Below are 169,248 nucleotides of genomic sequence, written 5' to 3'. Positions count from 1 at the left end.
CAGGACCCAAAGGATGAGTTGTTCGCAGTGCGCAGTATCACGCTGACACCTCCGAATGGTGCACCTTTAACGGCTCAGTATAAGCTGACAAGCCGCAAAGGAGCAACAGGAACCTTCGATATCCAGAACGGCGGCAAGCTGGTTACAGGCACCACGTATACAGTAGCTCCTCAGGGGAATTGGGCGACAGCCGCTGCTGTTACAGTAACAGCGAAATAAGACGTATCGAATAAGAATTAGAGTAGGGACAGAGAGGAAAGTGACCCATGGAAACTAGGGATGCTTTCCTCTTGTCATTTGCATATCATACTTATAACAGTGAGGTGAATACTTTCCATGTGGCACAAGCAAATCATAGGTACGATAGCCGCAATTGGGTTCATTATAGCGTTGGCAGGCTGCCAGTTGAAATCTGATGTAGAGGTTCCTCTAGAATCTCGGTCGACGGCAACCATGCCGTCAAAACCATCGACAGCTGACCCGGCGCAACCGCCAGAAGCGACTTTAAGCGTAGACAATAAAGCTACAGTGAAATCCCAATCCTTTAATCTGCTGCTAACGAACTCTTCAAGCGGATATATCTCTTTCTTGGACCCGGAGAAAGGTACGCTGGATAAGCTGGATGTGGGTAAATCACCCTTCGGTATTTCATTAGCAAGCAGCGGCACAGCCTATATCTCCACAGCAGAAGGAATTGCTGTCGTTGATACGAAGCAGCGCAAGCGGTTGGCCTTGGTTCCTTATCAATCCCAGATTGGGGCTGTTCAATACGGCGAGTACCGTCCGGGCGGTATGGGCATCGCGGTTTCACCGGATGGGCGTTATGTGTACGTTGGCGTCTATCTGAAGGGGAAGCCGAACCAGCTTGAAATTCTGGACACGGAGAAGCTCGTCATTGTCGGCTCTGTACCTATTGGAATCAGGCCTTTTGATGTAGTTGTCAGTAAGGACGGCAATGAGGTTTATACTATAGATCATGATTCTTATTCCGTGACAGCTGTGAACCCGGCGACCCGTAGCACGCGGACGCTGGATGTTGCCCCATTCGGCAGGGGAGGATTCGAGAAGCCCCACTATGCGGTTGTTCGTGAGGACGGACGATTATTGCTTCCGTATCAGGGTCGGGGTCTTGTAATACTTGATCCAAAGAGTGGAGAATATGAGACGCAGCCTTTGACTGGAAACACCCATCAAGAAGGCTTAGCTCTAACCCAAGATGGCAAGAAGCTTCTTATTGTAGGAAATGGCGCTGCTGGCAGTGCAACGGGGAAGCCCAATCTGACCGTATTGGATGTTACAACGATGGCCGAACAGATTATTCCTTTAAATCGTGTACATCAGATGGTAGCAAGCAGCCCTGATGGGCGGTGGGCATATCTCACCGGAGGCGTGACCTTTGCCGAAACGGGCTGGGATGGGTTAACTATTGTTGACCTTAAGACCGGCTCTACGAAGGAGATAACGGTCTCTGATTACCCGTTAGATATTGAGATTATTCCGAATTGATGTGGACTTCATACAAAGATATTCATACAAAGAAACCATCCTTCACAGCTAGTGAGAGATGGTTTCTTCTTCTTTCATTTGGGCCATATAACCAACGCCGGGGTAAGTGATGATAACATCCAGCTTGTTTTCGATGTGTTTAATTTTTTGCCGGATCCGCGCGATGGCTACACGTAAATACTCCACATCATCGCGATATTCGCTTCCCCACACCTCGCTTAGCAGCTGTTCGTGCGTCATGACTTTACCGGCGTTCTGAATAAGCAATACAAACAAGTTATATTCGGTTTCAGTAAATTTAATTTCCGATTCCTTCAGCCACGTACGCCTTTGGGCGAGATTGACGGTAAGGGCTCCCGTTCGAATCTCGCTTGCCGCCGAGGTGTGGAGTATGGTTCGGCCATCCAATCTGCGCAGTACAGCGTTCACTCTCGCAAATAATTCATCTAAGGAGAAAGGCTTGGTTAAATAATCATCCGCACCTAAATTTAATCCCTGTACTTTATCGCTGGAATCACTTCGGGCTGTTAATATGATAACCGGCACATTAGAGAAGCTGCGAAGCCTCTGTAGAGCTTGAAATCCATCCATGCCGGGCATCATAATATCAAGCAGCAGCAGATCGGGATCGAAGACGTCAATCGCTTCTAGCGCCTCGGGACCGTTAGAGCAGGTCAGCGTTTCATGGCCTACCGACTTCAAATTAGCTGCAATAAAACGTGAAATTTTCGGTTCATCATCGACAATCATTATTTTATGCTTCTTCATCGTCTTCCCCCTCTTTTGCGTTGAATACCGGTATGGAGATGATGAAGGTGCTCCCCGTTCCTGGCGTACTCCGCACTTGAACCCTGCCCCCATGTGCTTCCATTATTCCTTTACATATGGCCAGACCTAATCCTGTTCCCCCTGTTTGACGGCTCGATGAGACATCCACACGGTAAAATCGATCGAATATGTGATCCAAATGCTCTTCCGCCATGCCAATTCCATTGTCTTGGATGTGGATATGGACGGCAGCTTCATCCGCCTCTGCCATAATTCGAAGGAAGGGCTTTTTGTTATCATTATATTGAATAGCGTTAGTAAACAGATTGACCAATACTTGCTCCATGCGAAGCTTATCGGCGTAAATAAGAGGTATGTCACTACTAAGCCGGATATCGAATTCAGTGTTGGCAAAATCCGCTTGCTGCGGTAGACGGTGTATTGCATTGTCGATTACGGCACCCACGCGCAGAGGCTGACGATTAAGCCGCATAGCTCCTGCATCTATCTTGGATATGTCGAGCCATTCATCGATCAGATTCTGAATGCGCCCAATATCTTCATGAATTCCTTCCAGCAGCTCTCTCTTGAAGCTCTCCTCCCATTCGGCGTCCGTTCGCAGGAGCGTTTCCACACCGCCTCTAATACTGGTTATCGGCGTCTTGAATTCGTGCGAAGCCAAAGAGATGAGGTCGTTCTTCAGCGCATCGATCTCATGTTCCTTGGTAATATCACGCCAGACATAACCTCTGCCAAAAATCCTTTCATCACCCGCTGCTTGAAAAGCGGAAACGAGAATAAACCGTTCCTTGCCATTGTCATCGCGTATTTTCAGTGTAGCTTGAGTTCGTTGTTTAGTGGTCAAATGAGTCCATTCTTCATGACAATCCGACAGCTTAACGGAAATTTCACCGAATAAGCCTTCTTCGGTCATATCCAGTAATTCTTGTGTCGGGATGGCGAACATTTCGGTCATTCTGCGGTTGGCATACACGACATTTTGCTGAATACCAATAAGGACGATAGCGTCGGACATGCTCTCCAATACGGCATTTAGTGAGGCGTACTCGTGACGGAGGCGGCTAACCAGGATGTCATTCTGTATAATAACCGCAATCGTATTGGAAAAGGTGAGAAGGAATTTTCGGTCATGCTCTGGTATAGGCGCCCCCCCACCGCTGAAGACGACTAGTTCCCCAAGAGGGGAATTACCGGAAGTTACGGGAATAACCGCAGCCGCGGGTTCTTCGTGATTCTGGCTGGTTTGCGAGTAAGGATAGAGCCGCAGCCGGATTTCGACTCCAATCAGATCATGCAGCTGCCTCATGCTTTCATCGATCATCCCATTAGTCTCCTGATTGGGCATGGTGGGGGTGAGCAGGACATTAACAATTTCCAGCTCCTGATTTTTTCGAAGCAAGCTCTGGGTTCGCTCTGTCACTCGGTTCTCCAGCTGTGCATTAAGCTCTATCAGCGCCCGTTGGTTTTCTTTAATTTGCTCTGCCATCCGAAAGAAATGATTAGCCAGCATATCGAGCTCATAGGGGACTCCCCAGGCTGGCGTCATGTCTCTCTGGGGCTCTCCAAATACTCCATCAGCCAGCTTTCGAGTATAGCCTACCAATAGATGAATGGTGTTATTGAAACGCTTGGCCAGCAGATTGCCTACGATAACGGTTATTACAAGTGTAAATGCGAGCAGAATAAGCGTAGTTTGCATAGAATCGGAAAGGGCGGCATTCACTGAGGTGTAGGATCGGCCTACCCACACTGTCCACCCCAAGTCTTTAATCGTTGTATAAGTAATAAGCTCACTCTGCTTGCTAATATTCGAATGGTATTTACCCGATCCTTGTTCAGTTGCTTGCGCATCCTTCACAACCGGCTCCGTAGATAAGTCAGCTAGTGAACTTGTGATTTCTCTGTCAGGGTGATAGATGGCTCGGCCTGTAGGATCCAGTACGACAGGATATGCGTCATAGCCATAGTCGTATTTCGTTACTAGTAGCTTGATTTGTTGTAAATCAAGTACGCCAACCGCAATTCCAGCTAATTGCTTTTGATCGGTGTATAGGGGAGCAGCGATGACGATAGTGGGTTCGTTACCGCTCTCTGGACCTCGGAACAAAGAAGAGATGGTGGTAGCTTCGGTCGCCTTCACCTTAATGAAATAATCGCTGCTGCTCATATTCATGCCGAATAATGGCTGCAGGTGTGAGGCTCCCTGCTCAGGGTAATGGGCAGTGACAACCCCATTCGCATTGGTCACAAAGAGGCTGCTGAAGCCAGGCAGGTTGTCCTTAACCGACTGAAGCTTCGAGGTCATACTTTCTCTCGTCCGGAAGGCGGGACCTGAAGCGCTTATCGTCGTAGCTAAAGTCTCCACTGCATTACGGTGGTAATAGGTATAGGTCTGAACGGCATCGGCGAGCCGATAAGTCGTTTGGCTTTGCGTTTTGTTGTAGTCATTCGTTATATTCCGAATTTGCAGTACTTGAATAGTGCCAAGAACAAGGATAGGTATCATGGCCATAATGGCAAAAGTAATGGTTAAATGTAACCGCAGAGATTGTTTGTTCACAAGATCCTCCATTTACTAGGCAGGTTTACTTTGGTGCTGCTAAGCCTATGATTATCTTAACATAAAAAGGAGTAAACCTATCATGGAATCAGCGTGAAAAGACTACATCTTTCGATTGTTTCTTTTAACAGATAGTATGGGTTACTTTGTCATGTTTATCATGAAAAATGTAAATAATTACTGTATGTGCAAAAGCGAGCCTATGATTTAAAATAAATGTTTTGGGGCCGTTCTACATAATTCATTACTACTAACAGAGAGACAGGAGATCATCATGAAAAAGAAACAAGCATCCGGGTCAACTCCTAACCAGAAGGCAGGGACGGTCGAGCGGTTTAGCTCCACTGGGTTTATATTAGCGGCAATTGGCAGTTCAGTAGGGTTAGGAAACATGTGGAAATTTCCTTACGTTACTGGGAAGCATGGAGGGGCCGCTTTTTTTCTTTTATTTATTGTTTGCTTAATTGTGGTAGGATTACCCGTCTTGCTCGCTGAGATGACAATAGGACGGGGCGGTAGGGGCAATGCTGCCGTATCCTTTTATAAATTGACAGGCAAGAAATATTGGAGCTGGTTAGGGCTTGTATCGGTTATTACCGCTTTTCTGATTATGTCCTATTATTCGGTTGTCGCGGGATGGACGCTGCATTATACGGTTGAATCCTTCACGGGTCTGTTGTTTCGGTCAGGGACGGATTTTAAAAGCAAGTTTGAGTTATTCGCATCTGGCTACATGCCTTTATTTTGGCAGGCTGTTGTGATGCTGGTTAGCGGCTGGATTCTAGCAAGAGGAGTTTCAGGGGGAATCGAGAAATTTAATAAAATATTGATTCCAGGCTTCTTGATTATATTGCTCGTTCTTATGTTCCGCTCCCTTACTCTGCCGGGTGCGGCAGCGGGGGTGGAGTTTTTCCTGAAGCCTGATTTCAGCAAGCTTGACGCAGAGTCGGCTTTGATTGCGATGGGACATGCTTTCTTTTCCTTGTCGTTAGGGATGGGCTGCATGCTGACCTATGGGTCGTATGTAGAAAAGTCGCAATCGCTTGGTAAAGCAACGCTGGCTATCGGATTCGGAGATTTGGTGTACGCGTTAATTGCGGGCTTAATCATTTTTCCAACCGTATTCTCTTTTGGTCTAGAACCGGGGGAGGGAGTAGGGCTAGCATTTATGGCACTGCCGGTAGCTTTCTCGCAAATGCCTTTCGGGGCCTTCTTCGGAGGCTTATTTTTCTTGCTGCTTGCTATAGCCGCCCTTACGTCTGCAATCTCGATTCTTGAGGTTCCTATAGCGTACGCAATACATAAATGGAAATGGAGTCGTCCTAGAGCAGCATTGTATGTGACCGTTGTTTGTTTCTTGGTGGGCATTCCATCTGCATTATCGGTAGGGGGCGTGCTCAGTTCCTTTGTAATCGGGGGTAAATCGATCTTTGATTTAGTTGACTTTGTGACTGCGTATATATTGATGCCTCTGGGAGGCTTAATTGTAGCTTTGTTCACAGGATATGCATGGAAGCGTGCGGGTGAAGAGGCGGGACTCTCCGGCTTCTGGTATAAAGCGTGGATGTTCCTGCTGCGCGTGACATCCCCGATAATTATCGTGCTAATATTTCTCTACTCCGTAGGGATTATAAAGCTATAAAAGGGCCGAGGGCCCTTGTGAGAGTCATGCAACAATAGGGAACAAGGATTTACAAGCTGGGGACAAATCAGACCGGAAGCATCAGAAACGAATGCGCCGGTCGTATGCTTATAATGAAATGCGCCGTATCTCAATAGCGTCATGTTCTAGCTCTATGATACAGGCGGAGGCTGGACGCTCAGGCCGGCGTAAATCAGTAATAGCCATGCCGAGCATATGCATCCGGACTGTATCACTGACCTGTAGATCACCTGGAAAATGAAGGTGTCCTGTGAAAATGTGGTTCATTTCTTCCTGAAGGCCATCTTGGAACAACCATGGGGAATGACTTTGCACATATTTATTCAAGTTGCGTTTCGAATCAACCGATAAGATGTATTCTCTCGTCTCCGGTACATCGAGAGGTACGTGGGTGAACAAAAGCTGGCGAGAGTGGCGGTTCTTTAATTCCCCCAGCCATTCCTTGGTTCCTTCGGGTACACCACTACGGGCACTATCGAGCAGCACCAGTCCGGTGTGCCCAAGGTCCAAGTAGCGGTTGTGTAGTTCGATGCCGCGTTCTTTCCAGCCCTTCACTGCAGCCTCATAACCCTCCACCGCTGAGATAGAGCGGACTCGATCGGTCTCGTATGCATAGGATTCATAATCATGATTGCCTGGAACAGCAAGCCAGGGGCATGGCAATTGGTTTAACAATTCGAGAGCGAAATCCCGGTTTTCATCACTGTACCAGTCGACCATATCACCGAGGCAGATGGCTAGGTCGGGAGCTTCTTGCTGCAGCAAGCCATTCAAATTCCGGAAGGAAGGCCAAGAGTCGGCAAAAAAGCTCCTTTTTTCACGCTGACCGGTTAAGCGTTCTTGGGGTGAGATCGAATGTAAGTCAGTGAAGACGGCAATTTTCATAAGGCACCTCGCAAGGGAAGATATAACGGATATAACCTTCACTATAAAGGGTAAATATACCATCTGGCAAAGACCTTGTTGGGCGCCCCTGCGGGCTCTCTCGACTAGCCTGTGGTAGAAATTATAGGGACTAAGTAGTACGGAACAAATTATTGCCTCGAAGACCTTTATGATAACGGGCTTGTAGAGTTGGAGTTGGAATATGAAGATGCTGTGACCACTGGCGGATATTTCGGGTTTCGCCATTCCACTCAATTAGAATTGTTGTTTTTAATTCATGACAATGCGGACACCAACGCTTTTGTTTCACTCGAGCTGGGGATTTCTGAAATACATGCCCATCTCCACATTTCCAAATTAGATCCGTTTCAGAATGAATGTATTCTTCCGACAGACATTCCCCGCCGAGCTCCCGCGCTATCTGCTTAACTTCTTCGAGTAATTGGAGCTTCAAACAGTAAGGGCACCATCTGCCTTCTTTTACATGCCCGGCTGTACGTTCAAAGATATGTCCGAGCTTGCACTTCCAGGATAGTTTTGAATTGGCGTTTTTATATTCCGCAGACAGGCATTCTCCTTCATAGGTAAGAGCGACTTGCTTAATTTCCTCAAGAAGTAAACGTTGAGTGTTTCCCGCTCGGTATTGAATGAAGCAGGCTCTGCACCACTTTCCTGATTTTACGGCTTCAGGTGTCGTTGACCAAGTATGTCCTTCATGGCATACAAAATTCAATTTAGTTTCGCTATTCACATAGACGGCAGATATACATTGCCCTCCCTTGGATTCGGCAATCTTCTTAATTTCATTGAGCGGGTTCACACTCTGAAAGAATTGATCAAAAGTAAAGTTAAGGGGGTCGTTTTTAAAAGTTACTCCTCTTTCTTGCAATTGCTGCACAATAAAAGAGACATGATCCTCGGTTAAGACAGTATACGGAATGACTAATAACTCAATGCCCAGCTCCCGACAGCGATCCTCTTTTGCCTGATCCATACTGATTCTTTTCTCTACCTCTTCGTGGTTCTTATGAAAATGTTCAATGAATTCAAAATGCTGCTTTCCGTGATATTCAAAGGCCAATTTCATGGTTTCATTATACCCATCGAGCTCCATTCCGTTCCCCAGGATCCTTCGCGTTTTAACGAACTTTTGATCAAACAAGTATTCTAAAATAAATCGACACCGTTCCTCGTTGACATAAATCGAGCAATTCGGACACCAATGTCTGGACTTAATGTGTTTGGGGATGGCCTCCCATATATGGCCGTTATTACATTGGAACTTTAAATGGGTAAATGCATTTATATAAACGGTAGAAAGACACTTGCCGCCACGTTCCTCAGCAATCTGATGCATGAGCTCAATGGAATAATTATGCCTCCCTGAACAGTATGGACACCAGCTGCCTGCTTTAATATAGGCGGGCGGGGATTCGAAAATATGCCCTACCTGACATTCCCATCTCAATCTCTCATCTGAAGCAGTGTATGCTGTGGAGAGGCATCTTCCCTTGTTCGCGAGAGCTAACTCGTGCATTTCTTCAATCGTTAGCCTTTGACTTTGGCCTTTCTTTTTATTTCCGCAAGTTGGACACCATGTGCCCCTCTGTACTCCGCTTTGTGCAGCTTCCCACATATGCCCGTCTTTGCATTCCCATAAAAGCTTGCTCTTAGCGTTCTTATATTCCAGGGACAAACACTTGCCACCGCGCCCTTCTGCTAGCTGCTTCATATCTTCAATGGTTATTTTGTAAGAATGGCCCTTCTTATTGGCAGCGCAGTTGGGACACCATTTACCGGATTTTATATTTTGGGGAGTTGATTCCCAGATGTGCGAATACTTGCATTTCCATTCCAGTTTTGTTGAATTGTTGATGTATTTTGTAGAAAGACACCAGCCCTCTTGCTCAGATGCTAGCTGGTGCATGTCTTTAATCGTTAGTTTTCGCAGTTTTATCACCGTTTCTATATATCTAGTTTGGCTTAAGTATGTGGTTACTATTTTAAGAGAGAAGGACGATTAAATATCTATGATAGTATCTCAAAAAAGTGAAACGTTTGCTGCAGGGGCAATTTGATCCGATTTATCAGTCCTTCAATCTGTCGGGGGATCCGCTAACGAAACCAATCCTCTTATGACACGTAAAGAAACGGAGTGTAAAATATCTTTTAGGACAACTCTCAGGAGGTATGGCCATGTTACGCAGATTATTAAGCAAGCTTCTTGGTTTGGATAAGCGCAGTGGATCCCAGTATCGCCCCTACCGCAGCAGTGATGACTATCGCAGACCATCGAATGGAAATAAATACAATCAACATAACCAATACGGGCACTCCCATTACAAGAAGAAGCGGTCTTCCAGCTCATACAGCAGTTAATCCTTCAGGGCTAGAAGTATCCGGTTTACATCGATTATGATATCTCGAACATCAACATAAGGCTGTTCCGTCAATAGCAAGCGGCGGAGCAGCTTTTTTGTGTCCGGGTGAAGGGTTAGCTCCAGCTCCCAGCCTGGATCGGTACCTGAAGGGGCTCGCTCCTTTGGGTTATATGTACTGTATAACAGAAAAAGCAGAAGATGGCCAATCGCATAATAGTCACTGGTTACATGTATGTTTCTTCGTAGTATTTTTTCGGATGGATCATCCGCCTCGATATCTAAAGCATCTTCCACAGCCGATTCGGCGCCTGCAAGCTCACGGGCTAATCCCAGGTCAATCAGTTTGACATGCTCTCCCTCGACGACCACATTGGCAATACTAATATCACGGTGGAGGATACCGATGGAGTGCATATAAGCCACAATGGGCAATAGCTTGCGGATCAAAAGCAGGGATGCACGTTCGGTAAAGGGGTATTGCTCCTGGAACAAAAGGGTATCCAAACTCTTCCCATCCATATATTCCATGGTGAAGCACAGATGGTTACGATAACGAAATTTGCTGTAGAGTGCTGGAATTGAGGGATGGTGCAGAAGCTCTAGCATACCGGTTTCTTTGGCGTAAATAAATTGTGCTCGCTCTGTGCCGCCTCGGATGGGTGTTACCCGTTTCATGACACAGCGCTTTCCGGAACGAACATCCAAGCATAGATAAGCGACTCCATAGCTGCCCATACCGAGCTTGCGCTCGATTCGATAGCGCCCTGTGATGATAGAGCCCTCGCGAAACCATAGGTCATCCCAGAGGCGGATGGCTTCGTTCATTTTCTTATTCATGCTGCGCCATAGGTGCTTCCATATATATTGAATGGCCATGAGCTGGGTACCGCTCCTTTGTTCTCCCGAGTGCACTCCATATACATTAAGTATAGCAGAGCAGTAAGGTTTAGAGCGAAAATGTGCTATCAGCGGTTTATTGCTTGTTGGGGTGAAAGGGTTATACGTTAGTTTTAAGTAAAAAGGGGATGAAACGCATGCGGCAGATTTTCTTCCAATAAAAACACCAATTCATTAATTTATCTAAGATTTACTTCTACAAGCTGACGGATACGTTCCGTGAAGTAGTCTAGACAGAGCAGGGGGGTGACCGAGCAAGCTTATGAGTCTGCCGAACAACTGAAGGTTAGCGTTGTAGAGAGTGCGGAGAACAACCAGGTTATCTCTGGGGTCATGCTGGAGGTTGCAGCAGGCTCAGCCTTGCAAGTAGAGAGTGCCCAGGAAACCTCCGTTGCAATGAATGAGGTAAACATGGGCGTTCAGAGAATCGCAGAAACTTCGCTCGTTGATGCGATTTCGAATTGAGTAGTAGAAAGACAAGATGGAAAGAGTGCTTAAGTCGAAAAGTGTTAGTTCCTAGCGGAACGAAACACTTTTTTTCTATTTTATAGGCTAATAAGAGGCTAATTCATGAAGAAGTTAAATAAAGCATATGCTGGAACCTTGAAGAAATGGCCAATTAAAGTAATAATAGTTTTGCAAAGACTGATGGAGCGCTAAAGGAGGAGTAAGGGCATGAGTAAAGTTTGGTCTACGGCTATGGCAGATTCCTTTATGAAGAGGTATCCGCTGGTTTCCGATATGCCGTTTCAAAAGAGAAGATGCTGGAATTATGAGAATGGTTGTATTATAACGGCTTTGGAACGGGTTTACCTTCAAACGGGTGACGAACGCTATTATGATTACATTAAAATGAATATGGATTTGTTCATCCGGGAGGATGGCAGCATCGATACGTACAATCTAAATGAGTACAATGTTGATATGATAAACCAAGGTAAAGGCTTGTTCTTATTGTATGAAAAAACCGGTGAAGAAAAATATAAAAAAGCAATTGAGCTGCTTGTTACACAAATAAAAGGACACCCTCGCACCAGTGAAGGTGGGCTATGGCATAAGAAAATTTATCCTTTCCAAATGTGGCTGGATGGCGTATACATGACCTCACCTCTGCTTGCTGCTTATGGCAAGAAGTTTAACGACCACGAGTGGTTCGATGATGTGGCTAATGAGATTCTGTTGATGGAGAAAGTGTCGCGCGATCCGAAAACCGGACTGCTCTATCATGGCTGGGATGAATCGAAAGAGGAACGTTGGGCGAATAAAGAAACCGGCTGCTCACCGCATTTCTGGGGCCGGGCATTAGGGTGGTATGTGATGGCGGTTGTGGACACGCTTGATTTCCTGCCTTTGGATCATCCGAAGCGCGGGCAAATTATCGGTATTTTCTACCGGTTGGTACAAGCTATTCTGAAAGTACAGGATGAGAAGTCGGGTCTCTGGTACCAAGTATTGAATCAAGGCACTCGTGAGGGCAATTACTTGGAGGCATCTGGGTCGGCGATGTTTACTTGTGCGCTGGCTAAGGGATATCGGATGGGTTATTTGGGCAAGGATGCTTTGTTGGCAGCGAGACGCGGGCACAAAGGGTTGCTTGAGCAATGTGTGGGTCAAGAATCGGATGGTACTTATCATTTGGATAAAATCTGCAGTGTGGCTGGTTTGGGGAATAGGCCTTACCGTGACGGCTCTTTTGCTTACTACATCAGCGAACCTACCCGTAAAGATGATCCGAAGGGCTTCGCGCCATTCGTTATGGCTTGTTTGGAGCTCGAAGCGACGGCAGCTGTACAATAAGCATAATAAGCATGAAGCGGGAGGCGAATTCAACGATGTGGAATCCAGACGAATATTTGCGGCAGTTGTATGAGACTCGGACTGGACAGTTGTCCTTTCAAGCAAAGAATCGCTCGGAATGGTTGGAATGGCAATCGGCACTCACAGAGAAGTTCATCGATTCGTTAGGCGGCTTTGAGACCTCGAAGCCGGATTTGCAGCCACGTGAGCTTGAACGCGTTGAATTCGATGATTATATTCGCGAGCGGATCGAAATCACGACGGCTGAATCGCTGCGCATGCCGGTCTATGTGCTGCTCCCGAAGGGGAAGCAGGGCAAGCTGCCGGTCGTTATCGGCTGTCATGGTCATGGATACGGCAGTAAAGCCGCTGTCGGACTGCTGGCTGACGGTACAGAAGCCGGAGATGTTGATCCTGATGTTCATCATACGTTCGCGCTCTCCTTGGTCAAGCGGGGTTTCGCTGTAGTTGTGCCTGAGCTGATCGGCTTCGGTGACCGTAAGCTGGAGAACGAGGTTGTGGTCAACAGCAGCACGAACTCCTGCTTTCCGATTGGTGTCTTCCTGCTCATGCTAGGTAAGACGATAGCGGGCGTGCGCATTCAGGAAACGATGGCGGCGATTGATTACGTATCCAGCCGCAGCGAGATGGATGCCTCCCGCATCGGCATCTTCGGTCTGTCCGGGGGCGGACTGGTCTCGGCCTTCACAGCGGCGCTGGATCAACGTATTCGTGCAGCGGTAGTAAGCTGCTATACAAATACGTTCCTCGATAGCATCCTAAGCATGCGTCATTGTGTGGACAATTACATCCCGAACGTGCTGCGGTATGCCGAGATGCCGGATCTGATCGGCCTTATCGCACCGCGGCCGCTGTTTATAGAAGCAGGCCGGGAGGATAAGATCTTTCCGCTTCATGGGACGGAGAAGGCGTTAGCTCAGCTGCAAGCCGTGTACCAGACGGCAGGAGTTCCTGACTCGTTGGACTCCGATCTATTTCCGGGGGGCCACGAGGTGTATGGAAAGCATTCCTTCCCATGGCTGGAGAAGCAGCTTATGAAGTAATTGAAGCGGAATGCTATGAATAATAGACAACAATATTGAAATGACAAACAAACAAGCCTCTAAACCCACTTTGATAGTGGGCTTAGAGGCTTGTTTGTTTGAGTTTTGGGGCTGGCTCATTCCGCACGCCCTTAGGGGACAGCCTCATTTTGCTTGAATCACTATAATGATTGTAGTAAAGGAGTGAACCTACTAGCTATAAAAAATAGAGATCCACATAAAATAACCCATTACAGTAAATATTAAGGGGATATTGGTGAGGTTATATGCAATTAATCAGCGAGGTGCCCTATAATGACCATCTTGGAGTGGTTTAAACGGCGTTTTAAAAATAAGCAGAAGCAGCAGCGTGCCCAAGCGCCAAAAGTGCCTGATCAATATTTGGATAAGAATACTAATGAGCGGGTCCCGGAGAATTTGGAGGATGCGGTCGCTATTATTTCTGGGTTATTGGGAGAAAATGATGATTTTATGCTGCGGCGGTTTCATATATTCGGACAATTCGAGGCAGCAATGATTTACTTTTCCAATATGACAGATACAGCTGTTGCGAACCAGGATGTATTAAAGCCGCTTATGTATAAGCCTGAGCAGCTGGCCGGCACAGTAATTCCCCAGCAGCAGTTAATAAATGTCCTTCTGAAAGACGCGCTCTACCACAGCAAGGGGTCATCGGAATGCAGGTTGTCCATGATCATGGAATCGCTGCTGCGTGGCGGTACGATCATTCTGATTGATGGTTTAAACGAAGCCATTATCATCGAAACGACAAAGGTGGACAAACGGTCCATTGATCAGCCGCAAACCGAGCAGGTGATTCGTGGACCGCGTGAGGGTTTTATTGAGCAGTTGGGAACGAATATATCCCTACTGCGCTACAGGCTGCCTACAACCGATTTTCGGATAAAAATGATGAAGATCGGCCGTGTTACGAAGTCGAAGACGGCCATTTGTTATTTGAAGGGAATTGCCAACGATGCCTTAGTGGAGGAAGTAGAGAGACGGCTATCCGTCATTGATATCGACGGGGTGCTCGATGTTGGCTACTTGGAGCAGTTTATTGAGGATAACCATCTGTCACCGTTCCCCCAAGTCCAGAACACCGAACGAACAGATAAGGCAGTAGCCAGTATGCTGGAAGGAAGAGTCATTATTATGGTGGATGGCTCGCCCTTCGCATTGATTGTGCCTACGGTATTTAACCAATTTTATCAGACGACTGAGGATTATTCCGAACGGTTTCTGATGGTCAGCTTCATCCGCTTGTCACGGCTGCTGGCATTAGGCTTCTCACTCATTACACCTTCTCTGTATGTGGCAATCATCTCGTTCAACCCAGAGCTCATACCAACAGAGTTCGCTGTGGCTGTTTCGGGAGGACGTGCTGGGGTGCCGTTCCCTTCCATTCTTGAAGTGCTTGTAATGGAAGCTTCCATGGAGGTTCTGAGGGAAGCAACCTTGCGTCTGCCACAGCAGATTGGCGGAGCCCTCTCGATTGTCGGTGTACTTGTCATAGGACAAGCTGCAGTATCAGCCGGTTTTGTCAGTCCAATTACCGTTGTGGTCATAGCTTTAACTACAATCGGCTCCTTTGCCACGCCGGCATATAATGCGGCATTGGCCTTGAGGCTTCTGCGTTTCCCGCTTGTTTTCCTCGCGGGGATGTTCGGGCTTTACGGCGTGATGGTAGGTCTCATTCTGATTGCCAATCACTTGCTGTCTTTAAAATCGTTCGGCGTCCCTTACTTAAGCCCGGTAGTCCCCGGGAATTTTGATGGGATGAAGGACACGGTTGCAAGATCGCCCTTGTGGTCTATGAAAAAAAGACCGGCTATGCTGCATACGCCCAATCATGATCGTCTTGGCGGTGATGTGGCTGCTCAACTGAAAGAACAGCCTGTAAACACATTGGACCCGCTGAAGGTAGGAAGTCAGAAGGAGGAGAGTGCGAATGGAATATCCCCGTCAGATCACGGTGATTCAAGCAGCGGCGATTCTCGTTAGTACGATCATCGGGGTGGGTGTGCTTCCCCTCCCTCTTTTCGCCGCTCGTGCTGCAGATACCGGCGCTCCAATGGCGACGCTGTTGTCCGTTATCATAGCCTTCATTGGTTTATGGCTACTTACGAAGCTGGGCATGAGGTTTCCGAATCAATCGATTATCCAGTATAGCGAGACGATATTGGGCAAATGGCCCGCCAGAGTGGGAAGCTTGCTGATCATCGCTTTTTTCGCCCTGCTGACTTCATTAGCAGCGAGGGAATTCGGGGAAGTTGTTATCACTTCGGTTCTAAAGAAGACTCCACTAGAAATAACCGTTATTGTGATGCTCATATTGGCTACGCTTTCGTCCCGTACGGATGTGACCACGTTTGCCTATATTCATCATTTCTATTTACCGATCATTGTCTTTCCTGTGATATTAATTATAGCGCTGTCTCTAAAAAACTCTGAGCTATTCTATTTGCTCCCGGTTTGGGGAAACGAACCCTCAGGCATGCTGAAGGGAGTTTTGACTATAGCTGCATTGTTTCAAGGCTCCTTTGTTTATACAATGGTCATTCCGGCCATGCGGCGTCCGGACAGAGCTATGAGGGCAAGCTGTTGGGGAATGGGTATTGCGGGTGGGCTGTACTTCTCTATCGTTATCGGGGCTGTTGGGGTGTTTGGATCGGAGGAGACCAAAAAGCTGCTGTGGCCTACTCTCGAGCTCGCCAAAACGACAGCGCTGCCTGGAAATATTCTGGAAAGACTCGATGCGGCCTTCCTTGCTGTGTGGGTTATAGCCGTATTCACCACCTTATTTTCCAGCTATTACTTTACTATCCATGCACTATGCAAGCTTCTACGGTTACGTGATCATAAGATGTTTTCCATGTTCGTGTTACCTGTTTTGTTTGCTGCTGCCATGTTTCCGGAAAATGTACTGCATATGTATGAGATCATAGCCATTGTAGGACGCTGGGGCTTACTGCTTACAATCGGTTATCCGTTTCTGTTGCTGCTGCTAGCAGTGATCCGTAAGAAAAGGGGGGATACGGGTGGGGGCCAACGATTGGAACAGACGAGTTAAGCTGCTTCTTGTCCTTTGTCTCACCTTTCCGCTGCTCTCTGGGTGCTGGGATCGGATGGAAATTGAGGAACGCGCCGTCGTATTAGGAATCGGTATTGATGAAGCGGCGCCGGGTGCAGAGGCTGAGGAGGGGGAAATTTCCCATTTACAAGGTACGATTCCACCGCCGAAGACAGGAATGCTTCACATATCCGTACAAATTGCTGTCCCCGGACGGATCCCGCTAGGGCCGGGCGGAGGTGGTGGAGGAGGCGGAGGTGGTGGTGGTGGCGGACAGGATACAGTCTGGGTCGTGGACGGTGTGGGACATACGATTGACGATGCGATTAACAATCTGCAGCAGAGGGTCTCTCCCCCGCTATTTTTCGGTCATTTGCGGGTTATTGTGGTTTCCGAAGCGTTCGCGCAAAAAGGGATCGAAAATCTGAATGATTTTTTTCGCCGTAATGCGGAAATCCGCAGATTGAATTGGATGTTTATTTGTCGCGGAAAGGCATTTGATGTGATGAAAGCATCACAGCAACTCGAACGAGTACCAACACTATATATGGTGAATACGATGGACCAGTCCGTCAAAATGGGCCGGTTTCCGAATGATTTTCTGGGCGTGTTCTGGAGCTCTTCTTCAGCCAAGGGAAGGGAGGGTTATCTTCCTTATCTGGTGCTCAAAGGTCAAGGGACTATGGAAGTCGGCGGACTGGCCTTTTTCAAAAATGATAAAATGGTCGGTTTGACTAAACCGCTTGAAATTACTTTGTTTATGGGGCTTATCGGTTTAAATATTGCGGGGGGGCAAGGCTTTGTCAATGTGCCTGGTACATCGGAGTACATTTTGTTCGGGGCCCGACACCGAAAAACATCCTACAAAACCGAAATAAGAAACGGAAAGCCGCACATCACAGTATTTGTTCATATGGAGGGAAATATATTGGAGAAGTCAAACGAGTCAGTGAAACTTCATCATGAGGTCATTAAGCAAATTGAGAATCAGCTTGAAAAGAACGTTATTAAGTCTTACCAAGCGTTGGTTAAAAAGACACAAGAAAAGGGTTCGGATATATTCGGCTACGGCGAACGATTCAGAGCGATGCATCCGCAATATTGGAACCGCGAAATAAAAACGAAGGCCAAATGGCAGGCCATGTATACGGAGCTTTCCGTGGAGATTAAAGCAGATATTAATATAAGACGTATCGGGATGAAAGCGACCTGATTAACAAGAAAATCACTGGGATGAACCAAGCTTGGATGGAGGGTTGATATCGGTTGAATCCAACTTTTTCAATAGGGTATATAAATTTCACTGTTTTATTGATGCTTCTTACAGGGGGGGCTATCCTGTGGATTGATGTAAAGGAATATAACAAAACGGGTATGAAGAGGGAGAAGAGAGCGGCTCGTTTCTTGGGGTGGTTTAATATCGTGGCGGGTTCAGGTGCCTTCATAGTCAATTGGGTTTATCAAAAAATGCTGCTTTGAAAAAGGGGGCTCCCATTTTTCAACTATAAATTGACGTTGATAATCATTATCATTATCATTATAGTGAAGATATTATAGTTGTTAAGGTGGGGGATGCATACGTATGTTTATTCAAATGAGAACCATCGTAGTGGAGAAAGGAAATTCGGATAAGGTTGTGGAAAAGTTCGGGCAACCAACGCGGGTTGATGAAATGGAAGGACTTCTCGATGTGCATGTCATGGTCAACAGAAAAAGTAAAGAAACCGAAGAAATTATCGCTATGATTAGGTGGGAGTCTGAAGAGGCTTGGAAAAACTGGGAGAAGGACCCCGTTCATATTGAAGGCCATCGTAACAGCAGAGGCCAAGAAAAGCCGGCTTATGTGATTAGTTCGAATGTTAGTATGTATGATGTGAAAAAGATAAAATCAGGCACATTCGGTAAGTAATTTGAATACGTAAGATGTGAGTGTGGGTGCGGGGGATTTTCGTGCAAATGCGCTCAAAAAAACAGTCCAGCATCGGCCTTTAAGGCTTTGCTGGACTGTTTTGTTAAGCGGGGTTCTTATCGGGTGAGGTACGCTTAGCGCTGTTGGAATCGGCTTGTTGGCGGCCAAATTGGAAGTAAAACAGCACCGTGTTTACAATGATGAGCAAGCTTAGCACCAGAAAGATATTGCTAAACACAGTAGCTGATGGCGTCAGAAGCAGCGGGTTCAGAGCCGGTGCGGTTGCTCCAGAATCGAGCATTTTGCCGATGAGCGAGGTTGCGATGGCTCCCGATATGAAGTTGGCCATCATGAAGAGGCCCATGCCGACCCCTGTTTGCTCCCTTGGCAACGTCCGTGACACAGTATTCGACAACCCTATTCCTAAGAAAGTGGCTCCAATATTGCCGAAGATCAGAAATATCCATAGTATAGTCGGCTGGATCCCTGCGGTAATGGACAGCAACACGAAGGATACAAACTGCAGAGCAACAGCTATGAGCACAAGTACTACATTCCCCCTTTGATCAGCGAGCTTTCCGCCTGTTCGACCAAGAATGGAAGCTATAATAGCTCCAGGGAACATGACGAAGCCGACAACTGCGGGAGATAATTGATTCAATTGAGTTAACATCTGCGGGATGATAAAAGGAATGCCAAAGCCTAACCCGCTGCCGATGAATGAAACAACAATGGCGATGGTATAGTTCTTGTTCTTGAAAATAGAGGGCTGGATGAACGGATGCGCCGAACGGTGGATATGCACTATAAAGAGTACAAGCAGCACAGCCCCGACGATAAACAGTGTCCAAGCCCCGCTAGTGATGCCAAGTAAAAAGACGGTGATGGTTATGGCCAGTATGGAGCCGCCGAGAAGGTCTGTCTTACCTGCTGTACCTTTATTGTCATCTAAATATTTACGGTAATATGGTAGTGTAATCAGCACTATTACAGATAATAGAAACAAATAGCGCCAACTGGCCAGACTCGTCACAAAGCCTGCAATAATGGGGCCGATAGCTGTGCCTAGCGCTAAGCCTGAAGATGTAATGCCCAAGGCTCGGCCGCGGGTTTCGGGCGGGAAGTAGCGAACCGGAATAATCATTGCTGTAGCCGGGATAACGGAAGCCCCTATGGATTGAAGAATACGCCCCGCAATAATCATCCAGTAATGCGTCGCGGCAAACCCAAGCAAGGAACCCACCGCAAAAAAAGTAAGCCCAATAGTTAATAAATCCTTGAGACGGTATTTATCCGCCAGTTTTCCGTAGGTGACTGAACCGATGGCGTACACAATAATATAAGCCGTTACGACCCAGCTTACTTGCGAGGCGGTAAGTTGAAATTCCTTTCCGATGGTAGGCAGAGCGACGTTGAACATGGTCGCATTCATCACAGAAAGAATTAATGTAAAAGCTAGAACTCGAATTAGCTTCTCTCCTGATTGGGATGTAGTCATGAAGTCTCCTTCTTGGATCGGGAATGTTACCATAATGTTCTAGTATAGCGTATTTAGGCTATTCGCGGGAAAACTTTGAAAAAACTTACATTGCGTTGAGAATCATTTTCAATTAGTATGAGTTTAAGGATTACAGTGGAATTTCACAACTACCTCTACCTTTAAGGATGTGTTTTTATGTCTTTTAAGCCAGATCCCAATCGCTATTTTTCATTGGAATACTTAGGGACCGAAGAGATCCATGTAACCGAGCGAAGTGACTTGCGGGTCAACAGAAGGGATGAACACCGCTTCGGTTTTGTGCTTCAAGAAAACGTAACGGTGACATTATACAGTAAAAATAAATGCAAAACGAGCAAGGTTCTGAGCGGAGAATTCTTTCTAATTCCTCCTGAGTGTGACTATGCGATACATAATGAAGCTGAGCGCGCAGCTCCGCTCCTTATTATACGGTTCCATTGTTTGCCTTTCCAGCACTCCTCTAGCCAGAATAGGCCTCACATTCGCACTCAACCGCTGCTGCTGATAGAGGAATTCCAGCTTTATAGCTTCCGGATGCCTCAGGTTCGCAGCTGGATACAAGATTTTATGAGTGATTGCGGGAAGGGAGAACCGGCGCTTGTATATCAACTTCAATCCCACCTCTATGCAATGGCCGCCGCATTCATGACTTTGGTACAGAAGCCGAAGGAGCTGGAGGAAGGCTTGAAGGGCTATGTAGAGCAGACCCGGCAGTACATGCTTGAGCAGTATCACCGCGACATGGATATTGAGGAGCTTGCGCGTCTGTCAGGTTCTAGCTCGAGTCGCTTTTATCAAGCATTTCGCAGACATACAGGGCTCAGCCCCAATAAATTCATTACCAAAGTCAGGCTGGACGCATCCTTAAGGTTGCTGGCCAATACACGGGAACCTATCATAGATGTGGCACATTCCATAGGGTATGCAGATGAATACTACTTTAGCCGGTTGTTTAAAAAGCATATGGGTATGGCACCGACGGAGTTCGCAGCCTGTGCACAGAAGAAGGTCGCCAGCCTCTCCCCTGTATTCCATGGCGATCTGTCCGTACTTGGGATTACCTCGCAGGTAGCTTTAAAGAGGGGGTGGTCTGAATCGCCTGATAAAGCAATTATGCAGCTTAAAAGATGTCAACCAGAGCTTATTCTGACCTCCCCGATATCCGAGGAGTTGCATCAGACATTATCTGAAATTGCACCTGTCGTCATGTTGTATTGGAAGCGAATGTCTTGGAAGGAGAGGCTGCTCGAAATCAGTATGCATCTCGGAGTAACCAGTGTCGCAGAGCGGTGGTTATCCTATTTTGACATGAAGGTGGAAAATGCACGCTTCCATATACGCAATCATTTGGGAGATGAGCCGGTTTTGCTGGTTCGAGCCTATGAGGAACAGTTTCGTGTATTTGGTATGAAAAGGCGCAAGATGAAGGACTTGTTTTATGATGATCTGCAGGTGACACCGCCCGATCTTACGAGGCATATCGATACGATGGACGCCACCTCTTTAACCGAAATTGCTGCGTTGGATTGTGACAATGTCCTGTTCCTAGTGGATAAGCTGGAGTCAGAGGCGTATTGTACACAGCTGGAATACCGCTGGGGGCAGCTAAGGAAAGGGCGGAACAAGAAGCACTGCCTGTTTATCCGACATGGTGATCCACTATTGTATAATGCGGCAGTACACGAGAGTCTTGTTGATCAAACGGTTCATCATTTCATGCAATACAGAAGCTAGGTGCCATCAGGGAAGCATAGCTGTGGAAAAATCCAAGCCGTAAATAGGAATATCTATTCACCCTTTGTCGAATTGCTGTACGATTAAGATTGTTGAGAATGATTATCAAACTAATTCGGCAAATGAGGGGATTTCATATGGGATTGGCCCAATTGATTAAGGAAAGACGTTCTGTGCATCGTTTTGAGCAGCGTCCTGTACCTGTTGAATTGGTTATGGAGCTATTGGATACAGCTGTTTGGGTACCTAACCACAAAATGACGGAGCCTTGGCGATTTATCCTACTGCATGGGGATGGACGCAAGAAGATTGCTGAGGTGAGTCGTGCTCTCAACGAGAAGCGTGAGCGCGACCCGGAGAAACGTAAGGAAGCAGGGCAGAAATTTTACGATAAGCTGATGTCGGTACCGATGTTTCTGGTTGTCGTAATGAAAGAAAACCCTCACGTTGTGGTGCGTGAGGAGGATTATGCTTCAACGAGCTGCTTGATCCACAACTTCAGCCTGCTCGCTTGGGAGCGCGGAGTCGGAATGGTGTGGGAGAGCTACCCGCTTATGCATGATCCTGCCTTCCGTGAAGCTCTAGGCATCGGGCCTGGAGAGAAAGTAGTAGGCAGCCTGCACATTGGCTATCCAGCTAGTATCCCTTCAGCGCAGGAGAGAACTCCTGCCGACCGGCTGCTGACCATTATTGAGTAGATTAGAAGAACAAACGAGTTATTCGGCGCGTTGGTTGTGATTGATTGCTTCAAAAGAGGATCCTTTAAATAAGAGGCAGGACTGCCCTTGTTGTAAAGGGTCTTTTTAGTTTTTTTTCAGTTATATGCTTGCCTCCTTTTTTTTGAAATAAGCCAATAAAAACACAATTGTTAATAGAAAAACAACAATTCTTACTAAAAATAATGTTCTATAGTTAGCTTTAGGTCTGGCTATTTGTAAAAGGGGGCTCGATACCTGAAATCGCTTACATAGTATCTAGTTGGTACAATTTTTGAATTTATGAAAATGATGAGGGAGGGTAAAAATCTAGTGAACAAAATTAAGAAAACAGTAAGTTTATTTTTGAGTGCGCTGCTTGTTCTGCAAATGGTATTGATTTTTGCACCATTGCAGGTGCATGCAGAAACAACCACCGAGTTAGCTAAATACGGTGTGAGTGCAAATGCTGTGATTGAGCAAGCAAATCAGACTCTTAACCTGCCGAGTAACTCTAAAGGCAGCGGGAATGGGATTTATAATATCAAAACGGCAACTGACACGTCGCGACTCGCGTACTTTAAGTTTGATTTGCCTGACCTAAGTAAAGTAACCGAAGCAAACAAAATATTATTGAGTATTAAAGGAAAGCCAAATACCGCTTCAGATAATCTTGAGTTCTCTGTCATAGGAGTGACGTATAATAACTGGTTCTCCGAAAAAACAGCAACGACGAATGGATATGATGTAACTCAAGCTACATATTCCAATTTGATTGCCTGGAGAAATGCACCGGTAACTTTGAACTCTTCGGGTGATACATTTCAAATAAACTACCCTGGTACTCAATCCGTAAAAGTCGGTTCTTTTAATGCAACCGGAGCCGATAACGAATATCGGGTAGATGTAACCAATTTCGTGAAAACCTCTGGAGCTGCTGGAGCCGTGACTTTTATGATTAAAAGTGAGTCTAGCGCGAATTCACAGATTTTTAGTGATGCCAATACTTCTAATATTAATACGGGTGGTACGTATGGAGTTACCAATAAAAAGCCAGCCTTGATTCTTCAAAAAGTAGAAGGCCCAGGGCCCAATCTTCCCTATACGGTTCCACCGACAAATGTAACAGCTAGTGCTGATGACGGTAATGTTCCGCAGAACGTAGTAGGCAATAATCGCTATTATCGTTGGTCTGCACAAAATACGGCAGATCAGCGGCAGTGGATACAGTTGGATCTAGGATCCGTAAAACCAATAGGCTATCTTGGAATCGGTTTCAATGCTGGGAAGGTTAGAAAATCATTTTTTGATATTCTTGTTTCCAACGATGGGATAGCTTGGACGCCTGTACTTGAGGGACAAGAAAGCAGTGGAACAACAGAAGAAGTAGAGCTTGTTAATTTGAGTGGGAAAAATATTTCAGCACGCTATGTGCGATATCTTGGAAATGGAAACAGCGCACCGAATTCAAAGGATTGGAACAGCTTAACAGCATTTCAAATTTATCCGCCAGCTTCGGATGGCAGTACTATCCTTATTCCGGTTCCTTATACGGAGCCGCCGAAGCATCCGGCTGAACGTAACACCATTCCAGGTTTAGTCAATGCAGATGGAACACCATACACACCGTATGAGCCTAATCGCAATCCTACAAAAACATGGAACATCGTTACGGACTTTGGCGCTAAACCGGATGATCCTAATTTTGACAATTCAGTGATTATTAATAATGCAATAAGTAGCTCTAACGTTTTGTCGGGTCATGAAATCTATTTCCCTAATGGCGTTTACCACCTTAAATCAACGATGAGCAGTGATGCTTTGTCCAACTTCCAAGTCAAGAGTGGCGTCAATCTTCGTGGTGAAAGCGAACAAGGTACGGTTCTGCTCTCCTATTTCAATGAGCTCAATGGTAGCTCACGGGTAATTAAAGCTTTTGCCAAGAAAGAATTGCTTATCTCCAATTTTACTATCAAATCGATCTTTGGAGACAAGTTGAATGAAATAGGACCTGACGGTCAACCGAAATATGCCTATTCTACGAACACAAATACAGCAAATCCGAAGATTGGGGGATATGGAAACGGAATCTATATCGACCAGAGTGGTGGTATTGGATCTAACAAAATAGTTGTTGAAAATGTCACTATAGAGAATTTTCAACGTATGGGCATTAGGGTCAGCCGAAGCCAAGAAATCACAATCCGAAACAGCACCTTCAAAAACGCTACGGATGTCGGCGCAGGGGGAGCGGGGTACGGGATAGCGGTCCAGGGGGACACTACCAAGGTTGATCATTTCGGCGAACCTATCGATGTGTATTTCAACCTAGTGGAAAATAATAAATTTCTTGGACCCTATCTCCGACATGGAGTGATTGTCCAGCATTTTGCACATAACAACCTGATAACAAAAAACTATGCCAACGGGACTTTGTTGGACTCTCTCGATCTTCATGGTGAAAATGAATATTTAAATGAAATCAGCTATAACTTAATTGAGAACGTTCCGAAAGAAGCGATTGGGGTTGGTAACACGGGGGGGACACCACCAAATACGAATCATTCAGCTTCTGGTCCGAAGAATTATATCCACCACAATACGCTTAAACACAATCGAGACGGCGTGATGGTTTACATGGGTTCTCCAGACACGATAATTGAAGCTAATGAGATTATCGGAACGTCAGATTATAATATGTATGGCGGAACGAGCGGAGCTGGTGGCACTACTAATGTAGTTCAGGATGGAGTTGGTATAAAACTCCATAATGCTCCAGGAACCATTGTTAAGGACAACATTATCAAAGGCAACACTGCAGCTAATTACTCGGGAATCCTGCTAGCACATCATAATGGAGATAGTAACGAAAATATGCTTGGTGCAGGTGCAGGTGATCCTGAAAATGTCACAATAATTGGAAACACAGTGACTGGAAATACCTATGGACTAAAGATTGAAACTGGGAAAAATATTGTTGTAAAGGGTAACACCATCAAGGATAATCTTATTAGAAATTTGAAGATTGATGTTGCTTTGGCTGATTCAGATTTGAAGGAAGGGGATGCAACCCTAAGCGGCTTGAAAGTAATGGACGGCACAACGTCCCTGGATCTGACTCCTGCCTTTGCAGCCGATAAAACGGATTACGCGCTAACTGTAGCCTATCGGGTTCAAACGCTTGTCATCAATGCTACTCAGCAAGTCAATACTTCGACCGTTAAAGTTAATGAGACGGTTCAATCCGGCGCCAACGGTGTCACAGTAGGTTTACTAACTGGACAAAATAGTATTGCGATTGAAGTGACTTCGGAGAATGGCACTAAGAAAAAATACCAACTCATGGTGAATCGTCTGGGTTCGAGTTCCGGCTCCTCTAGCAATCGTGGAGGCGGAGGATCTCCATCGGGAGTAACGACTCCTGATCCGGGTACTAAAACCAACGCATCTACACAATTGGTTTCTGAAATTAAGACAGTTGATAATAAGGCAGTAGCTCAAGCTAAGGTCGATGACAAAGTAATTGATACAGCCTTGAAGAACACCGACAATGGCAAGCTTAAACTAGCTGTAGACTCTAGTGTCAAAGCGGATCAAATGGTTGTATCTTTGAATAATAGCGCATTGCAAAAGATCGCGACGGAAGCCAAGGTGAAATCGGTAACCATTGAGACGAAATTAGGAAACTATGAGTTGCCAGTGAAACAGATTAATCTTCAGGATCTCGCAGCTAAGCTTGGTGTTTCCAAAGAAAATGTCAATATTGAAGTAACGATTACTAAAAATGATAGTGCCGCGGACAAAGCGAAGTCTTCTGGTCAAAGGGTGCTTGGGGCGATTGAATTTACGGTTAAGGCTGTTTCAACGGACGGAAAAAGCATAGAGATTTCTACATTTACTCAATTCGTGCCTCGTACCATCAAAGTGGAAGGAACCTTAAATGGTCGTAACTTAGCAGCAGTTCGCGTAGAGACGGACGGCCAAGGAAACACGGTTTACCAACCGGTTCCGTTCACTGTATCCGGTACTGAAGTTACGCTTTATAGCAGAACGAACAGCACTTACATGCTGTTGGAAAATAATATTACGTTTGCAGATGTCAAAACGCATTGGGCCAAAGACGAAATCGAGCGTATGGCCAATAAATTTATTGTGCAGGGCGTATCGAAGGAAGAATTCCAACCGGATCAAGCGGTTACCCGTGCTGAGTTTGCGGCGCTAATTGCCCGGTCTATGGGATTGAAGCCAGTGTCCCCGTCCAAAAATATATTTAATGATATTCGTTCCGGCGATTGGTTTGAAGGTCAAGTGTATGCAGCGGCGGAGGTAGGTATTGTCTCAGGATACGACGATCAAACCTTCCGTCCGAACCAACAAATTTCCCGTCAGGAAATGGCTGTAATGATATATCGCGCAATGAAATTTGCCGGTTTTGATGACAGCAGCAAAGCAGGGCAGAACGTAGTGTTTGCAGATGAGAATCTGTTTGAGAATTGGGCGAAGGAAGCTATTTCCGTAATGGCTAACAAGAAAATCGTGGAAGGCGTTGCTTCCGGTAAATACGATCCGACAGCAACAGCTACCCGTGCTCAAAGCTCCGTAATCTTAAGCAGAATGCTATCTGTTGTTCAGTTTACTCAATAACACAGATCTTCATGTAATCATCTCTCAAGGTCCGCCGCTTCTTAAATGGAGTTGGCGGGTCTTTTTTTAGTTGAAAGAAATAACAAAATTACATGGATTTATCATAAAATTCCATTTTTATTTGGACGTGCCAAGGATATAATCTAGAAAATGGGAAGAGCGAGGTGTTGGTATGGATCAGAAGGACAAGGTTGAAGAGCAGTATAAGGATTCTGAGCCCCTTAGGGTAAGAGCAAATACGCATCGATTGTACTCCGAGAGAATGATCAACTTAGACGCGGAGGCTCAGAAGCTAATGGATTTGGATGGTTCAGAAGCGGTTCTGGACGTGGGCTGCGGCCCTGGTGTGTTTCTGCGTTATTTAAAGGGCCATGGTCACACGGGTCGCCTTGTGGGCTTGGATCAATCTCTAGGAATGATTGCGGAAGCACAGGATGACAGCATTGAGGGATTCGTTGGGGATGCACAGCAGCTCCCTTTCGAGGAGGGGGCCTTTCAGAGGGTATCTGCCAGACATATGCTGTATCATGTGCCGAATATTCCAATGGCGTTGGAAGAAATGAAAAGAGTTCTGTCCTCCAAGGGGACTGTGCTAGTTACAACGAATTCGCAAGGATCGCTGTCTGGAATGAGGGAGCTTCGCAATCAAATGCTATCCAGCTTTGGTTATCAGGAAGCAAGCACGGCGGATACCCTTCCTATTAATACTTTTTGTATTGAGAATGCAGATGAGATTTTGGAAGCTGCTTTTTCTTCCGTTCAGAAGGTAGTCTACCAGAATGCTTTAATCTTTCGTAATTCGGATCCGATTGCGGCCTATGTGGGGACCATGCTTAGTATGCTGAATATCCCCAATGATGAAAAACTGTATGCCGAAATGCGAATGTGGCTAAAGGTTGAAGCTGAGCGAATGCTGCGGCATCATGGAGGCGTATGGCGCGACCCTAAATATACGGGTTTCTATGTTTGCAGTTAATAGGAACGCTATACATACACAAAACCAGAGAAGTAACGGAACTAGTTCTGCTCTCTCTGGTTTTTGTGTTTTCCAGACGAAAGATAACAAGCCATGATTGACAAGAAAGATGATGCTTATCAATATTTTACTAAAAATGTGAACATGCTTCGTGATCGAATGAACGACTTACTTCTTCAAACATCAGAAAGGGATAAATCTGGCATGAGATAGCAAGAGCGCTGTGGTAAAATATTAAGCAGTAGCAGTAAGAAAACGTTGTCAAAGCAGAAATATATCAAAATTTATTATGTGTGAGGGGAATGGCTAATGGTAGAGCATCTGGTTTTATTCAAATTGCACGAGGGCACAACGGAAGCCGATAAACAGAAGGTTGTAGACACATTGCAGGGGTTGAAGGATATTCCGGGTATCACTGAGTTTTCAGTCGGCTTAAATCATTCCCAAGAGGGCAAAAGCAAAGGCTTCGAAGTTGGCATGCGAATCGGCTTTGCGAATCAGGCATCACTTGACGCGTATTTACCGAGTGAACGCCATCAGTCGACAGTGGGACTAGTGAGAGAGCATTTTGCCGATGTTATCGTATTGGACTATACATGGTAAGCAAGGAGAAGCTGGAGATGAATAGGGTAAGCTATAATGAGATGAAGGGTGAGCTGCTTCGTGTTCTCTTGAAGAACGGATTTTCCCCCGAGCGGGCTGAGCTGTGCGCGAGGCTGTTCACTGATGCGAGCCGGGATGGTGTGTACTCCCATGGATTGAATCGTTTTCCCTCCTTTATTGATCAGATCAAGAAGGGGAATGTGATTGTCGATGCAGAGCCTGAGAGAATCACAGCGTGGGGAGCCTTGGAGCGTTGGGACGGTCAATATGGCCCCGGTAATTTGAACGCTCATGCTGCTATGGCTAGAGTCATTGAACTATCCCGCGAGCATGGGCTAGGAGCTGTCGCGTTGAAGAACACGAATCATTGGATGAGACCCGGTAATTACGGCTGGCAGGCCGCAGAAGCGGGCTGTATCGGCATATGCTGGACGAATACAATGCCGAACATGCCGCCGTGGGGTTCTGTGGAAAGCAAGATTGGCAATAATCCGATCGTTCTGGCTGTGCCCCGCGAGGGAGGGCACATCGTACTGGATATGGCGATGGCTCAATTCTCCTACGGGCAGCTGCAGTCTTACATATTTCGCGGCGAGCCGCTGCCGATCGAAGGTGGATATGACAGCGCTGGCAATCTGACGCGGGATCCAGCTGCGATTATGGAAACGAAACGAACGCTGCCGATCGGCTATTGGAAAGGCTCGGGGCTGTCGATCATGCTCGATCTGATCGCTGTGATGCTCTCTGGCGGCAAGTCCACCTACGATCTTGGACAAGAGGGCGGAGAACGGGGGATTTCTCAGGTGTTCCTTGCGTTTGATATGACCCGCGATCCAGCTGCACATCAGGAACTGGCAGAGCGCATCGAACAGATCGTGCAGGATCTGCAAGCAGCCGAGCCAGTACCTGGCTCCGGGAGCGTTCGCTATCCCGGCGAGGAGACGTTGCGCAGAAGACAGATCAATCTGGAGCAGGGTATTCCCGTTGAGCCGTCGGTCTGGCAGCAGGTACTGGAGCTGTAACTATGAAGGCATTTCACATCTGATGGAAATCAAAAAATCATTCGGAAGGATCACCGAATGATTTTTTTCCTGTCTTTGATAGAGAACTGATTTACACCGCCCGGTTAAATTGGCTGGTGTACAAGTTGTAGTAGAAGCCTTTGGCAGCCAACAGCTCTTGGTGATTGCCTCGCTCTATGATTTCCCCGCCGTTCAGCACGAGAATCTGATCCGCCTCGCGGATCGTGCTCAGCCGGTGGGCAATCACGAAGCTGGTGCGCCCCTTCATCAGCGAGTTCATCGCTTCTTGAATATGCATCTCGGTGCGCGTATCGACGGAGCTCGTCGCCTCGTCGAGGATCAGGATCGCCGGATCGGCCAAGATGGCCCGGGCGATCGTGAGCAATTGCCGCTGCCCTTGGCTCAAGTTGCCGCCCTCTGCGGTCAACTGAGCATCGTAGCCCTGCGGCAGCTTGTGAATAAAGCTGTCGGCGTTAGCGAGCTTCGCCGCTACCTCGACCTCTTCGTCCGTCGCGTCGAGACGGCCGTAACGGATGTTCTCCCGTATCGTGTCGGAGAACAGGTAGGCATCCTGCAGCACGATACCGAGCTGCTGGCGCAGGCTATTCTTCTCCAGCGACCGGATGTCTTCGCCGTCAATCGTAATGCTGCCGCTATCGATATCATAGAAGCGGGTAAGCAGATTGACGATGGTTGTTTTTCCAGCTCCTGTTGGGCCGACTAACGCGATGGTTTCTCCTGGCTTGGCAGTTAGGGAAACATTCTTCAGGGTTGGCGTATCCTTTTTGTAGCTGAAGCTTACATCGTCGAACACGACTTCGCCCCGCACTTGTCCCAATTCTTTTCCCCCATTAGCTGCATCAAATTCGGGTTTGACATCCATTACCTCAAAGACTCTTTCAGCCCCGGCAATGCCGGATTGGATCATATTGAACTGATTTGCAAGCTCATTGATAGGCCGTCCGAATTGCTTGGAATAGTTCAGGAAAGCCACAATAATCCCAATGCTGGTCATGCCTTGGATAGCCATCCAAGCTCCAACGGCCGCAATCATCGCATAACTCGTATTATTAATAACGTTCATGACAGGTCCGATGAAGCCGGACAAAATTTGCGCTTTATTTCCGGACTCTCGCAGCTTCGTATTGATCTTGTGGAAGTCCTCGATCGCTTTTTCCTCATGATTGAATGTTTTAACCACCCGTTGTCCAGAGACTGTTTCCTCAATAAATCCATTGAGCTCACCGAGACTTTGCTGTTGTCCGCTAAAAAATCTGCGGGTCCGCTTAGCGATCTGACCTGTCATACCCATGGCCAAAGGAATAATAAGCAGGCTGAGCAGTGTAAGCCATAGATTCAAGCTAAGCATCATAATAATGGCGCCGACAAGGGTCAGAACACTGGTCAACAGCTGGGTCACGCTTTGATTCAATGTGTTGGTCACATTCTCGATATCGTTGGTCGTCCGGCTCATTAGCTCGCCGTGTGTCTTGCTGTCAAAGTAGGGGAGCGGCAGCTTCTGTAGATGCTCGAACAAATCGCGCCGCAGCTCAAAAACCGTACGCTGTGAAAGTCCGGTAATGACATAGGACTGGATCCAGGAGAGAGCTGCGCCAAATACATAGATAGCAAACAAGGTTAGACATAGCCAAAGCAAACCATCATAGTTTCTAGGGATGATATACCTGTCAATGGAAATCCCGATAAGATAGGGTCCGAGCAAAGCGGATACCGTGCTGAGTGAGGTTAAGATTATAACAAGGATCAGACTTTTGCGCTGTTTGCGCAAGTATTGCCACAATCTACTCAGGGTGGCTTTGGTATTCTTGGCGCGGACAACTTTGCCCATCATTCCGCGGCCCGGACCCATACCCCCACCTGGACCGCCGCCACCAGGGCCCATCATCATAGGAGGGGAGGCTGCAGTCCCTTTATGGCCTTGGGGAGATGAATGCTTCATCGAATCTGAATCTCTATCGTTAGCCATGAGCAACAGCCTCCTCGCCTAATTGTGATTTATAAATGTCTTGATACACCGCGCTGGACCGGTATAGCTCCTCATGGTTGCCTTCTGCAACGACTTGCCCGTCCTCCAGCACAATGATGGTATCCGCTTCGAGCACGGATGATATCAGCTGAGCTATTACGATACGTGTGGTTTGCGCGGATTGCTCCTTGAGCGCCTTCTGGATCCGTGCTTCCGTTCCTAAGTCGACAGCGCTTGTGCTGTCATCCAGAATGAGCACCGGAGGCTTCACGAGAATGGCCCGAGCTATGGAAATTCTCTGCTTTTGTCCGCCGGAGAGGTTAACGCCTCTCTGTCCTACGACCGTCTGGTAGCCATCCGGCATTCCCATGATGAAGTCGTGGGCCTGTGCAGCCATAGCGGCAGCTTCCACTTCTTCTTGCGTCGCATCGGGCTTGCCGAAGCTAATATTTTCCTTTATCGTACCGGTGAATAGGATCGCTTCCTGCAGAACGACTCCAATGCGGGTTCGCAAATGCTGCAGGTCAATATCCTTCACATCGGTTCCGTCAATGAGTATACGTCCCGCGGTAGTGTCGTACAGCCTTGGAATAAGGTTAACCAGGCTGGTTTTGCCTGAGCCTGTCGCGCCGAGAATAGCTATCGTTTTGCCAGGCTGAGCCGTGAAGCTGACTCCTTTTAGAACAAGTGACTTCGTATCATTGGAGTTCCTGTGCTCAGCATCGGCACCAACATTGGCACTAATACTAGCATCAGCAGCAGAGTCGGTGTGATAGGCAAAGGAAACATTATCAAATACAACTTCTCCACTGTGGATAACGTTGGTTTTGGCAGTTGAACTGTTGCTGATTTCCGTTTCCATCTCCAACACTTCGTTCATCCGCTCAGCGGAGGCTCTGGCACGGGATACGTTCATCAATACCATACTGACCATCAGCAGAGAGAACAGCATCTGAGTCACATAGTTGAGAAATGCAATTAAATCCCCCACTTGAATCGAGCTGTTCCATACATGCATCCCACCGAACCAAAGCACGAGCGCAATGCTGGCATTCATAATTAGCATCATAAGCGGCATGATCAATACGACTATACGAGTGGCTTTAGTAGCAATTTCCATTAATTCTTCGTTGGATTTGCCGAATCTTTTATTTTCGAAATCAGCACGGACAAAAGCCTTGACGACCCGAATACCAGTCAAATTTTCCTGCAAAACGTTGTTTACACTGTCCAGCTTCTTCTGCACCTTAGAAAATAGCGGGAAGCCTTTGCGGATAACTGTGATCAGCACGACTAATAGAATCGGGGTGACACCGGCTAATACCAAGGCTAGTGATGGACTAATTGTAATAGCCATAATCAAGCTGCCGATTACCAGGAGAGGGGCTCTGACTAATATACGCAGCGTCATCAAGACCACATTCTGCACCTGTACAACATCATTCGTTAGCCGAGTGACGAGAGAACCGGCCTTGAAGGTATCCAGCGTGCGGAATGAGAACGATTGCACTTTAATGAATAGCTCCTTTCGCAGGTCAGCTCCAAAGCTTTGGGAGGCGGTACTGGAAAAGTAAGTGCAGCCGATACCACCGATCAGGCCAATCAAAGCCGTACCTACCATAAGCAGCCCTGTTTGCTGAATGTGAGCCAAGTCGCCATTTTGAATGCCAACATCAACAATACTGGCCATGAATTTCGGCTGAAGCAGGTCCATATAGACCTCGATAAGCATAAAAAGCGGGGCAAGCAAGACAGCTAGCCAGTAGGGCTTAAGATATTTGGTTAATTTCCACATGATGAGCACCTCATTTCGTTTATCGGCATTTCTTTCCCCGGCAGGGCGGCTTTCCATCTTCGCTGCGGCGCCGTCCATGTCTTTGTTCTTGCTCTTGATCTTGTTCTAGATCGAGATTTCTCTTGAGATTGTCATACATTTGCATCAGCAGCCTGCGAAGCAGTTCCTGATCTTCATCTGTAAAGTTTTCAAAGCACTGCGCTTCCATAATTTTAAAAGCATTCCGAACTTCTTCGTGAGCTTCTCTGCCTTTATCCGTCAAATAAACACGGGAAATTCGTTGGTCCTTTTCATCTGGCCTACGCTCTACGAGTCCGTTTTTTTCAGTGCGATTCAGCATGACGGTTATGGTTGCAGGCTTTATGTGCAGCCTCTCGGCAAGCTCCTTCTGGCTTTGACCATCTTGCTTGGAAAGGGCGAAGAGGAGCGGAGGCTGTCCAGGATACACTTCTTGATCTTGAAGCAGACTGTGCATGGTATGGCGGTGCGTCCTTAGGACTCGCATAAACACGGCATGTAGTGAATCTGGAGTATGAGTATCCATGGGTCTTCCCTTCTTATTCATTTAATTAGTCGACTAACTATATTATTACCATTTGTTTCTGAAGCCGTCAACTGTTGTGAATGGAAATGATTGAAATACGGCTATCAGAAGCAAATATAAGGGGGAATGTTGGAGTTACTCTACCTTTAATGCAGCCCACAGGAAAGCAAAGCACGCCAGGCAGACTGCCAACGATCCAGTCAGCACGGACACCCAGAACCACGGGGTTCTAACAAAATCCATTGCTGCATCCCAAACGGACTGTATATGATTATCATTCCGGCATTGTTGTATGGATTGCTCGAGGAAGGCTTGTGCATGCCATTCATCCTGTTCCTCTAGCCGCTCCCAAAGCTCAGCATGCAGCAACTGGATCGACTTTTTGTGCTCGCTATTTTTTAACAAAGCCATAGCAGTTCCTCCTAACCCCATATTTTATATATGCTTCCTAATGGCTTAGACACGATGAAGTGTGGAATAGTTTCATGTGGGTTCAGAAAATGTGCACAAAAAAAATCGAAAACCAATTGACTAAATATAGGGTAGTGGGGTATTCTATATTTAAGCAAAAATGAACCATTGGTCCTTAAACAAATATGTAATGAATTAGCCGAGTGTTTAGGGGCGCATATAACAAACTAACCAAGTGAAGGGGAAATGAAAGATGACGAACGTGACGTTGCAAGTAGAAGGTATGAGCTGTGGACATTGTGTCAATTCCATAGAGGGAGCGCTTCAGAAAATCGGTGTAGAGGGGAAGGTCGATCTGGGAAGTAAAGCAGTTACAGTTTCTTTTGATGAACAAAAGGTATCCCTTAATAAAGTAAAAGAGACAATTGAGGATCAAGGATATGATGTTCTTTAATCGATACCGGACGGCAATTCTAAAAATAGAGTGGAGAGTAGCCCTATGAAGAAAATTATGGTTACACTGCTTGCGATAATTGCACTAAGCACCTTGGCGGCGTGCGGCAGCTCGAAAGGAGCAATGACTGCAGGTGACAACCACGGATCCGGGCATGGGGCCAGTCATGGGCAGGCTAGTGCCGGTAATACTAACAGCGGGGCATCCGCTATGGATAAGCTTAAGGCTTCATTTACTTTTGGTGATGGTGGAGTAAATGCCAATCAGGATACAGAAATAACGATACAAGTAACGGCTGAAGACGGTACCCCGGTTAAACAATTTAAAGAAAATCATGAAAAGCTGATGCATCTCATTGTTGTCAGTCAGGATTTATCTTTCTTTAACCATATTCATCCCGATTATCAGGGCAACGGCAAGTTCACGGTAAAAACCCGGTTTCCCTCAGGAAGCAAGTATAAAGTAATTGCCGACTTCATCCCGGATGGAGGCTCCAATCAGACCAAAAGCGAATGGCTGCAGGTCAAAGGACAGGAAGCAGCGATAGCCGAAGTGCTGCCCGACCTCAATCGTATCAAGCAAATCGGAGATAAGGAAGTTGAGCTCAAGCTTAGTGGAACCAAAGCGAAGGAGGAAGTTACTTTAACGTTCAACATTCGGGACGCGGCAACGAAGAAGGGGATCAATAACCTGCAGCCCTATCTAGGTGCGGTAGGACATGTGGTCATTTTATCCAAGGATGCTGAGCAGTACCTCCATGTTCACCCTGTGGATGAAAAAGCGTCAGGACCGGATGCGAAATTCGCTACAACGTTTCCGCAAAGCGGCATCTACAAAATATGGGGCCAGTTCCAGCATGAAGGTAAAGTATTCACTGTACCGTTTGTAGTAGATGTGAAATAAATGATGTGAAACCGACCATCCCAAGCTTGATGAGGGGATGGTTTTTTGTTTTTGTTATCCGCTTAAGCTTGAACGCCCAAAAAAGACGGGCGCTATGAAATAGGCCCGCGGATATCTTCATATAAGGCTTGCAGCTCTTCCTTGCTGTCAAAAATGTTCAGCCAATCGAAGACGGCGAAGGAGAAGTCTACGAAAGCGCGGCCGGTAGCAGTAATCACATGTCCGTCACGGACAACCCGCTGCTGAAGAAATTGGTCGCGTGGAAAAGGGTCGCTTACGCCGAGGCTTGCGATAGAAGCCGGTGAGCAGGAAGTAGTGAAGCTGTGACGGTCCAATATGCCCGCACGGCCAAGAAACTGAGGGCCGTTGCAGATCGCAGCAAGCAGCTTACGCTCCCGGTCGAGCTGTTGAATAAGCTGCGTGAGCTGAGGCGGTTGCTCTGTAATCGGTCCTCCCGGTATCAGCAGCGCCTCTACATCCGGGTAGTCGAAGGCATCTTCAATCGTAGCAGCTGCCGTATAAATAAATCCGGATTGGCTGACGAGAGGATTCCGGTCACTGCCAATGGTAATGATCTCTTTATTACCGACAGTCAGCAGGCGGTGGAAAGCGAACATGACCTCGAACTCGGCCATATTTGGATAAATAAAACATAACACTTTTCCCATTCGTTATCATTCTCTCCTTTTAAAAGAAACCTTCTTTTATGCGCTAATGGGGCGGTCCATCCCCAGCTCTTCATAACTGCACATACCTTGCTCAAGCGCATTCTGGCGCAGTGCCAGGTACAACTCCGCTTTTGTTGCATTGTCATAAGGCAATACAAATAAGGTGCCGACGAACAGCGCTAGAGTCCCCAACAGATACCATCCTATAAAAGAAAGATCCAATACAAACATATCGATCTTTTGGCCTGCTGTCATGTTCTTACTTAATTCAACGGCCCGCTTATACCCGATATTCGGATTATCTCCCAAAATATAAGGAACAAGGCTGTACGCATACGTTTTAACAATACCTGGAATGATGAGCAGCAGGAACCATAAGAAGGTGAGAAAGGCGCGCCACAGCATAGCTTTTATAATATCAAGATATCTCGCTTTGGTAAAAGCGAATCCGAGGTTGTTCATGTTGACATCATTCTGCGCGGCCTGGGAGAAATAACGTCTCGCCCCAACTTCAAGCGGAAAACCGAGAAGAATACGAAAACCTAGAGCAAATAAGATGACAACAGCAGCAACAATGATGATGATTATAAGAGCCACCAAAGGGAAGTCTTCGTTACCTGGAGAATGGAAGCTGGAAGGCCGATTAAAATTGAAATTAAAGGACCCGCTGCTGGAACCTCCGACAAACGCAACAATAAGACTAACTAAAAATGCTTTCCAGTAGGACAATCTGAGCACATCTTTGGCTCTTGCTTTGAGAACCTTGCGATCCCACATGTGTATCCCCCCTAAGACTAATTTTGTTTGTTAAAGTAGGCAGTCCTAATAACCGCTCCTTGTAATAGTACTTACTTCCAGCCAAATTATACCATAAAATGCAGTCCGTAGAGCATCAACTTGTGGTGGGAGGTTATATTGCAGGATAATTGTTGTTATACTGGAAGAACATCATGAATGGTTTGTTTTCCGCTTAAGCCCTTTTTATAAAATAAGATTGGACTTCGATGAAAGGTGGTAATGATTGTGGGATTAAACAAAGAGCAAACGGTGATAGGTTTAGTAGGTACAGGTGTAATGGGGAAAAGTATGGCCGGTCATTTCATTAAAGCAGGCTTTGAGGTTCATGTTTACAATCGTACGAAAGCCAAAGCAGAGGAGTTGCTTGAGCAGGGAGCCAAGTGGCAGGATTCCCCTGGACAATTAGCGCAGCACTGTAATGTTATCATTACGATGGTAGGCTTTCCGAGCGATGTGGAGGAAGTGTATTTGGGTGAGCAGGGGATTCTGCGTAATGCGAAGCCGAACAGCTACCTTATTGATATGACGACATCCAGCCCAGCGCTGGCAGTGAAAATATATGAAGCAGCTCTTGAGCAAAAGATGATATCCTTGGATGCTCCAGTTTCCGGCGGTGACGTAGGAGCTAAGGAAGCAAGGCTGTCTATTATGGTGGGCGGAGCTAAGGAAGCGTTCGATGCTGTGCTGCCGTTGTTCGAAATCATTGGAAAAAACATTGTGTACCAAGGACAAGCCGGAGCTGGTCAGCATACAAAAATGTGCAATCAGATTGCTATCGCAAGCAACATGATCGGCGTATGCGAAGCCCTCGTGTATGCGAAAAAAGCAGGATTAGACCCATCCACCGTGTTGAAAAGCATTGAGTCTGGAGCAGCGGGCAGCTGGTCGCTCAGTAACCTGGCACCGCGTATTATTGCTGAGAACTTTGATCCAGGCTTCTATGTGAAGCATTTTATCAAAGACATGGGAATCGCCTTACAGGCGGCAGAAGAAATGAAGCTGGACATGCCGGGCCTGTCATTAGCCAAATCATTGTACGAGCAGCTTGCGGCAATTGGCGAAGAGAACAGCGGCACTCAAGCATTGTACAAAATTATTGATAAGTAAGGAAAAAGACTGCTGTCCGTCTTAGGATTGGTGGGAGTAAGAGCAGGCAAGAGTAAGTGAGAGCAAGCAAGAGCAAGAGCAAGAGCAAGAGCAAAGGCAAGTAAGAGCAACTAGGGACAAGCAAGGCAAATGTTTGACTCATAAAAAGGACACGTGAATGGCGCTGTATGTAGCGCAACTCACGTGTCCTCTTTTATATATAAGTAGTTCGGCCTACTGGGGGTAACGCTACAAATGACTGTATTCATAGCCATACACTCCTTATATATAAGCTATGATATAACAAAGTGGCGGAACTGAGAGTTCCGTTATTTAATCGCTCTCATCCAATTAATGATCATAGCGGAAGCTATAATTCCGTTATATTTGGATAACATGGGGATTTTACCATAAAACGAAGAGATAGCGGAAGGAGCGGTTCCTCTATTTCTTCATTTCTATGCTTTTCTTGGAAATAAGGGAAAAATCATTTCCGCTGTTTATATAGAATCACTAATGAGGTAGCTGGAATTCAAGTAAGGTTTTAATCTAAGTGTCTACAGACTCCGAACTGGGATGCAAATGATTCAATTACTCCTCTACATAAGGAATAGTAAGTGGTCCCTGCGGGAGTACAGCCACACTCATCCCCTCGCCATATATTTTCTTGAGCTCGCTTAGCGTATCTGCAATGCTGCTCATAGGCTTCAGCATGGACTTCCTGATTTCCTCATCCGGCAGGGTTGATTGAACATAAACATCAGCCCACACTTGAATGACTGCCTGCTTCTGGACCTGCCACTGGTCGAACATTTGGAAATTCGGATCCTCGATCATATCCAACAGCTGCTGGGGGGTGTCGGCCATCTGTAGAATTTTCGAATAGTTGCCATGATTAGGGATGCCGTCTGAGCATTCAGCGGCACAGAGAATCGCTCCTCCTTGCTTGACGATTTTATGCGCGGCACTCATGCCCTTGACGGCTTGATATAGGTTCTGATCAAGCGGATAACCAGAGTTCGAGGTGATAACCACGTCGAACCGTTCCTCGCATCGAGCCATAGCATGCTGCTTCGTAAAGGCACAGCCTTCGGCATGCGCAGCGAACAGCTCGCCGGCAAAGACGCCGGTGATTTGCTTTTGTCCGTTGAGCGTGACGTTCAGCATGAATTCGGGCTTGCACATCAGGTTGATTTCGCGAGCCATCTCTTGCAGCGGATTATTGATCAGGTTGCCCCAGGTAGATAAGGGATTGCCGATCATCCGCGCATTGTGGAAGGTCATAATCGTCTCTAGACCAGCGATTCCAGGCATAATCCCCTTGCATCCACCAGAGAAGCCGGCGAAGAAATGCGGCTCAATGAAACCAGTGACGATGCGGAAGTCAGCTTCCACATAGGCTTTGTTTAAGTAGGCGTCACAGCCGAACGAGCTCCGTCCCACCTTGACCAATTCATCAGGCTCCTGACAATGATGATTAATCACCCGTACCTTGTCAACAACTGACTCACCGAGCATTTGTATGAATTCCTCGCGGGTTTGATCCCGGTGAGTGCCAGTTCCGTTAAGTATCGTTATCTGTCCAAGAGGAACATGAGGGAGCTCACTAATAATCCATGGAACCAGCTTATCATTGGGGGTAGGCCGTGTAATATCGCTTATGACTATGACGATCTGATCGGTTGCCTTAACCATCTCGTGTAAGGGTGGCGTACCAATAGGTTGGCGCAGCGCCTCAAGAACGGCTTGCTTCTCTTCGGCCACTCCAGGTATGTCATGCGGCTCCACAAGCACTGCATGATCGGGTACCTCAACAGATAGGCCATGCTTTCCATATAACAGCGTTGTTTTCAATGAAATCACCCCTTATATTGTTACTCTTTGGAGCCGTGCTGCTGATTGATGGCAGGAGCGTATGTACGAATGATCTGCTCGGCTGTCAGCTCCAGCAGCTCGGCTGCCCGATCCATTGCTTCTTGCAGTGTCATGGGTCCGTTCACGATGCTGTGAACGCTCGTAATACCGAGGTCATGCAGCGAATCGATGCCTGTGCCAACGGATCCAGCGAGCGCAACTGTGGGGATGTTCAGCTTCTTGGCTTCGAGGGCGATGCCCATTGGCGTCTTGCCGAAGGCGGTTTGGAAATCGATCTGGCCTTCGCCGGTGATTACCAGATCGGTTCCCAGCAAGTGCTCACGAAGCCCGGAATAGTGGATCACCACTTCGATACCGGGTTGGATCGAGGTGGGGAAGAAGGCGAGAAACGCACCGCCGATTCCTCCTGCCGCACCAGCTCCTGGGAGGTCATGCACGCGGGTACCGGTTTTCGCTTCAATGGTATCGGCCCAAGCAGCCATGTTCCGCTCCAGCTCTTGCACGATGTCGGGGGTGGCCCCTTTCTGCGGGCCATATACATGGGACGCACCCTTCGGGCCAATGAACGGGTTTTGCACGTCCGAAGCGATGAGGAAGCGGGACTCGGCGATGCGCGGATCCCACGCGCTATCATCAATGGCTGCGATCTCGCTTAGCGCGCCGCCGCCCCAGCGGACCGGGCTGCCCGATGCATCCAGCAGCCGCATCCCAAGCGCCTGCAGCATGCCGGCGCCCCCATCATTGGTGGCGCTCCCGCCAAGCGCCAATATAAATTCACGGCATCCGGCGTCGAGCGCCTGCCGTATCAATTCGCCTGTGCCGTAGGTGGTCGCGATGAGCGGGTTGCGCTGCTCGGCGGTGATGAGGCACAGGCCGGATGCACTGGCCATCTCGATTACGGCCACTCGCTGCTCCTGCCCTATTAGGCCATAGGCCGCTTCCACGGGCAAGCCGATCGGGCCGGTTACGACAGCGTCTACTTTCCTGCCGCCTGCGGCATGGATGAGACTGTCCATCGTGCCCTCACCTCCATCGGCAACCGGCACCTTTACAGTATCCGCTTCCGGAAGATACCGCTTAATACCTCGCTCAATAGCTGCTGCGGCATCGGCCGCGCTAATGCTGCCTTTAAATGAATCGGGAGCAATTACAATTTTCAATAGGAACGCCGCCTTCCTTTAATTTTTTCCTGGTATAGATAACGGGTTGATGCTGTTCAGCTTCTGGCTTCCGTCCCCTTACGGTTGATAAGTGAATGGTTGTTCGCAGACAGCTTTAATTCGCTGTGGCTCGGTGGGTTGCTTATACCGCTATTATATAGGAGGACAAATCAGAAAGAATTAGTTATAATATACAAAAAAATCATTGATATAAAACTATATATTTATTTATTTTACATAAAAATATTGGATGAAATTGGGTGGGTGTTAGGGATGCTTACTAAGGATATAGCCGAAAACATTGTGCGGGAGACGATGCATCGCTTGCACCGCAATATCAATATGATGGACATCGAGGGGGAAATTATTGCATCCGGTGATAGTAAGCGACTAGGGGAGCGGCATGAAGGAGCGCTGGAGGCGATTCGCACGGGCAAACCTCTGATTATTGATGAAGCGAACCGGATGCATTGGAAAGGAAGTCTGTGCGGGATTAATGTCCCCATCGTGTTTCGAGAGCAGATAGTTGGAGCTATAGGCATTACCGGTCAACCCGAGGATGTCTCCGAATTCGGAGAAATCGTGAAGATGACGACGGAGCTGATGCTCAACCAGAGGATTTTGACGTCTCAGCAGGAATGGCGAAACCGGGCAAAAGAAGCCATATTGGAAGAATTGATTAAGATGGATTCAGATTTTGAAAAAGTCGATGATCGATTGCAAATGCTTAACCTCCGACTAAAGCCTGCTTATTATGCTTACATTCTAGAAACGAATCAGGATGTGGCCTACAACGAACAGCTGGTTCGAAAAATAGAGGAAATGACCGGAGTGGGGCAGGCTTTGGTATGCGTAGTCGGCCCTGGCAAAATTGTCATCCTCCTGTACGGTATTACCGAGGGGAAAGCGGCGGATAAAAGAGAGCGGCTGTGTGAAATGCTGCTGCACTTGGGAGTCTCTTTCCGTGTAGGATATTCTCTCCCGACAAAGAACCGTGCGGATATTCCGGCTGCCTTTCGGGAGGCTGAGTTTGCGCTGCAGTTTGGGGGGAACGGGAACGGGATGACCTCTTACGCAGGCTTCGAGCCTCGGGCAATTGTTGCGCAGTCGGATGCAGGGAGCAAAAATAGATTTGCGGAGCGACTTCTTGGGGAGCTGCCCGAGACGCTCATCGAAACACTGCAAGCATTTTTGGATTGCAGCATGAGCATCCAAGAAGCCGCGCAATCGCTCTATGTTCATAGGAATACGATGATCTACCGACTTAAGCGGATTAAAGAGCTCACAGGCTGCGATCCGCAAGTGTTCACGGAAGCAGCGGCGCTGCAGATGGCTCTATGGATTGACTGGGAACGCAAGCATAAGCATAAGCAGAAGGCCGATCTAGTTGAATAACATGACAGAAGGAGTGGGCAGTGGCCCCAGTTTTTTGTACATTATATCTTCAGAAACTAATTTTTGAACCCCGTTGCATAGCTAGATAAAGAAAAAAGATATTGAAAAAAATGGAAAATAACTATACAATCATCCTAGCAATTAAAACGGTGGGTTACTGGCGTAAACGTGGATAACCACGAGGGAGCACACTGATAATCGGCCGTACGCCTGGGCAAAGTATTTGATCAATGATCAAGTACTTTTTTTGTTATAGAGGTTGTTCTAAAAAAACGAGAGGTCAGGTGTTCGTAATGAAAATGGCATTTGTATTATTTGATCAGATGACAACCTTGGATTTTAGTGGTTTTTTCGAAGCTGTGACGTGGTTGAAAATCTTAAATGCAATGGATAACGTATCATGGGATCTCTGCTCTACAAAAGAAGAGATCAAGGACGATCGGGGCATGACAATAAAAATAAATCATGTTCGACCCGACTTATCAGCGTATAATTTATTGTTTATCCCAGGAGGAATGGCCACAAGACAATTACAATATGATAAGGATTTCGTATCTTGGCTGCAAACAGCTCAGGATGTAAAATATAAAGTTTCAGTTTGTACGGGTGCCTTACTTTTGGGGGCAGCTGGATTTCTAAGTGAAAAAAGGGCAACGACGAATCCATCCGCTTACGAGTTATTGGTACCTTATTGTTCAGAGGTGGTTAAAGAGAGAGTGGTGAGGGATGGAAATGTTTTTACTGGCGGGGGAGTATCCACATCGATTGATTTAGGACTTTATGTAGTCGAATCTTTAACGAATGCTGAAATAGCCAATAAGGTTAAACAAGTTATGGATTATCCTTATTATCAAACAGGAAGTTTTATGTGAAAAGATGATGAAACCAAACTATCAAAAATCCCCTTACGCTAAACTAATAGCGGCAGGGGATTTTTTTATATAAACCATGTGTCATTAGAACTTCAATATCATGTTGCTAAGCGATCTGTATTGGTAGCTTTGGTGTATCAGCTCAGGCTTCCGGTGCTTGTCGCCAGCTCCCATAGCTAGGAATAGAGGCAGGAAATGCTCTTGATCCGGGGTGGCGTCTTTGGCATGGGGAGCAAGTCTTTCGTAATCGAACAGAGAGGTGGTATCCCAGCTCTGTATGTGTTGAATCATCCAGTCATCGAATTCCTTGGCCCAGCTGTCAACGCGATCCGGCTCACGCAGATCTAGTTTACGGAAGTTGTGAACCGTGGCTCCACTGCCAATAATGACGATGTTGCGCTTTTCTGCAAGCACGGCCAGCGCTTGACCGATGCTGTACTGCTGTGCCGGCGGCAGCAATGGGTTTACGGACAATGCAATAACCGGAATATCTGCTTCAGGGAATAAATGCCGCAGTATAACCCAAGCCCCATGATCCAAGCCCCGAGTAGAATCATATTGTGCGGAAATTCCAGCTGATTCAAGCAGTGCATGAACTTCCTCGGCAATCGCCTTGGAGCCAACTGCCGGATATTTCACACGAAATAAGGCATCAGGAAAGCCACCGAAATCGTATATCGTTTCATAAGTTGTGTCCGTATAGGTTAGGGATTGCTCCCTTTTCTCCCAGTGGGCACTGAACAAAATAACCGCCTCAGGCTTGCCCAGCTGTTCTCCCAACCGACGTATGTCTTGTGTGTAAGGTATGTCTTGAAGAGCAAGCATAGGCGATCCGTGTCCGATAAAATAAGATGCTCCCATTATTGTTACCTCCTTAATGATATTGATTCAATCGATTTATATAAATAGTTCATGTTCCGAAAGAAGCAGCTGTCGATCAAGCTGCCAATGATGCTGCCGTCGTCTTACGCTTTACGTGCAAACAGAAGTCGGTCGATTCCCCAGCCCTTCATAGGGTCAACAGTAAGACTTAGAGCAGCCAGCATGTAAGCAAGCTCCAATTCAAAGCCTGCAGCTTGAGCGTTGCCCAAGAGCCCCATAGGCAGCTTCACTACAATGATAGCCCCAATCATCAACAGAACATATGCGATGGATATATAACGAGTCGCGAAGCCTAAAAGTAATGCCGCACCGCCAATTAACTCTAAATAAGCGACAACATATGCAAAGAATCCAGGTAAGCCGATGCTGCTAAACCACTCCGCGGTATTACCTAATCCCATTTGGAATTTGGCAACCCCATGTCCGATAAACATTACACCTAATAGAATACGTACAATTGTATAAATAATACTGCTTGCTTGATTCAATATTTTCTCCCCCTATAACTTTAAAATAGTAAGTTGATTACTTTAAATAAAATTTATCACGAAAATAGGGTCAGTGTCAATATAAATATATGTAAAATATAATTATTATTTGTATTACTAATATTCAAATCGTTTTTTTAACAGTAATGCCCAAATGGCGACACGGACTTTTTCGATTAATAAAAAAACTGCCCCATACCTGTTAAGGTCGAGCAGCTCTCTAGACTTCAGTCTTTTCGATTTTCATTATAGCTGGCGATCAATATCACAGCCGTTTCTTCGCCAATATTGGTTACTTGGTGAGGAACGAATGATTGCCAGGAGAAGGTATCGCCTTCCTCAAGGATGTATTCGTCTTCCCCCTGTTTGGCGAGCAGCTTTCCTTTTAGCACAAGATGGCATTCCACCCCCTCGTGGACGCTTAACTCCAAGTTAGAAGGGGGACCTGGGGGCACCTCGATCAGCAGCATGCGGAGCCCGCCCTCCTGACCAAGATGCTCTACTTTTAATTGATCCTTGTACATGCTGAAGGTGCGCTCTTTGTTGCGTACCACCTTCATTCGCTCCTCCTGCTTCAACAGAAGGAAGGCAAGCGGAACCTGCAAAACACCGGCAATTGAATCCAAGGTAGCTAAGGAAGGCGAGGTTTTATTGTTTTCGACCAGACTCATGAAACCTTGTGACAGGCCGGTTGCTTCACATAATTGCCCAATGGTAATTCCTTTTTTTTTGCGGATAGTTCTTATTGCTGCACCGATTTCCATCTTTCCAGCTCCATTTGTTTGAAAATGTATCGTATTTGTTTCCATCTTAGCGAAACCGCGGCAGGAAATCCAGAACTTCGACTAGGAGTTTGTCTAACGAAAGCAAAACCATGAATATTATTTCACAAGGCACGAATGCCTGCTCTTCGAATGAAAATCGGTTCAGCAGCTTTTTTTATATCTATCCGTCACCTAAATGTGTTTTAATAATACTAATATAACAAACGGAAAAGACCTAGATGCCCGTACAGGGTAGGCCAAACAGGGTATTGTCGGAGGGACGGCTTATGAGCATGATTGCAGTTTTGGCAGGTTCAGGCATACTGATGCTGCTTGGTTTGATTCACTTGTATTGGGCGGCAGGAGGCAAATGGGGCACGAAGGGAGTGCTTCCAGTGAGAGAAGGGGAGACAGAGCCGTTATTCGAGCCACGGCCAGCAGGAACGGCTGTCATTGCCGTCATTCTCTTTGCGATCTCAATTATGGTTCTGGCTCATGGCGGTTTGCTGCCAGGGTTTGGACCCAATGTGGTGACAGGCTGGGGCTGCACGATTTTCGCAGCGGCATTTCTGCTGAGGGCTATTGGGGATTTTCGTTATCTTGGTTTTTTCAAACGTGTAAAAAGCACGCGGTTCGCCGCTATGGACACACAGCTTTACAGTCCGTTGTGTTTACTGATGGCCGTGTTGTTGTACTTGGCTTCACTGTAGGACATACAACGATAAAGAAGGCCGCTCCTCAATATGAGGAGGGCCTTCTTTTCACGCTATAGGCTGCAAAAGGTATACAAGTTACTGCTGTTCCACTCGGTGATACGGTTGCTAGCCGTGCCTTTATGTAGCCAGTACTATACTCGAATGCCGCACTCTTTTACCAAAGTTGGCCAATGTAGGACGAACTTATCTTTCCACTTGTCTTCCGGCAATTCATTGATCCAATTCGAGATTTGATCGAGCCCCATGTCCTGCAACTTATGCATGACCAGCTCTTTTTCACAAAGTTCATCTGTTGCTAGCACGAACAATCCCTCCAAATGAAAGTATTCTCAACAAAACATTATATGCAGCAATATGGGAAGATGTGACATCTTGCCAAATATTTTTTCGATATCTCAGTAGCGGTAATCGTTTCACCAATAGGGATATGGAAAAAAGACAGCGGCTCCCCAAGAAGGAAGCTGCTGTCTTTCTTTATAAGCTAAAGCTAATGAGTTCGAATTAAATCTCGAACGAGCTTTTCAAGGATACAATGCGGTTGTAAACATGCTTGCTCGCAGAGGTGTGCTTCGGATCGACATTAAAGTAACCGTGGCGGAAAAATTGAAGCTTGTCATGGGGCGTGGCATCCTTCATATTCGGCTCCACATAGCCACTGATAATTTGCAAGGAGTTAGGGTTAATGCGGTCGAGGAATGAGTCCCCCTCTTCCTTGGCGTCATCCATAATGAGCGGTTCGTATAGACGGAACTCGGCAGGGATCGCCTGAGTAGCTTCCACCCAGTGGATTGTCCCTTTGACCTTGCGCCCGGTAAAACCGCTGCCGCTCTTCGTTTCCGGATCATAGGTGCAATGGATTTCTGTTACATTGCCCTCTGCATCCTTGATGAACTCATTGCACTTGATGAAATAGGCATTCTTCAAGCGGACTTCGTTGCCAGGGAACAAGCGGAAATATTTATTCGGCGGGTTCTCCATAAAGTCGTCCTGCTCAATATAAATTTCACGTGAGAACGAAATTTGGCGGTTGCCCATTTCTGGATTCTCGGGGTTAATCTCAGCATCCAATTGCTCGACCTGACCTTCCGGATAATTCGTGATGACAACCTTCAGAGGGCGCAGCACAGCCATAGTCCGCGGAGCTTTCAGCTTCAGATCCTCACGGATAAAATGCTCCAGCATCCGCTCATCCACAATGCTGTTGCTGCGAGTAACTCCAGCCTCACGAACGAAAGTACGGATCGATTCAGGAGTAAAGCCTTTGCGGCGCAAACCGGAAATGGTCGGCATCCGAGGATCGTCCCATCCGTCTACGATATTCTCATCCACAAGCTGCTTCAGAAATCGTTTGCTCATGACGGTATTGGTTATGTTAAGCCGTGCAAACTCGTATTGCTTCGGCTGGTTGGACATTTCACATTCTTCGATGACCCAATCGTAAAAAGGACGTTGGTCTTCAAATTCCAAGGAACAGAGGGAGTGGGTAACTCCTTCAATTGCATCTTCAAGCGGGTGGGCAAATGTGTACATCGGGTAGATGCACCATTTATCACCTGTATTATGATGGGTGGTATGGGAAATACGATAGAGGGCCGGGTCGCGTAAATTGATGTTTGGTGACGCCATATCAATTTTCGCACGCAGAATTCGTTCGCCGTCCTTAAACTCACCGTTGCGCATCCGTTCGAATAAATCCAGATTTTCTTCAACGCTGCGGTCACGGTGAGGACTATCCTGACCTGGCTGCGTTAAGGTTCCACGGGTAATGCGGATCTCTTCAGCAGACTGATCGTCGATGTAGGCTTTGCCTTTCTTGATCAGAAGCACTGCGCGATTGTACATTTCTTCGAAATAATCTGAAGCATAGAACAAAGCATCCCACTCGAAGCCGAGCCAGCGGATGTCTTCTTTAATAGATTCAACATATTCGATATCTTCTTTTACTGGGTTCGTATCGTCGAAACGAAGATGAGCTCGGCCCTTAAATTCGTCAGCCAACTCGAAATTAATGCAGATTGCTTTGGCATGCCCAATATGCAAATAGCCGTTGGGTTCAGGAGGGAAGCGGGTAACGATATGATCGACTTTGCCGGAATTTAAATCTTCAATAACAATGTTTTTGATAAAATTAGATGATGCAGACGGGTTTTCCAACACAATCAACCTTTCTCAGTAGATTAAGAAAGTATAAGCTTAGCTTTATACTTTATCCTCGCGTAGTAGTTTATTATCATATAATACACAAAAACGCTGTGAAATATAATGGTTGCTTCTCTGAATCTATGATTTTTTTGGCGAATGCTTAGATGCTTGTACCAAAAAAGAGCTGCCAGGGCAGCTCTCAAACTGTAATTGCTATTCCAGCTCCCCATCATTTTGCGCAGCTTGGCCACCTAGGATGGTGAGTCTTTTTCCATAAAACAGGAAGGGCTTTTGTAGAAAGAAAGAAGAGCTATGCATTTTCACGTGGAAAGCACATATACTTTGACATTTCTTTTGACGCCAAAATTGAGTGCTTGTCCAACATCATCCATAAAGACATCGATTCGCGAACCCCTGACTGCTGATCCAGTATCCTCCGCCGTACGAATGCCGACCCCGTCAATGTAAACCGTCGTTCCAATAGGGATAATTGAGGGATCAACCGCGATAGTTCTTCCTTCCTCAGCTTTACTGCCACTATAGGTGATTCCATACTGAGGATGGGAAGCTGTTTTGCCAGTTGATTCAATGCCTGCTGTATAGGCGGTAAGTGTGGAGCTTAATACTCTCTTGATAGTTTTGCTCTGTCCATCCGGCAGGGGAATAGCTGTGTCTGAATTGGGAATTTGCAGCTGCTGTCCTACTGTTAGCCGTTTGGGGTCTATAGTATCGTTTAATGCCATCAGGGAGGGGAGCGACACGTTGAATTCTTTTGCAATTTTATATAGCGTATCCCCGGCATTCACCTGGTAGTTCAATGGCTGCGGTATAACAACTTCTGCCTCCGGAACAGGGTCCGATTCAGGAATAGAGCAAGGGCAGTAAATCGGGCCATAAGCAAGCTCATTCATGTCGTACGCATCCTCATCATAATAGTAAGCGAAGGCTTGCAAGGCAGTACCTGACATACAAACAAGTAAAACACCAAGTATAAGAATGAATCTTAGCTGATGCATATAGTCTCAAATCCTCCCTTTTCAAATCGTAATAATAGAGTCATTAATAGAGTTCTAATACTAGATTTGCCGGATTTACTGGAATGTAAACCTATCAAGCTACTATTTACCCAACATATTTGGAATGAATCGTAAAGGATATATATGAAGTCGGTACATAATTTCCCATAAAGTTGCGATATTGCTCCCGCATTGTTTTGTTAGGATGAAGTTGTGAGAGGCAAGTCCTTACACCATTTCAACTGCAAAGGAGCAATGTAAAATGAAAAAAGCATGGCATTATGTAACCGCAGGTACATTGATGTTTTCACTAACTTTAGGTCTTGTTGGAGGTGCCTCGGCTGAAACCGCAGGCCAAATTTCAAAGGTACAGGCGGTTGAGTCTGTCAGTATTTCAATGAATGCATTGAATGGGGAAGCGAAGCCGGTGTTCATGTATCGGATAGCTCATCCAGGACTGTTGCAGAATGAAGCGCATGAACGTAAATATTTGCAAATGCTGGTCAAGGCCTACACCCCGGCGGATGAAGCTGCTTGGTTAGCTGCATTCGAAGGACGTAAACAGGTTGAAGAGCAATTCCCTAAGATGTCTTCGACCCGTGCAATCAAGGTTACTGAGGCTGCTAAGCTTCAAAAGCTGGACAAGAATATCGTACCTTCCTTAACAGAGGTTGGGGAGCATGGTATGGAAGTTGTGGCTCCGAATGAAGGACAGGAAGGGAAAAATTTATTTAGCGTTCGTTTGAATAAATCCACTAATTCCGAAGTCGGGACTGAGTCTACAGGGGCTATTTTTCCATTGGATGCAGTGGTTTCGGATGGTATAATTAGCACACAAGAATCAGAGGCTTCACCGCAACTTAAACTGCAAGTGGATTTCACTAAAGCGGTGGAAGCGGATGATAGCTCGGCAATCAAGGAGCTGCTCCCCAAGCTGTTGAACGACTATAAAGAGAAGACTGCACAGATGAGTAAAGCGCTAGAGATATCTAAAGAGAATCAAGAGCAAGAGAGCCGGAAGTAGGCAATCCGAAGAAGGACGTAACGTAACGGTTGCGTCTTTTTTTCCATGGTTGATCCAAGCAAAGGATAAGCTGTTTGTTATTCTTTGCTTGGATCAGCCATGACAAACGTGTTCATCCCTAAGGACGGCATAACCGTTTATTGGAGGGATAGGTAAAGGGGAGAGCGAAGGTGTATCGTATTTATTTGGTAGAGGACGAACCGAATTTGAATCAGGTGCTGGCTTCTTATTTACGTAATGAGGGTTGGGAAGTAGAGACCTTTGTTGACGGAGGAGAAGCTCGCAAGGCGATAAGAAATCGCCCTCATTTGTGGATTCTGGACATCATGCTTCCGGGGGTGGACGGCTACCAGCTGATCAGGGAGATCAAGGCTGATCAGGAGAGGCTGCCGGTTATTTTCATATCTGCCCGCGATGCTGACATAGACCGAGTTGTGGGGCTGGAGCTCGGAAGCGATGATTATTTACCTAAGCCGTTTCTGCCGCGTGAGCTGGTGATTAGGACTCGCAAGCTGTTGGAGCGTATTTACACGGATCGTCATGAACTATCCGTAGATTCTTCTAGCGTGCATACAATTCATATGTTGCCCCCGTACCGAATCGATGAGCAGGAGAGAAGAGTGATGGATGAACAAGAAAACCGTGAGCTGGAGCTGACTTCCAAGGAGTTCGATCTGCTTGTTTACTTTGCTGTTCATGCAGGACAGCTGATGGAGCGAGGGCAAGTGCTGGATTCCGTCTGGGGAGATGATTATTACGGCTCGGACCGCGTAGTTGACGATCTGGTTAGGCGACTTCGCAAGAAAATGCCCCATCTCCGTCTGGAGACGGTGTATGGCTATGGCTACAGGATGGTGTTGAAGCTATGAAAAATGTGCCTCTTGCCCTCAAAATATGGCTCGTCATCACGGCGATCACTTTGTGCTTGTTTACATTGCTTGCTTTTTTATTACCGTGGACTCTGAAGGGCTTCTTTACTGAGCAAATTTACGATATATTGCTGGATTCCCAACGGACTGTACCTAGTGAGAATGCTATGAAGGCTGTATCGATTACGGCTGCCCGACCTGTAGAGGCTGTAGGGCGTGTCAATGTTATTCCTAAGGAGAGCTTGCAGAATGATCAGCAGGTTCAACAGAAAACGACAATGAGGTCTGCAATCCGTGTTGACCCGATAGCTGGACTAACAACAGAAGCAAGCAGTGTTATACAAAATGCAGAGCCAACAGAGGAACGACAAGATGGACTTCAAGCTGAATCGACTGCTGTTCCGAGCAGAATGATGAGGGTAATCCAAACAGCCGGGCAGCCGTTCTCCATAACCCTTAGGCCACCTGCCGGACCTGGCATTCAACATATGGTTATGCTGAATGGAGGTTTGGTAAGCAACACGGAAACAACGGTCCCTGTACCGTTTGTTGAAGCTATTGAGCAGGATGCGGAGATGCAAATGGATACGGTTCAGACCTACAACCGCAGCATTGATGACCGCACGATGTTTTACGTTATCCGCAAAGAGCAATTGGAGGGGCAGTCTGGCTTTATGGTTTCATATGCTTGGAGCAATTATCGTAACGATTTGGTCATGACCATGTTCCAACGCCTGATACTGCTTATGATGGTTCTTATCGTCGTTAGTTGGATTCCTTGCTTATGGCTTTCCCGTTACTTGTCTCGGCCCCTTGTGCTGATGGAACAGCAGGTGGGACGAATTGCAAAGCGGGATTGGCATGAGCCGTTTGTACTCAATCGCAAGGATGAGATGGGACGGCTAGCGTTAGCCTTTGAAGCGATGCGTGAACGATTGGTCCGACAGGATAAGTCACAGCAATTTTTCCTGCAAAATATTTCCCATGAGCTGAAAACGCCGGTCATGGTTATTCACAGCTATGCGCAGTCCATTCTCGATGGTATTTACCCAAAAGGAACTATTGCGGACAGTGTGGAGACCATCAAGAGCGAAGCGACACGGTTGGAAAAAAGAATCCACGATCTGCTGTACTTGAACAAGCTGAATTATTTATCGGCGCGGGAAAGAAAGCTTTTCACCTTTGACCTGTCTGTTGTCATTGGTGATTGTGTTGAACGATTGCGTTATCGTCGGCCAGAGCTTGATTGGGAGGTTGAGTTGCCTGTAATGGAGGTCGAAGGAGATTCGGAGCAATGGGGAGTTGCTATCGAGAATGTACTTGATAACCAGCTCAGGTATGCCAAATCGAAGATATCTATTACACTAACCCCTTCTAAGGATGGAACTGCCGCATCACAGGATACGGAGCAAGCAGGTGGGTCGGCAAATAAAGGGATTCGCTTATGGAATGATGGGCCGCCGATTGGAGACGCGCTGAAGGCCAGCCTATTCGACCAATTCCAGACTGGACCGGATGGTCAATTTGGGCTTGGTTTAGCTATCGCTAAGCAGATTCTGGAGGCGCACCAAGCACAGATTAGAGTTAGTAATGAGAGCGAGGGCGCCGGATTTATTGTTGTACCTCATTTCGGTAAGCTTGAGAACCTCGGGAAGCCATGATTATAATGTCTTAGCTGTAGAAAGACCACTACTCGAAATGGAGCAGTGGTCTTTCTGTTAGTTACTGACTAGGAAATGCCTTATAAATTTGTTATAAGAATGTCCCTCGATTTTTCTTTATTGATCCTTTTGGTGTATGGTAACAATAGGAATAGTTTAGACGAAAGAAAAAAGTTGCCGTGAGGTGAAGGATCTATGGAGAATTGGATCGTCGGGGTATGGAAGACGATAAATATTTGGATTCCAGTCATTAATCTACTGTTTGCAGCAGCTATCATTTTTCTCGAAAGACGCAATGTTGGAGTCACCTGGGCATGGCTGATGCTGCTTCTGCTGCTGCCGTTTTTTGGATTCATCATTTATATTTTTCTGGGCCAAAATCTGGCCAGGCAGAAGGTATATCGGATCAGGGCAAGAATGGAGAGACAGGTTCGCCAGCAGATGGCTGTACAGGAGCACACTATCCAGGAGGGCACCTTTCATTACACCGATTCTATCGTGAAGCAGTACGAGCATCTCATTTATATGAATCTAATGAACAGCGCCTCTCCACTGACGCAAAATAATGAAGTGACTTTGTTTATCGATGGAGTAAAGAAATTCGAGGCACTGCTGAATCATATTGCTCTAGCCGAGGAGCATGTTCATCTGCTTTATTACAAGGTGGGTAACGATGAGACGGGAAAACGGCTGCTCAAGGTGCTCACCGAAAAGGCAAAGCAGGGTGTACGGATACGGCTGCTTTATGATGGTATTGGATCCTTGGGTGTTAACAAGAAGCTGTTTCGGGAGCTAGTGGAGGCCGGAGGAGAGGTATGTCCCTTCTTTCCATCGAAAATTCCCTATTTGAATTTCAGACTGAATTATCGGAATCACCGGAAAATTGCTATCATTGATGGGAAATATGGATTTATAGGCGGATTTAACATTGGCGATGAATACTTGGGGTTAGACCGCAAAATCGGATATTGGCGCGACACGCATCTTATGCTCTATGGGGATGCGGTTCATCGCCTGCAGGTGCAATTTATGCTGGACTGGGGCGTCGCTTCGAATGAGACGTTGACGATAGATCCTGTATATTTCCCTGAGCTGGCAGCTACAGAAAAGGCCGCTGTGCAGATTGTATCCAGCGGGCCTAATTCCGAAAAACAGCAAATTAAGAACGGTTATATCAAGCTTATTTTTGAGGCAAAAAAGCGGATTTATGTTCAAACTCCCTATTTCGTACCGGATGATGGCATTCTTAATGCTCTGAGAATCGCCATCCTGTCGGGAATCGATGTACGCATTATGATCCCGAAAAAGAGCGATCATATGCTGGTCCACTGGGCTTCGCATGCGTATATGGGTGATTTATTGCGCGAAGGGGCTACTTGCTATTTGTATGATAACGGATTTCTCCATGCCAAAACGATCATGGTGGATGGCCAGGCGGCTGCAGTAGGAACCGCGAATATGGACCACCGGAGCTTTGAGCTCAATTTTGAAATTACGGCTTTCTTGTATGGTCAAGAAATCACGTCGCGCCTGGAGTCCACATTCGAGCAGGATATGGCGAAAAGCGAGCTGCTGACCTTGGAGACCTTTGAAAGAAGATGGCTGTTGACACGCGCCGCGGAGTCAATGGCAAGGCTGCTGTCTCCCATTTTGTAGCAGTTAGGATGCGATTTGATTACGGCCATTCATTTTGGCCTTGTACAAAGCTTGATCCGCCTGCTCTATCAGCTCGTTACGGTCGATCGACGACTTAGGGACCCATGCGGCGATACCAATGCTCATGGTTACATGCCCACTGACCGTGGATGCAGCATGAGGAATGGCTAAATCCTCTATGACTCGTCTCACCTTGGCAGCGAATTCATGAGCTGGAGCTTCCCCCGTATGGGGGAGAATGCAGACGAACTCTTCTCCGCCATAGCGTGCCGCAAAGTATCCGTGAGCTATCGCCAGCTGATCCAAAGCGGAAGCTACTTGCTTCAAACAAATATCACCGCCCTGATGTCCGTATGTATCGTTGTAAATTTTGAAGAAGTCGATATCCAGCAACAGGACAGAAACGTCCTTTGCTTGCTGAAGTGCTTGTTCCCATATCAATTGATAGCTTTCTTCGAAATAGCGGCGGTTGGCAATACCGGTTAGTCCGTCGATCATAGAAAGCTTTTTGAACATCTCGTTGGCTTCGTAGAGTTGGAGCTCTGCTCTTTTTCTTTCGGTTATATCACGGAACACCGTCATAATCGCAGGCTTGCCTTTGTAGTAAACCCATGCTCCTGAAGCCTCGACATTCATGTGTTGGCCGTCAAGCCGAATGTATACACGCTCGGAGGGAGGGGCTGAGGATTGATTTATCAGAATCTCCCGGTTTCGGATCATTACGTCTTCCGCCGAATCTGGGTGAAGCAGCTCTGTGATATTTTTGCCGATAAGCTCAGATACATGGGATGCAGCAAGCAGCTCCAGCGTCATCTGGTTCACATGTACGACGGTTCCATCACAGTGAATGATAATGCCGTCAGGCATAAACTTAATAAGCTTACGGTACCTTTCCTCACTCTCGATAAGCTCGCTTTCCATCTGCTTACGTTGGGTAATATCACTGCTCGTGGAAATGATTTCAATGACCTGTCCCTGATCTAAGATGGGGTTCAATGAGGTAAGGTAGGTATGGTTAGAATTCGTGTACTCGAATTGCTGGCGCTCTCCATTCCATGCACGATCGTATATATCCAAGATAAAGGAGGCACCACTAGGCCCGGCTAACTTATCAATGGATGTTCCTACAACCTGTTCAGGGGTGAATCCCAGATCATAAAGCATTTGCCCGTCGACAAGGGTACAAACATACTTCCCATCGATCTTTTTAAATTTCATGATCATGCCGTGCTGGTACCTTAACGTATCTGCTAATTCCTGTTTTAGAGATGAAATCTCATGTTCGGTCTGCTTGCGTGCGGTTATGTCTCGAATCATGCTGCTGAAGTAAAAGACGCCGCCGGCTTGCCAGCAATTGAGAGACATTTCAACCGGCAGCTCTGAGCCGTCTTTCCGCAACGCGGTTAGCTCAATGGTTTTGCCTGCGTGTGTATTCATCCCGAGCAAACGAAGCTGATAGCACGTATTCATATAAAATGAATGCAAACGCTCGGGAATGAGAATGGTGACATGACGACCCATCACTTCATTCCGAGTATAGCCATAAATTAGCTCTGCGCCTTCGTTCCATAGTTCAATATTCGAGTCATCGTCCAAAACGATGATAGCATCTTGAGAAGTATTAAACACGGAAGAGAACATGCCCTCGGCATTTTTTAAAGCCATCGTCATACTTATAAGAGGTATTAACTGTCGGGCGATAATCATTTCCTTAAGACCGAAGTGCTCTGGAATTTTGGAGGCAATAGTGATGATCGCTATAAGCTTATCGTTGTACGATATGGGCAGATGCAAGGAGGAACGGATTCCCTGCTTATGCAATGGTAAGTGGGCGGCCCCAAGCGGGAGCCCCTTGCTCCAATCGTCAAATAGGATGGGATCACCGTTGTATGCCTCTAGCACACCCTCCAACTCATTCGAGTCTAAAACATGGTTCATACTTTCATAGGATCCTTCCATATAGCGAAAAACAGTTCTATATCGGTTCTTCTCTGTCAGAACTACTTCACCGGCGTCGCAAGAAAATAGTGCGGCCATTTCTTTCATAGTAAGGGTAAACAGCTCAAGGGAGGTGTTCGTTTGCTTCATCTTGGGGATCAGGTCGGCAATTAGCTCGTTGAGGGTAGTTCTTTCGTTGTTTTTGATTAAAAAATGCAGCAGCCAAGCTGCTGTAATTCCACTTATCAGGACCACAGCGCAGTAAGGTGCAAGGATAGACCAAGCGCTGAAACCAAGAAGACTAAGAAGCCCAGTTGATATTACGATTAGGGTGAGGAGAAGGCTGTAAGCCCATTTTTTCCAATAGGATTTAACGTAAGTGCTAATAATTCCGCTGCCGAAGCCGATAATTGGTATAGTGAGTGCTGACATAAGATTAGCTAAATCCATTTGTCCAAAAATCAAAGTACGGCCCATAAACATACATACAGCAGCGACGAGGGCAGAGACCATACCTCCTGATAGCGCCGCTATAATAAGCAAAATATGTCTCATGTCGAGCAGGGCTGACGATTGGATGTGTACGCTGAAAAACATAATAATTACGCCCATCAAGCCATGGATAGAACCAAAGCCACATTTCATGAAGACGGATGAAGAGGGGGTCAGGTGCTTGGTATACAGCCGGTTTGAAAAGAACATAAATACAAATATCAAAGTAATTCCTGTAACAAACTCCTGCACCATTCGACACCCCTCCTTGTAAAAAATAGTTAAATGATACTAGTTCTTCTTTAGTACGACAAAATCCTACTTACTTTTTATAGGAAAAAGTCAAAAAATAATTAAAAAACGACAATTAAAGGGAAAAATATTCATTTCAATGAATTATTACCAAATGGGTTTAGCTGTTACGCGCACTATATACAAAAAAATGGAAAAAGGGAGCGGAGTAGAGAAATGAACAAAAAACTGGTACACGAAGATGAACAAACCTGGTATATCGTTTGCTTGGTAACGAGTATCTTGATTTATCTGAGCTTAATTTTTTCGATTATAGGGATTATCTACATAGCGATTGGATTGGTTGCAGCACTTGTTATGCACGGCTTAATGGTGGCTGGAGTCAGAAGCTCTGGCGTAAAGCTGTCGGAACGGCAGTTCCCGCAAATCTATGAGCGAGTGCAAGCATTGTGCCAAGAGATGGGGATTGCACAGGTGCCAGACGTGTACATTATTCAATCCGGCGGTGTTCTTAATGCGTTTGCTACCCGGTTTTCCGGGCGGAATTTCGTTGTGCTGTATTCAGACATTGTAGAGCTAATTGAGCAAGGAAATGAAGAGGAGCTAACCTTTGTGATCGCGCATGAGCTGGCTCATATCCAGAGGAGGCATGTGAGCAAGTTTGTGCTTGTTTTTCCTGCCATGTGGATTCCGTTTATTGGTAAAGCTTATTCCAGAGCTTGTGAATTCACGTGTGATCGGATAGCCACAGCTTACACGGGCAATGCAGAGGCAGCGGTAAATGCACTCACGATATTGGCGGCAGGCAAGCAATTATACCGCAGAGTGAACATCAATGAATTTCTAGATCAAAGCTACCAGGAGCGTGGCCTTTTCATAGCCTGGTACGAGCTTATTTCGACACATCCTCCGCTGCCAAAGCGGATTTCAGAGGTACTGCGGTTCCATTCGCAGCCTCAGTTATTTGGATATGATTCTCCGGGATTTGAAGAGGGCAGGTCATCGGGGATGTCTTCCCAGCTATAGGGAATAGAAAGCTTGCTTTTCACCCATATTAATTGAGGTATGGAAAGGAAAGGAGGCGAAACAGCGATGAGCAATAGTGATTCCAGCTTACAATCGCAAAACCCGATATCTCAAGCGCAAAATTCCGTCGAAACAGCGCATAACGCGGTGACTCAGGCGCAAAGCCATCCGAGCGAGCAGTTAATTGAGCAAGCGGAGACTGCTGTGCAGAGAGCGGAGAACGCTATCGAACAAGCGGGGCTGAGCCTTAATCAGCAAGCGGTTGATCAAGCTCGCTCCGATCTGGAGGAAGATCAAGCAGCTCTGCAAAGCTTAGAGAGCTAGCCGTATACATTCGTTTCGTGTTATGCATTATTGGAGTTGATGTTAAAGAAGGAAGACCTGCCAAACGGTTCATAACCGTAGGCAGGTCTTTCTTTGATTGAATATATGCTACAATAAAAGGAAAGTAATGTAACAGGTAGATAACCGGGAGGGGATACCGGTAGTTATGATTAGTGAATTTATCAATATCATAGAGCAGCAGCTGCTGAAGGAGCTAGAAATAGAAAGCGTCAACCCTCATGATCCTATAGAGGTTGAGGTTTTACCTAAGCCGTGGAAGCTGGTGGGAGCGGGGAATTATGCGGCTGTCTTAAGTCATCCCGATTATAGCGGCATGGTAGTAAAGGTGTATGCTCCAGGACGGCCGGGGATAGAGGAAGAGGTAGAGGTGTATCGGCGCTTAGGCAGGCATCCGGCCTACTCGGAATGCTTTCATGCGGGGAGCTCTTATTTAATTCTGCGCAGATTGAGCGGCATCACCTTGTATAATTGTGTACTGCGAGGCGTACCCATACCAAGACAGGTTATTGAGGATATCGACGGTGCGCTTGATTATGCGAGAAGCAAAGGCTTGAATCCACACGATGTGCACGGCAAAAATGTCATGCTCAAGGACGGCCGCGGTGTGGTTCTTGATGTATCTGATTTTTTGAAGGTAGAGCCTTGTTTGATGTGGGATGACTTGAAAAAGGCGTATGACCGTTTCTACTCTCCCGTTTTTTTAGGGCGCATGAAGGTACCGGGCTGGATGCTTACAGCTGTAAGGAAAGGGTACCGATATTTCAAACGTAAATGAGACGAGCATTTTGCTTGTAAAAGATCTTTTCCTATGTTTACTCATAACGGAGGGGCTCCTTCTCTGAATGGGTGGCGACTATTGTTTGATTTGTGCTCAGTTTGGGTAAAACAATAGTAGGACAGGCACATGCTTGGAAAAAGATCAGGCGAAAGAACGGCTTCTATTAATGAGACAGTAGAGGTGTGCTTCTAACAATACAATCAAACAAGGGAGTGTACGAAATGGCTAAAGTATTAGAGCAATCGAAAGCACTAGAAGAAGCGTTAAACCAGCAGGTGGCTAACTTCGGAGTCATGTACATCAAACTACATAACTTTCATTGGTTTGTGAAGGGCTCTCAATTTTTTACGCTGCATCTTAAATTTGAGGAATTGTATAATGAGGCAACCTTACATTTTGATGCGTTGGCTGAGCGTCTGCTCACGTTGGGCGGAAAGCCAGTAGCCACTATGCAGCAAATGCTGAAGGACTCTGCTATAAAGGAAGCGGCAGGCAACGAAAAAGCAGAGGATATGGTTCGTGCGCTTGTTGCAGATTTCAATAAAGTTAATCAGCAACTTAAGGAAGGAATGGATGTAGCCGAGAAAGCTGGCGATGAAATCACTGGTGATTTGTTTTTGGCTATTCACGCTAGCTTAGAGAAGCACGTATGGATGCTGAACTCCTTCCTAGGTTAAATAAAAAGCTTTTATGAAACATCCGATTGGGGATATACCTCTTTAGTTGGATGTTTCTTTTTGTTTGTGGGGATATGCATACGCTGTTCTGTAGGATCCGTAGAAGTCACTTTTGCTTTCAGTAATCTTTAAGCAAACTCTCAGATGTGCTTCATGTTGATGCTATACGCTTGAGGGGCGTGGACTAGAGGCCCTATGTTGATAGTTCGCAGCTTGTGTCCCTCTAATTTCGGGATGAACATGTGGAGGTTTGATAAGGATGAAGATGAAGGTAAATCGTAACCAGCTTATAGCAGGTCTTATTATGGTCCCGTTGCTGCTCAGCGGCTGCGGTAGCAAGCCGGCAGCTAATGAAACGGCTTCGGCAGATGCGAAGAATGGAGCCGCACCGGCGCAAAGTCAAGGACAGAATGGCCAACAGCCAGCAGGTGAGCAGAAGGCTCAAGCCGGTTCTCGCTCGGAGCGGACGCCGATGAATGAGAACGAAATGCGTCTGCGTACGATCTCACAGTCGCTGATTACCATCGACAAGACGGAGGGGTTAGCTTTTACGAAACAGCAGGCTGAGCAATTGCTTCCACTGGCCGAGGCAGCAGTTACGAAGAAAGAACTGACAGTCGAACAGCAGGAGACGATGCTGAAGGTGCTCACAGCGGAGCAAACGAAGCTGTATCAAAGCCGTGCAGACCAGATGAAGCAGCGAATGGGTGGATCAGGCGGTTCAGCCGGAGCAGACGGCTCGTCAGGTAAGGGAGCTATGACACAGGAGCAGAGGGATGCGCTGAAGGAGCAGCGGCAAGCTCAAGGCGGAGGCCAGAATGCGACAGATGGCAAGGATGGAGGCCGGATGCAGAAACAAGGCAACGAAGGAGCGGCGGCAGGCGCTGGCGGGCAAGGAGCTGGAGGTGCAACCGGACAAGGTGGAGCAGGAATGGGCGGCCCAGGAGGCGGCGGTGGAGCCAATGCCGGCCAGCAGCTTGTTGATCTGCTTAAGGCCAAAGTAAAGTAAGCAGAAATCTGCAAAGAATCGCGCACAAGCTTAGAGTACATAGCGCTGTTTCGGCTTGATGTCCCGAGACAGCTAGCTGTTGAGAGCAATCGGTTAAATAGGGATCGTATCAGTGGAAGCCGTTTAGGGCTGCCGCATGAGACGGTTTCTTTTTTTATGAAGGTGTAGTGGCTCGGATTGGCATTCATGATGCACCATTAGGTATAATAAGGAAAAAACAGATGTGAATGTTCAATAGAGGAGGATCTGCTATGGGTGGTTTATCTATGTGGATGGTTCTTGGAGTAACGTCCGTATTGCTTGCTTCGACGGGATGCATTGGGGTGCAGAATGGACAAATAGGTAAACCTCCGTCTTCAACGGCCCCGGCAACAGCTCCTGCGCAATCGGTTGGCAACAACAGCGGGGGCAAAGTACCAGAATCATCTGCGGGCGCGGAAGCTTCCGCCTCGATTCCTTATACCCGAGAGATTATCGCTTCTAAGCTGAATGTTCCATGGGACATGGATTTCGCACCGGATGGGCGCATTTTTCTAACGGAGCGTGGAGGGCTGATTCGGGTTATTGAGAAGGGTGTACTGAAGCCGGAGCCTGTCTTCCGTTTTGAGAAGCCACCGCTTTATAATGAATCGGAAGCGGGCTTGCTGGGGATTGCTCTCGACAAGAATTTTAGCAGCAATCATTACATGTATGTGTATCATACCTATCAAGAGGGCGGCCAAGCTTACAACCGACTGCTGCGCATGGTGGAGAGCGGCGGTAAAGCCAAGGTAGACAAGGTGCTGCTGGACATGCTGCCAGGAGACCGTATTCATGACGGAGGCCGAGTGAAAATAGGGCCGGATGGTTTGTTATACATCACGAACGGCGATGCTGCGCAATCATCGATTGCTCAAGATGCTGCCCAGCTTGGCGGCAAAATCCTTCGCATCCGCACGGACGGCACGATTCCTGCTGACAACCCGTTTCCAGGGTCCCCCGTGTACAGCTTAGGGCACCGCAATCCGCAGGGCTTGGCCTGGCATCCTGCCTCAGGTAAGCTGTTTAGCACTGAGCATGGTCAATCGGCTCATGATGAATTTAATCTTATTGAACCTGGCGCCAATTACGGGTGGCCACTCCTTCAAGGTGACGAGGCGCAGGTGCCTGCTAAGGACGCTTCCAAGAAGGGCCCTGGCCCATTAAAGATACCACTGCTGCACAGCGGGGATACGACTTGGGCTCCTTCAGGTATCACCTTCGTCACCAAAGGGCCGTGGAAGGGGAACCTCTTGGCAGCCAACCTGCGGGGGATGCAGCTGCAGAGGGTGGTGCTAGGCAATGACCAGGTTTCTGTGCAAAGGGTTGAGCCGTTGTTCAAGGATGACTTAGGCCGCATCCGGAACGTGGCGGAAGGCCCGGACGGCTCCATCTACATCATGACGAATAACCGCGATGGACGCGGCAGGCCAGGGGCAGAGGATGACCAGCTAATCCGGTTGAAGCCCACTTTTTAGCATTTACAACAAGAACGGAGAATGGTAACGGATGCAATCGTTAGAGTTAGGTACATTAATTAGCAATTTGATCGCTCAAGGTTCATTGATTCAAGGCACGTTCAGCCAAGTGAGGCGAACTGATCCGTCAGGATGCAGTAAGGTAACGGTCAAGCCGCTGGAGCTGAAAGGGACACTGCATTATCAGTTCAGCTCTTACTGTGGCACTAAAGTGCTGCATGATAATGTGCTGCCTGAAGAGGCAGCATCTCAAATAAACGCTCTGCTGGCGGATACTTTCCGTCAAGGGCTGCTGCAAGCGGAAGATGCTGATTACCAGGTGTTGATCAGTAAGAAAGGAAAGGCCGGTATTCTTAAGAAACCTCCGACTAAGAAGCAAGCCGCTGAGCTTACGCATAACCGCAAAAAGAACTACTTGCTCGAGGAAGGCACCCCTGTTCCTTTCCTTGTGGAGTTGGGCATCATGAACGCCGAGGGAAAAGTAAAAGCTCAAAAATACGACAAATTTAGGCAGATCAATCGGTTCATTGAGCTGATTGCAGACGTCGTGCCGCATTTGGCGAAAGACCGGACGCTCAATATCGTTGATTTTGGCTGTGGCAAATCGTACCTTACTTTTGCGTTGTATTACTATTTAAAGGAGCTACAGGGACTCGATATCCGAGTAATCGGTTTGGATCTTAAGGAGGATGTGATCCGTCATTGCAGCGGCTTGGCTGACAAATTCGGCTATGACCAGCTTCAGTTCCTTGTTGGCGATATTGCGCAATACAATGATTTGGAACGCGTGGATATGGTGGTTACTCTGCATGCTTGTGATACAGCTACTGACGCGGCGCTGGAGAAGGCGGTACGCTGGCAGGCGGATGTGATTCTGTCGGTGCCTTGTTGCCAGCATGAGCTGTTCAAGCAGGTCCGCAATGATGTGCTTGCACCGCTTCTTCAGCATGGCATCCTGAAGGAGCGATTCTCGGCATTGGCAACAGATGCAATCCGGGCTAAGCTGCTTGATATTGTTGGCTACCGTACGCAGCTGCTGGAGTTCATCGACATGGAGCATACCCCCAAGAATTTACTTATCCGCGCTGTAAAAGGGAAGCAGCCTACTGCGGCTGAGCTTGATGAGATGGTAAACAGCTATGTGGGATTCCGCAGCTTTTTGAAGGCTGAGCCGTATTTGGAGCGTGCGCTGCGCGATGAGCTGAGGCCGCTATTGGAAGCGGCTGCCGAACGGAGCTGACAGAAGGAGGGGATCTGAATGGAACGACTGCTGGTTAAAGCCGGAATTTACGGTTTTATCGTGGGATTGTTTTTGGCCATTTTGTTTTGTGCGGATACCGTGACTACTCAGCCGGGAAGAGGTCTTTTTTCAAGTGAAGCTTTGCCAATGCGGGAATACATACTTTCGCTTTTGCGATTTGCAATTAAGCTATCCTTAGGGACGGTTGTTGCGGTATGGGTGTATGAACGTTTTCTCCGTACGCCTGACGATGAACCGGAGCCTTCTTTCTGGCTCGGTTTTTTCAAGGCTTTTTTTATCGTATTTGCTTTGATTATTGTGGCTGCACTCCTCTTTTCCGCGATCGGACAACATAGGTAGGCGAGGCGAGAAAAGTTGCCATAACTTGACTACAGGTATTAAAAACAAATGAACCTGCTCTCATTCATTAGGGGCGTTGTCAGCTCCTCTTTGCGAATAATCCACGTATTTTTATATAGATCGCTAATTTAATGAAAAAATCCAATTAATCCACTCTAAAGCTAGGGTAAATTAATTGGTTTTTTTATCCTTTTTAGTAATTAATTTAAAGAAGTATGTAGAAGTATGTAGGTTTTGTGAAGATGTTGAAAAAAATGTCATTAATTGTTTGTCAAAACGGATATATTTTCCTGCTGCTCATTGTATAATGGGTGAAATTCGATTTGTTGTGAGGTGCTTCCTGTGTTTAATTGGCTACATTCTATCACGGTAAGGTTTATGTTATTTACAGGGGTGTTCCTGCTGGTATTAATAGGTGGCATATATGTTTACCAGTGGCAAGAAATCCGTAAGGATGCCGAAGATCAGCTGTATCAAAAAGGCAGCAGCCTAGCCGTTTCTCTCTCCAAAACACTTCAAAGCATAGCAGAAGATGATATTCGCGATGGCACCCTTATTAAGGGCGGTATCAAGTGGACGGGTGAGGAGCTGCGCACGAACCTGTTTAATGATAAGCTGCAGCCTGTACCAGGCAGCGATAAGGAATTGCAAAAGCGTTCGCAAGATAAAACCTATGCTGAGGGAACTCAGACGCTTTTTGACGGAAGAAAGGTTCCGCTCGCACAATACGAGCAGAAATATACGAGTGCCTATGATATTTATACAGACGATCATTGGCAGAAGGTTCTTGATAGTTTCATGACCGATAATAGTATTGTATTTGCTGTGGCAGGTGCTTACTCGGATAATCCTGATTTTGCCGGGTTTGTTGCAACGCATAATACACAGTACAGCTCGATCGGCGACGATTCCAAGGATGCTTGGGGCACTACAGGGCTGTTGAGTCAAAAATACCGCAGCAACCGTGTGTATAATGACGCTGTAGGTTATGCCGATGTGGCCAACAAGGATACTTCCAAAGCGAAGCTGCAAAAGTATCCGCAAATTGTCGAGGGTAAAGTGGTCGAGCGATGGGTAGTCTCCTACCCAATTACCATTGATGGTAAACACTGGGGGGCAGCACGGATCGCTATGTCCAAGGAGAGCGCAGAAGCAATGATAATGAAGCAGCACTGGAAAATCGGGTTGGAGCTCGCTCTTCTATATGTTGGGGTGCTGGTTATGTTATTCATTCTTTCCCGGGTTATCGTAGCGAGGAAGCTTAATTTCGTGCTTCAAGCTGCTGTGAATTTAAACTCTCAAGAGGCCGACTTAACCTACCGAATCCCAGTGCGAGGAAAGGATGAGCTGGCTCGTCTGTCCGAAGAGATTAACCGGTTCATTGGGCATCTGCAGGAAATGATCGGTTCGATACGCTTTATGTCAGTGAGTGTAGGTGATACTTCCAATAGTTTGTCAGAGAAGGCCTCGCGGTCGACGTTGACGTCAACGGAAATTTCTCACACCGTTCAAGAATTGGCTACTGGAGCGCAGAATCAAGCGACAGGTGCTAAGGATAGCGTGAAGGCGATGGAGGAAATGGCTCTCGGTATTCAGCGTATTGCCGAAGCGGCGGCTCAGGTGACGGAAGTGACGCAGCATTTGGTACGCGAAGTGGAGCATGGAAATGTCGCTTCGGAGAGAGCGATGAGCCAGATGACAACCATGAGTCAATCTGCGAACGAGGTTGGAGCAGCGATTCAGAAGCTGGAGGAGGGTATGCAGTCCGTAGGGGCGATGGCGCAGGTCATCTCAGGGATTGCGTCACAGACGGGACTGCTTGCACTTAATGCAGCTATAGAGGCGGCTAGAGCTGGAGAGCAAGGAAAAGGCTTTGCGGTAGTAGCGAGCGAAGTTCGCAAGCTGGCCGACCAATCGGAGGCCTCCGCCCAACAGATCAATGAGATGGTGACCGATATCCAGATCGCGATGAGGGCAGCTGTTACAGCAATGGAAACCGGCGGGCGGGATGTGCGGGATGGTGTGCAGGAGGTTACTACGGTTCGCAGCTCGCTGGAGCGGATGCTTCATTCCGTACATAGAGCATCTGGACAGATGGAGGAAGTATCAGCCGCAGCGGAGCAGATGTCAGCTGGTACGGAGGAAGTAGCGGCCAGTATCGAGGAAATGGCCAGAATCGCCAGCACGACTTCAGAGTATGCAGGCCGAATGGCAGAAGCCTCGCAGTCACAGCTCCATGATTCAGAGGAAACCAGCTCGCTTTCAGGTACTCTGAGTGAAGCTGCACAGCAATTGAAAGCAACAGCTAACCGATTTAAGGTGTAAATATTGTAAGCAAACAACCACTGGTGGGGTCAATAAGACCTATTTCCGGTGGTTGTTTGTATATATTCGATATTTTAGTCTGTGCTAGCAAGTGACCTCGTTAAAATATGAAAATATTGGTAATTATGCGGTGTCTGCGTTTCGGCAGCTGTGCTATAATTATAGGAATGGGTATAATTGGACTACATATATAGAGGAGCTATAGGATGCTAAAAAACAGGAAATGGAACATCGGTTCCAAAATCGGATTAGGCTATTTTCTAGTTATTTTATGTATGGGTATGTCTATTTTTTTTCTTATGGATCGTATATACGCGTTGCAAAAAGAAATTAGCTTTATTACTGATCATGATCTAGCCGTGCACACCTTATCGAATCAAATTGAAAAGCATATTTTAGATATGGAAACCGGACAGCGAGGCTATATCATAACTGGCGAAGTTCAGTATTTAGAGCCTTATAATGAAGGGAAAAGCAAATGGCTGTCAGGTTACAATGAGCTTTACCCGCTTATAGCTGACAATCCGGCGCAGCTTAAGAACCTGGAAGCTATTAAAGCCAACATTGAGACTTGGATAGCTGTATCCGGGGAAAAGGTTATTCCCTTGCGTAATGAGAACAAAATGGTAGAAATCCTGCAGTATTATAAAGCAGACCCGGGTAAGAGATACATGGATCTTATGCGAAACCAATGGGACTCATTCCGAAGTGTGGAGAAGGAGCTGACGGCAGCTCGTGTCGCTGATTTGGAGGCCAGAAATATCGAGCTTCAAACAACCATGTATTTGCTCGCTTTGCTAGCTGTTGTTTTATCTGTTTTGGGAACAACGATGGTTTCCCGATCCATTGTTCTTACGATTAAGCAGGTGGTCTCTGCGCTTCAGAAAATTGCCTCCTCAGAAGGCAATTTGAACACCTCTATTGAGGTGAGGACGAACGATGAAGTCCGAGAGCTTGCTGATGCTGCCAATACGCTTCTAGAAAGCGTGCGGAAGCAAGATTGGTTAAAGACGGGTATTGCTGAGGTTGCGTCAATGAACCAAGGCGTGAACAATATTACGGAACTAGGCTCCTTATTTATTGGAAAGATGGCTTCCATACTGGACGCGTCCTACGGAGCCTTTTACATTCGAACAGGACGGGGCGAGTATCAACGCCTAACGAAGATCGCCTCGTATGCGGGTGATGGAGGCAATGCTATTGGCAAACAAGAACTGCGGATGGGGGAAGGACTTGTAGGACAGGCGGCATTGGAGAACAGAATGTTTCTACTTCAGGATATTCCGGACTCGTACATTCATATTTCTTCTGGGTTGGGACATGCTGCTCCAAAGAGCATTCTAATTACGCCAATTCAATATGAGGGCAAGGTAGAGGCTGTAGTTGAATTGGCTTCCTTGCAGCCTTTCAGTGAGCTTCATCAAGAGCTGCTGCAGCAAATTCGCTGTTCATTTGGTATTGCGGTTAACAGTGTGCTGGGACGTATGGAAATCGATCGTCTGTTAGCTGAGTCTCAAGCGTTTACCGAGGAGCTTCAGACACAATCAGAGGAGCTTCAGGCTCAATCTGAAGAATTATTAAGTCAGCAAGAAGAGATGAAAGTATCGAATGACTTTTTGAAAAAATCAGAAGAGCGGATGCAGCGGCATCAGGAAGACCTGGAGAAAGTGAACCTAGAGCTATCCAAGCGTTCTTATCAATTGGAAGCTCAGGTGCGCTTTACCGAGGAAGTAAATTCGGAAATCGAACGGCAGAGAGAGGCGCTGCAGAAACAGACCGAGGAACTGTCGGCCATGTCCCAATATAAGTCCGAATTTTTGGCCAATATGTCTCACGAGCTGAGGACTCCCCTCAACAGTATGCTAATCCTGTCGCAGTTTTTGGGAGAGAATAAAGATGGCAATCTTAGCGGAGAGCAAGTTGAATTCGCTAATACAATCCATGCTTCCGGTAGTGACCTGCTGCGCTTGATTGACGAAATTCTGGATTTGTCCAAAGTCGAAGCCGGAAAATTGGATTTGAATGTGGACATCACCATAATCGAGGAGATAGGCGAGCAGATGCGCCGCAGCTTTCAGCCAGTCGCTGCCAAGAGAGCCCTACAGTTCCGAATTGAAGCTGAATCGGATGTCCCGCCCTATTTTTATACAGATAGTCACAGGCTTATGCAGATTCTTAAGAACTTCTTGTCTAATGCTTTTAAATTTACGGAAAAGGGCCAAATTGTGCTGCGTATTTATGTGACTGACTATGCTTTCTCCCTTAATGCGGATGGAGGCAAGCAAAAAGCCATTGCTTTCGCTGTTACCGACACAGGCATAGGAATTCCTGAAGACAAACGAGCCTTGATTTTTGAAGCCTTCCAGCAGGTTGACGGCACAACCAGCCGCAAATATGGGGGTACCGGATTAGGTCTTACAATTAGCCGTGAATTGGCTCAGATTCTAGGCGCGGAGATTGGCTTGGAAAGTCAGGATGGACAAGGCAGTACCTTTACGCTTTATATGCCTGTAGTGACCGATCTTGATGAGCTTTCCTCGGAACCAATAGGCGAAATTGCTGCAGCGGTTGAGCCGCTAGCAGCGAGTATGGGTTCAGGGGTTCCACATATAAGTGAAATTGTTATACCGGAAGTGGTGTTGTCCGATCCTCGGCTGCTTGCTCCCGGAGAGGTGAAGGATGATCGGGATAGTATTGATAGTGATGACAGACTGATGCTAATTGTGGAGGATGATGTTCCATTTGCACAGTTTATTCTAGATATGGCCCGCTCCCGTGGGTTCAAGGGGATAGTCGCTACTCAGGGCGATAAAGGGCTGGCGTTAGCCTACACCTATAAGCCGGACATGATCATGCTCGATATTCATTTGCCCGTAATGGACGGCTGGACGGTTTTGGATCTGCTCAAGCAGAATCCAGAAACTCGTCACATTCCAGTCCATGTGCTCTCCGTCGCAGACGAACCCCAGCAAAGCTTAGTATCTGGAGCGATGGCTTATCTGAAAAAACCTATCAGCACGGAAATGCTGGTGAAGGCGTTCGAGAAGGTTGAAGATATCCTGAACCGAACTCCCAAACGACTGCTGATTGTCGAGGATAACATCCCGTTGCGTAAAAGCTTGGTTGAGCTGATAGGTCATGATGATGTAGCTATTAGGGATGTCGGCTATGGTCAAGAGGCGCTGCAAGAGTTGAATACAGGACATTTTGACTGTATGGTATTGGACTTGGAATTGGCCGATATGTCTGGATTTGAGCTGTTGGATCGGATACGTAATATCGAGAAGCTGCATACGCTGCCTATCATTATTTTTACCGGAAAAGATCTAGACTTGAAGCAAGAGCGAGAGCTGCGTAAATATGCAGAGAGCATTATTGTGAAGAATGTAAAATCACAAGAGCGATTATACGCCGAAGTTGCTTTATATCTTCATCGTGTGGAAGCGCAATTGCCTGAAGAACGACGAATGCTGCTGAAAAGCCTGCAAAACGGTGAAGATGTGTTCGAAGGAAAGCATATTCTGCTGGTTGAGGATGATATTCGCAATGTATTTGCACTCACCAATGTACTTGAGCGGCACAACTTAAAAGTGACCTATGTAGAGAATGGGAGTGAAGCGCTGAAAATATTGCAGATGAATCCGGGAATTGATTTAGTGCTGATGGACATCATGATGCCGGAAATGGATGGCTATGAAGCCATGAAACATATTCGCAGCAACCCTGAGCACAATCAGCTTCCTATCATTGCCCTTACGGCCAAAGCTATGAAAGAGGACCGACAAAAGTGTATGGACGCAGGAGCATCCGATTACATCAGCAAACCTATCAATACCGACAAGCTGCTTTCTTTGTTGAAGGTTTGGTTATATAAGTAACGGGGGTGAAGTTCGTGTCTGATTTCTTAAGTAATCTGCATCCTTCTACAGAGCGGATAGATGAAGAGAGACAAAGAATTGAGATCGAGCTGCTGCTGGAAGGTATATACCGTATGTATGGTAATGATTTTCGTGATTATGCGTATGATTCCATTTGCAGGAGAATCACGCATGCCACGAAACAGCAGGGGCTGCCATCTGTAACTGCGCTGCTCGAACGAGTGCTTCATGATCCGGACTCGATGGAGCTGCTGCTGCGCAGCTTGACGATTAACGTTACCGAAATGTTTAGAACGCCATCCTTGTTCCAAACATTTCGAACAAAGGTCGTACCCTTTCTTCATACGTATCCATCCATCCGGATTTGGCATGCCGGTTGCTCTACCGGTGAGGAAGTGCTTTCTATGTCCATCCTGCTTCAGGAGGAAGGCTTGTATGAAAAAGCACGGATTTATGCGACGGATATCGATCAGGAAGCGTTGGAGCAGGCACAGTCAGGTAGAGTATTAATCGGAAGCATGCAGCAATACACGAACAACTATATGATGTCCGGTGGGACAGGCTCATTTTCCGATTATTATTCAGTGAATTCAGAGGACGGGAATAAAGTAACCTTCAACCGTTCCCTTTTGGACCATGTTATTTTTGCCGGTCACAATTTGGTGACAGACCAATCGTTTAATGAGTTCCACGTTATCTTTTGCAGAAATGTTATGATTTACTTCAATCGTAAATTACAGCAGCGGGTTCATTCTTTATTCCATGATAGTCTCGCCCAATTCGGAGTTCTTGCAATAGGAGAGCGTGAAACGATTCGCTTCAGTGGCTTTGAGCAGTATTACGAGCAAATAAGCGAATCGGAAAGGTTATACACCAAGATCAAGTGAAATAGATGAGACAAGGCCTTCAAGCCCCTTATATTCAAAGGGATTGAAGGTCTTTGTTGTTTTTTTCCTATGTTTGGATATAAACCGTGTTGGTTAATGGGTTGGTAAGACGATGGTAAGACGATAGGGAGGTGGATCTATGCTGTTGGAGTCCTTTTACCATGTGGCTCAAAGTAACTGGGCTTATGCGTATGATAAAGAAACCATTCATTTGAGGCTTAGAACAAAACGGGATGATGTGGATGAGGTGGTGGCTGAAACAGGTGACAAATATGACTGGGATCGCACGTATTCGGAGTACCCTATGGTCAGAACTGCCGCGGACGGGATGTTCGATTATTGGGAAGTTGCATTCAAGCCGCAATACGGGCGTGTATCCTACTGTTTTCGGCTGAGTGCAGGCTCGGAGACTGTGTGGATGACGGAGAATGATATAGGTCATGATCGGCCTATGCCGACAGGAGATTATTATGACTTTCCTTATATTCATGAAATAGATTTGAATATGGTACCGGAATGGGCTAAATCAGCCATTTTTTATCAAATTTTCACTGATAGGTTCTTCAACGGAGATTCGTCTAATGACCCTGAAGGAGCTGCACTATGGGGGGAACAGCCGACTTGGGAAAACTCGTTTGGCGGAGATTTGCAAGGAATAATCGATAAGTTGGATTACTTGAGCGATCTGGGTGTCAATGCACTTTATCTAACCCCTATATTTGATGCGCCCTCCAATCATAAATACGATACAGTCGATTATACCAAGGTCGATCCTAGCTTCGGCGACAATGAGCTGCTGCGTAAGCTGGTCGATACTTGTCACAGTAAAGATATTCGAGTCATGCTGGATGCGGTGTTCAATCATTGCAGCGAGCAGTTTCTGCCATTTCAAGATGTGCTGAAGCACGGAGAAAAGTCTAAATATGTGGACTGGTTTCATATTGGCAGTTATCCTCTTGAGGTTAAGGAAGGCCTTCCAAACTACGATACGTTTGGTTTTTTCGGCAATATGCCAAAGCTGAATACAGCTAACCCAAAGGTTAAGGAGTATTTGCTGAATGTAGCTGAATATTGGATTAAGGAAATCGGTATCGATGGATGGAGATTGGATGTGGCCAATGAGGTGGATCACCATTTCTGGCGGAATTTCCGTAAGGTTGTCAAAGCGGCTAATCCAGAAGCCTATATTGTAGGAGAAGTATGGAACGATTCTTTGAAGTGGGTGCTGGGTGACCAGTTTGATTCAGTAATGAATTATCCGTTCTCTAATAAATTATTGGAGTTTTTCTCGCAATCTAGTATGGATGGCTTTACGTTTGCGAACAGAATGGGAGGACTACTGATGCGGTATCCTCAGCAAACCAATGAGGTCATATTTAATTTATTATGCAGCCACGATACACCGAGGGTGATGTCCCGAGTAGCTGGAAATAAACGTAGATTAAAGCTGTGCGTTGTCTTTTTACTTACCTATATGGGTACGCCTTGTATATTTTATGGAGATGAAATTGGACTTGCTGGAGAGAACGATCCCGATTGCCGCAAATGCATGGAATGGGATCCGGAGAAACAGGACCGCGAGCTGTATGATTTCTATAAGCTGCTGATTGGGCTGCGCCGCGGGCACGAGGCACTGGTAAAAGGGGCTTTCCGATTCCTTAAGGCGAATCGCGGCGACCAAAGGATTATTTATGAACGAATTGGTAACGGTGAGCATTTCACAATTTGGATGAACAATACAGAGGAACCGACACTGTTGTCTCATCCCATGGACACGGAGGATTGGAGTGATGCTCTAACGGGTGAGGAAGTCCGTCCCATTGAAGGTGTGATGGACATTGAATTAGAGGGGTTCGGTTACCGTATTCTACGGCGAAGTTTGGGTTAAAGACCCAAATCGGAAAGATTTCTATAAAAGAGGCAGGATAACCTTTTGGATAAGGAGGTATCTTAATGTCAGAGCAACTATTGCGCGAGGAGAAGGACAAGCATGGCTTTCAGGAAAAACTCGTTGATGAGTTGGAGAGGGAGCATGTACAACCACTTAATACCGAGCAGCTTAAACGAGTAACTGAAATGGTTAATGATTATAAAAGGCGTATCAAGACACATTTAATTGAGCAGCAGGAAAAGCGAAGCAAATGGCCTGACCGCCTAGCCGATAACATAGCTTGTTTCGGAGGAAGCTGGTCATTTATCGTTTATTTTTCTCTGTTATTGGCCCTCTGGATGAGTTGGAATTTGATTGTTATCCCACTGCGATTTGATGATCCGCCATTTATTTTACTTAATTTATTTTTGTCGACTTTATCTGCATTTCAAGCTCCTGTTATTCTGATGAGCCAGAACAGGCAGGCGGCGCGTGACAAACAGGAATCCGTATTGAGCTTCGCAATCAACTATCAGGCTGAGAAAGAAAACATCGATATCCAAAAACGATTAGATCGTATGGAACAGCTTTTAGACAAATTGGTAGGCAAGCTTGAACACGGGCATCAGAAGGATTGCACACAGAACGGTAGTCCTGATGAGTTGGGCGATACTTAACAAGTTCTATATATCTCGTGAGCACATAACTTCACCGTTAGGAGCTGCCGTCCGGAAAAGGAAAATGTTTCAAAATGGGGCTTGTACGTTTAATAAGACCATACAAACGGACAATGGGAGGCAGATTCGAAATGACAAATAAGGAATGTATTGCCATGCTGCTGGCTGGTGGAGAAGGCCGTAGATTATCCCCGTTTACTAAGAAACTGGCTAAGCCTGCTATACCCTTTGGCGGCCAATACCGTATTATAGATTTTCCTTTAAGCAATTGTGCTAATTCAGGCATTCAAACCGTTGGTGTATTGACCCAATATGAGTCAGAATCGCTGCACCGACATATTGGCAGTGGAGAGCCTTGGGGGCTTGATGGAGACAAGCAAGAAGGCGTATCCTTGTTATCCCCTCTGACTGTAGGTACGAATTGCTATACAGGCACAGCTGACGCCATATATAAAAATATTAACTATATCGATGAGCATAATCCGGAGCATGTATTAATTTTATCCGGTGATCATATTTATTCTATGGACTATCGTTCTATATTGGAGGCTCATAAGCAGCATGGAGCGGATGCGACATTATCCGTTATGGAGGTTCCTTGGGCAGACACTCACCGCTTCGGTATTATGAACACGGATGAAACTATGCGGATTACCGAATTTACGGAAAAGCCGACCCAAACCAAGAGTAATCTTGCTTCAATGGGTATTTATATTTTTCGTTGGTCCTATTTACGGGAACAGCTTATAGAGGACTCCCAAAACCCTCGCTCCAGCCATGACTTTGGTAAAGATCTAATCCCTCGGATGCTGCACCTTAATGGCAAGCTCTTTGCCTATCCATTCAAAGGATACTGGCGTGATGTAGGTACAGTCAAAAGCTTGTGGGAAGCCCATATGGATTTACTTGGAGGGCAAGCTAAGGAATTAAATCTGCAGCCGAAGGTATGGCCCATGTATAGTCGTTCTCAGTATGCTGAGGGACTGTATTCCGAATTTCCACAAAAGAATATTGTACAATCCTTGGCACACCGTAGCTGCGAAATACAGGGGACCTTATCCCGCACGGTACTGTTTGCCGGAGTGAGGGTAGGTGCAGAAAGCCAGATTCATGACAGTGTGTTGATGCCGAATGTATCAGTCGGTCGTGATGTACGAATTTCTCATGCCATAATTGGAGAAGGAGCGATCCTTGAGGATGGCGTGGTCATCGAAGGTCACGAGGATGAAATAGCTGTTGTTGCTCCGAATGCTTTAGTGGTACGCCGTCCTTATATGAATTCCGCTGAGGCTGAGGACGCGAATTCACTGTATGCCCCCTATTATTCCCGAGAGCAATGGGCTATGCTGCACGGTTATAGCAACTAGTTACGCTAGGTTGTAAAAGGGGAGGTTCCGGATATGAGCGAATCGAAATTTGCCCAGGGGCTATCAAGACTCGTATTGGATGTTGCGGAATCTTTACTGCGTGGATAGGATACTATTGGCTTCATGTCATGTAAAAAGCCCTTATCGTGTGCAATCTCATGGATTGCGTACAATAAGGGCTTTCTTTTTGGTTGAGGATAAAAGTATTACTTAGCTGTGATACAATAAGCATATCGTTTTATAGCGGGTTGTGTAATATGTAGTTAAGGAGTAACTAACAGCATGGGATACTTTCTACTTTTTCTCGCCATTTTATCATGGAGCTTTGTAGGAATATTAGTTAAAACAGCGGGAGTTATGGTGGATAGCGCAACGATTACTTTTGCCCGGTTTTCGTTGGGCATTGTTTTTTTGGGCATTTTGCTTTTTTGGAGAGACAAGAAGCTGCGGATTCGTCTGAACCACAAGTGGATTTGGATAGGAGCGCTAGGTAAATCGTGTAATTATTACTTTGAGAACCTCGCTTTGTCGAGCGGTTATTCGTATGGGAATATTTTAATTGGTCCGATTCAAACGGTTATTTTGCTGCTGCTTTCCGCCTTTTATTTTAAGGAGCATGTCTCCAAAAGGGGATGGGCCGCCGCCGCTGTTTGTATAATGGGAGTGCTGTTTATTAGCTGGAATGGTCAACCGATTGGCCAAATAGTGTCAGGCAGCGGTTTGACTACTTTCCTATTTGTACTTGCTGCTGTGGGGACATCCTTCCACGTCCTAAGCCAAAAGGTATTGATCCAATCGATGGATTCTGAAAATATGAATTTCTCGGTCTTTTTTTGGTGCTCCCTGCTCATGGCCTTACCACTGCCTTTCCAAGCTCATGCAACCGGATCGTTCAACCTGTGGAGTGCTGGAGCGTTAGTTTTATTGGGGTTGATTACCGGTCTCAGTTTCAACTGGTATGCTAAGGCCATGAGAAAAGTGAGTTTTTCCGTACTCATTCTGTTCGGGAACAGCAGTGTGTTGTTTTCGATTCTTTGGTCGTATCTGTTCTTCCATGAACCCATCACGTTATATATCATCGGCGGCGCAGCATTGTTCATCGCTGGATTAATGCTCTTAAACTGGCCGTTAAAGCATGCGAAGCTGCGAAAATCGACTCAGGCTTAATCTGGATTAGGAGAGATTGTGATGGCTGACCAAGAAGTTCGTTTGCAGGGACTGCCTCCTGTTGTGAACAAAGCTTGTACAACACTTGTGCTAGGATCAATGCCGGGGGCATTATCTTTGAGCAAGCAGGAATACTATGGGCATCCGCGTAATCATTTCTGGCCGCTGCTATACAAGCTTTATGGAGACGGAGCCTCGCCAAGCGAGGATTATGGGGATCGATTAGCATTTGTATTGAAGCACAAGATCGCACTGTGGGATGTGTTGGGGACATGCTTGAGGGAAGGCAGTCTGGATGCAGACATTCGCGATCCTGAGGAAAATGATTTTGCTGCATTTTTTCACGCTTATCCGGCCGTGGAGAGGGTGTTTTTCAACGGTCAGGCAGCAGAACAGCTGTATCGCAAGCGTGTTTTACTCCGTCTTCAGGAAAAAGGACTGGGTAAGGAACTGAGCTATCGTACATTTCCCTCTTCGAGTCCAGCGAGAACGATGACGTTGGATGCCAAGCTGGCTTTTTGGCGTGAGCTTGACGATAATTAGAATTGATTTGAACAATCACTATGTGAACCATCCCGAACTACTTGATCAGGAGTAGGAAGGGGTTGTTCATTTGGTTGTTTTCATGCAGTAAAGGAAGCTTCAAATATGCCAAAAAAGAAGCCTTCTCAAAAGTCCCTTAAGGACTTTATTGTTGAAATCAGTAAGATACAGGCAGCTGTAGCTATGATAATTATGGCAAGGCGTGTATACAATCGCTTATTTATTCAACACCACCTGCAAAACGATAGCCGTAGCCATAACCGTTTACGATATTTCTGGTTTTTTTAGCAGTTGCGGCTATCATTTCTGCATTGAAATCAAGGGCAAAATGCTCTGCAAATAAAAAAAGGCCCGGCACTATCTAGGCCAGACCGCTTGTGGATATTTTATTTACCTGTAGCTATTCTTCTTTGGTAATGGCACCGTTCAAGTTTTTAGTGTTTTTTGTGCCTTCTACGGTATCGTTGACGAACTCCATATCCTGATTTTCGGCTTCCATGGATGCAGTTCCTTCATAATTGCCTTGGTGTTTTTTGTTCTCGGACATACGTTCCAGCTCCTTTGTTCCCATGGGGGATTATTTTTTAAATGGTGAATGTGTGATTGGAAATGCTTGCTTTGTATAAAACAGCAGCATGGATCCTTTGATTAAGCTTGCCAAACGGAAGCGGAAATATTCCTTTATTTTGGAATTATTGGGAGACGGGATGGTATACTAATTGAAAAATGTCGGGCAAAAGCCTGAAGCAGGGAGATGTAAAGACATGGCGAGACAAGTTATCAGCGTACCTTTTGGGTATGTGCCAGACGATGAACGAGAGGGCCCGCGCGGCACTCTGTGGGTGTACGATAGCTTTCAAGCTTATAATATGCAGCAGTTGCTGCGGGTTGTAGGATTGGCGGAGCAAAAGTCGTTGGTGAAGGTGGTGTTTTACCCTTTGCACGAGGAGACATTGAGACGAATGGGGGAGAAGGGCGCTGAACCCTATTACCGGAGAGCAGACAAGCTGGAGGAGCTGCTGGATGAGATGTTGGAGCAGGCGGAGCCTTTAATAGAAACGCATATTGACCGCTGGGAAGGACGGCGCAAAAAATATACACCCATGGATACGGCATTCCGTTTCTTATCGGAGAAAGATAAAGGGCCATATTTTGTTTACGTGACTTTGGAAATGGCCAATACGATGGCAGCTTTTGATTCTTTTGAAGAGTGGATCAAAAAGCTTCGGCTATTCATAGACATGAGGTTGTCTCCATCCGCGGTATTACATCCTAAACTGGAGGCATATGCCCACAGATGGGATGCCGTTGAGTAATGCGCCCACAAACTAATTGACAGCTGCGAATTATATAGGACCCGGCAAGATTTAGAGGAGGGACTATATGAAAAAAACCACATGGATTATAATTAGCTGCCTATGTGTAGGATTGGTTGCGTATGGTGTCATGGGCTTTAGTGACAGCTCGGCTTCGGCCGAAATATCGAAGGAAACCAAGGGCAACTTTGTTCGGATAGAGGATGGAGCAAAGAAGCTTGTCATAACAGCTGATGGAAAAGAAACTGTGTATACACTATCGGCAACCGCATGGGTATACCGAAATATGCATAAATCAACACTATCTGAGCTGCAGGCGGGGGATACGGTGGACCTTATTCTTAACAGTAAGGAGCAAGCGGCGTATATAAAAGCCTCAAGTCCGCAGACTGCAGCAGCTCAGTCGGAAGGCTCGGTGCCGCCAAATTCCCAAGCCGTAGCGTCAGCACTGCCAACCGCTGCAGCGACAGGAGTGGGCGGAGATTCAGCTTCAGTCAACCAGGCTGGAGAAGGAGTCGATGGGAAAATTGCAGGTCCGCAGCTGCCAACTCCATCTATTGAGTCCGGAGCAAATGGGACGGCTGTTACAGGATTAACGCAGCCTAAAGGACAGGAGGGTGCAGCGGCCCAATCCAAACAAACACCCCCAACCCAGCTTGGAGCAGGGCTTATCGAGAAACTCTCGATGGAATGGAAAAGCAAGGATCTTATGCTGCGCATAAAGCTGGACTCGTCCACACCAGGGAAAAGCACGGAGCTGTATGTGCAAACAAAGGAGAACGCAGTTATCCACTTGACGGGTGCTTCCGCAGATGCGTTTCTTCAAATGCTGTTAAAGGGACTCCCCATGGAGCGGCAAGCATTCGAGCAAGCTTTGAAACAAAGGATTTCGAGTGAATTCCATGTGAAGGAAGCGAAGCCGGAATGGAAGCTGGATGTTGTAGAGTGGCGACGAGCCGGTAATGTTACTTCTTCCTCAGACAAAGAGAATGGGTATGAGAAAGACGAGTATGAGGGCAGCAGTAAGGATAAGGATAAGGGGAAAGATACGGATAAAGAAAAGAACAAAGCTGTAGATAAAGATAAGCACAAAGAAAAAGATAAGGGTAAAGATAAAGATAAGGACAAGGATAAGGACTGAGGTAAAGAACAAAGGTAAAGAACAGAGGTAACAGAGATAAATAACAGAGATAACAGAGATAAATAACAGAGGAAAAGAACCGAGATAAAACGGTGCACAACCCAAACTAGCTTTTGTCAGGGAGAACGGTAGCGAATGGTTTACTGGAATTTCTGGAGCTAATTCGTCCCGCACCTCAACAGTAAGGAGATTAACTGGAAATGCTCCTTCAAATGTAGTCATTGATTGGGGAAATACCGTGAGAGGGAGAAATTTGCTAGAGGTTTTCCCGTTAGATGGAGGATTTAATAGAAAAAGGTTAGTAACAGAGTCGGGATGGGTACTTGATTAAATAAAGGGTACGATAAGCATTAATGGCCGTGGTGTGGAAGAATGAAAGAACAACCCGTTGAGGAGTAGGCAAGAGCTGGCTCCTCAACGGGTTGTTTGTGTTAGTCATCGTTCTTTTTTTTGTTTTTTCCTTTCGGGGATCTTTGATCAGAGTCCTGATTGAATTTAGGATCATCTTTCTTGATCTGAGATGATTCCGAATTGCCGCGGCCTTTGCCCTGCTGTTGTTGTGATTCAGGAGGAGGCAATTGCAGCTTCGGCTGATAATCAGGCGGAATAGGGAATGGAACAGCGGGCGTATCGCGAAGAGCCCGGCTCATAATCTCCCGGAAGAGCGATGCCGGAACCGCCCCACCGGAGGTGGTAAGGTAGTGATTACGGTCGGTCTGGTCATAGCCGAGCCAGATGGCAGCGGTCAGCTCCGGTGTGAAGCCGACGAACCAGGCGTCCTTGGAGCCGTTGCCGCCAATGTCGGCGAATTCCTTCGTGACGGGCAGCTGCGTCGTGCCCGTCTTGCCTGCCGCGGGCCGCCCCAGCGAGGCGGCCTGACCCGTACCTGACTTTACTGCCTCCTGCAGCAGTAAAGTCAGGTCGTAGGCGACGGCCGGCCGCGTCACGGCCGCCGGCTTCGCCTGGGCCTCGACCAAGGGAAGCCCGTCCTTGGTCGTGACCTTGACGATGGCGTGTGCCTGCTGCATCACGCCAAGGTTGGCGATGGCGCCATAGGCTTGCGCCATCTGCAGGGGCGACACGCCCTCGGACAAGCCGCCGAGGGCGATGCTCAAGCTGCGGTCGGCCGGCGTGAGCGGAATCCCCGCTCTGCGCACGAAATCGAGGCCTGTATCGAGGCCGATTTCGTTAAGCAGCCAGACGGCGGGGATGTTCCACGAGCGGAGGATGGCCTCCTGCAGCGTAACCTCTCCGCGGGTCCTACCATCCCAGTCTCTGGGCTGGTAGCCCGCGATATTAAGCTCCCCGTCATACAGCGGGGAGCTTGAGGTATAGCCGCGCTCGAGCGCGGGGCCATACACCGCGAGCGGCTTGAATGAGGACCCAGGCTGGCGTCGCAGCTGAGTCGCATGGTTGAAGCCGCGGTATACCTGCGGTCCGCGCGTGCCGACCATAGCGCGGATGCCCCCGGTACGGTGGTCCATTATCACCGCACCGCTCTGCATCAGCTGGTCGGGCTTGCTCTCCGGGAACAGACTGTCGTTCCCGTACACCTCCTGCATGGTTTGCTGTACCGTTGGGTCCAAGTCCGTGTAGATGCGCAAGCCCGAGGTGAGTACTTGTTCTTCAGTAAAACCGTACAGGGCCGCTGCCTCTTCGATAACGTAATCCACGTAGGAAGGATATTTGCCCTTGAGCGATTCTTGATTGTTCTGTTTAAGTGTGATTGGCATAGAAGAAGCCTGTTTATAAGCGGAATCGCTGATGAACTGCTGGTCCTTCATTAGCGATAGCACCAAATTGCGCCTCTCCAAAGCTTTCTCCTTGTTTTTTGCCGGCGAATAGGCTGTAGGCGCTTTGGGCAGCGCTGCAAGCAGTGCCGACTCTTCAAGCTTCAGCTGCTGCACTGGCTTAGCGAAATATTCCTGAGCGGCGCCCTCTACGCCCCATCTGCCCTCACCGAAATAAATGCTGTTTAAGTACAGCTCCAGAATTTCATCCTTACTGTACGTCAGATTGATTTTGAGAGCATAGCCTGCTTCCTTCAGCTTACGGCTGAGCGTTTTGTCTGACTGCAGAAACATATTTTTGGCCAGCTGCTGGGTCAGTGTACTGCCGCCTTGCTGCAGTGATCCTGATCGCAGATCTCGTATTAGCGCCCGACCTATTGACCAAAGGTCAATTCCTGCATGCTCATAAAAGCGTTGATCCTCCACAGCGATTATGGCATTGCGCAGCTCAAGCGGAATTTGCTCGAGTGGCACGGGAATAATTCGCGATGAGGACAATTGCGAAGCCGGCTTACCGCTGCGGTCCATGATAAGCGTCGGTTCAGGTAATGGATGCTCGAGCTTGCTAATATCCAGCCCGCGTACCCAAATTGCGCCTCCTCCAGCTAAAATCGCGCTGGCAAGGACCAGCGTACCACCAAGCCATAGCCATGTTCGCTTGCGATTTATTCTCCTGAACCAACTGGGCCGTTTGGAAGGCGTGCTCCCGCTATTGCCAGCTATGTTTTTCGTTATATTGTTCATCTGTTCTTTGTCATCTTTATTCTGACCTTCTCTATTTATGGTATCTCTATTGCGCATCTGTGGCACCCCCTGCACGATCCCCTTTTTCTCTAACTTAAATTTCGGGTATTCTAATTTATTCGTAGGCCAGAGCGTTTTTCAAGCTGCACATCTCAGAAAAAATAAATCTTTCCAGTCTAGAACAAGGAAATCATTGAACCCAAAACGAATAATACCGTAACGGAAAAAAGGAAACGGAGGAGGTGAAGCCGTTGAAGCTGGATCGATTGTTGGCTATTACTATGCTGCTGCTCAATCGCAAAAGAGTCAGTGCGGGAGAACTCGCAGAACGGTTTGAGATCTCTCTGCGAACGGTTTACCGCGACTTGGAGAGTTTGAATCAAGCAGGCATTCCGATCGTCTCCTTTGCTGGAGCTTCCGGAGGCTATGAGATTATGAATCAATACCGGCTCGAACGGCAATTCCTGTCGATGGAGGAGCTGCAGTCGATTATTGTAGCGCTGAGAGGCGTTCGCTCTACATTAGAGGAGCAGGATATAGGAAGCCTGATGGATAAGGTAGGAACACTGGTAGCCCGTTCTGAACATAGTGCGATGAATGATATGAGCCAACAGCTGCTAATCGACCTGAACCCTTGGCAAGGGGGGGAAGCCGATAAGGAGAAGCTGGCAGTACTACGAAGTGCAATAGGTCAGACGCGAATCATCCGATTCTCATATACGAGCTCACAGGGTGATCCTTCGGAAAGGTTTTGTGAACCGATGGGCGTCGTGCTGAAAGGCTACGTCTGGTATTTATATGGTTTTTGTAAGCTAAGGGAGGATTACCGGATCTTCCGGTTGTCGCGGATTGAGCAGTTAACGGTTACTCCGGATGTTTTTCAGAGGAAGCCGCAAACGCTGGAGCAATTGGATTACCGCTGGAACCGAAAGGGGGATCGGGCTAATGTCCGGTTAGTACTGTTAATCCAACCGAGGATGAAAGCGCGGGTTCAAGATTATTTCAATCCTGAACAGATCGTTACGCAACCGGATGGAATGCTGCGGGTTACTAGCGTTCAGCCGGAGGAGCCCTGGCTGTACGGCATGCTGCTCAGTTATGGGGCTGATCTGAGAATATTGGAGCCCGATTCGGTAAGGCAGGCTGTTCTGGTAGAGGCCCAAAAAATTGTACAGATGTACGAGCTAACCTTGACATAATGCTGTCAGGGTTACTAGTTTATGATGTAAATATGTAAGTGATCCAGAATTATTGAGGAGGCTATTCATGTTTACAACTGTACAATCCTTTGTGGCAAGCTGGTCCAACGAGTCCGCAGCTACACAACGTGTTATGGATGCTCTGACCGATGCAGCTTTAGGTCAAGAAATTGCGCCGAACCACCGAAGCTTAGGCCAACTAGCGTGGCATCTGGTGACAACAGTTCACGAAATGCTGTCACGCACCGGGCTTACCTTCGATCCCATAGCTGAAGGTGAGCTTGCCCCGGCTTCGGCGGCTGCTATTGCGGAGGCTTACCGTCGTGTTGGTCAGGCAATGCTTGACGCTATCCAATCGCAATGGACCGATGAGGACTTAAGCAAGATGAACAATTTATACGGTGAGGCATGGCCAAACGGTTTAAGCCTGCGGATTTTAATCCAGCATGAAATCCACCACCGCGGACAGATGACGGTACTACTGCGTCAAGCAGGCTTACGTGTGCCTGATATCTATGGACCAACCCGTGAGGATTGGATCGAGCGCGGTATGCAGCCTTTGGTGTAATAAGCGGGAACCTTACTGCCTGAGGGGCAATATGCATAAAGAAATAGAACAGATCAAGCACCCATAGTGGGACTTAATCTGTTCTATTTCTGGTTCAACCTCAAAATCAGTGCTTGACCCTCCTCCGATCATCAGCCTGCACAATCCTGCAAACATGCAGTTATTATCTACCGAAAACTGTTTGTGAGAGGAAAGACTGCAAAAGTACAGCAATTTAATCCAAAGAGGTCCGGTTTCAGCTAAGAATGAAAAAAGAGCTGCACATTTGCATGAATTCACCAAGACTGCCGATAATACCGCCAAAAGGCTGTATTATCGGCAGGATTTTGAGGGTAGGCAATAGCTTCGAATAATGTCTTGTACGCTGTTATTGCCGTTCGTAAGGTCTTATCAAGCACTGAGCTAGGCAAGAAGCCGAAATCGTATGATTTCGGCAAGCGCTGATTTCGGTTCTGAGCCCTAATTTTTTATAAAGAATCTAATTATTTATTGAAATTGAAGTATTGGTTCGCATTGTTAAACGAGATGTTCTGGATCATGCGGCCAAGCGTCTCCATGTCGTCTGGAGCTTCGCCATTTTCAACCCATTGTCCAATCATATCGCACAACAATCTTCTGAAGTATTCATGTCTTGTGTAAGACAGAAAGCTTCTGGAGTCTGTCAGCATGCCTACAAACCGGCTCAATAAGCCAAGGTTAGCAAGTGCCTTCATTTGCTCAAGCATACCATCGATGGTATCCAAGAACCACCAAGCTGCGCCTAATTGGATTTTTCCAGGAATACCGCCGCCTTGGAAGCTGCCGATGATGGAACCTAGTACATAGTGATCCTTTGGATTCAAGGAGTACAGGATCGTTTTTGGAAGCTTATCTTCTGAATCCAATGCATCCAACAATTTAACAATCGGATAAGCTACTGAATTATCATTGATGGAATCAAATCCGGTATCAGGGCCGATTAGGTTAAACATACGAGTATTGTTATTCCGGTGAGCGTTGATATGGAACTGCATACCCCATCCAAGCTCAGCATACAGCTTGCCCATGAATACCAATGTGTAGGTTTTGTATTTCATTTCTTCTTCGAGGCTTACTCCACTGCCTTGAAGTGCTTTGGCGAAAATTGCCGCAGCTTCTTCCTTAGTTGTATCCGCATAAGCTACATAGTCCAAAGCGTGGTCAGAAACTTTACCGCCAACGGAGTGGAAGAAACGGATACGGGATTCAAGAGCCGCTAGAAGCTTATCGTAATCGCTGATAGCCGATCCGTATACTTCGCCCAGCTTTTCAATCCACGGCAGGTAAGTAGCGCGATTGATTTCAAGCCCTTTGTCAGGACGGAAGGATGGCAACACAGCAACATCGAAATCAGGCAATTCTTTGATTTTGATGTGGTATTCCAACGAATCCGTAGGATCATCGGTAGTGCAGATAACGCGTACGTCGGATTTTTTGATCAGGTCTCTTGCGCCAAAGCCTTCGCCGCTCAATTGTGCATTAACTTTTTCCCAGATTGCAGGAGCGTTTTTCTCATTAATGATATCGTATACGTTGAAAAACCGTTGAAGCTCAAGGTGTGACCAGTGATATAGCGCGTTACCGATTGTTTCCGGAACAGTTCTTGACCATTCCAAGAAACGATCATAGTCGCTTGCGCCGTCTCCGCCAGTAACGTACTTTTCTTCCGCACCGTTAGCGCGCATAGCTCTCCATTTGTAATGGTCGCCGTACAGCCAAGCTTCGGTAATATTTTTGAAGGTTTTATTCTCATAAATTTCTTGCGGGCTTAAATGACAATGGTAATCGATAATCGGCATTTGTTTAGCAAAATCATGATATAAACGGATAGCCGTTTCATTAGATAGCAGGAAGTTTTCATCCAAAAACTTTTTCATTATATGTGTACACCACCCATTAGAATTGTTGTTCCGTAGTTGGTATTATTTGCCCAGCAATTGGATGTGTTTGCCGATATGGGAAATTAATGATTGCTCATAAGCTTCCTCTTCTTCACTTAAAGTGCGGAAGAATTCATCTGCAAACAACGAGTTGCCTTGTGCATCCTTAGCTTGCAGCAAAATACCGTAAGTAATATGAATCAATTGACGAGCGTTATCTTCATCCATAAAAGCGCTCGACAGGTCAGCATCCTTCACTTGATCCAACAGAGCGATTTTGCTCAAGTCAGTCGTAACGTGGTAGTAAGCGGCTGCTTCATTAAAATGCTCCAAAGCGTATTGGTGCATTCTACGGTAAAGGTCAGGCTTCACTTTAGCAACGGTTCTTACAGCTTCCAGCCAGTTGGTTCCAGCAGTTTTAACGTGGAAACGGCCTTTAGTGTATTTACCAATGATAGGGAATACGCTGAACTTGTCGCTACCGGAGTGGATGCTGAGCTTGTATCCGAAGTCGTCGGCAAGACCGGCATGAATAACCATTTCTTTCTCGAACTGCGCGATGTCGCCGATATAGTCGATTCCTTTTTGGAATTCGCCGATAAATCTTGGTGCCATGCTGTATACCGTTACTCCACGGCTGTACAATTCTTTAGCAATCAAGAAATGAGCTTCAGGAGCAGTTGGTGATGGAGTTTCGTCGATCGATATTTCGAAGTCCACGTCGCGGCCCAGGTTTTTGATATAAGTAACAAAGATGTGCTCCATAAAGTCGACAGCTGCGCCATAGACCAGTACGATTTCGATCAAGTTCTCTTTGTTGAAAGTAATAGAGTTTCCAGCAACCTCGAACGTTTGGTTCAAATAACGGGACTCGTAGTGGTTGCGGGTTGCTTCAGGAAGCTGGTTGTACTTAGCTTCACGCTCAGCTGCTGTGATGTTTTCTACGCTGTTATCGATATTCTCGGAGCAGTCCAATGTGATCATAGTGAAGCCCAGGTCAAGTGACATTTTGATATCAGCTTCAACCTTCAAATGGTCGCCATCGGCGCCAAAGCCGTCTTTGTAGCCTTCTTGGAACACGGCAAAGACCGCACCGTTTAGAACATCGTTGTAATCGCGTTTGGTTAGTGTAATTTCACGGATACTTTGCTGCGCCAATATCGGGTGGATATTTTTCCCCGCTACGGTTTTGATGTGTCCTGAAGAAGCGATGCCTAGACGGTCACCAAGACCGATAGTTGCTACTTGCGTACCGAATGCGCGAGGTACTGTGTAATCGAAATATTTGTTCAATACTAAACGGTTAGCAGTAACAAGCGGACATACTTTAACACCGCTGTTGTTTTCACCTTGAAGTTCATCAAACAAAGAGCCTTCGCCAGTAGCGAGAATATATTTGGTGTTGTCGCTTTTAACCATTAGAAGTTTAACATTGCCAGACTGCTCGAATGAATGCGGATACACTTTTACATTGTCTACTGCAATGCCGGATACATCGCCCTTCTGCATGGCCTCGGCAATAGCTTGAAATTTACTCATTGAATAAAAGCCTCCCTCAACGTTGCAACAGTCATACTATCGAAGTTATGCCCATTGTCAACTACAATTTGAATACTTAAATCATAACGCAAAATCATATTAGTTTCTTCGCTTATTTTGTCCATTTTGCACATGTACATGCATATCTTGCTATGAAATCGCCTCCTTCTCTGCTACAATACATAATAAGAAAGAATGAGTATTCAATTGTATATTGAGAGTGCTTGTAGCACCATCATAGCATGGAGTGTTCACGTGTGCAATTGAGTTTTGAAGCCAATCAGGAAGGAAAGCTGGTGGATCATCATGAGCGAAACAGTCTCTTTAACCTATGGGTCGGAAGAAGGCGACTTTTATATGCAGCACATTAAACGGACGGAGCCGTTCGAGAGGACGAATCATTTTCACGGTACCTACGAAATCTATTATTTGTTGTCCGGGCAGAGGGCGTATTTTATTAAAGATCGATCTTACTTAATATCTCCGGGCGATCTTGTGTTTATAAACCGTCATGATGTGCACAAAACCTCAGATGTAGGACAGCCGGGTCATGAGCGGGTTGTTATTAATTTTAGCGATACTTTTATTAGTAAGGACCATCCGTTATACCATAACTCATTGTTCAGCGTTTTCCAGCAGCCGGCGCATGTACTCAGCCTAAAGCTTCAGGACCAGATTTTCGTCCAAACCATTATCGGTAAGCTGAACAAGGAACTGAAGGATGAAGCAACCGGATTTGAAACCTATATCAAGCTTCTATTAGTAGAGCTGCTGCTGTTCTCGAGCCGCTACGCTGAACGACATGATGCTGTTCCTTTCGAGCATGCGAGCCCTTTGCATAAAAAAATATCTGAGATCGTTCAGTATATCAACAGTGAATACCATCAACCTATGACGCTTTCAGGTATGTCCGAGAGGTTCTTTATGAGCCCTTATTATATGAGCCGCACCTTCAAGGAAATTACAGGCTTTACGTTTATCGAATATGTTAATATGACGCGGATTCGAGAGGCTCAGAAGCTTCTGCGGGAGACAGAACGCAAAATTATCGATATTGCCGATTCCGTAGGATTTGAAAATATAGCTCATTTTGGTCGCATGTTCAAAAAACTCAGCAAGCAGACCCCGCATGAATATAGAAAGCAGCAGCGATAGTGGATGGCAGCACGAAGGAATGCAAAACACTATTTTCAAGTATCGTCCTATCCACATAAAGAAACCCCGGGCAGTAAGCTTTATTGCTTACATCGGGGTTATTAGTTGTAGTCTGTCGATCTATTGAATCGGGTCGGGTACCATCCCGTTTTCCATAACTTGCGAATTGGTGGGCATGCTGGACATCTCTTTGCCCAGACGTTTCAGCTCCGCTGTATTGTTGGATGCCATTCGGCCATTTTGAGCGACCTCAATCGGGATACTGACCTGTTTAGGTTCATGACTGGATAAATACTGCCCGATTTCAGTTACTATCTTCGAAGCAATATCCGTTGCGGTGGAGGGGATATCCCCTTTATCTTTAAACGATGCCTCGTGCAGATGTACGGCAGTCATGCCGTTGTCAGCTGTCAGGGTAGGAATACTGTAGGTGTATTGCCCAGTGGTCATAGGATCGCGAAAGGTTAGCTCGTAATTGGAGCCGTTCTTAATGGTGGTCTGAGTAAATCCTAAAGCTGTCAATGTAGTATGAACATGAGAAAAGGGGCGAGTTATTGTTTGGGATTGCTGCTTCTTGCGTGTCATTGCCTTCACACTCCTTATAATTGTTGTGTGTGCATGCCAGAGGCATAGTCCTATGATTCTGGTATGTAATATTACCCTGAAGGGATTGGCTTGAAACTATTAACGTGGACGTGCCGAGAGTTTGATACTGCTTTACCTCAATTTTTGATCTGTTGGTCTGCGATTAATTTAGACAGTTTTTGTTGGAATCAGGTGCCGTGTTATACTAGAGGCAGTATATGGATAACTGGAGTGACGAAACTATGAGAATCAATAAATATATAAGTGAAACGGGTTTTTGTTCCCGCCGTGAGGTGGACAAGTTAGTAGAAGCGGGTCGTGTAACTATCAATGGTCGGCTAGCGGAGTTAGGGAGTCAAGTGGAAGAAGGGGATAAAGTACTTGTAGACGGGCGCCCGGTTAGCGCGAAGAAACCTTCTGTGTATATTGTCTTAAATAAACCTGTAGGAATCACGAGTACGACGGAGAGTCATGTGAAAGGGAATATCGTTGATTTTGTGGGACATTCGGAACGGATTTTTCCAATTGGCCGTTTGGATAAAGACTCCGAGGGGCTTATTTTATTGACTAATGACGGAGATATCGTTAATAAAATATTAAGGGCTGAGAATGATCACGAGAAGGAATATGTAGTCATGGTGGATCGGCCGATTACTCCTATGTTTCTTCAGGGAATGGCAGGAGGGGTTCGTATATTGGGGACAATGACGAACCCTTGCCAAATTGTTCAGCAGGGGGATAGGGTGTTTCGAATTATTCTCACGCAGGGATTGAATCGCCAAATTCGCAGGATGTGTGCTGCATTTGGCTATGAGGTACGGCAGTTGAAGCGGGTGCGTATTATGAACATACGACTTGGAGGGCTTGCGACTGGCAAATGGCGTGATCTAACGAAGCAGGAGATGGATGAATTATCGCAACGAATCCAACACAACCGGAGATGAGGGGCTGCTTTTGCAGCCTCAGTCACCCCAGTATTTAATTAAGAAGGCACAGCTTTTGAAATGAAGGAGCCTAAGCTTTAGGCAGCTTTATTGTATCAAAGGCTGCTGTTGAACTTATAGCCTACTCCGCGCACCGTCTGGATATAGAGAGGGTCTGCGGGGTCCTTCTCGATTTTTTTGCGAAGATTGCTAATATGAACAAGCAGCGTACGGGTATCGCCATTGCTGTCTACACCCCACGCTTCCTTATAGAGATGCTGAATCGGCACTACGCGGCTCGGTTTTTTGGCAAGCAACGCAAGCAGATCGAATTCCTTGGAGGAGAGGGGAATTAGTGATCCCTTTACCCAAACATTTCGCGTTAATAAATCAATTTCGAGACCTGGAAAGGTCAATTGCCCTAATTCTTCCTTCTGCTGATCCAGCTGGTGCTTGCGGCGCAGGTGGGCTTTAACCCTTGCAACAAGCTGGCTCGGGCTGAAGGGCTTGGTTACATAATCATCGCCGCCTATACTTAGACCGAGAATGATGTCGGTATCCTCGCTTTTACAGCTAATGAACAGGATAGGGATGCTGTAGTTTTCACGCAACTGGCGGCAAATTTCAATACCGTCCATTCCAGGAAGTAGAATATCGAGAATTACAAGATCCGGAGCAAATTGTTCCATATATTCAAAAGCGCTGGGACCATTGTCCGTGCTCAGCACTTCATAGCCTTCTTTAGTTAAATACAACCGGATCAATTCTACAATTTCCGGTTCATCATCGACAATAAGAATTTTTTCTCGTGGCACTTAGATATGATCCTCCTTTACCCTAATCTCAGATGTTTTACTGAGCTCTCCTTTCATAACAGCGTGCTTGCTACGATTTATGAAAGAATAATACTAAGAGCTTATGTAATAATATAAGTAATATTATGAAGAAAGAAAGTGGTATCCATTTCCAGATTATACACTCATTATATATGGATTACTGCTATTTTTGCTATTCTTTTATTAACCGGTTGCAATGATCTGTCCGGTTTTGTAGAAAGACAACCTATTGCGGGTAAAGAGGCAGTTCAAGGCGAGCTCGATCTTCGCGGATGGGATTTTAATATAGATGGGAATGCAGTATTGGGTGGAAGGTGGGGGTTCTATTGGTCTCAACTACTCCCACCGGAACAACCGCTTTTTACTGAACCCATTGGAGGAGAAGAACGGCAATGGTTGCGGATACCTAGCTACTGGAATGCTTACCGGCTGGGTGATCATATGCTTCCGGGCAGTGGATACGCTACCTTCGAGTTGAGGGTATTAGTCGATCCATCCTATCGCGTGCTTGCGTTGGAGCTGCCCATGATTCTAACAGCTTATAAAGTTTGGGTAAACGGAGAGCTGTTAGGCGAAGCTGGAACGGTTGGGGTGAATTCAGAAACTTCCAGGCCAGGGAATTTACCTCAATTAGTTTATTTTCCTCAGGCTGGGAATGCTGAACTTAACCTTGTGCTGCAGGTTTCGAATTTTGACCATCGGTTAGGAGGGGTATGGAGCGATCTGAAGCTGGGGGAGGCGAAGAAGTTATCCACCCATCACAATAATGATATGGGGTTCGAGCTGTTGCTTGTGGGCGGCTTGTTCGTTATGAGCTTTTATCAACTGGGATTATTTCTGATCCGTTTCAAGGAACGAATGTCGCTTTATTTTGGTTTATTGTGCATGCTGCTTGGAGTGCGCGCTTTGTTTGTTGGGGAGGGCGCCATCTATCAATTATTTCCGCATTTTCAATGGGAGATAGGAATACGCATCATGTACTTGTGCTATTATTTGGCTATTCCGGTTGGTGTCCGTTTCTTTCATTCTTTGTACCCGGATGAAATGGGAAAGCGAGTCCTATTCATTACTGGGTGGTTAGGGAGTATATTTGGGCTTGGGGTAGTTGTACTTCCTACTCGAATCTTTACATGGACGCTGCAGACTTATCATCTAATCACGGTATCGATATGCATTTATATCATGGTCTGTCTTGTTAGGGCATGTATGAATAAGCGAGATGGAGTCAGCTTCGCAGTAATCGGTCTATTTGTTTATATATGCACCATATTTGTGGATATAGCCTATTACAATCAATGGATTGATAAAGGTGATGTCTCGACCTTTGGGCTGTTGTTTTTAATTCTCATGACTTCTTTTATTATCAGCATGAAATCGTTTAAAGCGTTTGCTGCTGTAGAGTCGTTGTCGATTCAGCTTCAGGAGTTGAATATGGGTCTGGAGCAGAGGATCAAGGAGCGAACTTCCGAGCTGGAGAGTTCTAATAGTACTCTGGAAAAAATGAACGCTGACCTCGGGCGACTTGAAACATCTCGGCGCCACCTGCTGAGCAACATCTCACATGACTTGAGAACGCCGATGACGTTGATTCAGGGTTATGTCGAAGCGCTCATTGATCGAGTAGTTACTGAGCCGGAGCAGCAGCATAAGTATTTGCGTCTTATCCTGAACCGTATTAATGGGCTGAACAGGTTGATTGCGGATTTGTTTCAGCTTTCCAAGCTTGAAGCGCGGCAGCTTGATTTTAGCATGCAGGAGATGTCAATCGAAGAATTTGTGGTTTATTTTGGCGATAGATATGAGCTAGAGGTGAAGAATGCTGGGATTCGGTTCAATCACAATGCTTATATACCCATGCCCTTAGAGCGAAACATTAGCGTGGTATTGATTGATATTGACAGGATTGATCAAGTGTTGACGAATATTATTTATAATGCCATCAAGCATACTCCAAAAGGAGGTTCGATAAACCTGCAGTTTTTAGTAGACGGACCAACGCTTGTGGTGAGGGTTAGAGATAACGGAAGCGGGATTGAAGGACATGATGTTCCGTTCATATTTGACCGTTTTTATAAAAAAAGTAAATCTCGTAACACCTCTGAAGGAGGCAGCGGCTTAGGACTCTCTATCGCTAAGGAAATCGTTGATTATCACGGCGGCAATATTTGGGCGGAGAGCCAGGTTGGACAAGGAGCTTGCATAAGCTTCATGCTACCGCTGCGCCCTCCGATGTAAAGAAGATTTGCGACAGGTTCACAAATGTTTCATTGCAGTTCGATAGTCAGTTGGTGAGATACCGTAAAGTCGCTTAAATTGTTTAGAAAAATAAAGCGGGTCTTGAAATCCGACAGACGAAGCGATCTGCTCTATGGTTAATTCGAGACGTTCCCTGAGCAGCAGTCGTGCTTTATCAACACGCAGCTTTAGCAGAAAGGAGACTGGCGTAAGGCCGGTCCGCTTTTTGAACAAGGTTGACAGGTAAGCACGGTTGTAACCAAGCGCTTCAGCCATGAGCTCAATGGTGATGGGCTCCGCATACTGTGTGGATAAGTAGTGGATGGCTTGCTGTACAATTTGCTCAGTGACACTAGTCAGCTGTGGATTGCTTTGCTGCTGCGGCTGCAGCGCGTCCGAGTATTCCGCCAGCAGCAGGTGAAGGTAGCCAACTGCTTTGAGATTAGCGTTCGGCATTCGTGTTTGAAACGCTGCCTGGACTTGATGGTATATCACGCTGATGCTGCGACTGCGGCTGCGTCCTGTGTGAACAATCGGCTGCTGGGATGAAAGACCGATCTGACCCAGCAGCAGCGAAGCGCGCTTCCCTTCAAAAGCCATCCATCTGTAATGCCAGGGTTCTTCATCATCGGCTGCATAACTGATCAGCTTGCTGGGCTCGATTAGAAAGCTATCGCCTGGGCCGAGGTTGTACGTAATGCCTTGGCATGTATAAGTGCCCTTCCCGGATAGAATATGGTGGAGCAAATAATAATCGACTACCTTGGGTCCGGGCTTATGCCCGGGCTTTGTTTGGCTGCTGCCTGTAAATAGCACAACGAAATCATCGTCTATCGGCTGGGGGTTTGACACGACATAATAACTGTCTTTTCGATGAGGGCTTTCGGACATAGCCATTTCTCCTTCCGATTTTGCAGTCTAATAGGATAAAGTATATCATAAAAGGCAATACAACTACCTTGATAAACTAACATTTTTCCATGTGGTGATAACATCCTTCCATAGCGAAATGTACAGCCTCGCATTATACTGAAAGCACGATGTAACAGTCAAAAGCTTGAACAGCAAAAACCAATTCGAATAGGCGGTGTTACTTTTGGCAGATTTGCAAGCATTGCAACAAACTTTTGAAGAACGGTACGGACGTGAAGGTGCAGGCCCAGTTCATGTGTTTCATGCACCAGGCAGGGTTAACTTGATCGGAGAGCATACCGATTATAACGGTGGGTATGTATTCCCAGCTGCATTGACCTTCGGCACGACGATGCTGATTCGCAAACGCGGAGATGATCAGATTGGGTTTGCCTCAACCAACTTTTCTTTACACAAACAAATTTCCATTCACAATATTGCTTTTGATTCTTCCGACAACTGGATTAACTACCCAAAGGGAATCATCGCTAAAATTCAAGAGCGTGGTTTATCCGTAGGTGGCTACGATATTTTGTACAGCGGCGCAATTCCTAATGGCTCAGGATTGTCCTCCTCAGCTTCGATTGAAGTCGTGACCGCTTTTGCATTGCTGACGCTGGAAGGGCATGAAGTGGACAAGGTTCAGATCGCTTTGTTGTCTCAAAAGGCTGAGAACGAATTTATGGGCGTTAATTGCGGGATTATGGATCAGTTCGCAGTAGCTATGGGTAAGCAGGATCATGCGATTCTGCTAATGTGCGATACGCTGGAGTACAAGCATGTACCGTTCCAGAGTGGTGATTATAAGCTGGTGATTGGCAACACGAACAAGAAACGTGGCTTGGTCGACTCCGCTTACAATGAAAGAAGATCACAATGCGAGCAGGCGGTGAAATATCTTCAAGCGCAATTCCCGCAATTGACGCTGCTGGGTCAGCTAAGCTTAGAGCAATTCAACGAGGCACAGCATTTGATTCCGGATGAAATTGTGCGCAAGCGCGCCAAGCATGTTGTGGAGGAAATTGACCGTGTGTTGCAATCGATGAAGGTCCTGGAGCAAAATGATTTGAAAATGTTCGGTCAATTAATGATTGACTCTCATAACTCCCTGCGCGATTTGTATGAGGTTACTTGTTTGGAGCTTGATGTAATGGTCGAGGAAGCTCTAAAGGTGCCAGGTGTGTTAGGTTCTCGGATGACGGGAGCAGGCTTTGGAGGCTGCACGGTATCGTTAGTGCATCAGGATAGTGTAGCTGCTTTTATAGAGCAGGTAGGGGCTGCATACACCGAGAAGGTTGGGTTAACCGCTGACTTCTATGTGTGCGATATCGGCGATGGAGTTAAGGAGCTTGTAGTTTGAATTAATTGGGGAGGTTTTAACGATGGCCGTATTAGTGACAGGTGGGGCGGGATACATTGGCTCGCACACAGTGGCGGAGCTGTTAGCTCGTAATGAGGAAGTAGTGGTAGTTGATAATTTGCAGCAGGGACACAAGGAAGCGATATTAGGCGGCAAGCTATATGAAGGCGATATTCGCGATGCGGCATTTATGGATCAAGTATTTCAAGAAAATGAGATCGACGCTGTGATTCATTTTGCAGCCAATTCATTGGTTGGAGAAAGCATGCAGAATCCAGGTAAATACTACCACAACAACGTATACGGCACCTTATGCTTGCTGGAGAAAATGAATGAGTATGGCGTGAAGAAGATCGTCTTCTCATCCACCGCGGCTACCTATGGCGAGCCGGAGAACCTGCCTATTCTCGAAAGTGACCGCACGCTGCCGACTAACGCTTACGGTGAAACGAAGCTGGCGATGGAGAAAATGATGCGTTGGTTTGATACCGCACACGGCATCAAATATGTTTCACTGCGCTACTTTAATGCCGCTGGAGCTCACAAGATTGGACGCATTGGAGAGGATCACGCGCCTGAGACCCATTTGATCCCCATTATCTTGCAGGTGGCCTTGGGCCAACGCCCGCATATCTCGATCTATGGCGACGATTACGCTACGCCGGATGGTACCTGCGTCCGTGACTACATTCACGTCACTGATTTATCGGATGCGCACATTCTAGCTGTTGCCAAGCTGCGCAATGGCGGGGAAAGCAGTGTCTATAACCTTGGAAATGGCAAAGGATTTTCCGTTAAGGAAGTTATCGAAATTGCACGTAAGGTGACGGGGCATCCGATTCCAGCAGTTATGGAGGCCCGCCGCGCAGGCGATCCGGCAACTCTCGTGGCCTCATCTGAACGTACGAGAGCAGAGCTGGGCTGGAAGCCGCAGCACGATAGTCTGGAGCAAATCATTCAGACGGCATGGGCATGGCATCAAGGCCATCCTAACGGCTACGCTAACTAAGCGCTGGCCTATGGAATGGATAGGAGGAGTAACACCATGAATGAAGCAATAGAGAAGCAGGCTGCTGCTGCACAAGATATTGAAAGACTGATTAAGTTCGGCATCCGGCGCAAGCTTCTAAGCCCGATAGACAGCTACGCAGCGCGAAATGCGCTGCTTGAGCTGTTATTAATCGATGAGCCTTATACCGAAGAGGTTGAAGAGCCTGCTTCTGAAAGTGTGGTGGAGCTGCTCGAGCCCTTGCTCGATTATGCCGCTGCTGCAGGTATTCTTGAAGATAATAATACGACGCTGCGCGACTTGCTGGACGCGAAAATAATGGGCTGCTTAATGCCTCGTCAGTCGGAGGTAGCCAACCGTTTCTGGAGCACCTCTAGCCAACAAGGTGTGGAGCGGGCAACCGACGATTTCTACCAGCTCTGTATCGACTCCAACTACATCCGGATGGACCGGATTGCTAAGAATCAGTACTGGCTGGCACCAACGGAATACGGCGATTTAGAAATCACGGTCAATTTGTCCAAGCCGGAGAAGGACCCTAAAGAAATTGCGCTGCTGAAGACAGCGCCTCAGAGTAATTATCCCAAATGTCTGCTCTGTATCGACAATGTCGGCTATGCAGGCCGGATTAACCATCCGGCAAGGCAGAACCTGAGGGTCATTCCTCTGCAGCTCGATGGGGACGCGTGGTATCTTCAGTATTCGCCTTATGTTTATTACAATGAGCACAGTATTATTTTCGATCAGCAGCATAGGCCGATGAAAACGTCGCACCACACCTTTTACCGTTTGCTCGATTTTATCGACCAGTTTCCGCATTATTTCATCGGCTCCAATGCAGATTTACCGATTGTCGGTGGGTCGATTCTTAATCACGATCATTTTCAGGGTGGCAAGCATAAGTTTGCAATGGAAAAAGCACCGGTAGATCTCAGCTTCACCCATCCGGAATATCCGAATGTAAGATTGGGAATCGTCAAATGGCCAATGTCGGTCATCCGCATGTCGAGTCATAATAAAATGCTTCTGCTTAAGCTGGCGGATACGATTCTGAGCACTTGGAAGGGTTATAGCGATCAAACTAATGAAATTATTGCTTACACGGAACAAGAGGGAATCCGTATTTCTCATAATACGGTAACCCCTATTGCTAGAAATAATGCGAGCGGTGAATATGAGTTGGATCTTGTTCTGCGTAACAACCGTACGAACGAAGAGCATCCAGATGGTATTTTCCACCCTCATAAAGAGCTGCATCATGTTAAGAAGGAGAACATCGGCTTAATCGAGGTTATGGGCTTGGCTGTACTGCCTGGTCGCCTTAAGGATGAGCTGGAGCTGCTTTCTCAAATACTTACAGGGAATCTTCCGTTTGATGCAAAGATAACCGATCAACCCGATCACCCTCTGTACAAGCACAAGGTTTGGATTGATGAACTGATTTCTGTTCATGGCAGCAATTTAACTGCGGAAGTGGCTGAAAGAGTGCTGCAAACCGCGGTAGGCCATAAATTTGCCGATGTGCTAAGGGATGCGGGGGTTTATAAACGTAATGAGCAGGGAATGTCAGGCTTCATTGCTTTCCTTAACTCATTAGGCTTCAGACAGTAGGATGCCGATGTATTAGGCTGCTGTTCGTCTGAGCGGCTTCCGTGCGCGGCGTTTTCCTTTTCATATGGAATGTGTTTTAGCAAACCCCTCATCTAAGGATGTGGGGTTTGCAGTTTTTGCGTGGGCAAAAAAACGATAATTGTTATGTGAAATAAAGAACAAGGGTTAGTTTTATTCTATGTTTTTCATTAAAAAACGAATGAACGATGTAAGGTTATCGTCGAATGAACGCCTTTTCTGCATTATTTAGTAAATTTTATACGAAAATTTGTTAAAATTAGCTGATATTATCTCACATAGGCACTAAGTATGTGTTATAATTGTTCACATTATCATAACGCAGGACTTAGGTCTGGGGGAGATCGCATGTTTGATTGGTTGGGGTTTAAGAAAGGTTTGCCGCTTTGGTGGTCCTGCCGTTTAAATCGCGGGATGAAGGAGGACGTAGAGGATATTTTTGAAAGTATAGCCAATACCCGCATGGAGTTATTAAAAAGCTGGACGAACGAATATTGGTCTCATTTGGACAGGCTGTTGGAACAGATGGGTTCGCTAGAAGTGGAACGGAGCGAATCTCCTGAACTTTGGAGTGCGGCCGTTGATAAATTGTTTGCAGCAGCCGGGAACCGGGCTTCCGATTTTTCTGAAATTTTCTTGCTGGATGAAGAAGCTGCTGTATTATTCTCGACTTATGCCTCTCATATCGGAGTGCGGTATGGAGGGAGAGCACCCTTCTCCAAGGGGTTGGAGTATTCGAATAGCGGCAGTAAATGCTTATTCGGGCCTTTTGCGGACCCTTTGACTGAACAAATCGGACCGAGCACTTCTGCATTTCACGATAAAATGACGTTGTTGTACATTATTCCTTTAATGAAGGAAGGTAAACGCGCGGGGGCATTATGCGGTAGAGTGCCTAATGATGTAATAGGTGATTTGATCCAGCGTGAATCCGGCCATGTGTATCCTGACTCCGGGGATAATTATATTTTTATGGCGCGACCGGGCTTGAACTCTCAGATTGCTCCTGGTACGGCTTTGTCACGAAGCCGGTTTGAAGACCGCACCTTCACCTTTGGGGAGAACTTGAAGGATGGGGTCACAACGGACTGGGGTACTGTGAGTGTGAAAGAGCACACGGAACTGGAGCTGATGTTCACAGATCCTGCGACTGGCATGCTGCATCCAGGGGTAGCTAACACGATAGCAAACGGCAGTAATCTGTTTGTGACCTTTCCTGGCTATTCCGATTACCGCCATATTTCTGTAATAGGGAAAGGCGTTACCTTCCAGCTTCCGCATTGTCCAGATGTTTGGGGGATGATGTGTGAAGGAGATTTGGAAGAGGTGTACCGGATTCGCAGCATTCGCTGGAAGTTGACACGGTTGCAGCTTCCGTTGTTGGGTGGATTTGCGGTGTTGTCAGCAGTCTTGGTCTATTTGATCATGGGTCAAATGTCACCACTGGTTGTTGCTTGTGTAATCGGGGCATTCAATTTACTGTATGGACTACTAATTGCTTGGACTCTTCATAAAAAGGGCTCGCAGCCTGTAGTAGATAATTTGCATAAAATTAATCAATTCATCCGCATTAATGCCGAGGGTAAGGGTGACTTGACGCAGCGATTGGAACATGGACAATTCATGCATGACGAAACCAAAGAGCTTGCCATGTGGATCAACAATATGATCGATTCCTTGGAAGGAATTATGCTGCAGGTTAAGCAAGCTGCTTCCGATGTGCTGTCCAGCCAGCATGTTCTTACGGTTTCAACTGTCAGTACCGAAGGCTCCACGGAGCGGATGAGCGGGAAGATTCATGATATGATCCGAAGTATCCGCAGGCAGCTTAAAGATATCGACGTTGCTAAGGATGTTGTGGGCGATATGCAGGGTACGCTGCGTGTGCTAGAGGATAAGGCATCTGAACAAATAGCTGTGGCGCAAAGTGAAGTGGAGCGCATTGGCGATAAAATGAAGCAAATCTCCACCAAAGTAGCGGATACGAATAAGACAATCTTAACTTTTATGGAGACGACTCAAAAAATTAAAAATGTGCTGCAGGTCATTGAAGAAATATCCAGCCAAACCAACTTATTGTCGCTGAATGCTTCGATCGAGGCAGCGCGTGTCGGAGAGCATGGTAAAGGCTTTGCGGTAGTTGCTGGGGAAATACGGAAGCTGGCTGACCTTACACGTAAGTCTACTGAGGAAATTAATGATACCGTACAGCTGATTTATAAAAATGCTAAAGAAGCGTTCCAATCTATGGAAGAGGGGACTCAGGTTGTAACTGAGGGAACGCAGCTTGTTGCAGCGGCATCAGAAATTTTGAGTGGCGCAAGTGCCGAGGAATCGTTAAAGACGCAAGTGGTTGACGAGGTTGTGGGCTTGATGGAGAAAATTGCCGAGGTTAGTATGGAAAATCGCAAAATTTCTACAGAGGTTGAGGGAAAGGTCCAGGAGCTGCTAACGGATATTGTGAATGTGCGCCATACCTCCAGTCATGTGGAGGCTATTACGGATTTCCTTCAGCAGCTGGTGAATCAATTCCGCCTGACAGAAACTCGTAGGAGATGACCGATAGACGCGAAGCTCTATTTAAAAATGTACCGCCCCATCCATAATGGATTCGGGGCGGTATTTGTGTTTTCGAGAATGGAATGGCGGCGTTGGGCTATACTGAAACATGCGCTGTAGTAATACAAATTATGTAAAAAATAATTGTTAATTATTTGTCATGTATATTGACATAAAAAGATGTGAGGCATATGATAGTAGGTATAAAGGTTCTGAATATTCGGATTTTGGGATATTTCACTTGGTTTTATGTCATGTAACATAACATTAAACGGCAAAAGAGGGGAGGGAGTGGTTAGGATGTACTATTTTGCGCATCCAAGACCGAACATCATATGGCGATGATCAACCGTTCCCACAATACTCCATATCCGCTGGAGTCATTCTATGATGAGATGTTTATGAAGGACTTGCTAGTGCGTCCTCACTATCAGCAGGCGCACAGCTGCTTTTCCAAAATGAAGGGTGACGAGCTTGCTGCCAAGCAGAAAGCTATGAACCGACGCATGCTGGAGGAGGGGATTACATTTACGCTCTATCAGCCGGAACAATCGCAGCCGCTGGAGAGAACGATTCCTTTCGATATGATACCGAGGGTTATACCTAGTGATGAATGGGCTGTGCTTGAACGAGGGCTGCTGCAAAGGGTGAAGGCATTAAATCAATTTCTATACGATATGTATCATAAACAGGAAATTGTCGCTGAGGGTATTATTCCTCGTAGAATGATAGTGGGGAATCGTTATTTCAGGCCGGAGATGATGCATATTGATGTTCCTGGCGGTGTATATATGACTACCTCGGGCATTGATTTGATACGTGACGCAGATGGACGTTATTATGTGCTGGAGGATAACCTGCGCTCTCCATCGGGCTTCTCCTATTTGTTCAAAGGCAGATCCATTATGAATCAACTATTTCCTGAACTAACCTTCTCCAGTTCTATCCGTGACGTTGAGCACAGCTTGAACCATTTTCTTTCATCGCTCCGCAGTCTGTCTCCATCCCGTAAATCCGAGCCCGTCATTGCCTTGCTTACACCTGGTGAATTCAATTCTGCTTATTATGAGCATGCCTTCTTAGCTCAACAGATGGGGATTCATCTGGTTGAAGGACGTGATTTGGTAGCTATAGACCATAAGATTTATATTCGCAACATGAAAGGACTGCAGCAGGTAGATGTGCTGTACAGTCGCATTGATGATGATTTTCTCGACCCGTTGGCGTTCAGGCCTGATTCAATGTTAGGTGTAGCCGGTATTATGAATGCTTACCGCGCAGGCAATATTGCCATAGCTAATGCTCCTGGCACAGGAATAGCAGATGATAAAGCCATATATGCTTATGTTCCGGACATGATTCGTTACTATTTGAATGAGGAGCCTATCCTAAACAATGTGCCAACCTATTTGCTGTCTCGTCCTGATGAGAGGGAGTACGTGTTGGGGAGATTGCATGAGATGGTTGTTAAAGAAACGTCCTTATCTGGTGGGTATGGGATGCTTATCGGTCCTGCGGCTACAGAGCAAGAAATCACTGCCTTCGCTGAACAAATAAGACTGGATCCGGACCGCTATATTGCTCAACCGACCATGCAGCTGTCGCGTGCACCTGTGATGCTGGATGGGCGAATGGCACCTCGGCATATCGATCTGAGGGCATTTGTTCTAATGGGTAATGGTATCACTCATGTTATTCCAGGCGGATTAACTCGGGTGGCGCTTAAGGAAGGCTCGCTTGTTGTAAACTCTTCGCAGGGCGGGGGATGCAAGGATACTTGGGTGCTTGCATAGAAGTTGCTTGGATAGGAGGCACTTGTTTAGAAGGGGTTTGTTTGGGAAATGCTTGTTTTGCGGCGGCAACTGTAGGGTAGGAACACCGCTGGTTCAATAAATGAAGAGGTGATGAGCATGCTCAATCGTAATGCAGAAGCTTTGTTCTGGGTAGGGCGGTATGTGGAGCGGGCGGAAAACCACGCTAGGTTGATTGATGTACACTATCACATTCAGCAGGAAGCTGACTTTCTTCACAAGGATCATAAGTGGACGCGGTTGATCGATGCGCTTGGTGCCCGTACTTTGTACGTACAACAGTTCGAGGCTTTTACGGAAAAAGATGTACTCTCATTCATTACGCTGGATCGGGGCAATGCGAATTCATTGTTTTCCTGCGTCAGTCAAGCGAGGAATAACCTGCGGACGCTTCGGGAGAAGCTGCCGAGTGAGCTTTGGGATGTGCTAAATGCTTTCTATCTGTGGCTCGGGGAAATGCAGGTGGATGATATCATTAAAGATTCGCCTAATGCTTTCTACAGACATATTAAGGAACGGATGGCTATGTTTCAGGGTGTAGAGAATTCGGTAATGTTAAGGCAAAATGAATGGCATTTCATCGAAAGCGGCAGGTTTCTCGAAAGAGCTGAGAATACAGTCCGAATCCTGCAATCTGTGGCGGGAACGCTGTTGGAGGGGCGAGATATACCGACTCCTTACCCGAATATGCTAGCTGTTCTTAAATCGGTAAGCGGCTATCAATCTTTCCGGCGATTTTATGGGGATGGCATGCAGGTTGAACATATAATGGAATTTATGATTAGAAGTGAAAGCTTTCCTCGATCGATCCAGTTCTCCTTTACCGAATTGGAAAAGCATTTGAAGGGAATCGAGCTGCAGACTCAGGATTATCACATTCCTCATGAGAAAGCAGTCCGTCTAGCTGGGAAAGTAAAAGCGGAGATGGCTTGTCTAGAGCCCGATGAATTCCGAGCCCAGCAAGTATCAACGCTTCTGGAGCACTTAACGGTTTCATGTCATAGGCTTGGAAAGACTATGGCTACTGCCTTTTTCCAGTTTGAGGAGGCCACTGCATGAAGATCGAGATCAACCATGTGACCCGCTATACGTATGCGGAATCGGTTGCAGACAGTGTCAATGAGCTTCGATTGACACCGCGGACCAATTACCGGCAATCCTGCTTTCACCATGAGGTGTGGATTGAACCGGTCGCTTCTTTATTTACTTATGAGGATTATTTCGGCAATAGAGTACATTCCTTCTCAGTCAGTAAGCCCCATCGTGAGTTGGTTATTAAGACTAAGGCGACGGTAGTAACGCAGGATCAGAACTGGGATTTACTGAAAAGGGTGCCCCTCGAGGAGCAGCGGGAGCTTCTGCAAAGCGAACGGCTGCAGAATCGTTATATTGAATATTTGTTACCTACGGCATATACCGAAGTGACCAAAGAGCTGTCAGCTTATGCGGCGGGGTTTGAGATCGGACCGGATGGATACTATGATTGGGCGAAGCAGATCACCGAAGGCATTTACCGTGACTTCACTTATGACCCCTATGCAACGCATGTCCATTCGAAGGTGAGCGATACGCTGCAGCTGAAGCGGGGGGTGTGCCAGGATTATGCGCATCTTATGATAGCTGCGTGCCGCAGTATTGGGCTGCCAGCTAGGTATGTCAGTGGGTACCACTTTGTGGGTGATTTACAAGGGGGCAGCGCCGACTTCGAGCAGGCTTCGCATGCTTGGGTTGAAGTGCACGTGCCTGGCACAGGCTGGCTCGGCTTTGACCCTACGAACAACTCGGAGGTAGGCTGGCGCTATGTGAAGCTAGGCCATGGACGTGACTATAAGGACATTGTCCCTGTTAAAGGTGTTTACCGCGGCACGGCGCGTCAGATACTGGATGTCACGGTGGATGTAAGAAGGTTGGAAGGATGAACAAAAAAGTTTGGTAAGAGCGGGCTGTTCGCGGTAGACGAACAAGCCCGTTCTTTGTGTGCGTATTTTATAGACTCTATTGAATATTTCCATATTATGGGTTATATTTGGTATAAGATACTAGTATCTAGTGCTAAATAAGGAGTTGCTCATTATATGAAGTATTTTATTGTTACAGGCACATCTAGGGGGCTTGGTCGAGCAATTGCTGATAAATTAATAGCTCAAGACCATCGCTTATTTTGCATTTCAAGGAAGAAGAATGATGATTTAATATCTAAAAGCAGTGATGCCAATATCAATTATTTCGAATTTGATTTAAATAATATCAACCAAATTGAAGAACTAATGCAGTCCATCTTTAGTAAGGTAGATAGTTCAAAAGCCGAAGGGATATATCTAATTAATAATGCAGCGGTTATTTCTCCGCTATCCAGTATTGAACAAGCAAGTGGTGAGGAATTGGCCAGAAACCTGAATGTCAATCTGCTTGCTCCGATGCTTCTCACGTCACTTTTTATTCGCTTTACCAAGCAGCTTGCTGTTGAAAAAAGGGTCTTGAATGTGTCCTCTATGTCTGTTAAAAATCATCTTTCTGGGATGAGCGCTTATTCTACATCTAAAGCGGGGTTAGATGTTTTTTCTCAATGTGTGGGGCTGGAGCAAGGAGAAGGTATATCTTCTGTCAAAGTAGTTTCAGTCTGGCCTGGAATGATTGACACTCTTTTGCAGGAGGAGGCAAGGAATGCTAACCAAAGCACCTTCGCATCCGCACGAATCTTTGCAAAAGTAAAGGAACGAGGAATGCTTGAATCGCCTGAAGCAACAGCTGAAAAGCTTGTTGAATTTCTTTTAGGAGAATCGTTTGTTCAAGGCTCTGTTGTTGAGAATCTTTAGATTGACATGTATAACAAAAGCCCGCAGGTCCTGATATAGGACACTTCGGGCTTTTGTGCTGAATGAATCAGCTTTGGCTGATATCAAGTATCTTTATTTTGTTTGTGTGATAGTTCGACTTGAATGGTATCTTGATCGCGGGTGATCTCGTTGATGTGGATGCCATTCTTTTCCAAGGAGTTTTTAATGTGCTCTTCATTTTGTGCTGGGAAAATGTAAGCCGTATTCTCTTTGTTGTTGAGCAGATGCTCTGCAACATCCAGCAGCTTCTCCATAGAAAAAGGCTTACGCAGAAACTTTTCAAGGTCTTTCTCGTGATAGTCCAAAGGTGGTTCCAATGCTGTCGACACAATGACAGGGGTTCGGAAATAGTCGGGATGCTTGTAGAGTTCGGATATAAAGTCCCATCCGGTTTTCGTTCCTTCCAGATGGATATCTACAATACAAAGCAGCGGCGCTTGGTTACGAATTTGATTCAGAGCAATAATTCCTTCCTCGGCCGAACGCAAGTGAACGGTAGGGACGTTCAATCGGGTAAGTCCAATCTGGATTAGCTTGGCCAGGTTGTCATCGTCTTCAAGGACGATGATACTGCCTTCGGCGCTTGGCACCTTGTGAGTTTCCAGTTCGACGGTAAAGGTAGTGCCTTTGCCCATTTCCGATATGAAGGTAATTGAACCTTGATGTGCGTCCACGATTTCTTTCACAATGGCTAATCCTAAGCCTGTGCCTCCTATTTGGCGGCGGTCTGAATTATCAACCCTATAAAATTTAGAGAATAACTTATCCTTGGCTTCATCCGGAATTCCAAGTCCGTAGTCAGTAATGAGAAGCTTTACCTGCTGGCCGTTTTTTTCAATTCGTACATCAACCTTATTGGCCTGAGGTGAATATTTAATCGCGTTGCTAAGCAGGTTGTGAATGATTTGTTTAAAACGGTCGGAATCGGCACGGATCCATACTTCGTTATCAGGAACGTGCAGCTCAAGCTGGTGGCTCTGTTTACCCTTCCATTGGTAAGAGGCTTCTTCCAGCAGGCTGACGAGATCGACTGGAGCGAAGTGATACACTTGTTTGCCTGATTCCATCCGCTGTAAATCCAGAAAGTCGTTAATTAGGGTAGATAGACGGTTAGCTTCTTTATAAATGGTTTCCATATATTTCTGCTGCTTTTCAGGTGGGAGCTGGCGATGCAATAAGATTTCAATAAAACCCAATACGCTTGCGAGCGGCGTCCGTAGTTCATGGGAAACGATACTGACGAATTCATTCTTCATTTCATCAACTTTTTCTTCTTCTGTTCGATCCCGGAATACGAATAAATAACCTACTTGATTATCTTTATCACCAACCTTGGTTGCGTAGAGCTCAACATAACGCTGTTGATTATCTTGGTCCAAATAAACGAAGCGCTCGGTAAGCTTATCAAGCGATCCATTCAGCAGGCCTTCAACAGACAGATAGATAGGCATAAACGAAGGGCTGGTCTGACTAATAAAGTCTCCCACTTTGTTCCAATTTTGCCCAATATGTTGGCTTAGAGTTATATAGTCGCTCATGCGGTGGTTGACGAACAGCAGTGTGCCCTTCGAATCGCAGAGCATCATGCCTTCATGTGTAGACTCCAAAATGTTATTAATCAGGTCGCGTTGATTGCCGATAAACTCTTTCTCATGGGTTAATTGATCGTTCAATTGTTCCAAACGAATCGATTGTCTGAGCCGTTCCTCGTTCATAAGCTGTGCAAGGAAAGCGAGTTCGAATTGTCGGACCAGGCCTTTGGCGATACGGCCTCTTTGTTCACTTCGTGAAGTCAAATAACTGGTTAAAAGCAGAAAACCAATTACTTCATTATTGTCATCGAACACAGGGTAGTATTGATCCAAAGCGTGACTCATCGATTGGTGTATGCCAAGCTCCATAGAGGATAGATCTCGTCTGCATTCGATTGGTACTTTTTCAGTAAGGACTCGAAGCGCTGGGCCGAACAATACGGTCTGAATCTTGCTCGGCAGCTGCTGTGGGTAGCCGGTGGCGTATAATATGGTATAGGAATAGGAAGCTTCCTCATCCTGTGCGTCAGTCGAACCACTGTCCTTATTCGATTTCATGACAAGTAAAGCTGCGTCCATCTTGAGCGAGTCAAGCAAAGCGGGAATGGATGACTCCAGAAACAGGGACATTTCTAAAGAGCCGGTTAGCTTTTCCTGATACGTGCTAATGGTTTCGAGTTCTTGCTCTCGCTGGGACAGCTTCTCAAGAGTCTGCTCCTGCTCCTCCTGCTGGGCTATAATTTCTTCGTTCTGGGACTCTAAGCTTTCCGCCATATATCGGTAGGTTTCCTCGCTTTTACGCAGAGCAGCCTCCGCGCGGTTTGCTCGGCTGAATATGACTGCGGACATCAAGCCAATGATGAGGGCTAAGCCACCGCCTACGGCAATAATAATTCTAGCTGAGCGTCCTGCTTGATTGGCGTCTTTGTAGGCAGAATCCGCAATGGTATCGATTTCGGTTATGACCTTGATATGAAGCTGGCGAAACCGATCCATCATCGTTTTTCCATTCGTAATACGTGTGCGGGCCTCCTCAATTTTACCGCTTTGGACCAAGATGATCTGTGAGAGGTAATAATCCTGTAGACGCTTAATTTGCGGCAGCATATCGCCTTCCATCAAGCTTTTCAGGCCCGGATATTTTTTCTGGTAGTCGGCCATTATTTCTAGGTCAGGAATAAGCTGCTGCTTGCCAAGCTCATAAGACTCCAAATATTTCTCATCACCCGACACTATATAACCGCGCAAACCCGTTTCCTGATTAATTATATCCTCAAAAATATTTCCGGCTACTCCTGATAAAGGAATAACCTCATTTACAACGCTATTCAGTTCATTTTCCATATTAGTGGAAGCCACATAGCTGGATATACTAACAAAAGCAAGCAAGGAAATAATAAGGACAACGTATAGCAAAGATACATTCGAGCGTGTTATTTTCATATAAAGACCGCCTTGTTTCTAAGAGAGTGGAGTGAACGTTTAACGTACATATTCTACCAACAAATTCGACAAAACCTGAACATATTCCTGTGTGGAACTTATAAAGATCTATAATTTTTGAGTATTCAATAATATATTTCGCTAATTTACGACAGGACCTTATTTATTTCGGCATTTCATAGTCAAAAAATAAGCTATTATTTAAATAATACGGACGGATTGTTTGGGTATTTAAGTAAAAATAAAGGTGTGGAGATGAATGTGAGGGATGTGAACATGAAAAATGCCGAAAACCGTGAAGTTTGCTGCAAGAAATGTTTGCCAGTTCAGCCGTTCTCGCTTACAATAACAATGAGGACTAATAAATGTTAGGTATGGTAACACCAAACTAACGCATCAGGCAGCAGGAGGCGAAGATGTTGCAGATGAATCAAGTACCGCTGGAAAAGGAACTCCACCCTTTTTTTCAGCCGATATTATCGCTCCAAAACCAGAAAATTATCGCCTATGAAGCATTGGGCAGAAGGGTTCACGAAGGACAGGTTCACAGCCTAGGGCCTTTTTTTCATGATCCAACTGTTAGCGATGAGCATCACTTACAAGTAGACCGATTGCTGCGTGAGAAGGCGATCTCGACTATTGCTCAATCTGACGGGGATGCGATGCTGTTTTTAAATTTAAAGCCGTCTTGGATTTATAGGAAGTACAAGGAAACCGGTATTCTGCCTACGCTGCAGTTTGTTGAAAAGCATGGATTGGAGCCGTCGCGGGTTGTCATAGAGATAACCGAGGAGGAGTTCCACGGACGCTTGGAGGAATTGTCGAAAATTGTAGAGGTTTATCGTCAGCAAGGCTGCTTGATTGCAATCGATGATATAGGCAGCGGATACAGCAATTATGATCGGATAGCTTCGATTAAACCTAATATTTTAAAAATTGATTTGAAGCTGTTGAAAAAGAGCAAAAATCACGAGGGCTATAATGCGTTATTAAATTCATTTTCCATATTGTCTTCACAGATGGGGTCTTCGTTGTTGATAGAGGGTGTGGAAACGAAGCAGGACTTGTATCATTCATTAAAGGCTGGGGCTAGGTATGTCCAAGGCTTTCTGTTCTCGGAAGCCAGAGCTGATTTTCAATCAGAACGAAACTACGAGCCTTTATTAAAAGAAGAGATACGTATCTATACGGAATCAGAAATAACGCGTTATCGGGCGTTATTCTCTGTACAAGAAAGTCTTAATGAATTAATTTCATCAGAAATGCATATTTCTTCGGCCCAGGATGCGGATATGATGATCGGCAGCCTACTCGGCACTGTCGCCGACAATGTGACGAGAATTTATATATGCCGCGAGGATGGCTGTCAGGTTTCATCTAATTTCATTCGCGATATGGACGAGGGATGGAAGAAGGACGCCCAGTTTCAAGGATCGAATTGGATATGGCGTCCTTACTTTATTCCTAATATGATGCGGATGAATAATCAACGGCAGGGGATGCTCTCTCAAGTATATACCGATCTCGATACGGCTCAGCCGATGCAAACGTACTCTTGTCCGGTTGGGGACACGCATTATATTTTTCTGGATTTGAGCGTTTGATTCGGATAATCTAGCTAACCCTCAACCCACTCGCTTCGCAGTGAGAACAGCTCCTTCAAGTCATCTGTCGACATTTCAGTAATCCACTGTTCTCCGTTCCCTACGATTTGTTGGCTTAAACCCTGCTTCTTCTCGATCATTTCATCGATTCGTTCCTCAAGCGTTCCCAATGTTACAAATTTATGCACCTGAACATGCCGGGTTTGACCAATTCGAAAAGCCCGGTCGGTTGCTTGGTTCTCCACAGCAGGATTCCACCAACGGTCAAAGTGAAACACATGGTTGGCAGCGGTCAAATTCAGTCCTGTGCCTCCAGCTTTTAGAGATAAGAGGAAGATGCTCGGCTGCTGTCCTTCTGGAAGTAGGGTATCGCCTTGGAATTCGCTGATCATGCGATCTCTTCCTGCCTTCGGCGTACCGCCGTGAAGGAACAGGACTGGAGTTTCCAGCTCCTGCTCCAGGATGCGCTGAAGCAAATGTCCAGTTTCCACAAACTGTGTAAATATCAGACATTTATCCCCTTCTTGACGAAGCTCCTGTACCATTTCCAGCAGCCTCTCCACTTTGTTGGACCGTTGCTGCCAAGGGGAACCAGCAGGCTCCTTGAGCATAAGCGACGGATGATTACATATCTGCTTAAGCTTCGTCAAAGCCGCAAGAATTAAGCCTCTCCGCTCCATAGCGCTTAAACGATCCAATCTATCGAACATATCCTTAATATAGTTTTCATATAAAATACCCTGCTCTGCCGTGAGTGAAACGAATGTTTTGTTCTCGTATTTTTCCGGCAAATCCAATTGGATGGCGGGGTCTTTCTTGACACGGCGCAGCAGGAAGGGGCGTATCAACCGCTGTACCTTGCTTACCAGCTCCGGATCATTCGATTTCTCAATAGCCGTTACATAGCGGTGCGTGAACTCACGCAAGGTGCCCAGGTAACCCGGATTTAGGAAATCAAAGATCGACCATAGCTCGGTGAGCCGGTTTTCAATTGGAGTACCGGTCATAGCGATTCGATGCTGTGCCTTCAAGCTGCGGATCGAAGTGGCCTGTTTGGTGTAGGCATTTTTAATGTTTTGGGCTTCATCGAGACAGATGGAGCTCCATTCAACCTGAGCTAGCTCTATTTCATCCAAGTGCGACAAGGTGTAGGTAGTCAGTATGAGATCATAGCCTTGGCAGGTTTCCTTAAAGGCTTCGCCTTTGGCGCGATTAGGTCCATAATGCAGATGAACCTTCAGCTCGGGGGCAAATCGCTGCAGCTCCTTCTGCCAATTGCCGAGCACCGAGGTGGGGCAGATCAGCAGGGAAGGGATGATTGGGGCGTCTTCTTCCCCGACGCCAGCAGTTGCCTGCTCGCGCATGTGCAGCAGGTAGGTGATCATTTGAATGGTCTTGCCGAGACCCATGTCGTCAGCAAGACAGCCTCCAAGGCCGGCGCTGCGCAGAAACAGCAGCCAAGAAATACCCTCCAGCTGATAGGGGCGCAGAGTCCCGCGGAAAGAAGCGGGAGGTTCAATCAGCGGTGGTCGCTTGGCGTGGTTGAGCAGCTCAATCATCTCTTGCAGCTGTTCATTCAGCTCAACCTCCATTTGGAGTGAGCGTTGGAAGCCGAATTCCTCCTCGCCTTCTGAGGAGCCAAGCAGGTGAAGCTCTAACACGTCGCGGAACGAAAGCCCTTGCTTCTTCTGCACCTGCTTCATAACCTGCTCAAGCTGCTGCAGCTGTGCCGGATCAAGCTGTATCCACTGGCCGCGGATTTGTACAAGCTTACGCTTTTCTTCAAGCAGCGTGCGGAATTCTTCTTCAGTCAGCTCGATATCGCCGAGTGCGATCTTCCAATCAAACTGCATCAGCTGCTGCAGGCCGAACATCGCCTGAGGTCCAGAGCCAACCGATGATTTGATCTTGGCTTTGAGCCGCGGCTTCCAGCGGCGAATCCGCTCCCACCAGGCGGGCAAGAAGACGGAGTAGCCCGCTTCCATCAGGCGTAGGCTGCCCTGCGTGAGCAGTTGCCAAGCCTCGTCTTGCGACAGCTCGCTGCGCAGGATAGGTGTGTCCTCGCTCTGCTGCAGCGAGGGTTGGATGCGCCGCCACTTGGCGAGATCCTTCGCCGCGCGGTGCAGATGCGGCTGCCACGCGGCGGGCAGCTCCGCCAGCGCCGGGTGGACATCGCGCACGGGCGCGATGCTGTGCTCGCCGACGGGCACTGCGTCGGCGGTTGACGGCGCAGACGCAGCGGCTGCACCGATTGCGTCTACGCTGCGGCGCGCGGCTTCGAGCGCGCCTTCGCCCGGCTGCGCCGCGGCGGCACCGTCGGCGGCTTCCGCTTGCACCGCCGCATCAGCCTGCGCAGCGGCTTCCAGCACTGCTGCGTCGACCTCGCGCAGCACATCCTTGTTCGCGCGATCTTGTAGGATCACGCGCAGCGGCCAGCTGCCGCGTCCTTGCGGCGGCTCGCTCAACTGCAGGCACGTCCTAAACGGCGTGCCGTCCGTTTGCCAGCCGATGGAAACGAGCCAATCCTCCTCGTCCATCCATAGATCGGCTGGGAGCTTCCCGCGTTGAAGCAGCGGATATGTCTGCTCCAGCTGACGAATGCTCTGGCGCAGCACGCCATCTTCCTCGCCCCACTCGGGGATGAGTCGATCCATCCACTGCTGCGCTAGTGGAGATAGACCTTCCGCTGCCACGCTGTCTGGCAGCGCCAGCTTCCAGCCTAGCTCACCCGCCTTCCACTTCGTGAAGTCGGGCATGCAGCGGCCCTGCACCAGCGCCTCCTTCACATGCGGCGCCAAGTGCAAAAGCTCCTGCAGCTCACGGCTCCAATCCAGCTTTAAATGCTGGACTGCGCTTGGGCTGCAGAAGTAGTCCAGCGCCTCCAATGCAGGCAGCTGCAGTCCTTCAATGTTCATCGACTCCGTAACCTCGATGAACGTGCCATAAAAAGACTGCTGATGCCACGCAAACAGCAGGTTCTTCAAATCATTGGCGTCATTGATGCCGCCGTTATGCCGGACGCCCCACAAGAAGAAGCAGCCGGGGACGATCCATCGGGTGTTAATGGTTATCGCAGTCGTATCGCTCATGGAATCCATTTCCCTTTCCGAAGCTCTTCTTGCAGTGCGCGTAAGCGGGAATACCGATTCGCTAGGCGGTAAATATACTCTTCCCAGGTGTTCAGCTTCTCTAGTTGTTTATAGTACGCGTGCAGCTTCTTCAGCAGCTTAACGGCCATCTTGTAAGAGTTGCGGTTCTTCTCCGCAATGCACCGTTCAACGGCTTGATGGTACAGCGGCAGCAGCAGGGAGGGATCGTTCGCCTCCACATTTTTTAAATCCAGTGCATATAAATTAAGCGGAGAAACACGATTAGCCAGCTGCAAATCAACCCAAGCCTTAAACCGGTTCGCTTTTAATAAATAGGCTGTATAGAAATAGTACGTCCGCGGCAGCAGGGCGATCATGACATCGACCCATTCGCCGTCATCAGGCTGACGGCTTACAGCTTCCATCCAATAGGTGCAGAAGATCCGTAGTTCCTCCTGTTGAGCGCGCTGTACAGAGGGCAGAAGCCATCTGAGCCATGCCAGCATGCGCTCCCACTCCTGGCCATCGTAAAAGCGGTGTAAATAGATGAAGAAATCACGAGCCTCTCGTTTAGCAAGCTGCTCAAGAAGCGTTCGCGCTTTTGCATCATTACCGGCCATTATATCAAAATGAGCCAATGCGATTATAACGGCTTCGCGTCTGCGCGGCATAACATTAGACTTCGCTGCTATAAGCTGAAGCCGCTTGCGTTCGCGCTCCAGTCGTTCCGGGCGGTCTTCCAGACGCCACCAGATGCTGCGGTAAGCGAGCAGCCAATCCATAGGCGAGTCCTTGCCGGTTAAAGCTGTTTCGCCAAGCATCGTCATGGTTTCATCCACAGCGGCTTCGTGTTTTTTCAGGAGTGCAGTGAAATTCAGGGCAGGCAGAAGGCCTTCAAGCTGCTCTATACATTGCTTAGCGACTGTTTTGCTGCCTGTTTCAATGTAATAAGATAAATAGGACGACTTCGTATCCGTATAAAACTGCTCTATTTTGCGCATGACGAATAGAACGACATGCAGCTCATAGAGATGCCGTAAGGGTTCATCCCAATTAGCCGCAAGTGGAGTCAGCGAGTCCTTGGCTGCATTGTAAAACAGCTCAATCGAGTGCTGCTGTGAAAGGGAGTAGCCGTAAAATTGCTGGTCAAAGAAACGTTGCCAAACCGTTGGCGGCTGATTCTCTTGCAGAGCCTCTAAACGTTCCTGTTTCTTCTCAGCCTTGGATACTGATGAAGACGTACGGGATTGCTGCTGGCGACTTTTCACTAATATGGCTTGCTTTAGCTGCTGTAGAAGCAGCTCCGGCCGTGCGTAGGATGCATACAATGTGAAAATAACAGCAGCCATATGCCTGCAGTTGGATGGATAGGAGCAGCTGCAGCTGCTTTTTGCAAAATTGTCCATATCCAGAATGACTTCGTATTTCTCTTTGCCGTGTACGGAAGCGGAGATTTCCACTCCATGCAATAGCTCTATGTTTTTCACACGGGCTTTGTGGTAAAATTCCCATCCGCGTTCCAGTATCGGCAACTCAAAGTCATGCTGCATCCGTTCGATTAAAAAATTTATTCGGTTTTTCGGGATTTGCAGCTTCAGCATGAGAAACGTTCCGCCTCCGAACTCGTTGTCTATCCTTATAGTGTAACAGATTTTGGATTTAAATGCTTCCTCTGTCCGGTTGCATGTAAGGGTTTTTTCGGGTTAAAATGCTTAGTAAGCATTTCCAATCCATTTCCATTCGAAAGGACTGATGTTGTGGGAATTAAATTTGGTCGGGAGTATCCTGACATTATTAACGATTTTACCGAGGCTTTATACAGTATGGATGAATGTTATTCCTTTTTGGAGATGACATCGGAAGAATGGAATGAATTGGAACCCGAGGAACAGCAGGAATGTATCAAGACATTGGCTGACGATATATTTTATGGGCTTGGCAGTGATCCCAAGATGAGTGTTGGCAAATGTACCATCAGCCATGACAAAGATAAGCACGTTATCGTTATTTATCATGGTGAGAAGCTTATCAGCGTGATTTACTTGGTTTAAATTGCAACTATTTATAAGTCAAAAACGCCCTTCGCTGGGCGTTTTTTTGATTAAGTAGAGTCTATTTTTATACTGAGCTTCACTCATAATTGAAAAACGAGCCCGTACATATGGACAGGACATCCACTAATTTTTGAATTAGGCTGCGTGATTAACTTAATATCGATAAATTTTTGTTGAATTACGGTGTGATTTTATTAGCCCGGTATGTAATTTTGTGTGGTTATTGCTATAGCTAGCAATCCTATGGACACTATCCCCTTTGCTCAGAAACAGGTTTCGAATGGGAGGTGTTAATAAGTGAATATGAAGAATCCGGAGGTTCCGGCTAAGTGAGTAGGGTCATTAAAACAATATAGCACACAATGTGAGTAAACTTTTTTGAATGGCTGAATGGGATTCCTCTCCCTGCGAACACCCAAACATTGGCATACCATTTTGGGGCAGCCGGGTATCAAACCGCTTATATAGGGAAATGGCACCTGGCCGAAGAAGAGCCTGTGCCTGAGACGCAGAGAGGCGGGTATGATTATTGGTTGGCCTCTAATGTGCTGGAGTTTTCGTCGGACGCATATGATACGGTTGTTTACAACAATGATAACGAGGCAGTGAAGCTTCCTGGTTATCGGGTTGATGCTTTGACTGACGCAGCAATCCGTTATATCGATCAGCACCAAGCCGACCCGTTCTATATGTTTGTTTCCTATTTGGAGCCGCATCATCAAAACCATACGGATAATTATCCTTCCCCTGAAGTTTATCAAGGGGCTTATACAAGCCGCTGGGTTCCGGCTGATCTTGCATCGTTGGGCGGGACGGCGCATCAGCATCTGGACGGCTATTATGGTATGGTAAAGCGGTTAGATGATGCGCTCGGCCGATTAATGGACACCTTGAAAAGCTTGAACTTATCGGAAAATACGATACTTTTATTTACATCGGATCATGCTTGCCATTTTAAAACGAGAAATGGCGAGTATAAGCGTTCCTGCCATGACAGCTCGATCCGGGTCCCGACTTCGATGATCGGTCCTGGCTTTCAAGACGGACGACGTATTACGGAGCTTGTGAGTCTGATAGATCTTCCTCCTACCCTGCTGGATGCTGCAGGCATTAAAGTGCCGGAAGCTATGCAGGGAAGTTCGATCCTGCCGCTGCTGCAAGGAAAGCAGGCAAAGGCAGATTGGCCTCAAGAGGTGTTCGTGCAAATCAGTGAATCGCAGGTGGGCAGGGCTATACGGACGGACCGTTGGAAGTACAGTGTGAAAGCGGCTGGAAAAGACGGATGGTCTCATGCTGGTTCGGACATTTATGAGGAAGAGTTTTTGTATGATTTGCAAGCCGATCCGTATGAGCTAACCAATCTAGTTGGAGTGGAGTCCCTCAGAACGGTTGCTGACCAATTGAAGTTGCGGCTTCTTGCGCGTATGAAGGAAGCGGGGGAAGCTGCCGCCCAAATTGTGAATGCACCAACGGTTCCGATGGGGCAGCGCCGAGTTTCCGTAAATGAACTACGTGTATAGGACTAATTGATGAGTGGTTAGGTGAGCGAGAGAGCAAGCCATACGAAGCAAAAATTTAAGGAGAATGAGTCAATGGGGAAGCTGACAGAAGTCGAAATTGCTACGCAGCTGGAGCAGATGTCTGGCTGGAATAGAGAAACAGATGGGAAATGGATCGTCAAAACCTACAGGTTTAACGAGTATTTATCCGGTATTGCTTTCGTTGAGAAGGTGGCGCGTATCGCGGAGCTGGAATTAAACCATCACCCGCTGATCGCCATTGATTATAAAAGGGTGACGCTGCGGCTCACCTCATGGCATGACGGCGGGTTAACCGCGCTTGATTTTGAGGCGGCAGCACGCTTTGATGATGCTTTAGGCGTATAGTTGGATTAGGCAGCTCTGTTTTTTTACAAGATGGTTGAAAAGGTCGGTCGGGTATTTTTAAACAGCAGCTTCATGTTTCACTGACTTTCGGTAGCGAGTCATCCGGTTACTTGTTAGATCGCTTAGGCTTCCATTCCATGCAGTAAAACATATCTCTGCCGGTTGGCGTCATCTTGTTGTAAGTATCGGTATGAACAAACCCTGCTTTTTCGTAGACACGGAATGCGCGAATATTCCAGCTAAGCACCTCCAAATCGATTTCATTGGCGGGTGCTCTTCTTTTTGCTTCGGTGGCTATAGCACGAACGAATTCAACACCATGACCTCGGCCGCATAATTCAGGACGCATGCCCAATCCAAGCCTTGTAACTCCAGTAATAGGGAAAAACTGGGCAAAGCCATACATAAGGCCATCTTCATCTAAGACAGCTCTATATTGCTGCTCCCGGAGCTCGGCATCTGCAAATTCTTCTTGCTCAGAGAGCATGATATCCCAGGGGCGCCAATTGTATATATTATAAGGAGCCGGGTAGGACCAAGTGCAGATGTCGCCGCAGTGGGCTTCAGTTAAAGGGACGATTCGGAATGTTGGCGAAGTAAGCATAAGAGGTACACTCCTTTGGGGACCTTGCGGTTTTCCAATTCTTTTTCATCCCTATTGTACTCGCAGCATTGGGGTTTGTCGAACTGATTACCAAATAGCGGAAATTTTTCGTTTTGCTGGGGCACTATTCCGTTGTATACTAATATAGGTATCCACACAGTAAAGGAAGTGTTTATGATGCAGCATATAGTGAGTCAGGATTGGCTGTTTGACCACGGTACAGACGAACATGTCGTCATTGCGGACTGTCGTTTTTTATTAGGAAACCCAAGTGCGGGCCGAGAGGCTTATGCTGTCGATCATATTCCTGGCGCCGTGTATGTTGACTTGGAACAAGACTTGTCAGCACCCAAAGACGTACACGGGGGAAGGCATCCGCTGCCTGATTGGAATGAATTTGCACTTAAGATGGGCACAGCGGGCATAAATAATGAAAAAACTGTAATTGTGTATGATGATCAGGGTGGAGCGATGGCTTCGCGTTTGTGGTGGCTTCTTCATTATCTCGGTCACTCTCAAGTGTATGTGCTGGATGGAGGCTACACGAAGTGGAAGGAAGCTGGTTATCCTGTGACGGATGAGCCTGCAATGGAGCACCCGACAGTATTTGAACCGAAGCCTCAAGAAGGTATTTTGGTCAGCATGGAGGATGTGAAGAGCCGCATTGGCCGTCCGGGCACTGTACTGATCGATTCGCGTGAAGAACGGAGATATTTGGGGCTTGAGGAAGCGATTGATCCAGTAGCGGGCCATATCCCAGGGGCGAAGCAGTATTTCTGGAAGGATAGCCTCGATGAACAGGGTAATTGGAAGGAAGATGAATTGCAAAAAGCACGGTTTACCGACTTGCAATCGGCGGATGAAATCATCGTGTATTGCGGTTCTGGCGTAACGGCATGCCCGAATGTACTCGCTTTGCGCGCGGCGGGCTTCTCTAACGTGAAGCTTTATTCCGGCAGCTGGAGCGACTGGGTTAGCTACGAGGATAATCCGGTGGCTACGGGGAAAGAGTAAGAGCGGAGAGGCCGCGTCCGACGGGCGTTTGGCGTACAGCGTGTTTGGTGCTGTACGCTTTTTTTGGCGCTTCCGGGCAGTTACAAGTCAACACGGAATCAACACCAAGTCACTGAGAATGTTTACAGCCAAGCTGACAAGCAAACGCGCGTTTGTATTCTTGAACGGGTTCGGGCAGTAGCCGCCGCTTCGGAGTTGTGTACACTACAACGCTCGCTACTCCGATCACCTACGTCAGATCGCACTCCCGCCACTGGCCATCATAGCCCAGGTATACCACATACGCTTCGGCTTCTACGCACCCATTGGTGTTGTAAATATAAGAATAGTAATCCATGTAAGGGTTTGTGGCTTGTACGCTTCCTGCAGATAAGGCGAACACGAGAGTGATTGCAACTAACATCGATTTGAACTTAGACTTCAAAAATAAATTTTGTATTGCCAAATTGGATCATTGATGCTAATATCCTAGTTAATCTATGGGGAAAGTAAAATTAAATAAATCGAAGACTCTACCGGACAGCCGGAGAGGCGCTAGTAATTAAGGCGTCTTTCTGGCTGTCCTTTTTTAAAAACAACTAGAAGGAGTGTGGACAACATGCAATACCGTAAATTGGGAAGAACCGGATTAAAGGTGTCCGAGGTGAGCTTAGGCACGATGGCATTTGGTCGTTGGATCGATGAGAAAGCTTCTGAGGAAGTACTGAATGCTGCATTGGATGCAGGCATTAACGTCATCGACACGGCGGATATATATGGAAGAGGCATGGACATGGGAGATTTGTCACTTATCGGGGAATCCGAAGCGATCCTGGGTCGAACGCTCAAGGAACGTAGGCATGATATTGTGCTCGCCACGAAGTTTCATGCCCGGGTAGGCAATGGAATTAATGACGCAGGGCAAAGTCGTTACCATATTTATAGGGCTTTGGAAAATAGTCTTAGGCGATTACAGACCGACCATATTGACTTGTACCAGGTTCATGGATTCGATCCACAGACGCCAATGGAAGAGACGCTTCGGGCGCTGGACGATCTCGTCCAGCAAGGCAAAATCCGTTATATAGGCTGCTCCAATTATGCGGCTTGGCAGTTGGCAAAAGCGCATGGAGTTAGTGCTGTCCACGGTCTTCACCGCTTCGAAAGCGTCCAGCCGGAATACAGCTTGATCACCAGAGGGATCGAGAGGGAGCTTGTTCCTTTTGCACAGTCCGAAAATGTCGGCATCATCACGTACAGCCCGCTAGGCAGGGGAATCCTGACCGGCAAGTATCGTGCGGGTGAAGCACCACCTGCGAAGTCTAGACTAGCTGCTGGAGAGAAGAAGCTCGAACAGCTGCTGCAGGCGAACCGGGCTTATACGCTCGTTGATGCGATTCACCCGCTTGCCGAAGCACGCGGTTGGTCGCTGGCACAGTTCGCGTTGTCTTGGGTGCTCAGTCATTCGTATATTTCTTCGGCTATACTCGGCGTGTCGAAGGTAGAGCAGATTGAGGATGCTTTACGGTATGCGGATCAACGCCTAACACAGGAAGAGCTTGCGCACATCGACGAGGTATCACGGAGTCTTCATCTTATTTTGTAACAGCAATCGTACTTCTAATATGAATAACTTACTTTTAGGAGGGTAACACAATGAGCCACAAACGTCAGTTGCATCTTGGACTATTTTTATTTTCTACCGGGTACCATCCGGCTGGATGGAGGCTGCCAGAGGCGGTCACCGATGGGGCTTTTGATCCGCAGTTTTTGTATCGGGTGGCAGCAAAGCTAGAGGAAGCGAAGTTCGACTTTTTCTTCTTAGGGGATAGACTGGCCACCAGTGTAGACGAACAGTACACCTTCCCATCGCAGATGGTCCGAATGGAGCCGTTCACGATGCTCTCCTACCTCGCTGCGATTACGAAGAAGATTGGCTTAATCGTGACAGTAAATACAACGTACGCGGAACCGTACCATGTCGCTCGTATGACGGCATCTCTCGATCATTTGAGCGGAGGGCGTCTCGCATGGAACGTAGTAACGGGTGCGGATACCCGAGCGGCCCTGAATTTCAGCCGTGAAAAGCATTGGGATAACGCGAAACGATATGATTATGCGGATGAGTTCGTGGGTGTTGTCAAGGAGCTTTGGGATACGTGGGAGGATGATGTCTTTCTACGGAACAAAGAGACGGGAGAGTACGTGGACAAGAGCAAGGTGCATACGATCAACCATGTAGGAGACCAGTTCTCGATAGCTGGACCGCTTAACGTCGCTCGACCACCGCAAGGGCAAATTCCGCTGCTGTCAGCAGGTACTTCCGAACGGAGTCAGGAGCTGGGTGCTCAGTTTTCTACGGCTATTTTCACGGGCGAGATTGTCCTTGAAGAAGCTAAAAAGTTTTATGCAGGTATTAAAGGCAAGTTGTCCAAGTATGGACGGCAACCGGAGGAACTGTTTATTATGCCCGGGCTTGTACCGCTGGTGGGGCGAACGGAAGAAGAGGCTCGCGCCAAATATGTGGAGCTTAGCCAGCTGCTTGTGACTGATTTCAACGTAACGTCGCTGTCGAATCGTCTTGGTCTAGACTTGACTGGTTATCCGCTTGACGGTCCCCTGCCGGACTTATCCCTATCGGGTCTGCCCATCGACAAAGTCAAATCGCTGGTTGGACTGGCTCAGCGGGCGTCCGGGCATGAGGACATAACGGTTCGCGAGCTGTTTTACTATTTCGCTGCGACGGCGAGAGGTCATCTTCTCGTTGTGGGCGATCCCGAACAAGTTGCCGATCAGATCGAGGAATGGTTCGTCGAGGAGGCGGCCGACGGGTTCAATATTTGCCCTCCATATATGTATGACGGACTGGACTTATTCGTGGATTTGGTTGTGCCGGTGCTTCAACGCCGCGGATTGTTCCGTACAGAATATGAGGGTAGCACGTTCCGCGAGCACTTCGGTCTATCTCGCCCGAACAATCGGTTCACCAATAACGCTACCGCTCTGCAAGGCGCCGTCCATTGATGCGGCTGCTCCGAAGGCAATGTGGGAAAAGAGGGAAAACGTATGGGCAACAAGACAACAACTCGCTTTAATTGGCGCATGATTGCCGGTCAGCTCGCGCTACTGCTGTTTATTCTTGGAGCTATCGAGTATATCGTAAGCGCCGAAATCGTGAGTAGCTTGTATTTGTCGCAGCCAACCTTGGTCATGAAGGAAATCATTCGATTATTTTGGGATGGCGAAATTTTTCATCATCTATCCGTTACACTGTGGGAATTTTTAGTGGGATACGTGCTCTCTGCTGTGGCGGGAATCGGAACGGGCATGTTCCTCGTCCTTATTCCGCGGGCAGAAACATTTTTCAAGCCTTTTCTATCTGCGCTGCTTGCTGTTCCTAAAGTAACAATCATCCCCATGCTCATGCTGTGGCTCGGCATTGGGCTTTCCAACAAAATCGCTATTGTATTCCTGTTTTGCTTTTTCACCATTGCATTCAATACGATTACCGGAATTAAGCAAACCGCGGAAAACCATCTGAAGGTAGCGCGCGTGTTCGAGGCGACAAAGCTGCAGACGATCATGAAGGTGATTTTGCCATCCGCAGCGCCTACCATTTTCGTAGCCTTACGGCTATCGGCAGCTACTGGCCTGGTAGGTGCTTTATTCGGAGAAATGATGGCGTCGAAGGACGGTTTGGGTAACCTGCTTGTTAAAGCGACTTCGCTGTATGATACGACGAAAGCATTCGCGATTATTACTATCGTTACCGTTGTCTCTGTCCTTATCATTGCGCTAATTGATCTGTTGGAGAAAAAAATCGTTCTGAAATGGAAATCATCCTAACACCATTATCTAAATAAACCTAAGGGAGAAGAAGCAGATGCGAAAGAAAAGTTGGACCGTCATAGGAATGGTTAGTCTTGTTGCTGCACTAATGTTGTCAGGATGCTCTGGCAGTGCAAACAGCCAAAGTAATGGAGCAAAAGCATCTTCATCATCCGCTCCAGCTGCAGGTGGCCAAGTGATGCAAAAAATAAAGTATTCGCCATTAACCGGCGTCAGCGGGCTGGTCGTCCTCTTCGGTGCAGAGAAAGGATTTTTTAAAGAAGAAGGTCTCGATGTCGAGTTTATTACGACGAAAAATGCCGTCGAGGCATTAGTGAGCAAGGAGGTCGATATCGCCGATATGCCGACCACTAGCGCGATTATTGCGGCTGGTAAAGGCGCTCCGATCAAAATCGTTTCTTCCATGTTCCGCACGAAGGGCCCGTTTTATCTCATTGCTGCTCCGGGTATCAATAGCGTCGAAGAATTGAAAGGGAAAACCGTCGGTGCAGGCTCCTTCGGCAGTGGGCTCGACGTGTACACCCAAGTTATTTTGAAAAAACACGGGCTTAGCAAAAACGATGTTGCTTATGTTGCTAATGGAGCACAAGAAGCAGCCTATGCAAGCTTAACGTCCGGTCAAGTGGATGCGACGATTATTCACGAGCCCTTTGCGTCTTTGGTTGAGCAAAATGGAAAGGGAAAAATTTTGGCTAAAGGCTGGGATTACTTGCCGAACTTTCACACAGGTGTGCTGGCATCGCGCAAAGATTTCATTGATGAGAAGCCGGAGTTGGTCAAGAAGCTTCTGAGTGCCTATTTCAAGTCCCAACAATATGCGAAAAGTCATCCCGACGAGTACAGAGCTTTCTTCTTAAAAAATGTCAAAGTTGATGAAAAAGCAATCGATAGTGCATTCAAGCGTGAAGACGTGCTGTGGGAGAACAATCCGGACGTCGATCTCAAAGCGCTGCAGGAGACACAGCAAATTCAAGTTGATCTTGGGTTTCAGGATAAAATCTACGATACCGCGAAAATACTCGATCTGCGCTTCATTCCCAAAAAGTAAGTTGAAAACGAGGTGTTCCTATGGTGGGCTACTTGATTAACGGAGTATCCAAAGTGTACGGAGGATCGATTCCCACGGAAACTCTGGTGGACATCAATCTAAAGATAGAAGATGGAGAATTTTTAAGCATTCTGGGTCCTAGTGGCTGCGGCAAAAGCACGTTACTCGAAATTTTGGCTGGCTTGCAGCTGCCTTCGTCGGGAGACGTGTTGTTCGGCGGAAAGAAGATGCAAGGTCCGGGAATCGAGCGGGGCGTTGTGTTTCAGGACCCTTCGCTTTATCCTTGGCGCACGGTGCTGCAGAACGTCGAACTAGGTCTGGAGCTTCGGCATGCAACCAAAGCAGAGAGAAGAGCAGCTGCGCAAAAATATTTGGACATGGTTGGGCTGCAAGGCTTTGAGCACAAGTACCCCCATCACTTGTCCGGCGGCATGAAGCAGCGGGCCGGCCTTGCCCGCGCCCTTGCGAACAGCCCGGAAGTTCTGCTCATGGACGAGCCATTCGGAGCCGTCGATCATTTGACTCGCCTGCAGCTGCAGGATGACTTGTTGAACATTTGGGCAGCAGAGAAGAAGACGGTAGTCTTCGTGACCCATGATGTATCTGAAGCGGTGTTCCTGGGTGATCGGGTCGTGTTGTTGTCTCCAAGACCGGGGCGGATCAACAAGATATTCCGGGTACCGAACAAGTATCCACGTAAACGGGACGATATCGAGCTGTTGAAGATCCAGAACGATATTTATGCCGCCATTCACGAAGTGAAGACGCAGGAGCATTTAGAATATATTATTTAGCCGGAGGAGAATGAGATCGATGTCATCATCTACTATCGTTAGTGTGGAATGGGTAAAATCCCGGTTGGAATCGGGCGAGCGGATCGCCATCACTGATGTGCGGTTCTCTCCCAAGGATGTGCATTATGGCCATCATGCTTATGCAGAGGGCCATCTGCCCGGCGCAGTTTTTATTGATTTCAAAGCAGATTTGACAGACCCTGCGGGGGAGCACGGTGGACGGAGTCCTCTTCCATCACCGGACAGGTTGGGCGACCTATTCGGCCGTTTTGGGATCGACCGCTCCACGGACGTTATTGTCTATGAAGACAGCAATGGACCGGCCGCTTCACGGCTGTGGTGGGTGTTGAATTATTTGGGCCATGACAACGTCTATGTTCTGGACGGCGGCTACAGTGCGTGGGCGGCTGCCGGTTTGCCCATATCACAAGAGCTGCCGGAGCCGGAGCGCCGCGCGTTCGATCCGGCACCTCGTCCGGAGTTAATCGTAGGCGTGGATGAAGTACGGCTCACGTTGGATGGGAGCGGGAGCGGGGGTACGCGAAAGACGCTTATCGATTCCCGTGACGCCAATCAATACCTAGGCCTAGAGGCGCCGTTCGATCCGGTGGCCGGACACATTCCGGGCGCTGTGAACTTCTTCTGGAAGGATGGGCTGCAGGAGGATGGGTTATGGAAGTCGCCCGAGCAGCTGCGGGAGCGATTCGCTTCTTTGGCATCGTCGGATGAAATTATCGTCTATTGCGGATCAGGTATCTCGGCAACACCGAATGTGTTGGCACTGAAGGAAGCGGGTTTCACTAATGTGAAGTTGTATGCCGGCAGCTGGAGCGATTGGATTAGCTATGAGGAGAATCCAATTGTGGTGGGGGAAGAGGAGAAGGCGTAAGCAGTTATACAGGTTGTAACACGGAGTACGTCGTCGTTCATGTGACGATGTACTCCTTTGCTTTGTGTCCAGGAGTATCGAGGTCAATTTGCACGTGCATGCGATTCCACTTGATTCACAACCTCACGCGCGAGAAACAGCGGGGTCATCCCTCGTGTGGTCCTTAAAACGGGAGAGTCGACAAGGGACTAATTCGCTTCTTGATTCCCGATTGATTATTTCACTTGCAGCCAGACGCGCAATCAGCGGCGCCAGCGTAATTGCAGAATGCATAACTGTCAGATAAAGTCCCTTTATGTGATCATGGAAGCCCACGATCGGATAGCCGTCTTCAGGCATTGGTCTCATCCCGACCTGGATGCTTTCCAGTTCCAATTGATTCCCGCCCTTCAGACTGCGACGCAACGTCTCGAACGCTCGCTTGCCGACCGCCTCTGGCCCGTTTTCTTCCGACTCGTCGATATAATCTTCCGCAGCCAGCAGCGTTTGATCCGTCAGTTGACGCGCTTCAAATTGCGCATTTGAGATTAATGTGCGTATCAGCTTATTCGCAGTTTTCATCCGAATCAGAATGGAAGGCGACGGCGTTACCGGCACGGGACAACCTAACGGGTTGCAAAGTTCGGGTATGCCTGTACCTGCGGCCAATACCACGACATCCGACTCCAGAAAACCCTTGGACGTGTGGACGCCGACCAGGCAGGAATCTTCTTGCTGCAGCTGTGTAACGTTGGTACCGAACTGAACCTTTGCTCCGTACTCCCGCGCTTTGCTCAACAACAGATCCGTTAACCCTATCGGGTCCACCGCACCTTCTTCGCTGACAAACATCGCTTCATCCGGATATTCCTTCAGATTCGGTTCCAATGCCTCAAGCTGCTCCCGGTTTAATTTTTGAAAACGGAGTTGCTCCCTTAGGGGCGGATTGTCCCAAGTCAGCGCCCCGTGCCAATGAATTTGCAGTTCGGACAAATCTTGCTGAAGCGCATGATATTCTTCACAAGCCGCATCGTACAAATGCCAGTATTCGGGAGCCACCCTATGCGTCGTATGTATCCAGGCAAACGATTTTTCCGTGACTTCACGCGCCGCGGCGGGGTGTCGTTCAATAACGGTTACATCTTGATTTCGTTTTGCCAGATGATAGGCCACGGACGCCCCGACAATTCCTGCGCCAATAATCACGATTTTTTGTTTACTCAATAATGACTCCCCCTTTGTCACCTTATTGTAGCACAGGCGTCATAATAATCCGACGTCATAACATATGAGGACAGCTGGAGCGACTGGGTTTCGTATAGCGATAATCCGGTTGCGGTGGGGAAAGAGTAATAGGAAGCGGAGCCTTTTGGGACGCAGATTGGAGGGTTGCAACAAATACTCCGTGGTGAACGGGGTTGCAGCCCTTTTTGGCTTCAAAGATCACCTAAAAAAATCGCAAATAGTTCCTATGGTGACTATTCCGACGCGGTGTTGGAACTCGCTCAGCAGGCTGATAGCCCATAAGCGAAAATGGGTGTCTGCCTTTATAAAAGTACATAGCGGCTTGTTGCTTTCTTGAACAGCCCTCAAAGTTGCACATTACTTGTCGCGTTTTTACAATACTTTTTGTTATGCTGTTTTTATAATTGGGACTAGCAGTTTAAAGCTATTACGCGATTTAATAAATTACGGAGTGGAGGACAATTCATGGATCTCAAGTACGAATTGTATATCGGGGCAAAGCCGGAGGATGTTTGGCAGATATTCATTGAGCCTGAAGCGACGAAAGCCATATTTTTCGGTAGTATTCTTAAGTCAACCTTCGAAATCGGTGCACCTTATGAGTATATAGGACCCGGCAACGACGGGGAGGAGACCGTTCATGTATACGGTACGGTACTGGAATTCGAAACGAATCAGCGCATGAGCTACACAGAGCATCCAGGGCCGTCCTATCGTGAGAATCACGCTGAGCTGGAGACGAGAATTACCCTCACCTTAGAGACTGTAGGCAGTTGTACGAAACTCACGTTGATCAACGATCAGTGGCCAGAAAATCATCCCTCCTATGAGAATACGAAAACAAGTTGGCCGATGATCCTAAGTAATATCAAGACCTATGCGGAAACAGGCAAGGCCTTGGATTTTGGCTGGTAAAACACAAGTAGCTTAATCATTACGAATCTCTTTGACTTCGAGCATAGGAGTTCATAGAGGGATAATCAGCTGAGCGTTTGGGTTAGTAGAGCAGAATTCAGTGGCGATGGGGCAAAAGTAGCACCAAGAAACGGGATTACTTGAAAGGGGCATTGATGATTCGTCATCGATGCCCCTTTCGATTACAAGCTAATCTCGGAGATAGTTAGAATGACTGGGCAGTGATCACTGCCTGTTATCTCACTATCAATTTGTGCGTCAATTAAAAAGGGATTTAAACGCGATGAAGCTAGGAAATAGTCAATTCTCCATCCCACGTTTCGCTCCCTAACCTTCGGCATATAAGACCACCAGCTATAAGCATCTGTCTGCTGAGGGTAGAAGTGTCTGAAGGTATCGGTAAATCCAGCGTCCAGCAATTGAGTCATCTTGCCTCGTTCTTCTGGGGTGAAGCCGGAATTGTTGCTATTGGATTTGGGATTCTTCAAGTCTATCTCATGATGAGCGACATTCAAGTCGCCACAAATAATAACGGGCTTAAGGTCGTCTAATCCCATAAGGAAGGTGCGAAACCGATCTTCCCATTCCAGTCTAAGATCCAGCCTTGATAGGTCACGTCTGGCATTGGGGGTATATACATTCACAAGGTAGAAGGAGTCAAACTCCAACGTGATAATCCTTCCTTCGGATTCATGATCCTCCTCCAGGCCGTATCGTACTGAGAGCGGCTTGACCTTGGTGAAGACAGCGGTGCCGGAATACCCTTTCTTAATTGCGTAATTCCAATATTGAGTGTATTCCTCGTACTCTAGGTTAATTTGCCCTTCCTGCAGCTTCGTCTCCTGAATACAGAATATATCTGCTCCGATTTCTTTGAAGTAATCGTTAAACCCCTTGTTAACACAGGCTCGTAAACCATTGACATTCCAGGATACTAGTTTCATTATTGTCTATCTCCTTGCTGCCTACTATAGTCTTTTTTTCCAGTGTATCATAGATTTATCATAGATTCGCATCAAACAAAGAGACCCTCACATAAGCCATCCAAAAAGGAGGGTGAAGTGAGGGCCTGAAGTATAAGAAGCTTCATAGTCTAATTTACTCCTGGATGATTATGACTGAAGCGCGCTTAAGTTGATATTAAGTCTTGCTGCTACGCCAGCAGGGTTGTCCTGGCTCCGCGCGCCATTGGCGTTAAAGGCGATAATAACAATGTCGTTGCGGCCTTTCCGCAGAAAGCGGCGGATGTTAAATGTGCGGCCCGGGTTAAAGTTGGAGGTTGCGGTTGTTGGGCCATCGAATAAGAGGGGGACTCCATTGATAATAACAACGGCAAAGTTATCGACCGATAGAAATAGGGTTGCAGCTAAAATATTTCTTCTCAGAGACAGCGAAAATGTTTTTGAAATAATAGCGTTGCTGCTGCTCAGATTGCCGGAGTACCATACATAGCTCGCATTATTCACTGCTACCCAGGAAGGATCGCGAGGGATGATTTGCGCATTAAACCAGGAATTGTCGGTTCCAATTATAGTGCTGGTTTGGCTGATAAGAACCGGCTTTGTGCTTTGCATTTGTTTCACATGAGCGCGGTAGATCGACATAACTTTACTTTTGGGCATTCCCGCGCTTTTCGGCAGACGAACGGCTTTCTTTGGAATAGCGGCACTGCTGGGTCTCACGGACTTCATACTATCCTCTCCCATCGATATGATAAATCGGTTGCAAGTTATCATATTCATAATAGAGTAGAGTGATAGGTATAGCCGTTTATAGTTACTAGTATATTTTAATTTTGGAACGTTTGATTATGAATAACTGCTAGTTTGACTGGAGTCATTTTGCTAGAAAAAGCCCGCCGATTATTCTTCCGGCTGTCCGGATGCTTTGCGGAGCTCGTTGGCTAGTAAATGGATATAATCAGCCTGCTGCTTCCAAGCCGTAGATGCGTCTAAATCGCCGATGGTTTCGGCATCCAGACGTTTTAGATCAGCATGTCCCCAAGCAGGAACCATCCATGTCTGGATAATTGTGTTGGCATACCCAGCATCAAGCGCCATTGCTGGTGTAATATCAGCTACTAAACAGTTATTGTATTCATTGATAATATCCTCGACAAATTCATTAAACGCTTTTCCTAATAAGTTGAAGGCATTTATTGGATCAACCTTTTGCTGGGGGTCCAGTTTATAGTGTCCTGTGATATGCTGTGCGGGGTCAAGTCCGTACTTATAGCAGCTATATGCCAAAACCCATATATACCGTTTGTACGCTTCCGGAAGATCGATGCTGCCGCCATAGCAGAGTTCTACGCCGCCAGCTGCATCGTTTGCGTCACATCCGTAGAGCTGGTTGTCGATTGGTGGGTTATAGCGGACATGCCAGGCTTTTTCCGGCGTAGCTGTCAGGAATGGAATGCATTCGATGATCTCTTTATCATCAACGAAAATATGTGCAGAGGCTTCCATTTCATTTCGTGAGTGTTCGTAGTAGGAGACATTGCTTGCCGCAGTAGATCCGGGATTACCCGTATCATGTGCAACCATAAATCGGCATGGAGACAATAGTATGCACGGACGACGTAAGCTTGGGCCGGTAAGGTGCCGGGGGATGATTTTGTATTTCATTTTGAAGCTGCTTATAATTTCTCAACTCCTTTCTGTTCGAGCGCGCGATCGGTTTTAGCTTTAATTTCCGAAGAAACATACGAAACTACAGGTTTAGGTATCCATTTCTCCCAACCAGCACGGTATGCATTGGCCGTCATACTTTCCCAACTATGATAAATAAGTGCGGCGGTCAAAGAAAAAAATGCATAGCCTGGCTGCTCGAAGTCCAGAGTGGTTAACGCGACTTTGTCCAAAAGCCATCCAATAAACGGAATCCACAGTAGTAATACGGTTCTGAGTAGTCCCTCAATTTCATATTCACTGGAGTAGGTATTACTCTTCTTGGCGGCTGCTGTGCCAGCCACCCAATCAGCTGCAATGACAGCAACAAATAAAAGAAATATCCAGAGTTTCTCGCTATGAATGGCTTGCTCTAGCCAATGGACGATTACAGCACCCGCCATTGCTGCGCCTGCATTAGCAGGCTTGGCTAATGACTCTAAACTTATAAATGCTTTTAGAAATCTGTCCAATGTTCTCAATCCTCCTTAGTCCTTCTAATATATAAAAACAGCCCCGATAGGGTCAGAGTGGCGTGGTACAGCACCGAAGTACGAGTGTACTTCTTGGCCTTGATGGCGGCCAGATCGGTTTGGTTGGAAGAGCGGGTAAAGTATTGATGCGTGCCATCGAGTTCAATTTCATCCGCTAGGGCCAGCACGTCCGTTTTGACAGTAGAGGTGCTGATTAGGAAATACCAATCTTTATTCATAACATGCTGCAAGCGTTCCACTAACGTTTCTGCACTCTCACCGATAGTGCTATTGCGGCAGGTGATGGCGATGGAGGCGGGAGCTTGATCTCCTTGGGCAAAAATAGCGCTTGCCGCTTTATATTCCTCTGTATTTTCAGGAAAATCCGTTTTCACGCTGGTCAAATCCAGGTATTCTTTATAGGCGAAGCCACCTGCCTTTTCCCCGAGAATGAGAACTTTTCCAAATCCTAAACGCCCTACGGGCTTTTGAATGTCGATGACTACTGTTACATCTTTCATAGTGTTGGCCAATGTAATTCCTCCCTAATTCCAATTAATAATATCAATGGTGGTTTGTTTCCTATCAACTACACTTAAAGTTTTGAAGGTTACTTCAAATCCGGTTCGACGTTCCCAAACGCTGCCGATTTGAATATCGCGGTTTTGAATTTCACCTGCGAGGACAACCATTAGATTCGCATTCAGCTTTAACTCATCGCGTCCAAGAATGCGGAACCAGTCATGCATTCGGACCGCGTTAGTGAGGCTGTCCATCTTTTGATCTGAGCAGGAGATGAAGCTCATGCGAAAAATCGGCTGCTCGGTGTAACGTTCGATAATCTCATCGGGGGATGAGGAGGGGACAACCGTTACCGCAGGCTGCTTGTCCGAGAACAGAACCGATCCGGTGAAGCTGTACTTAATGAAGGGATATGCGGCTGGCACGGAAGCATCATCCTGTTCAACTACAGGCATAGTCATTGCGGTGACTAAACCCGTGGTGATACTGGAACGAATTCGCTCCAAATCAATCATGGGGAACACCGTCCAACAGGAAGCTCCTTTTTCTCCATAACGGTTCATTGCTCCTTTCCTAGAATAATTTGTAATTATTTTCTTTTTGGAGTAAAATAAGAACAAATGTTCGTATTTTATTTTCACTATTAGGTGGCAATCGTAAGGGGCGCCTCTTGTGCTCATGAACAGAATAGCGGGTTTGTTTTTAAGCAAACTTACATGACCGCATTGATCTTTTTCTGTGCTGTTTGCAAATAGTACTGAACTGTTCCCTTTTTAAGTGCTAATAAAGAAGCTATCTCTTGAAACGAATAACACATGCCATAATGAAGCTCGTAGCATTCACGTTCTCTTGAACTCAATTGGGACAGTGCGTGCTCTAACTGGTCGCGCTGATGCTCTGTAATAACAGAGGCGGGAGTTAAGCGGTGCTGCTGCTCGATGTAAGTCTGCATCTGTGAGGGATCCATTAGCTTTTCCCTTTGATAGGCAGCTCTTCGTTCAATGCCCCTGCGGTTTCCAGGACATATGCCGGTTCGCATCCATTCGATAGCGTATTGGACATCCGAGATCATGCCGTTTATCAGCTCTTTATCTCCACGTGTTACAGCGGTTTCCTGTACTTTTTGCAGCATCCGGTAAGTAGTACGATAAGAGCTTTGCAGATCGGTTAAATCGTTATTGTAGCTTTGTGAAATAGGGGGATGGCTCATCATGCTTCTCTCCTTTACCATTTGGTAACAATTTGCTAATAAGATCACTAGATTTATGGAATAACGAACGATGTGTTCAGTAGCATTATTGAATTTGTTACCTTGTGGTAATGATATTATCTATAAAATACCATTTGGTAAAGGCGGGAAATCAGCCAAAAATGCTCGTTTAAGTCGAGATGCCTCTGCCGGAAGTGATTTTTCCTCGCTTATCTTTACCTTTTGGTTAAAGTTGTGTATATTTATTACCAAGAGGTAACGAAAGGTCAGGGGTTGATCATGATGAGCGAAACAGAGTTCGGGTTCTATCTCAAAAAAGCTAGGGAAAGCAAGGGCATCAGTGTAAATCAATTGGCCTTAGAATCGGGAATCAGCAATGCGCAAATATCCAGGATAGAAAATGGACTGCGAGGCATTCCCAAACCGGAAACGATCCGCAAGTTGGCCGAGGCTTTACAAATTCCGTATGAGGAAATGATGGGAATGGCCGGGCACATGCCGGATGACCGTAAACAGGATATTCCAGCCTGGGCTACCTCTAGGGACAAGCGGGATTTCAAAAAGATGCTGGAGGAAGACGGCGAGATTATGTTTGACGGTATTCCTATCAACGACACAGACAAACAGCGGATTATGGACGTATTAACGGGATTTTTCTGGGAGGCTAAGCAAATGAACAAGCGTAAAAAACCGAAGGATTCGGATAATACCAAGGAGTGAACGGAGCCTTGCAATGCAGCTTGATTAATGAATTAGCCGGGTGATGACAATGGAAGATACCGTATCCAAGCTTATAAAACGACATAAAACCAATTGCCCGTTCACTATTGCCCGCGGATTGGGTATCCATATCCAATTTCATGATTTAGGGACGCATACAAGGGGGGTGTACTACAGGAAGCTGCGGCGGCGGCTCATCGTCATCCATAACCAGCTTTCTTCGGAATGGCAGCGCTTTGTTTGTGCGCACGAGCTCGGCCATGACCGCCTTCATCAAGGGATGAGCCGTTTCTTTCTGGAGGAGCACTCTTTTTTCAATCCAGGTAAATTTGAAAGACAGGCTAATCTGTTTGCTGTAAAGCTGCTTACCTCATTGGATGAGATTCAGTCGGATGAAACCTTGGAGCAATTTTGTTCGCGAAACGGAATACCGGAGGAGATGCGTCAGTTTTTTTGAACCAGCTCTCGGTTGAGGATAGGCATTGAAGGGTAAAGTATCCTTATGAGGGCTGCAATCCAAGCTATCTGTAGCCTATCCGATATTGAGAGGAGATGCCGTTATGGCCACGATGACCACGCAGCTTGAAGAGAAGATTATTGAAGCGTTGGATTCAAATCAAGTATGCTCTTTTGCAACTATTGAGGGTAATAAACCGCATGTTCGGTATATGGCTCTTTTTCATGAGGGTATGACTATTTATTTGGCAACCAATAAGCAAACGCACAAGGTAGAGGAGCTGGAGCGGAATCCTAACGTTCATATTGTGCTCGGGTACGAGGGAAGCTGGTCTGCGAATTTTTTGCAAATAGAAGGGATAGGGCGGGTCACAAAGGACGAGGGTTTGCGTGAAAAGGTATGGAGGGATGACTTCAAAATGTGGTTCGACGGACCTGATGATCCGAACTATGTCATTCTTGAAATAACACCTCAATGGATTGAGTATACAGGTAAAGGCGCCAAGCCAGAGGTATGGAAGAAGAACTAATGCTGCTTGAAGCAGAAGCCCCTGTCCCTTGAACCGCTTAAGACCTTGCTTGTAAAATAGGGTGAATGAATAAAAGCCTCCAGTTCTGCTCATTCGAGTAGAATTGGAGGCTTCTTTAGTTCTTGGTCCGGATATAAATCCAGCAGGTAGGACTACACTTTAAAATGCGATAGCTGATCAAGAAGCTCTTGAACCATACCGCTTAAGGCAGCGGATGATGATGATATTTCTTGCATGGAAGCAAGCTGTTCCTCTGATGCTGCGGCTACGCCTTGAGAGTTTTGAGCAGCCTCGCGTGCAATGTGTGCCAGCTGATCTACAGTGGCGCTAACCTCCTCGCAGCTTGCGGACATTTGCTCAGCAGCAGCAGAAACCTCTTGAATCTGCACGTTTACATTGGTCATTTCTTTCGTTATGGAAGCGAATCGCTCTCCGCTTTCGGATACGCTCTGAACACCTTTCTCCACTTCGGAGGTTCCGCGTTCCATGGCATCAACAGCTTTCCTCGTTTCTTCCCGCATACTGCCTATCAAGTCGGCTATTTGTTCGGCAGCTGCTCTGGATTGTTCGGCAAGCTTACGAACCTCCATAGCTACAACGGCAAATCCTTTTCCATGCTCACCGACACGTGCGGCCTCGATTCCTGCATTCAAAGCAAGCAGATTGGTTTGCGTACTAATGCCGGTAATCATAGTAATGATGGTACCAATTTCCTCAGAGCGGATACCTAATTGGCGGATCGCTTCTTGAGATTGACCTACGGTTGAGCGAACCACATTCATTTGTGATACCGCATCTTGGATTTGCTTGTTGCCTTCATCGGTTTGCAGCGTAACATCTTTAGCAGATTCGGTAACGCTCAACGTGGATTCAGCAATACGCTGCACACCGGTAGCCATTTCTGTCATGGCTGTCGAGGTATCACTGGCGTTGCTTTCTTGAATCTCAGCGCCAGCGGCTACCTCCTGAATAGCTTCGGTAATCGTTTCGGCTGCGCGACCTGTCTGTTCAGCACTAGCTGTTAACTGCTGGGAGGTCGCACCAACTGACATTGAGATATCAGAGACCAGCTGAAGCATGGCTCTAAGCTTGGCTATCATATTGTTAAAGTGGACGGCCATAACACCGAATTCATCTTTGCTTGGTTTCATCTCAAGCGATTTCGTGAAGTCACCTTCAGATAGCCGCTCGAGCAAAGAAGAGACAGCCTGAATTCGTTGCACAACAGCTACTCTTATAATGAGTGCAAGCAAGGCACCGATGATAAGCAAGGAAACAATCGCAATGGTGATTGAGATGGTCATGTTCTTTTGATAGGTTTCTAGAATACGCTCTTTCGAGACAATAGTTTCGATATACCAGGTTTCGTTGGAGCCGGTAAGATGAAGCGGTTCAATGAGACGAAGCACGGTGGTACCCTGTGAGTTCTCCGAGTAGTATCGATACTTCCCTAATTTTTTAATAGCTTCCCAGGCCGCTGTTTTTTCCGGATTATCCGCATAAGGTTTGTTGATCCATTCCTTACTGGTGCCATGAGCTACATAAGAACCCTTATTGGAGATGATGCTAACATATCCTCCTAGCGGTTTTTCGACTTCAGCCTTTTGCTGCAGCTTGTCCAGAGACAAGTCCATGCCTATGATACCGAGAAAGCCGCTTTGCTTGTCCACAATCGGATAAATAATAGAGGTCATAAGCACCTCTTTTCCACCAGCATTGTAAACGTAGGGCTCAAGTAGGGTCAGCTTTTTTGTACGTTTGGGAATCTGGTAATAATCCCCGGCCCCATCTTTATCATAATCATGGAGCGCCTCGATAGTGATAGAACCATCATTACGAAGGAGGTAAGGCATAAAACGCCCAGTCGCATCGTCATAAGGCTTTCTATTTATATTAAGCTTATCGTTATTGTCCCAAGCATTGGGTTCCCATAGGGTATAAAGACCTAAGATGTTTTCCTGCTCCTCTATCCTGTGCCTCAGCATTTCGACGATATCCTCGCGGGTTTGTTTTTTCTGAGTTCTAGCATCCAGCAGCGTACCGGAGAGAGTCTCTAGCGTCCCTTGGATGTCGAGTAATTCATCTTGGAATGCCCCCGAAAAGTTAAGTCCAGCTTCCTGAGCTTGATACTCACCTTTCTCTAGGCTTACCTTATAAAGCTGATCTAAATTTGTATAAATGAGGCCTGAAAATACCAATAAAAGCACCAAACCAACTGTAATACTAAGCTTGATAGATAGTTTAAGATTTCGATACCATGTCATAAAATAACCCCCCTGTACTTATGTATTCTTTATGACACTATATCGACACTATTCGACATTTTTTTTATGCCTTAATGAAAAATAATATAAGAATTTATAAAAAAAATATGAATAGAAAAAAATAGGTCTCAATATCTATAGTTTGGGTGAGAAGTAATGGGGGAATAGAGAAATAATGCACTTAGCTGCCGTCCAGCTGCGCGGTACAGCTCCTGCAGCCGCGCCACGTGCTGCAGGAAATTGATTCCGCTGTGCTCGCGATACCGATCCTGCTGCAGCAGGAGTGGATCCAGGATGCACATGCCGGCAGGGCTTGCGCCGCGCAAGAATATAATCGAATGCCGGCAGATCGTTCACCCGCAAGTCCTTGCGGTGAAGAAACAAAATCATCCAAATACCTCAAATTGTGATTCACCTTGCAACCAGTGAGGTAATAAATCGTATAAAAGAAAGAAAGCCCTGCAGGCTTGTCCGACGCGAGGGCGTTGGTACAAGCACTGAGGACTTCAATGGAATGAAATGGTTCATGGTTGTTCTAAACTAGTTGTCGGTCATCACATCTGCATACTGCTCGTCTGACAAAATGCGTTTAGCCGTAATGTAGGTTTTCACATAATAAGCTTCACTGAGCTTATTGATGGAAATGCCCTTGCCAGTAGCGGAATGATAGAACTTTCCGTCTCCTACATAGACACCTACGTGAGAAATTCCGCTGCCGTCTTTATTTACAGGGCCGTCTGTGTCGAAAAAAACAAGATCGCCTGCCCGAAGTTCATCTTGACTCACTGTGGTACCGAGAGCTGCCTGTGATTTGGATTGATGCGGCAGATCGACGCCAAACTTATCGAAGACAAATGCGGTGTAGCCGGAGCAATCAAAGCCTTTTTTAGTAGTGCCGCCACCTTTATATGGCGAACCAAGTCCGTCATTAACGGCTTGACTCAAAGGTGTTTCTGCGGATGCGCTACCAACCTGAATCGTAAAAAATAGTGCTAAAGACATGGCAATACCAAAAAACTTCTTCAAAACTGTATTCCCCTTCCGGTGCCTACGAGGTTAGCTTGAGGGTTCGGTTGAAGGTTCCCTATGATCACTCTGAAGCGAGATCAATTCACCCAAGATTGGATCCCCCGTTTTCCGTTTGGAGCGGAAATTCGGCATTTTGTATTATTTTCTTGCTCTGAATACTAAAATTCGATTAAAATTAGAAAAATCCTCCTTTAGTCACAAAATGTTCACAATTAAAAGTGCGAAAGCTGAAACATTATATGAATATTTGGTGGATGCTTATTTATAGCGGCTTTCAAAGGTTGGAAACGCTACCTTTTTGTTATTCAACTCTAAACAAGCTGCATGTATTCGACAAAAACCATTTATAATTTACATAAATATCCTGAAACGGAAGCTGCTTTCGCTCTAACACGTAACTCCATATGGAAAATATTAGGACAAAAGACTCTGGAAAATTAAGCTATTTTCCCATTGAGTAAAAGGAACACAAAAAAGGACTTAAACTGCCAGATTAGGCAGCTTAAGTCCTTTTTATACCTATTCTTCTTTGGCGTTCCATAACGCATATTGAGAGGTGATCGCCCACATTTTGCAAAACATATGAATGAAACGGTAGGCTTGCACTCCTATTAGAGCTGCAAAGCCGGCCCATAACATCGCGGATGTCATCACTGCAGCGGATATCGTGAGTGTAACGAGCAGCAGAGTGAAAGCTAGCAGCAGCACCGGCATTATATTGCGAAGGAAGAGCCGAAGTGAATGTGCCGATGATTTTCCGTTCAGCTTGCCGAATTGAACATACATGAATACCGTTTGCAGCAAGAACAAATACAGCAGGTACCCTCCGATCAATGGGAGTACATTCCAAGCAAGAGTGACTAGGGTGAGATGCTTGTTGTAGCCTTCTACTGCCTTTGGCACCAATATATAGAGCGGAGCCAAGCTTAGCAGTATCTGCAGTACATATAATCCTAGAAATGGAAGACCGAGCTTTTGAATACCTTGAACGAAGCGATAGCCCGCATTCAACTCTGTATGCTCTACTGAGTAGTAAACGCCAGCGTTTAACAGGGGAGTGAGCAGCATACGCGCAGCCAGCAGTGCGCACCCCCACCATAAGTAATACTGAATGAGGTCAGTTTTCATAATTTGAAACTGGCCCTCGATCCAGAATAGCTGGACTGCTTCGCGAGACAAGTCGTTACCTGGATAGCGGTGAAGTAAGGGCACAACAACGGAGCGGATCATACTGTATAGCACAAGCCCCCAGATTAAGTTGTAAATAAACAGCGCGCATACGGCAAAAGGCTGATGCCAGGCCATCGTCCAGCCTGCTTTCATCATTTTTATCATGGACTGCACCACCTCACCAAGCGACCCAGCTGAATAGGGTCTCCATTAATTTGACGACTCCTAAATTCCAACGAGCGGTTAGCCTAGTATCGACATTAGTTTTCATAAAGCTGTTAATCCGTTTGTTCTCCAGTATGATAGTATGCTGGGGATCAATGGCGACCCAATCCAGCTGTGCCGTATGGGTTAATTTAAATTGAACGTCACCGTCTATACCATCCCATACTTTGTCGATTTGAGAACCATCCGCAAAATGAAAGCGAATAGGGATGTTGTGATAAGTGCCGCCTTGCTTCTGGATATGCACTGTATTTTCAAAAACGGTTTGCCCATCCCGAACAACCTTCTTGGATTTGATCCCAGTTACAGAGTAGTCGACCATAAGTCCGCTATAAACGTATTGTTTGAAAAATTCATCCCAGCTTGTTTTCGTCGTATTCTCAAGCACAGCTTGAAAATCGGCGGTTGTCGGATGCCTGAACTTCCACTTCTGGAAATACGAACGCATGACACGGTCCATCATCTCACTGCCAATTTGCGACTCAATCGATTCCAAAACTAGCTTGGCACGCGTGTACACATTTTCGGCGTATTTACCGTGGCCCTTGTAACTCCAAGAGTTTTGCTTAAGCGCTTCTGGATCCGTAATATAGCTAGATTCAATAGTTAAATTCGGCTTCACGCCGTATTCGAGCTCCATCAATTTATCTTCGGTGTAAGAAGTGAAACCCTCATCGAGCCAAGCTTCCTCGAACTCGTTGCTGGCGACCATCCCATACCAGTACTGATGGCCGATTTCATGCACGATGACTCGTTCCAACTCTAGATCGGGTTGTGTGTTTCCTGCACCCCAGCCGGTAATCAGCGTAGGATACTCCATGCCTCCGGCGCCATTTCCATTTTCCGGAGGAATGACGATGGACAACGTAGCGTAAGGGTAACTTCCGTACCATTGGGAGTAGCGAGCGAGCGCTTTTTTTGCTGCCGTCATGTAGCGGTTTTTCAATTGCTCATGCTTGGGGTCGAGATAAAGCTTAATCTTAACTCCTGGCAGATTCGGAGTGGCATAGGGCTCCTCATAATAAATGAAATTAGGGGATGCGGCCCAGGCGAAATCATGGACATCATCAGAGTAAAAAGCATAGGTTTTTGTTTTGCCGTCATCGGCGGGCGGCTTGATCGGGAATCCGGTGGCCGCAACGATATAGCTGGAAGGAACTTTGATGCGGACGTCATAAATACCGAAGTCTGCGTAAAATTCGGAGTTGCCATGGTACTGGTGCAGATTCCAGCCTTCTGATGTTCTGCCGCGTGATCCTGCTGGCTCGTACACGGCAATTTTAGGAAACCACTGACCCGCCATAACGAAGTCATCGGCATAACCCATTCGTGCAAAAACAGCAGGGAGCTTGACCGAAAATACGGAATCGAGAGTTACATTATCACCCGGATTGACAGCCTTAGGCAGTTTTACTTTTATTAATGTACGGTCATCTTTATTACCGTCGTCCGGTTGCACATACTCGATGCGGGAAAGTAGTTCTTCTCCCTCCAATGTCTTGATGCTGGAAATGTCCATGCCTCCAATGTTGTTGGACGTGCTCTTATCATCCCGGAGCCTGCCTCCGGATTCTCTCATGAAGGTAGTTTTTGGGGAGTTAAAAGCATTTGGGTACAAGTGGAAGTAAAGCTCTTGGACCGGCAGTTTCCCGGGATTTTTCCAGGTTACTGATGAAGTGCCTGTTAGCAGCTTTCCTTGTGCATCCAATTCTACATTCATGTGGTACTCGACAATCCGATTGCTGAGTGGTCTGGGCGCCGGCTTCTCAATAGGCTTGGCAGGAAGACTTGGTGGGGCGGGCGGTTGTCCAGTTGGTTCGTTAACATTTGCCATGGTGGGCCTTGCTTCTGGTTGGAGGCCTAGAGAGAGGCCATTGGCCTTGGATAAGTCCAGCTGGAATTGCTGGAAGTCGGGCACTCCTTTGAATGATCGGGATGCCAGTGCTGCAGGCTTTACAATCATAGAGCTAAGAGGGCTGCTGTCCGCTTTCAGACTGGTGTTGGAGGGAGCGGGCTGGTTGTCATAACCGTAAGGTAGGAGGGCTTGGCTTATCCAAGATGCTCCACAGGCCAGTACAATAAGAAAACACCATTGTGCAGTTCGGTTACCGAGTTGTTTTTTCATCTCATTTTCACCCCGTTGACAAGCATCTAAAGCATGTATATGTTTGCAAATCGAGGATTATTAGCTAAAATAGTAAAGAACGATAAAACTTTATTTCAAAAAAATTGGATGGTGCCATCGATGGATATAAATAAGGATCAACCGGCGGATAAGCCGAAGAAATTGAACTCGCTCAACATTGTAAGCGGGAAGGTTGAACATCGCGGATTTGGTGCGGGCTCGATCGACCTAAGCCAGCTGTCCAGTGTCATAGTGGATGGAGATGAGGCCATTCTTGATATGGGAGCGATCCATGCGAAGAGTAAGGTCGAGAAGGGGATTAAATTCTCTACTAATAAAGAGGATGTGCCGAATGGGCAGCCTTATTGGATTGTATGGGTAGCAGCCGACCGCAATGAGAATGGCATGTATTATGCAGGTGTTACCTCATGCGAGATGCTTATTGATTCCGAGGCTAGGCGGGGCTGGAAAATTCTTGCCGATCACGTCAACCGGTTAGATTACGCGCTTAAGCGGCGTTTCATGCTGGACAATTTAGGAGACCGTGAGAAGGCCGCACTTAAGAAGCTGTTGATGGAATACAATCCTGACATGTGGAACAATTCGGGGGATATATTGAAGGAAGCATTGGCGTAGTACCAAAATTATGAAGATTATGTGACGCGCATTGTGCTTTTCTGGGAACTGGATGTATACTAATGCCTAGTATATGCGACATATACTAGGACAGCAAAAAGGCAGACCTTCGTCTGCCTTTTTGTGTTGAATTAAATCACGAGAGATGTTGCCATCTTATTTATCGATCGGCAGTCAGCCTTCCATCGCTCGTAATAGGAATGGGCTCCCCAAGGTAAGTCGGCTTTGGCTTAAGCAGGTGAAGATAGACGAAATCTTTATTCCGGGCAAGAACCTCCCGGGTTTGATTGTAGGCCATCTTGGCATAGAGCTGCTTATCAGAAGCAACGCCATACGCATCCAAACCCATTTGTCTAGCTGCATATACCGCACGCATAAGATGATATTGCTGAGTCACGATCAGTATTTTTTGTGTCTTAAAAATATCCCTGGCCCGATAAATACTTTCATAGGTACTGAAACCTGCATGATCCATAAAAATATGCTCAGCCGATACATTTTGCTGCTCGAGGAAATTTCGCATGGCATTCACTTCATCATAAGCAACTTGCCCATGGTCTCCACTGACGATAAACTTGTTTGATTTACCAGCATCCCGCAGCTCTAAAGCCACCTTTAAGCGATCACTGAGTATTTCTGAAACGCTCCCATTCGGGTAAACCCTGGCCCCAAGAACCAAAATGGCATCGGACTCGGGTGCTTCTTCCAAATTAACGATGTACTTTGAGGCCTCTGACTTTACATGAGCATCGATTCCGAATACAACAAGAAATGGCGTTGTAATAATAACAATGAGTGCAAGAAGCTTCCTTTTATAGGTTTTGATCATAGAGGGTTCCCTTTCATCGAAATGGTTTCGATAAGTTTAGATAAAAGCACAATACTATATTAGGGAGAGCAATTTAGAACGTAAGAAATCTGGCAAAGGCTCGGCCAACAGCAATTGCAGAATGTCCTGGTTGGCATTGTGTTGCTGAAGGTAACTAAAAAGCATATCAGCCTTAGGTTTGCGGTTCATAAGAGCGTAAGCCACGGCCCATATCTCTGGACTACCCATAGGAATACCTTGCCATTCAAAAGAAGAGAGAGCGGGTAAGCGGCAAATTCCGTATTGGCTATGAATAGCAAACTGACCGATCATATCGATGGGAAGCCGTTGGTCGGCTACATGAATTCGGTAACTGCTGGCAAAAGGATGGTCCCCGCTGGACGATTGTGTCCATGACCAACCATGGAGGGCAGCGGCTACATCTTCATACGGATCATCCGTGGTCAGGTCCCAATCGTGAACTTGATTGGTAAGGCCCAAGCTGTACAGCAGGCCGCTTCCACCGGATGCATAACTAATTCCAGATCCATCCAACTGTTTCATCAATAGCTGAACCGAATCTAACGATAGCGCCATTCTTATCACCTCAATTGATATAAGTAAGATCCTTTTCTCCTATTTTACCAAAAACAGGACTTCTTTTTCACTTTTTATAGAAGAAGGGACCCTCCCTTAGTCGGTAGACTGTTGGGACGGTCCCTTCTTCCATGGATTTATACTGAGTCTTGTGTATTGAACCCTCTATAGTCACTATCCCTTTAACTCAGTAAGTATGATAGCAACCCGAACATTCCGAATAACCGAGTAACCCGTCAACCCGTACAGCCTGAACATCGAACCCCCGAGCACTGGGTCAACCTGAACATTCTGAACAGTCGAACCCCTGAGCATCGGTCAACCCGTACAGCCTGAACATCGAACCCCCGAGCACCGGGTAACCTGAACATCCTGAGCAGTCGAACCCCCGAACACGGGGGCGACCCGAACCGCTTGAACAGTCGAACCCCCGAACACGGGGGCGACCCGAACAGCCTGAACAGTCGTTCACCCGAGCACCAATTCAACCCGAACCGCTTGAACAATCCATGCTATGCCGGCTCCTTGTGTAATTCCAACAGCTTCAGCATTTATTGGTATTATCGTTTTATCCCATTACTGAGGCAAGGGGATAGTGGTCATAAACAATCGAAGGGATATGGACATTGCCAAGGGGCAGTGAATTGCAGCAGCTGTTGGAACAGTTCATTGCTAGGCAGTACAACCATCAAGGTTATTGCTATACCAGATGCTGGCGTAGAAAGGTGAGTGTTCGAGCAAAGGCATCCTGAGCCGCCTCAGGACGGTAAGAAGCACGTGTGTCATTGGCAAAGGCATGTGGAGCACCTTCGTAGATGCGGTGCTCGAACGGTTTGCCGTGTTGTTCCATAGCCGCTGCAAAGGCAGGTACTTGCTCGGTAATGCGAGTATCAAGCTCGCCAAAAATACCGAGCATAGGGCACTGCACCTGCGGTACCTGTTCCGCTTGCGGCAGGTTACCGTAGAACACTACCGCGGCGCCCAGCTCCCTGTCGCGGACAGCCAACTGCGCGGCCAACATGCCGCCCAGGCAGAAGCCCACCGCGCCCACCGCACATGGCCGCGAACCGCCCGCGCGTCCGCGTAGGTAGCTTGCGCTTGCAGCTAGCAGATCTAGATAAGCCGGGGCTTGCGTACCGGCTGCGAAGATCCGCTCCAGGGTTTCACCTACGGCTTGACCCTGGGAGTCTGGAAGCTCGCTGAGCGCTTTGCCGCGGGCTTCCGGGTCACGCCATGCTGCCGGCGGAATCGTATCGAGGAACCGCTTCGCGGTTGCCACTCGATCCTCCTGCAGCTCAGGCATCTTAGCTCCGTCCATGTGGAACAGGTCGGGCGCAAATGCCACATATCCGGCCTTCGCAAAGCGGCCGGTCACATCCTGGATATGGGAGTCGACACCCCATATTTCTTGGATAACGATGACCGCGGGCTTCTCAGCCGCGGTCGGGCCTTCCGGTAGCACCAGATACCCTGAATACTGCTCGTTCTCGCCAAACTTCACCCATTCATTTTGTAATCCCATGCTCCATCCACACTCCTTACCAGATATTGGACCTTTGTCCTCTAGCCTAAGCATATGCGAGTCCGGACGGGATTTCAACTTATGTGTTTACTCATTCCACCAACGCTTCAAATCTTCCCACCATGTGCCATTGCCCTTTGGCTTGTCTGTCTTGTTGCTATCCTTTTTCACCGGCTGCTCGGTACAATATTCAGTCGGCTCGGTACCCTGCACGAACGCTTCCATCCGTGAATTTGGGCAGCCTTCGTTGGCAAGCTTGCCTGTGGACGGATCAATATACACGCTCACGACCCCTTCAGGAATCGTGAACAGCTTTGGTGGCACGGATTCGAGTGCACGCTCGGTAAATTCTGCAAAGATTGGAGCAGCCAGATGCGATTCGACGCTGCTAATATTCCGGTCTTTATCGTACCCGACCCATACAGCGGTTGACAGCTCGGGTGTGTAGCCTACCAGCCAAGCGTCTGTATTGGTCGTACCTGTTTTGCCTGCTACGGGACGCTTCAGCACATTGGAGACCCTGCTGCCGGTTCCTCCCTGCTCGAATACGCTCTCCATCAGTTGAGTCATGACATAGGTATAGGGCGCTTCCATAACCTTTTCCATCGTTGGATTAGATTCATATAGAGGACGGCCGCGACTATCTTCTATGCGAACAATTGCGGTGGGTTCAACACGGACACCTTGATTGGCAAAAATAGCAAATGCTGACGCCATCTCAAAAGGACTGATAGGGAAAGTACCCAGCGCCAAGGAAGGGAGCGGCTTCATGGGGCTCTTAATGCCCATCCTTTGGGCGGTAGCAATAACATTCTCTGCACCAACCTCAAGCAGTGTATGAACAGCAAAGATATTATCCGATTTGGATATAGCTTGCCGCAGATCAATTGTATTGAAATATAAATTATTGAAATTTCCAGGTGTATAGCTTTGCCGTCCGTTGTCATAGGTGAAGGTTGTCGGCTCGCTTTTGAATTTTGTAATGGGTGTGTACTGCTTTTGCTGCAATGCTGTGACATAAACGATAGGCTTGAAGGAAGATCCTGGTTGGCGGCTATCTGCAAAAACTCGGTTAAATTGGTTTTCTCCATAATCACGACCGCCTACCATTGCCTTGATATAGCCGTTTCGTGGATCAATCGCGATCAATGCAGCTTGCATTTCGGTGAATTTACTTAACTGATCCGTGACTACTTCTTCGGCGACCTTTTGCGCATTGATGTCCAGCGTTGTATAAATTTTTAGCCCTTGCTCTTCGAATTGATCCTCGCTAATGCCGAGCTGGCCGATGGCAACTCCTCGCACATAATCACGGAAATATCCCCCGATGGCGGGCTTTTTCTTCTCTAAAGGCAGTATGGTAAGCTTCTCTTTTGAAGCTTTGTCTGCTTCTTGCTGAGTAATAGAGCCTGAGACGACCATCGTTTGCAGAACCGTTCCTTGTCGCTCTTTCGCATTCTTAGCGTCATAGTAAGGGGAATAGTAACGCGGTCCTTTAGGAATTCCGGCGAGCATTGCGCTCTCGGCCAAAGTTAGCTCCTTGGCGTTCTTACCGAAGAATAGCTTAGCGGCCGCTTGAATGCCGTATGTGGAATGGCCATAGTAAATTTGGTTCAAATACTCCTCAAGAATCTGATCCTTACTCATCTGTAGCTCCATCTGAACGGCGTAGTACGTCTCCTTTACCTTCCGCGTCCAGGTTCTTTCATGAGATAAATACAGATTGCGGGCCAATTGCTGCGTGATCGTTCCGGCGCCCTGTACTTTAGACATGTGCTGGAGATTGACTACAGCTGCTCTAACGATTCCACGCATGTCGAACCCGTAATGATGATAAAAATTGCGATCTTCAATGGCAAGAGTGGCTTGGATCAAATTAGGCGAGATTTCCTCCAGGGAAACATTTTGACTGTTTTTTCCTCCATTTAGTGTCTCGATGACTTCACCGTGGATATCGAATATTTCGGTAGTGGGCCCCATCTTGGAAACAGGGAGCGCCTGCGAGCGCATATACAAAAGCATGATAAAGAGAGCAGCCGCGCATAGAAGGAGTGAGGAAAAGCCTAAAGAGCTCATTTTTTTAAACCGCTTGAACCCTCGTAATCGACCAGATTCATTGGCTTCGGATTGCTGGGATGTGTTTGGGCGTTTGTTTTGCATATCGGACACGGATCATCGATCCTTCCTAAGTTGAAAGTATAAATTTGAATAAAAACCTAGTAATTTAAATAAGTACACACTTTCCATTATGGAAAAACATAGCAGCCCTTATTCATTTAAAAGAAGGCTAATGTTAATTTTTTTTGAACAGGGGCATTTTAAGGCCGTTTGTATTTGCATTTTTGGAAGGATACACTATAATACAATTTGATGTATAGCAGCAAGGCGTTACTTGGCAAAGCCGCGACATTTTATAAGGCAACATGTAATGAAATGGGCGGGAATTCGTGTGAAAGAAGGGTGAAACGAACCATGGAATTATGGTATACGGAGAAACAAACGGAGCAATTCGGTATTACCGCGAAAATTCGCGAGACACTTGTAACGGAGAAAACCGATTTTCAGGATCTTGCGATAATTGATACATTGGAATTTGGCCGCATGCTTGTACTGGACGGTATGGTTATGACCACGGTAAAGGATGAGTTTGTGTATCATGAAATGGTGGCACATCCTGCGTTGTACACGCATCCTAATCCTAAGCATGTGCTTGTTGTGGGTGGCGGCGATGGCGGAGTCATTCGTGAAGTGCTGAAGCATCCTGAAGTGGAAAAAGCAGTGCTGGTCGAAATTGACGGTAAGGTTATCGAGTATTCTAAAAAGTACTTACCCGAAATTGCGGGTGAACTGGACAACCCTCGTGTTGAAGTCATCGTGAATGATGGCTACATGCACATTCATGATCATAAAAATACTTATGATGTTATCATGGTCGATTCTACAGAACCGGTTGGTCCTGCAGTTGAGCTGTTCAGTAAAGGATTTTACCAAGGTATCTATGAATCACTGAAGGAAGATGGCATTTTCGTTGCACAAACGGACAACCCATGGTTTAAAGCGGATCTGATCCAAAGTGTAAATCGTGACGTGAAAGAAATCTTTCCGATCGTTCGTGTGTACTGCGCGAATATCCCGACTTACCCAAGCGGTTTGTGGACCTTCACAATGGGCAGTAAAAAGCATGATCCATTGCAAGTCGATGAAACGAAAATTCCCGAAATCAATACTAAATATTACTCCCCACGCCTTCACAAAGCAGCGTTTGCGCTTCCGAAGTTCGTAGAGGATCTTTGTAAATAATTTATTGAAGGAAGTGTAATGCATGCGTTTGGATCAAGCTTATTCCGGTAACGTGTTTATTTTAAGCTCCGATAATTATGAAGCCTCCCGTGCTGTTATCTATGGCATGCCAATGGATTATACGGTCAGCTTCCGTCCCGGTTCCCGGTTTGGTCCTCCCCGCATCCGTGAGGTATCGATCGGACTTGAGGAGTACAGCCCTTATTTGGATAAAAGCCTTGAGGACATAACCTACTTCGATGCAGGCGATCTGCTGCTGCCTTTCGGTAACCCCGCGCGCAGCTTGGACATCATCGGTGAATATGTCCGTGGCCTGCTGAACGATGGTAAATTCCCAATTGGCCTTGGCGGAGAGCATTTATGTTCTTGGCCGGTATTCCGTGAAGTATATGCTAAGTACCCTGACTTGGCGATTGTTCATTTTGACGCACATGCTGATTTGCGTGAGCATTATGAAGGTGAGCCGTTGTCTCATTCAACCCCTCTGCGTAAAGCAGCTGAGTTGATGGGCGGAAGGAACATCTACCAATTTGGAATCCGCTCGGGCTCCCGCGAGGAGTTCAAGTACGCGCGTGAGAACATTAATTTCCACCCGTTCGAAGTGCTGGAACCTTTGAAGAAAGTACTTCCTGAGCTGGCTGGACGTCCTATTTATTTGACCATCGATATCGATGTGCTTGATCCGTCCTGCGCACCTGGTACAGGTACCGCAGAAGCGGGAGGTATTACCTCCAAAGAGCTTCTAGGCGCGATCCATGCTATGGCCGCAGCGAATCTCAACTTCGTTGGTGCTGACGTTGTGGAAGTGGCTCCTGCGTATGACCCGACGGAGCAGACGCAGATCGTAGCAGCGAAATTAATTCGTGAAATATTGCTTGGACTTGTTAAATAATCTCGGATTTAAAGTAAAAAAGGCAGTTTCTTTGCGTGGTTTGCGCAAAGAACTGCCTTTTTTATTGATCGAAGCACGTACATGTTTATATAGTTATAGCTTTGCTCAGCCTTTATGTAGCGTAAATACAGTCAGCTCTGGCCTGCACCAGAATCGGATCGGCATGACGGAGACGCCGATGCCACGATTCGTGTACACCTGCAGCTTGCCATCTCCAAGCGTATATAAGCCATCGACATATTTTTGGCCAAATTCGGGTGTGACCACATGGCCGTAGAAAGGCAAGCGAACCTGGCCGCCATGAGTGTGTCCAGATAGCTGTAGGTCAATGGGGTGCTGCAGCGCTATATCAGCAAAATCAGGACAATGAGAGAGCAACAAAGTGAATTCATCCTTCGGTACCTGTTGAAGTGCTTTTCGCAGGTCAGGCCTGCCATCCCACATATCGTCAACACCACTTAACCATATTCTGAACCTGTCTCGTTTAATTGGAATTGAACGGTTAGTAAGAAGTTCAAAGCCGCTGTTAGAGAGGATGCCAGAGATTTTGTCAGACTCCTTGGCATAGTAATCGTGATTACCGAGCACTGCTGCTTTACCTAGTGGGGCTTTCAGCAGGGTCAACTGCTGTTGGATCGAACCAGCATCACTGACTGTGGAGTCGAACAAATCACCCGTGAAGCAGATCAAATCAGGCTTTAAATTTTGGATGACTCCAACCAGGTGTGCCAACTGCTTAACTGAGTAGTGAAAGCCCAGATGGACATCGCTGAATTGGATAACACGTATGCCATCAAAAGCAGCCGGAAGCCGTTTAAGGGATAGGTTTACCATTCGAGTCTGAAGCCACCCGGGCTCGGCATACCTTGCGTACCCATAACCGGAGAATGGAGCGAGGACTATTCCGGCGAGCGTGTAGGCGCATTTTTTTAAAAAGGCCCGTCTATTCATTCTTGAGCCAGTCATTCAACGTCTCCTTTAATTTGCGGTTTTAATATTCATATGTTTCTATAACGGATCTTATCAAGCAAAGTTGCCTACAGACGACGATGAATTTTGCGAAAATGACTAGGAGTGAGACCTTCTTGTTTTTTAAATAACTTAATAAAATAGCTGCTATCCTCATAGCCAACATGCTGGGCGACGTCACGGACCTCCATATCCAATTGCTGCAGAAGCAGCTCCTTGGCTTTACGAAGCCGGTAATGGGTCAAATAAGTGATTGGCCTAATTCCCAGCGCTTGCTGAAATAAAAGGCAGGTATGCTGAGGTGTCACCCCTAGACTATCGGCCAACTGTTGAAGACTAATGGATTGATCGTAGTTCTCTTCAATATAATGAAAGGCTGGCGCCAATTGTTCGGCATGCTGTTGTTTCGATCTAACCTCAGAGTGGGAGGTGTATAGAAATAGGTCGAGCAGAAGCTGATAGACAAGTCCTGAACATTCCACCCCACGGAGTGGATTTTGCAATCGCAGCAGAGATAAGATAGCTCCTATTTTAGAGAGTGTAATGTCAGGATTGGTTAAATAAAGCACCATTGAAGTTTCAAAATGCATAGAGGCCAGCATGTCCGCCATATGAGCACCGTTAAAAGTAACCCATTTGAGTGACCATGGTTCTCGAACCGGAGTGTATTCATGCTTTTCATTTGGAAACAGCAGCATTCCTTGTCCTTGACTGACTGTATAGGATTTGCCGGCTACCTCTAAGCGTCCCATACCGTTCAATGTCTGTATCCACTGATAATCAGGAAAGCCAGCTTCCCGTCTCATTGGCTCCTGATTATGCCAGCTTCCCACACTTGTTACATACATGGGGAATTTCATTTCCATTTCTGTAATGACACCGAAAATATTATGATCCATCTTTGTCATCCTTCTTTTGGTTATAGACATTACAATGTGAATATTTTTATAGTAACAAGAAAATACTCTGATTGATATAGTAGAAAGATTAGGATTATCATACTCATATGATTGTATTTAATGAAGGAGGTAATACGTTATGGCGGTATCTAAAAATGTTAAACTGCCCCATCTTTTTTATGGAGGGGATTATAATCCGGAGCAATGGCCAGAGGAAGTCTGGCTAGAGGATATGAGATTAATGAAGAAAGCAGGCGTCAATATTGTCAGTATTGGCATCTTCAGCTGGGCTGCTTTGCAGCCGGGCCCACAAACCTACGATTTTGCCTGGATGGACCGGCTTATGGATTTGCTCGCGGCCAATGGAATCATGGCGGACCTTGCTACAGCTACTGCGTCACCTCCAGCTTGGTTGGCCAAGCTGCATCCAGAGTCACTTCCAGTTGATGAGAACGGGGCGCGCTATATGCAGGGCTCTAGACAGCACTATTGCCCGAACAGCAAGGCGTTTCGTTTGTATGGACAGCAGTTGGTCCGTAAGTTAGCCGAACGCTACAAGGACCATCCTGCATTAGCGATGTGGCATATTAACAATGAGTATGCATGTCATATTTCACGCTGCTATTGTGATGAATGTACTTTGGAATTCAGGGTTTGGTTAGAGAAAAGGTACGGTACCTTGGATGAGTTGAATTCAAGCTGGGGCACTAACTTTTGGAGTCAGAAATATTATGGCTGGGATGAAATTGGATTGCCTGGCAAGACACCAACTTACGCCAATCCGGGCCAGCAGCTCGACTATATGCGCTTTATGTCTGATAGCTTGCTGGATGCTTATTTGGGTGAGCATCGTATCCTTAGGGAAATCACACCGGAACTTCCCATTATGACCAATTTCATGGGTGCGTTTAAGCCGCTGGATCAGTTTGAATGGGCTGAGCATATGGATGTAGTAACCTGGGACAGCTATCCGGAGCCTACGAACGGAATTCCTGTATTCGCTGCCATGCAGCATGATTTGATGCGCAGCTTGAAGGGTGGACAACCATTTATTCTAATGGAGCAAGTTACGAGTCAAGTGAACTGGCGGCAGCATAATCCATTGAAGAGGCCGGGAGTCATGCGTCTGTGGAGTTACCAAACTATTGCTCGAGGCGGCGACGGGGTAATGTTCTTTCAATGGCGCCAATCATGGGCTGGAGCAGAAAAGTTTCACGGAGCCATGGTTACGCATACCGGAGATGAGAACAGCCGGATTTACCGCGAAGTGGAGCAGTTGGGCAATGAGCTGAAGCTGCTTGATGCTATTGTCGATTCTCGCGTTGAGTCAAAGGTAGCTATCGTATTTGACTGGCACAACTGGTGGGCGCTGGAGCTCGATTCCAAACCAAACCGCGATGTGTTGTATGTAGAACAAATTCGTCAATACTATCAGGCTTTGTTCAAAAGCAATGTGGGGGTTGATTTCGTCCAGCCAAATGCCGATTTAAGTGGTTATAAACTGGTACTGGCGCCTGCCATGTATATGGTAGGTGAGGGCGTTGCTGACAACTTAGAGGCTTATGTTCAAGCTGGTGGTACACTACTAACTACGTTCTTCAGCGGTATTGTTGACGAGAATGACCGTATTCATCTTGGGGGTTATCCCGCGCCGCTGCGTAAATTACTTGGCCTTTGTGTAGAGGAATTTGACCCGATGCTGCCAGGACAAACGAATAGCATCAATGTTACCGGATTAGGCGATGCGGATGGTGAATACAGCTGCAATCTATGGGCTGACCTTATACGTCTAGAGGGAGCGGTGTCCCTGGGAAGTTTTCAAGCTGACTTTTTCGCAGGTTCACCAGCAGTTACAGTCAATAAATTTGGAAAAGGTAAAGCTTACTATGTGGGTACCCAAGGAGAGGAGTCCTTCGTTAATGGATTGCTGGAGCATATTCTTGGCGAAGTGGGCCTTGAAGCGCCCTTGGAAGCGCCGACTGGCGTAGAACTAAGCGTGCGGACAACTGGTGACCAACGTTATATCTTTGTACTCAATCATCTGGCGGAGACAGTAGACGTGCAGCTGCCAGAAGGCGCATTCGTCGAGCTGCTTGGCGGAAGTACACTCCACAACAAGTTGCAAGTGGAACCAAATGGAGTAGCTATTTTGCATAAACAGGACTAATCAAAAGGACTCCAATCAGCTCTCCCTTCGTGTAAGAAAGGGATAGACTGAAATGGAGTCTTTTTGTTCAATTCACTCAAATTTATTTTTTTCTGTATTCGGCTTCCATTTTGTTGGTGCTTCTGTCAATAAAGCAGGAGAACCTATTTATATCAAAATAAAACAAGTAGAACAAAACTATCTTTTGGAGCGGTCGATTAAGAAATTAGGAACTCAAGCTTTTAGGGAGAACCAGATTGAAGCGGAGACAGCAGATGTCGAGTTTGTTACAGCTCGGTTTAGCTCCCGCCGTTTTCAGACGTTACTAGATAAGGTTAAGGAAGCAAATAGGTGGATTAACAAAATGTTTCATGGGATAGGGTCCAAGTATTTACAAGCCTACCTCGATGAATATTGCTGTAGATTGAATCACATTAATCAAGAAGGATCCATTCTAAAGCATCTGATACATCTGTGTGCCTCAACTGCAGCGGTTACATCTCGTTCCTTAATTAGTTTCGCGGTCACTACATAATCCGACTTATATAGTTTATTTTTGTTGCATCTTGTAGAATTCATTAAAAAATGGGGATCTCGCTATGCTGAGCTGCAGTTTAATTGAAAAAAAAGTTTGTATTCGTTAAACTGTTTCTTGTTGATAGGAGGAATGGATTATGAATACGCCAATGAAGGTACATATACTTATAGAGAGTTATATAGAAGATCAGCTGATCACTCAAAATACAGATGGTGATTTGTATCTGAAGGGTAACCATTATTACTTGCGTTATAACGAAGAGGCGCCGGAAATGAAAGGGACTGTAACGATGATTAAATTGGGGCAGGATAGCATCCGCATCATTCGTCAAGGCAGCCTTCGTTCCGAGCAGACCTTTATCAGCGGTCAACGCGTTAAAGGTTATTATGATACTCCTCAGGGGAAACTGGATATGGAAACGCAGACTGAATCCTTAACAATCAACTTAGTTGGAGGTCTTGGAACTGCTGAGTGGAGTTATGAGCTTTATGTGATGGGTGACAGAACTGGAGCTTATAGGCTGCGGCTAACAGTTACTGCAATATAGCTAACCAGCAATCTCGTAAAAAACGCAACCTCATAAAAAAGCCGGCCTACACGAATTCAATTATCCGCATAAGCCGACTTTGCGAGTGCGCCGACTGCTCGCAGCGCATGAATTTCTTTTATACTTATGCCAGTTCGAAGCAGGAGTTTGGCATTTTTCTTAATAATCGATTTGACTTGCATCGGTTTTAAGCCAGGCTTTCGGGAAAGCATGAGCGCTATAACACCAGTCACATGTGAGGTGGCCATTGAAGTGCCGCTCAGCTCATGGTATTTCCCTCTTAACCATGTCGAATAGATTTTATCACCAGGAGCATAAATGTCGATTTTGCTGCTTATGTTGCTAAAAGGGGCGATTTGTCCACGCCTTGTTGTGGCTCCTACCGCAATGACCTGACGCAGCCGTGCCGGATAGTCGATAGTAGCCTGTTTACCTTCATTTCCGGACGACGCAACAACGATAACGCCCGCTTGATAAGCGTTACGAATTGCGGCCTCCAATGCTTTACTGTAGGCTTTCATTCCGAAGCTCATATTAATAATATGGATTTGATTTTTCACGCACCAATCAATGCCACCTATGATATCGGAGACAAAAGCGCTCCCTTGGTTATCAAATGCTTTAACGGGGTGAATCACGGCCTGCGGAGCTACGCCGTTGATACCTCGTTGACGACTAGAGGCCGCAATTGTTCCTGCAATATGGGTGCCGTGACCGTTATCGTCATTAGGCATCAGATGCCGATTCAGAAGATTTACTCCGTAGGATAGACAATGTCGTAAATCAGGGTGAGTATAATCGGCTCCGGTGTCGATGATGCCAATTCGAATGCGTTCTCCTCTGGATTTACCCCATGCTTGGGGCGCTCTGATATGTCTGATCCCCCAAGGCACGGTTCCAGTTACGTTGCGAGGTTTATTGCTGTAGGAAGGCTGTACTGCGCTTATTATTTTGGATGCATGGACTTTCATCTTACTATCCACTTCGATCGATTTAATAAATGGAACAGACGACAGCTTAGCTGTTGATTGTAGCGAGCAAGAGATTGCGTTAATGATTTTCAACGGTTGAACGTTGTTTAATCGGGTTAAGGAAGGTTTCATCAGATTCCATTGCTGAATACATGCTGTATAATCGTTGCGGTTGGTAAATCGTATGATATGCTTACATTCATCGTTTTCTGTGCCTTCCATGGCTTCATGAAGCCATTCGACAAACAAGGATGGTTTCAATGTTGTCGTCCCTCCCGCGTATCGGAATCCCCTTATTCACACTTTTCATATCCTATGTTAATGAGAGTTCGGTGGCATGTGCACATGGCCTTTTTCAAAATAAATGGGTTCTCAGCCGTGTCAGAAACCCTATTGCTACATACGATGAATAAGGGGAATCAGACGGTTCTCTTACTTATTAGTAGGGGGAAGCGGCGGACACGAGTTCGCGGGTCTTCGTGGATACAGTCAAGGGCGAAGGAAGGAAATCCTTCGCTTCTTCCTTTTGCTGGAGCAAGGCAGTTGCTTTTTTACATAAAATAAGGTTTACTATTAGGGAGTATAATGGATGTTATGGTTAGAACTCTTGTGAAAATGTTTGAAGGGATGTGCTTGGATGAGTGCACAGTACACTCTCAAGGTCGGTGCGGAGCAGGCCAAAGAGATGCCAATGGTCGACCTTGCATTTGAAGTGCTAAAAGCAGCGAATACGCCTTTTTATTACCGGGACCTTATGGCGGAAATCTCCAAAATTAAAGGACTCTCCGAAGAAGCAGTCATGCAGGTAATCGCTCAACTATATACGGAGATCAACATTGATGGTAGATTTGCTTGTGTTGGTTCGAATCTTTGGGGGCTGAAACGCTGGTACCCTGTAGAGAAATCAGAGGATGCAGTAGGAAGCGCCAAACGTCCTCGTATCATTAACGATGAAGATGATGACTTGGATGACGATGATTTGTTTGCCGAGGAAGAGGATGCTTTCGTCGAGGAAGAAGAATACGATTCCTTCGATAAAACGCGTGACGATGACTTCGATGCCGAAGAAGAGGTAGAGGAAGAAACTGAATTCTTAGCAGAAGAAGAAATAGATGAAGAAGAGATTGATGACAACGCCTTGGAGGAAGAGGACTCTGATTTAGAAGAGGATGAGGACGAAGAAGGCGATGACGAAGAGGACATAGAAGACGAGAAAGGTAAATAAGTCGAATTGTTCTCGCTTTACTTGACAGCGCTGTGCGTTGGGGGGTAAAATATTTTCTGGGCTTTTGATTAAAGTGTATATCATGACGAATGTCTTGACTATAAAGTGCCCCCGCTTATAACGGGGCGCTTTTTCTTTTTTAGGATGTAATATTTCGGAAAAAAGGCATACTATCAAAATTGGAGGTTTACATACATGACTAAGTATATTTTTGTTACGGGAGGAGTCGTGTCCTCATTAGGAAAAGGGATCACGGCTGCGTCACTCGGGAGGCTGTTGAAGAACAGAGGGCTTAAAGTAACGATACAAAAATTTGATCCCTATATCAATGTGGATCCGGGAACAATGAGTCCTTATCAGCATGGTGAGGTGTTTGTAACTGATGATGGCGCGGAAACGGATTTAGATTTAGGCCATTATGAGCGGTTTATTGATATCAATCTTTCGAAGAATAGCAATGTAACAACAGGTAAGGTCTATTCTTCTGTTATTACAAAAGAACGTCGTGGAGAATATTTGGGAGGTACGGTCCAAGTTATTCCTCATATTACGAATGAAATTAAAGACCGTGTATTTCGCGCAGGCCGTGAAGCTCAATCCGATGTTGTCATTACTGAGATTGGGGGCACGGTTGGCGACATAGAGAGTTTGCCGTTTCTAGAGGCGATTCGTCAAATTAAAAGTGATATCGGTCGCGACAATGTGATGTACATTCATGTGACGCTTATTCCTTATTTGAAAGCTGCCGGTGAGGTCAAAACAAAACCAACCCAGCACAGCGTCAAGGAACTTCGCAGCATTGGTATCCAACCGCATGTTGTAGTATGCCGCACGGAGCATCCATTAACCGAGGATATGAAGCGTAAGTTGGCGTTGTTTTGTGACGTTGACCCTGGGGCAGTTGTTGAGTGCCTAGATGCAGATACTCTTTACGAGGTACCGATGATGCTGAGAGAGCAAGGACTGGATGACATCGTAGTTAACCACTTGAAGTTGACGACGAATCCTCCGGAAATGACGGAATGGGAAAACCTTGTGAAACGCGTCAAGTCGTTGAAGCACACAACCGAAATTGCAATTGTTGGTAAATATGTTGCTCTTCATGATGCTTATTTGAGTATTGTTGAAGCACTTGGTCATGCTGGAATAGACAGCAACACGGAAGTGAAGATTCGTTGGGTCAATGCGGAGGATGTCTACGATCATAATGTGGCTGAACTTCTTCATGGTGTACAAGGAATCCTTGTTCCAGGCGGTTTCGGTGACCGCGGGATTGAAGGTAAAGTATCGGCAATCCGCTATGCCCGTGAGAAAAAGGTGCCTTTCTTCGGTATATGTCTTGGCATGCAGGTAGCCGTTGTGGAATATGCTCGTTCCGTGTTAAAGCTAGAAGGTGCTAACAGCTCAGAGATCAATCCTACAACGCCATATCCGGTTATTGATCTTTTGCCAGAGCAAAAGGACGTCGAAGATTTAGGCGGCACTATGCGCTTGGGCTTGTATCCTTGTAAGCTTACGGAAGGTTCCCTTGCCATGCATTGCTATGACGATGAACTGGTTTATGAGAGACACCGTCACCGTTATGAATTTAACAATGAATATCGTGAAGTAATGGAGGCAGCCGGATTTAAAATTACTGGAACCTCTCCAGATGGAAGGTTAGTAGAAATCATTGAGTGCCCAGATCATCCATGGTTTCTTGCCGTTCAGTTCCATCCAGAATTTACTTCAAGACCGAATCGTCCGCAGCCTTTATTCAAGCACTTTGTACAAGCGGCTTTTCAAGTTCAAAAATAAAATCATGTTTCCATATTTAACAGCATAATACAATAGCAATAGTAAATGCGGTTGCACTTCAAAAACTTCTTGATTTGTAAAAGTTTTCAAATTTCCTTCAAAACGCAGCAGGAATCTCGGTATTTGTATCGAATTTATTTTGTTAGGCTAGATCAACAGAACGGAATTCCGACAAATGCGAACGCGATATGAGGAGGTTACCGTATTGAAGAAAAAGTTGCTTATTGTGGATGATCAGAATGGTATTCGGATCTTGCTGATGGAAGTGTTCAGTAGTGAAGGGTACGAGACCTACCAAGCATCGAACGGCAAGCTTGCTCTGGATATTGTAAGAGGCTCTTCCCCTGATCTAGTTCTTCTGGATATGAAGATTCCAGGAATGGACGGATTAGACATTTTAAAGCATATCAAAAGCATCGACAGCTCGATAAAAGTCATTATGATGACCGCATACGGTGAGTTGGACATGATCAAAGAAGCAACAGACCTCGGAGCGATCATGCATTTCACCAAACCTTTTGATATCGATGAACTGCGCAGTGCTGTAAACAATCATTTACGTTCAACTAATAATAGCTCTTACGCTGTAGGATCCTGAGTTCAGGATCTCTTTTTTTTGTGCCGGAGGGATCCGGATATGACTTTGAAAAAAGCAAAAGGCTTGGTTATCATTTCATTGTTTGTATGCTATAATAGGTCAGTATGACAGAAGAGCGGTTTATCACAATAAACTCGGTCAATAAATACTAGGAGGAAGACTCTCATGCCGTTGGTTTCAATGAATGAATTATTGCCAAAAGCCAAAGCGAATAAATACGCAGTAGGTCAGTTCAATATGAATAACTTGGAGTTTGCTCAAGCTATTGTAGACGCAGCTCAGGAACTGAATTCTCCCTTTATCTATGGTGTTAGTGAGGGAGCTTTAAAGTATATGGGAATCGAGTTTACTGTAGCTATTGCGGAAGCAGCTGCTAAGAAATCCGGTTTGCCGATCGCGCTACACTTGGATCATGGCAGCAGCTTTGAAGTTGCAATGAAATGTATCCGTGCGGGATTTAGCTCTGTAATGTTCGATGGTTCTCACTATTCTTTCGAAGAGAACATTCGTTTGACTAAAGAAGTTGTTAAAGCTGCACGCGCTATGGGCGTTTCTGTAGAAGGCGAGCTCGGAACTATCGGCGGTGTGGAAGATGACATCAGCGTAGACGAAAAGAATGCAAGCTTGGCGAAGCCAGAAGAAGCTATCCGTTTCTACGAAGAAACTGGAGTTGACTGCCTGGCTATTGCTGTAGGTACTGCACATGGCATGTACGCAGGCGAGCCAAACATCCGTTTTGACATTATTGAGCAGGTTTCCAAAGCGATTCCGGTACCCGTAGTTCTTCATGGCGGATCTGGTGTGCCTGATGAAATGATCATCAAAGCGATCGCTGCAGGGGTAGGCAAGATCAACGTGAACACAGAGAATCAAGTTGCTTGTACTGAAGCTATTCGTGAAGTTCTTAACAAAGACGCGAAAGTGTACGATCCTCGTAAATACCTCACTCCTGCTCGCAAAGCCATGGTTGAAGTGGTTAAATCCAAAATTCAATTGTTCGGTAGTTCCAACCAAGCTTAATTTGATTGACGGGGAATGCATCGCAAAAGATGTATTTCCCTTCAATTGTTTTTATCAGTCACACCTGTCGGTTATTCATATCGTTTAGCGCTTTAAAGTGGTTACGTGGGAGGAAGAGGGACGAATGGAGAAATTGATGGTCGCCGGCGGTCGGCCGCTGCGGGGGACGGTCCAAATTAGTGGTGCCAAGAATAGTGCTATTGCCTTGATACCTGCAGCAATTTTATCGGAATCGACCGTTATATTGGATAATTTGCCTGTATTAAGCGATGTGGCTATTTATGCGGAGCTGCTTGAGGAACTGGGAGCAACAGTTCAATGGAATGAAGATTTTATGAGTATTGATCCAAGTCGTCTGCAGTCTAAGCCAATGCCGAACGGTAATGTCAAAAAGTTGAGAGCGTCTTATTATCTTATGGGCGCATTGTTAGGTCGCTTTGGGGAAGCAACAATCGGATTGCCTGGAGGTTGTAATTTTGAGCCTCGGCCAATTGATCAGCATATAAAAGGTTTTGAAGCATTGGGTGCACGTGTAAGCACAGAAAATGGAGCTTTGCATATTAAAGCGAAGCAGTTGGTTGGAGCGAAGATTTATCTGGATGTTGTTAGCGTTGGGGCAACGATTAATATAATGTTGGCAGCCTCGCGTGCCAAAGGGTTTACTTTGATCGAAAATGCGGCTAAAGAGCCTGAAATCATAGATGTTGCTACACTTTTGAATGCCATGGGCGCCAAGATTAAAGGGGCTGGAACAGAAACGATCCGTATTGAGGGCGTTGATTCTATGCATGGATGCCGTCATTCCATCATTCCAGACCGCATTCAAGCGGGTACCTATATGATTGCTGCTGCCGCAACACACGGAGATGTTGTTGTAGATAACGTTATACCTAAGCATCTTGAAGCTATTACTGCTAAATTGCAGGAGATGGGTGTAATTATTCATGAAATGGATGAATCCATCCGTGTTATTGGACGACCGGAATATGAAAGCGTTGATGTAAAAGCACTTGTATATCCAGGATTCGCAACGGATTTGCAATCGCCAATGGCGAGTTTGCTTACCCAAACCAGGGGTGTCAGCATCTTGAGTGATTACGTATATAGCAACCGATTTAAGCATGTTCCAGAATTGCTGAGAATGGGCGCTAAGATCAAGGTGGAAGGTCGATCAGCTGTTATTGAAGGTGGTAAATTGAGCTTCGCTAAGGTGAAAGCAACCGATTTGCGTGCAGGTGCTGCATTGGTTATTGCAGGGTTGACTGTATCTAGTGGTATAACTGAGATAACGGGTGTGGAATATATCGACCGTGGATATGATCACCTTGTCTTGAATCTATCAAATTTAGGCGCAGAGGTTTGGCGAGAGCAGGATTAAAATTGGTATAGGTGAAGTAAATTTGGGTAATGCTAGATTATATTTCAAATTTTGAAAATTTAATAGTTTGGTGGTTGAGATGATGGATATGCCTCTAGCACAACTAGAAGGTCTAAAATTGACAGAGCTTTACCAATTGGCCAAAAAGCATCAAATTCCATACTATGGAACATTGAAGAAAAAAGAACTTATTTTCGCTATTTTACGAGCACAGGCAGAAAAAAGCGGATTGATGTTTATGCAGGGTGTTCTCGAGATATTACAGGATGGATTTGGCTTTTTGAGGCCTATCAACTATTTACCAAGCTCTGAGGATATCTATATTTCCGCTTCACAAATTCGTAAGTTTGATCTTCGATCGGGTGATCTGGTTTCAGGAAAGTGTCGACCTCCCAAAGAGAACGAGCGTTATTTCGGTCTTCTACATGTTGAAGCGGTTAATGGAGAGGATCCTGTAACCGCAGCAGAGCGGCTGCACTTTCCGGCTTTAACCCCTTTGTATCCGCAAAGAAAGCTGAATTTGGAAATTTCCCCTACACATCTTTCCACTCGACTAATGAATTTGTTAGCACCTGTCGGCTTTGGCCAACGTGGTCTAATTGTGGCTCCTCCAAAAGCAGGGAAGACACTGTTGCTTAAAGAGATTGCCAACAGTATTTCTACGAATCATCCCGAGGTAGAGCTTTTTGTGCTCCTGATTGATGAGCGTCCGGAGGAAGTTACCGATATGCAGCGCTCTGTTAAGGGTGAGGTTATCGCGTCCACTTTTGATGAACTTCCTGAGAATCATATTAAAGTTGCCGAGCTTGTATTGGAACGCGCACAGCGCTTGGTTGAACATAAGAAAGATGTTGTCATACTGCTCGACAGTATAACTCGTCTTGCTCGCGCCTACAATCTAGTTATTCCTCCATCCGGACGTACATTATCTGGTGGTATTGATCCTGGGGCATTTCACCGTCCCAAACGTTTCTTCGGGGCAGCTCGTAATATAGAAGAAGGCGGGAGCTTGACGATTTTGGCTACCGCATTAGTTGAAACAGGATCACGCATGGATGATGTTATCTATGAGGAATTTAAAGGTACGGGTAATTTAGAGCTTCATTTGGACCGCAAGCTGGCCGAACGTCGCATCTTTCCGGCTATCGACATTCGACGTTCCGGAACACGACGCGAGGAGATGCTCTTAACCAAAGAAGAATTGGATAAAGTGTGGGCGATTCGCAAAAGCATGAATGATTCACACGAATACATCGAAGCGTTTATTAAAAAATTAGCCGATTCAAAAACGAATCAGGAATTTTTGGACTCGCTTGAAACCGGAAATAACAAACCGTCTGGCGGGAGCGGCACACCATCACCATCTTCTTCCTCAGCTTCCTCGTCTAAACGTGTTAAAAATTCCGCATCATAAGTGATAGCCCCAACTTCAATGCGCCGAAGTTGGGGTTCACATAAGGAGTAAGTTCGATATGAATGTAGTCTATGCCGATCGTGATGGAAATGTCTTCGACCATCCTGATTTTGTTGCACTCGGTCGTAATGGAGACATGGTAACGGATATCATGGACGATGAGTTGATTCCGTTGCCTGAAGGAGCAACATTGGTTAGTTTACCCCATACTCGACCTATTGGCGTTCACGCCGAGTCGGGGAAGATGCAGGTGCTACCAGGCGAGGTGAATGCTGTTGGCGCGCTTATGCCTCAAGGGTTCACGCGGCTGCTGCTCCCAAGCTATGCCAAGACGGATAAGACCAAGGTTCTTCCCCTTTTCGGTTATACTGCAGTTGTATGGAAAGATGGACAGTTTTTCGTTGCTGCTCATGCGAGCGATGATCCTGAGCCATGGAATCCACGCAGCTGCGACCCGAACGAACTCGAAGTCAAGGTAGGGGACCTGCTGAAGCAGTACGAGGGGAATCGCTTGTACCAGCATTTATCCAACTGTGCGCTTGAATATGAGTGTCTAACTGCTTCGAATACATTCTTGGGCCGGTTGGAAGGCGCTGTGCCGGTTTCGTTTTCCTGTAACGCGGGTTGCTTCGGATGTATTTCTGAACAACCGGAGGACAGCGGTTTTCCTGCTCCGCAAACAAGGATGAACTTCAAGCCTACTGTGGATGAAGTGGTTCAGGTCATGCTGGAGCATTTGAAAACGCCAGACGCAATAATCAGCTTCGGGCAGGGCTGTGAGGGTGAGCCTTCTACGCAAGCGCCCACCATTATTGAGGCTATGCGCCGTGTAAGGCAGCAAACCAGTAATGGGTTTATCAATATCAACACGAATGCGGGTTTGACCGATCATATCCGTGGAATCGTTGATGCAGGATTGAATCTAATGCGTGTAAGCACCATTAGTGCGCTTGACGATCATTACAACGCTTATTACAAGCCGAGAGGCTACACTTTGCGTAATGTGGAGAAATCACTCCGCTATGCGGCTGACAAAGGTGTCGTAACCTCAATCAATTACCTCATTTTTCCGGGAGTAACTGACCGCGAAGAAGAAGTGGAGGCGATGATAGAGTTTGTTCGCCGTACGGGGTTGAAGCTAATACAGCTTCGTAATTTAAATATTGATCCTGAGAGCTACTTGGGCTTGATTCCAAAAGCTCAAGGCGAGCTGCTTGGCATGAAACAAATGATAGAGATTTATGAACAAGAATTGCCAGGTGTGGTGCTGGGTTCCTACACCCATATTCCGGCAGCTCTGAACCGTAGAAATGGCTTGCAACAGCAATGAATAACGTGATATAATCTTTTCATGTGTTTATCAACTCTGATTCACATGGTGTTTCAGGGCAAAAGAGGTGAAAGTCATGAAAGAAGCAATCCATCCAACGTATCACAACACTACGCTTACATGCGCTTGTGGTAATGTTTTTGAAACAGGTTCCATTAAGCAAAACCTGCGTGTTGAGATTTGTTCCGCTTGCCACCCGTTCTTCACAGGTAAGCAGAAATTTCTTGATGCCGGCGGTCGTGTTGATAAGTTCAAAAAGAAATACGGCATCTAATTCTAGATGTTTCCAATGGCTTACAGCATAAATTAGCCTCCTGTGGCTATCCTAAGAACACAATTCTTAGGATAGCTGCAGGAGGTGTTTTCGTTTTGGCTCTACGACAACTAGTAAGAGGAAGAATCGTTGCATCCATGCTAATTGCATTCATGATCATGGTTTCTTCGACTGCATGCCAGAAGCAAAATACACAGGTTAAATCGTACTCGCAAGACGGGCTTCTGGGAATAACGGATGTCAATCCCAATATGCCGACTAGCCCGACTCATCATACTTATTTAGCGGATACAAGGCTGATAAAGGAGACGATTAACCAAGTACCACATGTAACAGGTTCTACCATTTCGGTCAATGGGGATGTAGCTAACGTTAAAGTAGATGTACCGACTAGTTTGTCCGATCAGGAAGTAGCGGCCGTAGAGAAGGAAGCTAGGGAGAAATTAGCTCATGCGATGCCGCGGTATACGGTAAAGGTTTCCGTTTCTCGTAAATAATGCTGCTGGTTGCTATTTCGGTATGAATCGTCTATACTTATCTTTGCCGTGCTAGACGGGGAGGTAGCGGTGCCCTGTAACCCGCAATCCGCTACAGCGGGGTTGATCGCCTAACTGCGGTATTGCGATGTAAGGCTTGGGTTTTAGAATTGGTGTTGAGAGTCGGGTCCTCCGCAATGGATGCTCGTGAATCCGGTCAGGTTCGGAAGAAAGCAGCCGTAAGCGGGATGTTCCATGTGCCGGAGGGTGGCCTAACTTGAGCTGAGTCTAAAAATTCCGCTTGGATCGTAATATCAAATTAGGTGCACGGTTTATTACAAATTTATGCACACGATAAACATCGAATTAGGTCTTTTTAGGGCTTAAGTACGGTGTTTTTTTGTATTTACAGAAGGAAAATGAAATATTTAGGAGAATTGTATACTAAAGTTAACTAGGGTTGGCAGACAAAGGGGGGTGGCCCGGTGCAGCAAGGATTAAATTTGCTACAGCGATTCGCTGGTACATTTTTGCGTGATGTTAATCTTGGAGTCATATTGATGAATACACATTTTGAGCTTATTGATATTAGCGATATGGCGTGCCGTGTACTAGGATTAGTCAAAGAGGATGTAATTAATTGCCCGGTAGAGCAAATTTTTGCTAATATGCCGGCAGAACACCAACTGGTGCATCGTAATATTTTGGATGGCATGGTTGTTCGAAATCATGCACTTTCTTGGACCAACAATCAAGAGCGTTATGAGCTTCTGATGGATTCCAATGTGCTCCGCGATGAAGATCGTACTGTCGTAGGCGCCTACATAATATTTAAGGATGTCACCAATCTCCGTTCGTTAGAGGAACAGGTGCAGCGCAGTGATCGGTTGGCTATGATTGGTCAAATAGCAGCGGGAACCGCTCACGAAATTCGGAATCCGCTTACTTCGATTAAGGGCTTCCTGCAGATGATGCGTAAAACGATGAAGGATCTGGGGATGGACCGTGAAACCGGGTATACCGAAGTCATGTTGACCGAGATCAATCGGATTAATGAATTGGTTAATGAGTTTTTATTGCTTGGCAAGCCCAAGAACGTGACTTATATCGCAGTAGATACCTCACAAGTTATGAAGGACATTCTTCCCATTATTAATAATGAAGCTATTATGCATGGTGTGATCATGCACTACGAAGCAGCGGATAAGCTGCCGTGTGTAATAGCGGATCGGGAGCTATTGAAGCAGGTATTTTTGAATATATGCAAGAATGGTATCGAGGCTATGGGGGATGGTGGACATTTAACCTTAACCGAAAGGGTGGACGATGACGAGCGTAAGGTGAACTTTGATATTCATGATACAGGACCTGGAATTCCTTTGTTTGTTATTGATAAAATATTCGACCCGTTTTTCACCACTAAGGCTGAGGGGACAGGATTAGGCCTATCGGTGTGTCAGCGTATTATTCACGATATTGGCGGTCATATCCGCGTATCCTCGAAAGGCTTCGGGACCACATTTACCGTAAGCATCCCATTTCCTTAACCACTTCAAAGACATTCCGTTGTGTAGTATAATGAACAGGATAAACAATTATTGGAGAGGACGCTATGGCACATATCGCATTATACCGAACGTGGAGACCGCAGGCTTTCCGAGAAATTGTTGGTCAAAAGCACATCGTTCAAACACTGCAAAACTCGCTCCGCGAAGGTCGGTTTACGCATGCTTATTTATTCAATGGACCAAGAGGGACGGGTAAAACGAGTGCTGCTAAAATATTAGCAAAAGCCGTGAACTGTTTGAATGGTCCAGCGGTAGAGCCTTGTAATGAATGTGCTAACTGCATTCGTATTACAGAAGGTGCAGTCATGGATGTAGTAGAGATCGATGCAGCCTCTAATCGGGGTGTAGAAGAAATCCGCGATATTCGCGACAAGGTGAAATATGCGCCAACCGAAGTTCGCCAAAAGGTATATATTATCGATGAAGTCCATATGCTGACGACGGAAGCCTTTAATGCTTTGTTAAAAACATTAGAGGAACCTCCTGCACATGTTATGTTCATTCTCGCTACTACAGAGCCGCACAAGCTGCCTGCGACGATTATTTCTCGTTGTCAGAGGTTTGATTTCCGCCGAGTTTCACTCGAAGACCAGGTGGAGAGGCTGCATGAGGTGTGTCGGGAGGAACAGATAGAAGCTGACGATGACGCGATCCGATTTATAGCTAGACTTTCTGACGGCGGAATGCGCGATGCGCTCAGTTTGCTGGATCAGATTATGGCGTTTTCGGGGCAGCACGTTACTTATGACGACGTCGTTTCCATTACCGGAGGGATGGCCTCAGATCAGTTTGAAAAGCTGGTTCAGGCCATTAAACAACGTGATGTAGGAGCGGTGCTGCAGCTGATTGATGATTTTATGCAGGAGGGCAAGAGTGCCGACAAGTGCATGGAAAACCTGCTGTATTATTTCCGGGATTTATTGATGGTGAAAATGGTCCCTGGCTCACAAGCCGTAACGGATCGAATTATTGACGTGAAACAATTTGCTGGCGTTGCTGAATCGTTCACTACACAAGAGCTTATCTCTATGATGGATACATTGAACTACTATCAAACAGAGATGAAATATTCGGTGCAGCCTCAGACGCTGCTTGAAGTGGCGCTTATGAAGCTGTGCAGTTCTGCCGCTGAGGGAGCTCCTTCACGTGCTGTCATCGGTGATGCAGCCAAGGGAACAGACCGTGCTCCTGATGCTACTGTGGCTCAATTAATGAGCCGTATTCAACGTCTTGAGGAGCAGCTAACGCAGCTGCAGAAGCAGGGTGTCGCGCCAGCAGCGGGTAATGCTTCAGGCAGTGGATCCGGGCACTCCGGTTCCGGTTCAAGAAGTACCGTGATCCCCGCGGCGATGAAGAAGAGCGTAGAGAAGTTGGACGGCTTCCTGGAAGGGAAGGACTCACAGGATACTAAGTCTGTACTCCAGAAGTGGAGTCAGGTTCTGAGTCGGGTGAAGGAGCAGCGAATTACCATTCATGCTTGGTTGGTTGACGGTGAACCTGTATCGGTCCATGGAGATGCGGTATTGGTGGCTTTTAAAAGCTCCATGCATCGGGAAACGACAGAGAAGCCGGCTAATAAACAATTGATTGAGCAGGTGATGACGGATGTTTTAGGTAGTCCGTACAGGCTGATATCTATCATGATTAAGGATTGGAAGTCAGCTGCTGATCAAGTTAAACCGGCTGAAGGCAGTAAGGAAGAGCTTAAGCTTGTACCCGAGGATGAGCCCACGGCTGTTAAAGAAGAATGGATTAGTGAGGCTATCCATTTGTTTGGCGAAGATTTGGTGAAAATAAAAGAAGACTGAAACGAGGAGTGATTTTTAATGAACAACATGAATCAAATGATGAAGCAAGTTAAGAAGATGCAGGAGCAAATGCTGAAAACTCAAGAGGAGCTTGCTCAAAAATCAGTAGAGGGAACAGCTGGCGGCGGTGTCGTAACTGTAAGCGTGAACGGGCAAAAGAAAATTACATCTATCTTGATCAAGCCTGAAGCAGTAGATCCGGATGACGTAGAAATGCTGCAGGATCTCGTCTTGACTGCAGTTAATGATGCTATGGCCAAAGCTGAAGAGCTAGCCAATAAAGAAATGTCGCGTTTAACCGGTGGAATGAACATTCCCGGCTTATTCTAATTTAACACCATAAGAGTGACAACCAGCTCAGCTTTGCATGAAGAACGGTTGCACCCAAGCGACAACCGGCTTCGATGCATTCTGATGTGACGGTTGCGCCATAAGGAGCTATCCCTTTGTTTTATCCCGAACCGTTAGCTAAACTGATCGACGCCTTCTCCCGTCTGCCGGGCATTGGCCCCAAGACGGCGGCGCGGCTTGCTTTTCATGTGCTGCGAATGAAGGAAGAGGATTGTATTGATTTTGCCAAAGCGTTGGTAAACGTCAAAAGAAATCTGCATTATTGTTCTATTTGCTGTAACATTACGGATACCGACCCTTGCCGTATCTGTCAAGATAAGGGGAGAGATCGCTCGATTATTTGCGTTGTTCAGGAGCCGAGAGATCTTGTTGCTATGGAGAGAACCCGAGAGTTTAACGGTTATTACCATGTTCTTCATGGGGCTATTTCACCTATGGAAGGAATCGGTCCTGACGAAATCCGTATCGCCGATTTGTTGAAGCGTTTGGGTGATGAGCAGGTGCAGGAGCTAATTCTGGCTACGAACCCTAACATTGAAGGCGAAGCGACGGCCATGTATTTATCCCGGTTAGTTCGGTCTTTTGGCTTGAAGGTTACTCGTATTGCGCATGGATTGCCGGTTGGCGGCGATTTGGAATACGCTGATGAGGTTACTTTAACCAAAGCACTCGAAGGACGCAGGGAGCTCTAGCTTGCTGAAAAGTCAATTATTTGGAGCTTGTTATAGAAGCTTTCTACTTAAAGTCGTGCATATCATAGATATGCTCGGCTTTTTTTGTTTTCTGATCATTTGTTGTTTATGCCAAATTCATCGTTCTATCTTGTGAGCATGCTTCATATGAATATAAAAGAGACTGAAATACTCACTCATTTTTGTAGTACATGCTCTGGTCTTATAACTTCATTGCAGGAGGGGATAGGGTTGAGATTGTGGCATCGTTTGGGTCGTGTGCAGCGAAAAAAGTTAGAGATGGAGATGGATGATAAATTACAGCTAATGCAGGAAATTGAAAGAGCTCATATGGAATGGGTGACCGCGCAAAAAAGGTTAGACTTTGTTCTGGAAAAAGAGCAGATCGATTACGCAGTATTTGCATTGGAAGCCGCTGAAAAGCGTTTTGAAATGCTTATAAAGCAAGCGAAAAATATGAAACTGTCAGCCATAGAGGTTAATAGAGGGAGGGTTATGGAGGGGTAATGATGAAGTCCTATTTGCTGTGGGGGATCTTTAGTATCTCCGGTATTCTTCTAGTGTTCACACTGTTCCGACACAGATATGCGTTTAACTGGATCGGTTCTCTTTGTCTGAATGTTGCAATTGCTGCTTTTTTATTGTATATTGTAAATCTGCTCGGGCCGTATACAACAGTGGAAGTGCCGCTTAATGCAACCACAGTCGGAACGGTGAGTGTTCTTGGAGTTCCTGGCTTATTGATGCTTGTTGCTATGAAGCTTTGGATTGTATGATATGTTATTTCCTTCGTTTGAAAATAAAACTTGCAATTAGAATTGCAGCTGTGGTATATTAAGAAAGTCGCCGCTAAAACAAAACAAAAAATACTGTGAACAAGTAGCTGTGATGGACTATATTAATACTAGCAATGAAGTTT

At 46.6% G+C, this 169,248-nt stretch carries 155 protein-coding genes, 1 other RNA gene, 2 pseudogenes and 2 riboswitches; of the genes and pseudogenes, 101 read left to right on the top strand and 57 right to left on the bottom strand.

The features are described from left to right. Both GC093_RS02660 and GC093_RS02655 read left to right on the top strand, forming a co-directional pair. Positions 1-219: pseudogene (locus GC093_RS02660) on the top strand (S-layer homology domain-containing protein); the annotation flags it as partial. A gap of 117 nt (positions 220-336) precedes the next feature. Beyond that, positions 337-1,506, top strand: coding sequence for a YncE family protein (locus GC093_RS02655; RefSeq protein WP_171650297.1), 1,170 nt, complete (start codon positions 337-339; stop codon positions 1,504-1,506). 48 nt (positions 1,507-1,554) lie between these two features. On the opposite strand, the gene GC093_RS02650 is transcribed toward GC093_RS02655, so the two are convergent. Both GC093_RS02650 and GC093_RS02645 read right to left on the bottom strand, forming a co-directional pair. Further along, positions 1,555-2,274, bottom strand: a complete 720-nt coding sequence (locus GC093_RS02650) for a response regulator transcription factor (RefSeq protein WP_171650296.1) — start codon at positions 2,272-2,274, stop codon at positions 1,555-1,557. After that, a complete protein-coding gene (locus GC093_RS02645; RefSeq protein WP_171650295.1) occupies positions 2,261-4,855 on the bottom strand; it encodes an ATP-binding protein in 2,595 nt (864 codons plus the stop codon). The genes GC093_RS02650 and GC093_RS02645 overlap by 14 nt, the downstream gene beginning before the upstream one ends. 274 nt (positions 4,856-5,129) lie before the next feature. On the opposite strand from GC093_RS02645, the gene GC093_RS02640 reads away from it, so the two are divergent. Next, a complete protein-coding gene (locus GC093_RS02640) occupies positions 5,130-6,497 on the top strand; it encodes a sodium-dependent transporter (RefSeq protein ID WP_171650294.1) in 1,368 nt (455 codons plus the stop codon). A gap of 108 nt (positions 6,498-6,605) precedes the next feature. Here the strand turns inward: GC093_RS02640 and GC093_RS02635 are convergent, their stop codons facing one another. Both GC093_RS02635 and GC093_RS02630 read right to left on the bottom strand, forming a co-directional pair. Next, on the bottom strand, positions 6,606-7,445 hold the full coding sequence (locus tag GC093_RS02635; RefSeq protein WP_216624466.1) for a metallophosphoesterase family protein: 840 nt from the start codon (positions 7,443-7,445) through the stop codon (positions 6,606-6,608). Between the two features lie 88 nt (positions 7,446-7,533). Beyond that, the gene (locus GC093_RS02630) at positions 7,534-9,330 is read right to left on the bottom strand and encodes a hypothetical protein (RefSeq protein WP_171650292.1); all 1,797 of its coding nucleotides are present in this window, start codon (positions 9,328-9,330) and stop codon (positions 7,534-7,536) included. Between the two features lie 269 nt (positions 9,331-9,599). Here GC093_RS02630 and GC093_RS02625 point away from each other — a divergent pair, with 269 nt between their 5' ends. Further along, positions 9,600-9,782, top strand: coding sequence for a hypothetical protein (locus tag GC093_RS02625; protein ID WP_171650291.1), 183 nt, complete (start codon positions 9,600-9,602; stop codon positions 9,780-9,782). Here GC093_RS02625 and GC093_RS02620 read toward each other — a convergent pair. Then, the gene (locus GC093_RS02620) at positions 9,779-10,660 is read right to left on the bottom strand and encodes a serine/threonine protein kinase (protein WP_171650290.1); all 882 of its coding nucleotides are present in this window, start codon (positions 10,658-10,660) and stop codon (positions 9,779-9,781) included. The genes GC093_RS02625 and GC093_RS02620 overlap by 4 nt on opposite strands. 267 nt (positions 10,661-10,927) lie before the next feature. Between GC093_RS02620 and GC093_RS02615 the strand changes: the two genes are divergently transcribed. The 8 genes from GC093_RS02615 (at position 10,928) to GC093_RS02580 (ending at position 18,524) form a co-directional block, all read left to right on the top strand. Next, on the top strand, positions 10,928-11,146 hold the full coding sequence (locus GC093_RS02615; RefSeq protein ID WP_171650289.1) for a hypothetical protein: 219 nt from the start codon (positions 10,928-10,930) through the stop codon (positions 11,144-11,146). 210 nt (positions 11,147-11,356) lie between these two features. Beyond that, positions 11,357-12,478 carry a glycoside hydrolase family 88/105 protein gene (locus tag GC093_RS02610; protein ID WP_171650288.1) on the top strand — a complete coding sequence of 374 codons (1,122 nt, stop codon included), beginning with the start codon at positions 11,357-11,359 and terminating at the stop codon, positions 12,476-12,478. A gap of 11 nt (positions 12,479-12,489) precedes the next feature. Continuing rightward, positions 12,490-13,542, top strand: a complete 1,053-nt coding sequence (locus GC093_RS02605; RefSeq protein ID WP_216624465.1) for an alpha/beta hydrolase family protein — start codon at positions 12,490-12,492, stop codon at positions 13,540-13,542. 294 nt (positions 13,543-13,836) lie between these two features. Beyond that, positions 13,837-15,546 carry a spore germination protein gene (locus GC093_RS02600; RefSeq protein WP_171650286.1) on the top strand — a complete coding sequence of 570 codons (1,710 nt, stop codon included), beginning with the start codon at positions 13,837-13,839 and terminating at the stop codon, positions 15,544-15,546. Continuing rightward, positions 15,494-16,615: a GerAB/ArcD/ProY family transporter gene (locus GC093_RS02595; protein WP_171650285.1), complete on the top strand. Its 1,122-nt coding sequence runs from the start codon at positions 15,494-15,496 to the stop codon at positions 16,613-16,615. Before GC093_RS02600 ends, GC093_RS02595 begins: the two co-directional genes overlap by 53 nt. Continuing rightward, positions 16,584-17,828: a Ger(x)C family spore germination protein gene (locus GC093_RS02590; RefSeq protein WP_312886451.1), complete on the top strand. Its 1,245-nt coding sequence runs from the start codon at positions 16,584-16,586 to the stop codon at positions 17,826-17,828. Before GC093_RS02595 ends, GC093_RS02590 begins: the two co-directional genes overlap by 32 nt. A gap of 53 nt (positions 17,829-17,881) precedes the next feature. Next, the gene (locus GC093_RS02585; RefSeq protein WP_171650284.1) at positions 17,882-18,094 is read left to right on the top strand and encodes a CLC_0170 family protein; all 213 of its coding nucleotides are present in this window, start codon (positions 17,882-17,884) and stop codon (positions 18,092-18,094) included. Between the two features lie 103 nt (positions 18,095-18,197). Continuing rightward, positions 18,198-18,524: an antibiotic biosynthesis monooxygenase gene (locus tag GC093_RS02580; RefSeq protein ID WP_171650283.1), complete on the top strand. Its 327-nt coding sequence runs from the start codon at positions 18,198-18,200 to the stop codon at positions 18,522-18,524. Between the two features lie 103 nt (positions 18,525-18,627). Here the strand turns inward: GC093_RS02580 and GC093_RS02575 are convergent, their stop codons facing one another. Next, positions 18,628-20,022, bottom strand: coding sequence for an MFS transporter (locus GC093_RS02575; protein WP_171650282.1), 1,395 nt, complete (start codon positions 20,020-20,022; stop codon positions 18,628-18,630). Positions 20,023-20,199: 177 nt separating this feature from the next. Between GC093_RS02575 and GC093_RS02570 the strand changes: the two genes are divergently transcribed. The 6 genes from GC093_RS02570 (at position 20,200) to yiaK (ending at position 29,717) form a co-directional block, all read left to right on the top strand. Then, the gene (locus GC093_RS02570) at positions 20,200-21,777 is read left to right on the top strand and encodes an AraC family transcriptional regulator (RefSeq protein WP_171650281.1); all 1,578 of its coding nucleotides are present in this window, start codon (positions 20,200-20,202) and stop codon (positions 21,775-21,777) included. A gap of 137 nt (positions 21,778-21,914) precedes the next feature. Continuing rightward, positions 21,915-22,475, top strand: a complete 561-nt coding sequence (locus GC093_RS02565) for a nitroreductase family protein (protein ID WP_171650280.1) — start codon at positions 21,915-21,917, stop codon at positions 22,473-22,475. A 330-nt stretch (positions 22,476-22,805) separates the two neighbouring features. Beyond that, entirely contained in the window at positions 22,806-27,116 is a 4,311-nt protein-coding gene (locus tag GC093_RS02560; protein WP_171650279.1) for an S-layer homology domain-containing protein, read from the top strand. Positions 27,117-27,288: 172 nt separating this feature from the next. Beyond that, positions 27,289-28,092 (top strand): class I SAM-dependent methyltransferase, encoded by an 804-nt coding sequence (locus tag GC093_RS02555; RefSeq protein ID WP_171650278.1) that lies wholly within the window; start codon positions 27,289-27,291, stop codon positions 28,090-28,092. Between the two features lie 309 nt (positions 28,093-28,401). Next, positions 28,402-28,695 (top strand): Dabb family protein, encoded by a 294-nt coding sequence (locus tag GC093_RS02550; protein ID WP_171650277.1) that lies wholly within the window; start codon positions 28,402-28,404, stop codon positions 28,693-28,695. A gap of 17 nt (positions 28,696-28,712) precedes the next feature. After that, the gene (gene yiaK, locus GC093_RS02545) at positions 28,713-29,717 is read left to right on the top strand and encodes a 3-dehydro-L-gulonate 2-dehydrogenase (protein ID WP_171650276.1); all 1,005 of its coding nucleotides are present in this window, start codon (positions 28,713-28,715) and stop codon (positions 29,715-29,717) included. Between the two features lie 91 nt (positions 29,718-29,808). On the opposite strand, the gene GC093_RS02540 is transcribed toward yiaK, so the two are convergent. From GC093_RS02540 to GC093_RS02525, 4 genes are all read right to left on the bottom strand, one after another. Continuing rightward, positions 29,809-31,626: an ABC transporter ATP-binding protein gene (locus tag GC093_RS02540; RefSeq protein WP_216624470.1), complete on the bottom strand. Its 1,818-nt coding sequence runs from the start codon at positions 31,624-31,626 to the stop codon at positions 29,809-29,811. Positions 31,627-31,696: 70 nt separating this feature from the next. Continuing rightward, positions 31,697-33,499: an ABC transporter ATP-binding protein gene (locus tag GC093_RS02535; protein WP_171650275.1), complete on the bottom strand. Its 1,803-nt coding sequence runs from the start codon at positions 33,497-33,499 to the stop codon at positions 31,697-31,699. A 19-nt stretch (positions 33,500-33,518) separates the two neighbouring features. Beyond that, entirely contained in the window at positions 33,519-34,043 is a 525-nt protein-coding gene (locus GC093_RS02530; protein WP_171650274.1) for a MarR family winged helix-turn-helix transcriptional regulator, read from the bottom strand. A 135-nt stretch (positions 34,044-34,178) separates the two neighbouring features. After that, on the bottom strand, positions 34,179-34,454 hold the full coding sequence (locus tag GC093_RS02525) for a hypothetical protein (RefSeq protein ID WP_171650273.1): 276 nt from the start codon (positions 34,452-34,454) through the stop codon (positions 34,179-34,181). Between the two features lie 253 nt (positions 34,455-34,707). Between GC093_RS02525 and GC093_RS02520 the strand changes: the two genes are divergently transcribed. Together GC093_RS02520 and GC093_RS02515 are read left to right on the top strand one after the other, a co-directional pair. After that, on the top strand, positions 34,708-34,908 hold the full coding sequence (locus GC093_RS02520; RefSeq protein WP_171650272.1) for a copper ion binding protein: 201 nt from the start codon (positions 34,708-34,710) through the stop codon (positions 34,906-34,908). 45 nt (positions 34,909-34,953) lie between these two features. After that, complete coding sequence (locus GC093_RS02515) at positions 34,954-35,811, top strand: LptM family lipoprotein (RefSeq protein WP_171650271.1); 858 nt, start codon at positions 34,954-34,956, stop codon at positions 35,809-35,811. A 92-nt stretch (positions 35,812-35,903) separates the two neighbouring features. Here GC093_RS02515 and GC093_RS02510 read toward each other — a convergent pair whose 3' ends face one another. Further along, complete coding sequence (locus tag GC093_RS02510) at positions 35,904-36,479, bottom strand: DJ-1/PfpI family protein (protein ID WP_171650270.1); 576 nt, start codon at positions 36,477-36,479, stop codon at positions 35,904-35,906. A gap of 36 nt (positions 36,480-36,515) precedes the next feature. Further along, positions 36,516-37,256 (bottom strand): DUF975 family protein, encoded by a 741-nt coding sequence (locus GC093_RS02505; RefSeq protein WP_171650269.1) that lies wholly within the window; start codon positions 37,254-37,256, stop codon positions 36,516-36,518. A 246-nt stretch (positions 37,257-37,502) separates the two neighbouring features. Here GC093_RS02505 and GC093_RS02500 point away from each other — a divergent pair, with 246 nt between their 5' ends. Then, on the top strand, positions 37,503-38,384 hold the full coding sequence (locus tag GC093_RS02500; protein WP_171650268.1) for an NAD(P)-dependent oxidoreductase: 882 nt from the start codon (positions 37,503-37,505) through the stop codon (positions 38,382-38,384). A 570-nt stretch (positions 38,385-38,954) separates the two neighbouring features. On the opposite strand, the gene larA is transcribed toward GC093_RS02500, so the two are convergent. Next, entirely contained in the window at positions 38,955-40,217 is a 1,263-nt protein-coding gene (gene larA, locus GC093_RS02495; protein WP_171650267.1) for a nickel-dependent lactate racemase, read from the bottom strand. 20 nt (positions 40,218-40,237) lie between these two features. Then, positions 40,238-41,398, bottom strand: a complete 1,161-nt coding sequence (locus GC093_RS02490) for a glycerate kinase (protein ID WP_171650266.1) — start codon at positions 41,396-41,398, stop codon at positions 40,238-40,240. A gap of 273 nt (positions 41,399-41,671) precedes the next feature. Here GC093_RS02490 and GC093_RS02485 point away from each other — a divergent pair, with 273 nt between their 5' ends. Both GC093_RS02485 and GC093_RS02480 read left to right on the top strand, forming a co-directional pair. Next, positions 41,672-42,793 carry a CdaR family transcriptional regulator gene (locus GC093_RS02485; protein WP_171650265.1) on the top strand — a complete coding sequence of 374 codons (1,122 nt, stop codon included), beginning with the start codon at positions 41,672-41,674 and terminating at the stop codon, positions 42,791-42,793. Positions 42,794-42,936: 143 nt separating this feature from the next. Then, positions 42,937-43,016: riboswitch (ZMP/ZTP riboswitch) on the top strand. A gap of 70 nt (positions 43,017-43,086) precedes the next feature. Beyond that, on the top strand, positions 43,087-43,665 hold the full coding sequence (locus tag GC093_RS02480; RefSeq protein ID WP_171650264.1) for a DJ-1/PfpI family protein: 579 nt from the start codon (positions 43,087-43,089) through the stop codon (positions 43,663-43,665). An 84-nt stretch (positions 43,666-43,749) separates the two neighbouring features. Here GC093_RS02480 and GC093_RS02475 read toward each other — a convergent pair whose 3' ends face one another. The 3 genes from GC093_RS02475 to GC093_RS02465 all read right to left on the bottom strand — a co-directional run bounded on the left by GC093_RS02475 (position 43,750) and on the right by GC093_RS02465 (position 45,799). Beyond that, the gene (locus GC093_RS02475; RefSeq protein ID WP_171650263.1) at positions 43,750-44,526 is read right to left on the bottom strand and encodes a DODA-type extradiol aromatic ring-opening family dioxygenase; all 777 of its coding nucleotides are present in this window, start codon (positions 44,524-44,526) and stop codon (positions 43,750-43,752) included. A gap of 104 nt (positions 44,527-44,630) precedes the next feature. Further along, the gene (locus GC093_RS02470; RefSeq protein WP_171650262.1) at positions 44,631-45,035 is read right to left on the bottom strand and encodes a DoxX family protein; all 405 of its coding nucleotides are present in this window, start codon (positions 45,033-45,035) and stop codon (positions 44,631-44,633) included. Between the two features lie 227 nt (positions 45,036-45,262). Then, a complete protein-coding gene (locus tag GC093_RS02465) occupies positions 45,263-45,799 on the bottom strand; it encodes a helix-turn-helix domain-containing protein (RefSeq protein ID WP_171650261.1) in 537 nt (178 codons plus the stop codon). Positions 45,800-46,086: 287 nt separating this feature from the next. On the opposite strand from GC093_RS02465, the gene GC093_RS02460 reads away from it, so the two are divergent. Next, on the top strand, positions 46,087-46,509 hold the full coding sequence (locus tag GC093_RS02460) for a DUF3995 domain-containing protein (protein WP_171650260.1): 423 nt from the start codon (positions 46,087-46,089) through the stop codon (positions 46,507-46,509). 137 nt (positions 46,510-46,646) lie between these two features. On the opposite strand, the gene GC093_RS02455 is transcribed toward GC093_RS02460, so the two are convergent. The 3 genes from GC093_RS02455 to GC093_RS02445 form a co-directional block, all read right to left on the bottom strand. Next, positions 46,647-46,817 carry a hypothetical protein gene (locus GC093_RS02455; protein ID WP_171650259.1) on the bottom strand — a complete coding sequence of 57 codons (171 nt, stop codon included), beginning with the start codon at positions 46,815-46,817 and terminating at the stop codon, positions 46,647-46,649. Positions 46,818-47,016: 199 nt separating this feature from the next. Then, a complete protein-coding gene (locus tag GC093_RS02450) occupies positions 47,017-48,669 on the bottom strand; it encodes a glutamine--tRNA ligase/YqeY domain fusion protein (protein ID WP_171650309.1) in 1,653 nt (550 codons plus the stop codon). A gap of 308 nt (positions 48,670-48,977) precedes the next feature. Further along, positions 48,978-49,673, bottom strand: coding sequence for a 3D domain-containing protein (locus GC093_RS02445; RefSeq protein WP_171650258.1), 696 nt, complete (start codon positions 49,671-49,673; stop codon positions 48,978-48,980). Between the two features lie 262 nt (positions 49,674-49,935). On the opposite strand from GC093_RS02445, the gene GC093_RS02440 reads away from it, so the two are divergent. The 4 genes from GC093_RS02440 (at position 49,936) to cls (ending at position 54,883) form a co-directional block, all read left to right on the top strand. Continuing rightward, the gene (locus GC093_RS02440; protein ID WP_171650257.1) at positions 49,936-50,697 is read left to right on the top strand and encodes a hypothetical protein; all 762 of its coding nucleotides are present in this window, start codon (positions 49,936-49,938) and stop codon (positions 50,695-50,697) included. 170 nt (positions 50,698-50,867) lie between these two features. Then, the gene (locus GC093_RS02435; protein WP_171650256.1) at positions 50,868-51,566 is read left to right on the top strand and encodes a response regulator transcription factor; all 699 of its coding nucleotides are present in this window, start codon (positions 50,868-50,870) and stop codon (positions 51,564-51,566) included. Continuing rightward, positions 51,563-53,227 (top strand): sensor histidine kinase, encoded by a 1,665-nt coding sequence (locus tag GC093_RS02430; RefSeq protein ID WP_171650255.1) that lies wholly within the window; start codon positions 51,563-51,565, stop codon positions 53,225-53,227. The genes GC093_RS02435 and GC093_RS02430 overlap by 4 nt, the downstream gene beginning before the upstream one ends. Positions 53,228-53,422: 195 nt before the next feature. Continuing rightward, the gene (cls, locus tag GC093_RS02425; protein WP_171650254.1) at positions 53,423-54,883 is read left to right on the top strand and encodes a cardiolipin synthase; all 1,461 of its coding nucleotides are present in this window, start codon (positions 53,423-53,425) and stop codon (positions 54,881-54,883) included. 3 nt (positions 54,884-54,886) lie between these two features. Here cls and GC093_RS02420 read toward each other — a convergent pair whose 3' ends face one another. Then, positions 54,887-57,568, bottom strand: coding sequence for a PAS domain S-box protein (locus tag GC093_RS02420; RefSeq protein ID WP_171650253.1), 2,682 nt, complete (start codon positions 57,566-57,568; stop codon positions 54,887-54,889). 213 nt (positions 57,569-57,781) lie between these two features. On the opposite strand from GC093_RS02420, the gene GC093_RS02415 reads away from it, so the two are divergent. From GC093_RS02415 to GC093_RS02340, 16 genes are all read left to right on the top strand, one after another. Beyond that, entirely contained in the window at positions 57,782-58,591 is an 810-nt protein-coding gene (locus GC093_RS02415) for a M48 family metallopeptidase (RefSeq protein ID WP_171650252.1), read from the top strand. A gap of 66 nt (positions 58,592-58,657) precedes the next feature. Further along, positions 58,658-58,915, top strand: a complete 258-nt coding sequence (locus GC093_RS02410) for a hypothetical protein (protein WP_171650251.1) — start codon at positions 58,658-58,660, stop codon at positions 58,913-58,915. A gap of 166 nt (positions 58,916-59,081) precedes the next feature. Beyond that, positions 59,082-59,711: a serine/threonine protein kinase gene (locus GC093_RS02405; RefSeq protein WP_171650250.1), complete on the top strand. Its 630-nt coding sequence runs from the start codon at positions 59,082-59,084 to the stop codon at positions 59,709-59,711. A gap of 224 nt (positions 59,712-59,935) precedes the next feature. Beyond that, positions 59,936-60,391 carry a Dps family protein gene (locus GC093_RS02400; protein WP_171650249.1) on the top strand — a complete coding sequence of 152 codons (456 nt, stop codon included), beginning with the start codon at positions 59,936-59,938 and terminating at the stop codon, positions 60,389-60,391. A gap of 259 nt (positions 60,392-60,650) precedes the next feature. Beyond that, positions 60,651-61,400: a hypothetical protein gene (locus GC093_RS02395; RefSeq protein ID WP_171650248.1), complete on the top strand. Its 750-nt coding sequence runs from the start codon at positions 60,651-60,653 to the stop codon at positions 61,398-61,400. Between the two features lie 251 nt (positions 61,401-61,651). Then, entirely contained in the window at positions 61,652-62,896 is a 1,245-nt protein-coding gene (locus GC093_RS02390; RefSeq protein ID WP_246313295.1) for a PQQ-dependent sugar dehydrogenase, read from the top strand. Positions 62,897-62,927: 31 nt separating this feature from the next. Beyond that, positions 62,928-64,136, top strand: coding sequence for a class I SAM-dependent methyltransferase (locus GC093_RS02385; protein WP_171650247.1), 1,209 nt, complete (start codon positions 62,928-62,930; stop codon positions 64,134-64,136). 18 nt (positions 64,137-64,154) lie between these two features. Then, positions 64,155-64,496: a hypothetical protein gene (locus tag GC093_RS02380; RefSeq protein ID WP_171650246.1), complete on the top strand. Its 342-nt coding sequence runs from the start codon at positions 64,155-64,157 to the stop codon at positions 64,494-64,496. 342 nt (positions 64,497-64,838) lie between these two features. Beyond that, complete coding sequence (locus GC093_RS36545; RefSeq protein ID WP_171650245.1) at positions 64,839-66,821, top strand: methyl-accepting chemotaxis protein; 1,983 nt, start codon at positions 64,839-64,841, stop codon at positions 66,819-66,821. Between the two features lie 206 nt (positions 66,822-67,027). Beyond that, entirely contained in the window at positions 67,028-70,699 is a 3,672-nt protein-coding gene (locus tag GC093_RS02370; protein WP_171650244.1) for a response regulator, read from the top strand. 14 nt (positions 70,700-70,713) lie between these two features. Further along, positions 70,714-71,586 carry a CheR family methyltransferase gene (locus tag GC093_RS02365; protein WP_312886449.1) on the top strand — a complete coding sequence of 291 codons (873 nt, stop codon included), beginning with the start codon at positions 70,714-70,716 and terminating at the stop codon, positions 71,584-71,586. Between the two features lie 139 nt (positions 71,587-71,725). Further along, a complete protein-coding gene (locus GC093_RS02360) occupies positions 71,726-73,474 on the top strand; it encodes an alpha-glycosidase (protein WP_171650243.1) in 1,749 nt (582 codons plus the stop codon). Positions 73,475-73,539: 65 nt separating this feature from the next. Then, positions 73,540-74,133, top strand: a complete 594-nt coding sequence (locus GC093_RS02355) for a DUF1003 domain-containing protein (RefSeq protein WP_171650242.1) — start codon at positions 73,540-73,542, stop codon at positions 74,131-74,133. A gap of 131 nt (positions 74,134-74,264) precedes the next feature. Next, entirely contained in the window at positions 74,265-75,500 is a 1,236-nt protein-coding gene (locus tag GC093_RS02350; RefSeq protein WP_171650241.1) for a glucose-1-phosphate adenylyltransferase, read from the top strand. A 282-nt stretch (positions 75,501-75,782) separates the two neighbouring features. Next, entirely contained in the window at positions 75,783-76,667 is an 885-nt protein-coding gene (locus GC093_RS02345; protein ID WP_171650240.1) for a DMT family transporter, read from the top strand. A 21-nt stretch (positions 76,668-76,688) separates the two neighbouring features. Beyond that, positions 76,689-77,210: a DNA-deoxyinosine glycosylase gene (locus tag GC093_RS02340; RefSeq protein ID WP_171650239.1), complete on the top strand. Its 522-nt coding sequence runs from the start codon at positions 76,689-76,691 to the stop codon at positions 77,208-77,210. Positions 77,211-77,430: 220 nt separating this feature from the next. Here the strand turns inward: GC093_RS02340 and GC093_RS02335 are convergent, their stop codons facing one another. Together GC093_RS02335 and GC093_RS02330 are read right to left on the bottom strand one after the other, a co-directional pair. Further along, positions 77,431-77,568 (bottom strand): hypothetical protein, encoded by a 138-nt coding sequence (locus tag GC093_RS02335; protein WP_171650238.1) that lies wholly within the window; start codon positions 77,566-77,568, stop codon positions 77,431-77,433. Positions 77,569-77,610: 42 nt separating this feature from the next. After that, complete coding sequence (locus GC093_RS02330) at positions 77,611-77,757, bottom strand: hypothetical protein (RefSeq protein WP_171650237.1); 147 nt, start codon at positions 77,755-77,757, stop codon at positions 77,611-77,613. A gap of 217 nt (positions 77,758-77,974) precedes the next feature. Here GC093_RS02330 and GC093_RS02325 point away from each other — a divergent pair, with 217 nt between their 5' ends. Both GC093_RS02325 and GC093_RS35430 read left to right on the top strand, forming a co-directional pair. Beyond that, a complete protein-coding gene (locus GC093_RS02325; protein ID WP_171650236.1) occupies positions 77,975-78,526 on the top strand; it encodes a hypothetical protein in 552 nt (183 codons plus the stop codon). Positions 78,527-78,593: 67 nt separating this feature from the next. Further along, positions 78,594-79,667 carry a hypothetical protein gene (locus tag GC093_RS35430; RefSeq protein ID WP_216624463.1) on the top strand — a complete coding sequence of 358 codons (1,074 nt, stop codon included), beginning with the start codon at positions 78,594-78,596 and terminating at the stop codon, positions 79,665-79,667. 431 nt (positions 79,668-80,098) lie between these two features. Here GC093_RS35430 and GC093_RS02315 read toward each other — a convergent pair whose 3' ends face one another. Then, positions 80,099-82,258: a transglycosylase domain-containing protein gene (locus GC093_RS02315; protein WP_216624462.1), complete on the bottom strand. Its 2,160-nt coding sequence runs from the start codon at positions 82,256-82,258 to the stop codon at positions 80,099-80,101. A gap of 194 nt (positions 82,259-82,452) precedes the next feature. Here GC093_RS02315 and GC093_RS02310 point away from each other — a divergent pair, with 194 nt between their 5' ends. Continuing rightward, complete coding sequence (locus tag GC093_RS02310; RefSeq protein WP_246313294.1) at positions 82,453-83,400, top strand: helix-turn-helix transcriptional regulator; 948 nt, start codon at positions 82,453-82,455, stop codon at positions 83,398-83,400. Between the two features lie 67 nt (positions 83,401-83,467). After that, positions 83,468-83,968: a DinB family protein gene (locus GC093_RS02305; RefSeq protein ID WP_171650235.1), complete on the top strand. Its 501-nt coding sequence runs from the start codon at positions 83,468-83,470 to the stop codon at positions 83,966-83,968. 482 nt (positions 83,969-84,450) lie between these two features. Here GC093_RS02305 and uxaC read toward each other — a convergent pair whose 3' ends face one another. The 3 genes from uxaC to GC093_RS02290 are packed head-to-tail and all read right to left on the bottom strand — an operon-like array spanning position 84,451 to position 87,545. After that, entirely contained in the window at positions 84,451-85,863 is a 1,413-nt protein-coding gene (gene uxaC, locus GC093_RS02300; RefSeq protein WP_171650234.1) for a glucuronate isomerase, read from the bottom strand. 45 nt (positions 85,864-85,908) lie between these two features. After that, positions 85,909-87,405, bottom strand: coding sequence for a tagaturonate epimerase family protein (locus GC093_RS02295; protein ID WP_171650233.1), 1,497 nt, complete (start codon positions 87,403-87,405; stop codon positions 85,909-85,911). After that, complete coding sequence (locus tag GC093_RS02290) at positions 87,402-87,545, bottom strand: hypothetical protein (RefSeq protein ID WP_171650232.1); 144 nt, start codon at positions 87,543-87,545, stop codon at positions 87,402-87,404. The genes GC093_RS02295 and GC093_RS02290 overlap by 4 nt, the downstream gene beginning before the upstream one ends. Before the next feature lie 166 nt (positions 87,546-87,711). Here GC093_RS02290 and GC093_RS02285 point away from each other — a divergent pair, with 166 nt between their 5' ends. Continuing rightward, positions 87,712-88,560 (top strand): AraC family transcriptional regulator, encoded by an 849-nt coding sequence (locus tag GC093_RS02285; protein ID WP_171650231.1) that lies wholly within the window; start codon positions 87,712-87,714, stop codon positions 88,558-88,560. Between the two features lie 120 nt (positions 88,561-88,680). Here GC093_RS02285 and GC093_RS02280 read toward each other — a convergent pair whose 3' ends face one another. Next, positions 88,681-89,145 (bottom strand): hypothetical protein, encoded by a 465-nt coding sequence (locus GC093_RS02280; protein WP_171650230.1) that lies wholly within the window; start codon positions 89,143-89,145, stop codon positions 88,681-88,683. Positions 89,146-89,387: 242 nt separating this feature from the next. Between GC093_RS02280 and rluF the strand changes: the two genes are divergently transcribed. Further along, on the top strand, positions 89,388-90,089 hold the full coding sequence (rluF, locus tag GC093_RS02275; protein WP_171650229.1) for a 23S rRNA pseudouridine(2604) synthase RluF: 702 nt from the start codon (positions 89,388-89,390) through the stop codon (positions 90,087-90,089). Between the two features lie 95 nt (positions 90,090-90,184). Here rluF and GC093_RS02270 read toward each other — a convergent pair whose 3' ends face one another. Then, positions 90,185-90,883 (bottom strand): response regulator, encoded by a 699-nt coding sequence (locus GC093_RS02270; protein ID WP_171650228.1) that lies wholly within the window; start codon positions 90,881-90,883, stop codon positions 90,185-90,187. Between the two features lie 462 nt (positions 90,884-91,345). On the opposite strand from GC093_RS02270, the pseudogene GC093_RS37040 reads away from it, so the two are divergent. Next, a pseudogene (locus tag GC093_RS37040) lies at positions 91,346-92,623 on the top strand (7TM diverse intracellular signaling domain-containing protein); the annotation flags it as partial. Between the two features lie 30 nt (positions 92,624-92,653). Then, positions 92,654-93,139 carry a sensor histidine kinase gene (locus GC093_RS37035; protein WP_446686369.1) on the top strand — a complete coding sequence of 162 codons (486 nt, stop codon included), beginning with the start codon at positions 92,654-92,656 and terminating at the stop codon, positions 93,137-93,139. 18 nt (positions 93,140-93,157) lie between these two features. Here the strand turns inward: GC093_RS37035 and GC093_RS02260 are convergent, their stop codons facing one another. Continuing rightward, complete coding sequence (locus GC093_RS02260; protein WP_171650227.1) at positions 93,158-94,030, bottom strand: AraC family transcriptional regulator; 873 nt, start codon at positions 94,028-94,030, stop codon at positions 93,158-93,160. Positions 94,031-94,235: 205 nt separating this feature from the next. Here GC093_RS02260 and GC093_RS02255 point away from each other — a divergent pair, with 205 nt between their 5' ends. The 8 genes from GC093_RS02255 to GC093_RS02220 all read left to right on the top strand — a co-directional run bounded on the left by GC093_RS02255 (position 94,236) and on the right by GC093_RS02220 (position 105,235). Then, a complete protein-coding gene (locus GC093_RS02255) occupies positions 94,236-95,411 on the top strand; it encodes a galactokinase (protein ID WP_171650226.1) in 1,176 nt (391 codons plus the stop codon). A gap of 22 nt (positions 95,412-95,433) precedes the next feature. Beyond that, entirely contained in the window at positions 95,434-96,420 is a 987-nt protein-coding gene (gene galE / locus GC093_RS02250) for a UDP-glucose 4-epimerase GalE (protein ID WP_171650225.1), read from the top strand. 36 nt (positions 96,421-96,456) lie between these two features. Next, a complete protein-coding gene (locus GC093_RS02245; protein ID WP_171650224.1) occupies positions 96,457-98,031 on the top strand; it encodes a UDP-glucose--hexose-1-phosphate uridylyltransferase in 1,575 nt (524 codons plus the stop codon). Between the two features lie 366 nt (positions 98,032-98,397). Beyond that, on the top strand, positions 98,398-100,608 hold the full coding sequence (locus GC093_RS02240; protein WP_171650223.1) for a methyl-accepting chemotaxis protein: 2,211 nt from the start codon (positions 98,398-98,400) through the stop codon (positions 100,606-100,608). Between the two features lie 335 nt (positions 100,609-100,943). Next, positions 100,944-102,401: a circularly permuted type 2 ATP-grasp protein gene (locus tag GC093_RS02235; RefSeq protein WP_171650222.1), complete on the top strand. Its 1,458-nt coding sequence runs from the start codon at positions 100,944-100,946 to the stop codon at positions 102,399-102,401. A gap of 117 nt (positions 102,402-102,518) precedes the next feature. Beyond that, a complete protein-coding gene (locus GC093_RS02230) occupies positions 102,519-103,478 on the top strand; it encodes an alpha-E domain-containing protein (RefSeq protein WP_171650221.1) in 960 nt (319 codons plus the stop codon). Continuing rightward, on the top strand, positions 103,475-104,338 hold the full coding sequence (locus GC093_RS02225) for a transglutaminase family protein (RefSeq protein WP_171650220.1): 864 nt from the start codon (positions 103,475-103,477) through the stop codon (positions 104,336-104,338). Before GC093_RS02230 ends, GC093_RS02225 begins: the two co-directional genes overlap by 4 nt. 156 nt (positions 104,339-104,494) lie before the next feature. Continuing rightward, complete coding sequence (locus GC093_RS02220) at positions 104,495-105,235, top strand: (S)-benzoin forming benzil reductase (RefSeq protein WP_171650219.1); 741 nt, start codon at positions 104,495-104,497, stop codon at positions 105,233-105,235. A gap of 83 nt (positions 105,236-105,318) precedes the next feature. On the opposite strand, the gene GC093_RS02215 is transcribed toward GC093_RS02220, so the two are convergent. Further along, complete coding sequence (locus tag GC093_RS02215; RefSeq protein WP_171650218.1) at positions 105,319-108,231, bottom strand: ATP-binding protein; 2,913 nt, start codon at positions 108,229-108,231, stop codon at positions 105,319-105,321. A 416-nt stretch (positions 108,232-108,647) separates the two neighbouring features. On the opposite strand from GC093_RS02215, the gene GC093_RS02210 reads away from it, so the two are divergent. Beyond that, the gene (locus GC093_RS02210) at positions 108,648-109,835 is read left to right on the top strand and encodes an EAL domain-containing protein (RefSeq protein ID WP_171650217.1); all 1,188 of its coding nucleotides are present in this window, start codon (positions 108,648-108,650) and stop codon (positions 109,833-109,835) included. A gap of 14 nt (positions 109,836-109,849) precedes the next feature. Here GC093_RS02210 and GC093_RS02205 read toward each other — a convergent pair whose 3' ends face one another. The 3 genes from GC093_RS02205 to GC093_RS36780 form a co-directional block, all read right to left on the bottom strand. Beyond that, positions 109,850-112,045, bottom strand: coding sequence for a DEAD/DEAH box helicase (locus GC093_RS02205; protein WP_376768618.1), 2,196 nt, complete (start codon positions 112,043-112,045; stop codon positions 109,850-109,852). Between the two features lie 133 nt (positions 112,046-112,178). Beyond that, entirely contained in the window at positions 112,179-112,310 is a 132-nt protein-coding gene (locus GC093_RS36785; protein WP_376768617.1) for a hypothetical protein, read from the bottom strand. Between the two features lie 3 nt (positions 112,311-112,313). Beyond that, complete coding sequence (locus GC093_RS36780) at positions 112,314-112,469, bottom strand: hypothetical protein (protein WP_376768616.1); 156 nt, start codon at positions 112,467-112,469, stop codon at positions 112,314-112,316. Positions 112,470-112,475: 6 nt separating this feature from the next. Here GC093_RS36780 and GC093_RS36775 point away from each other — a divergent pair, with 6 nt between their 5' ends. Together GC093_RS36775 and GC093_RS36770 are read left to right on the top strand one after the other, a co-directional pair. Continuing rightward, positions 112,476-112,706 carry a hypothetical protein gene (locus tag GC093_RS36775; protein ID WP_376768615.1) on the top strand — a complete coding sequence of 77 codons (231 nt, stop codon included), beginning with the start codon at positions 112,476-112,478 and terminating at the stop codon, positions 112,704-112,706. Beyond that, complete coding sequence (locus GC093_RS36770) at positions 112,676-112,996, top strand: hypothetical protein (protein WP_376768614.1); 321 nt, start codon at positions 112,676-112,678, stop codon at positions 112,994-112,996. Before GC093_RS36775 ends, GC093_RS36770 begins: the two co-directional genes overlap by 31 nt. On the opposite strand, the gene GC093_RS02200 is transcribed toward GC093_RS36770, so the two are convergent. Then, entirely contained in the window at positions 112,921-114,525 is a 1,605-nt protein-coding gene (locus GC093_RS02200; protein ID WP_171650215.1) for an SWIM zinc finger family protein, read from the bottom strand. The genes GC093_RS36770 and GC093_RS02200 overlap by 76 nt on opposite strands. Before the next feature lie 156 nt (positions 114,526-114,681). Here GC093_RS02200 and GC093_RS02195 point away from each other — a divergent pair, with 156 nt between their 5' ends. From GC093_RS02195 to GC093_RS02185, 3 genes are all read left to right on the top strand, one after another. Continuing rightward, complete coding sequence (locus GC093_RS02195; RefSeq protein ID WP_171650214.1) at positions 114,682-114,975, top strand: hypothetical protein; 294 nt, start codon at positions 114,682-114,684, stop codon at positions 114,973-114,975. A 389-nt stretch (positions 114,976-115,364) separates the two neighbouring features. After that, the gene (locus GC093_RS02190) at positions 115,365-116,498 is read left to right on the top strand and encodes a sulfatase-like hydrolase/transferase (protein WP_171650304.1); all 1,134 of its coding nucleotides are present in this window, start codon (positions 115,365-115,367) and stop codon (positions 116,496-116,498) included. 72 nt (positions 116,499-116,570) lie between these two features. After that, complete coding sequence (locus GC093_RS02185; RefSeq protein WP_171650213.1) at positions 116,571-116,864, top strand: 4a-hydroxytetrahydrobiopterin dehydratase; 294 nt, start codon at positions 116,571-116,573, stop codon at positions 116,862-116,864. A gap of 106 nt (positions 116,865-116,970) precedes the next feature. On the opposite strand, the gene GC093_RS02180 is transcribed toward GC093_RS02185, so the two are convergent. After that, the gene (locus tag GC093_RS02180; protein ID WP_171650212.1) at positions 116,971-117,468 is read right to left on the bottom strand and encodes a GNAT family N-acetyltransferase; all 498 of its coding nucleotides are present in this window, start codon (positions 117,466-117,468) and stop codon (positions 116,971-116,973) included. A 177-nt stretch (positions 117,469-117,645) separates the two neighbouring features. Here GC093_RS02180 and GC093_RS02175 point away from each other — a divergent pair, with 177 nt between their 5' ends. Beyond that, entirely contained in the window at positions 117,646-118,482 is an 837-nt protein-coding gene (locus GC093_RS02175; RefSeq protein ID WP_171650211.1) for a sulfurtransferase, read from the top strand. Positions 118,483-118,510: 28 nt separating this feature from the next. Then, positions 118,511-118,663, top strand: a complete 153-nt coding sequence (locus tag GC093_RS35425) for a hypothetical protein (protein WP_216624461.1) — start codon at positions 118,511-118,513, stop codon at positions 118,661-118,663. 48 nt (positions 118,664-118,711) lie between these two features. Here GC093_RS35425 and GC093_RS02170 read toward each other — a convergent pair whose 3' ends face one another. Continuing rightward, positions 118,712-118,885, bottom strand: coding sequence for a hypothetical protein (locus tag GC093_RS02170; protein WP_171650210.1), 174 nt, complete (start codon positions 118,883-118,885; stop codon positions 118,712-118,714). Positions 118,886-119,080: 195 nt separating this feature from the next. Here GC093_RS02170 and GC093_RS02165 point away from each other — a divergent pair, with 195 nt between their 5' ends. From GC093_RS02165 to GC093_RS02140, 6 genes are read left to right on the top strand one after another with little or no spacing between them, the layout of a single operon-like run. Further along, positions 119,081-120,067, top strand: a complete 987-nt coding sequence (locus GC093_RS02165; RefSeq protein ID WP_171650209.1) for an aldo/keto reductase — start codon at positions 119,081-119,083, stop codon at positions 120,065-120,067. A gap of 50 nt (positions 120,068-120,117) precedes the next feature. Next, positions 120,118-121,485 (top strand): LLM class flavin-dependent oxidoreductase, encoded by a 1,368-nt coding sequence (locus GC093_RS02160; RefSeq protein WP_171650208.1) that lies wholly within the window; start codon positions 120,118-120,120, stop codon positions 121,483-121,485. A 42-nt stretch (positions 121,486-121,527) separates the two neighbouring features. Next, complete coding sequence (locus GC093_RS02155) at positions 121,528-122,307, top strand: ABC transporter permease (protein WP_171650207.1); 780 nt, start codon at positions 121,528-121,530, stop codon at positions 122,305-122,307. Between the two features lie 37 nt (positions 122,308-122,344). After that, positions 122,345-123,358 (top strand): ABC transporter substrate-binding protein, encoded by a 1,014-nt coding sequence (locus GC093_RS02150; RefSeq protein WP_171650206.1) that lies wholly within the window; start codon positions 122,345-122,347, stop codon positions 123,356-123,358. Positions 123,359-123,378: 20 nt separating this feature from the next. Further along, complete coding sequence (locus GC093_RS02145; RefSeq protein ID WP_171650205.1) at positions 123,379-124,152, top strand: ABC transporter ATP-binding protein; 774 nt, start codon at positions 123,379-123,381, stop codon at positions 124,150-124,152. A 19-nt stretch (positions 124,153-124,171) separates the two neighbouring features. Further along, positions 124,172-125,041 carry a sulfurtransferase gene (locus GC093_RS02140; RefSeq protein ID WP_171650204.1) on the top strand — a complete coding sequence of 290 codons (870 nt, stop codon included), beginning with the start codon at positions 124,172-124,174 and terminating at the stop codon, positions 125,039-125,041. A 123-nt stretch (positions 125,042-125,164) separates the two neighbouring features. Here GC093_RS02140 and GC093_RS02135 read toward each other — a convergent pair whose 3' ends face one another. After that, positions 125,165-126,244, bottom strand: coding sequence for an NAD(P)/FAD-dependent oxidoreductase (locus GC093_RS02135; protein ID WP_171650203.1), 1,080 nt, complete (start codon positions 126,242-126,244; stop codon positions 125,165-125,167). 486 nt (positions 126,245-126,730) lie between these two features. On the opposite strand from GC093_RS02135, the gene GC093_RS02130 reads away from it, so the two are divergent. After that, complete coding sequence (locus GC093_RS02130; protein ID WP_171650202.1) at positions 126,731-127,180, top strand: SRPBCC family protein; 450 nt, start codon at positions 126,731-126,733, stop codon at positions 127,178-127,180. Positions 127,181-127,362: 182 nt separating this feature from the next. Here GC093_RS02130 and GC093_RS02125 read toward each other — a convergent pair whose 3' ends face one another. The 7 genes from GC093_RS02125 to GC093_RS02095 form a co-directional block, all read right to left on the bottom strand. Beyond that, on the bottom strand, positions 127,363-128,124 hold the full coding sequence (locus GC093_RS02125; protein WP_171650201.1) for an exodeoxyribonuclease III: 762 nt from the start codon (positions 128,122-128,124) through the stop codon (positions 127,363-127,365). 168 nt (positions 128,125-128,292) lie between these two features. Continuing rightward, a complete protein-coding gene (locus GC093_RS02120) occupies positions 128,293-128,871 on the bottom strand; it encodes a hypothetical protein (protein ID WP_171650200.1) in 579 nt (192 codons plus the stop codon). 171 nt (positions 128,872-129,042) lie between these two features. Beyond that, complete coding sequence (locus GC093_RS02115; protein WP_246313291.1) at positions 129,043-129,726, bottom strand: peptidoglycan recognition protein family protein; 684 nt, start codon at positions 129,724-129,726, stop codon at positions 129,043-129,045. A 92-nt stretch (positions 129,727-129,818) separates the two neighbouring features. Then, a complete protein-coding gene (locus tag GC093_RS02110; RefSeq protein ID WP_171650198.1) occupies positions 129,819-130,322 on the bottom strand; it encodes a phage holin family protein in 504 nt (167 codons plus the stop codon). 5 nt (positions 130,323-130,327) lie between these two features. Next, positions 130,328-130,855, bottom strand: a complete 528-nt coding sequence (locus GC093_RS02105; RefSeq protein ID WP_171650197.1) for a hypothetical protein — start codon at positions 130,853-130,855, stop codon at positions 130,328-130,330. 12 nt (positions 130,856-130,867) lie between these two features. Further along, complete coding sequence (locus tag GC093_RS02100) at positions 130,868-131,407, bottom strand: phage neck terminator protein (RefSeq protein WP_171650196.1); 540 nt, start codon at positions 131,405-131,407, stop codon at positions 130,868-130,870. Between the two features lie 149 nt (positions 131,408-131,556). Then, entirely contained in the window at positions 131,557-132,057 is a 501-nt protein-coding gene (locus tag GC093_RS02095) for a sigma-70 family RNA polymerase sigma factor (RefSeq protein ID WP_216624460.1), read from the bottom strand. 279 nt (positions 132,058-132,336) lie between these two features. Here GC093_RS02095 and GC093_RS02090 point away from each other — a divergent pair, with 279 nt between their 5' ends. The 3 genes from GC093_RS02090 to GC093_RS02080 all read left to right on the top strand — a co-directional run bounded on the left by GC093_RS02090 (position 132,337) and on the right by GC093_RS02080 (position 133,760). Then, positions 132,337-132,774: a helix-turn-helix domain-containing protein gene (locus GC093_RS02090; protein ID WP_171650303.1), complete on the top strand. Its 438-nt coding sequence runs from the start codon at positions 132,337-132,339 to the stop codon at positions 132,772-132,774. A gap of 49 nt (positions 132,775-132,823) precedes the next feature. Then, positions 132,824-133,231 carry an ImmA/IrrE family metallo-endopeptidase gene (locus GC093_RS02085; RefSeq protein WP_171650302.1) on the top strand — a complete coding sequence of 136 codons (408 nt, stop codon included), beginning with the start codon at positions 132,824-132,826 and terminating at the stop codon, positions 133,229-133,231. 103 nt (positions 133,232-133,334) lie between these two features. After that, complete coding sequence (locus GC093_RS02080) at positions 133,335-133,760, top strand: pyridoxamine 5'-phosphate oxidase family protein (RefSeq protein ID WP_246313290.1); 426 nt, start codon at positions 133,335-133,337, stop codon at positions 133,758-133,760. A gap of 152 nt (positions 133,761-133,912) precedes the next feature. On the opposite strand, the gene GC093_RS02075 is transcribed toward GC093_RS02080, so the two are convergent. From GC093_RS02075 to GC093_RS02055, 5 genes are all read right to left on the bottom strand, one after another. After that, positions 133,913-136,024 (bottom strand): methyl-accepting chemotaxis protein, encoded by a 2,112-nt coding sequence (locus GC093_RS02075; protein WP_171650194.1) that lies wholly within the window; start codon positions 136,022-136,024, stop codon positions 133,913-133,915. A 135-nt stretch (positions 136,025-136,159) separates the two neighbouring features. Further along, the gene (locus GC093_RS02070) at positions 136,160-136,414 is read right to left on the bottom strand and encodes a hypothetical protein (RefSeq protein WP_171650193.1); all 255 of its coding nucleotides are present in this window, start codon (positions 136,412-136,414) and stop codon (positions 136,160-136,162) included. Positions 136,415-136,564: 150 nt separating this feature from the next. Then, positions 136,565-137,026, bottom strand: a complete 462-nt coding sequence (locus tag GC093_RS02065; protein WP_171650192.1) for a C40 family peptidase — start codon at positions 137,024-137,026, stop codon at positions 136,565-136,567. A gap of 28 nt (positions 137,027-137,054) precedes the next feature. Continuing rightward, a riboswitch (cyclic di-AMP (ydaO/yuaA leader) is annotated at positions 137,055-137,194 on the bottom strand. A gap of 378 nt (positions 137,195-137,572) precedes the next feature. Next, positions 137,573-138,388 (bottom strand): hypothetical protein, encoded by an 816-nt coding sequence (locus GC093_RS02060; protein ID WP_171650191.1) that lies wholly within the window; start codon positions 138,386-138,388, stop codon positions 137,573-137,575. Between the two features lie 13 nt (positions 138,389-138,401). Continuing rightward, on the bottom strand, positions 138,402-140,573 hold the full coding sequence (locus tag GC093_RS02055) for a M1 family metallopeptidase (RefSeq protein ID WP_171650190.1): 2,172 nt from the start codon (positions 140,571-140,573) through the stop codon (positions 138,402-138,404). Positions 140,574-140,693: 120 nt separating this feature from the next. On the opposite strand from GC093_RS02055, the gene GC093_RS02050 reads away from it, so the two are divergent. Next, a complete protein-coding gene (locus tag GC093_RS02050) occupies positions 140,694-141,209 on the top strand; it encodes a YwhD family protein (protein ID WP_171650189.1) in 516 nt (171 codons plus the stop codon). Between the two features lie 160 nt (positions 141,210-141,369). Here the strand turns inward: GC093_RS02050 and GC093_RS02045 are convergent, their stop codons facing one another. Together GC093_RS02045 and GC093_RS02040 are read right to left on the bottom strand one after the other, a co-directional pair. Beyond that, entirely contained in the window at positions 141,370-142,038 is a 669-nt protein-coding gene (locus GC093_RS02045; protein WP_171650188.1) for a SanA/YdcF family protein, read from the bottom strand. Positions 142,039-142,092: 54 nt separating this feature from the next. After that, complete coding sequence (locus tag GC093_RS02040) at positions 142,093-142,614, bottom strand: hypothetical protein (RefSeq protein WP_171650187.1); 522 nt, start codon at positions 142,612-142,614, stop codon at positions 142,093-142,095. A 414-nt stretch (positions 142,615-143,028) separates the two neighbouring features. Between GC093_RS02040 and GC093_RS02035 the strand changes: the two genes are divergently transcribed. Beyond that, a complete protein-coding gene (locus GC093_RS02035; RefSeq protein WP_171650186.1) occupies positions 143,029-143,343 on the top strand; it encodes a hypothetical protein in 315 nt (104 codons plus the stop codon). On the opposite strand, the gene GC093_RS02030 is transcribed toward GC093_RS02035, so the two are convergent. Together GC093_RS02030 and GC093_RS02025 are read right to left on the bottom strand one after the other, a co-directional pair. Next, positions 143,315-144,136, bottom strand: a complete 822-nt coding sequence (locus GC093_RS02030; protein ID WP_171650185.1) for a dienelactone hydrolase family protein — start codon at positions 144,134-144,136, stop codon at positions 143,315-143,317. The genes GC093_RS02035 and GC093_RS02030 overlap by 29 nt on opposite strands. Before the next feature lie 87 nt (positions 144,137-144,223). Continuing rightward, the gene (locus tag GC093_RS02025; RefSeq protein WP_171650184.1) at positions 144,224-146,296 is read right to left on the bottom strand and encodes a transglycosylase domain-containing protein; all 2,073 of its coding nucleotides are present in this window, start codon (positions 146,294-146,296) and stop codon (positions 144,224-144,226) included. Positions 146,297-146,608: 312 nt separating this feature from the next. On the opposite strand from GC093_RS02025, the gene speE reads away from it, so the two are divergent. Next, the gene (speE, locus tag GC093_RS02020; RefSeq protein WP_171650183.1) at positions 146,609-147,436 is read left to right on the top strand and encodes a polyamine aminopropyltransferase; all 828 of its coding nucleotides are present in this window, start codon (positions 146,609-146,611) and stop codon (positions 147,434-147,436) included. Between the two features lie 22 nt (positions 147,437-147,458). After that, the gene (gene speB, locus GC093_RS02015) at positions 147,459-148,328 is read left to right on the top strand and encodes an agmatinase (RefSeq protein ID WP_171650182.1); all 870 of its coding nucleotides are present in this window, start codon (positions 147,459-147,461) and stop codon (positions 148,326-148,328) included. Between the two features lie 105 nt (positions 148,329-148,433). Here the strand turns inward: speB and GC093_RS02010 are convergent, their stop codons facing one another. Continuing rightward, positions 148,434-149,294, bottom strand: a complete 861-nt coding sequence (locus GC093_RS02010) for a metallophosphoesterase (protein ID WP_171650181.1) — start codon at positions 149,292-149,294, stop codon at positions 148,434-148,436. 71 nt (positions 149,295-149,365) lie between these two features. Then, positions 149,366-150,196, bottom strand: coding sequence for an AraC family transcriptional regulator (locus GC093_RS02005; protein WP_171650180.1), 831 nt, complete (start codon positions 150,194-150,196; stop codon positions 149,366-149,368). 139 nt (positions 150,197-150,335) lie between these two features. Between GC093_RS02005 and GC093_RS02000 the strand changes: the two genes are divergently transcribed. From GC093_RS02000 to GC093_RS01990, 3 genes are all read left to right on the top strand, one after another. Beyond that, complete coding sequence (locus GC093_RS02000) at positions 150,336-152,363, top strand: beta-galactosidase (RefSeq protein ID WP_171650179.1); 2,028 nt, start codon at positions 150,336-150,338, stop codon at positions 152,361-152,363. Between the two features lie 52 nt (positions 152,364-152,415). Then, on the top strand, positions 152,416-152,877 hold the full coding sequence (locus GC093_RS01995) for a hypothetical protein (protein ID WP_171650178.1): 462 nt from the start codon (positions 152,416-152,418) through the stop codon (positions 152,875-152,877). Between the two features lie 139 nt (positions 152,878-153,016). After that, positions 153,017-153,427, top strand: a complete 411-nt coding sequence (locus GC093_RS01990; RefSeq protein WP_171650177.1) for a YwiB family protein — start codon at positions 153,017-153,019, stop codon at positions 153,425-153,427. Positions 153,428-153,483: 56 nt separating this feature from the next. On the opposite strand, the gene GC093_RS01985 is transcribed toward GC093_RS01990, so the two are convergent. Continuing rightward, on the bottom strand, positions 153,484-154,659 hold the full coding sequence (locus GC093_RS01985; protein WP_246313289.1) for a S8 family peptidase: 1,176 nt from the start codon (positions 154,657-154,659) through the stop codon (positions 153,484-153,486). A gap of 376 nt (positions 154,660-155,035) precedes the next feature. Here GC093_RS01985 and rpoE point away from each other — a divergent pair, with 376 nt between their 5' ends. The 16 genes from rpoE (at position 155,036) to GC093_RS01905 (ending at position 169,105) form a co-directional block, all read left to right on the top strand. After that, a complete protein-coding gene (gene rpoE, locus GC093_RS01980; protein ID WP_171650176.1) occupies positions 155,036-155,623 on the top strand; it encodes a DNA-directed RNA polymerase subunit delta in 588 nt (195 codons plus the stop codon). A 195-nt stretch (positions 155,624-155,818) separates the two neighbouring features. Next, on the top strand, positions 155,819-157,420 hold the full coding sequence (gene pyrG / locus GC093_RS01975; RefSeq protein WP_171650175.1) for a CTP synthase: 1,602 nt from the start codon (positions 155,819-155,821) through the stop codon (positions 157,418-157,420). A gap of 205 nt (positions 157,421-157,625) precedes the next feature. After that, the gene (locus GC093_RS01970; protein WP_171650174.1) at positions 157,626-158,018 is read left to right on the top strand and encodes a response regulator; all 393 of its coding nucleotides are present in this window, start codon (positions 157,626-157,628) and stop codon (positions 158,016-158,018) included. A gap of 165 nt (positions 158,019-158,183) precedes the next feature. Beyond that, positions 158,184-159,038, top strand: a complete 855-nt coding sequence (fba, locus tag GC093_RS01965) for a class II fructose-1,6-bisphosphate aldolase (RefSeq protein WP_171650173.1) — start codon at positions 158,184-158,186, stop codon at positions 159,036-159,038. A gap of 124 nt (positions 159,039-159,162) precedes the next feature. Continuing rightward, positions 159,163-160,416: a UDP-N-acetylglucosamine 1-carboxyvinyltransferase gene (gene murA / locus GC093_RS01960; protein ID WP_171650172.1), complete on the top strand. Its 1,254-nt coding sequence runs from the start codon at positions 159,163-159,165 to the stop codon at positions 160,414-160,416. An 82-nt stretch (positions 160,417-160,498) separates the two neighbouring features. Beyond that, on the top strand, positions 160,499-161,830 hold the full coding sequence (gene rho, locus GC093_RS01955) for a transcription termination factor Rho (protein WP_171650171.1): 1,332 nt from the start codon (positions 160,499-160,501) through the stop codon (positions 161,828-161,830). 58 nt (positions 161,831-161,888) lie between these two features. Next, positions 161,889-163,160 carry a radical SAM family protein gene (locus GC093_RS01950; protein WP_171650170.1) on the top strand — a complete coding sequence of 424 codons (1,272 nt, stop codon included), beginning with the start codon at positions 161,889-161,891 and terminating at the stop codon, positions 163,158-163,160. A 76-nt stretch (positions 163,161-163,236) separates the two neighbouring features. Then, positions 163,237-163,434, top strand: a complete 198-nt coding sequence (gene rpmE, locus GC093_RS01945) for a 50S ribosomal protein L31 (RefSeq protein ID WP_171650169.1) — start codon at positions 163,237-163,239, stop codon at positions 163,432-163,434. Positions 163,435-163,529: 95 nt separating this feature from the next. Beyond that, complete coding sequence (locus GC093_RS01940) at positions 163,530-163,931, top strand: hypothetical protein (protein ID WP_171650168.1); 402 nt, start codon at positions 163,530-163,532, stop codon at positions 163,929-163,931. A gap of 46 nt (positions 163,932-163,977) precedes the next feature. Continuing rightward, positions 163,978-164,241, top strand: an RNA gene (gene ffs, locus GC093_RS01935) — signal recognition particle sRNA large type. A gap of 154 nt (positions 164,242-164,395) precedes the next feature. After that, entirely contained in the window at positions 164,396-165,457 is a 1,062-nt protein-coding gene (locus tag GC093_RS01930; protein ID WP_171650167.1) for an ATP-binding protein, read from the top strand. Positions 165,458-165,522: 65 nt separating this feature from the next. Beyond that, entirely contained in the window at positions 165,523-167,286 is a 1,764-nt protein-coding gene (gene dnaX, locus GC093_RS01925) for a DNA polymerase III subunit gamma/tau (RefSeq protein ID WP_171650166.1), read from the top strand. 18 nt (positions 167,287-167,304) lie between these two features. Next, on the top strand, positions 167,305-167,616 hold the full coding sequence (locus GC093_RS01920; protein ID WP_171650165.1) for a YbaB/EbfC family nucleoid-associated protein: 312 nt from the start codon (positions 167,305-167,307) through the stop codon (positions 167,614-167,616). A gap of 116 nt (positions 167,617-167,732) precedes the next feature. Beyond that, positions 167,733-168,329 carry a recombination mediator RecR gene (gene recR / locus GC093_RS01915; protein ID WP_171650164.1) on the top strand — a complete coding sequence of 199 codons (597 nt, stop codon included), beginning with the start codon at positions 167,733-167,735 and terminating at the stop codon, positions 168,327-168,329. Positions 168,330-168,560: 231 nt separating this feature from the next. Next, positions 168,561-168,836: a DUF2508 family protein gene (locus GC093_RS01910; protein WP_246313288.1), complete on the top strand. Its 276-nt coding sequence runs from the start codon at positions 168,561-168,563 to the stop codon at positions 168,834-168,836. Positions 168,837-168,838: 2 nt separating this feature from the next. Then, on the top strand, positions 168,839-169,105 hold the full coding sequence (locus GC093_RS01905) for a pro-sigmaK processing inhibitor BofA family protein (protein ID WP_171650163.1): 267 nt from the start codon (positions 168,839-168,841) through the stop codon (positions 169,103-169,105). Positions 169,106-169,248: the final 143 nt, after the last annotated feature.

The sequence above is a fragment of the Paenibacillus foliorum genome (assembly GCF_013141765.1).
Taxonomy (GTDB): Bacteria; Bacillota; Bacilli; order Paenibacillales; family NBRC-103111; genus Paenibacillus_S; species Paenibacillus_S foliorum.
Note: the sequence above shows the minus strand (reverse complement) of the source record. Positions and strands in the feature narration are given on the sequence as shown.

Excerpts from the sequence above, each read along its gene's own strand:
- GC093_RS02655 (WP_171650297.1), top strand. The coding sequence starts at position 337 with ATGTGGCACAAGCAAATCATAGGTACGATAGCCGCAATTGGGTTCATT.
- GC093_RS02650 (WP_171650296.1), bottom strand. The coding sequence starts at position 2,274 with ATGAAGAAGCATAAAATAATGATTGTCGATGATGAACCGAAAATTTCA.
- GC093_RS02640 (WP_171650294.1), top strand. The coding sequence starts at position 5,130 with ATGAAAAAGAAACAAGCATCCGGGTCAACTCCTAACCAGAAGGCAGGG.
- GC093_RS02630 (WP_171650292.1), bottom strand. The coding sequence starts at position 9,330 with ATGCACCAGCTAGCATCTGAGCAAGAGGGCTGGTGTCTTTCTACAAAA.
- GC093_RS02625 (WP_171650291.1), top strand. The coding sequence starts at position 9,600 with ATGTTACGCAGATTATTAAGCAAGCTTCTTGGTTTGGATAAGCGCAGT.
- GC093_RS02620 (WP_171650290.1), bottom strand. The coding sequence starts at position 10,660 with ATGGCCATTCAATATATATGGAAGCACCTATGGCGCAGCATGAATAAG.
- GC093_RS02610 (WP_171650288.1), top strand. The coding sequence starts at position 11,357 with ATGAGTAAAGTTTGGTCTACGGCTATGGCAGATTCCTTTATGAAGAGG.
- GC093_RS02605 (WP_216624465.1), top strand. The coding sequence starts at position 12,490 with ATGAAGCGGGAGGCGAATTCAACGATGTGGAATCCAGACGAATATTTG.
- GC093_RS02600 (WP_171650286.1), top strand. The coding sequence starts at position 13,837 with ATGACCATCTTGGAGTGGTTTAAACGGCGTTTTAAAAATAAGCAGAAG.
- GC093_RS02595 (WP_171650285.1), top strand. The coding sequence starts at position 15,494 with ATGGAATATCCCCGTCAGATCACGGTGATTCAAGCAGCGGCGATTCTC.
- GC093_RS02580 (WP_171650283.1), top strand. The coding sequence starts at position 18,198 with ATGTTTATTCAAATGAGAACCATCGTAGTGGAGAAAGGAAATTCGGAT.
- GC093_RS02575 (WP_171650282.1), bottom strand. The coding sequence starts at position 20,022 with ATGACTACATCCCAATCAGGAGAGAAGCTAATTCGAGTTCTAGCTTTT.
- GC093_RS02570 (WP_171650281.1), top strand. The coding sequence starts at position 20,200 with ATGTCTTTTAAGCCAGATCCCAATCGCTATTTTTCATTGGAATACTTA.
- GC093_RS02565 (WP_171650280.1), top strand. The coding sequence starts at position 21,915 with ATGGGATTGGCCCAATTGATTAAGGAAAGACGTTCTGTGCATCGTTTT.
- GC093_RS02555 (WP_171650278.1), top strand. The coding sequence starts at position 27,289 with ATGGATCAGAAGGACAAGGTTGAAGAGCAGTATAAGGATTCTGAGCCC.
- GC093_RS02550 (WP_171650277.1), top strand. The coding sequence starts at position 28,402 with ATGGTAGAGCATCTGGTTTTATTCAAATTGCACGAGGGCACAACGGAA.
- yiaK (WP_171650276.1), top strand. The coding sequence starts at position 28,713 with ATGAATAGGGTAAGCTATAATGAGATGAAGGGTGAGCTGCTTCGTGTT.
- GC093_RS02540 (WP_216624470.1), bottom strand. The coding sequence starts at position 31,626 with ATGATGATGGGCCCTGGTGGCGGCGGTCCAGGTGGGGGTATGGGTCCG.
- GC093_RS02535 (WP_171650275.1), bottom strand. The coding sequence starts at position 33,499 with ATGTGGAAATTAACCAAATATCTTAAGCCCTACTGGCTAGCTGTCTTG.
- GC093_RS02530 (WP_171650274.1), bottom strand. The coding sequence starts at position 34,043 with ATGGATACTCATACTCCAGATTCACTACATGCCGTGTTTATGCGAGTC.
- GC093_RS02525 (WP_171650273.1), bottom strand. The coding sequence starts at position 34,454 with ATGGCTTTGTTAAAAAATAGCGAGCACAAAAAGTCGATCCAGTTGCTG.
- GC093_RS02520 (WP_171650272.1), top strand. The coding sequence starts at position 34,708 with ATGACGAACGTGACGTTGCAAGTAGAAGGTATGAGCTGTGGACATTGT.
- GC093_RS02515 (WP_171650271.1), top strand. The coding sequence starts at position 34,954 with ATGAAGAAAATTATGGTTACACTGCTTGCGATAATTGCACTAAGCACC.
- GC093_RS02510 (WP_171650270.1), bottom strand. The coding sequence starts at position 36,479 with ATGGGAAAAGTGTTATGTTTTATTTATCCAAATATGGCCGAGTTCGAG.
- GC093_RS02505 (WP_171650269.1), bottom strand. The coding sequence starts at position 37,256 with ATGTGGGATCGCAAGGTTCTCAAAGCAAGAGCCAAAGATGTGCTCAGA.
- GC093_RS02485 (WP_171650265.1), top strand. The coding sequence starts at position 41,672 with ATGCTTACTAAGGATATAGCCGAAAACATTGTGCGGGAGACGATGCAT.
- GC093_RS02480 (WP_171650264.1), top strand. The coding sequence starts at position 43,087 with ATGAAAATGGCATTTGTATTATTTGATCAGATGACAACCTTGGATTTT.
- GC093_RS02475 (WP_171650263.1), bottom strand. The coding sequence starts at position 44,526 with ATGGGAGCATCTTATTTTATCGGACACGGATCGCCTATGCTTGCTCTT.
- GC093_RS02465 (WP_171650261.1), bottom strand. The coding sequence starts at position 45,799 with ATGGAAATCGGTGCAGCAATAAGAACTATCCGCAAAAAAAAAGGAATT.
- GC093_RS02460 (WP_171650260.1), top strand. The coding sequence starts at position 46,087 with ATGAGCATGATTGCAGTTTTGGCAGGTTCAGGCATACTGATGCTGCTT.
- GC093_RS02445 (WP_171650258.1), bottom strand. The coding sequence starts at position 49,673 with ATGCATCAGCTAAGATTCATTCTTATACTTGGTGTTTTACTTGTTTGT.
- GC093_RS02440 (WP_171650257.1), top strand. The coding sequence starts at position 49,936 with ATGAAAAAAGCATGGCATTATGTAACCGCAGGTACATTGATGTTTTCA.
- GC093_RS02430 (WP_171650255.1), top strand. The coding sequence starts at position 51,563 with ATGAAAAATGTGCCTCTTGCCCTCAAAATATGGCTCGTCATCACGGCG.
- cls (WP_171650254.1), top strand. The coding sequence starts at position 53,423 with ATGGAGAATTGGATCGTCGGGGTATGGAAGACGATAAATATTTGGATT.
- GC093_RS02420 (WP_171650253.1), bottom strand. The coding sequence starts at position 57,568 with ATGGTGCAGGAGTTTGTTACAGGAATTACTTTGATATTTGTATTTATG.
- GC093_RS02415 (WP_171650252.1), top strand. The coding sequence starts at position 57,782 with ATGAACAAAAAACTGGTACACGAAGATGAACAAACCTGGTATATCGTT.
- GC093_RS02410 (WP_171650251.1), top strand. The coding sequence starts at position 58,658 with ATGAGCAATAGTGATTCCAGCTTACAATCGCAAAACCCGATATCTCAA.
- GC093_RS02405 (WP_171650250.1), top strand. The coding sequence starts at position 59,082 with ATGATTAGTGAATTTATCAATATCATAGAGCAGCAGCTGCTGAAGGAG.
- GC093_RS02400 (WP_171650249.1), top strand. The coding sequence starts at position 59,936 with ATGGCTAAAGTATTAGAGCAATCGAAAGCACTAGAAGAAGCGTTAAAC.
- GC093_RS02395 (WP_171650248.1), top strand. The coding sequence starts at position 60,651 with ATGAAGATGAAGGTAAATCGTAACCAGCTTATAGCAGGTCTTATTATG.
- GC093_RS02390 (WP_246313295.1), top strand. The coding sequence starts at position 61,652 with ATGGGTGGTTTATCTATGTGGATGGTTCTTGGAGTAACGTCCGTATTG.
- GC093_RS02385 (WP_171650247.1), top strand. The coding sequence starts at position 62,928 with ATGCAATCGTTAGAGTTAGGTACATTAATTAGCAATTTGATCGCTCAA.
- GC093_RS02380 (WP_171650246.1), top strand. The coding sequence starts at position 64,155 with ATGGAACGACTGCTGGTTAAAGCCGGAATTTACGGTTTTATCGTGGGA.
- GC093_RS02370 (WP_171650244.1), top strand. The coding sequence starts at position 67,028 with ATGCTAAAAAACAGGAAATGGAACATCGGTTCCAAAATCGGATTAGGC.
- GC093_RS02360 (WP_171650243.1), top strand. The coding sequence starts at position 71,726 with ATGCTGTTGGAGTCCTTTTACCATGTGGCTCAAAGTAACTGGGCTTAT.
- GC093_RS02355 (WP_171650242.1), top strand. The coding sequence starts at position 73,540 with ATGTCAGAGCAACTATTGCGCGAGGAGAAGGACAAGCATGGCTTTCAG.
- GC093_RS02350 (WP_171650241.1), top strand. The coding sequence starts at position 74,265 with ATGACAAATAAGGAATGTATTGCCATGCTGCTGGCTGGTGGAGAAGGC.
- GC093_RS02345 (WP_171650240.1), top strand. The coding sequence starts at position 75,783 with ATGGGATACTTTCTACTTTTTCTCGCCATTTTATCATGGAGCTTTGTA.
- GC093_RS02340 (WP_171650239.1), top strand. The coding sequence starts at position 76,689 with ATGGCTGACCAAGAAGTTCGTTTGCAGGGACTGCCTCCTGTTGTGAAC.
- GC093_RS02330 (WP_171650237.1), bottom strand. The coding sequence starts at position 77,757 with ATGTCCGAGAACAAAAAACACCAAGGCAATTATGAAGGAACTGCATCC.
- GC093_RS02325 (WP_171650236.1), top strand. The coding sequence starts at position 77,975 with ATGGCGAGACAAGTTATCAGCGTACCTTTTGGGTATGTGCCAGACGAT.
- GC093_RS35430 (WP_216624463.1), top strand. The coding sequence starts at position 78,594 with ATGAAAAAAACCACATGGATTATAATTAGCTGCCTATGTGTAGGATTG.
- GC093_RS02315 (WP_216624462.1), bottom strand. The coding sequence starts at position 82,258 with ATGCGCAATAGAGATACCATAAATAGAGAAGGTCAGAATAAAGATGAC.
- GC093_RS02305 (WP_171650235.1), top strand. The coding sequence starts at position 83,468 with ATGTTTACAACTGTACAATCCTTTGTGGCAAGCTGGTCCAACGAGTCC.
- uxaC (WP_171650234.1), bottom strand. The coding sequence starts at position 85,863 with ATGAAAAAGTTTTTGGATGAAAACTTCCTGCTATCTAATGAAACGGCT.
- GC093_RS02295 (WP_171650233.1), bottom strand. The coding sequence starts at position 87,405 with ATGAGTAAATTTCAAGCTATTGCCGAGGCCATGCAGAAGGGCGATGTA.
- GC093_RS02290 (WP_171650232.1), bottom strand. The coding sequence starts at position 87,545 with ATGTACATGTGCAAAATGGACAAAATAAGCGAAGAAACTAATATGATT.
- GC093_RS02285 (WP_171650231.1), top strand. The coding sequence starts at position 87,712 with ATGAGCGAAACAGTCTCTTTAACCTATGGGTCGGAAGAAGGCGACTTT.
- GC093_RS02280 (WP_171650230.1), bottom strand. The coding sequence starts at position 89,145 with ATGACACGCAAGAAGCAGCAATCCCAAACAATAACTCGCCCCTTTTCT.
- rluF (WP_171650229.1), top strand. The coding sequence starts at position 89,388 with ATGAGAATCAATAAATATATAAGTGAAACGGGTTTTTGTTCCCGCCGT.
- GC093_RS37035 (WP_446686369.1), top strand. The coding sequence starts at position 92,654 with ATGCAGGAGATGTCAATCGAAGAATTTGTGGTTTATTTTGGCGATAGA.
- GC093_RS02260 (WP_171650227.1), bottom strand. The coding sequence starts at position 94,030 with ATGTCCGAAAGCCCTCATCGAAAAGACAGTTATTATGTCGTGTCAAAC.
- galE (WP_171650225.1), top strand. The coding sequence starts at position 95,434 with ATGGCCGTATTAGTGACAGGTGGGGCGGGATACATTGGCTCGCACACA.
- GC093_RS02245 (WP_171650224.1), top strand. The coding sequence starts at position 96,457 with ATGAATGAAGCAATAGAGAAGCAGGCTGCTGCTGCACAAGATATTGAA.
- GC093_RS02240 (WP_171650223.1), top strand. The coding sequence starts at position 98,398 with ATGTTTGATTGGTTGGGGTTTAAGAAAGGTTTGCCGCTTTGGTGGTCC.
- GC093_RS02235 (WP_171650222.1), top strand. The coding sequence starts at position 100,944 with ATGGCGATGATCAACCGTTCCCACAATACTCCATATCCGCTGGAGTCA.
- GC093_RS02230 (WP_171650221.1), top strand. The coding sequence starts at position 102,519 with ATGCTCAATCGTAATGCAGAAGCTTTGTTCTGGGTAGGGCGGTATGTG.
- GC093_RS02225 (WP_171650220.1), top strand. The coding sequence starts at position 103,475 with ATGAAGATCGAGATCAACCATGTGACCCGCTATACGTATGCGGAATCG.
- GC093_RS02220 (WP_171650219.1), top strand. The coding sequence starts at position 104,495 with ATGAAGTATTTTATTGTTACAGGCACATCTAGGGGGCTTGGTCGAGCA.
- GC093_RS02215 (WP_171650218.1), bottom strand. The coding sequence starts at position 108,231 with ATGAAAATAACACGCTCGAATGTATCTTTGCTATACGTTGTCCTTATT.
- GC093_RS02210 (WP_171650217.1), top strand. The coding sequence starts at position 108,648 with ATGTTGCAGATGAATCAAGTACCGCTGGAAAAGGAACTCCACCCTTTT.
- GC093_RS36775 (WP_376768615.1), top strand. The coding sequence starts at position 112,476 with ATGAGTCGATCCATCCACTGCTGCGCTAGTGGAGATAGACCTTCCGCT.
- GC093_RS36770 (WP_376768614.1), top strand. The coding sequence starts at position 112,676 with ATGCTGGACTGCGCTTGGGCTGCAGAAGTAGTCCAGCGCCTCCAATGC.
- GC093_RS02200 (WP_171650215.1), bottom strand. The coding sequence starts at position 114,525 with ATGCTGAAGCTGCAAATCCCGAAAAACCGAATAAATTTTTTAATCGAA.
- GC093_RS02185 (WP_171650213.1), top strand. The coding sequence starts at position 116,571 with ATGGGGAAGCTGACAGAAGTCGAAATTGCTACGCAGCTGGAGCAGATG.
- GC093_RS02180 (WP_171650212.1), bottom strand. The coding sequence starts at position 117,468 with ATGCTTACTTCGCCAACATTCCGAATCGTCCCTTTAACTGAAGCCCAC.
- GC093_RS02175 (WP_171650211.1), top strand. The coding sequence starts at position 117,646 with ATGCAGCATATAGTGAGTCAGGATTGGCTGTTTGACCACGGTACAGAC.
- GC093_RS02170 (WP_171650210.1), bottom strand. The coding sequence starts at position 118,885 with ATGTTAGTTGCAATCACTCTCGTGTTCGCCTTATCTGCAGGAAGCGTA.
- GC093_RS02165 (WP_171650209.1), top strand. The coding sequence starts at position 119,081 with ATGCAATACCGTAAATTGGGAAGAACCGGATTAAAGGTGTCCGAGGTG.
- GC093_RS02160 (WP_171650208.1), top strand. The coding sequence starts at position 120,118 with ATGAGCCACAAACGTCAGTTGCATCTTGGACTATTTTTATTTTCTACC.
- GC093_RS02155 (WP_171650207.1), top strand. The coding sequence starts at position 121,528 with ATGGGCAACAAGACAACAACTCGCTTTAATTGGCGCATGATTGCCGGT.
- GC093_RS02150 (WP_171650206.1), top strand. The coding sequence starts at position 122,345 with ATGCGAAAGAAAAGTTGGACCGTCATAGGAATGGTTAGTCTTGTTGCT.
- GC093_RS02145 (WP_171650205.1), top strand. The coding sequence starts at position 123,379 with ATGGTGGGCTACTTGATTAACGGAGTATCCAAAGTGTACGGAGGATCG.
- GC093_RS02140 (WP_171650204.1), top strand. The coding sequence starts at position 124,172 with ATGTCATCATCTACTATCGTTAGTGTGGAATGGGTAAAATCCCGGTTG.
- GC093_RS02130 (WP_171650202.1), top strand. The coding sequence starts at position 126,731 with ATGGATCTCAAGTACGAATTGTATATCGGGGCAAAGCCGGAGGATGTT.
- GC093_RS02125 (WP_171650201.1), bottom strand. The coding sequence starts at position 128,124 with ATGAAACTAGTATCCTGGAATGTCAATGGTTTACGAGCCTGTGTTAAC.
- GC093_RS02120 (WP_171650200.1), bottom strand. The coding sequence starts at position 128,871 with ATGAAGTCCGTGAGACCCAGCAGTGCCGCTATTCCAAAGAAAGCCGTT.
- GC093_RS02115 (WP_246313291.1), bottom strand. The coding sequence starts at position 129,726 with ATGGTTGCACATGATACGGGTAATCCCGGATCTACTGCGGCAAGCAAT.
- GC093_RS02100 (WP_171650196.1), bottom strand. The coding sequence starts at position 131,407 with ATGAACCGTTATGGAGAAAAAGGAGCTTCCTGTTGGACGGTGTTCCCC.
- GC093_RS02095 (WP_216624460.1), bottom strand. The coding sequence starts at position 132,057 with ATGATGAGCCATCCCCCTATTTCACAAAGCTACAATAACGATTTAACC.
- GC093_RS02090 (WP_171650303.1), top strand. The coding sequence starts at position 132,337 with ATGAGCGAAACAGAGTTCGGGTTCTATCTCAAAAAAGCTAGGGAAAGC.
- GC093_RS02085 (WP_171650302.1), top strand. The coding sequence starts at position 132,824 with ATGGAAGATACCGTATCCAAGCTTATAAAACGACATAAAACCAATTGC.
- GC093_RS02080 (WP_246313290.1), top strand. The coding sequence starts at position 133,335 with ATGGCCACGATGACCACGCAGCTTGAAGAGAAGATTATTGAAGCGTTG.
- GC093_RS02075 (WP_171650194.1), bottom strand. The coding sequence starts at position 136,024 with ATGACATGGTATCGAAATCTTAAACTATCTATCAAGCTTAGTATTACA.
- GC093_RS02070 (WP_171650193.1), bottom strand. The coding sequence starts at position 136,414 with ATGATTTTGTTTCTTCACCGCAAGGACTTGCGGGTGAACGATCTGCCG.
- GC093_RS02065 (WP_171650192.1), bottom strand. The coding sequence starts at position 137,026 with ATGTCTTTAGCACTATTTTTTACGATTCAGGTTGGTAGCGCATCCGCA.
- GC093_RS02060 (WP_171650191.1), bottom strand. The coding sequence starts at position 138,388 with ATGATAAAAATGATGAAAGCAGGCTGGACGATGGCCTGGCATCAGCCT.
- GC093_RS02055 (WP_171650190.1), bottom strand. The coding sequence starts at position 140,573 with ATGAAAAAACAACTCGGTAACCGAACTGCACAATGGTGTTTTCTTATT.
- GC093_RS02050 (WP_171650189.1), top strand. The coding sequence starts at position 140,694 with ATGGATATAAATAAGGATCAACCGGCGGATAAGCCGAAGAAATTGAAC.
- GC093_RS02045 (WP_171650188.1), bottom strand. The coding sequence starts at position 142,038 with ATGATCAAAACCTATAAAAGGAAGCTTCTTGCACTCATTGTTATTATT.
- GC093_RS02040 (WP_171650187.1), bottom strand. The coding sequence starts at position 142,614 with ATGGCGCTATCGTTAGATTCGGTTCAGCTATTGATGAAACAGTTGGAT.
- GC093_RS02030 (WP_171650185.1), bottom strand. The coding sequence starts at position 144,136 with ATGGGATTACAAAATGAATGGGTGAAGTTTGGCGAGAACGAGCAGTAT.
- GC093_RS02025 (WP_171650184.1), bottom strand. The coding sequence starts at position 146,296 with ATGCAAAACAAACGCCCAAACACATCCCAGCAATCCGAAGCCAATGAA.
- speE (WP_171650183.1), top strand. The coding sequence starts at position 146,609 with ATGGAATTATGGTATACGGAGAAACAAACGGAGCAATTCGGTATTACC.
- speB (WP_171650182.1), top strand. The coding sequence starts at position 147,459 with ATGCGTTTGGATCAAGCTTATTCCGGTAACGTGTTTATTTTAAGCTCC.
- GC093_RS02010 (WP_171650181.1), bottom strand. The coding sequence starts at position 149,294 with ATGACTGGCTCAAGAATGAATAGACGGGCCTTTTTAAAAAAATGCGCC.
- GC093_RS02005 (WP_171650180.1), bottom strand. The coding sequence starts at position 150,196 with ATGGATCATAATATTTTCGGTGTCATTACAGAAATGGAAATGAAATTC.
- GC093_RS02000 (WP_171650179.1), top strand. The coding sequence starts at position 150,336 with ATGGCGGTATCTAAAAATGTTAAACTGCCCCATCTTTTTTATGGAGGG.
- GC093_RS01995 (WP_171650178.1), top strand. The coding sequence starts at position 152,416 with ATGGAGTCTTTTTGTTCAATTCACTCAAATTTATTTTTTTCTGTATTC.
- GC093_RS01990 (WP_171650177.1), top strand. The coding sequence starts at position 153,017 with ATGAATACGCCAATGAAGGTACATATACTTATAGAGAGTTATATAGAA.
- rpoE (WP_171650176.1), top strand. The coding sequence starts at position 155,036 with ATGAGTGCACAGTACACTCTCAAGGTCGGTGCGGAGCAGGCCAAAGAG.
- pyrG (WP_171650175.1), top strand. The coding sequence starts at position 155,819 with ATGACTAAGTATATTTTTGTTACGGGAGGAGTCGTGTCCTCATTAGGA.
- fba (WP_171650173.1), top strand. The coding sequence starts at position 158,184 with ATGCCGTTGGTTTCAATGAATGAATTATTGCCAAAAGCCAAAGCGAAT.
- murA (WP_171650172.1), top strand. The coding sequence starts at position 159,163 with ATGGAGAAATTGATGGTCGCCGGCGGTCGGCCGCTGCGGGGGACGGTC.
- rho (WP_171650171.1), top strand. The coding sequence starts at position 160,499 with ATGGATATGCCTCTAGCACAACTAGAAGGTCTAAAATTGACAGAGCTT.
- GC093_RS01950 (WP_171650170.1), top strand. The coding sequence starts at position 161,889 with ATGAATGTAGTCTATGCCGATCGTGATGGAAATGTCTTCGACCATCCT.
- rpmE (WP_171650169.1), top strand. The coding sequence starts at position 163,237 with ATGAAAGAAGCAATCCATCCAACGTATCACAACACTACGCTTACATGC.
- dnaX (WP_171650166.1), top strand. The coding sequence starts at position 165,523 with ATGGCACATATCGCATTATACCGAACGTGGAGACCGCAGGCTTTCCGA.
- GC093_RS01920 (WP_171650165.1), top strand. The coding sequence starts at position 167,305 with ATGAACAACATGAATCAAATGATGAAGCAAGTTAAGAAGATGCAGGAG.
- GC093_RS01905 (WP_171650163.1), top strand. The coding sequence starts at position 168,839 with ATGAAGTCCTATTTGCTGTGGGGGATCTTTAGTATCTCCGGTATTCTT.